General features: G+C 39.2%; 175 protein-coding genes and 4 riboswitches (2 of these 179 only partly in view). Of the genes, 119 read left to right on the top strand and 56 right to left on the bottom strand.

The window, feature by feature from the left end:
• Positions 1-956, bottom strand: the 5' portion of a protein-coding gene (locus PQ456_RS04450; protein WP_273615051.1) for a nucleobase:cation symporter-2 family protein. It extends 370 nt beyond the left edge of the window; the window shows 956 of its 1,326 coding nt (coding positions 1-956); its start codon is at positions 954-956; the stop codon falls past the left edge of the window.
• A gap of 485 nt (positions 957-1,441) precedes the next feature.
• Between PQ456_RS04450 and PQ456_RS04455 the strand changes: the two genes are divergently transcribed.
• From PQ456_RS04455 to PQ456_RS04465, 3 genes are all read left to right on the top strand, one after another.
• Positions 1,442-3,898: a rhamnogalacturonan lyase gene (locus PQ456_RS04455; protein ID WP_273615052.1), complete on the top strand. Its 2,457-nt coding sequence runs from the start codon at positions 1,442-1,444 to the stop codon at positions 3,896-3,898.
• Positions 3,899-4,085: 187 nt separating this feature from the next.
• Positions 4,086-5,807 carry a helix-turn-helix domain-containing protein gene (locus PQ456_RS04460; protein WP_273615053.1) on the top strand — a complete coding sequence of 574 codons (1,722 nt, stop codon included), beginning with the start codon at positions 4,086-4,088 and terminating at the stop codon, positions 5,805-5,807.
• Positions 5,808-6,029: 222 nt separating this feature from the next.
• On the top strand, positions 6,030-7,328 hold the full coding sequence (locus PQ456_RS04465) for a galactokinase (RefSeq protein WP_273615054.1): 1,299 nt from the start codon (positions 6,030-6,032) through the stop codon (positions 7,326-7,328).
• Between the two features lie 144 nt (positions 7,329-7,472).
• On the opposite strand, the gene PQ456_RS04470 is transcribed toward PQ456_RS04465, so the two are convergent.
• A complete protein-coding gene (locus tag PQ456_RS04470) occupies positions 7,473-8,849 on the bottom strand; it encodes a glycoside hydrolase family 64 protein (RefSeq protein WP_337957875.1) in 1,377 nt (458 codons plus the stop codon).
• A 649-nt stretch (positions 8,850-9,498) separates the two neighbouring features.
• Between PQ456_RS04470 and nrdI the strand changes: the two genes are divergently transcribed.
• From nrdI to PQ456_RS04550, 16 genes are all read left to right on the top strand, one after another.
• The gene (gene nrdI, locus PQ456_RS04475; protein ID WP_273615056.1) at positions 9,499-9,867 is read left to right on the top strand and encodes a class Ib ribonucleoside-diphosphate reductase assembly flavoprotein NrdI; all 369 of its coding nucleotides are present in this window, start codon (positions 9,499-9,501) and stop codon (positions 9,865-9,867) included.
• Entirely contained in the window at positions 9,854-11,938 is a 2,085-nt protein-coding gene (nrdE, locus tag PQ456_RS04480; protein WP_273615057.1) for a class 1b ribonucleoside-diphosphate reductase subunit alpha, read from the top strand. Before nrdI ends, nrdE begins: the two co-directional genes overlap by 14 nt.
• A gap of 260 nt (positions 11,939-12,198) precedes the next feature.
• The gene (nrdF, locus tag PQ456_RS04485) at positions 12,199-13,167 is read left to right on the top strand and encodes a class 1b ribonucleoside-diphosphate reductase subunit beta (RefSeq protein WP_273615058.1); all 969 of its coding nucleotides are present in this window, start codon (positions 12,199-12,201) and stop codon (positions 13,165-13,167) included.
• A 553-nt stretch (positions 13,168-13,720) separates the two neighbouring features.
• A complete protein-coding gene (locus tag PQ456_RS04490; RefSeq protein WP_273615059.1) occupies positions 13,721-14,047 on the top strand; it encodes a thioredoxin family protein in 327 nt (108 codons plus the stop codon).
• A 41-nt stretch (positions 14,048-14,088) separates the two neighbouring features.
• On the top strand, positions 14,089-14,568 hold the full coding sequence (locus PQ456_RS04495; protein WP_273615060.1) for a hypothetical protein: 480 nt from the start codon (positions 14,089-14,091) through the stop codon (positions 14,566-14,568).
• Positions 14,569-14,737: 169 nt separating this feature from the next.
• On the top strand, positions 14,738-15,616 hold the full coding sequence (locus tag PQ456_RS04500; RefSeq protein WP_273615061.1) for a M15 family metallopeptidase: 879 nt from the start codon (positions 14,738-14,740) through the stop codon (positions 15,614-15,616).
• Between the two features lie 129 nt (positions 15,617-15,745).
• The gene (locus PQ456_RS04505) at positions 15,746-16,444 is read left to right on the top strand and encodes a response regulator transcription factor (RefSeq protein WP_273616237.1); all 699 of its coding nucleotides are present in this window, start codon (positions 15,746-15,748) and stop codon (positions 16,442-16,444) included.
• Complete coding sequence (locus tag PQ456_RS04510; RefSeq protein WP_273615062.1) at positions 16,437-17,549, top strand: sensor histidine kinase; 1,113 nt, start codon at positions 16,437-16,439, stop codon at positions 17,547-17,549. Before PQ456_RS04505 ends, PQ456_RS04510 begins: the two co-directional genes overlap by 8 nt.
• A gap of 214 nt (positions 17,550-17,763) precedes the next feature.
• On the top strand, positions 17,764-18,153 hold the full coding sequence (locus tag PQ456_RS04515) for a GntR family transcriptional regulator (RefSeq protein ID WP_273615063.1): 390 nt from the start codon (positions 17,764-17,766) through the stop codon (positions 18,151-18,153).
• Positions 18,146-19,051 carry an ABC transporter ATP-binding protein gene (locus PQ456_RS04520; protein WP_273615064.1) on the top strand — a complete coding sequence of 302 codons (906 nt, stop codon included), beginning with the start codon at positions 18,146-18,148 and terminating at the stop codon, positions 19,049-19,051. The genes PQ456_RS04515 and PQ456_RS04520 overlap by 8 nt, the downstream gene beginning before the upstream one ends.
• On the top strand, positions 19,026-21,035 hold the full coding sequence (locus tag PQ456_RS04525; protein ID WP_273615065.1) for a hypothetical protein: 2,010 nt from the start codon (positions 19,026-19,028) through the stop codon (positions 21,033-21,035). Before PQ456_RS04520 ends, PQ456_RS04525 begins: the two co-directional genes overlap by 26 nt.
• 267 nt (positions 21,036-21,302) lie before the next feature.
• A complete protein-coding gene (locus PQ456_RS04530; protein ID WP_273615066.1) occupies positions 21,303-22,025 on the top strand; it encodes a polyphosphate polymerase domain-containing protein in 723 nt (240 codons plus the stop codon).
• A 3-nt stretch (positions 22,026-22,028) separates the two neighbouring features.
• Positions 22,029-22,760, top strand: a complete 732-nt coding sequence (locus tag PQ456_RS04535) for a DUF4956 domain-containing protein (protein WP_273615067.1) — start codon at positions 22,029-22,031, stop codon at positions 22,758-22,760.
• Positions 22,761-22,877: 117 nt separating this feature from the next.
• Positions 22,878-24,632: a CotH kinase family protein gene (locus tag PQ456_RS04540; RefSeq protein WP_273615068.1), complete on the top strand. Its 1,755-nt coding sequence runs from the start codon at positions 22,878-22,880 to the stop codon at positions 24,630-24,632.
• Between the two features lie 223 nt (positions 24,633-24,855).
• Positions 24,856-27,555: a rhamnogalacturonan lyase family protein gene (locus tag PQ456_RS04545; RefSeq protein WP_273615069.1), complete on the top strand. Its 2,700-nt coding sequence runs from the start codon at positions 24,856-24,858 to the stop codon at positions 27,553-27,555.
• A 262-nt stretch (positions 27,556-27,817) separates the two neighbouring features.
• A complete protein-coding gene (locus PQ456_RS04550) occupies positions 27,818-29,569 on the top strand; it encodes a methyl-accepting chemotaxis protein (RefSeq protein ID WP_273615070.1) in 1,752 nt (583 codons plus the stop codon).
• Positions 29,570-29,781: 212 nt separating this feature from the next.
• Here PQ456_RS04550 and PQ456_RS04555 read toward each other — a convergent pair whose 3' ends face one another.
• The 3 genes from PQ456_RS04555 to PQ456_RS04565 all read right to left on the bottom strand — a co-directional run bounded on the left by PQ456_RS04555 (position 29,782) and on the right by PQ456_RS04565 (position 31,755).
• Positions 29,782-29,946, bottom strand: coding sequence for a DUF1540 domain-containing protein (locus tag PQ456_RS04555; protein WP_204825444.1), 165 nt, complete (start codon positions 29,944-29,946; stop codon positions 29,782-29,784).
• Positions 29,947-30,236: 290 nt separating this feature from the next.
• Entirely contained in the window at positions 30,237-31,073 is an 837-nt protein-coding gene (locus PQ456_RS04560; protein ID WP_273615071.1) for a 1,4-dihydroxy-6-naphtoate synthase, read from the bottom strand.
• A 1-nt stretch (position 31,074) separates the two neighbouring features.
• Positions 31,075-31,755 carry a futalosine hydrolase gene (locus PQ456_RS04565; RefSeq protein ID WP_273615072.1) on the bottom strand — a complete coding sequence of 227 codons (681 nt, stop codon included), beginning with the start codon at positions 31,753-31,755 and terminating at the stop codon, positions 31,075-31,077.
• A gap of 452 nt (positions 31,756-32,207) precedes the next feature.
• Here PQ456_RS04565 and fdhF point away from each other — a divergent pair, with 452 nt between their 5' ends.
• Together fdhF and PQ456_RS04575 are read left to right on the top strand one after the other, a co-directional pair.
• On the top strand, positions 32,208-35,201 hold the full coding sequence (gene fdhF, locus PQ456_RS04570; RefSeq protein WP_273615073.1) for a formate dehydrogenase subunit alpha: 2,994 nt from the start codon (positions 32,208-32,210) through the stop codon (positions 35,199-35,201).
• The gene (locus PQ456_RS04575) at positions 35,185-35,754 is read left to right on the top strand and encodes a helical membrane plugin domain-containing protein (RefSeq protein ID WP_273615074.1); all 570 of its coding nucleotides are present in this window, start codon (positions 35,185-35,187) and stop codon (positions 35,752-35,754) included. The genes fdhF and PQ456_RS04575 overlap by 17 nt, the downstream gene beginning before the upstream one ends.
• 149 nt (positions 35,755-35,903) lie before the next feature.
• On the opposite strand, the gene PQ456_RS04580 is transcribed toward PQ456_RS04575, so the two are convergent.
• From PQ456_RS04580 to PQ456_RS04595, 4 genes are all read right to left on the bottom strand, one after another.
• Positions 35,904-36,716: a transglutaminase-like domain-containing protein gene (locus tag PQ456_RS04580; protein WP_273615075.1), complete on the bottom strand. Its 813-nt coding sequence runs from the start codon at positions 36,714-36,716 to the stop codon at positions 35,904-35,906.
• A gap of 13 nt (positions 36,717-36,729) precedes the next feature.
• Positions 36,730-36,807: riboswitch (cyclic di-GMP riboswitch) on the bottom strand.
• A 68-nt stretch (positions 36,808-36,875) separates the two neighbouring features.
• A riboswitch (cyclic di-GMP riboswitch) is annotated at positions 36,876-36,960 on the bottom strand.
• A 90-nt stretch (positions 36,961-37,050) separates the two neighbouring features.
• Positions 37,051-37,695 (bottom strand): class D sortase, encoded by a 645-nt coding sequence (locus tag PQ456_RS04585; protein ID WP_273615076.1) that lies wholly within the window; start codon positions 37,693-37,695, stop codon positions 37,051-37,053.
• A 62-nt stretch (positions 37,696-37,757) separates the two neighbouring features.
• Positions 37,758-37,854, bottom strand: a riboswitch (cyclic di-GMP riboswitch).
• Between the two features lie 190 nt (positions 37,855-38,044).
• Complete coding sequence (locus PQ456_RS04590; protein ID WP_337957878.1) at positions 38,045-38,875, bottom strand: aminotransferase-like domain-containing protein; 831 nt, start codon at positions 38,873-38,875, stop codon at positions 38,045-38,047.
• A complete protein-coding gene (locus PQ456_RS04595) occupies positions 38,839-39,438 on the bottom strand; it encodes a GntR family transcriptional regulator (protein ID WP_273615077.1) in 600 nt (199 codons plus the stop codon). The genes PQ456_RS04590 and PQ456_RS04595 overlap by 37 nt, the downstream gene beginning before the upstream one ends.
• A 128-nt stretch (positions 39,439-39,566) precedes the next feature.
• Here PQ456_RS04595 and PQ456_RS04600 point away from each other — a divergent pair, with 128 nt between their 5' ends.
• A complete protein-coding gene (locus PQ456_RS04600) occupies positions 39,567-40,187 on the top strand; it encodes a LysE/ArgO family amino acid transporter (RefSeq protein WP_273615078.1) in 621 nt (206 codons plus the stop codon).
• Between the two features lie 176 nt (positions 40,188-40,363).
• On the opposite strand, the gene PQ456_RS04605 is transcribed toward PQ456_RS04600, so the two are convergent.
• From PQ456_RS04605 to PQ456_RS04620, 4 genes are read right to left on the bottom strand one after another with little or no spacing between them, the layout of a single operon-like run.
• A complete protein-coding gene (locus PQ456_RS04605) occupies positions 40,364-41,347 on the bottom strand; it encodes a glycoside hydrolase family 43 protein (RefSeq protein WP_273615079.1) in 984 nt (327 codons plus the stop codon).
• A 52-nt stretch (positions 41,348-41,399) separates the two neighbouring features.
• Positions 41,400-42,263 (bottom strand): carbohydrate ABC transporter permease, encoded by an 864-nt coding sequence (locus tag PQ456_RS04610; RefSeq protein ID WP_273615080.1) that lies wholly within the window; start codon positions 42,261-42,263, stop codon positions 41,400-41,402.
• Positions 42,260-43,117 (bottom strand): carbohydrate ABC transporter permease, encoded by an 858-nt coding sequence (locus PQ456_RS04615; RefSeq protein WP_273615081.1) that lies wholly within the window; start codon positions 43,115-43,117, stop codon positions 42,260-42,262. The genes PQ456_RS04610 and PQ456_RS04615 overlap by 4 nt, the downstream gene beginning before the upstream one ends.
• Positions 43,118-43,156: 39 nt before the next feature.
• Positions 43,157-44,455 carry an ABC transporter substrate-binding protein gene (locus tag PQ456_RS04620; RefSeq protein ID WP_273615082.1) on the bottom strand — a complete coding sequence of 433 codons (1,299 nt, stop codon included), beginning with the start codon at positions 44,453-44,455 and terminating at the stop codon, positions 43,157-43,159.
• Between the two features lie 223 nt (positions 44,456-44,678).
• Between PQ456_RS04620 and PQ456_RS04625 the strand changes: the two genes are divergently transcribed.
• Positions 44,679-45,785 carry a GntR family transcriptional regulator gene (locus PQ456_RS04625; protein WP_273615083.1) on the top strand — a complete coding sequence of 369 codons (1,107 nt, stop codon included), beginning with the start codon at positions 44,679-44,681 and terminating at the stop codon, positions 45,783-45,785.
• Between the two features lie 174 nt (positions 45,786-45,959).
• Here the strand turns inward: PQ456_RS04625 and PQ456_RS04630 are convergent, their stop codons facing one another.
• The 3 genes from PQ456_RS04630 to PQ456_RS04640 are packed head-to-tail and all read right to left on the bottom strand — an operon-like array spanning position 45,960 to position 48,752.
• Positions 45,960-46,832 (bottom strand): sugar phosphate isomerase/epimerase family protein, encoded by an 873-nt coding sequence (locus PQ456_RS04630; RefSeq protein ID WP_273615084.1) that lies wholly within the window; start codon positions 46,830-46,832, stop codon positions 45,960-45,962.
• A gap of 4 nt (positions 46,833-46,836) precedes the next feature.
• On the bottom strand, positions 46,837-47,694 hold the full coding sequence (locus PQ456_RS04635) for a sugar phosphate isomerase/epimerase family protein (RefSeq protein ID WP_273615085.1): 858 nt from the start codon (positions 47,692-47,694) through the stop codon (positions 46,837-46,839).
• On the bottom strand, positions 47,691-48,752 hold the full coding sequence (locus PQ456_RS04640) for a Gfo/Idh/MocA family protein (RefSeq protein WP_273615086.1): 1,062 nt from the start codon (positions 48,750-48,752) through the stop codon (positions 47,691-47,693). The genes PQ456_RS04635 and PQ456_RS04640 overlap by 4 nt, the downstream gene beginning before the upstream one ends.
• 249 nt (positions 48,753-49,001) lie before the next feature.
• Here PQ456_RS04640 and PQ456_RS04645 point away from each other — a divergent pair, with 249 nt between their 5' ends.
• Complete coding sequence (locus PQ456_RS04645; RefSeq protein ID WP_273615087.1) at positions 49,002-49,883, top strand: AraC family transcriptional regulator; 882 nt, start codon at positions 49,002-49,004, stop codon at positions 49,881-49,883.
• Between the two features lie 17 nt (positions 49,884-49,900).
• Here the strand turns inward: PQ456_RS04645 and PQ456_RS04650 are convergent, their stop codons facing one another.
• Both PQ456_RS04650 and PQ456_RS04655 read right to left on the bottom strand, forming a co-directional pair.
• On the bottom strand, positions 49,901-50,101 hold the full coding sequence (locus tag PQ456_RS04650) for a hypothetical protein (RefSeq protein ID WP_273615088.1): 201 nt from the start codon (positions 50,099-50,101) through the stop codon (positions 49,901-49,903).
• 1 nt (position 50,102) lies between these two features.
• Positions 50,103-50,582 (bottom strand): hypothetical protein, encoded by a 480-nt coding sequence (locus tag PQ456_RS04655; RefSeq protein ID WP_273615089.1) that lies wholly within the window; start codon positions 50,580-50,582, stop codon positions 50,103-50,105.
• A 128-nt stretch (positions 50,583-50,710) separates the two neighbouring features.
• Between PQ456_RS04655 and PQ456_RS04660 the strand changes: the two genes are divergently transcribed.
• The 7 genes from PQ456_RS04660 to PQ456_RS04690 all read left to right on the top strand — a co-directional run bounded on the left by PQ456_RS04660 (position 50,711) and on the right by PQ456_RS04690 (position 59,788).
• Positions 50,711-51,949 (top strand): acyl-CoA dehydrogenase family protein, encoded by a 1,239-nt coding sequence (locus PQ456_RS04660; protein ID WP_273615090.1) that lies wholly within the window; start codon positions 50,711-50,713, stop codon positions 51,947-51,949.
• Positions 51,950-52,027: 78 nt separating this feature from the next.
• Complete coding sequence (locus PQ456_RS04665) at positions 52,028-52,252, top strand: hypothetical protein (protein ID WP_273615091.1); 225 nt, start codon at positions 52,028-52,030, stop codon at positions 52,250-52,252.
• Between the two features lie 135 nt (positions 52,253-52,387).
• The gene (locus tag PQ456_RS04670) at positions 52,388-52,537 is read left to right on the top strand and encodes a hypothetical protein (protein ID WP_273615092.1); all 150 of its coding nucleotides are present in this window, start codon (positions 52,388-52,390) and stop codon (positions 52,535-52,537) included.
• Between the two features lie 175 nt (positions 52,538-52,712).
• A complete protein-coding gene (locus PQ456_RS04675) occupies positions 52,713-54,176 on the top strand; it encodes a 3' terminal RNA ribose 2'-O-methyltransferase Hen1 (RefSeq protein ID WP_273615093.1) in 1,464 nt (487 codons plus the stop codon).
• Positions 54,173-56,812, top strand: coding sequence for a polynucleotide kinase-phosphatase (locus tag PQ456_RS04680; protein ID WP_273615094.1), 2,640 nt, complete (start codon positions 54,173-54,175; stop codon positions 56,810-56,812). The genes PQ456_RS04675 and PQ456_RS04680 overlap by 4 nt, the downstream gene beginning before the upstream one ends.
• Before the next feature lie 66 nt (positions 56,813-56,878).
• Positions 56,879-58,108, top strand: a complete 1,230-nt coding sequence (locus tag PQ456_RS04685; protein WP_273615095.1) for an RtcB family protein — start codon at positions 56,879-56,881, stop codon at positions 58,106-58,108.
• A 369-nt stretch (positions 58,109-58,477) separates the two neighbouring features.
• Complete coding sequence (locus PQ456_RS04690) at positions 58,478-59,788, top strand: MFS transporter (RefSeq protein WP_273615096.1); 1,311 nt, start codon at positions 58,478-58,480, stop codon at positions 59,786-59,788.
• Between the two features lie 201 nt (positions 59,789-59,989).
• Here the strand turns inward: PQ456_RS04690 and PQ456_RS04695 are convergent, their stop codons facing one another.
• From PQ456_RS04695 to PQ456_RS04705, 3 genes are all read right to left on the bottom strand, one after another.
• Positions 59,990-60,892 (bottom strand): SDR family oxidoreductase, encoded by a 903-nt coding sequence (locus PQ456_RS04695; RefSeq protein WP_273616239.1) that lies wholly within the window; start codon positions 60,890-60,892, stop codon positions 59,990-59,992.
• Positions 60,893-61,088: 196 nt separating this feature from the next.
• Positions 61,089-62,153 (bottom strand): mannonate dehydratase, encoded by a 1,065-nt coding sequence (gene uxuA / locus PQ456_RS04700; RefSeq protein WP_273615097.1) that lies wholly within the window; start codon positions 62,151-62,153, stop codon positions 61,089-61,091.
• A 130-nt stretch (positions 62,154-62,283) separates the two neighbouring features.
• On the bottom strand, positions 62,284-63,213 hold the full coding sequence (locus tag PQ456_RS04705; protein ID WP_273615098.1) for a helix-turn-helix domain-containing protein: 930 nt from the start codon (positions 63,211-63,213) through the stop codon (positions 62,284-62,286).
• 160 nt (positions 63,214-63,373) lie between these two features.
• Between PQ456_RS04705 and PQ456_RS04710 the strand changes: the two genes are divergently transcribed.
• Positions 63,374-65,563: a glycoside hydrolase family 52 protein gene (locus PQ456_RS04710; protein WP_273615099.1), complete on the top strand. Its 2,190-nt coding sequence runs from the start codon at positions 63,374-63,376 to the stop codon at positions 65,561-65,563.
• Between the two features lie 95 nt (positions 65,564-65,658).
• Here the strand turns inward: PQ456_RS04710 and PQ456_RS04715 are convergent, their stop codons facing one another.
• From PQ456_RS04715 to PQ456_RS04760, 10 genes are all read right to left on the bottom strand, one after another.
• Positions 65,659-68,769 carry a glycoside hydrolase family 2 TIM barrel-domain containing protein gene (locus PQ456_RS04715; protein WP_273615100.1) on the bottom strand — a complete coding sequence of 1,037 codons (3,111 nt, stop codon included), beginning with the start codon at positions 68,767-68,769 and terminating at the stop codon, positions 65,659-65,661.
• Positions 68,766-70,076: a glycoside hydrolase family 125 protein gene (locus PQ456_RS04720; RefSeq protein ID WP_420540640.1), complete on the bottom strand. Its 1,311-nt coding sequence runs from the start codon at positions 70,074-70,076 to the stop codon at positions 68,766-68,768. Before PQ456_RS04720 ends, PQ456_RS04715 begins: the two co-directional genes overlap by 4 nt.
• A gap of 3 nt (positions 70,077-70,079) precedes the next feature.
• Entirely contained in the window at positions 70,080-73,250 is a 3,171-nt protein-coding gene (locus tag PQ456_RS04725; protein WP_273615101.1) for an alpha-mannosidase, read from the bottom strand.
• Between the two features lie 16 nt (positions 73,251-73,266).
• Complete coding sequence (locus tag PQ456_RS04730) at positions 73,267-74,232, bottom strand: carbohydrate kinase family protein (protein WP_273615102.1); 966 nt, start codon at positions 74,230-74,232, stop codon at positions 73,267-73,269.
• Positions 74,233-74,324: 92 nt separating this feature from the next.
• A complete protein-coding gene (locus tag PQ456_RS04735) occupies positions 74,325-75,221 on the bottom strand; it encodes a carbohydrate ABC transporter permease (RefSeq protein ID WP_273615103.1) in 897 nt (298 codons plus the stop codon).
• Positions 75,222-75,305: 84 nt separating this feature from the next.
• A complete protein-coding gene (locus tag PQ456_RS04740; RefSeq protein ID WP_273615104.1) occupies positions 75,306-77,036 on the bottom strand; it encodes an extracellular solute-binding protein in 1,731 nt (576 codons plus the stop codon).
• A 27-nt stretch (positions 77,037-77,063) separates the two neighbouring features.
• Positions 77,064-78,035 (bottom strand): ABC transporter permease, encoded by a 972-nt coding sequence (locus PQ456_RS04745; protein ID WP_273615105.1) that lies wholly within the window; start codon positions 78,033-78,035, stop codon positions 77,064-77,066.
• A gap of 57 nt (positions 78,036-78,092) precedes the next feature.
• The gene (locus tag PQ456_RS04750; protein ID WP_273615106.1) at positions 78,093-78,854 is read right to left on the bottom strand and encodes a sugar phosphate isomerase/epimerase family protein; all 762 of its coding nucleotides are present in this window, start codon (positions 78,852-78,854) and stop codon (positions 78,093-78,095) included.
• Positions 78,854-79,777, bottom strand: coding sequence for an aldo/keto reductase (locus PQ456_RS04755; RefSeq protein WP_273615107.1), 924 nt, complete (start codon positions 79,775-79,777; stop codon positions 78,854-78,856). The genes PQ456_RS04750 and PQ456_RS04755 overlap by 1 nt, the downstream gene beginning before the upstream one ends.
• Before the next feature lie 401 nt (positions 79,778-80,178).
• Complete coding sequence (locus PQ456_RS04760; protein ID WP_273615108.1) at positions 80,179-81,189, bottom strand: LacI family DNA-binding transcriptional regulator; 1,011 nt, start codon at positions 81,187-81,189, stop codon at positions 80,179-80,181.
• Positions 81,190-81,423: 234 nt separating this feature from the next.
• Between PQ456_RS04760 and PQ456_RS04765 the strand changes: the two genes are divergently transcribed.
• The 5 genes from PQ456_RS04765 to PQ456_RS04785 all read left to right on the top strand — a co-directional run bounded on the left by PQ456_RS04765 (position 81,424) and on the right by PQ456_RS04785 (position 94,661).
• Complete coding sequence (locus PQ456_RS04765) at positions 81,424-82,491, top strand: NAD(P)-dependent alcohol dehydrogenase (RefSeq protein WP_273615109.1); 1,068 nt, start codon at positions 81,424-81,426, stop codon at positions 82,489-82,491.
• A gap of 161 nt (positions 82,492-82,652) precedes the next feature.
• Positions 82,653-84,557: a motility associated factor glycosyltransferase family protein gene (locus PQ456_RS04770; protein WP_273615110.1), complete on the top strand. Its 1,905-nt coding sequence runs from the start codon at positions 82,653-82,655 to the stop codon at positions 84,555-84,557.
• 39 nt (positions 84,558-84,596) lie between these two features.
• Positions 84,597-90,014, top strand: coding sequence for an Ig-like domain-containing protein (locus PQ456_RS04775; protein ID WP_273615111.1), 5,418 nt, complete (start codon positions 84,597-84,599; stop codon positions 90,012-90,014).
• A gap of 186 nt (positions 90,015-90,200) precedes the next feature.
• Positions 90,201-91,118 (top strand): PD-(D/E)XK nuclease family protein, encoded by a 918-nt coding sequence (locus tag PQ456_RS04780; protein WP_273615112.1) that lies wholly within the window; start codon positions 90,201-90,203, stop codon positions 91,116-91,118.
• A gap of 30 nt (positions 91,119-91,148) precedes the next feature.
• Complete coding sequence (locus tag PQ456_RS04785; protein WP_273615113.1) at positions 91,149-94,661, top strand: PAS domain S-box protein; 3,513 nt, start codon at positions 91,149-91,151, stop codon at positions 94,659-94,661.
• 71 nt (positions 94,662-94,732) lie between these two features.
• Here PQ456_RS04785 and infC read toward each other — a convergent pair whose 3' ends face one another.
• Complete coding sequence (gene infC, locus PQ456_RS04790) at positions 94,733-95,212, bottom strand: translation initiation factor IF-3 (RefSeq protein ID WP_273615114.1); 480 nt, start codon at positions 95,210-95,212, stop codon at positions 94,733-94,735.
• 136 nt (positions 95,213-95,348) lie between these two features.
• On the opposite strand from infC, the gene PQ456_RS04795 reads away from it, so the two are divergent.
• From PQ456_RS04795 to PQ456_RS04805, 3 genes are all read left to right on the top strand, one after another.
• A complete protein-coding gene (locus PQ456_RS04795; RefSeq protein WP_273615115.1) occupies positions 95,349-96,863 on the top strand; it encodes a copper amine oxidase N-terminal domain-containing protein in 1,515 nt (504 codons plus the stop codon).
• A 602-nt stretch (positions 96,864-97,465) separates the two neighbouring features.
• On the top strand, positions 97,466-98,443 hold the full coding sequence (locus PQ456_RS04800; protein ID WP_273615116.1) for a hypothetical protein: 978 nt from the start codon (positions 97,466-97,468) through the stop codon (positions 98,441-98,443).
• A gap of 181 nt (positions 98,444-98,624) precedes the next feature.
• Entirely contained in the window at positions 98,625-99,605 is a 981-nt protein-coding gene (locus PQ456_RS04805) for an aldo/keto reductase (RefSeq protein ID WP_273615117.1), read from the top strand.
• Positions 99,606-99,687: 82 nt separating this feature from the next.
• Here PQ456_RS04805 and exlX read toward each other — a convergent pair whose 3' ends face one another.
• On the bottom strand, positions 99,688-100,359 hold the full coding sequence (gene exlX, locus PQ456_RS04810; protein ID WP_273616241.1) for an expansin ExlX: 672 nt from the start codon (positions 100,357-100,359) through the stop codon (positions 99,688-99,690).
• A gap of 299 nt (positions 100,360-100,658) precedes the next feature.
• Here exlX and PQ456_RS04815 point away from each other — a divergent pair, with 299 nt between their 5' ends.
• The 11 genes from PQ456_RS04815 to PQ456_RS04865 all read left to right on the top strand — a co-directional run bounded on the left by PQ456_RS04815 (position 100,659) and on the right by PQ456_RS04865 (position 113,691).
• Complete coding sequence (locus PQ456_RS04815; protein ID WP_273615118.1) at positions 100,659-104,489, top strand: S-layer homology domain-containing protein; 3,831 nt, start codon at positions 100,659-100,661, stop codon at positions 104,487-104,489.
• A gap of 439 nt (positions 104,490-104,928) precedes the next feature.
• Complete coding sequence (locus PQ456_RS04820; protein WP_273615119.1) at positions 104,929-106,200, top strand: sulfotransferase family protein; 1,272 nt, start codon at positions 104,929-104,931, stop codon at positions 106,198-106,200.
• Positions 106,197-108,140 (top strand): asparagine synthase-related protein, encoded by a 1,944-nt coding sequence (locus tag PQ456_RS04825; protein ID WP_273615120.1) that lies wholly within the window; start codon positions 106,197-106,199, stop codon positions 108,138-108,140. The genes PQ456_RS04820 and PQ456_RS04825 overlap by 4 nt, the downstream gene beginning before the upstream one ends.
• Positions 108,141-108,173: 33 nt before the next feature.
• A complete protein-coding gene (locus PQ456_RS04830) occupies positions 108,174-108,308 on the top strand; it encodes a paeninodin family lasso peptide (RefSeq protein WP_273615121.1) in 135 nt (44 codons plus the stop codon).
• Between the two features lie 44 nt (positions 108,309-108,352).
• Entirely contained in the window at positions 108,353-108,487 is a 135-nt protein-coding gene (locus tag PQ456_RS04835) for a paeninodin family lasso peptide (RefSeq protein ID WP_273615122.1), read from the top strand.
• A 47-nt stretch (positions 108,488-108,534) separates the two neighbouring features.
• Positions 108,535-108,669, top strand: a complete 135-nt coding sequence (locus PQ456_RS04840) for a paeninodin family lasso peptide (RefSeq protein ID WP_137221162.1) — start codon at positions 108,535-108,537, stop codon at positions 108,667-108,669.
• 145 nt (positions 108,670-108,814) lie between these two features.
• Positions 108,815-109,789 (top strand): phosphoenolpyruvate carboxykinase (ATP), encoded by a 975-nt coding sequence (locus PQ456_RS04845; RefSeq protein ID WP_273615123.1) that lies wholly within the window; start codon positions 108,815-108,817, stop codon positions 109,787-109,789.
• A gap of 26 nt (positions 109,790-109,815) precedes the next feature.
• Complete coding sequence (locus tag PQ456_RS04850; protein WP_273615124.1) at positions 109,816-110,130, top strand: lasso peptide biosynthesis PqqD family chaperone; 315 nt, start codon at positions 109,816-109,818, stop codon at positions 110,128-110,130.
• The gene (locus PQ456_RS04855; protein WP_307296289.1) at positions 110,120-110,560 is read left to right on the top strand and encodes a lasso peptide biosynthesis B2 protein; all 441 of its coding nucleotides are present in this window, start codon (positions 110,120-110,122) and stop codon (positions 110,558-110,560) included. The genes PQ456_RS04850 and PQ456_RS04855 overlap by 11 nt, the downstream gene beginning before the upstream one ends.
• Before the next feature lie 138 nt (positions 110,561-110,698).
• Entirely contained in the window at positions 110,699-111,898 is a 1,200-nt protein-coding gene (locus PQ456_RS04860; RefSeq protein ID WP_273615125.1) for a nucleotidyltransferase domain-containing protein, read from the top strand.
• On the top strand, positions 111,895-113,691 hold the full coding sequence (locus PQ456_RS04865) for an ABC transporter ATP-binding protein (protein WP_273615126.1): 1,797 nt from the start codon (positions 111,895-111,897) through the stop codon (positions 113,689-113,691). Before PQ456_RS04860 ends, PQ456_RS04865 begins: the two co-directional genes overlap by 4 nt.
• A gap of 68 nt (positions 113,692-113,759) precedes the next feature.
• Here PQ456_RS04865 and cysC read toward each other — a convergent pair whose 3' ends face one another.
• The 5 genes from cysC to PQ456_RS04890 all read right to left on the bottom strand — a co-directional run bounded on the left by cysC (position 113,760) and on the right by PQ456_RS04890 (position 119,611).
• Positions 113,760-114,356, bottom strand: a complete 597-nt coding sequence (gene cysC / locus PQ456_RS04870; RefSeq protein ID WP_273615127.1) for an adenylyl-sulfate kinase — start codon at positions 114,354-114,356, stop codon at positions 113,760-113,762.
• A gap of 212 nt (positions 114,357-114,568) precedes the next feature.
• Positions 114,569-115,378, bottom strand: a complete 810-nt coding sequence (locus tag PQ456_RS04875; RefSeq protein WP_273615128.1) for a hypothetical protein — start codon at positions 115,376-115,378, stop codon at positions 114,569-114,571.
• A gap of 119 nt (positions 115,379-115,497) precedes the next feature.
• Positions 115,498-115,592, bottom strand: a riboswitch (cyclic di-GMP riboswitch).
• 145 nt (positions 115,593-115,737) lie between these two features.
• Positions 115,738-116,526, bottom strand: a complete 789-nt coding sequence (locus tag PQ456_RS04880) for a peptidylprolyl isomerase (protein WP_273615129.1) — start codon at positions 116,524-116,526, stop codon at positions 115,738-115,740.
• A gap of 147 nt (positions 116,527-116,673) precedes the next feature.
• Positions 116,674-117,594: an AEC family transporter gene (locus tag PQ456_RS04885; RefSeq protein ID WP_273615130.1), complete on the bottom strand. Its 921-nt coding sequence runs from the start codon at positions 117,592-117,594 to the stop codon at positions 116,674-116,676.
• Positions 117,595-117,637: 43 nt separating this feature from the next.
• Entirely contained in the window at positions 117,638-119,611 is a 1,974-nt protein-coding gene (locus PQ456_RS04890) for a DUF2339 domain-containing protein (RefSeq protein WP_273615131.1), read from the bottom strand.
• Positions 119,612-119,743: 132 nt separating this feature from the next.
• On the opposite strand from PQ456_RS04890, the gene PQ456_RS04895 reads away from it, so the two are divergent.
• From PQ456_RS04895 to PQ456_RS04910, 4 genes are all read left to right on the top strand, one after another.
• Positions 119,744-120,439: a M50 family metallopeptidase gene (locus tag PQ456_RS04895; RefSeq protein WP_273615132.1), complete on the top strand. Its 696-nt coding sequence runs from the start codon at positions 119,744-119,746 to the stop codon at positions 120,437-120,439.
• On the top strand, positions 120,436-121,800 hold the full coding sequence (locus PQ456_RS04900) for an N-acyl-D-glucosamine 2-epimerase (protein WP_273615133.1): 1,365 nt from the start codon (positions 120,436-120,438) through the stop codon (positions 121,798-121,800). The genes PQ456_RS04895 and PQ456_RS04900 overlap by 4 nt, the downstream gene beginning before the upstream one ends.
• 20 nt (positions 121,801-121,820) lie before the next feature.
• Positions 121,821-122,987, top strand: a complete 1,167-nt coding sequence (locus PQ456_RS04905) for a pectin acetylesterase-family hydrolase (RefSeq protein ID WP_273615134.1) — start codon at positions 121,821-121,823, stop codon at positions 122,985-122,987.
• A 110-nt stretch (positions 122,988-123,097) separates the two neighbouring features.
• A complete protein-coding gene (locus PQ456_RS04910; RefSeq protein ID WP_273615135.1) occupies positions 123,098-125,167 on the top strand; it encodes a class I SAM-dependent methyltransferase in 2,070 nt (689 codons plus the stop codon).
• Between the two features lie 64 nt (positions 125,168-125,231).
• On the opposite strand, the gene PQ456_RS04915 is transcribed toward PQ456_RS04910, so the two are convergent.
• Both PQ456_RS04915 and PQ456_RS04920 read right to left on the bottom strand, forming a co-directional pair.
• On the bottom strand, positions 125,232-125,441 hold the full coding sequence (locus PQ456_RS04915; RefSeq protein ID WP_273615136.1) for a hypothetical protein: 210 nt from the start codon (positions 125,439-125,441) through the stop codon (positions 125,232-125,234).
• A gap of 24 nt (positions 125,442-125,465) precedes the next feature.
• Entirely contained in the window at positions 125,466-125,951 is a 486-nt protein-coding gene (locus PQ456_RS04920) for a hypothetical protein (RefSeq protein WP_273615137.1), read from the bottom strand.
• Between the two features lie 216 nt (positions 125,952-126,167).
• Between PQ456_RS04920 and PQ456_RS04925 the strand changes: the two genes are divergently transcribed.
• Both PQ456_RS04925 and rnhA read left to right on the top strand, forming a co-directional pair.
• A complete protein-coding gene (locus PQ456_RS04925; RefSeq protein WP_420540641.1) occupies positions 126,168-127,406 on the top strand; it encodes an MFS transporter in 1,239 nt (412 codons plus the stop codon).
• An 80-nt stretch (positions 127,407-127,486) separates the two neighbouring features.
• Positions 127,487-128,155, top strand: a complete 669-nt coding sequence (gene rnhA / locus PQ456_RS04930) for a ribonuclease H (protein WP_273615138.1) — start codon at positions 127,487-127,489, stop codon at positions 128,153-128,155.
• Between the two features lie 96 nt (positions 128,156-128,251).
• On the opposite strand, the gene PQ456_RS04935 is transcribed toward rnhA, so the two are convergent.
• Positions 128,252-128,509: a hypothetical protein gene (locus tag PQ456_RS04935; RefSeq protein ID WP_273615139.1), complete on the bottom strand. Its 258-nt coding sequence runs from the start codon at positions 128,507-128,509 to the stop codon at positions 128,252-128,254.
• A gap of 339 nt (positions 128,510-128,848) precedes the next feature.
• Between PQ456_RS04935 and PQ456_RS04940 the strand changes: the two genes are divergently transcribed.
• Complete coding sequence (locus PQ456_RS04940) at positions 128,849-130,744, top strand: sensor histidine kinase (RefSeq protein ID WP_273615140.1); 1,896 nt, start codon at positions 128,849-128,851, stop codon at positions 130,742-130,744.
• 95 nt (positions 130,745-130,839) lie between these two features.
• On the opposite strand, the gene PQ456_RS04945 is transcribed toward PQ456_RS04940, so the two are convergent.
• Together PQ456_RS04945 and PQ456_RS04950 are read right to left on the bottom strand one after the other, a co-directional pair.
• Positions 130,840-131,082 (bottom strand): NHLP leader peptide family RiPP precursor, encoded by a 243-nt coding sequence (locus PQ456_RS04945; protein WP_204825378.1) that lies wholly within the window; start codon positions 131,080-131,082, stop codon positions 130,840-130,842.
• Between the two features lie 65 nt (positions 131,083-131,147).
• Positions 131,148-132,170 carry a hypothetical protein gene (locus PQ456_RS04950; RefSeq protein WP_273615141.1) on the bottom strand — a complete coding sequence of 341 codons (1,023 nt, stop codon included), beginning with the start codon at positions 132,168-132,170 and terminating at the stop codon, positions 131,148-131,150.
• Positions 132,171-132,453: 283 nt separating this feature from the next.
• On the opposite strand from PQ456_RS04950, the gene PQ456_RS04955 reads away from it, so the two are divergent.
• The 8 genes from PQ456_RS04955 to PQ456_RS04990 all read left to right on the top strand — a co-directional run bounded on the left by PQ456_RS04955 (position 132,454) and on the right by PQ456_RS04990 (position 139,428).
• Entirely contained in the window at positions 132,454-132,960 is a 507-nt protein-coding gene (locus tag PQ456_RS04955) for a sigma-70 family RNA polymerase sigma factor (RefSeq protein WP_273615142.1), read from the top strand.
• A 25-nt stretch (positions 132,961-132,985) separates the two neighbouring features.
• Positions 132,986-134,134: a hypothetical protein gene (locus PQ456_RS04960; RefSeq protein WP_273615143.1), complete on the top strand. Its 1,149-nt coding sequence runs from the start codon at positions 132,986-132,988 to the stop codon at positions 134,132-134,134.
• Complete coding sequence (locus PQ456_RS04965; RefSeq protein WP_273615144.1) at positions 134,131-135,111, top strand: ABC transporter ATP-binding protein; 981 nt, start codon at positions 134,131-134,133, stop codon at positions 135,109-135,111. Before PQ456_RS04960 ends, PQ456_RS04965 begins: the two co-directional genes overlap by 4 nt.
• On the top strand, positions 135,111-135,980 hold the full coding sequence (locus tag PQ456_RS04970; protein WP_273615145.1) for an ABC transporter permease subunit: 870 nt from the start codon (positions 135,111-135,113) through the stop codon (positions 135,978-135,980). The genes PQ456_RS04965 and PQ456_RS04970 overlap by 1 nt, the downstream gene beginning before the upstream one ends.
• A 156-nt stretch (positions 135,981-136,136) precedes the next feature.
• Positions 136,137-136,580, top strand: coding sequence for an OsmC family protein (locus PQ456_RS04975; RefSeq protein ID WP_273615146.1), 444 nt, complete (start codon positions 136,137-136,139; stop codon positions 136,578-136,580).
• A gap of 39 nt (positions 136,581-136,619) precedes the next feature.
• A complete protein-coding gene (locus PQ456_RS04980) occupies positions 136,620-137,078 on the top strand; it encodes a cupin domain-containing protein (protein ID WP_204825371.1) in 459 nt (152 codons plus the stop codon).
• Between the two features lie 11 nt (positions 137,079-137,089).
• Positions 137,090-137,392, top strand: coding sequence for a hypothetical protein (locus PQ456_RS04985; RefSeq protein ID WP_273615147.1), 303 nt, complete (start codon positions 137,090-137,092; stop codon positions 137,390-137,392).
• 299 nt (positions 137,393-137,691) lie between these two features.
• On the top strand, positions 137,692-139,428 hold the full coding sequence (locus tag PQ456_RS04990) for a sensor histidine kinase (RefSeq protein WP_273615148.1): 1,737 nt from the start codon (positions 137,692-137,694) through the stop codon (positions 139,426-139,428).
• Positions 139,429-139,575: 147 nt separating this feature from the next.
• Here the strand turns inward: PQ456_RS04990 and PQ456_RS04995 are convergent, their stop codons facing one another.
• A complete protein-coding gene (locus PQ456_RS04995) occupies positions 139,576-140,778 on the bottom strand; it encodes an acyltransferase (protein WP_273615149.1) in 1,203 nt (400 codons plus the stop codon).
• Positions 140,779-140,946: 168 nt separating this feature from the next.
• On the bottom strand, positions 140,947-141,672 hold the full coding sequence (locus PQ456_RS05000) for a GH12 family glycosyl hydrolase domain-containing protein (RefSeq protein ID WP_420540660.1): 726 nt from the start codon (positions 141,670-141,672) through the stop codon (positions 140,947-140,949).
• 335 nt (positions 141,673-142,007) lie between these two features.
• Here PQ456_RS05000 and PQ456_RS05005 point away from each other — a divergent pair, with 335 nt between their 5' ends.
• From PQ456_RS05005 to PQ456_RS05080, 16 genes are all read left to right on the top strand, one after another.
• Positions 142,008-142,157 (top strand): hypothetical protein, encoded by a 150-nt coding sequence (locus PQ456_RS05005; RefSeq protein ID WP_273615151.1) that lies wholly within the window; start codon positions 142,008-142,010, stop codon positions 142,155-142,157.
• A gap of 1,035 nt (positions 142,158-143,192) precedes the next feature.
• Positions 143,193-143,999: a nucleotidyltransferase domain-containing protein gene (locus PQ456_RS05010; protein ID WP_273615152.1), complete on the top strand. Its 807-nt coding sequence runs from the start codon at positions 143,193-143,195 to the stop codon at positions 143,997-143,999.
• Positions 144,000-144,072: 73 nt separating this feature from the next.
• Positions 144,073-145,506: an RtcB family protein gene (locus PQ456_RS05015; RefSeq protein WP_273615153.1), complete on the top strand. Its 1,434-nt coding sequence runs from the start codon at positions 144,073-144,075 to the stop codon at positions 145,504-145,506.
• Positions 145,507-146,835 (top strand): AAA family ATPase, encoded by a 1,329-nt coding sequence (locus PQ456_RS05020; protein ID WP_273615154.1) that lies wholly within the window; start codon positions 145,507-145,509, stop codon positions 146,833-146,835.
• Between the two features lie 392 nt (positions 146,836-147,227).
• Positions 147,228-148,394 (top strand): pectate lyase family protein, encoded by a 1,167-nt coding sequence (locus PQ456_RS05025; protein WP_273615155.1) that lies wholly within the window; start codon positions 147,228-147,230, stop codon positions 148,392-148,394.
• A 328-nt stretch (positions 148,395-148,722) separates the two neighbouring features.
• Positions 148,723-149,616: an ABC transporter permease gene (locus PQ456_RS05030; RefSeq protein WP_420540661.1), complete on the top strand. Its 894-nt coding sequence runs from the start codon at positions 148,723-148,725 to the stop codon at positions 149,614-149,616.
• 39 nt (positions 149,617-149,655) lie between these two features.
• On the top strand, positions 149,656-150,603 hold the full coding sequence (locus tag PQ456_RS05035; protein WP_273615157.1) for a carbohydrate ABC transporter permease: 948 nt from the start codon (positions 149,656-149,658) through the stop codon (positions 150,601-150,603).
• Positions 150,604-150,671: 68 nt separating this feature from the next.
• Positions 150,672-152,261: an extracellular solute-binding protein gene (locus PQ456_RS05040; RefSeq protein ID WP_273615158.1), complete on the top strand. Its 1,590-nt coding sequence runs from the start codon at positions 150,672-150,674 to the stop codon at positions 152,259-152,261.
• 116 nt (positions 152,262-152,377) lie between these two features.
• Complete coding sequence (locus PQ456_RS05045) at positions 152,378-153,349, top strand: LacI family DNA-binding transcriptional regulator (RefSeq protein WP_273615159.1); 972 nt, start codon at positions 152,378-152,380, stop codon at positions 153,347-153,349.
• Positions 153,350-153,365: 16 nt separating this feature from the next.
• A complete protein-coding gene (locus PQ456_RS05050; protein WP_273615160.1) occupies positions 153,366-154,403 on the top strand; it encodes a pectinesterase family protein in 1,038 nt (345 codons plus the stop codon).
• A gap of 360 nt (positions 154,404-154,763) precedes the next feature.
• A complete protein-coding gene (locus tag PQ456_RS05055) occupies positions 154,764-155,810 on the top strand; it encodes a BMP family lipoprotein (RefSeq protein WP_273615161.1) in 1,047 nt (348 codons plus the stop codon).
• Positions 155,811-155,918: 108 nt separating this feature from the next.
• The gene (locus PQ456_RS05060) at positions 155,919-157,427 is read left to right on the top strand and encodes an ABC transporter ATP-binding protein (protein WP_273615162.1); all 1,509 of its coding nucleotides are present in this window, start codon (positions 155,919-155,921) and stop codon (positions 157,425-157,427) included.
• Positions 157,424-158,473 carry an ABC transporter permease gene (locus tag PQ456_RS05065; protein ID WP_273615163.1) on the top strand — a complete coding sequence of 350 codons (1,050 nt, stop codon included), beginning with the start codon at positions 157,424-157,426 and terminating at the stop codon, positions 158,471-158,473. The genes PQ456_RS05060 and PQ456_RS05065 overlap by 4 nt, the downstream gene beginning before the upstream one ends.
• Positions 158,473-159,396 (top strand): ABC transporter permease, encoded by a 924-nt coding sequence (locus PQ456_RS05070; protein ID WP_273615164.1) that lies wholly within the window; start codon positions 158,473-158,475, stop codon positions 159,394-159,396. The genes PQ456_RS05065 and PQ456_RS05070 overlap by 1 nt, the downstream gene beginning before the upstream one ends.
• Before the next feature lie 99 nt (positions 159,397-159,495).
• Positions 159,496-160,170 carry a sulfite oxidase-like oxidoreductase gene (locus PQ456_RS05075; protein ID WP_273615165.1) on the top strand — a complete coding sequence of 225 codons (675 nt, stop codon included), beginning with the start codon at positions 159,496-159,498 and terminating at the stop codon, positions 160,168-160,170.
• A gap of 4 nt (positions 160,171-160,174) precedes the next feature.
• Entirely contained in the window at positions 160,175-160,903 is a 729-nt protein-coding gene (locus tag PQ456_RS05080) for a nucleoside phosphorylase (RefSeq protein ID WP_273615166.1), read from the top strand.
• Between the two features lie 137 nt (positions 160,904-161,040).
• Here PQ456_RS05080 and PQ456_RS05085 read toward each other — a convergent pair whose 3' ends face one another.
• Positions 161,041-161,892: a DUF3037 domain-containing protein gene (locus PQ456_RS05085; RefSeq protein WP_273615167.1), complete on the bottom strand. Its 852-nt coding sequence runs from the start codon at positions 161,890-161,892 to the stop codon at positions 161,041-161,043.
• Position 161,893: 1 nt separating this feature from the next.
• On the bottom strand, positions 161,894-162,703 hold the full coding sequence (locus PQ456_RS05090; RefSeq protein WP_273615168.1) for a HipA family kinase: 810 nt from the start codon (positions 162,701-162,703) through the stop codon (positions 161,894-161,896).
• A 314-nt stretch (positions 162,704-163,017) separates the two neighbouring features.
• On the opposite strand from PQ456_RS05090, the gene PQ456_RS05095 reads away from it, so the two are divergent.
• The 3 genes from PQ456_RS05095 (at position 163,018) to PQ456_RS05105 (ending at position 167,464) form a co-directional block, all read left to right on the top strand.
• Entirely contained in the window at positions 163,018-164,028 is a 1,011-nt protein-coding gene (locus tag PQ456_RS05095) for a substrate-binding domain-containing protein (RefSeq protein WP_273615169.1), read from the top strand.
• Positions 164,018-165,892, top strand: coding sequence for a cache domain-containing sensor histidine kinase (locus tag PQ456_RS05100; protein WP_273615170.1), 1,875 nt, complete (start codon positions 164,018-164,020; stop codon positions 165,890-165,892). The genes PQ456_RS05095 and PQ456_RS05100 overlap by 11 nt, the downstream gene beginning before the upstream one ends.
• Positions 165,893-166,153: 261 nt before the next feature.
• Entirely contained in the window at positions 166,154-167,464 is a 1,311-nt protein-coding gene (locus PQ456_RS05105) for a response regulator transcription factor (protein WP_273615171.1), read from the top strand.
• Between the two features lie 155 nt (positions 167,465-167,619).
• Here PQ456_RS05105 and PQ456_RS05110 read toward each other — a convergent pair whose 3' ends face one another.
• On the bottom strand, positions 167,620-168,057 hold the full coding sequence (locus PQ456_RS05110; protein WP_273615172.1) for a VOC family protein: 438 nt from the start codon (positions 168,055-168,057) through the stop codon (positions 167,620-167,622).
• 92 nt (positions 168,058-168,149) lie between these two features.
• On the opposite strand from PQ456_RS05110, the gene PQ456_RS05115 reads away from it, so the two are divergent.
• The 8 genes from PQ456_RS05115 to mnhG all read left to right on the top strand — a co-directional run bounded on the left by PQ456_RS05115 (position 168,150) and on the right by mnhG (position 175,618).
• Positions 168,150-169,106, top strand: coding sequence for a helix-turn-helix transcriptional regulator (locus PQ456_RS05115; protein ID WP_273615173.1), 957 nt, complete (start codon positions 168,150-168,152; stop codon positions 169,104-169,106).
• 144 nt (positions 169,107-169,250) lie between these two features.
• Positions 169,251-169,418 (top strand): hypothetical protein, encoded by a 168-nt coding sequence (locus PQ456_RS05120; RefSeq protein ID WP_175425127.1) that lies wholly within the window; start codon positions 169,251-169,253, stop codon positions 169,416-169,418.
• A 238-nt stretch (positions 169,419-169,656) separates the two neighbouring features.
• Positions 169,657-172,587, top strand: coding sequence for a Na+/H+ antiporter subunit A (locus PQ456_RS05125; RefSeq protein WP_273615174.1), 2,931 nt, complete (start codon positions 169,657-169,659; stop codon positions 172,585-172,587).
• A gap of 1 nt (position 172,588) precedes the next feature.
• A complete protein-coding gene (locus tag PQ456_RS05130) occupies positions 172,589-172,927 on the top strand; it encodes a Na(+)/H(+) antiporter subunit C (RefSeq protein ID WP_069326639.1) in 339 nt (112 codons plus the stop codon).
• Positions 172,928-172,937: 10 nt separating this feature from the next.
• Positions 172,938-174,452, top strand: coding sequence for a Na+/H+ antiporter subunit D (locus tag PQ456_RS05135; RefSeq protein WP_273616244.1), 1,515 nt, complete (start codon positions 172,938-172,940; stop codon positions 174,450-174,452).
• A gap of 8 nt (positions 174,453-174,460) precedes the next feature.
• Positions 174,461-174,937, top strand: coding sequence for a Na+/H+ antiporter subunit E (locus PQ456_RS05140; protein WP_273615175.1), 477 nt, complete (start codon positions 174,461-174,463; stop codon positions 174,935-174,937).
• Positions 174,937-175,251 carry a Na(+)/H(+) antiporter subunit F1 gene (locus PQ456_RS05145; protein WP_273615176.1) on the top strand — a complete coding sequence of 105 codons (315 nt, stop codon included), beginning with the start codon at positions 174,937-174,939 and terminating at the stop codon, positions 175,249-175,251. Before PQ456_RS05140 ends, PQ456_RS05145 begins: the two co-directional genes overlap by 1 nt.
• Entirely contained in the window at positions 175,205-175,618 is a 414-nt protein-coding gene (gene mnhG / locus PQ456_RS05150; protein ID WP_373461903.1) for a monovalent cation/H(+) antiporter subunit G, read from the top strand. The genes PQ456_RS05145 and mnhG overlap by 47 nt, the downstream gene beginning before the upstream one ends.
• Before the next feature lie 163 nt (positions 175,619-175,781).
• Here the strand turns inward: mnhG and PQ456_RS05155 are convergent, their stop codons facing one another.
• On the bottom strand, positions 175,782-176,168 hold the full coding sequence (locus PQ456_RS05155) for a carboxymuconolactone decarboxylase family protein (protein WP_273615177.1): 387 nt from the start codon (positions 176,166-176,168) through the stop codon (positions 175,782-175,784).
• 107 nt (positions 176,169-176,275) lie between these two features.
• Between PQ456_RS05155 and PQ456_RS05160 the strand changes: the two genes are divergently transcribed.
• The 16 genes from PQ456_RS05160 (at position 176,276) to PQ456_RS05235 (ending at position 199,185) form a co-directional block, all read left to right on the top strand.
• Positions 176,276-176,677, top strand: a complete 402-nt coding sequence (locus PQ456_RS05160) for a MerR family transcriptional regulator (protein ID WP_273615178.1) — start codon at positions 176,276-176,278, stop codon at positions 176,675-176,677.
• A gap of 13 nt (positions 176,678-176,690) precedes the next feature.
• Positions 176,691-177,611: a cysteine synthase A gene (gene cysK / locus PQ456_RS05165; protein WP_273615179.1), complete on the top strand. Its 921-nt coding sequence runs from the start codon at positions 176,691-176,693 to the stop codon at positions 177,609-177,611.
• A 185-nt stretch (positions 177,612-177,796) separates the two neighbouring features.
• The gene (locus tag PQ456_RS05170) at positions 177,797-178,879 is read left to right on the top strand and encodes a helix-turn-helix domain-containing protein (protein WP_273615180.1); all 1,083 of its coding nucleotides are present in this window, start codon (positions 177,797-177,799) and stop codon (positions 178,877-178,879) included.
• 184 nt (positions 178,880-179,063) lie between these two features.
• Positions 179,064-179,822, top strand: a complete 759-nt coding sequence (locus PQ456_RS05175; RefSeq protein WP_273615181.1) for a helix-turn-helix domain-containing protein — start codon at positions 179,064-179,066, stop codon at positions 179,820-179,822.
• Positions 179,819-180,319: a toxin-antitoxin system TumE family protein gene (locus PQ456_RS05180; RefSeq protein ID WP_273615182.1), complete on the top strand. Its 501-nt coding sequence runs from the start codon at positions 179,819-179,821 to the stop codon at positions 180,317-180,319. Before PQ456_RS05175 ends, PQ456_RS05180 begins: the two co-directional genes overlap by 4 nt.
• Before the next feature lie 647 nt (positions 180,320-180,966).
• Complete coding sequence (gene chvE / locus PQ456_RS05185) at positions 180,967-182,052, top strand: multiple monosaccharide ABC transporter substrate-binding protein (RefSeq protein ID WP_273615183.1); 1,086 nt, start codon at positions 180,967-180,969, stop codon at positions 182,050-182,052.
• Positions 182,053-182,489: 437 nt separating this feature from the next.
• The gene (gene mmsA / locus PQ456_RS05190; protein ID WP_273615184.1) at positions 182,490-184,022 is read left to right on the top strand and encodes a multiple monosaccharide ABC transporter ATP-binding protein; all 1,533 of its coding nucleotides are present in this window, start codon (positions 182,490-182,492) and stop codon (positions 184,020-184,022) included.
• A 67-nt stretch (positions 184,023-184,089) separates the two neighbouring features.
• Positions 184,090-185,292 (top strand): multiple monosaccharide ABC transporter permease, encoded by a 1,203-nt coding sequence (mmsB, locus tag PQ456_RS05195; RefSeq protein ID WP_273615185.1) that lies wholly within the window; start codon positions 184,090-184,092, stop codon positions 185,290-185,292.
• A gap of 324 nt (positions 185,293-185,616) precedes the next feature.
• Positions 185,617-186,594 carry an ABC transporter permease gene (locus tag PQ456_RS05200; RefSeq protein ID WP_273615186.1) on the top strand — a complete coding sequence of 326 codons (978 nt, stop codon included), beginning with the start codon at positions 185,617-185,619 and terminating at the stop codon, positions 186,592-186,594.
• 468 nt (positions 186,595-187,062) lie between these two features.
• The gene (locus PQ456_RS05205; protein WP_373462034.1) at positions 187,063-187,947 is read left to right on the top strand and encodes a carbohydrate ABC transporter permease; all 885 of its coding nucleotides are present in this window, start codon (positions 187,063-187,065) and stop codon (positions 187,945-187,947) included.
• Positions 187,948-188,037: 90 nt separating this feature from the next.
• On the top strand, positions 188,038-189,708 hold the full coding sequence (locus tag PQ456_RS05210; protein ID WP_273615188.1) for an extracellular solute-binding protein: 1,671 nt from the start codon (positions 188,038-188,040) through the stop codon (positions 189,706-189,708).
• A 252-nt stretch (positions 189,709-189,960) separates the two neighbouring features.
• Positions 189,961-191,841 carry a sensor histidine kinase gene (locus PQ456_RS05215; protein WP_273615189.1) on the top strand — a complete coding sequence of 627 codons (1,881 nt, stop codon included), beginning with the start codon at positions 189,961-189,963 and terminating at the stop codon, positions 191,839-191,841.
• Positions 191,842-191,845: 4 nt separating this feature from the next.
• Positions 191,846-193,414, top strand: coding sequence for a response regulator (locus PQ456_RS05220; protein ID WP_273615190.1), 1,569 nt, complete (start codon positions 191,846-191,848; stop codon positions 193,412-193,414).
• 133 nt (positions 193,415-193,547) lie between these two features.
• Positions 193,548-196,409 (top strand): CHASE3 domain-containing protein, encoded by a 2,862-nt coding sequence (locus PQ456_RS05225; protein ID WP_273615191.1) that lies wholly within the window; start codon positions 193,548-193,550, stop codon positions 196,407-196,409.
• Between the two features lie 165 nt (positions 196,410-196,574).
• Entirely contained in the window at positions 196,575-197,579 is a 1,005-nt protein-coding gene (locus PQ456_RS05230) for a hypothetical protein (RefSeq protein WP_273615192.1), read from the top strand.
• A 262-nt stretch (positions 197,580-197,841) separates the two neighbouring features.
• On the top strand, positions 197,842-199,185 hold the full coding sequence (locus PQ456_RS05235; RefSeq protein ID WP_273615193.1) for a hypothetical protein: 1,344 nt from the start codon (positions 197,842-197,844) through the stop codon (positions 199,183-199,185).
• 106 nt (positions 199,186-199,291) lie between these two features.
• Here PQ456_RS05235 and PQ456_RS05240 read toward each other — a convergent pair whose 3' ends face one another.
• From PQ456_RS05240 to PQ456_RS05260, 5 genes are all read right to left on the bottom strand, one after another.
• Positions 199,292-201,097: an ABC transporter ATP-binding protein gene (locus tag PQ456_RS05240; protein WP_273615194.1), complete on the bottom strand. Its 1,806-nt coding sequence runs from the start codon at positions 201,095-201,097 to the stop codon at positions 199,292-199,294.
• Positions 201,094-202,833: an ABC transporter ATP-binding protein gene (locus PQ456_RS05245; protein ID WP_273615195.1), complete on the bottom strand. Its 1,740-nt coding sequence runs from the start codon at positions 202,831-202,833 to the stop codon at positions 201,094-201,096. Before PQ456_RS05245 ends, PQ456_RS05240 begins: the two co-directional genes overlap by 4 nt.
• 69 nt (positions 202,834-202,902) lie before the next feature.
• Positions 202,903-204,021 carry a GNAT family N-acetyltransferase gene (locus tag PQ456_RS05250; RefSeq protein WP_273615196.1) on the bottom strand — a complete coding sequence of 373 codons (1,119 nt, stop codon included), beginning with the start codon at positions 204,019-204,021 and terminating at the stop codon, positions 202,903-202,905.
• 186 nt (positions 204,022-204,207) lie between these two features.
• A complete protein-coding gene (gene nasC / locus PQ456_RS05255; protein WP_273615197.1) occupies positions 204,208-206,343 on the bottom strand; it encodes an assimilatory nitrate reductase catalytic subunit NasC in 2,136 nt (711 codons plus the stop codon).
• On the bottom strand, positions 206,303-208,609 hold the full coding sequence (locus tag PQ456_RS05260) for an FAD-dependent oxidoreductase (protein WP_273615198.1): 2,307 nt from the start codon (positions 208,607-208,609) through the stop codon (positions 206,303-206,305). Before PQ456_RS05260 ends, nasC begins: the two co-directional genes overlap by 41 nt.
• A 437-nt stretch (positions 208,610-209,046) precedes the next feature.
• Between PQ456_RS05260 and PQ456_RS05265 the strand changes: the two genes are divergently transcribed.
• Positions 209,047-210,267: a nitrate/nitrite transporter gene (locus PQ456_RS05265; protein WP_273616246.1), complete on the top strand. Its 1,221-nt coding sequence runs from the start codon at positions 209,047-209,049 to the stop codon at positions 210,265-210,267.
• A 147-nt stretch (positions 210,268-210,414) separates the two neighbouring features.
• On the opposite strand, the gene PQ456_RS05270 is transcribed toward PQ456_RS05265, so the two are convergent.
• Together PQ456_RS05270 and PQ456_RS05275 are read right to left on the bottom strand one after the other, a co-directional pair.
• Positions 210,415-210,804, bottom strand: a complete 390-nt coding sequence (locus tag PQ456_RS05270) for a hypothetical protein (protein WP_273615199.1) — start codon at positions 210,802-210,804, stop codon at positions 210,415-210,417.
• A gap of 42 nt (positions 210,805-210,846) precedes the next feature.
• A complete protein-coding gene (locus PQ456_RS05275) occupies positions 210,847-212,028 on the bottom strand; it encodes a methyl-accepting chemotaxis protein (protein WP_273615200.1) in 1,182 nt (393 codons plus the stop codon).
• Positions 212,029-212,340: 312 nt separating this feature from the next.
• On the opposite strand from PQ456_RS05275, the gene PQ456_RS05280 reads away from it, so the two are divergent.
• The 9 genes from PQ456_RS05280 to PQ456_RS05320 form a co-directional block, all read left to right on the top strand.
• Complete coding sequence (locus PQ456_RS05280) at positions 212,341-213,555, top strand: aminopeptidase (RefSeq protein ID WP_420540662.1); 1,215 nt, start codon at positions 212,341-212,343, stop codon at positions 213,553-213,555.
• Between the two features lie 192 nt (positions 213,556-213,747).
• Entirely contained in the window at positions 213,748-214,830 is a 1,083-nt protein-coding gene (locus PQ456_RS05285) for a response regulator (protein WP_273615202.1), read from the top strand.
• 2 nt (positions 214,831-214,832) lie between these two features.
• Positions 214,833-216,701: a cache domain-containing sensor histidine kinase gene (locus PQ456_RS05290; protein ID WP_273615203.1), complete on the top strand. Its 1,869-nt coding sequence runs from the start codon at positions 214,833-214,835 to the stop codon at positions 216,699-216,701.
• A gap of 213 nt (positions 216,702-216,914) precedes the next feature.
• On the top strand, positions 216,915-218,429 hold the full coding sequence (locus PQ456_RS05295; RefSeq protein ID WP_273615204.1) for an ABC transporter substrate-binding protein: 1,515 nt from the start codon (positions 216,915-216,917) through the stop codon (positions 218,427-218,429).
• A 712-nt stretch (positions 218,430-219,141) separates the two neighbouring features.
• The gene (locus PQ456_RS05300; RefSeq protein ID WP_273615205.1) at positions 219,142-221,442 is read left to right on the top strand and encodes a glycoside hydrolase family 3 N-terminal domain-containing protein; all 2,301 of its coding nucleotides are present in this window, start codon (positions 219,142-219,144) and stop codon (positions 221,440-221,442) included.
• A 79-nt stretch (positions 221,443-221,521) separates the two neighbouring features.
• Positions 221,522-225,046 (top strand): alpha-mannosidase, encoded by a 3,525-nt coding sequence (locus PQ456_RS05305; protein WP_273615206.1) that lies wholly within the window; start codon positions 221,522-221,524, stop codon positions 225,044-225,046.
• Complete coding sequence (locus PQ456_RS05310; protein WP_273615207.1) at positions 225,040-226,371, top strand: glycoside hydrolase family 125 protein; 1,332 nt, start codon at positions 225,040-225,042, stop codon at positions 226,369-226,371. The genes PQ456_RS05305 and PQ456_RS05310 overlap by 7 nt, the downstream gene beginning before the upstream one ends.
• 477 nt (positions 226,372-226,848) lie before the next feature.
• A complete protein-coding gene (locus PQ456_RS05315) occupies positions 226,849-229,977 on the top strand; it encodes a glycoside hydrolase 5 family protein (protein ID WP_273615208.1) in 3,129 nt (1,042 codons plus the stop codon).
• Between the two features lie 191 nt (positions 229,978-230,168).
• On the top strand, positions 230,169-230,686 hold the 5' portion of the coding sequence (locus tag PQ456_RS05320; protein WP_273615209.1) for an alpha/beta hydrolase. Its footprint extends 415 nt past the window's final position; only the first 518 of its 933 coding nucleotides appear in the window; the start codon lies at positions 230,169-230,171; the stop codon falls past the right edge of the window.

A 230,686-nucleotide genomic window follows, 5' to 3' on the forward strand; every position in this document is an offset into this window, starting at 1 on the left:
ATCAGAATACTTGCCGCCGCAACGATCACATTACGTGTTTTGACGCGGGACAGTTCGACCAGCCCCACATTTTGAGCGAATGTATTGTATGGAAAAGCATTGAACATACCGCCAAGAACAATCGCTAATCCTTCTGTCCGATAACCGCGTGTCATGTCTTGTGGTGTTAATTTCTGATCACATACTTTACCTAATGCTAGAAATACACCTGTAGATTCAACCACGATCACCATACATACAATAATCATAGTTAAAATCGGAGCAATCTTAAATTCAGGCATACCGAACATAAATAACTGAGGAAGATGGAACCATGACGCTTCGCTTACACTGGAAAAATTAACTTTACCGATCATAAAAGCAACAACCGTTCCAGCAACAATACCTATCAATACAGACAACGAGCGCATAAATCCAGTAAAAAAGCGATTGATGATCAAGATCAATGCCAGTACACCAAAGGAAAGGAGGAAATTCGTGAGGCTACCAAATTCAGGGCTATTCGCACCACCAGCCATATTACGAATCCCTGTTGGAATGAGTGAAAGACCTATAACCGTAACAACAGTTCCAGTCACTACAGGAGGGAATAAGCGAATGATTTTACCGAAAAAGCCAGCGAATAAAAAGACAAACAATCCAGCAGCTATAATAGCACCATAGATCGCATTCAGTCCATATTGATTACCGATCCCGATCATAGGAGTAATAGCGACAAAAGAACTTCCTAGCATAACCGGTAGACCAATACCTAGATATTTGTTTTTCCAGGCTTGTAACATAGTCGCTATCCCACAGGTGAGTAGATCAATCGCTACTAGATAAGACAATTGCTCTGCGGTAAGATTAAGCGCCCGTCCAACTAATAATGGTACTAAAATAGCTCCTGCATACATAGCCAGTACATGCTGTAATCCCAAAGACCAAATTTTACCCCCGGTTGGTTTGATGTCCATTTGATTCGCCCCTTTTTGAATATAATTTAACACCACACGTTAACGAATAAAGAATGTAACGTAATAATATCTTTTAGTTCTCTGTTTTGACGATATGTATTCTATCTATTTGTGCAAAAATATAATTTAGAGGGTTTAATTTATGCAATGTTATAAAATATATGTTAGGTAATATAACATATAATGATTTGAAAGGGTAATCAGGTGCTGAATTCAATCAAGTAAGTAGATAAGACTCAAAAGATATAGGAATTGAAAGGCACTGTTATTTAAACAGATGACTCTGATTTGTGTACACCTTTGAGAACATCACAAATTTATAATAAAAGAGCTACCACAGAGGATGGATAAAGAAAGCAAAAGTGAGCTTCTATCCTAGAAAAGGAGAAATGTAACGTACAGTTTTGTAGACTATCATCTGCACAGCAATATTCACTTATTCATATTTGTAAGCGTTACCAAAATAATAAGGATGGTGAAGGGGTATGAAAGAAAAGCAATATTCGCTAACGACTAAAATTGTGGCTACGGCATTAGGCATTATATTAGTGTTACCTACAAGTGGATTATTTGCGGCTGATTCGAATGAGATGATGACAGCATCCAAAGGTAAAGGAAATAAGGGAGTACAACTAGAGTATCTGGATCGAGGTCTAGTAGCAGCCAAAACAGCTGATGGTATTTTTCTAAGTTGGCGCTTGCTTGGAGATGAAGCTAGCGGTTATTCGCAGACAGGACTCACAGGTACTGATTTTGCTGTATATCGTAATGGTACATTTCTAACCGTAGTCACTGATAGTACTAACTATCTGGATCGGCAAGGAACAACCACTGCTAAATATACAGTAGCACCGATCAAACCGAAAAAGCCCCGTACGATAGATTCATCAGCTACAGTGACCGAATCTGCTTATGATACTCAATCATTTTTAGCAACAGATAGTCAAGAATCGAAGTTAACTACGTATAGTACTGATTACAATTTGAACGATCTCCGCAAACCAGACAAAAAGAAACTTAGTGCTCCTGCAACAGTCTGGAATGACACCTATTACGATCTTCCTTTACAAAAGCCGGCTGATGGAGTAACACCTGCGGGTGAAGCGTATACGTATTCAGCGAATGATATGAGTGTAGGTGATGTTGATGGCGATGGAGCGTATGAATACTTTGTTAAATGGAGCCCTTCCAATTCCAAAGATGTCTCCCAAAAAGGATACACAGGTAATACGTATATAGATGCGTACCAACTCGATGGACGATTATTGTATCGTATTGATCTAGGGGTGAATATCCGTTCAGGTGCGCATTATACTCAATTTATGGTGTACGATTTTGATGGAGATGGCAAAGCTGAAATGATGTTCAAAACCGCTCCAGGCACCAAGATCACTCGTTATAATTCACGAGGTAAAATTTCTTCTGAAAAATACATCACTCTACCCAAAGCTGATAAAAAAGCAGGATATGCGAATACAGACGATTACCGACTAAGCAGTAGCGATTACTATGATCATGTAGTGAACATGTTTCAAGGATGGCGTGATCAAGAAGAAGTGAAAAATGGTCACTGGCCTCAGACATTAGAAGAATGTTTTGGAATTGCTCCGAAATATAATTATCCTTTGTCTCGTGTAGATGCTGAAGCGTTGACCGATTACTTTATGGATGTCTATGCACCGGCTCGTAGTGCGCGTAACGATCTGCGTACTTTTGAAGGATTTATTTTGGATGGCCCGGAATATTTGTCTGTATTTGAAGGCGAATCGGGTAAAGAATTAGAAACGATCGCTTATGAACCTGATCGTCATGATGATGGTCTAATGTGGGGCGACTATGCAATGTCACGAATTGAGCCGGGCAATCGGGTAGATCGTTTTCTAGCAGGGGTCGCTTATTTAAATGGGAAAACACCATCGGCAGTATTTGCACGCGGGTATTATACACGTTCTGTACTGGTATCCTACAATTGGGATGGACGTCATTTGCAAAAAGTATGGAATGCCGATAGTGGATGGACACCGATGAGCAATCCATTTAACGATGGGCCTCATGGTGTAAATGGAACCGATCCAGAGCTGGGTACACTCACTACACAAGGTGCTCATTCACTCACGATGGCAGATGTGGATGGAGATGGACGAGATGAGATTGTATATGGATCAGCGACGATAGATGATGATGGTAGTCTGCTGTACAGTTCGATGGATATGATGCCTGCGAACAGTGCTACACCGGGTGTGATAGCAAGGTTAGGACATGGAGATGCGATGCATGTCACCGATATCGATCCGAATCGTCCGGGTATGGAAATCTATATGGTACATGAAGGCGGAACCTATGCACCTTATGGCTACAGTATGCGTGATGCCAGAACAGGCAAAGTGATTTTCGGTGCTTATAGTGGGAAAGACACTGGACGTGGCATGATCGGAGATATTGATCCATCTCGTCCGGGATTAGAAGCATGGTCAATGGATCTGCGTACAGCCGATGGTCAATTGATCGGCACGAAGATTCCGGGAACCAATATGAATATCAAATGGGGCGCGGATATGACGACACAGATTATTGATGGTGCTCGTGAAGTAACCCCTACGATTCAAGATTGGCGCAAAGGAACAGTGCTTACAGCAACCGGAACGCTCACCAATAACGATACCAAAGGAACTCCTTCACTGGTAGCGGATATTTTTGGTGACTGGCGCGAAGAAATGCTGGTACGTACGACAGATAGTTCTGCGATCCGTATTTACCTTAGTACAGAAGTGACTACTCATAAATTGTATACTCTTTTGCATAATACACAGTACCGTACAGGAATCGCTCGTCAGAATACAACTTACAATCAACCAACGTATACAGACTTTTATTTTGCTTCAGATATCGATTGGTCCAAAGTGCCTTTACCGAACTTTTATACTGCTGGAAAAAGAAAGTAATTTCTAAATAGTTAAATATTTGTTAACCGCCTGTTGCTTTTATGGATTAGACTTTACTTAATCCCTAAAAAGCAGCAGGCTTTTTATTCCTAATAAGATCACCGAAATTATACAAACAGTTCTCTCACATTATATAATGCTAACAGATAAATGATAAAAGGTATCATTTACAGAGGAGGTTTGCAGTATGGATATTTACCAGAGTAGCCAGCGTGATCATTCTTTTATGATTCAGCCAGCCATACATCCGATATTAGATATATGCAAATCAATCTACTCTTTTCATCTTACTCCTACGCATGCTGTTATGAATAAACGTGCTGTATTTATGACTCCATTATATGCAGAATATTTTACGATTATTGCTGTGGAAAAAGGCACATTGACGGTTAGAGCTATTGCAACTGTAGATACTCCATCTAAGGATCAACCTGAAACATGGTATTTGCAAGCTGGTGATTTGTTAGTCATCCATCCAAATGTTGAACTACAACTTTCCTATAGTGAAGTTGGCTTTTTACATATCATCACTTGTGAGCGTTATGAATTAATGAATGATTATACCGATCGGATGAGTTATGAATTAAGTTATGAAAGTCTGCCTGAACATGGAGCGATTGTACATCCTCAGGATGAACGTTTGTTTATGTTGATTCAGGAGATCGCTCAATATATGAATCAAGATATCGATCATACTCATGTGATCTTGCATGAATTGTTACAACTTCTCAGCAGTTTGAATGATTATCGTCATCACAAATGCTTAAATCGTTCGATGCAACAGGTGGCTAGTTATATTAGATATGCATCAGAACAGCTACTGACTCGTGAAAATGTAGCGGCACAGACCCGATTGCATCCGCATTACTTTTCCGAAGTATTCAAAAAAGAAATCGGATACACCTTTTCTGATTATCTAGCGATCTGGCGTATGAACAAAGCCAAAGAGCAATTGTTATGCACAGATCATACTTTGCATCATATCGCCGAGCAGATCGGATACAGTGATGGTATTTATTTAAGTAAAAAGTTCCGTTCATTTACAGGGATGACACCCGGTACATTTAGAGCACGTAAAGGAACAGCTCGTGTAGCTTCATTTCCATTTGCAGGAACATTGTTAGCGTTAGGAATAACGCCAGTAGTCACGGCGCTAGAGATCAATCAATACTCGATGTTAATAGAAGAAGAATTATCGTCAGTCCCGATCTGGCATATTAACAAAGGGGACAATCAACCGCCAAGTGAATGGAAATTTGAGTTGCCTGCCACGATTACCGAAGAGACGAAACCTGATCTTATTATTGTAGCGGATTGTGTGTTGGAACATCCTCAGTTGTATGCACAATTAAGAGAGATTGCGCCTTTATTTATCGTTGAATGGGGAAGAAGAAATCATATTGATGAATTGCTTTATTTAGGGCAAGTCTTAAATCGTCAGGTGCAAGCGCAAGAATGGGTGAAACGTTATCAGTATCAAATCGAAACAGCCAGACATGAGTTAGCGTTGGAACATATTACAGAGCAGACAGTAGGTCTATATGAAATTCGAGGCGACCATCAGATTGCGATCTGGGGAGAAGGTACACGTGCAGGATATAATCTGTATCGATCGCTCAAGTTACATCCGCCGTATCCGATTCGTCATGAAGTATTTGAAGCAGGTGGATTCAAATTTATCGAAGAGCATCTATTGCCACATTATGCAGCAGATCATATGTTTGTAGTAGCGCCAGCTCAGTGGTTAGAAAATATGGAATCGATGATGCAACAACATCCAATGTGGAGTCAATTGCCTGCTGTACAAAATGGACAAATCTATGGCTTGAAATTAGAAGAGTTTGCTTATGATGATGGTCTTGCTTTAGAAAGGCAACTTCATATTCAAGTTGGTTATTTAATGCAGTAAGTTAATAGTTTAAAAGATAGATCATTTTACAGCCATGATTATAGATGAATAGACTGCATAACACTGTCTACAATGATGGCTGTCTACAATACTATTCCCAAAAGTGCAGAATGATTGCAACAATACCCCTGACAATTTCGCAAAATTTCAGTACAATCAATATAGGCACAAATATCAATAGCATAGGAACAACTATTTTTAATATTAAAGGGGATATTTAGGATGCAATTGAGAACGGTTACAGAGAACTTGGAACAATACAATACGGAGAAGATGAACCAACTACTTGTGGAAATGTATGGACAAGAACAAGTACAGTATCAGTTGGAGCGTTATCAACAACTTATGAATAACTATCATCAACAATTTGGAGATGGCAATATTCAATTATTCAGCTCTCCAGGTAGAAGTGAAATTGGTGGTAATCATACAGACCATAACTACGGTAAAGTATTGGCAACAAGTATCAATCTAGATACGATTAGTGCTGCTGTACCTGTAGATGAACCTTATATTACGATTGTGTCTGAGGGCTATAAAGATGTGTACAAAATCCATACTTCTGAATTAGAGCCTGTAGCAGGCGAAGGCGGTACACTAGCGCTTATTCGCGGAATCGTTGCTGGCTTTGTTCAATGGGGATTACATGTAGGCGGATTCAATGCTTATGTATCTACCAATGTATTAGCAGCTTCCGGGCTTAGTTCTTCAGCTTCTTTTGAAATGTTAATCACTAGCATCCTAAATACGTTCTACAATAACAGTCAAGTTGATATCGTAAATATGGCTCGAATTGGACAATATGCTGAAAATAAATTCTGGAACAAACCCTCTGGATTATTAGATCAAATGGCTTGTGCGCATGGCGGATTAATCGCAATCGATTTTATCAATCCCAAAGAACCTGCGATTCAACATGTACCGTATGATTTCAATGCACAAGGGTATGAGATGGTCATCGTGAACACAGGAGGCAACCATGCCGATCTGACTGCTGATTATGCTGCGGTACCGGAAGAAATGAAGGCGGTTGCGGAAGCGCTGGGTCATGAAGTGTGTCGTCAGATTACGCTGGAAGAAGTATACAGCAATCTATCAAGCCTTCGTGAACAAACAGGCGATCGTGCTATATTGCGTGCACTGCATTTCTTAGAAGAAAATGATCGTGTCGATGAGCAAGTGAAAGCACTACAATCGAACGAATGGGATCATTTCTTAGAATTAATTACAGGCTCGGGTAATTCATCATGGAAATGGCTTCAAAACGTATATCAAGATTCTCATACCCGTGAGCAAAGTATTTCGATCGCTCTAGCAATCACTGAGATTTTCTTGAAGCAAAAGCAAGCAGGCGCTTGTCGTGTACATGGTGGCGGATTTGCAGGTGTCATTTTGACTATTTTGCCAAAAACATTAGTTAGTGAATATACAGCATTAATCGAAAAAACGTTAGGCACCTCTACGTATATCATCAATGTACGTCAACATGGATCCATCTGCTTGAACAACCACCTCAATTAAAGAATACATTTTTGTAATATCTATTGTAGAATCATCTACCTGATATTTTACAAGCCAATCACTGAAAAAAAGCCTGCTTCTACACCGTCAAATTAACATTGACCGTAGAAGCAGGCTTTTTATATCACGCAATTATAGATACGTTTACCAGCCGACGCGGATAATCAATCCTTTTGGATCACCCACTTCAAGATACGAAGCTTGTTGATTGTAATCATCATAAGCAAATCCATATGCTAAGCGATTGATACTGTGATCATGCCAGAACTTCGCGTAGTAATTAGCAGGTGCAGCTTTGTAATATTGAGCAGGATTGTTCCAATTGGCTTGGTTGTCATACACATGTCGATTGATCGCTGAACATGTACCTGAATCCTCTGCCAGTCGACCATTACACAGTAGGATCTCCTGCGTGCTGTAATTGCTGTATCCAGCAAAATAATTAGCTTGCGTACCATTTACCCCGAATGCGCCATGAATCGGTGCTACGATACGATATGGAGCTTGTACATCGGCAAGAGATTGGAAGGTAGCCGGAACTTCACTCCGATACTTACTAAATAGACCTGCACGTGTCTCGGATTCCAATTCGCCTACCGTCTGATCATAATTACCTGCACGATTGACAAGGCGGTGTTGTAAAGGAAATCCAAAACCATCTACACGAGTAGTATTTCCATGATATCCTGTACCGTCTACAGTAAATTCAACAAAGTCGAAATAGATATTACGGTTCGGATCAGCCGTATTATTAATATCAGGTCCTGCGAATCCATCATCATATGTTTTGATATAACATGGAGAGCCTACACAGATAAACATCCGCCCGGAATCAATTTTGGGCATACTCACCCAATTGATCTGACTGATCGTGCTATAAATGTTAGCGTAATTCACTCCGTTCTTGGTTAAATGCCCTGTCGCATTGTTAAGAGCCGTCGAGATCGGTTTCAATTGACCATTGTTATCAAGATAACTCCATTGCTTGGTGGCAGGATTAATTCCTAGAATCCCCCAATAGATCTGATTGTCGGCATAAGCACCTTTGGTACCATTTAATAATTTGAAAGATAATGCTCCATTCCCTGTAGCGCTTGGTATAGATGACGCTGGGATACTGTAGATCGAATTGTCACCTGTTCCAGGATTGGGAGGTGGGGTTGAGCCTGTTGTGACTGTATAGCTAAATTTCGATGTGTCATAAGCGGCTGTTCCATTATTGTACGTAAATGAATATTGGATCACCTGACCTGATGATACACTGGCGACATTTTGTACATAACGTTTAGATCCACTGTCATACGTCATTCGTAGATTTTGCAGATTACCCGAGTTCACCGAGTAGTGCACATCGACCCAGGAAGTATTTACGTTGGAAGAGAACCAGATAGTGGCTGTCGTCCCGGATGTAGTAACCCCTTGAGTATAATCTGCTGCTGATACCGAAGATGATGCTGGTGGAAAAAGACTGCTGACAAGAACAAGCATAGATAAAAGCAAGAAGTAACCCATTTTCTTCATACACATATCCTCCTATTCAAATTGTATGCGATTCCACGTTCGCTTTTAATTATTTCAATATATGGTAATAAATACAATACAAAAAGCATGTGTAATTCTCCTGTGTATTTCTATGCTAAGATTTCTTAAATTAAAGAAATTTTTATTTGCTTTTTTGTTCAATAACAGCTAAAGTTTTATACTTGAGCGTCTAAATAGACCGGAATTTATGTTCATTTTAGAGTGAATTTATGTTCACTGCATAATCTGGAAATGTTCGGCAAAAGTTAAACGATATGTACTATATCTAGTATGTCAAGAAAATTATTTTTTTATAAATGATTATCGCGATGTATGTAAAATACGTGTTCAAAGAAGTGCCCGTTTTACTTGATATTTTGAAAAAATAGACCGTTTTTAAGGCATGTTTGGGCCAAGATGTAGACCTTCAGTTCCTATTGACAACACTATATATAGCGTATATCTTTGATAAAGCCTTCTATATATTGCGGTTACGATGTTTGAGCAGGTAATATATAGGTTATAGCTAATTATACGCGCTAGAGTAGATAACACTTATATGATATTAGATCATTGTTATCTGTATTTATATAGTGATTGAACGGATGAACAGTACTACATATTGAACCGAGAAGGAGATGTCACAACCATGCTAATTGCTTATGATTCCAAAACAGGCAATGTAAAACGATTTATCAACAAATTAAAATTACCTGCTGTACAAGCTGTACAGATTGATGAGGCGCTGACGTTGGATGAACCTTTTGTACTGGTAACGTACACAACTGGATTTGGTCAGATTCCTGATAAGGTAGTTCATTTTTTGGAGAGAAATCACAATCGCCTGATCGGAGTTGCAGCAAGTGGCAATCGCAATTGGGGAGACAAATTCGCTCGGAGTGCTGATCTAATCTCAGAACGTTATAATGTACCGGTTGTGTACAAGTTCGAATTAGCAGGTACAACAGGAGACGCACAACGATTTCAACAGGAGGTAGATAAAATTGCGGCATATTGAATTGAACAACTTACTGATGCAACGGGACGAGAGTGGATTTTTCCGTTTGGATAAAGATAAAGAAGCAGTTGTAGAATATATGGAAGAGGTAGCTCGTAAAAGTATCAACTTCCCGGACACCAAAACGAAAGTACGTTATATGATCGATAACGATTATTATGAAGATATGTACAAAAACTATACTTCTCAAGATGTAGAAGAAGTATATGCGATTACACACAGTTATGATTTCCAATTTCCATCTTATATGGCGGCTTCCAAGTTCTACACAGATTATGCAGTGAAAACGAATGACCGTAGTCAATACTTGGAACATTATGCGGATCGTGTCGCAGTCGTGGCGCTTCACTTGGGACGCGGGGATGCGGATAATGCCAAAACTCTTGCCAAATCCATGATGGAACAACGTCTACAACCAGCAACACCAACATTTTTGAATGCAGGTAAAAGTCGTCGTGGTGAAATGGTTTCTTGTTTCTTGTTAGAAATGGATGACTCTTTGAACTCGATTAACCATGTACTGAACACTTGTATGCAATTATCCAAAATTGGTGGCGGTGTAGCGGTTAACTTGTCCAAACTTCGTGGACGCGGTGAGCCGATCAAAGGTGTTGAAGGTGCAGCAAAAGGAATTATGCCTGTATTAAAACTGATGGAAGATGCTTTCTCCTATGCAGATCAAATGGGTCAACGTAAAGGTTCTGGGGCAGCGTATTACAACATTTTCGGCTGGGACGTTATGGAGTTCTTGGATAGCAAAAAAATCAATGCAGATGAGCGTACACGCCTCAAAACATTGTCAATCGGTCTTGTTGTACCGAATCGCTTTTACCAATTAGCAGCAGATAATGAACTATTGCATGTATTCGCACCTTATAGTGTATACAAAGCGTATGGTAAATATCTGGATGATCTAGATATCGATGAAATGTACGATACATTGCTTGCTGATGATCGTGTCAAAAAGAAAGCAATCATGAGTGCTCGTGATATGCTAACCAAAATCGCAAGTGTACAATTAGAATCCGGTTATCCGTATATTATGAACAAAAGTAATGCGAATAACGGTCATGCACTAAAAGATATCGGATCGATTCGTATGTCTAACTTGTGTACAGAAATTTTCCAATTACAAGAAACATCTGAGATTACAGATTATGGTCAAGATGATGTTATTCGTCGCGATATTAGCTGTAACTTGGGTTCACTTAATATGGTAAACGTCATGGAACTTGGCAAAATTCGTGAATCCGTTCATGAAGGAATCATGGGTCTAACATCGGTTAGTGATATGACAGATATCGCTAATGCACCGGGTGTAGCCAAAGCAAACCGTGAAATGCACTCTGTAGGTCTTGGTGTTATGAACTTGCATGGTTACCTTGCTAAAAACAAAATTGCGTATGAAAGTGACGAAGCAAGAGACTTTGTTCGTACTTTCTTTATGATGATGAATTTCTATTCATTAGAGAAAAGTATGGAAATTGCTCGTGATCGTCAAACGACTTTTGCTGATTTTGAAAAATCAGAATATGCAAAAGGAACGTACTTTGATCGTTATTTAGAAATCGATTATCGTCCAGCAACAACACGTGCAAGCGATTTGTTCGGCGATATGTATATCCCAACACCAGCAGACTGGCAAAACCTGAAAGCTGATGTAATGAAACATGGTCTGTATCATGCTTACCGTTTGGCGATCGCGCCAACAGCAAGTATTTCATATATCCAAAATGCAACATCTAGCGTAATGCCGATTGTAGAACAAATTGAGACTCGTACGTATGCGAACTCAACGACTTACTATCCAATGCCATATATGCAACAGGATAACTATTTCTACTACAAATCTGCTTACCAAATGAATCAATTTAAAGTATTGGATCTGATTGCTGAAATCCAAAATCATGTCGATCAAGGAATTTCAACAGTACTTCATGTAGGTAGCGATGTAACGACTCGTCAATTGGCTCGTTATTACCTGTATGCTGCACACAAAGGTCTAAAATCACTTTACTATACACGTACCAAATTGCTTAGCGTAGAAGAGTGTATTACTTGCTCGGTATAATATTTTTCGGTAGTTGATTATAAAATAATATCTATAGTTATGCAGTATACAAGAAAGCCTTTTTAGGCTTTTTTGTATGCTTTACGTGCTTGGCAATATCAGCACGATCGGATTCAAATGAACCATGATTTTTGCCCGGTACCATATCTTTCAGCAAGTGCTTGGCGATATGTAGACTGTACCGTTTGAGTACATACTTGTGTTCTTTTATCAAAGTGCAATAAGTAGTATCCAATGTTTAAAAGGAGGAATTTTAACTTATGACTGGACCTATCAAAGCTGTAAACTGGAACCGTCCTGATGATGATTTCACAATGATGTTCTGGAATCAAAATATTATGCAATTTTGGACGGATGATGAAATCCCATTGTCTGATGATAAAATGTCATGGATTCAATTGAGTGACATCGAACGTGATACGTATATGAAAGTGCTTGGAGGACTTACTCTACTTGATACGATTCAAGGTGGCGTAGGCATGCCGAAAGTATTGGAACACGTCGAAGGGATGCAACGTAAAGCAGTATTAGGCTTTATGGCGATGATGGAGCAGATTCATGCCAAATCATACAGCAGTATCTTTACAACATTGTCTTCTACAGAAGAGATCGATAAGATTTTCCAATGGGTGGAAGACAATCCACGTCTACAGACCAAAGCAGAAACGATCCGTCAGTACTACTTGAATATTAATTCGCCAAAAGAGCTATTTTTAGCTATGGCGGCTTCTGTATTACTCGAAAGCTATTTGTTCTACAGTGGATTTTTCTATCCGCTTTATCTAGCTGGACAAGGTAAAATGACGTGTAGTGGTGAGATTATTGATCTGATTTTACGTGATGAAAGTATTCACGGTGTGTATGTAGGGGTACTTGCACAAGAAATCTACAATGATCTTGAAGAAGACGAGCAAAAAGACGTTTACGAAATCTTAGAAGGTCTACTGACGTATCTTCATGCGAATGAAGAGAAGTATACGGAAGAGATTTATGATCCAATCGGTCTAACTGAAGATGTAAAAGTCTTCCTTCGTTATAATGCAAACAAAGCGTTTATGAATTTGGGCTTTGATCCTGTATTTGCTGAAGAAGAAGTGAATCCGATTGTATTCAACGGGATCAGCACACATACGAAACAACATGACTTTTTCTCGAAAAAAGGAAATGGATATGTGCGTGCGATGAACGTTGAGCGTTTGACTGATGATGATTTTAAATTTGATTTTTAAAATGGCTTTCTTGAGAAACCGCTATGGGAAAGAAATCATTCGGTCGGTCGCTGGTTGTAGATCCATTTTTGGAATAACCGCTATGCGGTAAAAATGGATCTACAAATGCGAACGCTTCGCTCCTTTCGAATTGATTTCTTTCCCTTCGCTCAGGCGGGGGAGTTAGGAAAGCAAGGATTTTAAAAGATTAGATTTGGTGTGGTAGCAGGTTGGGATCGTTTGGGAGATACTTGAGTTACAGATGATACGAGATAGATAGGGATAGTAGAGAGAGAATAGAGATAATTAGAGAGATAAATATAGAGTATATATGAGTTCAAAAGGGTGAAGTAAAGGGTGTTTTTCTGTGTGTTAAGCAGAAAGGCAGCCTTTTTTCGGTTTTAATTGTTTTATGGTATGGTTTGGCTGTTGATATTTTGATCTGTTTGTTTGATTATTGGGATATTATGTGTTGGGATGATGTGGATAAGCGAATTAAGGATATATAAGAGAGTAGAATAGAAGTGTGGAAAAATATATAGAGAATAGATATATCAGAAAAGAGGAAAAAGGGATGGAACAGCTTTTTTCTAAAAAGCAGGTAGATGATTTTATTCGCCAGCATTCGTTGACATTGCTTATGCTCAAAACGCAGAATTGTAGTGTATGTGAAGCGGTTCAACCGCAGGCGGAACGTTTGTTAGAAGGGTATGAGCATATTACAGGTGGATTTGTGTATATGGAGGATGTGCCTGAATTGGCGGGAGAGTATATGATTTTTACTTCACCGGTATTGTTGCTACTGATGGAAGGCAAAGAGGTATATCGGGTGGCTCGCTTTATTATATTTGAAGAATTGGCGAACCAGATCAATCGGTATCATGAATTTATGCAATCGTAAATACTATAATCGGGTAATGCTTGTTAAAGGAGATGTTAGATATGGGTATTACAGGCGTTTATTATGAGGAACATAAAAATTTAGAAGATATTTTGGCGGGAAATGTACAACCACCCACGCTGGATATTGATAAAACATGGAGTCTGATTGTAGATATGTTCCCGGATATTCCTTTGGTTCCGGTAGGGGAGCAATATAAAGTTGACAGTCAGGCGACTGAATATGGTTCTTTTTATTTACCTGCGGACAAGGTAGCCGAAATTGCAACGCAAATTCCTGAATTGAAACAACCTGAGAATCTAATCAAACGGATTGATTTTGAAAAGTGGAAAAACATTCCCGAGATGGACATAGAGCAATTGGATGAACGGGCAATGATTATGTTAGCTTTTCCGATGCAAAGTGATGAGACCTATGAAGAATTAGTAGATGGTTACTTGCTTCCTCATCTGGAATCGGTATTTGAACTTTTTGAAAAAGCATTTGCTAATCAAAGTGGTTTGGTATTTATGATTATGTAATAACAAATGTCCAATAATCCAATAAACCTATCGCTAGTCGGATAGGTTTATTTTTTATTTGTATAGAATCTACATATTTAAGGAAAACTTTATATTTAGCCTACTTTTATTTTTAACAATCTTCTTTATGATTTTGAGATCACAGATCAAGATCAAGGAGGATATGATAATGAAAAAATGGATGGTTGTACTTGTCGTTTTGTTAGGTATTGCATTGTTAGTCACTCGCTATTTGCCGGATTCTTTCGATTACAAAATAGGTCGAGGATTTGCACATGACCGGGTGATTGATGGTAAAGACGAGGTGGCAGGTAAAAATGAAATATTAGTCGATGTGAGCAAAAGTCAGATTTACCAAGGAGATTTGTTATTAATTAATAAAGATTATCCGTTAGTGGATGGGAATGAAGCGCAAGATATTGTTAAGCTTGTTGATTATTCTACTTTTGCAAGCCAGATTGTTTTACTGGATCGATCTTTGTCATTGTCTCAAGATGTAGCAGAGCGATTTTTGACTATGGTTAAAGACGCCAATGTAGAAGGAATCGATCATTTTATGGCAAGTAGTGGATATCGAACGAATCAGGAACAAGATAATTTGTATGATGAGAAAGGATCAGAATACGCGATGCCAGCCGGATATAGCGAACATAATCTAGGGCTTGCGCTGGATGTTGGTTCTACACAAAGTGGTATTGAGAAATCAGAGGAAGGCGTCTGGCTACGCGACAATGCGTGGAAGTATGGATTCATTCTCCGTTATCCGAAAAACAAAGAAAAGATTACAAGTATCAAATATGAACCCTGGCATTTCCGTTATATAGGGTTACCTCATAGTGCTATTATGGAAGAACATGATATGGTATTAGAAGAGTATTATGAAGCGTTAAGAGATGAACCGTTGTCTATAACGATAGAAGGTCAGCATTATAATGTTCGGTATCATCCTATGCTCAATGATAAAAAAATCGCTGTTCCGGCTGATGGTGACTATACGATTTCAGGTAATAATGTAGATGGAGTGATTGTTACCGAAAGGCATCGATAATGACCAGATACAGACCAGATTATGCGTGCTATGCTTACATGAACCATGATGTATAGGTGCTGGGCTAACGATTCTAATCTAGTATAATCAAATTGTGGTAACCTATTATATTTGTTCGGGAGATGTACAATCACTATGACGACGATATTAATCGCAGATGATGAAGAAGCCATTGCCGATTTATTGGAATTGCATTTACAAAAAGAAGGATATCAATGTATCAAAGTAACCGATGGTGCAGAAGCGGTACGAATCATTTTAACCCGTTCAATTGATCTGGCTATTCTCGATATTATGATGCCCCGTATGGATGGTTATGAAGCAGCACGAACGATTAGAGAAACCCATCATATTCCGATTATCTTTTTGAGCGCTAAATCTTCTGATCTTGATAAGATTACAGGTCTAGTGACCGGTGCTGATGATTATGTGACCAAACCATTTAATCCGATGGAATTAGTAGCACGGGTTAATGCACAATTGCGACGTGCGAATCAATTTAATACTGCCGGGGGAGCACATAATACGTCTATTTTGAATACAGGGGTATTGGTCATTAATCCAGAACAACGAACTGTATCTGTCTATGATCAGCCTGTAGAATTAACACCTAAAGAATTTGATATTTTGTATTTACTTGTGAGTCATCCCAAAAAAGTATTCAGCTCAGAACATATTTTTGAGTCTGTTTGGAAAGAAAGTTATTACGAAGGAAGTAATACAGTGATGGTACATATCCGTACATTGCGCAAAAAGCTAGAGGAAGACAAGCTCAAAACTAAATTGATTAAAACTGTCTGGGGCGTGGGGTATACGTATAATGGCTAAGCAGGTTCGAAGTTTTCGTTTTAATATGATGATGTTGTTTGGACTTAGTATGTTATTGTCAGGCATAGTCACCTATATTTTATATCGTTTATTGCAATGGTTTTATTCTACGACTAAATTTGAAGATTTATGGACAAAATATCGTTATTTTATTCGCGAGATCGGAGATCTAAATTTCTTTTTAATCTTTTTTATTCCACTGTCCTTTTTCTTTTTCTTTTTGCTAACCAAAAGATATGCATTGTATTTTAAAGAGATTACAAGCGGAATCCACCAACTGGCGAATGCTGATTTCGATATTGATCTCCAGATACAGTCTAAAGACGAATTTGAAGAGATTGCTCGTGATATCAATCTAGCCAGCCACAAATTACAGCAAGCGATGATTCGGGGCGATTTTGCTGAAAATTCCAAAGAACAATTAGTGCTGAATCTAGCACATGATCTGCGTACACCGCTTACGTCGGTACTTGGTTATTTGGATTTTATTTTAAAAGGAAAAGACGAACTGACTGAAGAACAAATGATACATTATGCTGGTGTTGCTTATAATAAATCTCAGCGGTTGGAAAAATTGATCGAAGAATTATTTGATATTGCTCGTATGAATTATGGTACAGTTTCTCTTAAAAAGTCATGGTTAGATGTAAATGAACTTCTACATCAATTGACCGAAGAATTGTACCCTGCGCTGGAAAAACAGCATTTAATTAGCCGTATTACAACCACGACATCAATGACCATTTATGCAGATGGAGAACAACTGGCTCGTGCTATCGAAAATCTGCTAACCAATGCTATTCGTTATGGGGAAGATGGGCATTATATAGATGTGAATAGTTATCCAGAAGCCGAAGAGATCGTCATTCAGATTATCAATTACGGCAGTCGTATTTTGCCAGAAGAATTACCTCATATTTTTGAAATGTTATATACCGGAGACAAAGCACGAACTCAGAAAGATGGAGGTTCGGGCATCGGTTTATTTATTGCCAAAAATATTGTAGAGCATCATAAAGGAACCATTACCGTTCAAAGCGATCTTATTCGTACCTGTTTTGAAATTCGTTTACCCCATCAGGCTCAGAATATAGATGTATCATAAGAAAAATGTTCTACAGTGGTTAGACGCTTATTGCTTGTGATACCGCTAGATATACAATGTATCGCAATACAAAAGAAGTCACGATTCCTTTGATTAACCGAAGGAGCAATGACTTCTTTTTTATTTGGGCAGTAGCAACTCTAAAAAATAATTGACAATCTGTATTAACTGTACTAATAATAGTAGTACAGTTAATACAGAGAGGAGGCTCTTTATGTTCGAATTGGATGTACGTAGTCGGAAGCCAATCTATGAGCAGTTGATGGATAAAATCAAAGAGATGATTATGTATGGCATATTGAAGCCTGAAGAACAATTACCTTCAGTGCGTTCACTTTCCACTCAATTAACGGTTAATCCAAATACGATTCAGAAAGCGTATCGGGAATTAGAGCGAGAAGGCTATATTTATTCTCAGCCAGGTAAAGGAAGCTTTGTTTCACCACAGCAACAACAACCGACCCAGGAACAGCAAGAAGATATGCGCGGGCGATTATTAAAATTGTTTGCAGAAGCAATCTATCTCGGATTTACCAGAGAAGACTTAATCAAATTGTATGAACAAGCGATGCAAGAACATGAAAGGGGGCATCATCATGATTGAAGTTAAAGGACTCACCAAATACTTTGATGGTGAAAAAGCAGTAGATGATTTGTCGTTACACGTACATAAAGGTTCGATTTTTGGATTATTGGGTTCCAATGGAGCAGGCAAAACCACATTGCTCAAAACAATCGCAGGCATTTACCGCGCAGATCAAGGACAGATTACTTTAGAAGGACAAGCTGTATATGAGCAACCAGCAATCAAAAATCGAATGATTTTTTTAGCCGATCAACCTTACTTTTTCCCGCAAACTTCTATTAAGCAAATGGCATCTTTTTACCGGTCTGTTTATCCTCAGTGGAGTCAGGAACGTTTTCAACAGTTAGCTCCAGCATTCGCAAGTATTGATATGAAGCGTAAATTACACCGTTTATCTAAAGGAATGCAGCGCCAAGCCTCTATGTGGTTAGCTTTGAGTTGTAGACCGGATGTATTGATCTTGGATGAACCAATAGATGGACTAGATCCTGTAATGAGACGACAAGTCAAAAATCTGTTGTTTCAAGAAAGTGCTGAACGCGAAATGACCGTCATTATTTCGTCGCATAATCTGCGTGAAATCGAAGACCTGTGTGATCATGTAGGCATTATGCACAAAGGCAAATTGTTAGTGGAAAAAGAACTGGACGATCTCAAAGCCGATACGCACAAAATACAAGTCGCTTTCCGGGATGAGCGTCATGAACATGCCATCTCCAGTCTACTGGATGTGGTGTATAAGGAAGAACGAGGTAGCGTAGGTATTTATATTATCAAAGGCGAGATCGAGCGTATCAAAGAAGTATTCAACGTCTACACGCCTTACGTATTTGATATTTTGCCGATGACACTAGAAGAAATCTTTATTTATGAAATGGGGGACGCCGGTTATGATGTTCAACCGATTCTTCTTTAATCGAGGGTTATGGAGTCATACCTTAAAGCAAAGTGCTTGGCTTGGAATATTGTATTTCTTAGTTCTTTTGTTATCTATACTCATCTCTTTAAATATGCTGAATGATTCGTATAAGAATCAACGTTTTCATTTTGTTGTTAGTTACTTTGCTGAAATAGGCGCTGGTTGGCCCAATGTGGCAATGCTTATTATATCCATCCTTATGGGTCTATTGCTAACAAGATATATGCAAAATAAAGCTTCAGTCGATTTTTTTCATAGCCTTCCTTTAAAAAGAGTTCATTTATTAACAACTCATTTTGCAGTAGGAGTTATAGCATTAACGATTCCACTATGGATCATGGCTATAATAGCAGCAATATTAAGCAGACAGTTTGAGTATGTTGATTTTACAGCCATGCAAGTTTTAGAATGGACGATAGCTACAAATGTGCTTAGCCTTTTGTTATTTAGCCTTACTGTATTTGTAGGCATTTGTATCGGACAAACGATATTACAGGGTATAGTTATTGCTATTTTATTAACACTTACTGTAGCTATTCCTAAAGTGTGGAATAAACATTTAGATATTTATTTATTTGGATATTCGTCTCGGAATCAACAGAACTTGAATGAAGATTGGTCTCCACTTTTCAATATTATGAATGCATCTGCCAAAATAATTACAACATTAGAAACATGTTTATATCTTTTGATAGCTATTATATTGATCGTATTAAGTTATCTGTTTTATAAAATACGTGCTACTGAAAAGACAACTCATGCTGTCACATTCACATATTTTAATCCTTTATTTAGAGTGGGAGTTATGTTTTGTGGTGCCTTATTTGCAGGTGCTTTATCTGTATCGTTTCTGAATGATTGGACACCTATTGCTTATATTGTAGGAGCTATTGTAGCTTACACTATAGCAGAAATGATCATACGTAAAAGCTGGAATATATACCATATGAGATTTGCTAAAGGAATGTTAGGTCATGGTGTTGTGGTCGCTTTGCTTTTGTATATTCCAGTTTCGAATTATGTACATTATGAAGCTGAGATACCAAGTGCAGAAGAGATTGCTGGAGTCTACGAAGGTGGTAATCTTTCTTATTATTTATTTGAAAATGAAGGATATGTAACGTTTCCAAGAGTCATACGTCCAGGAGTCCTTTCTTCAGATCCTAATTATATTCAGCTTGTTCGTAATCTCCATATGCAAATTGAACAAATACGTCCTAAAGTTGATAAACTGCAACAATTTACATCAGATTATAAGTCAGTAGATATTGGATATAAGCTAAAAGATGGAAGCTTAATCGTACGCTCTTACCAAGTACCTTCTAATGCTCCTGAATATCAATATTATCTAGCAAAAATACAACAATCACCATCATATAAGATTGCAGTTTACAATCTTCCATCTTTAGATCATGTAAGTAAACCGATTGAAATTGTAAACTTGGATCGACAAGAACATAAAATTCAAGTTTCAAATAAAAAAGATATTAAAGAATTAATTCAATTAATAAAAAAAGAAAAATTGGCAATTGATAATCCAGATGCAAGTTTGCCTAACAGTAGTCTTTATTTTTCAGTTGAATCTGATCTAATTAGTTATGAGACTTCTCAATCTTATTATTGGGATTCTTCTTATAAGCCTTTAGCTATATGGCTTAAAAAGAAAGGCTATTGGGATCAGATTATTACGAAACCAACAGACCTAAATGCTATAATTGTCGTTCGTGATAATCGCACAAAAGCAGAGAAAGATACAACAAGCGATCAAAGTTTATTTACAAATGCATACAATACAGATAAAGAATTTGTTGCAAAAGATAAAAAAATGATGGGAATATTACTTGATGCTAGTGAAAATATTTTTGACTATAATAATGCTTCTTACTATTTAAAACTAAAATTTAAAGATGGTACGATAACTTATCGTCATCTAGTTCAATCACAAGTCACATCTGAACTAAGTAAAGTATTACCTGAATAATTTATTTATCTAAAGCATCGATATAATCAGATTCAACAGAAATGTTGTTTCCGATTATGTCGATGCTTTTTTATTATCAAAGTATTAGGACACAACTATTCAATTACTATTTTTTACTTGTCGCGCTAATTAATTTATCTCTTTTTAAACATCTGTTCATATAAAGTTCAAAATCCCTCGATATAATCAACAATGTAAACGTGATGTTAACGGAGTGTAAAACATGGATCTCATGGATAGCAGATCAAGAAGAAAGGGGATGAATAAATGTATTATCCAAATTTGGATTTGAAATACCGACATGAACTCAAGCACTACGTGAATTACCATCAGTATTTTACGATTCGGCAACGGCTACGTCCGCTGATGACACAAGATGCGAATTCCAATGAAGCTGGAGAATATCTGATCCGAAGTCTGTATTTTGATGATATCAATAATACGGCACTGCATGAGAAATTAGGCGGTGTGCGAGATCGAGTGAAGTACCGGATTCGTATTTACAATGGCGAAGATAAAATTATTCATTTTGAAAAGAAAATTAAAATGAACGATTATATTGCCAAAGTCAAAGAATCGATTACCCGTGACATGTATGATGAGATTCTAAAAGGCAATTATGAAGTGCTCAACTTACCTCACAAACCTTTACTGTATGAGATTTACCATGCGGCTAACAATGTTTTATTGCGTCCACAAGTGATTGTAGATTATGTACGGGAAGCTTATACCTCTAAGCTAGGTAATGTCCGTATTACGTTTGATAAATATATGAAAACAGGTCTGAACAATCACGATATATTTGACCCTAATTTGGCAATGGTCGATGCGATTGATCATAAATTTTTTGTGCTTGAAGTGAAATTTGATGAATATTTGCCGGATTATATCAAAACAGCATTACAACTCGAAGGATTAGTTCGTCAATCCAATTCAAAATACGTTATCTGCCGTAAACTCGGTAAAGAAAATTCCTGGGAGGATCAATAACACATGGCAACAACGACACCAGTCGCAGCCGCGGCAAATGCAACAACAACTGACGCAACAACCAATTTTTCAGATATTGTCAAAAATTCTGTACTGGAAAGTTTCACTTCTGATATCAGTATCACTCATATTTTGCTCACGATGGGGATCGCTTTTTTGGTGGGGCTATTTATCTACTTCCTGTACAAACGCGTATTTAGCGGAGTACTGTATTCCAAAAGCTTCAATATCTCACTGATCGGCATGACGCTAGTGACTTCTATGGTAATTATTGCGATTAACTCGAACTTGATTCTGTCTCTAGGTATGGTTGGTGCACTTAGTATTGTTCGTTTTAGAACACCGATTAAAGACCCAACCGATTTAATTTTCTTATTCTGGGCAGCAGCGGCAGGGATTGTTACCGGAGCAGGTTTTTATAGTTTGGCGATTATCGGTTCTGTGATTGTAGGTCTGGTGATGTTCTTATTTATCAAAGGATCTTCTTTCGAAACGCCTTATCTATTGGTCGTAAACGCTCAAGGAGACGATGCAGAGAAACAAGTCAACAGCAAGCTGAACTCACTGGTAAAACGCCACACGGTTAGACAAAAAACAATCACAGCAGACAATATTGAATTGACGCTAGAAGTACGTATCAAAAACAATGAGCCTACATTTGTAAATGAAATTTCTAATATTGCAGGTGTAAAAAATGCTGTGTTGATTAGCTACAACGGTGATTACGTTTCGTAATAGAAGCGAATAGACATGGCTGAAATTGATCGAAATGAAAGCTCATAGAAATCCTTTGCACAAGTCAATATACCGATTTATGCAAAGGTTTTTTATTTTAAAATTGGTGGTGATAAAGTGAAGTGGATATTAAAAGTAGTTCTGGCAGGTACACTATGTCTTGTGGCTATTATACCGTGGGCATCAACGCAAGAAGCTCATGCAGGCACAGTGACAGAACAAAGTGCACAAGATACGAATGTATTTGTAGAAGATAAAGTGGTCGATGTCAAAATAACGCTTCCTGATTCGGATTTTCAAGATATGTTAGATCATGCGTCTGATGAAGAATACCACTCGGCAACAGTGGATTATAACGGTAAAACAATCACAAATGTAGGTATCCGTACAAAAGGTAATCTTTCCTTACGCAGTGTTGTCCAGATGGATGATTCGGATCGGTATAGCTTTAAGCTGAGTTTTGATGAATACATTTCCGGACAGAATCTATACGGCTTAGACAAAATTAATCTGAACAACAACTATAGTGATGCTTCTTATATGCGTGAATTTTTGGCGTATGAAATGTCTGAAATGTTAGGGCTCCCTACACCTAAGCACTCCTTTGTGCGTATCTATGTTAATGGTACATATAAAGGATTATATCTTGCTGTAGAGCAAGTAGACGACCAATTTATAGAGACTCATTATGAAGATACAACAGGCACATTATACAAAGGTCTGATGACAGGTAGCGGTAGTGATCTACAGTGGATTGATGATGATGCAGATTCGTATACCGGTCTTGATGTGAAGTCAGAAAGTCAGGACAAAGACGCGTTAATTAATATGCTGGATAAGCTGAATCATGATAGTAAAACGCCATATACGGATTATCTTGATGTAGATAGTATCCTTGAATATCTGACGTTAAATGTGGTGACCAACAATACAGATAGTTACATTGGTGGCAATAAGCAGAACTATTATCTGTACGAACATGGTGGCGTATTTTCTATGATTCCATGGGATTATAACATGGCATTCGGCGGAATGGGTGGTATGGGAGGAGGCATGGGCGGCGGTGGCTTCGGCGGTCGTGGTGGTGAAAATGCTAATACTAATTCAGATACCAACACGACAAAAGCAACAACAGAGCCAACAACCAACCAGCCTCAATCCAATACAGCCAATACTAAAGATCAACAAACAGCAACAACAGAGACAACAACGGGTAATACTAATAACGCAACGGGAAATGGAGCAGGTACTGCAAGTTCTACTTCTTTGATGATTGATGAACCCACATCAGGAGCTTTAGCAGAGCGTCCATTAGTTGCCAAATTATTAGCAGTCGATGAATACAAACAAAAATATCATACGATGATCCAGAATGTACTCACTCATTTTTTAGCAAATAATATTTTTACAGCAAAAGTGAATGCATTAAATGATATGATAGCCGCCGATGTGAAAAGCGATCCTACTTCTTTCTATACGTATGAAGAATATCAAGCAGGTGTTAAGTCACTCATCGCTTGGAATCAGACCAATACCGCAAATATACAAGGACAACTAGATGGGACGATTGCTTCATCAGGTGATGGTTCTGGAAATGGCGGTATGGGCGGTGGAATGGGAATGGGTGGCGGACAACGTGGTCAACGACCTGAAGGAGCTCCAACAGGCGGTGATAATGATAGAAATGGCGGAATGATGGCTCCACCTGATGGTGTCGGTGGTGGAATGGGCGGAGGCCCGGGTGGAGGATTTGGAGAACCGATAACACCTACTATTGATACAGCTGCACAGGCGAAATATACAGCAATAAGTATAGGCATTCTGGTATTAGCGATAGGGATTGTATTGTGGTTCCGTCGCCGACGAGTCTAACCTGCATATCATATGTCATCAATGAAATATAAGTATAAAAAGGATAAAGTCTTATGACTCTATCCTTTTTTTGTTATTTGACATAAACATATCGAAATCACGTCAACAGCAGGTCTGATTATTGAACAAACACCACTGTATATTGAATATCTACTGATGATCATTCCATGTATGATGCTAATGTAAGCGCTTCACTATTAAAAATGAGGAAGAAGGGGTATATTTGAATCGATCATTTTCGTATCGTCCATGGATATCGCTTGTGCTTATAATGGTTATGTTATTTGCTGGATTGCCTTTGAACCGCTCTATCGCAGCTGAAGATCAAGAACAACCGACTAATCTTTCTTATTTAGGAACAATCGAACAAGAAGAACAGACACCTACTGTAATCAATAATACGTATGGCAATGAGCCTGTTATAGTCTCGAATCCAACTGTATATCTGGCAGGAGATTCTACTGTACAGACTTATGCAACATCCAAACAACCGCAAGCAGGATGGGGGCAAATGATAGACCGTTATTTGGACGACAAAGTGAAGATTAGCAATCAAGCGATAGGTGGACGTAGTTCCCGTTCTTTTATCGAACAAGGTAGATTAGATACGATCTTAAATCAGATTCAACCTGGCGATTATCTGATGATCCAGTTCGGTCACAATGATGCCGATACGAAGCCAGAGCGCTACACACCTGTACCTGATTACAAAGTATACCTCAAGCAATATATTGATGGTGCTCTTGCTCATGGAGCCACTCCGATTCTTGTTACTCCTGTAGGTCGCAGAGATTTTAATACGACAACAGGGCAATTCAATATCAGTTTCCCCAATTATGTAACAGCGATGAAAGAAGTCGCTACTCAGACCCATACACCTTTAATCGATCTTAGCGCTCGCAGTGTTGCTTATTATAATTCGATCGGTGCTGAAGCATCCAAAAAAGTCTTTTTACATGTTCCTTCAGGTGTGTATCCTAATTTTCCAGATGGAGTGGTAGATAACACCCATTTTCAAGAGTACGGAGCTATTCAGATCGCAAGACTGGTAGCAGAAGGAATCGCTGATCTGAATCTTCCTTTAGCAGAACATGTACAGAATCTAACGATAACTGAAGATGCTACAGTTGCTTCCGGTCAACGTGCTATGGAAAAGTTGAATCGTGGACTGGTTGCTGTGAAAAGCAAAAATGGGATCTATGTAGGTTGGAGAATGTTAGGGCTTGATCCAGATGGGATCGCATTTAATGTATATCGGGACGGTGTGCTGGTAAATAGTCAACCGATTACAGGCGCTACCAATCTGCTGGATTCTCAAGGAACAGACAAATCAGTCTATACATTATTTACAGTTCAAAATGGTAAAGAAACATCAGTATCTACTCCTGTATCTGTATGGCAACAGCAGTACAAATCAGTTCCTTTGCAAAAGCCTGCTGACGGTGTCACCAAAGACGGAGTATCGTATACGTATAGTGCAAATGATGCTAGTGTAGGCGATCTGGATGGAGACGGAGAGTACGAAATTGTACTGTTGTGGTCACCTTCTAATGCCAAAGATAATTCACAATCTGGATATACAGGCATTGTATATCTGGATGCATATAAGTTAAATGGTACTCGTTTATGGCGGATCAATATGGGGCCTAATATTCGTGCAGGTGCTCATTATTCTCCATTTGTAGTCTATGATCTGGATGGAGATGGAAAGTCTGAAGTGGCTTTGCGTACAGCAGACGGTACGATTGATGGACAAGGCAAAGTTATTGGCGATATCAAAGCAGACTATCGCAATAGTGCTGGATATGTACTCACAGGTCCCGAGTTTTTGACGGTATTTCAAGGAGCCACAGGAGCGGCACTAGACACAGTCAATTATGACCCGCCTCGTGGAACAGTAGCTTCATGGGGAGATAATTATGGCAATCGGGTCGATCGGTTTCTAGCAGGAGTTGCTTATTTGGACGGGCAACATCCAAGCTTTGTAATGACCAGAGGATATTACACACGTACCGTTCTGGTAGCTTATGATTTTCGAGAAGGCAAAATCGTCAAGCGCTGGACATACGATACCAATGTAGGCAATCAGACTACGTATACAGCTCAAGGTAATCATGCGCTGAATGTAGCAGATGTCGATGGAGATGGCAAAGACGAGATTAATTTTGGCTCTATTTCGATTGATGATAATGGAACCCCACGTTATACTACAGGGCTTGGACATGGTGACGCTCAGCACTTGGGTGATCTGAATCCGAATCGAGCAGGGCTTGAAGTATTCGGAGTGCATGAGCATAAAGATTCTCCATACGGCATGGAAGTTCATGATGCGAATACCGGACAAATTCTATGGGGAGTCAAAACAGGGATTGATACAGGACGTGGTATGTCAGCAGATATCGACCCTCGTTTTCCCGGAGAAGAAGTGTGGGCAGCTACCATTACTAATGCCCAACATGTTCCAATCACCGGATTGTACAGTATTACAGGTGAATTAATTAGCAAAACTATTCCTTCATCAACCAATTTTGGTATCTGGTGGGATGGCGATCTATTACGAGAATTGTTAGATGACAATCGGATCGATAAATGGGATTATACTAACAACACGACGACCAATCTATTTACAGCAACAGGCAGTAGTTCTAATAATGGAACCAAAGCGACACCAGCGCTACAAGCAGATCTGTATGGAGACTGGCGTGAAGAAGTGGTTTTGCGTTCCAATGATAACAGTGAATTACGTATCTATACGACGACAGATATAACTGATTATCGGTTGCGTACCTTAATGCATGATCCAGTGTATCGTTTGTCTATCGCATGGCAAAATGCAGGATACAATCAACCACCACATCCAGGTTTTCATATAGGAGTAGGGATGAAGCAACCTCAAGCACCTGATATTTATTATGTACAATAAATAAAATACACCTCATGATCTAACGTGAATATATCCTCATATCAAACAATTAAATAAAACAAATACAAAAGACTATTGACGTTAATACGTCAGTAGTCTTTTTGTTGTTAACAAGCGATCACACCAGTAATCATAAAGTGAATATTTGTGCTATTACAAAGTGTACTCAAATCCGATATAAATATTATGTAAATAATAGGTAATCGTAACAATGTAATATGCCATTTATTCGAACAATACAGTGTAGCAGGGAGATCATGTTATGAGAACACTATTTAATATTAACAATTGGAATTTACGGCTGAAAATGTTTGTACCGATGGCAATTGTTATGATTGCTTTGATCGGAATTACTGTGTTTGCACTAAGTCATACCAAATCGATCGCCCATACGTTAACTACCAAACTTTATGATCAATCGTATATGACAAATTACTGGTTATTGAATGCAGATCGTGATTATTATCAATCGTTAGTAGCGCAAATGACATTAACCAGTTCGACAGACCCTGCCATTTTGGAAGCAGCCAAAGCAGATTACACTGAAAATGCACAACAAACGTATGAACGTGTTCACAAAGCAGAAGCTATTTTTAAAGCTCATCAAGCAGAATTCAATCAATATCAACATGCTGATTCTAACAAGAACGTATTTGAATTGATTGCAGATTTTGATACTAATTTTGCAGCATGGCAAAAAGAATTTGATATCAATACCAATACTGTAGCAAATCTAACTGAAAGCACTGCACGCTTTGATGCGGCACGTGAAGATATCAATCAGGCAGAAGAGATTTTGGACAATTATAATCAAGCGATTTTACTAGAAAGCCAAACACTACAGAATCAACTGGCAAAAACATTAATTATCGCAGCAATTGTTGTATTGCTGATTTCTTTAATTGTATGTATAATCTTCGCTCGTAACGTGAACCGTCGTACCAAAGTCACATTAGAAATTATCAACAAAACAGCAGCACTTGATCTGAAATATAGCAAAGGCTATGAAAAATATTTAGAAGAAAAAGATGAGTTTGCTCTTATTATTGCAGCAATGGGTGGAGCACGTAAGCAATTTAGAGAAGTATTTGAGCAGGTGATTACACAGAGCTCTAATTTACAGAATCATATTCAAACGGTGAATCATAACATGTCTCATTTGGAAGACAGCGTGCAGGATATTTCTGCTACAACCGAGCAGTTATCGGCAAGCACAGAAGAGACAGCTTCATCGACAGAAGAAATGAATATGACAGCCCGTGATCTGGAACATGCTGTTCATTCTGTGGCTGTTCAAGCACAAGAAAGCGCCAAGTCTGCTGATGAATTGACCCGTCGTGCTCAAGGGCTTAGTCAAGATTTCCGTACTTCTTATAATAAAAGCTTGGGTATCTATACCGGTGTAAAAGAACGTCTGGAACAAGCACTGCTAGAATCGCAATCGGTCTCCAAAATCAATGGACTGGTATCAACGATTATTACGATTGCAGCACAGACCAATTTGTTATCACTAAATGCAAGTATCGAAGCGGCAAGAGCAGGCGAAGCCGGTAAAGGATTTGCAGTAGTAGCGAGTGAGATTAGTAAATTAGCAGCCAATTCCAAGCAAGCGGCTGATCAGATTGATCAGATTACTCGCAATGTAATCACATCGGTTAGCAATCTTTCATCCAACTCGAATGATTTGCTTCAACTATTTGGCAATGAGATCAAACAGGATTATCATATGATGCTAACTTCAACAGATCAATATGCAGAAAGTGCCAAAGGAATAGATGATATTGCGACAGATCTAAGTTCAACATCCAAACAGCTATTATCCTCTATAGAAAATCAAGTGAAGTCGATTCATGAGATTGCGCTGGCTTCTAATGAAAGTGCAGCGGGGACGTCTACTATTGCAGGCAAAACCGAGACGATTGTAGAGCAAACGAACGAAGTGATCGAAAGTATGAGTATGTCCAAGCAAGGCATAGATGAACTATTAGCGTCTGTTTCTAAATTTAAAATCTAATACGGCTAGTGATAAGGAATAGCACTTGTAAATTACTGATTGTATTGAGAATGAGAAATGCAATCAGTATGTTTACAGGCAAAACACAGACAAAGTGAGATAATCTATAATTTTTTTTCAAATCTACTTGATAATAATAATCATTGTTGGTAGAATATAAAAAGAAAGAAGGAACTCGGCAAAGTCCCTTCTCAGTTGTAAAACATTTTCAATTAGTTGATTGCTTCTTTTTTATCAAAAGTTTGGCAATCTGTTTCTTCAGACTCAGTTGCTTTTTTGTGAGCATGGTTGATGATGAAAATAGATTCAGCAGTACATTTATTTTCTTCAGCCCAATGTGTGCAAGAGTTCACTTCACAAAGTACGTTTTGTACCATAGTAATTCACCTCCTATAGTAGAATGATAGGAATTAGAAATAAGCAGCTCCTTCTGTGAAAAGGGGCTATTTGTATTTCTCGCTACAAATATTGTAGCGTTAATGCCAGTGTACCAGATAAACAATTCAATTGGCAAACTTTTTGCTCACAAATATATAGAAAATCCACAAAAAAATCAAAAAAAATGTTATTTAGACAAAAAAAGCCCCAATTCACTGTAGATTGATTGTGAATTGGGGCTTTTTGATGAGTCGTTATGATGCTTTATGATAAAAACCAACTATGACCATTATTTACGTAACAATGAAAGATCAAATGAAGGAACAAGACCTTCATTAGCAGCACGTCCTAACAACGCTTCGATCGCTCCATAACCATCTTCCCCTAGATTACGCGTAAATTCATTGACATACAGATTAATATGAGAATCTGCTACTGTAGGATCCATTTCTTGTGCATAATCCAGTACATATTGACGTGAAGCTTCAGGATGTTCCCAAGCATATTCCACAGAAGAACGTACCCAATCAGCAATCTGATTCGCATCTAATGAACGTTTAGCAATAATAGCTCCTAACGGAATCGGTAATCCAGTATCTTCTTCCCACCAGCTACCCATATCTTCCATTAGTGTTAGACCATAATTAGGATACGTAAATCGTGCTTCATGAATAACCAGACCTGCATCAATCTGACCATCTCGAACCGCAGGCATAATCTCATCAAATGGCATAACAACGATCTCCCCAACACCACCGGGAACATTTTGTGCTGCCCATAGACGGAATAACATATAAGCGGTAGAACGTTCACTAGGTACAGCGACTCTTTTACCGGATAGACTGGCAGGGTTCGTTTCGTTAGGATTGGCTGTTAATACCAATGGACCACAGCCTCGGCCAAGAGCACCACCACAAGGAATTAGGGCATAATCTTCTAATAACCACGGCAATGCTGCATAAGACACTTTCAGTACTTCAGGGCCTTCACCTGTAGCTGCCCAGTTATTCGTAATATCAATATCAGCATAAGTTACATCAAGCTCGGGAGCATTCGGAATAAGACCGTGCACCCACGCATGAAAAACAAATGTATCATTAGGACATGGAGAAAAAGCGATTTTCATATTATAGCACCTCCGGTAATATGGAGCTTGCTTTAGTTAAAGCTTGCAACGCATCAGGAATACGCCAACTGCTTCGATCACGCGGACCGACTCGATTAGAGATTGCACGAATTTCTAGAACTGGCAGATGAAAGTAATGAGCAGCCAGCGCTACACCATAACCTTCCATTCCTTCAGCCGAAGCACCTGGAATACGCTCAGCTAACCTGGCTGTTGATTCAGCCGAACCGGTAGTGGTAGATACAGTTAATACCGGGCCAATATGCACAGCAAGACCTTTTAATTGAATCGCTGAAGCAAGACTTCCATTATAGACAGTATCCGCCTGAATAACAGAAGAACCGAATCCCAATTCATCTACCGAAAGAAATCTATGATCCGGTGTCTCTGAACCGAGGTCTGCTGCAATCATCTGACTCGCAAGTACAATCGAACCGATCTCTGCATAGCCACTGAATCCACCACCAATACCTGCACTAATCACCATATCAAAAGATTCTTTAGCAAGAATCGAAGTTGTTCGCGCTGCTGCTGAAGCAGGGCCTACACCAGCTAATTGCACACTAAAGCGGTCTTCACCCCGTGCAGACAATCCTTGCAGAACAGCTTCACGCTCCGCTTCAACAGCTGTCATAATCAATATTCGTTTAGAGGACGAATGAGAATGAATCGAAGTATTCATAGATTGTATCTCCTTATGGTTTACAAGCATTTCATTACAAGCTACTTTCTAACGTTACTCTCATTAAGCTATAAAGTAAAGTCAGCTCTAAAGGATAACATCATTATCAATCACCAGAAATAAGAAGCAAAAGAATCATTCAAACACCAAAATAGTATCATTCTAGCAATAACAGGAGCACACATTATTTAGCTGCAAATAAACTACAAATATAATATGTAATTAAATTAATATGAATTATGTATGAATAGAAATAATAGATCACCACATAAAAGGGAAAAGATGCTTACTTTAAAAAGGGATTGGGTAAATATGATTCATTCAATTTTATAATACATTATTTTGTGATAAGTCGTTGCAACACATCATGGCAGGATCAATTTAGAAGTAGCTTATTGCATCATACAACTAGACTATTTAGGACTAATTTTAAGGTAGAGGTGAACAGGATGATGAAGACAGGCCATACAGAACAGATCGTGATTGAAGTAAACGGACAATCGGTCGTTACAGAACCAGGTATAACTATCGTGCAAGCAGCCAAAGGACAAGACGAATTTTATATTCCGCAAATTTGTTATAACGAGCAACTAGGAGCAATCGAGACATGTGATACATGTATGGTAGAAGTGAACGGAGAATTGGTTCGCGGATGTAGCACGGTAGTTAGTCCAGGCATGCAAATCTCTACAGAATCTTCACTGGTCAAAGCAGCACAGCAAGAATCGATGTCACGTATTCTCAAAAATCATGAACTGTATTGTACGGTCTGCGATAACAATAATGGAAATTGTGTCGTTCATAACACAACAGAAAAATTAGGGATCGAACATCAGACTTATCCTTTTCAACCCAAACCTTATCAAATTGATAACACCAATCCTTTTTATAGATATGATCCAGATCAATGTATTTTATGTGGACGCTGTGTAGAAGCTTGTCAGGATCTTCAAGTCAATGAGACATTAACGATCGATTGGAGTCGTGATCAGCCGCGGGTCATCTGGGATGATGATGTGCCTGTTGATCAGTCTTCGTGTGTATCGTGCGGACATTGTGTTACAGTATGCCCTTGTAATGCGTTGATGGAGACTACGATGGTCGGTGAAGCTGGATTCCTAACAGGTATTGATAATCAAGTGATGGAACCGATGATTGAACTGACCAAAGAAATCGAACCGGGATACCGAGAAATATTTAAAGTATCAGAGATCGAAGCTTCTATGCGTAGTTCGCGGATCAAACGTACCAAAACCGTCTGCACATATTGTGGAGTTGGCTGTAGCTTTGAAGTATGGACTAAAGGGCGCGATATTCTCAAAATCGAACCTTCAATCGATGCACCGGTGAATGGAATTTCGACATGTATTAAAGGTAAATGGGGTTGGGATTTTGTAAATAGTGAAGAACGCCTGACCAAACCTTTGATCCGTAAAGGTGATCGATTTGTCGAATCAAGCTGGGAAGAAGCGCTTAATCTGATCGCTGGCAAATTAGGCAGTATTCGTGATGAGTATGGAGCGGATTCGATTGGTTATATTGCTTCATCGAAATGTTCTAATGAAGAAAATTATATTTTTCAAAAATTTGTACGCTCTATTATGGGCACGAATAATGTGGATAACTGTTCTCGCTATTGTCAGTCTCCAGCTACATCGGGACTGATGCGTACCGTAGGTATGGGTGGAGATAGTGGTACGATCGAAGATATTCAGCAAGCAGATCTAGTTATGATTGTAGGAGCGAACCCTGCTGAATCCCATCCGGTCTTAGCTACAAGAGTGAAGAGAGCACATAAACTGCATGGTCAAAAACTGATCGTATCCGATCTACGCAAAAATGAAATGGCAGAACGTGCAGATATTCATTTACATCCAAGTCCTGGTTCTGATCTGGTCTGGGTATCTGCGGTTACCAAATATATTATCGATCAAGGCTGGGAAGATAACGGATTTTTAACAGCTCGTGTCGATGGATACGAAGAGTTCCGTCAATCACTCGATCAGTATACATTAGAATATGCAGAGCAAGTATCCGGTATCTCACAAGCCGAATTGATTGCTACCGCTGAAATGATTCATCAAGCCAAATCGGTATGTGTGTTGTGGGCAATGGGTGTAACTCAACATCGCGGTGGAACAGATACATCTACAGCGCTATGTAATCTGTTGTTAACTACAGGTAATTTCGGTCGTCCGGGCACAGGAGCTTATCCTTTGCGTGGTCATAACAATGTACAGGGCGCTTGTGATTTTGGAACGATGCCGAATTTCTTCCCCGGGTATGAAAAAGTATCAGATGATGATGTGCGTCATCGTTATGAGCAAGCATGGGGCGTTCAGCTTCCTGTAGAACCTGGATATGACAATCATCAGATGGTCGATGCGATCGAAGAAGGTAAGCTGAAAGCTATGTATCTATTTGGTGAAGATATGGCATTGGTCGATTCTAATTCTAACTTTGTCGCAGAGATGTTAGGCAAGCTGGACTTTTTCGTTGTACAGGATATTTTCTTCTCCAATACAGCTCAATATGCTGATGTGATTTTGCCAGCTTCTCCAAGTCTTGAAAAAGACGGTACATTTACCAATACCGAGCGCCGTATTCAGCGGTTCCATGAAGTGCTTGCCCCTCTAGGTGATTCCAAGCCAGACTGGCGCATTATTCAAGATGTTGCTAATGCTTTGGGAGCGCAGTGGAATTATACTCATCCGAGCGAAATTATGGCAGAAGCAGCGAGTCTAGCACCTTTATTTGCAGGTGTTCATTATGATCTGTTAGAAGGCTGGAATAGTCAATTGTGGCCTGTGCATCCGAACGGAACCAGTACACATTTGTTGTATGAAGAAGAGTTCCATTTCCCTAACGGTAAAGCAAAATTATATCCGGTAGAATGGACACAACCGTATGAGCCAGAAGCGATGTATGATCTACATTTGAATAACGGACGGTTATTAGAACATTTCCATGAAGGCAATATGACGTACAAAGCTGAGGGAATTCGCCATAAAGTGCCTGGCACATGGCTAGAAGTCTCACCAGAATTGGCAGCAGAGCGAGGAGTACAAGACGGTAGCAAAGTTCGATTGATTTCTCCTTTTGGTAAAGTGAAATTGTCGGTACTGGTAACGGATCGGGTGAAAGGCAAAGAATTGTATTTGCCGATGAATACATCTAATGAACATGAAGCCATCAACCGCTTAACCAGTAGTTATACCGATAAAGTTACCCATACGCCAAGTTACAAAGAAATCAATGTGATGATGGAAGTGTTGGTAGATGAAGTAGAGCATCAGGTGTCGCCTTTGCCTCAGGTCAACCCACGCTTCGCTACACGCCGTCCTCAGATCAGTGTACGAGTCGAAGATAAGTGGAATCGATCAGACTATGAACCGATTGCTACAACGATCCAGAAGGAGCGTGAGTCTCATGGCGAGACCTATTAAGCAGATAGAACGTCATATTCCGACAGAAGCGGAGCTTCAAGCTCAATCACTAGGTCTATTAATCAAAGCATTAACAGACAATACAGAATCAATCTTGAAAATGCTAGAGATTGTTAAAGAACTGGATCGAGCAGGCGTACTGGATATTGCAGATGCTGCGCTCAAAAATAGAATTCCAATCAGTGCGATAGGCATCGATATGATCGAAGGGATGAATTTGCCCCCATTGATCAAAAATGCGTTTACGCTTATTCAAGTATTAGGTAAGCTTGATCCAAAAGAACTAGAAAAGCTAATCAAAGCTTTAGGAGCAGGATTAGATCATCTAGGAGACCTACATTCTGATTCTTCACAGAAATTGTATGAGAATGATAAGCCTTCCAAAGTCGGGAAAAAGAATAGTCATGCTGATGATCATCCGCCAGGTATGATTGGATTGCTCGGAATGATGCGCGATCCTGATGTTAGATCTTCACTATCGGTAGGATTACAGTTTCTCAAAGCAATGGGCGGGGAATTGAGCAAAAAAGAACCTCCTCAAAGCTCACAATGATTAGAATGCAGTGTATGTTAGTCATAGAATTGCTGTAAATACAAATAATAAATCCAATCAAAAAAGCGAGAAAGATCATTTATATGATCTTTCTCGCTTTTTGAGTTGTGTATGAATATGCAAATATAATGAATATTTGAAATGTGAGATTAGTAAGTTTTAACAGCTTTGTATGCAGCAGCATCTTTAGCTAATGTTGTTGTTTTACCGCTTTGTTTTAAAGTAGCATCAACTGTAGTATCTACTGTTACCCATTGACCATTCAATAAAACTTCGTTCCAAGCATGGTATTCTTTAACATTTGTAGAAGTACCCATTACCAATTTTGTAGGAACGCCTACGCTACGAAGCATTGCTGCATTTAGAGAAGCGTAATCGTAGCAAATGCCTTTGTTAGATACTAATGTAGTTGCAGCATCTGGTACATATACAGCAGGCAATGCACTAGCAAATTTATAATCGTATTTTACATTAGTAGTAATATAATCGTAGATAGCTTGTGCTTTTTCTGTATCTGTTGTTGCATTTTTAGTCAATTGTTGTGCTTTGCTGATAAGAGCAGTAGCATTTTTCCAATCTACATTTTGAGTGGAAGCAAGATAGACAGCATTTTCGTTGTTAAGGTTCATTTCAAGAGAATCACCTTGGACTTTTTTGTAGCTGTTACCTGATGTGTTCTCAAGAATAGTTACATTATATGTTCCGTTACCTAATTGTAAAGGGAAAGAAGAATCAGTTTGAGTTGAGTTAAGATCGTAAGTGTAGTTCACATCGTTTTTGCTAATCATCAATTTAGTACGAGTGTGACTTGGTGCATTATAATGAACGGCGATAAAGCCTTCACTTACAGTTGAAGTGTCTAACCAAGAGTCAGTAGCAGGAGGTGTAGCTGCATAAGTATGCGTCGGAGCGAAAGAGATAAGAGTGAATGCTGTCAAGCAAGTTAGCAAAAGTTTTTTCATGATTAGTATTCCTTTCGGTAGCTGGCTGCCATGTGGTCAAGGCCCTTTAGCTTTGCGTCCCAGTCTTTCGACAGGTTTGCCGTTATCGTTTGAATTTTAGTTTAAATTTGCATATATGACATAAAAAGGATATTTAGTGTATAGAAAAAAGCTTCTTCATTCGGTGGCTGGCTGCCAACCCCATAAGAGGTAAGGCCCTTTAGCTTTGCGTCCCAGTCTTTCGACAGGTTTGCCATTATCGTGCAGAAGCTTTTATGGTTAAGTGTCTAAGTTCCTAAACCTTAAAAGTTACTGGTTGTTCATATTTACTATAATATCATTAAATTGAGAAAAATCAACTAGAAATATTTGTCGATATTCGTTCAGCATGGATAATAAGTCTATGAGTCGGATTAACTAGAGGATCGCAAGTCACTAACGTGATTTCTTCACGATTAGGGTGACTTTCTAATACTGATACGTCAGTAGGTTCCACTATACTTATATTATCGGCTTTATATTCGAAAACTTTACCCCTAGACTCAATTTTCACAATATCGCCAATTTTGACCTCATTTAATCGATTAAATAATCGTCCATATTTGTGAGCTCGATGCGCAGCAATTGCGAAGTTGCCTGCTTGACCTAATTGATCTGTTTCAGAAATGTGTACAGCTGCACTACGCATATTATCGCGTGTTGCTCCTTCGACAATCGGTAATTTTACATCAATCTTATCAATAGTAATAATCCCTAAAATATCACCTTGTACTGGTGCTGGAGCAGAAGTAGACTGTTCACTTTCTTCATTTAAAAGATGATTTACTTTGGCATATCCACTTTTTAAATTCGCAGGTTGAGCAGTAGACGGTGCGATTGCTTCACTTTCAGCTTCATTTAATAAGCGATCTTGTTGCCAATCGGCATACCATTCACTGACTTGCGGATAAGCTAGAATCATAATGCCTAGCAGAATAAATAAATAAGACCACTTTTTCATAGTTATCACTCCGTATCTCTTGTTGTATACGATAAAAAAACAGAAAAACCCCGATCATTGTTCGGGGCGGTAGGACAATCAATAAAGTATATTCGATCTATACTTGTTAGACTCCACACTTTGCGTCCTATTCTTTCGAATAGTTTGCTTTTCTCCATACATGAAATTGTCTGTTAAAGCTACAGCTAATAGTATCATTGATAGTATGCACAGTAAATAAGTAAGTGAGATAATAACACCAATAAAACAGCAAAATGTCTTAAAAAATAATAAATGATTGTTCAAACTAACGACATAACGAAATAATATATTTTTTGAGTTGGATAATGCTAGTGTGTAGATGCTCTGGTTAGGTATACGCATATGATAATCTTATATGTGATGTGGCTTCGTCTTCATATAAATAACCCGGATTAATTAAAATATTTGCCTGAATAGCGCGCTCAAACAATAATTGCATAGGTACTGTAACAGTTAACTTTACCCAAATATAAAAGCCACCTGTCGGTATTTGCCAATCGGCTATATCGCTAAAATGTTGCTGTAATAGTTCAAGCATCTGATCACGACGCGTACGCAATTGCCCGCGTACCCATTGTATATGTGGTTCATGATAACCTTGAGCGAACCATTGGGTAGCAACATATTGAGAAAGATTGCTAGAACCGTAATCGGTCTGCATTTTGATATCGGCTAATCGTTCGATAACTGGTTCAGGTGCGATAACCCAACCTACTCGAAGCCCCGGACTCATCATTTTGGACATACTTCCTAAATAGACGATATTACCATTGGAATCTTGTGATTTAAGCGGAGCAGGGGGAAGATCATCTAACCATAATTCACGATATACATCATCTTCAATAATAGGTAATCTCAATTCTTTGCATTGTTCAATAAGATCATTACGGCGTTGCTTAGACATCAATATACCTGTTGGATTATGAAAAGTAGGAATCGTATATAGTAATCCTGATTGATATTGAGCGACTGTGGCATGTAAAACCTTCAGATCAATCCCTTCTTTATCCAGAGAAACAGAATGAATAGGTATACCTGCCGATTGAAAGACTTGAATAGAACGAATATAAGATGGAGATTCAGCTACAATACTGGATGGGCGAGCGAGAAGTCCTACAGCTATTAATTGTAGAGCTTGAATAGATCCAGATACCCAGATACGATCAAAATAGAATCAGGGCTACAATGTATGCCCCATTGCTTTACATAATGAGCAATCTGCTGTCTTAATTCAAAATTGCCTTTTGGTTCTTCATACCCTAAAAACAGTTCAGACGGTGCTTGTTGTAAAATAGAAGATATTTGGCGATGAGGCATTAACTCTTTGCCTAATTCACCTGTGCCTGTACGAATCATTCCTTGAGCAAATTCAGCATGATTAATTTTTTGAATTGTTTTTAGATTGGGTTGATGGGTGCCGGCATTTACATAAGCTTGCCAATCTATCGTTTGCTGAGAAGCAGCAGCTATCAGGTTCCATGTGTTGTTGATTACAGTTGTGCCTCCACCTTTATTACCCTCTATAATGCCCCATGATTTTAATTCATCTAATGCGATCGTAATTGTACTACGATTTACTTCAAATACAGTAGCTAGTTGTCGCTGTGAAGGCAAGCGAGTCCCGATCGGCCATTCACCACTGACTATTTTATAACGAATATGTTGCTCGATTTGTCTATGTAAAGGTAAAGTGGATTGTCGATCAGGTTTCCAATAATTCATTGAGTGTACTCCTTTGTACAATAGATTGAATCCTATAGATTTGGTTGGGTTATATACTACACATTTGGCTGTACCTTTACTAGCCTATTCAAGATAGACTTAGATATGCAAGTGAAAGGAGAACAGATATGGTTGGTATTGTGATGCATGCTTTTTTATTAGCATTAGGGCTTATTTTACCGTTAGGGGTGCAAAATATTTTTATTTTTCAACAAGGGATTGTGCAGCGACCACTCTGGCGTGCTCTGCCTGTAGTGATAACAGCAGGTATTTGCGATACTTTACTTATTAGTCTGGCTGTAGGTGGAGTGTCATTAGTAGTGCTTGGATTACCCTGGATTAAGCATGTTCTAATGATCGGTGGAATCGTGTTTCTTCTATATATGGGGTATATCACATGGAAAAGTAGTATTCGTTCTGAGCAAGGGAGTATACAACCATTGTCGATACGCAAGCAGATTGTGTTTGCTTTATCTGTATCCTTGCTCAATCCACATGCGTTGCTAGATACGATCGGCGTAATTGGGATTAGTTCATTACCGTACGAAGGTATTGATAAATTTATTTTTACTCTCACATGTATTATTGTTTCATGGGTGTGGTTTGTCTGCTTGGCAGTAAGTGGACATTGGGTAGGTCGTTTTGATTCTTCCGGCAGATGGTTAAATGTATTGAACAAATGTTCAGCATTAATGATCTGGGGGATTGCGCTATTTCTTTTATATCGTTATCTGTATGAAGCTATATAAAATGAAGATTATAGTCAGAACAAATGCTACATATACTATGCTAAAGCACAACAAAAAACCTCTATATTGCTGAAATATCTCAGTAATATAGAGGTTTTTTGTTTATTTTATGTGATAAGACATCCAGAAAAAGTGTTCTTTTTTGGTAGATGATGTACAGATAGATCGAAGTCAATCTAGACAGTATCGGCAACAGGACGACCAAATTCAGGTGTACCATCAGATCTCCATTGGATTACTTGAGCGCGCATATGACGGTTAGGATCATATAATGGATTGCCTGAAATTTCTTTGTAATTACGAGCATGATAGATCATTACATCATGTTGCCCATCTTCTGAGATTGTAAAGCAATTATGCCCGGGGCCATATTGAGAATGGGCTTCTGCTGTGCCAAAAACTGGCTGATCACTTTTGCGCCATGATCCAGCATTTAGAATATCGCTATGGATATCGGCCGTAAGTAGTCCCAGACAGTAATGGTGATCGGTAGCACTAGCAGAATAGCTGATAAATAATTGATCTTGTTTACGTAAAAAAGCAGGGCCTTCGTTGACTTTGAATCCGATACATTCCCATGACAATTCAGGAATACTTAATCGAGTGGGAGTCCCTTTTAATGTCCAGGGATTTGCCATAAGAGATAAGTATAAATTGGAATTACCATCGACTTCAGGTTCTTTTTGCGCCCATAACAGATATTGTTGATCTTGATGTATAAATGTTGTCGCATCCAGAGCGAATGTATCCCATGGAGTAACGATTTGTCCTTTTTCGATCCATGAACCTTGTAGTGGATCAGGGTGATCATTTTCCAGTACAAACATACGATGCTGGAAAAGCCCATCGACAATCTCGTCTGTAGCGGCGGCAGCAAAATAGATATACCATTTCTGATGAATGTAATGAAGCTCAGGAGCCCAGATTAAATGACTCATCGGCCCGCTATCTGGCTTACGCCATACGATTACAGGTTCTGCATCAGCTAGATTTTGAATCGTAGCTGCACGCCGAAGTTCGATATAATCAAACGAAGGAACAGAGCCGGTAAAATAATATTGTTGATCGGTATGTCGATACACCCATGGATCAGCACGTTGTTCAATAATCGGATTGCGATAAGTATTCGTAGCAGAAGAAGGTGAAGATTGAGTATCCATCTCAAAACTCCTTTGTATAATCTGTCATGTAGTATAGCGATATGATTACGTATTAGCCTTTAACAGCTCCAGCCGTTACACCGCCGATAATATACTTTTGCGCAAATAGATAGAACACCATAATCGGGATCATAGATAAAATAATCGCTGCAAACGCCATATTAATCTCTGATGTATATTCTCCGAAAAATTGAAATTGAACAAGTGGTAATGTAGAAGCTTCTTTTTTCTGAACGATAATCATTGATACGACAAAGTCATTCCATGCTCCAAGTGCACTTAATACAAGAATTGTTGAATTAATTGGCTTGAGTAACGGAAAAATAATACTGAAAAATGTCCGATATCTGGATGCGCCATCAAGTGTTGCCGATTCTTCTAATTCTCGCGGAACTGTCTTGATAAAGCCTACATAGAGAAAAGCAAAATAACCAATTTGTACACCAGTCAAAGCAATAATCAAACCGGGAATCGTATTTAATAAATGCAGCTCTGTCCACGTTTTGTAAAGTGGAAACATCAGTACTTGGAAAGGCAACATAATACTAGACATAAATAGATAGTAGAAAAAGTTGTAAAACCGATTGTTGTTACGAGCGATCATATAAGCCGCCATAGAACAGACAGTAATCGTTAAGAGTACAGTCCCGATCGTTGTTAACACACTATTACGCAAAGCCAGAAAAAAGTTAGAAGCAGCTATCGCATCGCTATAGTTGGACCATGCAATATGTGTTGGAAAAGCGAGCGGACTTTGAGCTGTTTCTACAGGTGTCTTGATCGAATACACGATCGCAATATAAAACGGAAATAAAAACAAAATAGCGATGATATAAAGCATAATGATTCGTAATAATTTGGGAAAACGACGATTGGGCGCTTCTTTGATTTGTACGATCGGAACCGAAGTATTCAATATTCCACCTCTCTTCTGCGGAAATAGTTAGTGACGAACACTGTGACGATTAAGATGAAGAAAAATAACATCAATGCCGCCATCTGTCCGTAACCTGCTTTGAAATAAGGGAACTCGTAATTGTACACATACATCGCTAGTGTCTCGGAGGATGTACCCGGGCCACCTTTTGTAGCGACCATCGGGTAATCAAATTGTCGTAATCCAGTCCCGATCCAGAGCGGAATACAATACGTAAATGCAGGCATTAATAAAGGAACAGTGATTTTGGAAAATTGAGTCCAGCTACCGGCTCCATCGATATGCGCAGATTCGTACATATCTTTGGGAATCGTCTGTAGACCGGCATAGTAGATAACCATCGCGAGTCCGACTTCTTTCCAGACGCTAATAATCGAGATACCTAACATAACTGTTGTCGGATTTCCCAATAATCCTCCATCGGTATGGAAAATCGTTGGAAAAATATCGCTGTAAATATAACGCCAGATAATAGCAGCCAGTACCAGACTGATTACCATCGGCATAAAAATAAAACTTTTGAGCAAATTAACACCCGGGAACTTGGTATTCAGCGCAACAGCAAGTCCCAAGCCGATAACGTTAATAAAGACAGTCGTAAAGATAGCAAAAAACAATGTGTTTTTGATCGGATTTAGTAGCTCTGTATCGGTAAATAATAATTTAAGATTGTGCAAACCAACATAATCGTAAGACATATCGATACCGTTCCAGTTGGTGAAAGCGATATTGACTCCGCGAAAAAACGGAAATACAACGACAAGGCAAAAGAATAGTAATGCAGGAACGATAAAGCTGAACTTGAGCAGTTCGTCTTTGTACTTACGGGTCACGAGATCACCACCACATTAGTTAGAATAGGGTACATATGATTAATTCATTTTATTAATACGAGCGAAGTCGGCATCTAATTTTTGTAGCAATTCATCGACACTACGTGTCGCAGGATCAGAGACAAGGAAGAAGGTTAAATCTTTTTGCCAAGTATCATCATATTGACCGTACCAGAGTGGTTTGACCTGATTGTTAACCACTTTGCCTGTTTTGAAGATCGTTTGAAATTCTTCAGCGATTGGATCTTGTTTGGCTGGTTTGATATCTGCTGAAATAGCGCTTAATGTCTGTACGCCATCTGCCCAGATTTGAGATCCTTCCTCCGAAGCCATAAATTCTAAGAATTTTTTGGCGGCATCTAAATTTTTGGATTGAGCGCCGATCATCCAAGTATCATCTGTTGAATAGGTCATTACATTATTCTCAGGAGTATCTGTTGCCGGATACATAAATACACCGAAATTACCGTCAGGGCTATAATTACGAATCGTTCCAATAGCGAAGCTACCCATAATATCCATAGCTGCTTTACCTTGTGCAAAGTATTGAAGCGAACGGTCATAATCAATATCAGCGGCATCTTTATTGGCAAAAGAGCTTAATGTATTTACACGTCCTAAGAAATCTTTATACCCGGGAATCGCTGCAAATGTAGTCTCGCCTGCCATCACTTTACCAGCATAATCAGGATTTTCTTTGAGCAATGTTCCCCACATATCCGGCCACATAAAGCTCATATACGAAGCCCCATCTTTCCACGAAGCTGCAAATGGAGTGATATTTTTAGATTGTAATGTTTGTGCTACTTTTACAAGTTCAGAGTATGTTTTAGGAACTTCAACACCTGCTTTTTTGAATAAATCTTTGTTATAGATCACTGCATTGGTCATAAGATCGGTAGGCAATCCGTATACTTTACCGTCGTAAGACACGTTAGGCAGATAGTCTTTGTTTACTTTTTGAATAAAAGGTTCGTTGGTAAGGTCTAGAAAAGCACCTGCTTTGGTAATATCAACCATACCTTGTGGACGACCGAAAATAATATCCGGTACATCGCTTGCGGCTACTTTCATTTTGATATTGTCGTTGTATTTATCCACAGGCATGACTTGCACATCGAATGTAATATTAGGATTCAATTCTGTAAAACGATCGGTTAATTTTTTGAATGTATCGACTTTTGGTTTTTCGACCATATAGTGAGTTACGGTCAATGTCACTTTGTCATTCGCTCCACTTCCACCAGAAGCAGAAGAAGAATCAGTAGAGTTACCACAAGCAGATAGAAGGGTCGTCACCAGTAGCAAAGAAGAAAGCAATAAGCCTGACTTTTTCATAAATGACCTCCAAATTCAAAATGTAAACGCTTCATTTCTGTAGTATACGTTTGCTGATTTAGGATTTATATACTCAATTGGTTATAAATTTAGTAAAAATATATTTTATATAAAAATATAATTTGTATGCTATAATCTGCTCCAAACAAAATGTATACGTTTACATTAAAAGTGTTATGCTATAAAAAATGGTAAAAAATCATGCAGGAGGTGAATGCTGAAAATGAAAAAAATACCGCTATATAAGCAAATCAAACAGCAGATTAAAGAGAAAATTATTTCAGGGGAATTGCGCTACAAAGATCGTGTACCCTCAGAGCAAGAAATGATGGATGAGTATCAAGTGAGTAAAATTACAGTAAAAAATGCATTGATAGGGCTTGCTGAAGAAGGATTAGTGATACGTGTTCAGGGGAAAGGTACATTTGTATGCTGGAAAGAGCAAGAGTGTATCAATCAAAGTCAATCTGACTCGATATACGGTACTCAACCACGTGTATTATCAAATACTCCTCTAGCTAATCTACCACTGATCGGGCTTATTGTTCCTACGATGAAAACCAATGTTATCCAGAAAATGATTGATTATAGTGAGTATTATGCAGGTCAACTGGGTTATCAATTGATTCTTCATATTACGCGTGAATCTTCTAGCAATGAAAGTGAAGCGATTGATCGATTGTTGTCGATCGGGGCGCAAGGAATGATCGTATTTCCAACAGAAGATGAAAAGTATAATGAGTCGTTATTGCGGTTATCACTGGATAAATTTCCTTTTGTATTTATGGATCGGTATCTACGCAATATCGAGACATTTCGGATTACTTCGAATAATTTGAGTGCAGCTTATGAAGCGATTGAGTATTTGTTAAGTAAACAGCATCGTCATATTGCTTTAATTTCACCGGATCGTACGAATACTGTTATTGAAGATCGTACTGTTGGGTTTGAAAAAGCGTATATCGATCATCATATCTCGATTGATAAAAATTTGTGGTGTCATATTCCGCTTGATATTTTACGTAATCAGCAGGGGAAAGAATATATTGCCCATTTCATCACTCATCATCCGCAAGTGACCGCAGTGCTAGCATTGAGCGCCGAAGCAGCGAAATTGACCTATGCGTCATTAGTAGAGTTAAAGAAAACGGAGACGGTAGAACTGATTTCTTTTGATGATCCTGAATTGCCGGGAGTTGGTTACTTGAAGCAAGATGAACGCACGATTGCGAGGTTAGCGGTAGAATTAGTACATGCGCAGATCAAAGGAAATTACGAACCACAACATAGAGTAGTGGAAGTCAGTCTGAATGTACAACAGTCGATCTAATATAGCATCCAATCTCAGGGTAAAAGAACGAGTAGACGTACAACAAAAGCCCAATAAGGTGAAAAAAGCCTTCAAAAGATCATTCCCCGCTCTATATAGACATTGAATATTCGTCTATACATGAAGGTGAAATCGATCATTTAAAGGCTTATTGTTTACCCTAATCAAGCATGATCAAAGAGTAGATTTATATTGCTTAATAAACGAAACAGCTTGGCGAATATCTTGCTCTGGTTGGTCGCCCACTTCACGTTCGATCGTTAGATAACCGGTATATCCAATATCTTGAAGAGCGGCAAAATAAGCTGGAAAATCAACAGTTCCTTCACCAAGTGGTACTTCGCTAAATCCTATACTTCCATCATTCATCGCCGCAATCTGTTCGTGGCTTAGATCACCATATACATCATGAGGATTTACTTCACGCGTACGAATACCGTCTTTGACATGAGTATGCACGATGTAATCACGTAACGTATAGACACCTTGTACAGGATCGTCGCCTGTAACCATCACCATATTAGCAGGATCGTAATTGACAGCAACGCCTTTACTTTCTAACGAATCTAGAAAAGATTTGAGGCGTGATGCCGGTTCAGGGCCGGTCTCTATCGCAAAGTATCCTCCAAGTGAAGAAGCGAACGCAGCTAGTTCATTACAAGCAGATTGCATCACTTTATAGATCGGATCGCTCTCGTCTTCAGGCACAATACCGATATGAGTCGTTACAATCGGACTGCCTAATTCAAGCGCTAATGTCATCACTTTTTTGGACTTTTCGATTTTCCAGACATTATCTGCTTCATTGCGGAATCCTTCTCCACCATAATCTGCACAGAGCGCAGATACTTCCAGTCCAAGTTCAGCTAGATATTGTTTGAGTTCAGCGCGTGCTTTAGCATCGAGTTGATCGGGCTCCATTTCGCCTTGTGTTGCCCAAATCTGTACACCGTCTGCACCAACTTCTTTTGCTTTTTGCAAATCTGCTCTAACACCCAGACCGAAGCTATCTGAAATAACACCGATTTTGCCTAATGTTGTGACCATATGTTTACACCTCGTCCCATATTCTTTGTACATTCGCAAGTCCAATCCGTGCACCAAGCAAATCATTTTCCATACCTTCAAATTCGACAGAAATATATCCATCATATCCAGAATGCTTCACTATACGCAGTACTTCCCACATATCAATATCGCCTTGACCGATAATCGCTCCACGTAGATATTGTCCTGCTGTACTGGTAAACCATCCTTCACCAGGAGCACGATAACCAGGGCGAATATAGAAGTCTTTGACATGTACCATTGAGGCATAAGGCAAGTTCTGAGCAACAGCAGCTACTGGATTTTCATCAGCACATAGAAAGTTACCGATATCGAGTGTTGTTTTGTAATTTGGACGATCTACAGTCTGGATAAGTGTCTGTACACGATCTGCCTGTTGAATAAAAAAGCCATGATTTTCGACACTGGTCGTTATTCCATATTGTTGTGCATGATCAGCGATACGACGACAAGCTGAAGCGAGACGATTTAATTGTTGATGAAAATGTTGAATCGATACGTCTGGTGAAGAAGCGACATCATGACGCATTAATGTAACCCCTAATTGCTGAGCGATATTGACTTCGTCCATCACACGCTGAATTTCTCGCTCGTATTCTTCATCACTGTCGGTCAAAAAATTAGCACCAATCGCATAGTTAGAAAGTTCAATCCCACGTTCACGAGCGCGGGTAACAATCTGTTCGATCAATTCAGGCTGTTCTGTCAAATTATAACTAAGAGGAACGATCTCTACATGAACAGCTCCATGATCTGCTGCAAAGTCGATCACATCCGGTACACTCATAGCACCAGAACTCAATTGTCCATGTAGACTATACGTACTCAGTCCGAGCTTCATAATAGTACCTCCTTGCCAAGCTTAGCGGATTCGTAGATAGCTGTGAGCATACGCATCATCTGCACGCCATCTTCCACCGGACTTAGTGGTTGTTTGCCTGTCTGAATACAATCGATAAAGTGTTTAATTTCATTATCAAATGCTTGCTCAAATTGAAAATCTTTATGATCGGTTTGAGGTTCGATATTCAGTACAGTATTGTACTTTTCGGTAGTGATATGAACAGCTGGATCCACTTCAAATCCACCTTTTGTTCCATACAATTTGATCATGCCTTCATTTTGTTTGGCATGCAGACTAAAGCTGACGTCTACGATCAGGGAAGCTCCATTTTTGAAACGGATCATAGCATTTGCCATATCTTCTACATCATTTTGAGTGGCATCATAATCAGCGGCTTGATAACGGGATAAATGTTCGACATTCGCTCGATTGCCTAACTCATAATACGTATTACCACTAACCGATAACGGTTCAGGTCTGCCCATCAGATACCAGCATAGATCAATAGCATGAACACCAATATCAATTAATGGCCCACCGCCAGAACGATTGCTATCGCTAAACCAACCGCCCGGATTGCCGAGACGACGAATATACGAAGCTTTGGCATAATAGATATTACCAAAATCGCCTTGTTCACTAAATTGGTGAAGCATCTGGGCATTGGAATCATAGCGACGTACAAACCCGACTTGCAATAATTTGCCTGTAGCTTGTACAGCAGCTTGTACTTGTTGTGCTTCTTCTACTGTACGGCAAAGAGGCTTCTCTACCAGTACGTGTTTGCCTGCTTGAAGCGCCGCAATACTAATCTCAGCATGACTGTTATTCCATGTACAGATACTGACAGCATCAATATCTGGATTGTTCAGAAGTTCTTGATAATCTGTATAAGGAATTGCGGCTTCATATTGCTTGGCTACTGTCTGTGCACGTTCTGCATTAAGATCACAGACACCGATAATCTCTACATCTGGATGATTGTTATAAGGTTTTAAATGAAATTCTGAAATACTGCCGACACCGATCACACCTATACCAATTTTGGCTGTCATACGTAGTCTCCTTTAGCGTCTTTACTTCAAGTAAAGTACACATGAATTGGGGTAAACAATGGGAATACAATCATATACCTATATGTATTTCTTTGGGAAAGATATCGTTCTGTTGAAATTATATAATGTATCGCTAGAACGGTCATGAAGCGGTGTGCGGTTTGTTTGTACTATTGTGCGATTTGAAATGATACAATAGAGAAAGAAATAGAATAAAAAAGTGCATTTTGCTGGCAAAGGAGTCTCTCTATGAACTGGCCTGTAGATTTGCAAGAACCGATGAATATGCCTGATCCTTATTTTCCTATCAAAATGAATTTTTGCCATTCTTCAGAGTATGGACAGATTTTGTTCCCGCACCACTGGCATCCTCATATGGAATTTTTGTATTTTGAAGAAGGCGAAGCAATTATAGAATGCAATTCAGTACCGATTCATGTACATGCAGGAGATATTATTGTGTTAAATAGTAATGATCTTCATCATGGTATCAGTCTATGTAATCATCTGGTCTATTATGCGCTTATTGCTGATCTTTCTTCGTTGCAAAGTCTTTCTCAAGATGCTGTAGAGACCAAATTTATTACGCCGATGACACAGAATCGGCTGCTTTTTCAAAGTTATATTACAACAGATGATGCGCTTGAACGCTGTATGAACGATATTGTACATGAATTCAAAACACGTCATTTAGGGTATGAATTATCGATCAAATCCAATATGTATCGCTTGCTTACTATGCTTGTACGTCATTATGTAATTGATGATTCCAACTGGCAAAATCATCACAGTCGAATCAAAAATTTGGAACGATTTACTCCTATTTTGCAATATATCGAACAGCATTATGGGGATGAGATTCCTGTAGAAACGCTTGCCCGAATGGCAGGATTAAGCCGTTTTCATTTTAGTCGTCTTTTTCACGAATTGACCAATCGCACAGTGACCGAATATATCAATCGTGTGCGTATCAATCGAGCCGAATATTTATTGCTGAATAGCAGTATGACCGTAGCCGAAATTGCGATGGCTTCAGGATATAACGATATTTCGTACTTCAGTCGAACATTCAAAAAATACCGTAACGGTTCGCCTACTGAAATACGGGCATCATTTGCAAATGTGGAATAATATAAAAAAAGTTCACCTTATGGGCGAACTTTGATAGATGATTGATTTAATTTTTTCCAATTAGCAATAGCATCACTTACTTCTTTATCTCTTAATTGATCATTTGATTCAGGAATTGTTGGGAAAACTTCATAATTAGAGAACTGATTTTTTTGTAATGATGTAATAGAGGAAGTATTCTCTTTGGGTAAGTTGGTTTGGGTAGTTTGCTTTTTCATTTCATCCACCACCTTTGTTTAAGTATACATCAATTAAATGTTGTCCAGCAAGACAAGGTATCATCATTCGAGTTGAACCTATACGTTCTGCGCCATATTCTTTTATATAATGTGTAATCAATCCTGTTTTGGAATCGAAAGCAATAAAGCCGTCTCCACCTTGATCTAAATGTCTTTTTGTAGCAAATGCAAATAAATGATGGGCTATATATTTGTATTTTTCTTGTGAACCACGATTACGGGGAGCTTTTTCAATTAAATGTATCCATACATGATCTCCTCTGTTTTCTAAAGCAATAGCACCTTCAACATAAGTAGAATGCGCAGTAGTTAATATATAAACTTCAACGTTCTCGTACTTGAAATATATTGTCCAATCAAATGTAAGTGTCCAGTCTGATTGTAAGTGTTGAATATCTATTAATTTGACTGGAGTTATACACATGGGGATCATTTTACCTGTACTATTTTCTACTAACATGTGAACACCTCAAACTATAATTTATGTAAATGAGTAATAGATATAGTTTAACAAATACAATCTACAAAGCACAGACAAGCTATCAAAGTAAAATCGTTATTTTAATCTAAGAAATGAGGTGCTTATCGATGAATATACAGAATTATTTTGCAGTGACTGCGGAGCAACAGGAATTGGTGCAATGGATCGGAGAGATAGCAGATCGTTATGCAGATGGAGCAGTAGAAGCAGATGAACAGAATCATTTAAATGCAGAACTTATTCAGGCGCTCAAAGACGCTGAGTATCATACCTTTTCAGTTCCACAAGAATATGGCGGGAAAGGTATCTCGCTAAACGACTTTCTACTTTGTCAGGAACGGATAGCTCAAGTCGATGCACCGACAGCGATAGCGATAGGCTGGCATCATATTTCGATGTTTAATCTAGCGCAAAGTCGTACATGGGATGAAGATGTTTTTGCTGATCTTTGTCGTGATGTGGTTGAACATGGAGCATTGATCAATCGTGCGGATTCTGAAGCGGCAACAGGCAGTCCTTCACGTGGAGGTAGACCACAGACAAAAGCGACATTATCAGGAGATCAATATGTACTGAACGGTAGAAAATCATTTACAACGATGTCACCGATGTTAGATTATTTTCTGATCTCTGCAACAATCGAGCCGGATAACAAAGTGGCTGATTTCTTAATTCCACGTCACGTAGAAGGAGTATCGATTGATCCTGTATGGGATATGGTAGGGATGCGCGGAACCGCCAGTCATAATCTAGTCTTGGAAAATGTAACTTTACCATCGAAAGCTTGCGTCGGTATACGTCCAAATGTTAATCCAGATCAACCGCGTAAATGGGAATTAAGTGCATATATGATGAATATTCCTGCTAGTTATTTGGGAATAGCGATAGCAGCTAGACAACATGCGATTAATTTTGCATCAACCTATCAACCGAATAGTGTGAATGAACCGATTATTCATTTGCCTCATATTCAGCAGAAATTAGGGCAACTGGAGCTAGAACTGACCACAGCACGTCATTTTATGTATGCAGTAGCGAACCGTTGGGATATGGAGCAACAGAATAGATTGTCTGCTGGAAAAGGATCATCTTCCGATTATCAGAACTGGAATAGTCCTGATATCGCAGCTGTCAAAACTGTAGCTATTCAAGCGGCAATATCGGTGACCGATCAAGCGATGCGTATCGTTGGCGCTCATAGTCTGGCAATGAGCCATCCACTACAACGACTCTATCGTGATGTACGCTTCGGTCTGCATAACCCGCCGATGGATGATGTCACGATTACTCAACTGGCACAACGTGCTATTCGTTCACAAGGTACAAAAGAAATAGCTACCAAATGAATACTGTATACGTAATATAAAAAGTAGTAGATTGATGTATCTAAAAATAAAGCGTAATTGCGTAAAGGACGAGATATTTTGTTGATTAACACACTGGCATGGATTGGAACATTGTTTATGGTATTAGCAGTTATTTTGAGCAGTCGTGGATTTGGAGAAATCGGTGTTAGAAGGCGCAATGATGATGCTGAAATTGAAGCTTATATGGCACGCAAAAAGAAAAGAATACAGTGGGCGATTCGAAGTTTTGGAGTAGCGGTTGTAATTTATATTGTGGTTTTTGTTGTTTATGCTATAGGATGACGTATTCAAGATAGTGTTGACAGTGTCTGGAAAAACGTTATATGATGATCACAATTCAGGCAGGACAGTTAACATGATTAGATACATCAACCAATTAGAAATACACATATACTAAAAAAAGGAGGTCACGAGAAGATGAGTTATAATCCCGATTTGCAACTATTTGATCTAAAGAAAGATGAACAATCTTATTATCATCAGCGCAATTCGATACGTATTATAACGACTTATCATTCTGATCGGACCTCGCAAGATTTTATGCTTGCAGAATACATATGCTTATAGATTACCGCTTATCTTCTATGTTAGGAACGTAGAATGATACAGTTGTGTCTTACCGTATAATGATTCCAGTGTATATGACACTGTAGAGACCGCAGACGATTAAGTCTGTGGTCTTTTTTTATGTACAAATGGTAGATATAAACAGATCATGCTGAATTTGAAGGAGGGAATACAAATGTATTTAACAATCAAAGCAACCGGAGAACATGCGAATATGATCTCGCATTTATTAGCTAAAAATCCACATAACCTTTACGACCGTACCGAAAAAGGCGCTAGAGTGCGGTTGGTGTATACGTCTTCTGAGCCACACGATACAGAAGCTATGTTATTTGTTACCCCTGATCCTATTGAGTTGGTCAAAGGCACTCCAGATCATTATGATATTACACAATATATCAACGATCGTGAATTAGCTGTTAGTAGCTTATTTTGCAGTTATATTCGTCCAGCATTAGGAACAGCACTCAATGGCAAGCCCAAAGCAGATTATATGAATTGGGTAGATTATCAATTTGACTTACAAATGACATTTGGGCCGGTGGCTTCTGATTTGCCAGATCATGTTGTAGAGTCGTTGTTCCAACCGCTTGGTTATGAAGTGCAGATGGAGCGCGGGGAGATTGATTATTCATTTGATCTCAAAAACCGCAGTACAGTCCGGCATATTCAGATTAGCGGGCAACAAACCTTACAACAGATGCTACGGCAAATATATATTTTGATACCAGTTCTGGATAATTATAAACATTATTATATCAATGAAGATGAGATTGAGCGCTTACGGCGTTATGGAGAAGGGTGGTTATCCACACATCCACAGCATGATTTGATGATTAAGCGCAGTCTACGATTTGCACCGTTAATTAAAGAATATGAACAACAAGTAGCCAATGATGCATCTATGGATACTTTATCAACAGAGATATCAACACATTCAGTAGAAGATGCTACAGCGCAAGCAGACTCTGCCGAACCGCTCGAAATAATCGATGTTTTAGAGACTGACACTGAACCGCCTGTAGTGAGATTAAACGAATTGCGTTACCGTGCGATCGTCGAACAAGTTAGTCTATTGCCACAGCGTAAGCAAGTGATAGATTTTGGAGCAGGAGAAGGTAAATTATCTGTTCGTCTTGGGCAGATTGAAGGAGTCGAACAGGTCTGGGCGGTTGAACCTTCGATGCAATCTCAATTACGAGCGATTGATCGCTTTGCCAAGTTAGAAGGACGTACCGATGATGTGATTCCTGTGATTACTACCGGTTCATTATTTTATCGAGATGAACGCTGGATCGATCAAGACGTCATTATTTTATGCGAAGTGATCGAGCATATTAACGAAGTGCGATTGCCACAAGTCATCCACACGTTATTCACAGATTACCGTCCACAGACTTTAATTATTACAACACCGAATCGAGAATATAACGAAGTCTATGATATGGATACAGAAGAGATTCGTCATGCTGATCACCGTTTTGAGTGGACGCGTGCAGAATTTGAACAATATTGTACACAGTGGATACAAAACAGACCGTACACCTTTACGATCTCAGGGATCGGTGAAAAGCATGAACAGTATGGACAACCAACACAGATGGTTGTATTTCACAGAACAGGAGGACAGCAGATATGACCGGGCAAATAACAGAGCAACGCAATGATTCAGCTACTTCTCCTATACAGATTCCTTATGCAGGCATCGTCCTGTTAATGGGGGCATCCAACAGTGGAAAAAGTACGTTGATCGAGCAACTCAAACAACAACAAGTGATTGCAGAACATGAAAGTCTGTCCTCTGATCAATTTAGGAAAATAGTTGGTAATATCGATTATATTGATTGGCGACGACCGTCTCGTGAAGAAGGCGAAGTGATGTATCAACAGTACAAACGTATTTCGGATCAGGCATTCAAAGTGATGCAAGATGTATTGATCGCTCGCTGTCGCTTAAATAAATTAACGATAGTGGATGCCACTCATTTACAACCGGAAGATCGAGCTCTCTATATCACATTGGGGAAACGATATCATGTACCTGTAATATTAATTGCACTTGATATATCAGATCAGACTTTAATAGAACGTGATCGTAATCGTGAACATCCACGAGGGCGACAACGTGTGAAGCAACAAGCACATCAATTTAAAAGAACAATAAAAGGGTTGCGAAGCGAAGGATTTGGCGTGGTGCATGTGATCAAAGAACACAAATATGCTGATATACAGTGGCAACGATCTACCAATCCGATGTTGATCGAACTTATGACAGGTATTGATGTTATTGGTGATATTCATGGTTGTTATGACGAGATGATCGAATTGATTCAGCGTCTGGGTTATACAGTTGATAAAGAAGGATTATATCGTCATGCTGAAGGACGCAAATTAGTATCGGTTGGCGATATTATGAGCCGTGGACCGAAATCACTTGAAACGATGATCTTCTGGCAAAAGCATTTAGATGCAGACCTAGCATGGATGGTCGATAGTAACCATGGCTGGAAGATCGCTCGTTATTTAGAAGGCAGACAGGTCACGATGAATCATGGTGATGAACAGATTATTGAAGCGTTCCAGCAATACGAAGCGGAACATGGAGAAGAAGAAACGTTATCGTTAAAAGAAAAGCTAAAACAGATGTTGTTATCTACACCTTCGCATCTTGTATTTACCCAGCAAGGTGTTCAGCGTGTCGTTGTAACTCATGCCGGGATTCGAGATGATTTTATCGGTAAAAACTCCAAACGAATTGATGATTATTGCCGTTATGGAGATATTGAAGGAACCGATGAAGCAGGCAAGCCGATTCGTAAAGACTGGTTTGTAGATCATACTTCAGGGGAATGGATTATATGGGGACATGATCCTCGTCCACAACCTACGACAGTCCATCAGACGATTAATATCGATCAAGGTGCTGTATTCGGTGGGATGTTAACCGCTTATCGTTATCCAGAACAGACATTTATCAGCGTTAAAGCGTATGCGGATTATGCACAAGATCCGAATAGCCCACTTGTTCGCTGGGAAGAAGGACGATTCGCTCCGCCTTCTTTATCACGCTTGATTGATGGGTATACGGTGCAGACAAAGGTCTATGGAGAAGTGAAAGTACGAAGTGAGTTTGTCAAAACAGCATTAGATACAACTTCACATTATACAATTCCTTTAGAAGAATTGATCTATATTCCACCAACGATGACACCACCGCCACAAGCGGCAGTTGCTGAGAATTATCTAGAACATCCAGCAGAAGCTATACACTATTATCGTACCCATGAAGTAGACACGATGATTGCCGAGAAAAAGCATATGGGTAGTCGCGCTATTTTGTTATTATTCCGTAATGAACAAGCAGCTATACCTTATATCGGTAGACCGCTTCATGGAACAATTTATACACGTACAGGTAGAGCTTTTTTCCAGACCGAGCTAGAGCGTAAAGTCTTGATTACTTTACAACAACAATTAGAAGAAGCCGGTTATTTTGCAAAGTATGAGACTGAATTTGTATTGATGGATGCTGAAATTGTACCGTGGAATCTTAAAGCACGTGAACTGATTGCTTCTCAATACGGGCATGTCTCTGAAGCGGCTACGATGGATCGAGATTATATTGTGAATCAATTGCGCAAAGCTCAAGGCGCGGGTATAGACGTAAATGAATGGATTCAGGAATGGACAATCAAACAGCAAAATGCAGCCATTTTCCGCGAAACGTTCCAGCAATATTGTTGGGATACTGATGGTATGGATGGGATTCGAATTGCTCCTTTTCATATTTTGGCACATAGTACGAGATCTCATATGGATCAGACTCATCAGTGGCATATGGAGCATGCAGAAGAATTAGCACAATACAGTGATTGGTTTATGGCGACAGAGTATAAAGTGATCACAGATACTGCTAGTGAACAAGAAGTGATAGCATGGTGGCAACAGTTAACAGAAGATGGACATGAAGGTATAGTCATTAAGCCCGAGCAGATGATTATGCATCATCGTGAACAGTTGATACAACCTGCGATCAAAGTGCGAGGACGCAAATATCTGCATATGATCTATGGTATCGATTATTTGCATCCGAATAATTTGAGTCGTCTCAAACAACGTAAAACGCGTAAAAAAGAACGCCATGCGCTAATGGAATTTGCATTAAGTGTAGAATCGGTAGAACGATTTGTCAGACGTGATCGTCTGGAACAGATTCATGAATGTGTATTAGCGGCATTATCGTTAGAATCAGATGCTGTTGATCCACGATTATAGATTGCATTTGTAGAACTAAATTAACGATTAAAATAATCTCAAAATCACTGAAGGAGTGTGAATACAGTGGCTTTTCAAGTCATAGATGGTGTACGTGTCTGGGGGGAACCAGATGCAGGTGCACTAAGTCAGGCGGTAACTTGCGCGCAAACCGGCAATGTCGTCCAAGCTTTATTAATGGCAGATCATCATAAAGGATATAGTCAACCGATCGGTGGAGTGGTAGCTTATGATGGGCAAATCTCTCCGTCAGGTGTAGGTTATGATATCGCTTGCGGAAATAAAGCTGTTCGCACAAATCTGATGGCGGCAGATGTATTGCCGAATATCAGCAAAATTATGGATGGGATTGCAAATACGATTTCATTTGGAGTAGGACGTAATAACAAATATAAAGTCGATCATGAATTGTTCGATGATCCTGATTGGGATATATACAAAACAGCAGGTGATCTCAAAACGCATAATCTGTTAAAAGAATTAGCTCATAATCAATTAGGAACAGTAGGTAGTGGTAATCACTATGTCGATTTATTTGTCGAGCCTGTTAGTGGCAAGCTGTGGATCGGGAATCACTTTGGAAGCCGTGGATTCGGACACAAAACAGCCAGTGGATTTCTTAATTTAGCCGCAGGACGAGAATTTCTTGCCAAAGCACCCGGTGAACATATGGATCAACCGCCTGTACTGCTAAATATGAATGATGAATTAGGAGATATGTATTACCGCGCGATGAAGCTTGCTGGACGTTATGCTTATGCAGGTCGTGATTATGTCATTCAAGAAGTGCTGAAAGTGTTAGGAGCAGAAGCGGATTTTGAAGTGCATAACCATCACAATTTTGCATGGAAAGAAATGCATAATGATCAAGAAACGATCGTTATTCGTAAAGGCGCTACGCCTTCTGCACCTGGTCAATTAGGATTTATCGGTGGAAGTATGGCAGATATCTCAGTAATTGTACGTGGTAAAGACAGTCTTGAAAATAAAGATTCCTTCTATAGTACGGTTCATGGTGCAGGACGAGTAATGAGTCGTACGCAGGCGGCAGGGACAATGAATTGGAAAACACGCACTCGTTCCGGTGGACAGATTAGTCCGGAACAGATGCAAGTAGCAGTCGCTGATTTTGGCGTAGAATTGCGTGGAGCCGATACCGATGAAAGTCCATTTGCATATCGTAAGCTACAGACTGTACTGGATGCTCATCAAGAAACATTAGATATTCTGCATGTACTTCGACCAATCGGTGTATGTATGGCAGGCGCAAATGAATTTGATCCGTATAAAGATTAATATCATATTTAGAATATAGATGCACTTTCCTAAGAGACTTTTACTGCCATCACAGCAGTGAAAGTCTTTTTTATTGAATTTTAATTACTTAATTGCGTTATTTTTATATAGAAAATAAGTGCGAAATAGTCTAATATGTTCTTGTAACTCATTCACGAATGTAGCATAATATAACATATGATTATGATACTTAAAATTGACAAATCGAAAAAGAAAATCATATACTAAATAATGGGCATTTTCACAAAAATTAAAACTTATTTTATACATAATTTATCCTGAAAAATGAATATACATACACTATACCTGTACATGATGTTGAAATGTCTGCTATTGATTTATTCCATTATAAGAAAGGAAGCGAAGCTATTGATTCGAAAATCATTTTATATGTTGTGGGGGACACAGACCGTTTCGAATATTGCCGATATTGTATATTTACTGAGTCTGATTACGCTCGTATTTACAGCCACCGGTTCGCTTGTGACCACAATTCTAATTCCATTATTTCGAATGTTATCTAAGATTGTGAGCGGATTAATTGCTCCATTGGTATTAGCCAAATACCGTCTGACTTCTATATTAATGGTATCGCAATTCGGGCAATTTGTATTATTTTCAGGTTTGATCTTTTATTTAAATAGTACAACGACACCTGCGTATTTGATTATCTTTTTGATCGTATTCGGGATGTCTTTTCTAGATGGATGGACAGACCCAGCGCGCAATGCTTTGATTCCGCGGTTAGCGTATGATGAAGGACTTATGAGAGCAAATGGATTTATGTCGATTAGTGATCAGATTATCAAATGTGCTGGTTGGGCATTGAGTGGTCTGATTGTAGCGATTATTGGCGCAATTCCAACGATGTGGATAACAGCAATTTGTTATTTGTTAGCGATGGTGTTTACCGCATTTATCCGCGATCCATATGCTTCTCCGCGTACAGAGCCTTCAGTGATTGCTGTTACAGCCGAAGATACTCTAGCAACAGAAGTAATCTCTGAATCACCAGCAAATACCACTTCCCGTTGGGAGCAATTATCGGAAGGATGGAGAGTGCTAGGGCGCAATCGTCGTGTTCGAATGTTAGCGATTATCGATAATATTGATACACTTGGTGGAGCGGCATGGATTGGTGCATTTGTACTTGCTTTTGTAGTACAAGTGTTACATCAAGATGCACGCTGGTGGGGATTTATGAATGCTTCCTTTTTTGTAGGATCGATCGCAGGAGGAATATTTGTTGTAGCCAGAGTGAAAAAGCTACAAAAAAATGCGTTTCCAGTAATGTTAATCAGCCTACTGGCTTATGTGATTATTACGATTTTCTTTGCTTATAATACGGTACCATTGATTGCATTGATATTGATCGGCTTGTCAGGCTTACCGGTACAGATCGCAGGAGTGATTCGTCGGACATTGATTCAGCAAAATTTAACACCTGCTGAAACGCCTAATGTGATGTCCGCTTGGAGTGTACTGAGTAATCTTACATTTGCGATAGCGATGTTATTGTTAAGCTGGTTTGCAGATACATTCGGTATGAGCAATATGTATTTACTCGCAGGTCTTTTAACACTCGCCGCTATTATTATGGGCTTTGTCAGCCGTGCTATTTTCCGCGAAGATTATGAAGGTTATCTACAGGATAAAAAGTTGGCGACTTCCAAGTATTGATTCATTTGTAGCATCATCGTAACGATCTAATTTTGTTCGAAAAGCTAATAATCTATTATCAAGGTTATTGACCATGATCTCTAGGAAACAAAGTAAAAGCCTGTTCTTACTCCGCATCGTGTGGGAATAATGAACAGGCTTTTTTGTATAATGATGAAATGAATAAAATTTATTCAAGTCTATATAAGAATCGTTACAATGTTATACGCCTGAGTACGCCATAAATCCACCATCGACAGGAACGGTAATCCCAGTTACAAAACCTGAAGCCTGCGAATCGGCAAGCCAGAGTAATGTACCCAGTAGATCAGACGGTTCACCGAATCTACGCATCGGGGTATGAGTAATAATTTTATCAGCACGTTCGGTATAAGAACCATCTTCGTGTTTGAGCATTTTCGCATTTTGATCGGTTAAGAAAAATCCAGGTGCTATCGCATTTACTCGAATCCCTGCATCGGCAAAATGTACAGCTAACCACTGGGTAAAGTTATTAATTGCGGCTTTGGCAGCACTATACGCCGGTACTTTGGTCATTGGCGAGTATGCACTCATGGACGAAATATTGATCACTGTTGCACCTTCGCGATGGATCATATTACGTGAGAAAATCTGGGTAGGAATCAATGTGCCGATCATATTCAGATCAAGTACATCGCGGAATCCATTGAGTCCAATATCGTAAAAAGTCTGTTTGGAGACATCATTCAGATGCTCTTCTCGAAAAGATTCTTCTGTCGTATTCGCATCAGGATGATTCCCGCCTGCACCATTAATAAGAATATCGCAAGCTCCAAATTCAGCCATCACTGTAGCTTCTGCTAGAATCACATTGTCCTCTTTGGTTACATCACAGGCTACCGCTATCGCTTCTCCGCCAGCATCACGAATCTCAGCTGCTACCATTTCACCTTTGGCTAATGTACGATTTAAGATAGCAATTTTGCATCCTTGTCGTCCCAATTCGTAAGCCATGGTGCGACATAATACACCTGCTCCGCCTGTAATTACGACCACCTTGCCTTTAAGATGAGAGTGTAGTGGAAGTTCACTTGCTTCTGTTTCGGTAGGTGGTTCGCCAGCTGTTTTTTCAGCAGAACGAATCACTTCACGTAACGTTTTGTCTACAAGCGCATTCCCTGTTGAAGGCTTGGTAGGCGCGGTTGGAGGGACATCGGCAGCGAATAATGTATCTGTTTCTACATCTGAAGTAGGTTTATGATGATCGTCTTTTCCTGTAAAAGATTGGCTCAAAGGTATCCCTTCCTTTCACATAGTGCTTCTTTGGGTGTTACAACGTTCAAGAATGCTTATATTGAAATGAATCCCACAATCCCCATAGATACATAATACCCAAAGCACGGTCATACAACCCGTAACCCGGTCGACATTCTTCATTCCAGATATGTCTGCCATGATCCGGTCGGCAATATCCTGTAAATCCTTCTTCTTGATATGCCTGTACAATCCCTGTTAGATTCACTGTGCCATCTTGTGTACGATGAGACGTTTCTGCAAAATCGCCGTTCTCTTCGACTTTGACATTACGCAAATGGGTAAATGGAATTCGATCCGCAAATTCATGTACCATCGATACAATATCATTTTCTGGGTTAGCTCCAAGTGAACCACTACATAATGTGATGCCATGTGACGGACTATTATACATTTGCAAAAAGCGCCGAATATTATCCTGACTGCGAATAATACGAGGCAGACCAAAAATCGACCACGGTGGATCATCAGGATGAATGGCCATTTGGATACCATTTGCTTCAGCGACAGGAATAATCTCATCCAAAAAGTACTGTAAATTATTCCACAAATCCTCTTCGGTAAATCCTTCATAAGCTTTGAACAATTCGGTTAAATGGGTTAACCGTTCAGGTTCCCAGCCGGGCATCGTTAACGCAGAATTGGCATTGATCTGGGCTACTAATTCCAGTGGATCGATATTTTCGATTTTACTTTTTTCATAAAAAAGAGAAGTAGAGCCATCTGCCGCAGGACGATGTAGATCGGTACGTAACCAATCGAAAATAGGCATAAAATTATAACAAATGACCTGTACCCCAATTTCAGCCAAATGGATAATGGTTTGTTTGTAATTGGCAATATACTGATCGCGTGAAGGCAATCCAAGCTTGATATCTTCATGAATGTTAACGCTCTCAACAACATGCGTATGTAGACCATAACGATTGGCAGTCGCCTGAATCTCATGAATCCGTTCTTGCGGCCATACTTCACCAACAGGCACATCATGCAGTGCCCAGACAATGCCTTCGACTCCGGGAATCTGCCGAATCTGTTCTAATGTGACGGTATCGTTATGCTCGCCGAACCATCTGAATACCATTTTCATTACGATAACACCTCCAACGTTTATAGTGCATATCCTGAATTGTATAAAATAAGTATAACTATAACAATAAAGTAAGAATATTCATTACACAACAACGAACTTGCCCGCCAGTAGGAGAGCAAGTTCATAGTTAGGCTTTCCATTCGGAAGGCATCATCATTTGATTTTTGCGATAATGACTGGGCGATATACCCGACCAGCGCTTGAATTGCCTGCTAAAATGAGCAATATCACGATACCCCAAAATCGAAGCGATATCTTGTATCGACATTCGTTGATCGGACAATAATAATTTGGATTTGTGAAGCACAAGATTAGATAAGTAGCTACGTGGAGAAATCGCAAATACCTGATGAAAAATTCGATTGCAATGAGAAGGGCTGATACCTAGTTCTGCTGCAATATCATCAATCCCATAATGAGAATCAGAAGTCGCTTCCAGTTGAGCAATATTTCGATTAGCTATCCCTTGTAATCGAGCAGCAATCTGATGTGCCATCTCGACATGAGCATAACTAGCAGGAGCAAGACCAGCCGCTTCATTAGATATCGCTTCCCAAAGGACACCAAACAATTCAAATACCGCAGCTTGCAGATGCATTCGACGCGTAATGATATGTTCATCTGTCTGTTCGATAGGATTGGCAATTTTGAGTAAGTATGGTTGCATCGCTTGAGCTACTGCACTGGATTGTTTGAACATAACTTGATTCAATCGCTCTAACAAAGATAGAAATAAGCGATCATCAATATCGAAATGAATACAAAAATACGTAAAAGACTGTCCTTCGATCGTGCGACTGGAATGAGAAGTACCGGGTGGGAGAATCATCAGATCGCCGTTTTGCTGAACATAACTTTGAGAGCCAACAGTCATTAATTGTTGACCTTCTAACACATAATTAATCTCATATTGTGGATGATCGTGAATAGGATATTGCCAATCTGTACTGACAGTACGCAAGTGAATACCGAACAAATTCATTGTTGTCTGCACATCGGGAAAAATGGTCTCAGCTAGACTTTGTCCCCATTCGGGTGGAATAAAGGAAGTAGACATGGACAACCTCCAATCTCACTATAATGCTTGATTTGGGTAAATAGTGGAGCGATTTGGCAATGGTATTACAGAATGTAGTTTGTTAGGATAAATCTGAACTATTAAGGTAATTACTGATAGCATACACGGATACTTATCAAAATGAAAGGGGTTACATGAAATGATAAAAAATTCATTTTATAATGTACAACATTCTCCAATCGGTGCATTTGCTAGCTTCACATTAGGATTCAAAGGAGCCAAAGGAGGACTGGGTCTAGAACTTGGCAAACCAGCGGATGAGAATATCTATATCGGATTACAATCAAGAGATGGATCTACGTATGAAGCACTACCTTTTTTTACTCAAGTGGAAGATGAAAGTTCTCGTTATGATGTAGAAAAGGAAAAACAGACAAATGATTCGTCAGCAATATCGTTAGTTCATTATCAAGACGAACAAATCGAGCGTACCTTAGATATAGCTACAGATACATGGACAGCTGGCGATCTTACTTTTAAAATTTATTCTTCTGTGCGTCCTGTTCCTGATCCTGCACATGCAAGTGACGAAGAACTCCAATCAGCTATCGTTCCTGCTGTATTTGCCGAAATGACGATTGATAATACAGAAGGTAACACAAGCAGACGAGCTTTTTTTGGATATGAAGGAAGTGATCCTTATCGCTCAATGCGTGTCATTAGCGGAGCAGATGATCAAGCAAATGATGTATATGTAGGGGTAGGACAAGGAAGACAGACAGCAATTCTATGCGATGATCCAGAGGTAACTCCAGCACTTGGATTTGGTATTGAAAAAGTATTGCAAGAAACATTTGCTAATAATTTATATTTTGGTCTAGGGATTGTAGGCGCGCTCCTGATGGATGTACCCGCAGGGCAAAAGCGTACTTTCCGGTTAGCGATCTGCTTTTATAGAGATGGAATAGTGACTACAGGAATAGATACTTCTTATTATTACACCCGTTATTTTAAGCGTATAGAAGAGGTAGGTACATATGCGCTACACAACTGGGAATCGTTGATTGATGCTTGTGAACAAGCGAATAAGTGGATTGGTGAAAGTAACAAGCTTAATCCAGATCAGCATTTTATGGTGGCACAATCGATTCATAGTTATTATGGTAGTACTCAATTGTTACAGACAGTCGATCACCAACCGCTCTGGATCGTGAATGAAGGTGAATACCGGATGATGAATACACTTGATCTTACTGCTGATCAATTGTATTACGAGTTGATTATGAACCCGTGGACTGTACGTAATGAATTAGAACTTTTTGTCGAGCGATATAGCTATTATGATCAAGTGTGCTTTCCACAAGATCGGACAGCCTATCCAGGTGGGTTATCATTTACACATGATGTCGGTATAGCCAATCATTTTTCTCGTCCACAGTATTCAGCTTATGAATTAGCAGGGATTGATGATTGTTTCTCTTATATGAGTCATGAAGAATTGATCAACTGGCTCTGCTGTGCATTAACGTATATCGAGCAGACCAAAGACCATGATTTTAAGCAAAAATATATGAATATACTGCAAGATGGATTGCAAAGTATGCTTCACCGGGATCATCCAGATCCAGAGCAACGTAACGGTCTGATGGGATTAGATAGCGATCGTACACAAGGCGGAGCTGAGATTACAACGTATGACAGTCTAGATGTATCGCTCGGTCAATCTCGCAACAATATTTATCTAGCAGGTAAATGCTGGGCAGTCTACTTGGCATTAGAAAAATTATTTGTTGAGGAAGGGCAGACGGAATATGCAGAACAAGCAGGAGCACAAGCAGATCGCTGCGCTGTAACAGTAACGGCTCAGTTGAATGAGCAAGGGTATATCCCAGCAGTTATAGGCGAAGGCAATGATTCGCAGATTATTCCAGCGATCGAAGGATTGGTATTTCCTTATTTTACAGGCTGTGCCAAAGCGCTTGAACGTGATGGACGATTTGCAGATTATCTTCAAGCACTGCATACTCATTTGAATACTGTATTGGTCAAAGGAACATGTTTGTTTGATAATGGCGCTTGGAAATTATCATCGACAAGTAACAATTCATGGCTTAGTAAAATCTATCTGTCGCAATTTATAGCACGTGAGATTATGGGATTAACGTGGGATGAACAGGGACTTACAGCAGATGCTGCTCATGTAGAATGGCTGACCCATCCAGAGTATTCTTACTGGTGTTGGAGTGACCAGATTATATCCGGCATTATTAGCGGTAGCAAATACTATCCACGCGGAGTGACTTCGATCCTCTGGTTATGGGAAAAAGGGGACGGTAAACTGCGTACACCTGAAGCCTTATCTCACCCGATAACATCAGCTCAGATATAGAAAATGAAGTCTTTCAAATAATATTATGTATATAAAAGGATTAAATCTATTTCTCTGCTAAGACTACACAGAGGATTAAGATTTAATCCTTTTTACTATACTTCTTTAAAAAAAGGCATAATCTGCATATCAAAAACAAACTCTTTTTCCTGTAATTGATACTTTTCAGCCAGTTGAGGTCCACAAGAATTTGAGCCAACGCCACTCATTTTATAATCCAGATGGATAAACGTTTCTGGTCGGCGAATCAGTTCATAAGTATGTTTTGCCTGCATGATGTCTGTTGTCGTGTAATGAGAAGCATTGAAAGAAAAAGGTTGAGAACCTGTAAAATAAAGCCCGGCACCCATCGCTTGCGTAGCACTCATCCATTGCGTTTCAAAGCGTGATCCATTTTCCTGAGGCATAATATAATGGTAAAAGAGATCATCGACTGTTTTCTTATATTTGCCAAAACGTGTACTGTGATGCTTATCTATATAACTTTCATGCGGGCCACGTCCAAAATAATCTATATATTCTGTTCCTGCGGGCATAGCGAGCAATAAGCCAAACCGGGGTAGAAATGGAGCGGTATCCAGTACACTGACTTTGACTTTGAACTCTAGTCTGCCATCACTTTGAATCGTCCACCATGCTTCACCACGCAACACAGGATATTGACTATAAGAAGACAGTGAAAAAGAAGTAGTAATGATCACTGATTGCTCTGCTACACATGACCAATGGCTATTATACACTTTGGTTGCGAGATGATCGTACCCGTTATCTAACCATTTTTCTTTGATATGCATATCGTTATCAATCGGTGCTCTCCAGATAGTAAATGCTGTCGGCTGTTGCAGTAATGGAACTCCCGATTTGCTCCATTCTGTAAACTGTCCACGTTCCAGATCATAGACGTAACGGAAATCTATACCTTCAATAACTAAGCGTCCATAAGATTCGTTAGTCTGTAATGGATGATCTACCAATAGATGATATTCAGAATCGTTCTTGGTAGAAAACTCTGTTATCGCTACAGGATCAACAGGAATATGGAATTGAGCAAATGCAATCTCATAACCGATCGGCGCCCAGACCTGTTCTGTATTTGTCAGCACAGAGAATGTAAGATAACGCAGAGGATGAGTATTGTATTGCAGAGCAGAAGTAGGAACAGTGATCGTAGCCGAATGCTGTGGAGCGATAGCAGGCATAAGTATAGTTCCTTGCTCGATAAGCAGACCTTCATCTTCGATTTTCCAGTGTAGTACCAAGTGAGATACATCGGTGAAATCGTATAGATTGGTAATGCTAAATTGATTCCCGATAGCAGAGCGTGTATTTCCTTCTACTGTAATTAATGATTCAATACGCACAGGAGCCATAATTTGTTTGAGTTCTAATAATCCTGCATGTGGCTTACGATCAGGCGACACCAGACCATCGATACAGAAATGACCATCGTTAGGCTTATCTCCAAAATCTCCTCCGTACGCATAATACGATTGCCCGTTTGCACTTACTTGAGCAATACCATGATCGACCCATTCCCAGACACAGCCACCCATCAATTTGGGATAAGCATAAATAGCATCCCAGTATTGCTTCAGATCACCGGGTCCATTTCCCATAGCATGACTGTATTCACAAAGAAATAAAGGCTTGGTATTGTTGTTATCACTAGCATACGCAATAATCTCAGCAGGCGAAGTATACATACGACTCTCTACATCCAGAACGCTTACATCTTCATGCCCTTTGTATATAGGCGCCGCACCTTCATAATGGACTGGACGAGAAGGATCGCGTTCACGTGTCCATCTAGCCATCGCAATATGATTGATATCGTAACCTGATTCATTGCCCATCGACCACATGATTACAGAAGAGAAATTTTTATCGCGTTCGATTAAGCGTACTGCACGTTCAACAAAGGATTCTTTCCAGTCAGGATTGACCGATAATTGATGAAAAGCCCCATCAGCAAAATCTTCAGGAATACCGATACCATGACATTCTAGATCGACTTCATCGATCACATAGAAGCCATATTCATCACAATACTCCATAAATTTAGGATCATTAGGGTAATGAGAAGTACGAATCGTATTAATATTATGTTGTTTCATTAACTGTAGGTCAGTCAGCATATGTTGAAGAGGAATCGTCTGTCCAAGCTCAGGGTGAGAATCATGACGATTTACCCCTTTTAACTTAAGCGGTTGTTTATTTATCTGAAATACACCATCTTCTGTAATCTCAATCTGACGTAAACCTACTGCAAATCGCAGAACTTCTTGACCGGATTTGATATACAAAGTATACAATGCAGGAGATTCTGCATTCCAAAGAATCGGATGAGTGATCTCCATAGTGACCGTTGCAGTCTGATCTATTAAAGCGGTTGTCGTTAATAATTCGGAGCCATCCGGTGCCAGCAGAATCGCTTGCACTTCCAGATGTTCGTTTGTGGTTACCAGTGTAGAACATTCCAATTGGATATCGAGTCGGGCTTGATGGTAATGATCATAGTCATAATCCAACGACTGCTGTACAAATACATCACGTATATGTTGAGAGTCACGTGTCAGCAGGTAAACATCACGAAAAATTCCGTTATAACGCCACATATCTTGATCTTCCAGATAAGAACCATCACACCATTTTAGTACCAGTACAGCGATACGGTTCACCCCTTCTTGTAAATAAGGAGTAACATGAAATTCAGCAGGCATACGGCTACCCTGACTGTATCCGACAAACTGTCCATTGATCCACAAGTACATACAAGATTGAACACCTTCAAATGCAATATACGATTCTCGTTCTTGCCAGCCTTGTTGCAAGCGGATTTCTTTTACATAAGCACCGGCTGGATTCTGATCTGGGATAAAAGGAGGATCACAAGGAAACGGATAACTAAGATTCGTATAATGTTGTTGATCATATCCATTGGTCTGCCAGCAAGAAGGAACAAGCAAAGAATCCCATGCGTGCACATCATATTCTGGCATAAAAAAAGCAGGTTCTACATCTCGCACTGTACCATAATAACGGAATTGCCAACCACCATTTAGAGACTGGTAAAAAGGAGATTTTCCGCGTTGACGAGTATGTGCGCTTGGTATATCAGCATACGGAATATAATAAGATCGGGCAGGTTCACGATTCACTTGCAATACATTCAGGTCTTTCCAATAGCTAGGAATGGTCGTATTCATAGGGAAGAGGGCTCCTTACTGGATTGAAGTGCGTACTGGCTAACCAATTCAGCAAATAAACTATTTGCCCATGCAAACCACGGGCGGGTAAACTTTGTAGGATCGTCTTTGTGAAATCCTTCATGCATAAAGCCTGTATCGGCATGAGTGCTAGCGAGAGTATCGAGAATTGATTTTATTTCTAACGGATCGGTCGAAGTGAGTCCTTGCATCGACAACGCAATATGCCAAATATAATCAGTCGGTGTATGCGGGCTACCAATGCCACTTGCGGCTATACCTGTAAAATAATAAGGGTTGTGTTCACTCAATACAAATGCACGTGTATTCTGATATACCTTATCCTCGACAGCACGATAACCCAAATAAGGAATAGATAACAAGCTAGGGACATTGGCATCATCCATTAGATTATGATTGCCTTGTCCATCTGTTTCATAGGCATAGATTTTGCCATATTGCGGATGAATCACAGTACCATAATTTTCGATTCCAAAATCGATTTCTTCTTGTAAACGCAAAGCTTTGGTTGCCAGACGCTCATCATGATACATGTCGATTGCAATTTCTGCCATATAACCAAGCACAACCGAGGCGAACATATTAGATGGAATCAGATATCCAAATGTACAAGCATCATCACTAGGGCGAAATCCTGACCAGGTCATACCTGTATATGAAGTAGGCATACCTTTACCTTGATTACGAAGTGTATCCGAAGGAGGGCAATTTTCGCGCATAAATACATAAGGAGAATGATCATCATGATGTTGTTCACAACGCCAGAGATCGATAATCCGGTGGAGCACGGTACGAAAAGATTCATCAAATAGATCTGTACGTCCTGTAGCTTTCCAGAACAAATAGCTAAGTTGAATCGGGTAACAAAGGGAATCAATCTCATATTTACGTTCCCATACCCAGCCGTTTAGTTCTGTCAGATCGATATCATACCGATGATCATTATCTTCGATATTAAAAGCATTTCCATAAGGATCAATCCCGATATAAAAGATCTGGCGACGAATTACACCTGCGATCATATCAGCCACTTCAGTATCATGTACAGCGACAGGCAAATAATGCCGTACTTGAGCTGTGGAATCTCGTAACCACATCGCTGGAATATCGCCTGTAATCACAAATGTACTGCCATCGGCTAATCGTTGTAAGGTCGTCTCATACGTATTGGCATAACACTGACGGAACATCCCCTGTAATACAGGCAGATGTTCCAATTGTTGTTCAATGTGTTGAATATACGTATTCATTGCTGTTGTCAGTGGCAAAGGGGGCTGAGTATTCATAGGTTATCCCCCTTGAAGCGATACAAGAAAAGTACGAATCTCATAAGGTGAGATTTCTAGCGATAATGGAGTATGATGAATTTCTCCAATCGGTTGTTCCATCAGATTACATTCTTGCCAGCTATCAATAAGAAGATCACTCGTAATATGAAGAGGGGAACGAATACCACCGTATTCATGAATACGAAGCACAATCAGATTGTGATCTTCTGCTTTTTTGACTGCATCGACCATAACGTGGGAAGCGGATAAAGTGAACATCGAGAACGATGAACGATCTGTATTGAATACTTGAGCTTTGCCTGAAGCAATCTGGCAAGGTTGATTTAACGCCCAAGCTTCTTGAACAGTATGACCGGTTAACCAATCTCCAGCATGAGGATACAGTGAATACGTAAATTCATGTTGTCCATAATCTGCATGAGGATCAGGATAGATGGCTGATTTTAGTAATGATAGACGCATCACATTGTCTTTAATATCATAGCCATACTTACAATCATTCAGCAGACTCACTCCATAATTGCGCTCTGATAAGTCTGCCCATTGATGACCTACACTTTCGAATCGTGCCCAATCCCAACTGGTATTCCAGTGTGTCGGACGTTTTACATTACCGAATTGGATATCATAAGTTGCTTCTGTAGATCGAATCTGTACAGGAAATGCAACTTTGAGTAATTTTTGACGTTCTTTCCAATCGACATGTGTCTGGAAATCGATCCGGCGACTGCGAGCATATACGGTTAATTGTTGCGTAATTACTGTCTCATCATACTGCCAGACAAATTCAACAGTAGTCTGTAATAGACCTGTGCTTAACAGACGTACCGAGATGAGATGATTGATTTCTTCCATTTTTTCTTGATAAAAGATATCGATATCCCAGGAGTCAAAGTTCATAGGCTTATCTTCAAATAATTGAAACACATTACCACGAGCATCAGGAGCAAGCACCTGACGTACATTTTCCAAGTCCATAATACTTATCAGTTGTCCTTGTGCATTCCATTTTAATTCATAATAAGGAGTGACCAATGTACCTTCTTCATATAAGAAAGGAATAGAATCTACCATACCGTTATCGTCGGAAGTAGCTATAGTCTTGTAATGAATTGTACTTACACCGAGTGCAGGAATAGTCGATGTCTGTACAATCCAGTGATCATCGGTACGTTGTGCTTGCAGTAGATGTTGTTGATCGTCTGTCCAGATATAATCTTCTGTTCCACATAAAGCAAATGGAATATGAACAGCAGGGGAGACTGCCCAAGAAGAACTGTTAAATACAGTGATACTATGATCGTCGGTTGTTGTTAATGTGGTGGAAGCAGCTGACCAAGCTTGTTGACCGATCTGTAACGCTTCGGCATATTCTTTGGTACTATCTTCATACACTTCTGCAATTGAAGATCCAGGAATAATATCATGGAATTGATTGCGTAAAATAATTTTCCAACCTTCATTGATTGACTGTTGAGCGTACGTCGACCAGTCTGTAGCAAGTACACTACTGAACGTTTGTAGCCATTCTGTTTCCCGATATAATAACTCTAATTTACGATTCATTTTTTTGTTATAGGCTTGACTAGTATAGGTTCCCCGGTGATATTCAAGATACAGTTCACCATCCCATGTATGCACATAACGATCGGTATGATCAAATGTTGTATTTAACTGTTCAAAATAATCATCAGCACGCCCGGTAGTGACTTGAGGAACACCCGGTATACGATCCAACTGACGACGAAGTTCTAACATTTCACGTGTAACGCCACCGCCGCCATCACCATAGCCATACGATAATAGAAGGTTCTGATTCACTTCTTTATCCTGATAACTATTCCAGATGCCTTGAACAGTCTGAGCTTCGATCAATCCGTTATAGGTGTAAAAGAAAGAATTGCCATCTTCCCAATCATCCGGTGTGGTTATAAAATGAGTTAACACTTCTGACCCATCAATCCCACGCCATTGAAAAGTATCATGAGGCATCCGATTGACTTGATTCCAACTGATTTTGGTCGTCATAAATGTATCAAAACCTGATTTTTTCAAAATCTGCGGTAACGCCCAGCTATAACCAAATACATCGGGTAACCATAGATAACTGCTGGATACGCCAAATTCTTGTTCAAAAAAGCGAGTCCCGAATAAAAATTGCCGTACTAACGATTCGCCAGAGGTTAGATTACAATCCGCTTCTACCCACATCCCACCGCCAGCTTCCCAGCGACCTTCACTAATTCTTTCTTTGATTTTCTCATAAATATCTGGATAGTCTTGCTTAATATACTCATACAGTTGCGGTTGAGTCTGAAGAAAAATATAATCTGGATCATGTTCCATTAAACGAAGTACGGTCGAAAAGGAACGAGCTGCTTTTTCGCGGGTATGCTTTAAGCGCCATAACCATGCTACATCAATATGGGTATGTCCAAGAGCTGTAACAGTCACCGGATGATTCTGCTTCATCGTGGTCAATTGTTGATCTAATTGATCGGCAGCGATATAAACCGATTCATAGAAAGAATCTGAGCCGGGATTCGACCAGTTGATATGGTGAAAAGCTTTATCCAGACATTGCAGCAATGCGGAACGCTCATATACTGTGGCTGATAAGATCGTAATCGTCTGTAATATCGCTTTGGCTGTATAAAAAAAGGTATCGACTTGGCGATCTAACCATGCGATCTGTGATTGCTTTATCTGATGATTCATTTCGCGCGGAGGGCCACCACCTTCAAGCCCTGACCATAAACGAAAATCTAGTCGTGCTTCACCAGAGTAACCTACAGGTAAAATCATCTCGATATGATTACTATCTACACCTTGATAAGGTTGATGATTCCAATAAGCTAACGATTCAAATCCACCATTGTTACCGCCTTCTGTAATACCGAAGTCAAATAATCCAACTACTGTACGATGACACCATTCTACAGGAACGTTAATAGAGGCAGAGAGCCATAGATAACGGTCTCTGCCTTTCCAAAAATCACCTGTTCTTATGCTTGTATTTTGATGGTTTAACGTTGCTGTTGGAGGACGCATACCATTTTCACCTATAATATCTTCGATGGCGATATACTCGGGCACTTCAAAAGCATCCCGATAACGAAGTGGTTCTAGTTGCTGTAGACGTTTTTTTAATTTATCTTCTGTGAAAAACATAGTGTGCCTCCCTTGATCAGACAATAACTTCCCAATCGTCTGCAATATGTCCAGCTTGTCTGGCAATAAAATCTTCTACGCCTGCTTGATCGGGTATACCGGTATTGCCACCATAAGCCGATACAGAAAGTGCTCCACAAGCGTTGCCATATTGTAGACATTCTCCTCTATCATGCCCGGTCAATACGCCATACATATAACCTGCATTAAAACTATCACCAGCACCTGTCGTATCTACAGCTGTAATCGTATACGCAGAGCGGTAGACCATATGATGCTGTTGAACAGAAACCGCTCCGCGTGAGCCCATTTTAACAACCAAATGTTTCGCATGTTGCGACATTTTGTTAATCGATTCACGAATCTCGGTACAACCGGTATAATGTAGTGCTTCAAGTTCATTAAGAAAGAAAATATCGACTTCTTTCATAATTTCAAAAATACCGCTATACCATTCACCACTATCATCCCAACCGACATCGAACGAAATCGTAGCACCAAACGATTTGATTTTTTTGATCATTTGTAGATAAGCATCATGATTACGACTACCTTGATAGCCAGTTAAATGAACATGGCGACCGTATCGCATACTGTTTTCGTTCAAGTCTTCCATACGCACTTCAGCATTAGAGCCCATATAAGTGATAAATGAACGATCATGTTCAGGATTGATCGCAATCGAAATGCCTGTATTATTTTCTTCACTCTGACGAATATAAGAAGTATCAATATTCAATTCACTGAATTCATCCAAAATAAAACGACCGTAGTAATCACTGCCCAGTACCCCGTTAAAAGCAACTTTAAGCCCCATTTTGGCAAGTGCCATCGAGAATAGAGCAGCACCTCCACCAATATGAATAAGCATATTTTTCACAAACACTTCTTGCCCTGGAAGAGGTAGCTGATCACTTCCTGCGACGATCAGATCGATATTAGCATCACCGATAGAGACAACATCGTATTGTTTTTCGTTCAATGATAATCCCTCATTTATTTAAGGACATAGCGCATCCCGATTTTTGTACTTTATTTCTGTAGGGTGATCGTCCAGCAGTAGAGATCGTGGAATTATCCTTTGACCGATCCGACCATAATACCCTGTACAAAATACTTCTGAATAAACGGATAAACTGTAGCAATCGGCACGACTGAAATAATAACCATCGCCATTTTCATCGATTCGGTCGTTACCGAGTTGCCTGCGCTCATCATCGCATTCATCGATAAGTTTTTGCGCATCGCTTCGGCTGCGGTTAACATCTGTTGCAATATGGTCTGTAAAGGTCTTAATTTCTCATCAGTGACATAAAAGGCACCTGAGAACCAGTCATTCCAGTGCATAACACCATTAAACAAACAGATAACGGATAATACCGGCATACTAAGCGGAATATAAATGCGGAATAACACCTGAAAATCATGAGCACCATCGATCTTAGCCGATTCTTCCATACTTTGATCTATCGATTGGAAAAAAGTACGAACCAGAATCAGATTCCATGCGCTATACAACGTAGGGATAATGTATACCCAGATCGTATTGTTCAAGTGGAACATTTTCAAAACCATAAAGTAAGGAATAATCCCACCATTGAACAACATCGTAAACACGATAAATATACTGGCAATGCCTACACCGGGTAAATTTTTATTTTTGAGTGCAAAGGCTGCCATAGAAGTAAGCAATACACTTAGAAATGTTCCTAAAATCGTACGAAATAAAGTCACTTCCATACCTTGTAGTACCGCTGGATTTTTGAACACTTCTACATAGTTAGATACCGAGAAAACACGAGGCCAAAAAGCAATCCCACCGAGTGAAGCATCTTTACCATCATTCAAAGAAAGCGCCAGAATATTGACCAGTGGCATAAGAATGACCAGACACAAAACCACCAGTAACATATAGTTGATTGCAATAGCTATGCGCTCATTGAGCGGTGCTTTGCCTACTGCTTTATCCATCTGCATAACCTCCGCAGTTTTAATTTGATAGGGGATGGTTACACATCCCCTAAGCAGTTCAGTGGTAGATCACAGCATATATTTTTAGAAAAATGCATCAATATAGAATACAACTGAAGAAGGATCGGCATTGTATTTATCTTGTAAATATTTCTCGTATTGCTCGACACCTGCATCTTTTAACTGTTGACGATAATCGTTTAACATTTGTGTAGCTTCTGTCATATCTTTAGCAAAAAATGCTTGGACTAACACATCTTTGTAGGAATCGAGTACAGGTTTGAGCGATGCTTCAATATCAGGAACTTCGGCTAAATAAGAAGCGGCTGTGTAACCATCCCAGTATTTATATTTTGGATTACCATAATTCATCAATTCAAAATACAGTTTGTACCGTTCTGGCTGGGAATTCGCACTACGAATCAATTCACCAAAGTCTTTGTTGTTATTGACATCAGTTTTGCCAAGTAAGCTACCCCAGAAGTAAGGAATGGTATTGCGTTCTTCGCCTGGATTATTTTTCATTACATCCAGTACTTTATCAGTGTAGATATATTGTCCTTTATCATTGATTTTGTAATCTTCGCCTTCGATCCCATAGTTCCAAAGCGCTTTTCCTTCTTTGCTTGCAAGGTAATCCATATACTGAATAATTTGCTCTGGATTTTTGGTAGTAGAAGGAATGGCTACCACTTGACTACCGGATTTTTCTTTTTCATAAATGTCTGTTTCGCCTTTGTAATTTTCCATCTGATCCATCGGCAAATATTTGGTTTTCTCAAACATTGTCAATGAATCTGGAGCGATATTCATATACGAAGAAATAGCATAAGAGCCGTTATTGTATGCTTCTTCAGCACGTACACCATCCATATTAAAAGCTTCTTTATCCAGTAGACCGTCTTTCAACAGTTTTTGTACAAATTCGATACTTTTGAGAGCATAATCAGTTTCAGCTACATGTTTGACTTGTCCATTTTCGACATCAAATTGTGTACCATTACCGAAGTCAAAGTTTTTGAATAATGTACTGGTAACTTGACCGCCCCATTTACGTGGGCCAATAACAGTGATTGGTTTACCATTGTTATCTTTAAAATTTCCAGCTTTGATTTTGAGTGCTAGATTGTATAGATCATCTTGTGTTTTGATTTTGGAAGGATCGACATTTAATGCCTTGGCGATATCTGCACGAATCCATAGTCCTGCACGATAGTGAAGACGATCTTCATCGGTTGTATTTTTGGCAGGGATATTCATATGAATAAAGTATACTTTGCCGCCAAATTCAGGACGGAACATAACATTTTCTTTGGTATCACGAGGTAAGAATTCAGGATCAAGATAGTTTTTGAGTACTTTGGTATTTTTGAGGTAAGGGCTCAAATCAGTGAATAGACCTTCACGAGCACCTTTGAGAAGTACATTCATTTCCGGGCGACCCCCATGATCGAGATACGCTTCGATCACATCGGGCAAATCTCCTGTTGCTAGAGCTACTGTTAACTCTTGTAGTCCATCAGCCGCACCGCTAGATTGCCAGTTGATCGTCATGCCTGTTTTTTCTTTGATTTTGAGTGCAATCGGATTCCCGACTTGATCATCTGGTAACTGTGCACCATCACCTTCAAGAAAAATACGTCCTGTTAAATCACGATTAGCGATAAATCCATCTTCACCGCTTTTGCGACCGTCAGCGGCAACGTCACTTGTTGCTTCACTACCACTGCTGTCTGAAGAACAAGCAGATAACAATACAACCATAAACAATAAAAGGCAAAGCGTAAGTGAAGTGTGGCGTTTAATAGTTTTCACAAAAATCACTCCAAATGGTTTATTGGACTACCAGAGACTTGCTTCATTTTTGCTAAAGCGTTTAACCAGATAATTGGTTACAATAACGAGAATTAAGCCCACCAGACCTTGTAACAAACCGACAGCTGCACCATATCCATATTGTCCTTGCATCATACCTACTCGCAATACATACGTATCCAGAATATCGGAGTAATCAGAGTTACCTGCAGTACGAAGTAAATAGTTCTGTTCATACCCTGTAGTTAACAGACTACCAATATCCAAAATAAACAAAATCGCGATAGTAGGACGGATCGAAGGCAATGTAATATGCCAGATTTTGCGCCACTTGCTTGCGCCATCCATTTCAGCGGCTTCGTATAAAGTAGGATCTATTCCTGCCATCGAAGCCAGATAAATGATCGAACCCCAACCGATATTTTTCCAGAGATAGGTGAGGAACATAATCAGATAGAAGTACTTGCCATCCATCATGTAAAAAATACTACCGTCGCCACCGAGAGCAGCTATAAATTGATTGAAAATACCATCGTCAGGAGCAAGGATTTTATTGGTAAAAGCGGCAACAACAACCCATGAGAGGAAGTAAGGGAGATAGGAGATCGTTTGGGTTATCGATTTGAATCGTTTGGAGCGAACTTCATTTAACATTAATGCTAGTAGGATAGGGAAAGGGAAGTACACAATAATTTTGAGAAAACCTACAATAAATGTATTCAAAATCAATTGAGTAGCATCAGGATAAGAGAAAAATAATTTGAAGTAGCGAAGTCCTACCCAAGGACCTCCGAACATCCCGGCATTGAATCGGAATTCTTTAAATGCCATGACCAGCCCTGCCATAGGAAGGTAGGAGAAGATGACGAAAAAGATAAGACATGGTAGCAACATCAGGTACAGATAACGGTTCACAACAATCGTTTTCCATAATCCTGATGAAGATGCTTTTTTGCTTTTCGTTGATTTTTTGGGAACAGAATCAAGTTCGGCTTGCATAGCACTACTCCTTTCATACTGGCGAATACACATAAATAGCGAAATGATGCGGGTAGCTTACAGAGTGGTGATTAACTGACGTAAGTAATGTAGACTCGATTCTAGACTGTCCATTGGTGATCCCGGACAATAATCTTGTTCAACAGCGTACCATTCTACACCATGTTGTTCGCCCCAGCGTAAGATAGGGGCAAAGTCGATAACACCACTCCCCACTTCTGCAAAATAGTGACGATCATCATCTGTCATATCTTTAAAGTGTAAAATAGGCATTCGGTGAGCATACGATTCAATAATACGTAGCGGATCAAGATTCGCTTTTTTGACCCAATACGTATCGATCTCAGCATATACAGGTGTTGCTTCATCGTATTCAAGCAAATATTGAAGTGCGTATTTGCCTTCCATCATCGTATGAAATTCCCAATCATGATTATGAAATCCAACACGATAACCTTGAGGGGAAACGATAGCAGATACTTTGCGTAGCTCCTGTCGTACATACAGATAACCTTGTTCATTTTTGTGTTCATCCGGTAAAGAGTGGCAGATCATATCCGGTGTCTCAAAAAGATCAGCTTCGATAATGACTTGATCGAGATCGTGTTTCATTCGTTCTAAGCCTACATGCATTCCAGCAGTACGAAGTCCAATTTCTTTCATCACTGCTGCGATTTCAGCAGGATCATTACCATGCAATCCATCAATCTGTACCGCTGTCCAGCCCATTTTGCGAAGTTCTTTTAGCGTATATATAAAGTCTTGTTTGAGTTCGTTGCGTACCGTAAACAATTGAGCTGCTAATTTGTCTTGAATCATCATCGTTCATCCCTTTCCAAATTGAGCCATTGTAGATCGGATTCATGAATATCGAGCGACAATACCGCAAACGATTGAGCCAATTCTTCAGAAGAGCGAGGGCCAATAATAGCTGCTGTAGGGAATGGACGATGAAGTACAAAATAAAGAGCGATCTGTGTAGGGGTTACTTTTTTCTCATCTGCCAGTATGACAGCACGACGATAACGTTCCCAGTTCGGTTCGCTATAATACACACGCACCATTTCTTCATTCGAACGATCTTCAGGGGCAAAAGCACCGGAGAAAAATCCACCGCCTTGTGCTGACCAAGAAAGTAGCGGAAGCTGGTTGTTATGATGCCATTGAACAGTGTGTTCATCTGCGGATACACAACCAGGCCAGCGCGCTTCCAAAGCGACAGCAAGAGAAAGGTTAGGGCTATTAAAAGTAAATCCTTTTAATCCGTGTTGCTCTGCATAATCATTAGCTTGTTGTATCCGTTGATAACTCCAGTTAGAAGCACCAAATGTACGAATAAGACCATTCGAGACATGTTCATTGAGTGTATCGATAATCGGTTCAACAGCAACAGACTCATCATCTCGATGTAGAGCATAAAGGTCGATATAATCTGTTCCTAATCGTTCCAGACTGATAAGTAGATCATGAGTAATCGCTTCGGGATGTACTCGTGGTGTAGTTTCGCCTTTGAGAGGATGAGCACATTTACTAAGTAATATAAGTTGCTCACGATTGTGTTGTTCTTTCATCCATTGCCCAATAATGACCTCACTATTGGTATATTGATAAGCCATATCGATAGTTGTTCCACCAGCAGCTACAAATTCATCTAATATCCATGTACCATCCATTTTGGATAAATCCCCTGTTCCTATAATGAGCGGTGAGACGGAGATGTTATCAACAATTATCTTTTTCAACTGTATTCCCCCTTTTATGGAATCGATACCATACAGATGTATAAGCTATGTTATAAGATTAAGCAGGTGAAAAAATAAGTAAAGCGACATCAATTCCTATAATATGGTATCGATTCCATAAAGATCAAAAAATGTGATATCTGTTATCTGGAATCGATACCACATTATGAGCTTGTTACTCCATCTGGTGTAGATAGAGTGTAAGATACCATGTACAACAAAAGATAAGTGAAAGTAAAAAGATGACGTTGTGAGTTATAAATAAGATAAGGATAAACAAATGTGTGAGGTAAAGTAACTTGTGAAGTATTCTTAGGAGTTTTTTTTTAAAGAAAATGTTTTGATATGATACATTATATTACGTAACTTTTATAAATAACAAGTATAAATTTGAAATAAGTTTAATTTATTTTTTTACAACTATCTCTGATTACCAGTTGATGTTGCAAAACGATATCTGTTTTTTGTTGTGTTTTGGGACGAGCAATTAACTTGTGTAGACTTTCTAAAGAAATTTGACCCATTTCATAGATCGGTTGCTGCATAGAGGTGATAGCCGGGCGAACAATATTAGTAATTGTACTACCATCAAAGCCGATAATCGAAATATCATCAGGAACTTTAAGATCTTGATCCAGTGCACAATTCAAAGCACCAACTGCCATATCATCACTAGCTGCAAATACAACGGTTGGACGATTAGAAAGCTGAAGCAATTCTTTCATCAACGCTTGTCCACTAGGAAGCTTATAATCACCAAATTTAATATAATCAGGATTAATCGCTATTTTATGCTTAATTAACGCATCACGAAATCCGTTATATCGACTTTGGCCAGAAGTAATATCTTGTAGATCGCCCCCCAGATAAGAAATAGCAGTATGACCTGCATCGATCAAATATTCAGTAGCATCAAAAGCCGCCTGATAATCATCTATCAATACTGACATAAACGTAGGGTCAGGCGATTTTACACTGGAAAACAAAATCGGCATCGTTGCATTTTGGATAAACGATACAATATCATCATTTGTTTTTTCATGCATAATAATAATGCCTTCGACTCTCATTTCCTGAAAAATATACAGGTATTTGAGTTCTTTACTCAAGTTCTCAGCAATATTGCAGACGATCAGGTTATATCCGTATTTACTTGCATTTTCTTCAATACTACTCAGAATCGTAGAGTAGAAGTTAGACGTTAAATCAGGCACAATCACGCCTATCGTATTGGTTTTCTGTTTTTTGAGACTACGAGCAATATGACTAGGAGAGTATTTGAGTTCTTCAATCGCTTCATTCACTCGTGCTAGTATATCTTCGCTAACATATTTCTCACCATTCAACACTCTAGATACACTGGTGACGGATACGCCGGCTCTTTTTGCAACATCTTTAATTTTGACAGTCATATAGCCAACTCCCTCAACTGGAAAAAAAGTAAGAGTGTTTGTATCAAACATTACAATCGCTCTTTACCATATATTGACGAATCACTTCATATTCGTCAATCATTCCATGACATTCGTTAGCTAAAGTACGACCGATTATTTCAACTTACAGTCGTTAAATGGTAAACTATATCTGTAAGTAAGCGCTATCATATCATGGAATTTTGCAGATTGCTAGAGGGAGGAAAAAATTTTATGTCGAATCATGTTGAAATCCCAGCAACGATGAAAGCAGCAGTAATGACAGAGCCCGGTCAGATCATTATCGAAGATATTCCTGTTCCTACACCACAGGCTAATGAGGTATTAATTCAAGTGGTTGCTGTAGGAGTATGCGGATCAGATGTACATTATTATGAGCATGGACGTATAGGTCCATACGTAGTAGAAAAGCCAATTATTTTGGGACATGAATGTGCTGGAATTGTGGTCAGTGTAGGTGAACAAGTATCACGTTTTAACGTCGGAGATCGGGTAGCAATTGAACCGGGAGTCACTTGTGGACATTGCGAATATTGCAAAGAGGGACGATATAATTTATGCCCGGACGTGCAATTTCTGGCGACACCGCCTGTAGATGGAGCATTTGTACAATATATCGTTATGCGTCATGACTTTGTTTTTCCTATTCCAGATCACCTTTCTTTTGAAGAAGCCGCTATGAATGAACCATTTTCGGTAGGGATTCATGCAGCTAGAAGATGTCGTCTACAACCTGGTTCAACGATAGCGATTATGGGAATGGGGCCGGTTGGATTGATGGCTGTCGCTGCTGCCAAATGTTTTGGGGCTACACGTATTATAGTCACTGATCTAGAACCTATCCGTTTAGAAGCCGCTCGCAAAATGGGTGCAACTGAAGTCATAAATGTTAAAGAAGAAGATCCTGTAGCGAAAATAAAAGAGCTAACCCATGGTAGAGGTGTAGACGTTGCATGGGAAACAGCTGGAAATCCCAAAGCTTTGCAAAGTGCATTATCTTCTATTAGACGTGGCGGCAAATTAGTAATCGTCGGGTTGCCTCCTCAAGATCAAATTCCTGTTAATGTACCTGCAATTGCAGATAATGAGATCGATATTTATGGCGTATTTCGCTATGCCAATACATACCCGATGGGAATCGAATTTCTCTCGTCTGGTAAAGTAGATGCGAACCTGATTATTACAGATAAATATCCATTATCTCGCACACAAGAAGCGATGGAACGAGCTATCCATCACAAAAATGAAAGTCTTAAAATTATTGTTTATCCAAATGAGTGAATAATATTCAAAAAATGTCGTAAGTTGCCGATATTAGGGGAAGAGCTCTAATATTGGCGACTTTTTCTATTTTTCAGAGAAATAAGGATACTTTAGCTGATATTTATAGAACAGCGCATACTCTTTGATATATGCACATTATGATTAGAAAAGAGGATACAATGACTTCTTTATCCGGTTTGGCATTTTTGAAAGCTAAGTTTCCTCATACTGAGAAAGTAATCAGTATGGCTCCACAAGAAAATTCTGCGGTAACACTTACTTCAGTTGCTCAAGAACAAGATGATTTATCGAATGTACATATTACTTATGGAGCCAAACAGAGCTATCTGCATGAACAACATCCATTTAATGAAATTAAAATCTTATTAGATTCATTAAAAAATGAAAAAATAGATCATATGCTTTTTTATGGTATTGGTTTAGGACATCATATTAATTATTTTCAACAACAGTTTCCTGATGTACCTTATTCAGTCTATGAACCAAAACTTGAAATGGTGCATTACTTTAGTAAACACGGAAATATTGCAGCATTAGATACACCCAAATGGCGAGACTTGGCGATAGAAACTTCACCGAACAGTTCCATCCAATTTTTGCGTCAATTTATTGATAAAACACCTGGAACTATTTCTTTATGTATATTACCTAGTTATGAATACTTATTTCAGCAAGAGATTTTGCGATTTAAGCAAGAATTCGAACATGTCCTTAAGCACAAAAAAGGTAATCGAATTGTCAGTCATAAATTTAGTCAGTTCTGGATGCAAAATAGTTTGAACAATTTCAAAGAAGTATGTCAGACTCCTAATATTTTTCAAAAGAAAAAAAGTTTTGAGAATAAACCTGTTGTTCTTGTATCTGCTGGTCCTTCATTAGAGGAAGAGATTCCGTATCTCAAACAAATTAAGAAAGATCAATCTGCGTATATCTTTACAGCAGGGTCTGCACTATCGACTCTAATCAGCCACGGTCTATATCCAGATGCGGCTTGTAGTTATGATCCTCATCCTGAGAATGGTAAGGTCTTTTCTAAAGTCATGGAACAACAAATTGCGGATATCCCTATCATTTTTGGATCATGTATTGGTGGAGATATTTTAGCAGATTATCCAGGTGCCAAGTTACACATGATTACGACTCAAGATACTATAGGATCTTATCTATTTCCGTTTCAACGAACAGGTTATCCTGTTATTCGAGATGCATCTTCTATAGCAGTCGTTACATTACAATTACTTTGTTTGCTGCAATGTGGACCTATTATTTTGGTTGGACAAAACTTCGCTTATCGTGATGGTTATCAGTATGCAGGAGGAATTGATTATATCAATCCTCGAAAAAAAATAGATCCTAACCAGTCTGAATATATTACAGATGTCTATGGAGGAACAGTAGCCACCAATCCTTCATTTAAGTCGATGAGAGACGAAATGTCTATCTATATTCGTATGTTCAAAAAACAAAATGTAATTAACACTACTAAAGGAGGGGCAGCAATTGCAGGTGCTCCTTTTATAGAATTAAAAGAAGTTATTAAACACCAATTAGTACCTTATACGATTGATGTAAATGCACTTAAAACACCGGAACCTGTATACAATCAAGATCATATTCCAGCAGCTATTCAACAATTGGAACAAGAACATCAAAATATGAGTCAAGCTTTATTTGATATTCAGCGTATTTTTCTAGCAATGAATCAATATATTCGTTCCAACCAACATCAATTGCTAATAGAAAGTTTCTCCACATTTGATAGTGCTTTTAATCAATGGCATAACAATCAATTTTCCAAAATATTTTTGATTCCAATGTGTCGTGTGTTTTATGAACGCTTGTATCAGCATGTAGAGAATATGCGCAAAGAACAACAACTCATTCTTAAAGCAGAAGCAATTTTGAATCATTATGGAGCATTTTTTGAACAAGTAAAGCAGAAATATACTCAACTAATGCCTCAATATCAAGAATTGTTACAAAAATATCAAACTCAACCAAACAAAAAAATAGAGAATGAAACAATATCCAACATATATCCACATAGATCATTAAATATATAGAAAAGCTTTTTACTTAGCATACAAAAGGGGAGCAAGAACATGGGAAGATTAAAAAGAAAAGTTCAGAAAACAAAATGGGAGAAATCAACAAAAGCAATAGGTATCAGTCTTACACTTATTCAGATGACAAACATGTATACACCTATGATTTCTCAAGCGAGTGCAGCAATAGAATCAACAACTGAATCTAATGCAGAGTCCGATCAGAATACCTCTGTTAATAATGATGTATATGGAGAATCGGATACTTCGAAACTTGCTATTCAAACGATGCAAGCTAATAGTTATTCTGATATGTATATGGTGGATTATGCTCCACGCTATTCAGGATTAATGACACTTGAGCCAGTGCTTCAAATGGAATTTTCAAAAAATATCAAATTAGGCCAAGGTTCTATTCAAATTTATCGTACAGATAATGATCAATTAGTTGAAAATATTTCGATTTCCGGAAGTTATATGGAAGGTGCTACATATTCTTTTATAGATCAACACACTATTCGTGTGACAACCAAGCAAGAATTAGCAGATAGCTTAGAATATTATATAAAAGTAGCCCCAGGTACTTTTGAAGATACAGATGGGAATGATTTTTCAGGAATCAGTAGTCCTTACGCCTGGGTTATGCGTACGCCAGACTTTACAGCGCCAACAGCTAAAATGATCACAGATTACGGAAACGATCATACAGATGTATCCAAGTTGCGTCTAGGATTACAATTCAGTGAACGCGTGCGCTTAAACTATGGACAAATTCATATTTATCGATCTTCGGATGATATGGAAGTGGGCAGATTGTCATCCATTAATGGATCATTATCCGGTTTTAATATTTCAGGATACTCGGTTCATAGCGGAACAGGATTTGAATTTAAGTTGTCAAGTGGATTGAGTAGTGAGGCTTATTACATCAATGTGGATTCGGGTCTATTTTCAGATGGAGTGGGCAATCCTTATGTAGGGATTCATGGTACATCACAATGGAACTTCAGTATTGCAGAACAGGACTGGGAATCGCCTTATCTGGTCAACTATTCCCCACAGAAACAGATTGATACATTAAAGCCATACATGAGTATGCAATTTAATGAAAATGTAAAATTTGGTCACGGCACGATTGGCATTTATCGCAGTAATGATGATTATGTAGTGCAAGAGTTTCAAGTGCATTCAGGTGTCACTTATAATGGACAACTCATGATTAGTGGAGCGCTTGTTCAATTGCCTGTACCTTCTAACTTAGAAGAAAATACCCACTATTATGTGAAAGTGGATCCTTATGCTATTTACGATTTGGCAGATAATCCTTCGTCTGGTTATGCTATATTTCATCCAAAAGAAGCATGGACTTTTACAACACCAAATATCCATCCTTTAGAAGTGAATCATTATGAATATCAAGATGGTCCAACAACGCATCTAATGATGCAATTTAGTAAATATATGCAGTTAAAAAAAGGTCATATCACTATCCATAGACAATGGGATGGGATGCAAATCGCTTCTTTATCTCAATCAAGTGGATATATACTGTCTGGGTATGGAGCCACAGCTAGCATGAGTGGTGGTTCTATCGATATTGCATTTGTAGATGGAGAAGAAAGCGAATCGTATTTCGTGCTGATCGACTCTGGCGTTTTTGTCGATATGATCGGTCAACCATATGGTGGTATTCATAACGATACCGATTGGAATTTTAGGATTGCAGGAGAAGATCAAAGAGCACCTTATTTGACACGGATTTGGCCTGAAGTCGGTCAGACGGTAGCTACATTACAGCCTAGAGTAAACCTCGAATTTAATGAGCCTGTGCAATTTGGGAATGGAAGTATCTCGATCTACCGTAGTTCTGATCATCAACTCGTCGAAAAAATTCAAGTCTTATCTGGATTCACTTCAAACGAGGAACATTCTTGGAGTGGCATAGCAATGGGTTTTGAATTGCCTAAAGCATTAGAAGAAAATACAGAGTACTATGTCAATATTGAAAAAGGAACAGTGGTCGACCGTTCAGGGAATGATTTTTCAGGGTTAACCAGTGACAATTGGTGGACATTTAAAACGCCAGATGTAACAGCACCTACAGCTAAAACAATCACAGATTATCGAGATGATAATACCGTCTTATCCAATTTGCGTTTAAGTTTACAATTTAGTGAACGTGTTCGATTAAAAGATGGATACATTCATGTTTATCGGGCTTCCGATAATCAGGAAGTTTTTAGACTCTCTTCAATTGATGGATTATTGTCCGGTTTCAATATTTCAGGATACTTTATTCATAGCGGAACAGGATTTGAATTTATGATGATGGGTCCATACACTAGCGACTCCTATTATATCAATGTCGATTCAGGTATGTTTGTTGATGAAGTAGGACATCCATATGCAGGGATTCATGGTACATCACAATGGAACTTCAGTATTGCAGAACAGGACTGGGAATCGCCTTATCTGGTCAACTATTCCCCACAGAAACAGATTGATACATTAAAGCCATACATGAGTATGCAATTTAATGAAAATGTAAAATTTGGTCATGGCACGATTGGTATTTATCGGAGTATTAATGATTCTCTAGTGGAAGAATTCCAAGTGAATTCAGGTACGACTCACAATGGACAACTCATGATTAGTGGAGCGCTTGTTCAATTGCCTATGCTTTCTAACTTAGAAGAAAATACCCACTATTATGTGAAAGTAGACCCTTATGCTATTTACGATTTGGCAGATAATCGTTCGTCCGGTTACGCCATATTTCATCCAAAAGAAGCATGGACTTTTACAACACCGGATATCCATCCTTTAGAAGCGAACTATTACGAATATCAAGATGGCCCAACAACGCATCTAATGATGCAATTTAGTGAACCTGTGCAGTTAAAAAAAGGTCATATCACTATCCATAGACAATGGGATGGAACGCAAATCGCCTCGTTATCTCAATCAAGCGGATATATACTGTCTGGGTATGGAGCGACAGCTAGCATGAGTGGTGGTTCGATCGATATTGCATTTGTAGATGGTGAAGAAAGTGAATCGTATTTCGTGATGGTCGACTCGGGTGTATTTGTCGATATGATTGGTCAACCGTATAGTGGGATTCATAACGATACGGATTGGAATTTCACGATTGCAGGAGAAGATCAAAGAGCTCCTTATTTGACACGAGTAGAACCTCGTACTGGTCAAATGATGGAGACATTAAAGCCTAGACTACATCTTGATTTTAATGAGCGTGTGCAATTTGGGAATGGAAGCCTCTCTATCTACCGTAGTGATGACCATCAACTTGTCGAAAAAATTCAAGTTTTATCTGGATTCACTTCAACCGAGGAACATTTTTGGAGTGGCATAGTAATGAGTTTTGAAATCCCAGAAGCATTAGAAGAAAATACCGAGTACTATGTAAACATTGAAGAGGGAACCGTAGTCGATCGTTCCGGAAATAGATTTTCAGGGTTGGTAAGTGACAATGGGTGGACATTTAAAACACCAGATTTAACAGCACCGACAGCTAAAACGATTACAGATTATCACGATGGAAACAATGAGCTAATTAATCCATCTCTTCGTTTGGAATTTAGCGAGCGTGTACACATGAACTATGGACAAATTCATATTTACAGAGCTTCCGATAATGTGGAAGTCGGTCGACTCTCTTCAGTCGATGGAGTCTTATCTGGCTTTAATATTTCAGGATACTCGATCTATAGTGGCGCAGGTTTTGAATTTAAGTTCCAAGATGCAGAGAGCGGCGAACTTTATTACATTAATATTGATTCGGGTCTATTTGTAGATGAAGTAGGGCATCCATATGCAGGCATTTATGGAGATTCACATTGGAATTTCAGTATTGCAGATTATGAAGCCCCTTATATGATACGAATAGATCCTAGAATTGAAGTTGATCAATTGGATCCTAAATTAAATATAGAATTTAATGAATTTATCAAGTACGGAAATGGAAGTATCTCGATATATCGAAGCAATGACGATCAATTAATCGAAAAGATACCTGTTCTTTCTGGATCAACGTCTAGCGACTCTTTTTTCCACAGTGGTAGTGTAGTTAGCTTTGCATTAGCTAATCCATTGAATGAATATACAAAATATTATGTACAAATCAATAAAGGTACTTTTGTCGATGTAGCTGGTAATCCATTTGAAGGTCTAGATGATAAAAATAGTTGGAACTTTATGGTTCATTCTCCGATATCGCCAGACTTAATTTCTAGTGGATACGGGTCGATCGCAGGATCAACAATTCGTAATTTACCAAATAACCTGACAGTAGGTAAGTTCTTAGCTAATCTGAGGTATACCTTCAATGCAGAGGGTGAGGTACTAACAACTTCAGGAACCGTTTTAAATGAGGAGAGAATCATCACATCGGGGATGAAATTAAATATTTGGTCACATTCTTCTGAAACAAAAAAAATATATTCACTAGAAGTAGGCAAACCAACATCCAGCAAATCCGACTCAGATAAAAAAACAGGGAATAATCAGCCGAGTACACCGGTTAGCTTTGCACCTGTGAATCCAGAATCATCACCTACGTCTGTACCTACAGCTACAGGTGGTAGTGGAGGAGCACAACCGCAAGCTACACCAACTAATTCGTCTACTAACGGTACACCATCTGTGCCAGCTAAGACCAATCCGTCGGCTGGAAATACCGTGCCTGTACTGACATCGAGTCCGAATGTACTTGTCATCGTAGCACCTGTTCAAGCAACAGCAGATACCGTGAGCTTACCAGCAAACAATCCATCTACGAATGCGCTTGTCTATTACTACGACAACAACTGGGATAAATGGATTGCAGTACCGACAACACGTGATAATACAGATTTGAAAGCAACTGTACCACAGGGAGCTTGGACTTCAGTTATAGCTAATTCCAATATCGCTCAACCTCAAGATACGATAAATAGCTGGGCGAATAAAGATATCTTGAAGTTAATGAGTCTTGATATTGTACAAGGTGATGCAACAGGTAGCTACAATCCACAACAAGCAGTAAATCGATATGAAATGGCAGTCATGCTTGCTAAAGTGCTACGTCTGGATATTCCGACAGTGTCTACGGCTTCTGTCACTACGGACAATAATGCAATGCCAGCATGGGCAGAACCATATGTCAGAGCAGTATCGGAACAAGGAATTATGGTAGGGGACAATAATGGATTTAACGGAACACGTTCGATTACCCGTGAACAATTAGCAACGATGATCGGTAGAATGTTACCAGAATCTACAATATCTTCTACACCATCTGTAACGTATAAAGATGCTAAAAAAGTATCTTCTTGGGCAACACAAGGTATCGAAAAAGTAAATGCACTGGGATTGATGAGTGGTTATCCAGATCAGACATTCCGTCCTAATCAGGAAGTCACTCGTGAAGAAATGGCTGCTGTATTATCAAAATTGGTCGATATTTTAAAATAGACCGCTCTTTTACTCGTAACAAAAATCTGTAGTGCCTATAGGTGCTACAGATTTTTTTATGTACAGAAATACTTTCTTATCGTTATGAATAAAATAGAGAGAATTGCATCGTTATGGGCGTATATTTGTTATAATTTAAACTATAATGACAATCTATAGTTTAAAGTCATAGAAAGGCTGTTTAGCATGGCAAAATACCCGCAATGGTCTTATTCTCAATCTCGAGCAAATATGTTCGATGAATGTTTACGCAAATATTATTTTCATTACTATGCTGCACATAATGGGTGGAGTGAAAAGTTAGGCTCAGACGAGCAAATACACGCTTACCGTTTAAAGCAGTTACGTAATTTTTATTTATTGTTTGGTGATCTCGCTCACCGGATGTGTGAATCTGCGCTTCGGCAATGGGAAGAATCTCAAACAGCTCCAAGACAAGCATTTTTGTTAGAACAAATGCGCAAATTACTTAATGAAGCGTATATTCAATCTCAAGATGTAGAAGCCTGGATCAACAATCCCAAATACCATACGATGCTTTCTGAAATATATTATGGTGACGATACGCTAAACAGCCGAATTGCTACGATTAAGCAACGGCAAGAAGAGTGTATACGGCATTTGTATGACACGCTCACATGGAAAGAAGTGACCCGGCGTGATATGAAGATTTTGGAAATCGAAAAATGGGATACGATGATATTGTTTGATACAAAAGTCTATGTAAAAATGGATTTATTGTACCGCAAACCAGATGGTACAGTTGTGATTGTAGATTGGAAAACAGGACGTGAAGATGATTTCTCGGATCAGTTGTACTTATATGCCTCATATGTACAAGAAAAATATAATATGCCGCTTGATAAAATCCAGATTCGTGTTGAATATCTGGTAACAGGCGAACATAAAGAGTACCGCATCACGACAGAAGATATCGGTAAAGTGGAACAAAGTATCGGTCGATATATTGAAGAAATGAAGTCTTGTTTAGATGATGATTACTACAATCGTCCCAAACCGGAATCCTTTTTTACCCCGATGCCTTCACAACGTAAATGCAAAGACTGCAATTTTCGCGAGATTTGCGAATTTAGAGCAGTATGAATTGATAAATGATTAAAGGAGGATGGGTTTGTGGTTAATGCTTCTTTCCCAGAAGAATCTGTACTGGCACATATGTATGCAAATATTCCCGAGGGTATTGCTATATTTTCTGCTCAAGGGATATGCATACAAGCCAATCCTGCGTTGTGCCGAATATTAAAGTATGAAGAATCTGAACTACGAGATACATTAACTACATTGAAAGTAGCAGAAGAGTGGCTAGACCATACCACAAACAGCACATTAGAAAAAGCAGAAAGACGCTGGATGAATGCAGATCATGTACCTGTTTGGTTGTCGTTACAAGTTTCTTATATTTTTGCTGATAATACATCTACATTGCAATATGTGATGATGTATATCAATGTGGTTAAAGATCGAGAAGTAGAAGATTTACATTCGATGATTGTACGGAATTCTTCCAATATTATTTCTGTTAGTGAACCTGATGGTAATATCCAATATGTATCTCCATCGGTCAAAAAGATTCTGGGATATGAACCTTCTGAAATGGTATCTAAAATGCGAATGGAATATTACCACGAAGAAGACGCTCAAGAGATGCATCAACCGGGCAGTATGTATGCCGACGATAAAACATTTATTCGACGTGTGAAACATAAAGACGGTCATTATATATGGTTAGAAATTTTCACACAGTTAATGCGAGATGACCTTGGCAACGTTGAAAAAGTATTGGCTATTGCTCAGGATGTAACCAAGCAAAAATCAGAAGAAGATATTATTGCTCATGCTCACCGTATGGCTTTATTAGGCGCCTGGAATTGGGATTTGCAAGAAAATATAATTTACTTTTCCAAAGATATTCGGCGTATTTATGAAAAAAATGTACTATTGGTCGAGCAGAATCTAGATTCGTATTTGGCTGTGATTCATCCTGATGATGTAGAGCAAGTTAAACAATGTATCGAAAAAGCGATCCATCAGGAAACCAGTGAAGAAGCAAGGTACCGTATTCTATTACCGGGCAATATACAAAAAGTTATTCATGGATACTGGGAAGCTATTGTCGATAAAGAAACGAAAAAACCTTTGCAATTAATCGGTCTTGCTCAAGATATTACAGAACATTATATGATCAGTGAACAGTTACGGGAAAGTGAACAGAAGTATCGCATGATTACCGAACATTCATTGGATATGATCTCCCGTCACGCGGATGATGAGTATTCTACGTTTTTGTATGTATCTCCTGCCTGTCAGCTTATTCTGGGGTATGAAGCAGAACAACTGATAGGAAGCCCGGGATATAGTCATATTCATAAAGAAGATTTACCTTTATTTATTCATTTTCTACAAGGTGTACGTGAACGTAAAAATGAGAAAGAAACTGTTGTATTTCGTTGTCGTCATCAGAAAGGGCATTATGTCTGGTTAGAAACGACAAGTCGATATATGTATAATCAGGACACCGATTCGTATAGTTATACAGCGGTATCAAGAGATATTACCGAACGTAAACATTTAGAAATGGTACTGCAAGATAATGAACATCGCTATCGTTCTTTATTTGAAAATAATCCTTCTGGAGTATGTGCTGTTGATTTGAAAGGTTATTTTATTTCTGTGAATAGCAGTCTCGAAGAGATTACAGGATATTCACGTTATGATTTGATCGGTCAATCAATACTGCCTCTATTTGAAGAAAATCAGATGGATCGGATTATTCATCATGCTAGACTAGCCAAAAAAGGAATCCCGCAGACGTATGAGCTAAATGTATATCGTCAAGACGGTTCACTGTTTCCTGCGAATATTACTAATGTACCTATAGTAGCCAATGGTGAAGTAATTGGATTATATGGAATAGTCACAGAAATCACAGAATTAAAACAATATATTCATCAGATTGAGCGCCTTAGCAATGAACATTCATTGATTTTAAATGCGGTTTCTGAAGGCATTTTTAGTATTAATAGTGAAGGCAAAGGGATGTTTATTAACCATGCCGGTGCGATGATGTTAGGTCTGGATATTGAAGAGGAAGATATATTTGAGTCTGTTCGTTCCAATCAAATACGTAATTGGGGTATTCATGATGATGATGTACTTGGTGAAAATTCTTCGATTATTCAAGCGATTCGTCAAGGTAAGCCCAATCAAGAAGAAGAAACTGTATTTTGGAAAAAAGATGGTTCTAGCTTTATAGCGGCTTATCAGGTAACGCCTGTTATCGATCATGGAGAACAACGTGGTGCAGTGATTGTATTTCGCGATATTACTGGAGAAAAAGAGATTATTCGAGCAAAAGAATCAGCAGAACGTGCAGACCGCGCCAAATCTGAATTTTTGTCTGTCATGAGTCATGAGTTACGTACACCAATGAACGGGATTATTGGGATGAGCGGATTGCTGGCTGATACAGAATTGGATGAACAACAGCAAGGGTATCTGGATATCGTATGTAATAGTAGTGAAACGCTACTGCATTTACTAAATGAAATTCTTGATTTTAGTAAAGTCGAAGCAGGCAAAATGACGCTGAATACAGAGCCATTTAACCTACGAGCGATTTTGGATAATGTCAAAGAACTGTTCGCTTTTAAAGCCCAAGACAAACAGTTAGACTTCATCTTCAAAATAGAGGAATCGATACCGCAGTGGTTTGTAGGAGATGCAGGACGTATTCGTCAAGTGCTTGTCAATCTGGTGGGAAATGCGATTAAATTTACAGATACAGGTTCAATTACAGTACAGGTTCGTCCGTTAGAACGAGAAGAAGGACAATCCGCCACTTGTGAAGATACATGGCTTGAATTTTCAGTCAAAGATACAGGGATTGGTATTCCAGTTCATCAACAATCCCAGTTATTTCAACCTTTTTCCCAATTGCATCCTGTGTTAAACCGTAAATACGGCGGGACAGGACTAGGATTATCTATTTGTAAAAAGCTAGTCGAATTAATGGGTGGAAGTATTGATGTAACCAGTGATGAGAATAGCGGTGCTGAATTTTATTTTGTGTTGAAATTAGAAGTTTCTTCGGAACTGAATGATCTGCCGGGTATGTCTTCGGCAAAAGAAGATATGCCACATCCTATCCAGAGAATAGAACCTGTAGTAGTGGTTCAAGATTATTATCCTATGCGTGTTCTGGTAGCAGAAGATTATGTTGCTAATCAAAAAGTACTGCTGGCAATGTTACACAAATACGGCTATGATCCTGATCTGGTTACCGATGGGCAACAGGCAGTTCAACAAGCTATCGAACATCGATATGATCTTATCTTTATGGATGTACAGATGCCGGTGATCAATGGAATCGAAGCTACTCAACAGATTCATCAACATTATGCTCATGAAGAGATGCCAATTATTGTGGGGGTCACTGCTTTTGCTAGAAAAGAAGATCGGGAACGTTGTTTGACAGCAGGTATGCACGATTTTATTAGTAAGCCTGTGATCAATACCGATCTACAACGAGTGCTCGCTTATTGGAGTAATCATATTCATCATCGTCCTCATCATTCTTCGTCGCTGGCTGAATCGAATCATCTGTTAGAAAAAGATCACTACGAATAAGTAACAGTTAATAAGAAAAGCGTATTTCCTCCCAAAAAGAAGAAATACGCTTTTTTGTAATACAGTCTATATTAAGATAAAGGATCGACTTGAACCATAGATTGTTTGCCACTCACTTGAATACCTGTTTTGGCTTTTCCAGATGCTTGAAGATCACGCAACAATTCTTCAATAAGCGTTTTAGCTTTAGCTGATTCTTTGCTACCTTGTGTTTTGACCACAAGTAATACAGCATTATGCGATTGTAGAATACGTTCAGCCTGATTTTTTTTCGTTTCATAATCATGATCTTCAATATTAGCAGTTAAGCGAATTTCTTTGATTTTAATAGGTTTATCACTTTTTTTAGATTGTTGTTTGTTTTGCTTGGCAGCTCCTGCTGAGATTAGCTGGCAAGGAGGCGGACTACTATATAAAGAAGTGCATACAAGATCAACTTTTAATTTTTTTGCCATTTGCAAAGCTTCGGCAGTAGGCACAATCCCCAAGTCTTCTCCATCGATTCCCGTTAAATGTACTTCTATCGCTTTGATTTTCTCATTTTTGATCACTGTGTTATCCTCCAGCACCCTATTTATTGTTTATACCTAGTATACAATATCATGAGTTGATGACGATATTGAGGTTTTACAAATATCGCTTTAACTGGGATAATAAAAAAGAATCTAATATCGAAAGGGGAACATTATGAAAAATAGAAAATGGGTTATTTTACCACTGGTTCTGCTTCTTGTTCTGTTGTCAGGTTGTCAGGCTGTAGGTAATTTAGACATTAACAGCGCAATGGTTGGTGATCTCAAAGTCAAATCGATTGAATCCAAGCAATCCCTTGCAGTTCAATTAACATCTACTTCAACAGCTTCGGCACAAGAACGCCAACTAGCAACAGTGTTAAACGGTATGCAATTGAATATCGATCATGCCAAACTTCAAGATAATGGCAACGTTTCGATTGAAGGTGGTATCGCTTACAGTGGAATGACGTTACCATTCCAAATGTTTATGGATACGAAAGGAGTTACGATTGCTCTATCTGGTGCGCAAAAGCCGTTATACATACCACTCACTACAGAAGAACAAATGGCTTTTTTACCTGGCAATCTAACTATGAATCAAATTGAAGATCAAGCAAAAGAGTTGATTACCAAATCAGCTAGCTTATTTTTCAAGCATGCACCTAATCCATCTAATGTAACCGTAGATTCGGTGACTCAAGAAGTATATGGTGAATCAGTGGATCTGACTCATTTACACATTGAGCTAACAGGTGAAGAATTTATCACTTTGGTCAAACCATTTTTAACAAGTATTTCTACAGATGAAGCAGGCTGGCGTGATCTGTTAGCTACGTTATATGACTTTATCACTTATGCTGAATCACAAATGAATGCTGATGAGAAACAAGCTATGGCTTATTTAACGTTAGATCAGACTAAAGAAGAATTTGTTGATGAATCGTATACAGAGGTTCAATCCTTTTTGAAAGATGTATTAGCTGAATATGATAAATATCTAAAAGAAGTATCAGCAGAGCCTGAATTCAAAACAGTTTTTGGTACAAATACTCGTCTATCCCTAGATCTTTATTTTGATAAAGATATGCATACTCGTAAGCAAATTGTAGACTTAACAGTGGCTTTGCCTAGTTCAGAATATATGCCTTACAGTATGTTCAATGTACACACAGAAAATGAAAATTGGAATGTGGACGGTAATATTGTAGCAGATCCAATTGCAACCCCAAATGGTGTGCTTGATATCACTTCAAAAGATTTGACACCAGGTGCATTCTTGCGTAGCTTTGATAAAACTTCACCTGTGTATTTGTTGTTACACGATGTAGCACACATTACCGAAAAATCGATCTATATTGATAAAGATCCATCATATGCTTCTTACAATGTGATCACCAAAGATCGTGTGCTATTAATGTCTGTCAAAGAACTTGCTGAAGAGTTAGATGCCAAATTTACTTGGGACCCAGCGACTAAAAAAATCACATTAACAGATGATATTACTGGCGCTGTGACAACATTATCTTTGAATTCTAACAAAGCAATAACCGATGGCAAAACCAAAATAATGACTCATAAAGTAGTTAAAATTAAAGGCGTAACTTATGTACCTGTACGTTCGGTAGCAGAGATTTTGGGAGCAACAGTAAAATCTGAATCTGCTTATATTGTCGTAGAACGCAAATAAGATAATTAATACATTGTTATAAGAAAAAGGGTATTCTACAACATGTAGAATACCCTTTTTGCATACCTCCATATGAGTCTAAAGAATCAAATACCTATTTTTTCCAAAAAAAGTATTGCTAAAGAAGATCAACTGATTATAGAATAAAGCGTCAACATCTTAATAAGTTAATTAGTAAAAATTATTCTTATTTAGCAGTAATATACAAACTACATATTACCTTTATTAGACGTCGTAAGTACTACGTCCTATTTAGTAACGCCTTTATTTTTGTAGGTACGAAAGGGGGGTTAATTATAATTTAAGTCTAAAACATACACAATATTAATGAATTATACCTAGTAAAATTTTACTATAAAAACTTTTTTTATGATAAATGTGTCAAAGTTTGGAAAAACGGTTATTAACGATCTATGAATATGTAACTTAATTAGATGTCCATTGATGATTTTTGGGGGAACAAAGAAGTAGATTCTAAACAACGACTGTACTCTATAGTGGCGCAGATTATCTTCTGTGTACTACCAGTATTCCGAAATAGATTATTTCTACATCTAGCCATCCCAACGCAAGACTAATATTTTTAAAGGGGAGATTGACAAATGGGATTGCTTACATTGAAAAAAACGGGTGCAGTATTACTTGGTGCATTATTGATGGGGACTGTATATCAAGGTGGAACAGCACATGCTTTGAATTACAGCAATGATGTAGTACCTGTATTGAGTTCAAATGCAGGAACAAATGGAACAGCAAGTGCAAGTTCGGAAGAAGCAGGTCATGAAGCATGGAAAGCATTTGACGACAATTCCTCTCCAGAAAGTTCATGGAAAGCTCCAGCAAGTTCTTCTAATCAACTAATTTATCAATTTAATACGAAAAAAGTAATTACTCAATATACAGTGCAAGCAGATACGTATGATACATCTGAAGCACCAAAAAAATGGCAGTTGGCAGGGAAGATCGGTAAGAACTGGTTGGTAGTCGATGAGCAGATCAATCAGACTCATTGGAAATCAGGCGAGCAAAGAACATATACGATTGCAAATGATACTGCTTACACAGCGTATGCTTTGTTTATCTCTTCGAATAACGGCGGCGGTCATGTAGCCGTTAGCGAATTGGAATTATATGAATTTGGAGATAATACCAATCTTGTTCCATTATCCAATGCAATGACATCTTCGTCTGGTGGAGCATCTGCTTCTGCAAATGAAGATACAGCATGGAAAGCATTTGATCACAATACAGCATCAGATAGCTACTGGCAATCAGATGATGACAATTTTATGGATGCTTCGCTTCAATATCGTTTTGAAAGTCCACAGGTAGTAAAAGGTTATTCAATTACATTGGCTAACAAAGCAACAGCTCCTGCGTTCTGGACACTTGTAGGTAGTAACGATGGTCAGCAGTGGGAAGAAGTATTGCATGATGTGAAATCTTCTTATCGTTGGGAAGTTGGTCAGAAAAAAGTCTATGAAATCGACAATACTAAAGCTTACAAAACATACAAACTGATTTTTGATCGTAATTCAGGCCCATCTACAGTTGCTGTAAGTGAATTTGAATTATTTTAAAAGAATAAGTTATTGATCAAGATCAAATAGATTGAAATAAAAAGAAGTGATTCGCTTTTAGAATCATTTCTTTTTTTGTTCCAAAGCTTGTGAATGCTAAGAGTTCACTATTGTATTTAGCCTAACAAGTATGAGAGTATAGATGTGGTAAAAGCGCTATCATCGACAGGAGGGTAATTCAATGACTAAAGTAATGCCACTGGCTAAGCGTGGAATTTCAAATAGCCGACTCGCACTAGGATGTATGCCGTTTGGTGGAGGTTGGGATACAGAACCTTTTACCGAGCAACATGTTAAAGAAGCAGAAGCTGCTGTTGAAGCTGCATTGTCGATCGGAATAACGATGTTTGATCATGCAGATATTTATACCCGGGGAAAAGCAGAACAGGTTTTTGGACGTGTATTGCAAGCTAGACCGGATCTACGAGAACAGATTGTGATTCAGTCCAAATGTGGTATTCAATTAGGTGAAGGTGATCTACCAGGTCGCTTTAACTTTTCAAAAGAACATATTCTAGATTCTGTAGATGGTAATTTAGAGCGATTGGGAATCGATTATTTGGATGTTTTGTTATTGCATCGTCCTGATCCTTTAGTAGAACCAGAAGAAGTAGCAGAAGCTTTTGCCCGATTAAAATCGTCAGGCAAAGTACGTTATTTCGGTGTATCTAATATGAGCGCGTCTCAGATCAAATTTTTACAACAAGCGATTCCAGATTCGTTTGCGGTCAATCAATTAGAAATGAGTCTAAATCATCTGCATTTTGTAGATCATGTTGTTCATGTGAACCAACAAGCAGGTACAGAAGTGAATTTTGCTGAAGGGTTGATGGAATATTGTCGTACAGAAGATATTCAACTGCAAGCTTGGAGTCCACTGGCACAAGGTAAATTCTCTGGACGAGATATCAAAGATGAACCTGAACATATTCAAAAAACTGCTCAACTGGTACAACAAATGGCGGCTGATAAAGAAACAACAGCAGAAGCGATTGTACTGGGATGGTTAATGTATCACCCGGCGATGATTCAACCGATTATCGGTACATCCAATCCAGAGCGAATCAAAGCTTGTGCAGATGCAGAGCGTCAAGCCAGTCTAATGACGCGGGATGAATGGTATACGTTATATGTAAGTGCACGAGGAACATTGTTGCCTTAAATGTAGTAGAAGTGTGTAAATATAAGCGCTGTAATGTTGTCCATATCCGGATATCACTACAGCGCTTATTTGCTGTAGATGATCAATCAGGAAATTGAACGTTGCCGGCTACAATATAAGGGCTAGATGTAGCTTCGCTAGGCAATGGTTGTAAGGTATCGGTTACGACTTTGCCGCGAATATCGGTGATACGTACTTTTAAAGGCTGATTGCCCAGTTGTTCACCGACAAAATGGTTATAATCTGTTTTGGGCAAGCTGATCCATTGACCTGCTTTTGAATATTCAAATTTCATCACAGGGTATTTGTGATTACGAACTTGAATAGCTGCCCACCATTGACTGCTTCCTTCTTTGATCCGGTAGCTAAAATTACCTGTAATTGGCGCTTTAACTACTTTCCACTGAATATCAATTTTTCCTTTAGACATATCTCCGATTGCTGCAAACGCATTTGGAGATAAATCCAATGCTCCGTTAGCTCCTTCAGGATAAAGATCGGTGACATAGACAGTGGTTTTGCCGAGTGGGCCTTGCACTTCCAGATAAGCGCCTGCAAGTGCTGCTTTGACACCGCCGTAATTCATCTGTGTCGGATTAAGTGCTGTAATTTTGGCATTAGCAGGAATAGGATCAAGTAAAACAGCTCCACCCGAGTATCCTGATCCTGTGTAAGTGGCATACCCTTTATATGTATCGTTCCATGCTGCTGAAGCAGGCAAAGCAAACACTAATAGACCGAGTAGTATCAACATGCTTGCTGTACTCCATTTACGTGTACTGTGTTTTGATTTCACATGTATTCCTCCTTAAAAAGTTTTGATACCTATAAATATTAATTTTAACTATAGATATCGTTATGTTCTTGATAAATATACTATATATTCCATAAGGTTACAAATAAAAAGAGAGATAAAAATAACGAACACAATACAAATAGGAACATCATTATTATAAATATGATTATTTTACATTTAAATGGATTTATTTTTACCATTTTATGATACTTTAAATGAAGAATAGACTTTTATTGATGAAATGGGGAATATAATGTATGGCTCATTGGAAAAAGAAAATAAGTATAGGTATCTCTGCAAGTGTATTAGTTACTTCACTCTGGTCAGGTCTTCCGGTTAATGAGCAGATTGCTTCAGCCACCGAAACTAGTGAACATCTATCCAACTCCATGGTCAACGTCACCTCTTCTCCGCTAGCCAGCCGTTCTATAGTTCAGAATGTCAGTCAAGATGTGTATACAACGATGCCGATCACCGATGTACGCAGTCAGTCTTTGAGCAGTACAGTCTCTACACGTGGAATTATTACGTATCGGGAAGATACAGGTAATGGATATAGCAATTTGTATATTCAAGATGGAAGCGCAGGCATTGTTATACGCGGGCAAAATGTATCGGGCATCGAAGGGCAAGAAGTCGAAGTTCAGGGTACATTAACAGCTTACAAAGCACTTTTACAAATCGAAGCATCTGCAAGCGCAGTCCATATTACTAATTCTACGATCCAGCTACCTGTTGCCCGGATAGTAAATGGTACGGATTTTGTAACAGGTAATACATATGAAGCTCAATTGATCAGTGTGCCTAACGTGACCGTTGTTAGCAAAAGCGGCAGTAATTACACTGTCAAAGATGCAAAAGGGACTTTTATTATTTATACCTCTAATCCATGGTTAGAAGTAGGTCAGACGTATACTCATATCACAGGAGTTATGTCTCGTTATAACAATACGTTTGAATTGATTCCACGTACTCTCAAAGATATAGAAGGAGGTACACCTCCTGTTATCGAGCCTCCATTACAGTTACGTATTCATGATATTCAAGGCGCGGCTCAACGTTCTCCTTATGAAGGGAAAGAAGTAGCGCAAGTTGAAGGAATCGTCACAATGGTCAAAGGCAAAACAAGTTTTTATCTGCAAGAAGCCGATGATCAAGTGGATAGTGATGAAGGCACATCTGAAGGTATATTAGTCTATCGTTCTGCGCATGGTCTAAAAGTAGGCGATAAAGTAAGTGTCGATGGCAGTATTAAAGAATACCAAGAATTAGGGTATGCCGATGCGGCTGATCTGACGACGACTGAAATTGTCGCTTCAGCAATTCGTCTACAAGCATCCAATCAACCATTGCCTGCTCCAACAATCATTGGTGAACAAGGTCGTGCTATTCCTGATCAGATTGCTAGTAGTGATGGATTAGCTGAATATGATGCTAATCGTTATAGTATCGACTTTTATGAAAGTCTGGAAGGTATGCGTATACAGTTAAATGATGCTTCTATTATCGGGCCATACACGTATGAGATTCCGGTCACTGTCGATCTGAAATCTTCTCCACTAGTCACTCCGGCAGGAGGGCTTGTTATCGATCATAATCAATGGAATGCTAAAAGGTTATTAATTAGTGCTAAGCCTACCCAGACTGTAAGTACGGGTGATCAATTTGCAGGAGCATTACATGGCATCATGAGTTACAGCTATAGTAATTTTAAAATATTACCTGAAGGAACATTGCCACCTATTATCGATCATGGGTTACAACGTGAAGTATCCACTTTGCAAAATGGAAGTAAACAATTAACGATTGCTTCCTTTAATGTAGAGAACTTCTGGGATAATCCTAAAGATAAAGAAAAAACAACACGCATTGCAGACGATGTAGTGAATCATCTTCGTAATCCTGATATTTTGGGACTGATGGAAGTACAGGATAACAATGGTGAGACTAACGATGGAACAACAGATGCAAGTCAGAGCTTTGCAGCATTAATTAAAGATATCCAGCTTGCAGGTGGCCCGACATACCAATATGCCAGTATCGCTCCACAAGATCAACAAGATGGAGGCGCACCAGGCGGTAATATTCGTGTAGGATTTTTGTATAATCCAGCACGTGTGAGTCTGCCTGTAGCTACCAACGGCGCAGGTGATTCAGTAACAGCAACAACGTATGGTGCGAATGGACTGACCTACAACCCGGGACGAATCGCACCGACAGAAGAAGCTTTTGCAAATTCGCGCAAATCGTTGGCGGCACAATTTGTATTTAACGGAGAATCTGTTATCGTTATTGCCAATCATTTCAACTCTAAAGGTGGAGATCAGGCGTTATATGGCAGTATTCAACCACCTGTACGTAGTAGTGAAATTCAACGTGCGAAGCAAGCGACATTGTTGAATCAATTTGTCAAACAGACATTATCTCAAAATAGTCAGGCTAATGTTGTATTATTAGGAGATTTTAACGATTTTCAATTTTCGAATACGATTAATGTTCTGAAAGGACAAGAATTAACCAATCTGGTCGATACATTGCCTGCTAATGAACGTTACTCTTATGTATATGAAGGAAATTCGCAGACATTGGATCATATTCTGATGACAGCCAATATCGCTAATCGGGCTCAATTGGATATTGTGCATATCAATTCTGATTTTATGGAAGCAGATGGACGAGTGAGCGATCATGATCCATTGTTAGCTAGAATTGATTTTGCCAAAAAAGATTCAGACGATGATTCTGGAACAAGACCGGGTTCACAAAATGGTAACGGAAATAATAGTGGCGGTGGATCAAGCCCGACAACCAATCTTCCTACAGATCCTTCATCTGTGCCTGCACTTCCGACAGTACCTGTATATGAAGGAGTATCTAGCAATGGTACAGTAGCTAGCTGGACACTGCCTGTTGTATCCAATAGTAACTCTGATCATGCAGTGATTGCGTCTAGCACAGTAACACCAGCTATATTGCAAGAAATAATGGCTCGTGCTGAAGGAGCACATACTTTACGTCTTTCTTTACCTGAAGTTCCAGATGCTACTCTATATCAACTGCAATGGGATGCTTCGGTACAACAATCGTTCACCGGACAAACAGCGATAGATCGTCTAATCGTATCTACGCCTATAGGCACTTATGAACTGCCTGTCTCTACAATCCAAAAAGAGACCTTATCTTCTAATCAAAAGCTCGTTCTTGATCTAGCTAGTGCTCCAATGGCGATCACTCAAGCCAAACAAGCAGGTTATGATGTACGTACAGCTGTCGATTTTGACTGGTACATGTTAGATGATCAGAATCAGAAGCGTTCTATTCCGTATTTTGATCAATATGTTAAACGTTCGGTGATCAGTCCAAATACAAATCCAACAGATCGTCTAGCAGTAGTTCGTGCCGAGCCAAATAGTAATGGCAATATTTCGTATATCCCCGTTCCTTTTACTATTTCTAACGGAGCGGTTACGATCTATAGTCGTAGCAATAGTACGTATCTGGTATTAGATCGCAATGAGCCTTTATTAACTGATATATCGGGTCACTGGGGACAAGCAGATATTCAACAGTTTGCTGACCGAATGATTGTCACAGGGACAGGTCAAAATCGATTTGAACCTGCTCGTACGATTACACGTGCAGAACTGGCTACTTTATTAACCAGAACATTAGGTTTGGCAGAACGTTCACCATCAGACTCAGTTTCTTCATTTGCTGATGTGAAAGCTACAGCATGGTATAACAATTCAGTACGTACCGCTGTCGAAGTAGGATTGATGTTGGGAGATGCTAACGGTACGTTCCGTCCACAAGCGGCAGTTACACGTGAAGAGTTAGCAGTGATTTTGCAGCGGACATTATCATTAATTGATCAGAATCAGGCTACAGTAACCTCTGAACCTGCGATTTCGTTTAGCGATGCGAAGCAAGCTTCTTCATGGTCGCGTTCTGCGATTCAATATGTGAGTGCTACCGGAATATTAAAAGGAAATGCTTTAAAACAATTCCAACCAAAGGAAAAGCTTACACGAGTTGAGAGCATTGTCGCATTAAGTCGCATATTGCAGAAAATAAATGATGCTAATTAAAATTAAAAATGCTATAAAATAGGAATATATGTTCTTTTAATGGTATAAATATACTAAATGGTAACAGAAAAATAGGTTTTGTAACCAAAATGTAATATATTATTTTTGAATTTTTTTACCAATTTAATTTTAGAAAAAAAAGAAAAAATCTGCATTCACGCCAAAAGTGAGAATGCAGATTTTTTCGCGTGGTTATAAGGTTTTGGGAATAAATTATAGTTATAATTAAAAAAATATAAATTGAGAATCAGTCAAAACATGATCGTACCAACACTATTTGATATTAGCTAATTATCTAAACTTTTTTTCATAATTGGAAAATTTATCATGTAAATTCTGCTTTTTAAATATATAATGTACTTAGCTGATTAATGTTATTCAAAACGAATAACTTTTGGGTACATGTTATGAAAGAGGTTTGGAAGGCAGGGGAAACCGGATGATTGAAAGAAATGGTAACAAACTCATCTTTCTTCTCTGTGTGCCACGTAGTGGTAGCTCGCTCGCAACCGTGATGCTACAAAATCACACACGCATTTATGCGGCACAAGAAATGTGGTTTCTTATGAGTCTATATGATTTGAAGAAGCCAGAGAAGCGTGCATACGGTGGAACAGCTATTCTAAATCAATTCTTTGATGGTGTTCTGCCTGAAAGTGTATATGATGAGGCATGTCGTAGCTTTGGAATGAATGTCTATAATGGATTATTATCTACAAGTGAAGCAGATATGGTTGTAGACAAATCACCACGCTACTATTATCTTCTTGAATTTTTGGATCGTTTATTCCCGCAATCCAAGCGGATCGGATTATTTCGTAATCCTTTGGATGTAGCGGCTTCTTATAAAAAAGTAAATCAGCGATCTGCACCGAATTTTAATTTGGCAGATCAGCTAAATGACCCGTCGTTGAATATGAAGATGGTCGATATCACTGTCGGATTATTCCGTTATCATCAATATTTTTCACAAAGCAACAACAATGCTTTCTGGTTGAAGTATGAACAAATGGCTGCACATCCAGAAGAACAGATGCAGAAGGTATGTGAATTTCTAGATATTTCGTACGAAGAAGGAATCGAAAAGTATGGAGATTATATGGATTCTGCCAAGTCGGAACTGTTCTATAGCATGGGTGTAGGTGATCCATATCTCAGTGAACACCGTACACCACATATGAAGTCTATCGGTAACTGGCGTACCATGCTAGACCATCGGGAAATCGAAGCTTACTGCCGTATACTAGGTGCGAGACTATTCCGCGAGCTAGGATATGGAGCAGAGCTTGAAGAGGCACAGCGTCTAACAGGCGTTGTGTTTGAGGAGGAGCCAGACATGAAGTGGATTGAAGCCAAAACGAAGCAGTTCGCCGAGGCTACCGGCTGTCGCTGGGAACCGGAGTATAAGATGCAATCGGCTGTTCTACCTGAAACTTCACCAGAAGTTGCAAGTGCGCTGTCTCAAGAATCAAAAGAAAAAGCCGAAGCTGATGAATTGCTACGTATGCGAATGACATTACGTTCTTTGGAAAAGCGAATGGAGCAACATTATATCGAACGTGATCGTCTCCATCAAGAAAGTGAACGTCTACGTAAAGAAGTAAAAGATATGAAACAAAAAATGAACAAAATTAAATCATTGATTCCGTTTAACCGTTCACTCGGGCGCGTATTTAATGCTTATCTTGTTCGTAAAGGCGTCGAAAAATGAGTACGATTGTAGGGATTTGGAATTTTCAACGTCAAAGCTCGGAAACACTCGCACTTCAAGGTCAACGATTAATGAAAAAGATGCGACATTATCCTTCGGATGCTTCTGCTGTATGGCAAGATGAAGATATGTTTGTAGGCTGTCATGATCGTTGGATTACCGAGGAATCAGTCAATCAAGTCGTTCCTTATCATGATCCGATCAGTGGTCTTGTGATTACAGCAGATGCGATTATTGATAATCGAGAAGAACTATTTGAAGCGCTCGGGATTAACCGCGCTGAAGGTAGTCAACTGTCAGATGTCTTACTGATTTTAAAAGCGTATCAAAAGTGGGGAGAATATACTCCCAAATATTTAATTGGTGATTTTGCTTTTATGATCTGGGATACGAAAAAGCATCAGCTTTATGGTGCACGAGACTGGTCAGGCAATCGAACCCTTTACTATTATCACACCTCTTCTCAATTTGCATTTTCGACATTGATGGAGCCTTTATTTCAGACAGGTGATATTCAGAAAAAAATGAGTACTCCCTGGATGGCCGAATTTCTGACTATGGCTGGTATGACAGAATCTTTGGATATTAAAGGTACCGTATATGAAGATATTCTACAGTTGCCTCCTGCACACGCTATTATCCTCACAGAGCAGCATAGTCATATATTCCAGTATGGTACGTTATTGCCAGAAGAACCGCTTCGACTTCGCTCGAACGGAGAATATGAAGAAGCTTTTCGTGATGTTTTTACTCAAGCCGTAAAATCTAAAGTGCGAACCCGGCTAGGAGTAGCATCAACGTTAAGTGGTGGACTAGATTCCGGCGCTGTTGTTAGTTACGCATCCAAAATTTTGGCAGAGCAGGGCAAGTCTTTACAGACCTATAGTTATGTACCGATTGCCGGCTTTGATGATTGGACGTCCGCAACCTTAGTGCCTGATGAGCGTCCATATATCGAGGAAACGTTAAAATATATTGGTAATGTTCAGGGGAATTATCTTGATTTTGCCGATCGTAATCCTTTGACAGAAGTAGATTCATGGTTAGACTTTTTGGAAATGCCATACAAATATTTTGAAAATTCATTTTGGATTAGAGGGATATTTGAACAAGCTCAACAACAAGGTGCAGGTGTTTTGCTAACAGGAGCTAGAGGTAATTTTACCATCTCATGGGGACCTGCATTAGATTATTATGCAGTGCTTCTCAAAAAGTTCCAATGGACTAAATTATATCGTGAACTAAAATTGTATGGTCACAAAACAGGTGTAGGGCGTTCCCGGTTATTACCGATCATTCATAGCAAAGCTTTTCCGAAATGGAATCAGGCTGCTGCTTCAAAAGAAAGACCGAATCCATTGGTCTGGATCAATGCCGATATGGCGCGTCAGACCGGTATGGTGGAACGCGTAAAACAACAGGAAGAATGGTTAGTCGGTCGTGAAGTTCAAAATGCTTTTGACGTTAGACTAGAAAAATTTAAAAATCTAGCAATTGCGAACAAAAATGGAGCAATGACTTCTAAAATTTCTGAACACTATGGTGTTTGGGAACGTGATCCGACAAGCGATGCACGTGTAGTCCGATTCTGCCTTTCGATTCCTGTGGGACAATATGTACAGGACGGTATGGATCGCGCATTAATCAGACGGGCTACTGCTGGTGATTTGCCTGATAAAGTAAGATTGAATCAAAAAGTGAGAGGCATGCAGCCCGCAGATTGGGTACAACGGATGCAACCTCAGTGGTCTTCCTTTACAGAAGAGCTTAGAGATTTATGTAAAGATCCTAAAGTGGCAGCATGGATGAATACGACTACGATTATGAAGGCTTTAGAAAAGATAGGCGAACATCCTGAAGCCAATGCAGCAGCCCATCCGGCTACCCGTATGCTGATGAGAAGCTTGATTGTTGGGCGCTTCATCCGCAACTTAGCATAGCAACGAATATTATTTTACAGAGGAGGTGAAAACATGAACAAAGAAAAAATGCAATGGCAGGCTCCAACATTGGAAGTTTTAGATGTCAATGAAACAATGGCAGGTATTGGTTGGAGACAAATTGACTGGGTATCTGATCAAGACGCTGATTTGTACAACCCTAGCTGAGGCATTTTTTAAAACGAAATTAACATTCAAAGGAGGTTATATTAATGAACCAAGAGAAAATGCAATGGCAGACTCCAACGCTAGAAGTTTTGGATGTTAACGAAACAATGGCAGGTATCGGTTATAAGCAAATTGACTGGGTATCTGATCAAGATGCTGATTTGTACAACCCTAGCTGAGCATTTAACATAACGATTCACCATTCTACTATAAGGAGGCTACTATAATGAAAGAACAAAAAATGCAATGGCAGACTCCAACATTGGAAGTTTTAGATGTCAACGAAACAATGGCAGGTATTGGTTACAAGCAAATTGACTGGGTATCTGAGCAAGACGCTGATCTATATAACCCTAGCTGAGTATTGTAAGCAGCACTGGGATAGAAAAGCACGCAATTGTTCAGAAAGTCCTTATACGAGTTAGTATAGGGACTTTCTGTTTTAATAAAAGCAATCCTTTGAATAATATTCGGAGAAAGCAGAGTCATAGGCTCTATGGGAGGTAATGACCATTTTTACCGTAAATAAAACTATGCATAAGACGATTTATCAAGCATTTGGGTTACGTTTTGAAAGTGAGATATTGTTGTCGGAATTGTTGCAACGCCAAGATATTGAAGAAGCTGATGTGAAAATCGAATTTCAGGATTTATCTGAATGGAGATCTGTTGTTAATACACGCGAAAATAATTTTACGATGCAATCTATTGGATTTGTGTTTGAAATTCCAGATACCGCTTTGTTTTGTATTCAAGAAGGCAAACGGATTATGATCCATCCGTTGCACGATGCGAATATAGACAAAATTCGTCTATATGTGTTGGGAACTTGCATGGGCGTATTGTTGTTACAACGTGGAATTTTGCCTTTACATGGAAGTGCAGTCGTAATTAATAATAAAGCATATGCGTTTGTCGGAGAATCAGGTGCAGGTAAATCTACACTTGCCTCTACTTTTGTACAATCTGGATTTGAATTACTAAGTGATGATGTTATCGCTGTAAGCTATGAAAATGGAGAGCCTGTTGTCCATCCTGCATATCCACAGCAAAAGTTATGGAAAGAAAGTTTAGACCTTTTTGGAATGTCAGAAGAGCAGTTCAAACCTCTTCATGATGAAGTCAGCAAATTTGCTATTCCTGTTACCAAGCAATTTCGCAATCAGACCGTTCCTTTAGCAGGCGTATTTGAACTTGTCAAAATGGATAGCGAATATGTAGTTATGCGTGAAATGAATCGTTTGGAAAGATTACATGCGATGATGCTACACACGTATCGTGGTGCTTTGATTCCAAGATTAGGGCTCAAACAATGGCATTTCTCAAGTGCAGCCGCTTTAGCAGGAGAGTTATTTGCTTTACAAATTTTACGTCCGACTTCTGGGTTTACAGCGCCAGAATTAATGAATCAGATTATGAGAAAAGTGCAACAAGAAGAAATGCAAGAGGATACAATCTATTCTACAAAACATTTCAACTGAAAATCAGATCAAAGGAGAGAATGTGAATGAATACAAGCTTAATCGGACCCGATCAGGTCATTGAACAAAATAAACAATATATTGCTAGTGATATGAATGGCGAAACGGTAATGATGAACGTAGAATCTGGCAAATACTATAATTTGGGTATGGTCGGTGGACGAATCTGGGAGCTTAGTTCTTCTCCTGTATCTGTGCAAAATATTGTCAATACGTTAGTAGCTGAATACGATGTATCGTATGAAGTGTGTCTGGAGCAAGTTAGTGAATTTGCCGGACAAATGTTTAAAGAAGGTCTGATTGAAGTGGCTCCTGAACAGGATGGGCTTCGTGTGGACTAAGATCGCCAAATTCCGTAGTACCCCGATGCCTATGCGTAAATTAATGCTAGAAGCGTTAGTATATTTAGCGTGGGCTCGCTTTTTGAAAATGTTACCTTTTGCCAAAGTATCTCCGACACTAGGTTCTTATATGGAAGAGACTTCGTATGATCTAAACAGAGATCAGAAATGGCAAGGGGTACAGGTCTCAAGAGCATTGCATCGTGTAAGCGGGCATGTCTTCTGGGAAACGGAATGTATGGTGATGGGAATGGCAGCCATGAAAATGTTAGCAAGGCGTAAAGTGCCAAGCACTTTGTATCTGGGGATGCGTCGCAATCGGGCGGGTAAAGTAGCTGCACATGCGTGGGTTAGAAGTGGTGCTTTTTATGTTACAGGAGCAGAAGAAATTGAACAGTATACGGTAGTGGGGAAATTTGCTAAAAACTAGCATGAATACAAAGTATACTATTCCACTCGGTTAATACTAGAGTAACATGTATATACTTTAATGGATCTGAAAATCACTGAATGAACGCTATAAACTGAACACATGATCAACATCAGTTTATATCCAAAGGAGTTCGGTATGAATATAGATTGGGATTTAGACGTGCAGGATTTTCCTGTGGAATTAAAATGTTTACTTGAACTGATGGCAGTAGATACAGATACTCCATCTGCAATCGATTGGTCGAATCATCGAATCAACTGGCAACAATTTTATTCACTAACAAGGCATCATCGGGTGTACCCTACTATTCATGAACAATTTAGTGCAGAGCCTTTGTCTCAAGCACCAAAAGGGATGGTACAACAGCTTAGTGTTGATTATAGTCGCAATGCACTGATTATGCTGCAATTAAGCGGTAAAATGGCGCAGGTTAGTGAAGCTTTGGATCAACAAGGTATCTATGCTTTGCAATTAAAAGGCCCGGCATTAGCAGAATTTCTTTATGGAAGTCTATCGCGCCGTACTTCTAAAGATTTGGATATTTTGGTTCATCCCGATCAGATTGAACAAGCAGAACAAGTATTAGAGCAGTTAGGATATATCAAAACACAAGAAGTCTCTCGAATCGTAAGCGATTGGAAATGGCGTCAAAATCATGAATCATTTACTCATGCGACTACTGGAATAGAAATTGAATTACACTGGCGTTTGAATGGAGATGCAGGCGCGGAACCTAGTTTTTATGAATTATGGAGTCGTCGTCAGACATTAGAATTTGCAGGAACCAATGTGTATATGTTGGGCAAAGAAGATTTGATGTTTTATCTTACAGCACATGGTGCTCGGCATGCATGGTTTCGTTTGCGCTGGTTAGCGGATATTGATCGCCTTGCACGTATGGAGCTCGACTGGGACAAGTTAACCGCTTTACTACGTCGTTACAAATGCACACATTTAGTCGGTCAGGCATTAATTTTGTCTGCTGCTATGCTTAATACACCGATTTCTCGGGAAATGGCTTTGTTGATGAGTACAGATCGTCCACAGGATCTGGCGCGTCGTGTCCTGATTTTTATTCGTGAACAAGTCAGCTTATGCCCTGAACCGGAAAGTGAAATACTGGCTCAGATTTATCGTAATTATCTTTTTTCTTTACGAACACCTGGACAGAAGGCGATTTTTTTAGCTCGGAAAATGGTGCCGGATACATGGGATACACAGACGCTTCCGTTACCTAAATCGCTACGCTTTCTCTATTATCCTTTACATCCATTTTTATTATTACATCGTCGTATTCAAAGACGAGCTGCTTTGGAACGGGAGGTGGGTCAGTGAATGCTATCAGCGCTTATATGCGACAACTGCATGACTTCGCGGGCAAGCGCCTTTATATCTACGTATTCCTGATGTTGATGATTAGCTGTCTGGATGGATTAAGTATTTATTTACTTGTTCCGTTGCTTAGTCTGGTTGGGTTATTTGGAACACAGGGTTCAATGCCTATGGCTTGGTTATTTGAGCCGTTGCAGCGTATTCCAGCGAGTATGACATTATTTGTGGTACTTGGCATGTACAGTGTATTGATGATTGTACAGGGATTAATCCAGCGTAAACAGGCTGTAATGGGAACAGAGATTCAGCAAGGATTTGTTAATAATTTGAGAATTCGTACGTATCGTTCGATTTTGCGTGCGAATTGGACCTTCTTTTTACGTAAACGCAAATCAGACTTAAGTCATGTACTTACTTCAGAATTAGCGCGTGTGAGTCAAGGAACCAATCTAGTGATGCAATTATCTACATCCTTTATTTTTATGGTGATCCAAATCGCATTTGCGATGGTATTATCGGTACAAATGACCTTATTAGTGATTGTCGGTGGGGTGTTGTTAACGCTGTACTCACGTAAATTTGTACGACGTGCCAAACAGATGGGGGATCGAACTACCTTTTTATCACAAGAGTATTTTTCAGGGATGCAAGAACATTTAAGTGGAATCAAAGATATCAAAAGCAATATGTTAGAAGCTTCGCATTTTGAATGGTTTAGAAGTATGTGTGGCAAGTTAGAAAAAAATGCGATTCAATTGGTTCGTTTGAATTCAGGAACTCAATTTATTTATAAAATCATTTCGGTTGTATTTATTATTATGTTTGTCGTCTTGTCAGCTCAAGTGTTCAAATTACAACCAGAGCGTTCTATATTGATTATTTTGATTTTTGCTCGCTTATGGCCTAGATTTGGCGGTATTCAATCTTCACTAGAGTATATTGGTGCGCTTGTTCCTGCTTTCCATGCGGTAACAGCATTACAAGAAGAATGCGATCAAGCAGAAGAATCTTACAAAGCAGTAGCACCCGGTCAAGTAAAAACAGTTCATATGACCAAGGGACTTAGCTGTGAAAATGTATCTTTCCGCTATCTAGAAGATCAAGGTAATGCGCTGAACAATATCAATCTATTTATTCCTATCGGTAAAATGACAGCGATTGTAGGACGTTCAGGAGCAGGAAAAAGTACGCTGATTGATCTATTAATGGGACTGATGGAACCGCAAGAAGGTAAAGTCACTGTAGATGGAGAGACATTAACCGGTGAACGTTTGCAGACATGGCGTAATTCGATCGGATACGTTTCGCAAGAACCTTTCTTATTCCATAGCAGTATTCGTGAAAATCTGTTACTAGTTGATCCACGTGCGAAAGAAGAGCAGTTATGGGAAGCCTTATCTTTTGCAGCATGTGAAGATTTTGTCCGCAAATTGCCTGAAGGATTAGATACTGTAATCGGTGATCGTGGTGTGCGTCTATCTGGAGGAGAACGTCAACGGATTGTACTGGCACGAGCAATTCTGCGTCAACCGGAAGTACTGATACTGGATGAAGCAACCAGTTCACTAGATAGTGAGAATGAAGCGAAGATTCAAGCAGCGATAGAGAAGCTCAAAGGTAAAATGACTTTGATCGTGATTGCTCACCGTTTATCTACGATCCGTGATGCTGATCAAGTGGTCGTATTGGATCAAGGACAGATCGTGCAACAAGGTGAATTTGGAGCGCTATCTCGCGAAACCAAAGGCACATTCCATCAATTATTAACCAAACAAACGGCTCTACAGAATGCTTAATACTCACTATTCCAACACTGGAAAAGTAGAGGCTAAGTCACTGTACAGCCGTTTTTCTTTTGGATTAATTAAAGTGTCCGTTGATCTAATTTAGCCATTACTTTAGCGACACATTGTTCTACAGACTGGTGTTCCGTATCTAGCGTTAATTCAGGTTGTTGAGGAGCCTCATAAGGAGCACTAACCCCTGTGAAGTTCGGAATCTGACCTGCACGAGCTTTTTTGTATAATCCTTTAGGATCACGCTCTTCACAAGCAGAAAGGGAACAATCAATATACACTTCAATAAAATCGCCTTCATCAAATAAATCACGCACCATTTGCCGATCTTGAGCATGAGGAGAAATAAAAGCAGCAATCACTATCGTACCTGCATCGATAAATAATTTGGCAACTTCTCCGATACGACGCAGATTTTCTTTGCGATCTTGCTCTGAAAATCCGAGGTCACGATTGAGTCCATGACGAATATTATCTCCATCAAGTACATAACAAGCACGCTCACGTGCGAATAATTCTTTTTCCAGCGCAAATGCGAGTGTAGATTTCCCTGAACCGGAAAGCCCTGTTAACCAGATAACTACACTGCGTTGTCCGTATCGTTGCTCACGTTCTTTGCGTGTGATATTGGAAGACTGCCAGGTGATATTTCGTGAAGATTCCATTTGAATTGAGCCCCTTTGCTGACAATATGTATTCATTCAATTATATCAGCAATTGGGTTAAATCTCTAAGCGACTTTATTAATAGTCATAAGATACAGGAACTTGAATAAGGAAGTTTTATTATGGGAGAAGAGAGAGGATCGTTGAGTGATTTTTTGTATGTATACCGCTAAGTAAGAAAGTCATTTGAGATCACTTTCTTACCCGCGATATTAATGCTGTAGTATTTTGCCCCAGCCTACATAATCATGCATAGCGATTCCAGCAAAAGAAGAATGAGTAGATGCTTGTGTAGTCACCTGACTCAACGCTGTAGTCAGTGCATCTGCTCCTTTGCCATAAAAGCTAATATGATCGCCTTCAGCAGATGGATTCGTTTCCACACCGATATACATATTTTTACCTGCATGATCGGCTTCACTTAATTGGGCTTGAGCTACATCATAGATAGCTGCTCCTGAATCTCGATATGCCATTACTGTTAATGAATCATATTGATCGATCATCCATTGACTGAGTGTAGAATGATCATCAGGCGTATTTAATGTGTACAACCAGAAAGGAATATCTGCACTAGCGGATAGATGGAGCGCTTGAGCAGTGGTTGTAATCATCTGTACACTACGTTGCCATTGTGCAATGATAGTCGCTTGTTCTGTTGTCCAATTTGGAAGCAAATAAGGCTCAATATCGATATGAATCCCACTAAATTGCTCTGTAGCCGAAGAGGCTTGTTGATACGAAGTAATCCATTGCAACGTATCTTGCAACTTGTGTCGATACTGATCCAATGCCCAGGAAGGAGCACCATCCAAAGCTTCAACGGTAATATGCTGTGCAGAAGCGGCTGCGATAAAACGTTGATACTGCGAAATATCCAGATCTCTATTGATTTGCAGGTAGATCATATTAATCTGTTGTGAAGCGGCAAACTGTAAAATATCTGCTGTCGAATTTACGATAAGCGTTGTATTCCACAACCATGTTGCTTTTTGAATTGATTGCGCATGAATCGATTTCATATTGCTAACTCCTAGCAAAAGACAAATCATTACACTCATTAGACCTATTTTATAAACAAAAGACATCATCGTATTCATGATGAATCGGACTCCTTCGATTCATACCGCATCAGGTATTCCTCGGTAACCGGCTGTCATGACATGCCCTACAATTCATGTGTTAGACCCTTTGGCTTTGCGTCTTTACTTTTCAGTAAATTTGCCTGATTAAATATGAGATTAGATAGACTTACACATGTACTGTATAAAAAGGTTGTACACAATGTTTATCGGTTGCTTAAAGTTACTTGTGAATAGGTAACTAACTTCACAACAAAAAAGCCATTATCTACATCAGAGATAATGGCTTGGAATACATCTTATTTTACTTTCTCAGGCTCAGGATAAGTAACCCCTTTAGTATCTACAGTTACCTTTTTCATAACAGCAGGAGTATTAGGCTTGTCTTGTCCATCTCTTGGAAGATTGACAATCTCATCGACAGCATCCATACCGCTAGTCACTTTACCAAATGCTGCATATTCTCCATCCAATTGAGGAGAGTCAGCTACCATAATAAAGAATTGGGAACCGCCGGAATTAGGATCAGCAGCACGTGCCATCGAAAGAACACCACGTGTATGTTTTAGATCATTTTGTACATTGTTGGACTTGAATTCACCTGCAATGCTGTAGCCAGGTCCACCTGTACCTGCACCATCAGGATCGCCACCTTGAATCATAAATTCAGGAATGACGCGGTGGAAAGTTAAACCGTCATAGAATCCTGATTTCACCAAAGCAATAAAGTTATTCACTGTATTTGGAGCAGCTTTGGGGAACAATTCAATTTCGATCTTTTTACCATTTTCCATTTCTATCGTGACGATAGGGTCATTGGCTTGTTTGAAATCAGCAGAATTGTCTGTTGCTGAAGCTTCTTCAGTTGTGCCTGTTGTTGCTGAGCTGTCTGTACCTGTCGATTCGGTTGTAGAACCGGATTGGTCAGTTGAGGTACTTGTTGAGGTGCTTTCAGTCGTTGTACCTGAAGTGCCTGTTTGTCCGGTGCTGGAACTGCTTGTTCCATTGTTACCACAGCCTGCAATAATCAAAAATAGCGCTGTGAAGATAAGCAAAAAGGCTACATTTTTACGTGATTGACGCAACATCTGAATATCCATCTCCTTTGAGGTCGTTTATAGTGCTCAATGATCGCTTGTGAATCAGCAATTCTTAGTATAAAACGTCTACAGAACAAGATACAAGTTTGGATAAGACCATCTCTATTACCTTTGACGCGAGGTTTTATCTTCATGTTATAAATGATGAGACAAAGCAATAACAGCAGTAATCGTAAATACATTCACTAATGTAGACACTAAGACCGTTTGAGCAGCAAAGTCAGGTTCATTCCGGTACTCTTCTGCCAGAATCGATGTATTCACACCTGTAGGCATCGCAGACGCGATCAGCAGTGCTTGTGCAGGAATGCCATGAATACCTAATACATAGATCAGTAGAAGCCCGATAGCAGGCCCTGCGAATAAGCGTAACGCCATACTTAGATAAATGTCTTTGCGATATAAGCGTAGCGGATACTTTACAATCTGTGCACCAAGCGTGATTAGCGCAATTGCCACCATTGATTGTTGAGCATACGTTAACGGTTGAGCCAGAATCACTGGCAAAGGAATCGCAAACGCATGCATAACCAGACCCAGTAACAGCGCATACGGTACAGGCATTTTCAGAAATCCAACAATCACGCTTCGATAATTACCGTTGAGTCGTGATCCTTGAATCGAAATGACTCCATACGTAAAAGTGAGTAGACTTTGAAGCGACATAATCAATGCTTGCATAGAAGCAGCCAGTGGATCGCCTTTAAAGACTAGATCGTTAATAGGTAAACCATAGTTACCCGAGTTATCGAGCATAATACTGTTGTTAAAAGCGGCTTTTTTCCCTTTGGTATATCCCATCACTTTGGAAGTGGCTGATCCTAAAATATACAAGATCAATACATACAAAGCATAGAAAAAGATAACACTTCCAAGTAATTGAGCAGACATATCGGAATGATAGAGACTCATAAAAACAGCCGCAGGTGTAATACAGTAAAAGTTGATTTTGGCGAGTGTATACAGATCCAACTGGAAAACACGCTGTAATATGGACCCGACCGCAATCAAAACAAAAATCGGTAGAACCACACTGTACAAAATCGTAAAAATCAATCTCTCCACTTCTTTCTTTAATCATTCATTTGGATCTTTTCATTTATGAAAGATCATCATTATGTTTAGGTTTATCGGGTGAAGCAGGTGGTACATCAGCAGAACGGTTATCTAATGGTTCAGTTGAAGATTCATAAGAACGTTCAGGATTGTTCGTTGGTATATTAGCTTCTAGTGGTGGCTCTTGTGATGGAGGTTGTCCATTGTTATCCCGGCGTTTGTAAAATAAACGCGATAATCCCAGTCCAACCACACCTAATATAATAAACAAGATCGCCCGTACGCCAATCGAAATATCTGGAAGATCGATAAAAATAATTTTGAGTAAGGTGAAAAAGATAAACAATATTCCGATAATCCGCAATTTGGATTTCTGAACAACCATACCGATCACAATAATGAGAATCGCATAGATAATCCATGCACTGGAAAGACTCAGATGGCGTACATCAGCATTTTGGAATCGGGAAGCAACGTGTACCAATTGACTAAGGTAGGTCAATCCCAGAATCGCTTCTGCCCACATCAAAATATAACGTTTGCGATACAGTGAGCCATAGACTTTATCTTCTGAATGTACCCATTTTCCAATAATCTGATAGATTGCTGGAATTGTAATGAGTAAGATTAACCAGTTAAAAGCAGATGCAGACCAGAAACGTTCGATCGGAACAAATAATGTCGCTAACAGTGCATACGCATATACAATACAAGCGAGAACCAATTGTAATTTGTTACGGAATCGAAGAGCCAATAAGAACGCTAGTGTACCTTCGACCAAAATAACAGCCATACGAGCAGGGAAATTCGGAATCATATTCAATAACAAAAACCAACCAAAGATCGCCATAGCAGGATAAGCAATGCCGACAGGAGTACGCTTTTGAATACCGGAAGCATACAAGATGCTATACATCAGCGACAAAATAGCAATCATCCAACGTGCGCCTGTCTCACTACCATCGAGATAGTAAATGGTAAGCCATCCGCCCACAAAGGCGAAGCTGGTAAAAAGAACACCTAGTTGCATACTAGTACTGCGCTTTTTCCATAATACAGAAATCGCTAAAATGACAGCATGTTGAATCAAAACAGCTACTACATTTTGTACAGAGAAGCCATACCAGATCATACTTAGTCCAAGCGTAATATGTAGTAAAGCAAATGCCAGGATATAACTGACCCGGAATGAATATTTCATCGCTACCACTAACATGACTGCTGAGAAAATCGTTTCAAATCCAGCAAATATCCATAGATTTGGATCATCAGGAGCAATCAATACAGGCGCAAGATAACCTGCGATCAACGTGATCCCAACAATCGATTGAGAACGCTGACTTAATGCTATATACACTCCAAATACAAGTGCACCGATATACAGTAAAAATGCAAAGATAAACGGAAGCAAGTCATACAACAGATACGATGCAACAATCGACAAAATTAAAATCGCAATCGATCCGCCTAATAACACTTTGCCCAGTGCGGGTCGTTCTTTACTGACCTCACGTTCCCCGAGCCAGTATAATACAGCTGCTACCAGTACGCCGAGAATACAACGAATCGGTTCAGACAAATAGCCTGCTTTGACCACAGCTATAAATCCCCACACAATCCCGAGAATCAATACAACGATAAAAACACGCGGCAACCATACACGCGCAATCAGATGTTCCCAGTCTTTGGGTGGCTTGGGAACAGGCGGTGTGTAAGGCGCTTGTACAGGTGGGCGCTGTGCACCAGCAAATGGTCCTGACTGTGGCTGCGCTTGCGGTCTAGCGTTGTAATTTCCTTTCGGTGGCGGTGCATTCACATAAGCATCTTGCCAGTTCGATGTTGGCGGAGGCGGAGTGAAAGGTGAGCCAGATGGTGGGGGCGGAGCTGTTCGATTAGGAGATACGGGTGGAGGCGAAGCCTGTCTTCGTTGCATTTCTAGTTGCTTCAATTCAGCGACTTCGCGTTCAAGCCTGAGAATACGCTGTTCCAGTTGTTCTACTTTATCGTTATGATCCACAGCAATAGACACTCCTTTACAAATGATTTGATTCACAAATTATACCATAAGCTGTAAAGGTAGAAGATGGATTTACAGGCTATAAAGCGATATATTTAAGATAGCAACTTAAAATAGTAAGGGTGTGACCTTTTGAATAAATGGTTAAATACGATTTTGTTATTGATCGCCTCAGCGGTATTGACACGATTGATCCCTTTTTCATCGTTATTTCGTAATTTGAACACGATGATTCATGAATTTGGACATGCTATGATTACGTTAATTACATCCGGTCAGGTCAGTAGTATAGAGCTGAATGCAGACCATAGTGGAGTGACATATACGACGATAAGTTCTATGTGGAGCGGACTTCCGATCGGATTAGCAGGATATATGGGTTCTTCGATATTTGTGATTGTTTTATTTTATCTGTATCACAAACGCAAGCAAAAAGAAGGCATTGTGTTAACAGGCATTATTGCGCTGATTATGTTGATATTATATGTGCATCATGGATTCGGTCTGTACTGGTTAATCGGATTTGTGATTGTTAGTGGTGTCATGGTGATTGCGCCCGAATGGTTACGTAATGGTTATTATTTGTTGATTCTGTTTTTGACACTAGAAGAATCGGTACTATCCTCGATTACGATTCTGTGGCTTAGTATTACTAGCCCTGCTGGAGCTGGAGATGCCGCTGGACTAGCGCAACAATTCGGGATTCCTGCTGTATTATGGGGTGTGCTTTTTGCAGGCTTTTCATTGTGGTGTGCACACCGTTCTCTTCAATTATTTTGGCGTAAACGAAAACCACCGGTATACCGAGCAGGAGGAGCGCGCAGATGAGTACACCGCTACAGCGTAATCGTCCGTGGGCGATGCATGGCGCAAGTATACAGATCGATCCGTTATTTCCGTATTATGCTAATCGATCCCCGCAAAGTATCGCTGACGAATTAGCGCTTGCTGGATACCGAACAGTTCATTATTTTGTTGTGAATGAGCAACAGGTCGATATCGCACTGGTAGAAGCATTGCAACAGCGAGAAATAGCAGTATGGGCGCTTGTACTAGGAAATGGCACATTCAGTGTAGAACTTGCGCCTAAAGAATGGTCGTCCTGGCGGATGGAATTGCTCAAGCCGATCAATGATGGATTTGAGCGCTTTTCTCACTTTTCAACCGAATATATTCAATGGAAAAAAGAAGTGATCGCTTATCTGGTAGCAAATGTTCCTTTCGATGGAATTGAGATTGCAGAACCTTATTTTCCAGAATGGAACGGAATCGAACGCGGAGTATATGGAGATATTGGACCGCTTGCACAGCAAGCTTTTCTCGACAAATACGGAATGGATATGCCCAACTTTACCCGTTCTTCCGCGGCTAATTATTATACAAAAATTCCTTATATTTATGAGCGCTGGGTTGATATGCGTGTAGAAGCAGTCAATGGATTAATTCATGAAATTATTAATGGCGAGCATGGAGCGAGAGATGTGCGCCCGGATATTAAAGTAGCTACATGGTCATTAGCTGTACGCGATCCTGAAGCCACTCAAAAGCTACGTGAATGGCAAGGGCTGGATGCGCTGGCGATGATCGATCTGGTCAAGCCTGATATGCATATTTTGCAGACGCATTGGCCGGATTGGATGAAGCGTGGTCTACCCTCTAACTATATTCGAGATTATGAAAGTATAGCTGCACCGATCCGAGCATTACATCCCAAATTACCTCTTGGTATTCAAGCAGATATCGGCTCCAAATCCAGTATGATCAAAGGAAGACGTTGGATAGATGAACTGGAACATCATGCCTATGCGCTTGGATATCAGAGCTGGACCGCTTATGAATACCATATTGGTGGGTATATGTATGCAGAGCCTCCTTTACCTTCATCGGGTCTTCGTATAGCACCTGATGAAGTGATGATTATTTATAATAAGCGGATTGATCCACAATCTATTGGTACGGTTACGTTATATCCAGCGATCGGATTGGGTAAATCATATGAGTTGAAAGTCAGTCAATCGGCTGTAGATGGCAATCGGTTATTTTTGCGATTCACGAGGTCGTTACCGAATACCTCTTTTCAATTAGAGATCAAAGATGTGAGTGATACCCCTGATCTATGGTTACTGAAAGGCAAAAAGGCGAATCGTACACCGCGCAAAACAAAAGTATTCATCGTACAGGAAGAGTAAGCGGGAAAAGAGGAATCGAAATGGTGTTGACTACCATTGAATGGTTGATTATTGTAGCGGTTGTTGTCGTTGTTATTCTATTTGTTATTAAGCGTCCTACTCGTGTAGTCAGCTTTGCTGAATCGCCATTGTATAAATGGAATCGGGTAGATCTAAGCGGTATTGTAGTAGCGGGAGATGGCTCACCTTATTACCTGCTAACCAAGCGTGGCAAAAGTAAAAATGTAGTCGTTTATTTTTCCGGTGGAGGGATTAGCTGGGATCGCAATACCGCTTCCAAGCCATTCGGATTGCGTACCTTATTGCATAATCGGGAGTTAGGTTATTATTTTGCCAATATTCCTTTTTACAAAACCGATCTGTTAGGCGGTATGCTGGATAATCATCGTGAAGATAATCCTTTTTACGATTGGACAATTGTCTATATTCCTTATGCGACAGGAGACTTCCATATTGGCAACAATAAAGTAAAGTATAAAGGAAAAGGTAAAATTCATTTTACAGCTCATTACAGTGGTAGACCAAATACGCTAAAAGGATTAGATTGGTTATTCGATCATATTACTGAACCGGATAAATTATTTATCGCAGGAGCTAGTGCAGGCGGATTTGGATCAGCATTCTGGGCTCCTCATATTGCAGAACATTATCCGCATGCCCAAATCTATCATTATGCAGATGGTTCTTATTTATCGTCTCATCAGTGGCATCATATTATTGATGAAGTGTGGCAATCCAAATTTGAGCAGCATTTCGGCTATCCGATCGAAGAAGATATTATTGCAGCGGCATTTCGTTACAATGCACAGAAGCTTCCAGCGAATACGATCTTGCTACAATCCAATACGTTATATGATAAAGTCTTACCTTCCTATGAAGCTGTACTGAATCAGCAGACAATCGGATTAGTGAGTGGAGACGATGTTATGACGCAGAGCTGGTCTCAAGGTATGCTTGATTCTGCCGGACAACTGGATCAAGAGTTAGACAATTATTATTACTTTGTGACCGATTATGGGGTGGGTACGAAGAAACGAAGTACACCGCATACTCTATCACCATCACGCGTTTTTTACACTGCTGAAGAAAGTGGTGTGAAATTAAGCCGTTGGTTGGGAGACATTATTAACAAAGATAAACTGTATTCTGTAGGAAAAGAATTTGTAGAATCTCCTATGGGCAAATAAACTCAAAAGCGCTGAACATCAGGTTCAACGCTTTTTTTATTATCAATCCACATCAAAACGGGTAAACTAACAATAACCCTATACTCTGGAGAAAATAAGGATGTGACCGTATGCTACATTCATTAACTGCTATAGACAATTATCGTAATCTTGGTTATTTATCTACCGATAATCCATATCTCTGGCTACATTATTTGGTATCCGCTGAAGAACGGATTGTGAATCTAGAACGTGTAACGACTTTGCAAGAATTAAGCAATGCCAATCCTGTACTGGATTATGTAGAACGTACATTACGCATTCTGGATCAATTGCGAGTATCGTACTGGCAAAAAGAGCTGATCGAAGAAGTGCTGATATGGTCTGAAACAGCCAAAGGCGGAACGATGCGTGAACGGATACGCTGGCAAGAACAAGGCATTAATTTATTTGTACATAATGAAGGCTCGGCAGAATTGTATATGCATGCTTCTGCTGATCCACAGCAAGAACGTACTCAATTAGTGACTACGTTGATTCGGACACATGGACTAATCGGTCAATGTCTGCGTGGAGAAGTACCTTTTGCAGAAAATGTCCCGTTAACTGATCAAGTCAGTCATGGCGTTTTATCACCAGAAGAAATGAAAACGACTTTACTGATACTGAACCGTTGTATTATAGAAGCCGTTTCGTCAGAATTATGGCAACAAGTACAAGATGATGTGCTTGCATTGATCCAACCGATTGTCTATCAAGAGCAACCTTTAGATTGGACAACCGAAGATCGGATACTGCGCTTACGGGCTGCCAGTATTCATAAAGGAGAAAATACAGTTGAAAGTCTACACCAACTGAATGCACAGATTAATCTAGAGCAATCTTTTGCATTGCTTGACCATCAGACGTTCTGGTATGTAGAAGCCGCATTACAAGATTTCTCTTTTGAAGAGTTTGCCAAAATATTCACATTGATCAGTCATATCGTTCCTAAAGATGTACGCCATATCAGTTTTGAACGATTAATGAATACGATGTATTACGATTATAAAGGCATCAAAAAAGTAAATGTCTACAAAAAAAGAATGATTGAGAAAGTGTTGGCAGAGTGCTCTTGGGATCAATTATCTACAGGCACATGGGGACAAGATAGTCCGCATTTGAGTTATGAATGTGTGCAAGAGCCTCATATTGCGGATACAGTCTTTTTTAACTTTGTTTTTTCACCAGCGGCAGAGAAATTAATTGAATTCTGTATCGAAGCAGAAAAGTCACCGCTATACGAGAAAGCTGTCTTGTTATTATTTGATCTATTTGGATTACGGCGTGATGCTTATGATCGTTTTCATAATGAAGAAAGTTATCTTGAAATGATGAATCAGACGGTCGATTATAAGCGTATATTGCTCCGTTATATAGTCGGCGAGACGATTATAGATATCGGACCAGGTGGCGGTGTGATGCTAGACTTGATCGAAGAAGAATGGTCGGATAAACGTGCGATCGGTATCGATATTTCGGAAAATGTGATCGAAGCTTTACAACGTAAAAAGCAATTAGAAGGTCGCTCGTGGGAAGTAATGAAAGGCGATGCGCTAGCATTACGAGAAATTGTTGAACCTGGCAGTGTGGATAGTGTGTTATTTTCGTCGATTTTACATGAGTTATATTCATACGTTCCATTTAACGGGCATAAGTTCAATCTGGAAACGGTCGCTGCGGCTTTATCCAGTGCGTATGATGTTCTTTCTACAGGTGGACGCATTATTATTCGGGATGGCATTATGACCGAACCGACAGGGCAGAAGCGCCGCATTCAGTTTTTGCAAGATGATGGTCTGTCCGCATTAGAACGATATGCTCAAGATTTTGTCGGTCGTTCGATTGAGTATGAAGTGACAGGAGAGCAAGAAGTGATGATGCTTGTAAATGATGCGATGGAATTTCTATATACGTACACATGGGGAGAAGAAGCTTATGTGCATGAAGTACAGGAGCAGTTCGGGTATATGACACCTTCTCAATATCGTACTTTTATCGAGCAGACTTTAGGAGCACAAGCACATATTGTTCATTTAGAATCTTTTTTACAAGCCGGTTATACCGAAGCATTACAACCAAAAGTAAACATAACAGATGAGTGGGGCGAATCTGTTCCTTTGCCAGATAGTACCTGTATTATCGTGATTGAAAAAACCTAATATACAATCAAAAAGAACCTTTCCTGTAATCAATAAGGAAAAGGTTCTTTTTGGTGTATAGACTCTATTCTATTTCAGGTTTATCTTTGTCTTCTTCATGACGTGGTAATTCATTATCATGCGGAAGCTCGTTATCGATCACTCTTTTTTGAATTTCATCCGGTGCTGAATCGGGAAAAGAATCTTCTTTGAACAATCCAAATTCATCATCATTATCGCGTTCAGTCACCAGGTTTTTCTTTTCTTTATCCTGATCTTTATCATGAGTACTCATCGTAGATTCCTCCTTGTTACTATCTTAACGTCCGTAACGGTCTGGTTCGTCTTCGCCTGTTGATCCGTTTAAGATATCCGTTCCATGTGCATCTTGATCTTCTAAAGGGACAGCCGCCGGATCGACAGGAGTCTCTCCATCTAACAGATCAGCATCTGGAATGTCTGGGAACTCATCATCCATCGTAACATCTTCCAAATCTGTAAGTGGATCGCTATTCAAGTCGTTTCCTGTATCAATCGGCGTCTCAGCTACATCTAGATCAATACTGTATGGAGACACGTCATGCTCATCTTCAAGTTCTGCATTAGCTTCACGTACAGCCACATCTTCACTTGTAATTGGTTGAATACCTTCTTCATCACGCATCGTAGGATTAATAATATCTAGATCGTTTTCAGGAATCGTACGCAATTCATCTTCTACATCCGAAGTGACAGGTTCAGTCGTCCGGTATCTATTGTATTCCTGCGCCGCAGCATCTCTATTATCATCAAATGGTTTGTTCATTATCATTCATCTCCCTTAACGTTATAAATATATCTATTTTGAATTCACGTATTGATTTGGCTTACATGTACTTTACCCGAATTTATAATATTGCAATCGCTCTCTTATAAATTGTTATTCATTCCTTATAAAAGATAATGAATTTGGAGAATAGGTTAAACAAGAGTAGAATGTAAGATATTTAAGCGGTGTGATGGAAAGGACGTGCAGGCATAAGTGGTAGCTATCGAGAACTTTTCATGGAAACGGAATTTAGTTGTACTGTGGTTAGGAGTCTTTTTTTGTAGTACAGCGTACTCTATCTCTATCCCATTTCTACCTATTTTTCTAAAAGCCGATCTGGGCGTAACAAGCAATTTAGAGATATGGTCAGGGATTGCGTTTGGGATTACTTTTTTGGCGAGTGCGTTAATTTCACCATTCTGGGGATCATTATCGGATAAATACGGACGGAAACCGATGCTGATTCGTTCAGGTTTTAGTCTAGCGGCTCTATACTTGATTAATTATTTTGTAACAGACCCTTATTTATTTTTGGTGGTGCGTATTTTTCAAGGATTGCTTGCAGGGTTTGTACCAGCATCGATTGCTCTTGTCGGCACCAACACACCGGAAAATAAAACCGGTTATGCACTGGGAGTCATGGCAACCTCAGGCGCAACAGGTACGATTATAGGCCCGCTGATTGGCGGAGTTGTGAGTTATTATTTTGGTAATCGCAATACATTTTTATTTTCAGCAGCAATTGTATTGATCGCAGCTCTTATCGCTACCTTTTGGGCAAAAGAACATAATTTTAATCGTTCAGCTAAGCGTTCTCATGTTCGTGATGATCTCAAGCAAGCCGCAGGGAATCCTATATTTGTAGCGCTATTGATATTGGCGGGCATCAGCACCTTTTCAATTATGATTTTGGAACCGCTGATTACGATCTATGTACAAAGTTTGGGAGTATCGAACAATAATGCTTCATTAAGTTCAGGAATTGTGTTCTCCGCTGTCGGTGTAGCTACATTAATTATGGCTCCACGCTGGGGTAAAGTAGGTGGTAAAATAGGATACGGTAAAATCTTATTTATCGGCTTATTAGGAAGCGGTATCGGAAATCTGTTACAATTTTTCTTTACGAGTATCTGGGGATTTGGTATATTGCGATTTGCGTATGGATTATTTTATGCGGCAGTATTACCATCGATCAATGCTTTAATTGTCAAAGTCACACCGTCTGATTTTCGCGGTAGAGCTTTTGGATTGAATCAATCTGCTTCCCAGATCGCTACGATGGCAGGGCCGATTATCGGTGGTCTGCTCGGACACTGGATTGATATTCGCTGGGTGTTTGTGATCAATGGGGTTATGTTATTGATCTGCGCGCTTTTTGTGAAGCGACGTAGTTGGGAAATTCCTGTACTGGAGAATTCCTCTGAATCAATTGGTAAAGTACCTCATTCATAAATACAATTAAGTTCACACAGAGGAACAGAATACTACAATCTAAATCAATAGTAATGATGGAATACAATATGGAGGTCTGTATGGCAAAGTCAAAATATTATGTAGTATGGGAAGGGCATCGTCCAGGAATCTATACCTCTTGGGCAGATTGTCAGCAACATACTAATGGATACAAAGATGCTAAATATAAATCATATGAAACGCTTGCTGAAGCTGAAAAAGTATATGCAGAAGGCTGGAAAAAGCACTGGGGACAGGGCAAAAGTATTTCTTCTAGCAGCTCAACTAGCGGTAATAGTTATAATAAGCGTACTTCGTCTTCAGCCACCATTTCTAAAGATCTAATAGACTACGATAGTATATCAGTAGATGTAGGCACACGTGGTAATCCGGGGCCTGTAGAATATCAGGGAGTGGATACACAGACAGGTAAAGTCATCTTCACTTGTGGCCCGATTGCCAAAGGAACAAATAATCTAGGGGAATTTCTAGCGATTGTTCACGCGCTTGCTTATCTGCATCGTCAAGGTAGTAGCAAAACAATCTATAGTGATTCTGCTAATGCGCTGAAATGGGTAAAGCAAAAAAAGGCAGTCTCTACACTGATTCGTGATGAATCTACCGCTGAGATTTGGAATTTGGTGGATCGTGCAGAACAATGGCTACGTACACATAAGTATGATAATAAGATTTTGAAATGGGAAACAAAAAGCTGGGGCGAGATCAAAGCCGATTATGGACGCAAATAGGATCAGAATAATAAAAAAACATCAAAAAGATACCTGTTTTCACAATATGTGCGAAAACAGGTATCTTTTTGTATGAATGATAGGGGTTAACCTATATTATTCTTCTTGCTTATCATTGCTGATATGAGCTGCATCTGATTCAGGATCTTCTGGATCAGCACTTGGATGCGGACCTGCATCTTCTTCATCAGCAAGCTGTCCAAACAAAGGATTATCCATCTTTTCCGGTAAAATCACAGCCTTTTTAGCATCTTCAGGCAGTTCTTCTTCGGTATTTGTTTGGGAATCTTCATCATTTAAAATCGTGTTGCGTGTCTTCCAAAATACGTCATCGTAATGTTTGTCGTCTGTCATTAGTAAATCCCTCCAATACGTCCGTATATCAATAGTGCTTACCCTAGTCTGTCGCTGACCAAACGGTATCGGTATTATTTTATAAATAAAAGTTCATTATTTATTAGTCATTTGTATCCTATATCAACAACTGAAGCATAATGTAAATATACGTGAAGTAATATAGAATAATATGCAAAATCAGTCGATAGAGCAAGCATTTTGAAATGTTTTGTAGATGGTGTATCATTGTAAAATTAATAGTATCTCTGAAGTAAGAGAGCAAGTATAATAGATAAAGGTGGGTATATTTTCCAAACGAATATGTATTACATAGTTTATTTATAATGAGGTGCTGAAATGAAGATTCTGTCCAAAGCCTTAATCGGGGTTTTAATCGCAGTTATAGTGGTCGTCTTGGCGTTATCTTTATTTTCAACTCAAAGTGAAAAACGAACAGGTCATTCTATTAATTACTGGCAAATTAAATGGCAATCGCAAAATACGTTAACATCCAAACCATGGGATAGTGATCAAGATAGCCCCTGGATTTCATCTGAAATTATGAAAGATGGCAAACCGGTGAATAGTTCATCAGCATGGATTCGTATTCCTTTGCCTGAATTATCGTGGAATACAGCCGGTGTATTGATTCCGGAACTGAATGGTAAGCATATTATTGTGTATTTGGATCAAGATAAGATTTTTGAATCGAAACGTAGTTATGCCTATGAACAAAATCAATTGTTATTACCACTAACCAAACAAGATTCTTACAAGTTGCTGTATATCTGGGTAGAATCGGCGCGCGAACAGATTAGTCTGAAGCAAGGCATTATGGTTGGCGATTATCAAGATATGTTGATTTCTTATGTTAGCTCGGATCTGATTGATGTGGTACTGGGTAGTGCTTGTATTTTTATCTCTCTGGTCATGGTGATCTGTTCTGTATTTTTACGACGAGATCAATTAAGAATGTGGCTTAGTCTAGCAGCCATTATTCTTTCTCTTGGCATATTAGTGGTAACTTACTCGCCATTTTTGTTTACTTTTTACCCGACTTATTACAAATTGTATTCGGTTTTACTCGATTTGAGCTTATTTATCTTATTACCTGCGTTGCTTTACTTTTTTGAATGTGTGTTTGGTAGTGGTTACAAAGGCATCATTACTAAAATGAAAAAAATCCAATACGCCTATTCGTTTATCTGTGTAATGGCAATGATTTTTAACATTTTAACAAATGAACGATACTTTGCAGTCTACTACTTTATTTCTGTCAAAACATTAGGTATTCTGTTAATTCTTCAATTATTGATTTTGATGGTCGTAGCAGTAACGTATGCTTTTCGCAAAAACAAAGATGCAATCTTATTCGCTTCCGGCTTTTCTATTTTCGCTTTAATCAGCGGGGGAGAATTAACATGGTTTTATATTCAAGCTGGAAGTTATAGTGTAACCCTCTGGAAATGGGGCGTAATGATCTTTGTGATTTCACTAATATCTGTGATGGCAAGACGATTTGCTCAAAATCATCAACAGATGGTGCTCTACTCCAGTCGCTTAGAATTATTTAACAATGAACTTCAGCGCTCAGAAAAAATGGACATTATCAGCGAACTTGCCGCTTCTGTAGCTCATGAAGTACGCAATCCGTTACAAGTGACACGTGGATTTTTGCAATTGTTACAAATGAATACAGATGATAAAGGACGAGAGCATCTCAAGATTGCCTTAGAAGAACTCGACCGCGCATCAGCGATTATTACAGACTTTTTAACATTTGCCAAACCTGAATTTGATAAAGTTAATACACTTAATTTGGCACAAGAATTCCAACATATCGAAGGGATTATGCGACCACTTGCTACATTAGCAGGAGGAACGATCACTATGAATATCCCTGAAAATATTGATATCCGGGGCAATTCTTCCAAGTTCAAGCAAGCTTTAATTAATATTGTGAAAAATAGTATAGAAGCTTTACCTGAAGAAGGTAAGATTCATATCTGGGCAGAACAAAATGACAAAGAAATTGAAATTCATATTCAAGATAACGGAAGTGGTATGACAGAAGAAGAGTTAAAACGATTAGGAGAACCATACTTTTCGAATAAAACCAAAGGAACAGGCCTGGGGCTGATGGTGACTTTTCGCATTATAGAAGCACTCGGGGGAGTATTAGAATTTAAAAGTAAAAAGAATGTAGGCACAGAAGCTGTTATTCATCTTCCAGCAGCGGACCCGCAAGTCTAAGGGGTTCGCTGCCAGAAGGTTGTAACAGTTTTTTTGTGTACGATTGTATGACATGTATAAGTATAGAAAACCATATTAACAATACAAGGGGAATATTACCAACCAGCGTCAACTTTCACTTTAGCGTCAGCCATCATAGATGAAGGCTTTGGAGGAATTACCAGATAGAATTCATCGCTTTTTTCTTCAACTGTTTTGAGTTGCACATGTTCTGGAAAAGAAATACCCAAGACATCTTTCAATGCTGATTTTGGATCGGTTTTTAACATCTCCATAAAACTAGGGTCTTCCCACGCCTTTTGAATAACTTGTGCTTGAAAAATAGCTTGGCTGGACATATTAATCTTCCTCCCTTAAATGGTTATAATTACCTATTCAGTGTATCATGTCTAATTCTAAAAATCTATGAAGATGTAAGGTCTTTTTGAATAAAGTATAGTAAGCTTCCCTGTAAAAGGGTATTTCGAGCTTCATGGATAGAGGTGGCTGCTTCATGCAATTGCTCAATTAAATAATTCCGAAATGCAATTAAAGAGTCGGATACAAACAATGAAGGATCACTGGTAAAAGAAGATTGTGCATACTGAGCATACCGACGAATAACTTCTTGATCATAGATCGCTTGCTGCACTTGTACCGCAGTAACTTTATCTGAAAATAAAGCTTGATGATGCTCGACTGCCTCATAGCGAATAAAAGCGAGCAAGCAATTGTAATTGCGTTCGATCATATCTTCTTGCCAATCGCTAAGATCATCATTCATTTGTAATACAATCAAAGCTTGATCCAATTGTTGTAATAGATCAGGTAACATATACATACAGTCCAATTGAAGCAACATCGCAATTAAAGAAATCTTCAATGGACTCACTTTACTTGCAATTTGTTGTGGTTGTTCAAACAAATAATCGGCATCGGCTTCATTGTATACAGCGCTTGCCCACTCGGCTAAAAACTGCTTATAGTATTGCCAGAACGAAGAGTTGTTACCTAGATTTTCTCCACAGATACTTACAAATTCATTCCAGAATAACTGACTAAGCGGGATCAGATCATGTAATTGATCTGTTGATAAATTAGGTGTATCCATAAGATCATCTTGAATAAAAAAATGAAGCATACAAAAAATATTAGCAACACCCATACGATGCGATAATTCAGGCAACGATTGCAGGTGAAGGGAAGAAACAGTAGCTGAAGAGGGATGACTCACTGCTTTAGCCGTATGAACTTGAATCGTTTCGGCTATCCAGAAAGGTAACAAATAACAGACATAATTTTTGGTGCTATGTTTTTGTCGGATATCAAATTTGTCTAGATAGGCTAATCCTAATTCATGTAGTGGCTTTGGAAAATGGGCTACTTTTTGCTTCGCTTCCTCAAAGACAGCATCTAATTGAAGTTCAAATGGTTTTAACCAAAGCATTAGCTTCCACTCCTCAAATTCTTATATAAGCAAAGAACTTTTTACAGGTAGTATACGACATCATTTGAATATATTGGATGTTCATGTGTTATTATATCGAACTTTATACACGTTGACTAACAAAATTATCAATAATACATGTATGATATTGTCGAAAATCATACATATAGCCTGAGTAGATAGACATATTCATAAAGATAAAAAATAAATTGCTAGGGAATAGATACAAAAAGTGAATACCGCTCGTCTTTCTTATAGCTGCAGCGGAAAGGAGCATGACAACATGGACATTCCGGAACCGGAACAATTTCAACAGATATTTTATGAACATTATCCAATCGTCAAACGTAAACTTCATGCATTATTACGTGACGAAGCTATAGCCGATGATCTGGCACAGGAAGTCTTTCTCCGTCTATATCGCAATCCACCCGATGATCCGCAAGCGATAGGGGCTTGGCTACACAGAGTTCTGACCCGGATTGCTTATGATTATATGGATAAAAAGGCAAGAGAACGCCGACTGCAAAATAAACAAGAACAATACTATGATCTTCAACACTCTCCACCTTCGGGTGAGGATATCGTGATACAGCAAATGGAACAAGAAGAGGTACAAGAATGGCTGGAACAATTACCTCAACGGGATAGGCAAGCTTTACTCATGAAATACTCGGGTTACAGTTACGCAGAGATCGCTGAAGAACTTCAATTAAAGCAACCTATTGTCGGTACATTACTACATCGGGCAACCAATAAATTACGTAAAAAAATGCTACGGTCTACGTAAATAAAGAGCAAAAGGAGGAATAGACGTGAGCAAGTTTCCACAAGACCCTAATAACATCCATCCTACAGGGCCAGCAGATTCATCGAATGCCACAGATGAAGCATGGGCAAAATTAAAAAGCCAGCTTGTTAATGAAACGCCACATTCTAACTGGGAAAAATGGGCCAATGAACCGCATTTATTTCAAATTGATGATCCATCATCACAACCACAACAATCTCAAAGGAGTGCAATTACTATGAAAAAATCTAATGAAGAACAATCATATACTTCATCAACAGAAACAGAACCAACCGTTAAGCGTCGTCGTAAAATGAGTTCCGCTCGCAAAAGATGGACAACAGGTATTGCTGCGTGTGTGGTCGCTGGAGCAGTGATAGCTACTCCATTTGGCAATAATGCAATGGCTGCCTTATTGGATCAATTCCGTGTACAGACGTTAACAGCTGTAGATAGTCAGCAATTGTCCGATATGTTCGATCAATACAAAAGTAAAAATGAATTAGGGGAAATGGAAAGTCGGTTCGGAACATTTAATTCAACGTATGGCAAACTAGAAGGGGAATTTAGTCCTTCCAAAGCAGCAGCGTTATTAAATTACACATTAATGAAAGAAGCTGCTCAAGATGATAAAGAATCGGTACAAGTACAAAGTTCAAGAACAGAGACATTAATTATGAATGTCGATGAGGTTAACAAAGCGATCCAAAGTCTTGGAGGGAAAGAATTGTTACCTCAATCGCTGAACAATACTCCGATTACTATGTATTTCCCGGAAAGCATTTACTACACGATGTTTAAAGGTGAAGATATAGCATCTTTAACCCAAACTAAAGTTCCAACGGTCCAATTTGATGCTTCTGTTTCTACAGATGAAGTATTTAAAGCGATTGCTGATCTGCCATTCTTGCCGCAATCACTTAAAGACTCATTGCAAAGCGATAAAATTATTAACGGTTCATTGCCATTACCTATTGAATCAGGCGGTAAAACGGAACGTGTGACTATCGCAGGAGAACCTGTTTTGATCTCAGTGTATACAGATAATGAGAATCCAACATCTTATAGTGGAACATGGATTCATAATGGAGAATTATTTACATTGGATGGTGGAAGTGCCTATACCACATACGAATCGTTTACAAAAGAAATCGAGAAGTTGATTCAATCATGAGTACAGTAGCGATCGATATTCAGCAATTAACAAAAGAATATGATAATGGTCGTGGTTGTCGCAATGTAACGATTAGTGTGGGAGAAGGGGAAGCCTTTGGCTTCCTCGGTCCCAATGGCGCAGGGAAAAGTACACTGGTCAAAATGTTAGTTGGATTAACAGCACCCACTTCAGGAAGTGCTACATTATTTGGTGATCCTATTGGTTCTTTAGAAGCCAAGCGACATATCGGTTATCTACCCGAGCTGTATCGTTACCAAGAATGGTTAACCGGTGAAGAAGTTGTTCGGTTGCATAGTCGTCTGTGTGGAATGGATCAGAGTACAATTAAGCCGCGAATCAAGCAATTGTTAGATCAAGTAGGTATCGGTAAGCGTGGAACAGACAGAGTCAAACATTATTCTAAAGGGATGCAACAACGTCTAGGGATGGCTTGCGCATTAGTCAATGATCCACCTATTTTATTTCTCGATGAACCTTCTTCAGCTTTAGATCCGATTGGACGCTTAGAAGTACGTGAACTGCTTAAAAATTTAAAAAATGAAGGTAAAACGATCTTTTTAAATTCTCATTTGTTAGAAGAAGTAGAAAGTCTATGTGAACGCATAGCACTACTGAATAATGGACAGATTTTGCGTCATGGACAAGTCAGTCAGGTCTTGTATACTCAGACCAAATGGAGATTCAAAGTAGGTGGATTCACACCGGAGATTCTACCGTGGTTAAGCGAGACTAGCGGTATTTCGATAGAGCGATATGCTACACCAACGATATCATCTGCAACGACCACACTGCCTGTAGGACAAGAGACCGTCTGGTTAGAAGCAACGATAGATAACGAAGAGCAGATTGGTTGGTTGAATACTTTAATCGTGAATCAAGGAATGACCTTATACAATGTAGAACCAGTCAAAGAAAAATTAGAAGAATGGTTTATGGATGCCGTATCCGGGCTAAGTCACAGGGGGGAGCAATAATGACAACAGTGATTGGTATGACCTGGAAAGAATTATTACGTAAAAAAGTGCTAATGATGACGCTGATTATGACAGTGTTATTTATTGTTGTTTTCTCATTTATCGCTCAAATCTTAGGTAAATCATCAGATGGCATTCCCAACCATGATTTAATTGCTCAATTTATGAATGGAGCTTCTATTTTGACCTTAGGTTTCTTTTTCGGAAGTTTTATTTTAGCTTTTTTAATTATTTTTAGTTCGTTTTCTTCGATCTCTGGAGAAGCCGAAGTGAGTATGATGCAAGCGATGTTAACTCGCCCCATTTTGCGTTGGAAATGGTATGTAGGGCGCTGGTTAGGGTATACGTTATTTGGTATCATCTATGCTTTATTTTTGTATATTTCAATTGTTATTATTGCAAATATCTTTGCGACTGTACCGCAGACTTTGATTGTACATATACAATCGTTTTTATTATTTGCACTAACTGTACCTGTTCTGGTCACCGTTACTTTTTTGGGAGCTACCTTTTTTTCGGCACTAGGAAATGGTGTATTTATGACGATGTTATATGGAGCAGGTTGGTTAGGCGGTATGGTAGAGAAATTATCTAGTAGCCTTGACATGAAGCCAGAAGTGGCACGTTCTCTGTATAATATTACAGGCATGATTTCATTAGCGATGCCTGCAGATGCTATTCAACGTAAAATGTTAGCTGTTTTGTTAAATGTAGAACAGTTGACAGGTATGTTTAATATTGATGAGCAAATGAGAGGTCGTATGGGGGTAGGGCAAGTTCCTTCAACAGCTTTTATTATCTATACTTTAATCTACACGATTATTTTATTTTTCTGGGGGATGCGTCGCTTTTATAAAAAAGATTTTTAAATGATTGTGTATATCGCTCTATGTCTATAAAACGTTCTTCTATACGCAATTACGCGTTTAACAAGAACGTTTTTATTTTAGAAATGATACTAACCATAGAATATGGTAAAATGTTCAAGATGAAATGTGTAAGTAGAGCAAGGAGATGAATGTATTATGAAACACCAATTTGTATTGGATGCTAATTGGCAGGGTGGACGTAATAGCGAAGGAACGATCGAGTCAGGCAATCTCAAAACAGCGATCTCCATTCCGCAACCTATGGGCGGACCAGGTATAGGTACTAATCCTGATGAGATGTTATTAGGGGCAGCCGCAACTTGTTATATTATTACACTTGCAGCGATGCTTGAACGTTCCAATATTACTGTTGCACGTCTGACGATGAAGTCTGAAGGTATTGTAGATGTGACCAATAATATTTTTACGTATGAACAATTGATTCATCGACCTGAAATTGTATTAAGTGCCGAATCAGCCGATCAAGTTGAAAAAGCAACTGTACTTGCACACAAAGCAGAGCAGTCTTGTATGATCTCACGTGCGATTGCTGGTAATGTGACGATCACGACTCAACCGTTAATTAGTATTGCTGACTAAGTAAACACTCCAAACTCTGAGGAAAGAAGGTCATGATACATGGGAACCAAATTACCTTTATCACCATTAGTTAAATTGCTAGATATGAATGAACACCGCGAAGGCGGTTGGTATAAAGAAATGTGGAAAGCTTCTTTTGAAATTCCAAAAGATATTTTACCAGAACAATATTCAGGACCGCGTTTCTCAGCAACATCGATCTATTTTATACTGCATGGTGATGAAATCTCTGATTGGCATGTTGTTCACTCTGATGAGTTGTGGTTGATTCATTCCGGTAGCCCGCTAGAATTAACGCTAGGTGGTAAAGGCGATCAACCGGTAGAAGGCAAAAAAATGATTTTGGGTATGGATATCGAAGCTGGACAGACACCACAAGTATTGATTCCAGCAGGAGAATGGCAAATGGCTAGACCACTTGGTAATGATCCTGTCTTTGTATCATGTGTGGTTGCACCGGGGTTCCATTACGATGATTTCAAATTGATTGAACGCTAGGATCAAATGAGATGACATGGTATACGTTTGGACAAATGATCGCTAGTATTCGTGTGGGTCAAAAAGCCAGTACTATGGATGGAGCACGTATTATCATGCGTACAACCAAAGGCATCATTTGGTTCAATGGTAGAGAGCAAGGACAATACGTCCAAATCAAAGATTATTTGTTTTCCGACTTATGGCATATGTACGAAGATGAAGAAGGATTGATCTCTTCTTCCGAGCGTGAGCAGTATGAACAGCATGAATATGAAATGATCGAAAATCAATACATGGAATGGTGGACTGAACGTAAACAGTCCTTAAAGTAAGCTATTTCTATAAATTGTATAGTCTAGTTATCCAAAAAAAGGTCCTGAATAGCATTTACAGTGCTGACAGGACCTTTATTTATAGATTTATTCAGTCCGCTACGTTACAATAAATAAAGGTATCTTTTCCATAAATTAATAGTCCGGTTTTGTGGAAATAAGGTGTAGTCCTATGCGGTTCATGGTATGATACTAAAAAAAGAATCGAATTTTGTCGATATTCGGGCATTTAGATTTTTAATACGGCTAAAAGGCATGGAGCAAGTGCGGCTGATATAGATGGGGGTTAATTTCCTAAAATGAAACAACGTAAGAGCCTGGTACCCAAACCTTTTCCGGTGACTGTATATATTTTGGCTGTTATGACAGTTGTGTTGATTATTGTGAATACTACCTATTATGTAACAACACGAAAAGCATTGATTTCGGTCCAAGAACAAAATATGCGTGCAATCACTGATCAGATTAGATCATCTATCAAATTATCTCAAAGTGGAGAAGCTTTTGTAGAGGACTTGATAGGCGAGAACCTGAGAATGGCAGCTCAAGCTGCACAGTCTAAGATTGGGTCAGACATGAATGAAGTTACCAATCAACAACTTGCTGAAGTGAGCAAAGAAGTAGGTGTAGATCGGATTACACTGTTAGCTCCTTCAGGTAATAATATTGTTCCTATACGTTCTTCAGACCCTAATGAATTATCGGTGAAAGAAGAATGGCGAGCAGATTGGCTTAAAGCGGTTCAAGAATTGCTTGCTCGCAAAACGCCTACTGTTGATATTGGACAGAAGCTACCTGATTATTGGGGAGCGCCTATGATCTCCAAAGTAGATAATGCTAACTCTGCTGGTGAAAAGTGGGGTTATTACTACGATGGCAAAACGAATTATGTGATAAATGTCTATACGAATGATAAGTCTGTGCGAGAATTTCAAGAAAAAACAGGCGTAGAAGCGATTATTCGTGAAATCCTGAATGGTGAGCGTAGTCGTCAGACATTAGGGATTGCTATTTTTAATCCGCCTATCTTTCTCGATCAAGCGAATCAATTCAATTCGCATGGTGTGATCTGGTACTCTGATAATGAGACATTGTATAACGATTACTCTTATAAGAGTGCTACCGACAAAACAAATATTAAGCAAGTTAATAAATCAGGGAATACCATATCCATTACAGATGAATTTGATAATGTCCCTGTGCTCAAAACGTTTATACCGGTAGAGTTAACGTATCCTGCTATTATAACGGTCGTATCGGATTTGACAGAAGTTCAGCAGACACTTAATGAACAATTGATCCGATTAACACTGACGATTTCTGCTTGTTCAATCGCTATTATTGCGTTGGTATTAGGATTGATCACTATTCTGAATCGTCGCACCGAAGCAGCAGCGCAAAGTGTGCAAAATGTCTATTTGGAAAATATAGACGCCCTTTTTAACTCGATCAAAGAACAACGTCATGATTTCAACAACCATGTGAATACGATTCAATTATTGGTGAAAATGAAAAAATATGACGACTTATCGACGTATACCGCTGAACTGGTAGGGGAATCGATTGCGATGAATCAGATTATCAATATCAATCTGCCTGCATTATCTGCATTGATTCAAGCCAAAACCACACAAGCGTATGACCGTCGAATCAAGTTCGAATATGATATCAGTAATCTCAAATCGGTTCAATTTGGGACAGTGAAATCGACAGAACTGGTTAAGATTGTTAGTAATCTAATTGATAATGCTTTTGATGCTGTGAGCGAAACCGACAAACCGGATAAAATGGTCAAAGTGACCGGACGTGTTCGCGGAGAACAGTTAACCTTCACAGTTGGAAATAATGGCAATCCGATTCCCGAAAAATTAAAACAACAAATTTTCGAAGCAGGATTTAGTACTAAGCCGCTTAATCGCAAAAATTCAGGGTTAGGTCTGGCGATAGTACAGAAAATTTTGTCCAAACATCGGGGTATTATTCGGGTTGAAAGTGATGAAGAATGGACAGAGTTCTCTGTTCGTTTACCACTTTAATTCTAAAGTATGCCATGCAAGACGTGGATCAAGTGAATCTTTATAATCATGCTCTATATGTTCGTAACATATGGAGATAAGCTGATAACAGCACAAATAAAACCGCTACATTCTCTGTCACAAGAGAACATAGCGGTTTTATTTATTTTAAGAATCTTGAGGCAATGTGGATTGTGGTCTGGAAGCATGAGTGCGTATCGAATGTTTCCCTTTTTTGCCTGCTGATCCGGTTAACCATTGTCCTCCCGGTAAGCGAGAGAGTCCGCTCGTTAGTGCGATAGCTGTAGGAGCTACAATCATAAAGGTAAGGATTGTGAGCACAAGATTCAGTCCAGGCGTTGTGATCTGGCGGGTAAAGTAAGACACGCCCATCAATATCAGGGCATGAGATAGATAACCACCAAAGGAGTAACGTCCACACCACTGAAGAAAGCGAACCATGACACCTTTTCGTTCTACAAGGTACAAAGCTAATCCGTACATCAACAACATATGACTCACGACTGCCAAAAAGGTAGTCGGTTTGAGATATGTCGATACATTTAGATTAATAGCTACAGGATCAAAGCGTAACAGATCATAACCTAACCAGATATACATAATCAAAAATGATACAGCCGTCCAGGGCAGTATTTTGATGATCATCGCTCTCCAACGCTGAATTGCAGAACCACAGATTCCACCCAAGACAAAATAAAAAAAATAAAAGATAAATTCGCTAGTACGATGATCTAAAATAATTTTCCAGATCCCCTGTACATTCCACGTAGGCATAGCATAATAACATAACCACATTAACCAGCCATAGATGATTCCGATGACGATTAACATAATAACGATATGTCGCTTTTGCTCGTGTGGTGAGCGATTTTCCAATAATCGTGTTTGAAATTGCTTACCAAGCCAGCGGAAAAGTGGGAATAACAGATAAAATTGAAAAATCATAATCACAAACCAGAGATGATATCCATTGGTAGGTGCGAATAATTGCTGTACAATATCTTGCAAACTATCTGCTCGAAGCAATGGCGCGTTAAATATCCACTGCATGACGATCCAGTAAATGATTGTCCATACAACAAAAGGAACATAGATATCGCCAATCCGTCTAAAGATAACCGAACGGTATTTGCGTCCATCTCCATATTGATAAAATAAAATAGCCCCGGCTAAAAAGACAAACGTTAACGTACCAAATCGTGTAAAATGATAAAGCATACCTAACATTATCGAATCAGCTTGTATACTGCCACTTCGATAAATATATTCACCAATCGAATGTTGCATCACGACCGCCAAAAAGGCAAACCCACGTAGCAATGCCCATTCATTGATCCGTTCTCTAGACATATATTCACCTCAATCATCCATAACCATTCTTTACACTAGTAAAGCAGTATATCAGACAATTGTTAATAGAAGATGAATTATATTTGTTTTATTATCAACAGATGTCGACTAAAAAAAGACCTTCCTTGAAAGAAAAGGAAGGTCTTTGAAGTATATGGTAATCGAATGTTATTGTACCGCTACATTCCATTTCGAAAAATTAATTTGACCATCGCCACCGAATATTTCTGTACCAAATTCAACACTACTTACATATTTCGTATTTGCCATCCATTTTTTGCTGTTTACCAGATAGTCGGTAAAGTTTTTCACATTCAATGAAGCACTAGAGACATTAGAAGTACGTACAAAAGAGAATACATTCCATCCTTTGCCATTCCCAGCATCAAGCCAACCTTTGTGTACTTTCCAGCTACTGCCGCCGATCGTGACGGTCTCAACATAAGAACCAAGTGGTCCTGCATTCGTATTATTCAACCAGATCATTACTTCATCGGTAGGTGTAGAATCCCAACTAGCTTTGTTCGTATTGTGGAACCAGATATCATAAGCCGCGTTATACGTTCCGTCTGCTTTGATAGAATACGCTACATTGGTATTGATATTTTTATTGTCGGAAAGTCGAGTAGGGAAACCACTACCCGGTGTATATCCTTCTGTCCAATGCCATCCGCTAACAAGTGATGGATACGCTTTGACAGAAGATGTAGTGCTTGGCCAGTGCCATACCCAGCCTAGATCGGTATCACTGTTATGATAGACTGTTTGCCACCATCCTTGAACCGTATCCTGACCCCACACATTGTTAAATACATAGTACTTATTGTTAGCAAAATTGAGCTTATCATAGGCTGTAGATGAGGAAGCGGCTGAAGCCTGAAGCGGTAAAACCATAACCAAAGATAATACAACCGTGAATACCAAAAAACGAGACCCTAGACGATGACGAATCCATTGAGTAACCATAAATGTCCTCCTTGAATAATGGGATTAGTGTGCTGTACACTGACCCGATTATACCAGTCATTTTATGGAATTATAACCATTTCCGACTATAATGATATGTCATATAAATATGTTGAAATGCGTTATTTTTGTACCAAAATAGGTCTTTATATAACCCTGAAAAGCTTGTGTCTATAGACCTATTTTCCAAATATGGAATTGACAATGTCAAAATATACCGAGTATGATGGCTATATTATAAACAAGGAAGGAGGTTGAAGGACATGATTTTACGCAACGATATGAATATTCAGAACCCGTATCAGCCGGATCAGCATATTGATCTAGGATTACAAGATGAACGTAATATCAACTGCTGCTTGAAAACTTCATACACTTGCTTCATGTTCTTCAATCTCTTACGGACGACATAAACTGCAATACGGAAATAAAAGCTTAGTTTATATTGGAACAGTTACTTTATACATAATTGTGTATATTCAATGCTAACTAGCTAAATAATTTCCAGTTCAATCTGTGCCATGATCAAATTAGGCACCGAATTAAATATGCAGGGTTTATTGGATAGCAAATAGTGCCGTTACACCTATTTGCCTCATAAACCACCAGCCGCAGACCGTATACAGGGGTCCGCGGCTTTTTTATGTCTTTAACATCCATAAAGTTTATAAAAAGGATTTTAATACCTTTTTCTAATCAGTGTAAATCACTAAGTACAACATATTAATGTAACCCAAATAAATCAAAATCATGAAATAAAACCATTTCAATATTGAATACGTCTTACTAATGAAATATATCTCTAACAGACATATTCAATTCAAATGAACCTTTTCAACATATAGAACTAATAGCTATAGACGATAACTATAAATCGAATAACAAGCTTAAAATGCACTATTCCATATCAGCAAATAAATTAAAAATAAGATCGTCAAAAAATATCATAAGCAAGAAATTATAGAACAAGCAATTATAAAAAAAGGATATTTGTAGCTCACTGATATTCATCAACACAACACTGATATCCAAACACCAAACATCAATAAAAATGAAAAGATAAAACACAAATACAAATTACAAAATCAAAATAACCACCCATCAAAGCAGTAATCTAATTGCTGCATCTCCTCCAAAAGGAGAAAATAAATAACTCTTTAACTTATCGTTTTTACCTAAAAGAAAAAGTACCATCCAGCACAGAGCGAAAGAAATAAAATGGATTCTGAAAGAGCGCAGCGCTCGCCTTAAGCGCTTGGCAATAAAAGCGCTATACATTCAAATGAAACTATGATTTTTGCAAAGCAAAATATCTTACCATTATCAAGGGATTCCATTTCAACAGCGACGACAAGAACCATTTTATTTCTGTAGCGGTCATTGTCTAATCCAAAAAAACGTAAAGTGAATTTTCACCCATCCCCTTCATATGAAAGGAGTGATCGATCATGCCCGTTACTCAAGCCATGACTTCTATCATTCAGACTGAATTAAAACGTATTGAACAAGAACAACAAGTTCGTATTTTATATGCTTGCGAATCCGGTAGTCGCGCATGGGGATTTCCTTCTCAAGATAGCGACTATGATGTGCGCTTTATTTATGTTCATCCTCCAGAATGGTATTTGTCGATTTTCAACAGGCGCGACGTTATCGAATACCCGATTAATGAGCAGTTAGATATTAACGGTTGGGACTTGCGTAAAGCACTGAATTTGTTCCGCAAATCCAATCCACCATTATTGGAATGGTTACATTCCCCTATTCTATATGCTGAAAATGGTTCACTTGCTGAGCGAATTCGAAACGTATCACCAAACCATTTTTCTCCTCGTTCGTGCATGTATCATTACCTGCATATGGCGAAAGGGAACTTCCGTGGTTACTTGCAAGGCGATACCGTCAAAATCAAAAAGTATTTTTACGTTTTGCGTCCGATACTGGCTTGTCTGTGGATCGATGAAAAAGGAACGATGCCACCGGTAAGCTTTGATGAGTTGATTGACGAAATGTTGCCACCGGGGCAACTTCGTAGTGATATCGATCAACTACTGACTCGTAAAAAAGCAGGCGAAGAATTTCATTTAGAACAACAGATTCCATCGATCCAGAACTTTTTAACCGATATGATCGATATTTTAGAACAACAAGTCGTGCATATGCCTACTTCTGAACAACTGCAAGATGAGCTATTAGATCAGTTGTTTCGGGAAACACTGCAATATGCGTATCCAAACGAAGTTTCGCTTTTGTAAGCAGACTCGTTTACAATAATAAAGAAGCCTCTCTAAACATAGAGGGGCTGAATTGAAAGAGGTTTTACCGATTATGAGTACTCCAATATCATCTTCTTATATTCATGAAGTAAAACTTCCTGCGGGAAGTGTACATGTCTATGCCAATCCAGAATTATTTGCAGGATTGGATTATAAAGTATTTAATATGGCTAATAATAATTTACAAATCCCGGGTATTCAGTATATGGGATATACACCTGATGTGCATGTGGGCATCGGCACATGTATTGGCACAACTGCGGTCTGGGATGCAAGTGCTGGTTATGTATCGCCTTCGATCGTAGGTAGCGATATCGGCTGTGGTATGCGTGTTCATCTGACGAATTTGCATCGGGATGATCTGCAAGATGTAAAATTACGCCGTAAATTAGTCAAAGCTATCGAAAAATATTTACCGATGGAATCCCAGCAACGAGGACATTTTGCAGATTTACGATTAGAACATGTCGTACGCAAAGGATTACATGGTCTACCGGGCAAATATGTACCGGATAGCTATACACCGAAAAAATCGACATCTCTGACTCATGTAGAAGAAAGCCGTTTTTCTTTTGATGAAGAAGTGTTAAATGGTGTTCGAGATCAGACATGGGGTAGAGCGCATCGTCAACTAGGCACACTTGGTGGTGGCAATCACTTTGCAGAGATTCAGGCGCTTGAAATTGATGAAGAAAACCGTCATATCGCTGAAGCATGGGGCATGAGTGACGGACAAATTGTTGTGATGATTCATTCTGGCTCACGTTCATGGGGCGGAAGTGTTAGTCAGGAAAGCAATCGTGTGATGCTTTCTCAGATGCAACGATTGGGATTAGGAACAGCTGATCCTAGACTGGCTTTTCTACCTTTATCTCATCCTGAAGGTCAGTATTATGTGAATATGATGTATTCGGCGCTGAACTATGCTACAGTGAATCGTCATCTGATCGCTTATAGTATTCGTGAAGCGTTCCGTGATGTATTCGGTCGTTCCTGTGAAATGCGTACATTGTATGATCTAATGCACAATTATGCGTGGGCAGAAGAGCGTGAAGAAGGAGCTGTATTTATTCATCGTAAAGGAGCCACTCGTGCTCTTCCAGCTGGTCATGCAGGTAATCCGAAGCCTTATCTCGCTACAGGTCATCCCGCATTGATCCCAGGTTCGATGGGCACTTCATCGTATATTATGGTAGGGCAGCCCGGTGGATACGATAACTATTATTCGATCTGTCATGGTGCAGGACGTGCACGTTCTCGGTCAGCGACCAAAAAATTAGTGACTGTCGATCAATTTGCCAGTTCGCTTCAAGTCGGTACAGCCGATGAGATCGTCGTTAATCAGCGTTCACTGGAATCGATATTAGATGAGTCACCACAAGCATATAAAGATGTAGATCAGATTATTGAAAGTGTTACAGGAGCAGGACTTGCTTCTGTAGTCGCTAAATGTAAGCCGCTTGCGGCAATCAAGGGGGCTAAATGAATGGATTCACTTTTTCAGACAAGTCATACTAACGTGGAACCGATCGATAGTGAAAACACTCCTGAAGCGATTGTGATTTATACAAAAGATGAACAGAAATTACCTACCGAATATGCAGATTATGCTCGGGTGATTAAAGGAATTGAAGAATCGTTAACAGCGCGTTATGGAGTGACTTATAAATTATATTCCAGCAGTGATCCGAATACCGAATATTGGGAATTACTTGACGAAGATTTGCGTCATAGTAGCACCGATGTAGAGCATGTTATTCGTATCTATGATCGATTGGAAGAACGTACTTTTGTCTATGATGGAGATCGTACAGAACCTGATTATTGTGTACATCCTTCAGTGATGAATAATGTATTTGCGTATGCGCAAGCAGGTGTAGCATTGGCACGTATGCCGGTATTCCGTCCGCATGGAGTCAGCAGTGAAGATCTTGTTTTTGCAACAAGTGATGAATCGTTATTGAAATTTCTAGGGGATGTGCGTGTACGTCAGCGGGAGCAAAGTTTGCGTCGTGTGACGGTGTTTACAGATACACGTCATGGCATCAATCGCCAAATGGAACCGGTGAGTCGTGCCGTTTCACGCGATGATGTGATTATGGCTCCAGAGATCAAACAAGATATTTATCGTTCGTTAGATCGCTTTTTTGCAGAAGATCGTTCTTTTTACAAAACGTATGATATTCCGTATAAACGTGGTATTTTACTATACGGGCATCCCGGTAATGGTAAAACAACACTGGTAAAATCGATTGCTGGTAGTGTACCGGGACCTGTCGCGTACTGGCAGATTACAGAGTATACAAGCAGTGAATCGATCGAAGAAGTGTTCGATGCGGCTGTGCGTATGACCCCGATGGTGCTTGTGATCGAAGATATCGACTCGATGCCCAAAGATGCACGTTCGTTCTTTTTGAATACATTGGATGGAGCGACTTCCAAAGAAGGTGTATTTTTGATCGGAACGACTAACTATCCTGAAAAAATCGATCCCGGTTTGATGAATCGTGCGGGACGTTTTGATCGCGCTTATGAGATTATTTTGCCTGATGAGAAATTACGTGCAGAATTCTTTTATCGCAAACGTCTGCATGAATTTGCAGGAGACGATATAGTGCAGGAAACAGCCAAGTTAACAGAAGGATTTACTTTTGCTCAACTGGGCGAATTGTATATCTCGGCAGCATTGCACTGGCATGAAGATGGTCAATTGGATATGAAAGAATTGATTCAAGGACTTCGCGGTGAATTGGATAAAAGTCGCAAAGGTGTATGGCTTCATAATGGTGAAGGTCGAGTCGGTTTTCATTTCTAAGTAGCCTATGATGATCGTAATAACGTTCTCTAATGATTGTTTTATAAAAGGATTGGAAAAGTAGAGTTTTTTACTTTTCTAGTCCTTTTTTTGTGTGCTTAGCAAAAGTAATATATATGATTTACTACTAAATAGAAAAATATGAAATTTTCGGTATTATTATATGTAATTATTAGATTAAATAATCTATTTCTTATTAGATGCGATATGAAAATAGAATCATAAAATACATCGTTAATCGTATATGGAATAAAAATACATAGAAATATATAATTGGATACATCGCAAAACAGTAACAGAAGATTAGCGATAGAAAGGAGTATCGTTCAGTAAAAGGCTTGGGAATCTAAAGGGTAGAGCGATCACAATATAATCATTCAGGAGGGTATACAATGATCAAAAGAAGTAAAACATCTTTCGCAGGGATGACGATGTCTTTCCTTAGTGTAATCATGTTATCCACATTGTTGTTTCCGGGACTCACAATGAGTTATACACATGCAGCATCAACAGGTGGATATGCTACTACAACAGGTTCAAATGAAGCCGCTATAACAGTAACGACACTTGCTGAGTTGAAAAATGCATTTAATGCAGGTAAACATCATATTGTGATCAAAGGCAATATTTATGGTGGAGCCAAGCCATTAACACTTACGTTTGCTACAACCAATTGGAATAATACAACGATCGAAGGGGCAAGCGGTGGAGGAGCAGTATTACAAAATATTCAGTTAAAATTTAGTGGCGAAAATCTTCCAGCAGGAACAAATATCGAAAATGTAGTGATCAAAAATATTACGTTCTACGGAAATATTAAAGATTTGCAAAACCTAAGTGGAGCAGATACACAGCCCGGTGGGATAGGCACCAACTATTTGGGAGTCTCTTTCCGCCGCACAAGCAATATTTTGGTAGATCATGTCACTATGTATAATATCAGCGATGATTTATTTGTGATCTCGCAAGGTTCTGATTATGCGACTTTGTCAAACAGTCACTTTTATTTTACAGATAGCTGGTTAAAAATGAATCCTAATCCAATCTGGAACTGGGTAGGAAGCAATCAAGATTTGGCTTCTGAACGGTTGGCATTGATTATCGGCTCTAACAAAAATGATTCGTATACTTATGGTGGTGGCAAATTACATGTGACTATGCATCACAACTGGTTCGGCCCTAATCTAAAAGGACGTCCATTGTTACGTGGATATGTGCATATGTATGATAACTACTTTGATAACAGTACAACACCATCAGGCAATAATGCACAAGGTTATTCACAACAACAATATAATGCAGCACAGATTGGTAGTGGAGGTAATATTTTTTCGGAAAATAACTATTTTTACAAAACCAATAACAGCCATCAAATTGGTCTAGACAGTAATGGAGATGCTTATAAATTTTATGAACGTAACAATGTGTATAATGCAGTTACAGGAACATCGGCCACAGGAGCAGCATTTCCAGGTGGAACGTCATTCCCGTATAGTTATTCGTTAGACCCGGCAGCCAATGTACCGAATCTAGTACAAGCGAATGCAGGCCCTAAATAACAAGCAGGTAATTCATAAGAGAATGATTGTCAAAAACAGAAGAGTCTGCTAGAATAAACAAAAATGAATGTAAGCGTATTCATAAATAATAAATTTACAACGTTGTAATTACAAAAAGTGAAAAGGATAATGCAAAATAAAAAGAATAATTGTGCTGAATCTATTGCTTTTAAAATGAGAATATAGAACACCATCACTTTATATTTTGCTTATCCTTTTATTTTTATATCAAAATTACAACGTTGTAATTTAGTAAACTATTCAAAGATATACCGATGAAAGTAGTGAAAGGGAGTGGTCTGTAGTGGGTCAAAAAGCAATCTCATTTATGAAATTGGTCAAGCGGGATAAGTACTTGTTGATTATGTTTGCACCTGTTTTTGTGTATTATGTGATTTTTATGTATATTCCTATGCCCGGTGTACTGATTGCTTTCAAAAATTTTACGCCAGGACATGGCATTTTCGGTGGAGACTGGGTAGGGTTGCAATGGTTTGCTCAATTTGTTCACTCTATTTACTTCTGGCGGTTGTTACGCAATACGTTTTTACTCGCTTTTTTACCTCTACTTTTTGGATTCGGTATTCCTATTTTATTCGCGGTATGTATTGTTGAGATCAAAAATCAAGTGTTTAAACGATTTGCTCAAACGATTACGTATTTACCTCATTTTATATCTACAGTCGTCGTTGCCGGTATGTTAATCAATTTTTTATCCCCAGCTGATGGAATTGTGAATACATTGTTAGCAAGATTCGGTTTTGAAAAAGTGAATTTTATGATGGAAGCAGGTTGGTTTCGAACGATTTTTACCAGTTCTGAAATCTGGCAAAGTTTTGGGTTTAGCTCTATTATCTATATCGCTGCTATTATGAGCATCGATCCTGAAATGTATGATTCCGGCAAAATTGATGGTGTTAGCAAATTTCAAGAATTATGGCATCTGACATTACCAAGTATCAAGCCTACGATTGTTATTTTATTGCTGTTATCTCTGGGTGGGATTATGAGTGTCGGGTTTGAAAAAGTATATTTACTCTACAACGGTGCAACCTATGAGACAGCAGATGTATTATCCACCTATGTATATCGTATGGGTATAGAAGGGCAAAATTATGGATTTGCGACAGCGGTCGGTTTGTTTAATTCTATTATTACATTTGTGCTTGTGTTCACAGTGAACCGGATAACAAGACGTATGACTAATATGTCTCTCTGGTAGTTTTGTACATGGTAGCCAGAGTACCTAAAGGAGACGCACATGAAAAAATCTATGCTCGAAAGTCCGCATCGGTCGTATGTGAAGATCAACAGCGATACATTTACACCTAAAAAATCATTAAGCGATCGTACATTTTATGGATTGATTTATGTTATGACGATTGTGGCGATTATAGTGACTTTCTATCCATTCTTGTATGTACTGAGTATTTCATTTAGTTCTGTAGAAGCGATTGATCAGCAGAAAGTCATTTTATTTCCGGTAGGCTTTACATTGTCTGGTTACAAAATGGTGTTGCAGTATCAAGAGCTGTGGGTCTCCTTTTACAATACACTCTGGTATACGGTTGTAGGGACTGTACTCAATATTTTATTTACCTGTTTGGCGGCATTTCCTTTATCCAGACCTCGATTTTTTTTACGTCGCAAATTGAATTTTTTTATCGCGTTTACAATGTACTTTTCCGGTGGATTGATCCCTGTGTATATGTTAATTACTTCGTTAGGGTTATACAATACACGCTGGGCTATGGTGTTACCTGTGCTGGTGATTACATTTAATGTCATGATCTGTCGATCTGCTTTTGAAGGCATACCGAATGAAATATTTGAGAGCGCTAACATTGATGGAGCAAACGATATTACTATGTTATTTAAATTAGCAATTCCGATCATTAAGCCTACACTGGCTGTATTGACTCTATATTATGCAGTCTATCACTGGAATAACTTTTTCTCGGCTCTCCTGTATCTGGGGCAACAGGATTTGCAACCGCTACAGATGTTTTTACGCAGAGTGTTAATTATGGCTTCGCCTGAAGTGATGCAGAAAATGGGCGGATCAATGTCTACCAGTGCGTTAGCAGTATCTACATTACAGGTACGTTATGTTTCTATTGTAGTGAGCATTTTGCCAATTGTAACGATCTATCCTTTTATTCAACGTTATTTTGTCAAAGGAATTACGTTGGGTGCGGTAAAAGGATAAGCGGCTAGTGATATGCGAGATTCGATGGAATATGTGAGTTTGGTATGATCATAAAGGGGGCAAGCAGGATGAAAGCCAAAAAAGTAAGCAAACTGGTATTGGTCACAATGTTAGCAGCAAGTCTGGCAGGTTGTAACAGTGGAAGCAATGGATCACAGACAAGTGCAGCGGTCGAAGCGGAGCCGAACTTTACATATACAGGGAAAGGACCTGTGACAGCGATCAAAGATGCCGAATTGTCTGTACTTGCGACCAATGCTTGGACAACCAATGTGGATTTGGCTCATGCTAAGATCGTACAGCAAATTACAGATAATGCCGGTATTAAAGTGAATTGGGATCTGATTCCGCCTCAAAACTATGCTGATGCTGTTAATCCAAGACTTGCCGCAGGAGTAGACTTACCAGATATTATTTATATGCCTGATCAAGATCAATTAATGAAATATATCAATAGTGGTATTGTGATTCCGATCGATGAACTGTACGAAAAATACGGAGTGAATTTGAAAACAATCTATGAGCAATCTCCTGATGTCAAAGCCAGTCTAACTACGCCTAATGGTAAAATGTATTATGTACCCCAGCAGACACTTACCAAAAACTATATGCCTGTATTTATGGTTAATGAACGCTGGCTAAAAACTCTAGGTCTGCAAGAACCGACAACTCTAGATGAATTTACAGAGATGTTACGTCAATTCAAAACAAAAGATCCGAATCAAAATGGCAAAGCAGACGAGATTCCAATGTCGATGGAACCCAAGTTTTTAGAAATGGCATTTGGCCCTGTATTTGGAATAGATTTGTCGAATCAATTTTATGCAGATGATCAAGGAAAAGTGCATTTTAGTTATAATGAACCTGCTTACAAGCAATACTTAACTTACCTGAACAGTCTATACAAAGAAGGATTATTAGGTGTCGATTATGCAAGTACGACCAGCGATCAGGTGACTTCAAGAATTTCACAAAATGTAACCGGAGCTACGTTTAATTTTAGCTGGTATATGTCGATGGTCTATAGTCCATTATTTAAAGATTACAATCCAAAAGAACCTATATTCAAAGGAATTTTACCACTTAAAGGGCCGAATGGAGATCAATTTTATATTGGGCGTACGCCTGTCAGTGGAATTTTTGGAATTTCAAGAGATAGTAAAAATCCTGCATTAGCTTTTAAATTTCTAGACTATGCTGTTAGCGAAGAAGCACAGACGTATTACACTTGGGGTATCAAAGATGATACGTATACCGACAAAGATGGCAAAAAACAGTTTACAGCTAAAGGTCGAGATAATGATTATATCCAAAAGCTAGGGATTGGGCCTGTGAATCTACCTAATATTCAATCAGCCGAATCTGCTGATGCATTAGTTCCGGAATGGCATTCGCAATTAGACAAAAAATTAGAACCGTATATCCATGCTCCTTTTCCGTTTGTATATGCTCTTCCAGAAGAAGCGAGTACAGATAGTATGGCGATGCCTGATATTACTACGTATGTAGAAGAAATGAATTTCAAATTTGTCAGTGGTAGTCTGGGATTAGATCAATTCGATAGTTATCTTAGTACTCTCAAAAGTATGAATATCGATCAAGTTATTGCTAACAAACAAGCTCAGTATGATCGCTATCTGGCAGCTCAGAAAAAATAATGTAATCTTATTTATAGGGTAGAGATTTGGGAAATATTTCATTCAACCTATATAATAGAAGAAGAACAAAGTATTGCCCATCTGCTCCTGATCGTTTACGAAAAAGAAGGTGTTATATGATTACTATTAAAGACATCGCTAAGCTAGCAGGAGTTAGCTATAGCACTGTGTCCAAAGCATTAAATCATGATCCACGTATCAAACACACGACACGTGAGAAAGTACTGGCTGTAGCGGAAAAGCATCATTATCGCAAAAATATTATGGCACAACAGTTATCTTCAGGCAGAAGTAATATAATCGGATTTGTATTGGATGAACTGAATAATCCGTTATTTGCTAACATATCCGGTAATCTTCATGCAGAATTAAAAAAATTAGGGTATCAAATGATTTTGGTAGTGGCTGATGAAGGTATGGATGTATTAGATCATTTACGAGTAGACGGATGTATTTTCTGGGATTATGAAATGACCGATCGAGCAGCATTCTGGCAACGATTTGCCAATATTCAAATCCCTTGTTTTGTACTAGGAACCGATGATTCACCTAATTCTCCATATATCAAAATTGACCGTAAAGAAGGTATTTACAAAGCGGTAGAACATCTTAAAAACAATGGACATACAGAGATTGGATTTATCGGTAATTCTCAACCGATCAAGCTAGAAGGCTATCGTGAAGCATTACAACGTACAGGATTGGAATGGAATGAAGATTATATATTACCGGCATACTCTTCATGGGAAGATGGGTATTTTGCGATTCGGAATTATAAGTGGACTTCCACATCGCCGACAGCTTTTATCGGATTGAACAATATGGTCACACGTGGTGCTCTGCGTGCTTTGCTGGAAGCGGGTTATAAAGTACCATCGGATATTTCTTTAATTGGTTATGATGATCTTCCTGATATGCAATATGCAGAAGTAGCGTTGACTACGATTGGACCACCATTAGATGAGCTAGCTATTCAAGCGGCTGAATTGATTGTGGCTTTAATTCGAGGAGAAGAGGTTCAATATCCTGTAATTATTCAGCCACAGTTATATCATCGTCAATCAGTTGCTTCATACAAAGCTACATAAGTGAGGAGGGTGAACTGTGCGGGATATTCCAGCTTCATTATTGGAAGTAACCGTTGCTTTGGATGGGAGCGGTGACTACACTAGCATCCAGCGTGCTATTGATGAGATACCACATCAGCGTGAATATCCTACTGTTATATATATTCAGGCTGGAACGTATTACGAAAAGCTTCATATTGAAAAGCCGTTTGTTCGTTTGATCGGTGATCCTGATCAACCTACTGTTATTGTGTATGATGATTATGCACGCAAAACATTTCCTGACGGATCGCTCTATCATACTTTTTATTCCTATACTGTATTTGTAGGTAGTGATGATTTTAGAGCAGAACATCTATCTTTTATCAACAGCGCAGGTGCAGGCGAACAAGTAGGGCAAGCTTTGGCGATGTATGTGGATAGTGATCGAGCTAGTTTTTATAACTGTCGGTTTATTGGACAGCAAGATACATTATTCACAGGTCCATTACCACCTCAGCCAATCGATCGTAGTACATTTGGTGGCCCGCGTGAAGGTGTACCTCGCCATTATCAACGGCAATATTATAAGCACTGTTATATAGAAGGAAATATTGATTTTATTTTCGGCTCAGCGACTGCTGTATTTGATGAGTGTGAAATTTTTGCTAGAAAACGTGAAAGTCTGTCTACCTTATCTCAGGATGCGGAGGGTAGTCATGAACCAGTGATACATGGCTGGTTAACAGCGGCTTCCACACCAGAAGATGTGCAATACGGATATGTATTTTTGGATTGCCAGTTAACCAGTGATGCACCACCACATAGCTTTTATTTAGGTAGACCGTGGCGTAATTATGCTAAAGTGGCATGGATCAGATGTCATATAGGAGCTCATATTCATCCTACAGGTTGGGATAACTGGAATAAGCCTGAAGCAGAATCTACGGTTGTATATCAAGAGTATAATAATGAGGGTGCAGGTGCTTCTATTAAAGATCGAGTATCGTGGAGTTACTTATTAGATAGTACAGATGCAGAAAATTATACTGTCGAACATATTTTGGCAGGTGACGATGGTTGGGTACCCAAATAATTAACCATTTATAGTATCTATACTTGGCAGGAGAAGCGCGACTTCATTTAATAAAACTATAATTTTACCAAGCCCAATCCTTTAAAAGGTATAACGTAAAGTCCTGAATGATAATATTCAGGACTTTTTTTCGATTGGATTTTAAGTGAATAACAATCAAAAAGCCTTGTATAAAGGTGTTAACCATATTAAAGTAATATAAAAGTTTGAGCACGCATTTGACGCAATAAAAGAGCAATTTGTTATAAAATGATCGTTTATTCGTCATATTACCTAAAAAAGGTTTGACAAAAGGCGACAAATTTCTTAGGATTAGTGAAAACATACGTTAAATTTGGATGGAATGGGGAATAAAAAAGAATGAAGAAGCGTTTAATGTTCGTAATTACTATGGTTATGGTGTTCGCATTATTAGCAGCATGTAGTTCTGGTAGGTCTAATTCCGAACAATCAGCATCCAATGGTAGCAGTGCTGAAGGCACAGGTAAAAAGTTAAAAATGGCTCTTGTTCTTCCAGAAGAAATAGGGGTTAATCAGTTCTTCGTACAAATGGATGAAGGTTTCCAAAAAGCAGGTAAAGAGTTTGGTGTAGAGACAAAAACAATCCAATCTTCTGACCCGACAGCATTTGAACAAAATATGCGTGCAACAGTAGCCGAAGATTATGATCTGATTATTACAGCAACGTTCCAAGCTGAAGATGTGTTGAAGCAAGTTGCAGAAGAAAATCCAGACAAATCATTTGCTATTATTGATACAACGGTTGATCTTCCTAACGTACGTAGCGTAGGATTCCGTGAATATGAAGCTTCTTATTTATTAGGAGCAGCAGCAGGACTAGCGACCAAAACCAATGTTGTTGGTATGGTAGCGGCACAAGATGTACCTTTGCTTAAAAAATACAGTGAAGGCTTCAAAGAAGGATTAGCATCTGTGAACCCTAAAGCGAAATTTTTAATTGGTTATGTAGGTAGCTTTAACGATCCAGCTAAAGCGAAAGAATTAGCATTGGTACAATACGGTCAAGGTGCTGACTTTGTCGCAGGAGCATCAGCAACAAGTGATCTAGGTGTATTTGAAGCAGCGAAAGAGAAAAACTTGTACACATCTGGTCAAGATACAGATCGCACTGTAGAAGATCCAGATCATGTTGTATTGTCTCAATTAAAAGGTACAGATGCAGTTGCTTATGAGACTGTAAAAGACTTTGTAGATGGTAACTTCAAATTCGGTACTACAGCATATGGATTGAAAGAAAAAGGTGTAGGTCTTACTTTTGTAACCACAGACAGCACATCGAAGCTTAGTCCATTTATCGGAGAAGAAGTTGTGAATAAAGTGAAAAAAATCAGCGATGATATTATCGCTGGCAAAATCGTTGTCAAAAACCCGTTAGAACAAAAATAAGACATACAATTGATAAGCACGGCAAGTTGATCAACCGGCTGCTATACCGAGCAGCCGGTTTTGTTGTTATCTGATGTACATTGTAATCTGGAATGGAGGTTTATACCGATGACGTTGTTATTAGAAATGAAAAATATAACCAAAAAGTATGGAGATTTTACGGCGAATCATAATATCAATTTTGATGTGCGTAAAGGTGAAATTCATGCTTTAGTCGGTGAAAATGGTGCAGGTAAAACGACCTTAATGCGCATGTTATATGGCATGGAAGAACCGACTTCCGGTAGCATTACGATCAATGGAAAAGAAGTTCATTTTCACGATCCATCCGAAGCGATTCGTCAAGGCATTGGCATGGTGCATCAACATTTTATGTTATTTCCAAGCTTTACACTGGCTGAAAATATCGTAATCGGTGGAGAGCCAAAGCGAAGTGGATTATTTGATCGCAAAGCGGCGGCAGATAAAGTGAACGAACTGGGGCAAATGTATGGAATGCCTGTCGATCCGTGGCGCAAAGCAGGCGATTGTCCGCTAGGTATTCAGCAGCGAACCGAGATTTTGAAAGTGTTGTATCAAGGAGCTGATGTGATTATTCTGGATGAGCCTACAGGTGTGCTAACGCCTAGTGAAGTCAAAGAATTGTTACAGTCGATCAAACGTCTAGCGGCGCAGGGCAAAAGCTTTATTTTAATTACACATAAGCTACATGAAGTGATGGAAGCGGCAGATCGAATTACGGTATTGCGAGATGGTGTAGTCACCGGACATATGGAATCCAATACAACTGATGAAGAGCAAATTTCTCGTCTGATGGTAGGACGTGATCTGATTCCGATGAGTCGTGTTGCTAATGAACCGGGAGCCTCTGTTATGCATGTGCAAAATGTAACACTTGCAGGAGCTAAAGGCGCCAAGCCGTTATTGGACAATATTACATTAACGGTACGTCAGGGTGAGATTGTCGGGATTGCAGGCATTTCAGGCAATGGCCAATCTGAATTACTACAGGTGATATCAGGGCTTGTACAACCAGACAGTGGCATTGTCGAACTGAACGGCAAAGATGTAACTGGAGAGTCTGTACGTGCAATTCGTGAACAAGGAATGGCACATATTCCAGAAGATCGCTATATGTGGGGAGCTTCGCGTGAAGCCACTGTGCTAGATAATGGACTGATGGGGCATCAACACCAATACAAAAAAGGTGGTCTGATCCAGCGTCACAAACTTCGTAAAGTTGTAGATGGATGGGTACAGCGCTTTTCAATCAAAACAGGATCACTGGATACGCAAGCACAATTCCTATCCGGTGGTAATTTACAGAAATTAATTGCAGCTCGTGAATTTGCTCAAAATAAACCATTTCTGATTGCAGCCGAGCCTACACGGGGTGTCGATGTAGGGGCTATGGAGACGATTCATGGTGAACTGCTAGCTAAATGTAAAGCAGGAGATGGCATTTTGCTAGTCTCTTCCGAGTTAACAGAAATTCTTACATTATCCGATCGGATTCTGGTCATGTATGAAGGTGCCATTGCAGGAGAATTATCTGCGGCAGAAGCGACCGAAGAACAGATTAGTCTATTGATGGCAGGAGGGAAGCGCAAACTATGACCAGACTGAAACGAAATCTTTTGGCGCTTCTACAACCGATTATAGCGGTAATCATTGGATTGCTAGCAGGCGCAATTGCAATTATATTGTTAGGCGATTCTGTTATTGATACGTACCGCGAAATGTGGAATGGTGCTTTCGGAAGCTTTTACTTTTTAACCAATACATTAACACGGGCTACGCCGATTATTTTGACAGGACTAGGTGTCGCTCTGGCTTTCCGCGCGGGATTCTTTAATATGGGTTCAACCGGGCAGATGGTATTAGGAGGACTTGCGGCGGCAATTACCGCTCTATATTTACCGGGACCGGGTTGGATGGTATTGATCGTGTCTCTAGTCGTAGGAATGGCGATTGGTGGTCTATGGTCGTTATTCGCAGGGTATATGGATGCCAAGTTCGGTATTAACCTTTTAATATCGACATTATTACTGAACTATATCGCTTCGTTATTTGCAGGCTATATGGTTGCTTTTCCGTTAAAAGATCAAAGTGGTTCAGCCGCTATGGCACAGACACCTATGATTGATAAAAGTATCTGGTTACCCAAACTATTTTCCGGTATGAGTCTACATGCTGGTTTTATTTTAGCGATTGTTGCGGCAATTGCTTTGTACATTTTTATTCAAAAAAGTGTATCTGGTTATGAGATTCGGATGCTGGGGAACAATCCTTTTTTCGCGGCTTATGGTGGTGTGAAAAGAGGTCGGATGATGGTGGTAGCGATGTTAACAAGCGGTGCACTCGCCGGGCTTGCAGGTGCTGGCGAAGTATTGGGTACACAGCATCGTTATTTGGACGGTGCACTTGCTTCCGCAGATTATGGATGGAGCGGTATTATGGCGACATTGCTAGCCTCGTCTAATCCGTTAGGAACAGCTGTAGCAGGAATATTACTAGCCGCCTTACAAACAGGTGCGATGGGTGTAGAACGTAACACGAATGTACCGCTAGAGGTGGCTAGTGTGATTCAAGCGGTGTTGACACTATTTGTATCGGCACGATTTGGCTATGCGTTCCTCAAACGCAGAAAGGAGAAGAAATAATGGATCAGTTATTCGATGTGTCTTTATTTAATTCCATGTTGCGTATTGTGACGCCTATTCTTCTCGCCGCTCTAGGTGGAGCGATCTGTGCCCGGGTTGGACTGTTTAACGTAGGGTTAGAAGGTCTGGTATTGATTGGAGCCTTTTCTGCTATTTTAGGAAATCACTTGCTTGGCAATGTATGGTTGGCGATTATTTTTGCTATTTTATGTGTGATGTTATTCTCGCTGATCTTTGCATATATTAGTATTAATTTGAGGGCAAATGTGATTGTTGTCGGGATCTCGATGAACTTTTTAGCGGCAGGATTAACGACCTTTTGTCTGCGAGCGATCTTCGATGTAAAAGGCGCTTATTATGATAAAAATATGATGGGCTTACCCAAATGGGATATTCCTGTTATCAAAGATATTCCGGTATTAGGCGGAATCGTATCCGGTCATTCACCACTTGTTTATTTAGCTTTTTTTGCAGCGATTCTGATGCAAATCTATCTATTCAAAACAGTCAGTGGATTCCGCTTACGTGCCGCAGGTGAAAATCCTATAGCTGCTCAAAGTCTGGGTATTCCTGTGCGTCGTATTCAATATGGAGCAGTATTGATGTCAGGAGTATTATGTGGTCTGGCAGGAGCACAATTATCGCTAGGACAGGTCACGATGTTCACCGAAGGAATGACCGCAGGTCGTGGATTTATCGCTTTAGTTGCTACGATGTTAGGGCAATCCAATCCGATTGGTGTGGTCGCTTCTAGCTTGCTATTTGGCTTTATGGATGCCTTTAGTATTCGTCTGCAAGGCTTTGCGTTACCTGCTCAATTTACACAGATGTTACCGTATATTGTGACACTGGTGGCGATGTTCTTTTTCAAAGATCGCAGTTATCTTAAAGATGCTCAACGTGCTAACGGAAGCTCGCGTTAATAGTAAGACTGAAATATGTATTTAAGATTGAAGTATGTATTAATACAGCCAAAGAAATGCTATAGAGAGAACGTAATCTGATCAAAAGGAGGGTATCCAGTGAAAAATAAAGCGGAACGCATCAAAAATGCCAAAGTACCATTATCTAAAAATCTAGGAGTCGATCAGGCAGATCGTTTACCACCAGGACAATTTTTAACCGAAACGTTTCCGATATTGCATGAAGGCGATGTACCTGATGTAGACACAGATACATGGCAGTTGAAGATTTTCGGTGAGGTTGAGCAAGAACAGACATTTTCATATACAGATTTGCTGAATTTGCCTAAAGTACAGATGACTAGCGATATCCATTGTGTGACGCGCTGGTCAAAATTTGATACGCTGTGGGAAGGTGTACGCTTTCGTGATCTGCTAGACGTATTGCAGGTGAAGCCAGAAGCACAATATGTGATGGTACATGGTGGTAATGATTACGAGACCAATGTTCCACTGGCGGACCTATTGTCTGACAATGTATTGCTAGCGTATCATTATGATCATAAGCCACTGACACCCAAGCATGGATATCCTGTGCGTCTGGTGGTACCACATCTGTACTTTTGGAAAAGTGCGAAGTGGATTACAGGGCTTGAATTTATGAAAGAAGACCGCCCCGGATTCTGGGAACAAAATGGTTTTCATAATGAAGCCGATCCCTTTGCAGAACAACGTTTCTCTGGTGAAGCTTTGCCGATACCGGAAGATGAATGGACAAAAAAGGAGTTTGATTAATTCAATGTTAATGCCTATTTTGCAAATCAATAGTGAAGATGTACCTGAATACGCGATTGTCTGCGGTGATCCTAAGCGTGCGGCTCATATCGCTTCATTGTTAGACAATACAAGGGAATTAGCATTTAGCCGTGAATATCGTAGCTTTGTCGGTACACGAGATGGCATTGAATTGGCTGTTGTTAGTCATGGCGTAGGTTCTCCTGGAGCAGCCGTTTGTTTTGAGGAATTGATTCGTGCAGGGGTCAAAACGATTATTCGTGTTGGTACAGCAGGTTCGTATTCTGCCGATCATCCAGCAGGTAGCTTAATCGTCAGTACAGCAGCCGTACGTACTGATGGATTAACTCGCCAACTGGTTCCCGAAGCATTCCCTGCGGTTGCCGATAGTGAAGTAACCGAAGCATTATATCAAGCAGCACGCCAAAGTGAAGGTATTGTGCAAAAAGGAATCACTGTTACATTGGATGTCTTTTTCAACGGGGTAGAAGAATTCCCGCACAAAAAGTATAAACAAGCCGGTGCTTTAGCTGTAGAAATGGAAATCTCTGCATTGTATATTATCGCTTCGCTTCGCGGTATTCGTGCAGGAGCAATTGTAGCTTTGGATGGTTATGCTGATGCTGATCTAGCAGAAGAATACGATCCTAATACAGATACTGTAGCGAACGCAGTCAAACGTGAGATCGAAGCGGCAATTCAAGCAACAGTACAACTTGCAAAACGTGGATAAATAAGTAATTTTACTTCCTCCAAATAATTCATAGTAATATATTTATATTTTTGTGTTGTAAATATGAGTCGAAAAATTATATTTATAAAAAATCCCCCTTCTTTTTATGAAAGAAGGGGGATTTTTTTATTATTTTATTATCTGGTTTCTTGTATCTCTTGAGTCATATTATCAGCAAATCGAATTATTTCGTCCCTTTCTTTTCCTTCAACTGTATTAGTTATTTCTTTTAAGATATTAATTGCAGTTTTTACATTTTTATTTGAAGATTTCCCAGTATAAATAAAAGTGATAAGATCACAATCTTCCTGATGTCCTCCAAATAATTCATAGTTATTGATTTTTTTTATTTTCTCAAAATTATATATCCATTCTTTAGCAATACTTGGAGCATTAGTACTTCCTTTTTCTGTATAATCAAAAGAAAAAGTTTTGATGATTTTTGTTCTATTATTAGAATGATATAAATAATCTAATTCTATTTCTTGTGGACCAATATCAATTTTAATATTTCTTTGTAATTCATTAAGTACATTATTATTTACTAGAATTCTATTCATTAAGCTTTTAACTTCATCATCAGTTATTCTTGACTTCTTTTTATTGTCAAAATAAACATATGTTTTAAACAAATCATTTAAATCTTCTTCAATATTAAGAGTGAAAAAAGAATTTGTAGGAGAAAATTGTATTTGATTAGCATAATAAAAGGTTTTTTTCTCTAGAAAATTTATATCAGCTAGTTCATTTTCAGAAGGTCCTGAGATTGTACTTTTTGTAAAACTTTCTTTTATCCCATCTAAAACAATTTTTAAAAATTTAATATCTACTTCATCATCAAAAGCATGAACCCTTTTAAAGTTTTTAGTTAATTTAAATTCAGTATGTTTAAGTTCTGGAGAATGAAAAACTATTCCAATATTTATAAATTCTTCTCTTATTTCATCAGGAACATATCTTATGACAGAATATTTAAATAGGTGAGACATCTCAGAGTCCTCCTTTCCAACTAGGCAGATTGTTTTTTAATAAAGGTAAAGTTTCCTCAATACGTTCTTTTCGATCACAAAGATAATTATTTAATGATAATTTGTCATCAGGACTGAGCAACCATTCGTTAGGAACACTATTAATGATATTCCAAATTTGATCAGTTGTCATTGTTTTTAATTTCTCTAAAATAGAATTAAATGGATTATAACCTTTGACATATGGGACAAGTTTACGGTAAACATGTCCATTGAGATTCAATAATGTAAAAGGTTCACCAATTCTTTGATTTAGCTGACTTGCTTCCCAAATAGTTCCAAGATCAAAAGCATGAGTATGATCTAATATGATTATTTTCTTTTGTTGAGGATCAAACAAAAGGTTTCCACCGTTATTATCTCTATCGCTATTGCATATAAATAAATCAAAGATAAGTAATTCAGCAATAATTTCGATGTTAATCGCCTCATTCAACATAGAACCAAGTTCTATTGGGTAAGCTTTTTTTAACTTTAAGCATCCAAAATGGACTCCTGGCAGTATATCGCTACCAATGTGTTCTTTCAATTTCTGACCATACATAGAACAAAATTCTTCTGTTAGATGTATTAATACAGGCTTTGGTATTGGCAATTGTAGCAAAAGAGCTAACTCTGAACAAATGTATTCGTTAACAATAGCTTTAATACCTTGAGGATTTTCTTTAAATTTAACAGCATAGGTTTGACCATCTTCACAGTTAATATAATATGGCAATGTAGAACCATTTTTTATAGGATTCATAATTCTATTGGCTTTTAATGTATCCATTTAAATCCTCCAAAATTTATGTATAAACATAAATATAATAATGACAAATTTAATTACAGTAAGGTTATCAAATATGCTAAAAATTAATAGTGTTATTTATAATATACAATATGATGATCGAAATAAAAACTGAACATACTATAGTATATTTCATACAAAATTAATCTTAGTACAAAAACAAATAAAAACCTGCCCTCAAGCATACAGCCATCCTCCACCTTTTACAATTAAAGCGTTTTCTTAACTCTTGATTTGAGTTATATTAGATCATATCAAGAGTGGTCAGTGACATGATCTGGAGGGAATATAGAAGTATGCGTAAAATGTTGTTGATCTATATGATTTTGATCGGCGCTTTGATTATTTATATTATGCAATATCGATTAGATGAGAAATCTGCGGCTTGGACAGAGCAGGGGTTAAAGGGGAATATTGACGAGAATTATGTAATGGTCACTTTCCAGTCCGGAATGGAATATTGGAAAAGCGGGCTGAAAGGATTCGAAGATGCTGCTGAAGCGCTCAATGTATCGGTTGAATATCGCGGGGCAACGCAATATGATGCGCGTGAGCAAGCGCTTGTGCTAGATCAGATTATTGCTAAAAAGCCCGCTGGTATCGCGATATCTGCGATTGATTCACCAGCATTGGTCAAATCGGTGAATAAAGCAGTAGATGCAGGGATTCCTGTCGTAATGTTCGATGCCGAAGCATCTGGTAGCAAAGCGTATTCTTTTTTAGCAACAGATAATACCAATGCAGGTACAACCGCGGCAGACCAGATGGCTACATTAACCAAGCATCAGGGAAAGATAGCGATTATTACGTTAACCAATCAGCAAAATCATAAAGAACGCACTCAAGGATTTGAACAAGAAATTAAAAATCGTTATCCACAAATGAATATTGTGGCAGTCGAAAATCATGAAGGCGATGCAGTCAAAGCCGAGCAGATCACTACTCGATTATTGCGTCAATATCCTGATCTCAAAGGTATTTTTATTACCGAAGCTACAGGAAGTTATGGAGTAGGGCGAGCAGTAGAACAATCCGGACGTACAGGGGCAAGTAAGCCTGTCATTATTAGCTTTGATACTAATAAAGAAACATTGGATATGATCAAGTCCGGTACGATCAACGCAACGATTGCGCAAGGAACATGGAATATGGGTTATTGGTCGCTCCAATATCTGTTTCATTTGCATCATGGATTAACAGTTCCTGCACGTTCGCTTAGTGGCATTGTATCGCCTGTACCTGTTCGTGTAGATACAGGAATCTCTGTGGTAACTCAAGAAAATGTGGCTGATTATTATGCGAAATAAATGGATACGCCGCTCTTTACAAAAAGATTGGCGTTACTGGCATCCTGAAAATTTACCTTTGCGCCATCAATTGATTGTGTTGTTTTTGATGGTAGGTATTTTGCCTGCAATTTTACTGGGAATTATGGTGAATTGGACATCCAATCAGATTATTGAGCGTCAGGTGACAGCGAATACGATGCAATTAATTAGCAAGGTCAACCAAACGCTAGATACGTATATGGAAAATATGCAAAGTATCACGTATTTAATCAGTTTTGATCGGAATGTTGACCAATTTCTAGCCGGTCAATCGTTAAACAAAAATGATGCTTCCGATACATCAACGTATCAGATTCGGCAGTTTTTGCAAGGATTTACAACCGTTTATTCCGAGATTGCCGGAATCTTAATCGTTAATACCAAAGGCGATTATATCAGTAATGAACTGTATGCAAGGTACAATCAAAGTCTGACTAAAGAATATTGGTATCAACAGGCGATCAAGCAAAAAGGAATCTTTACGATTATCGGTCATCCATCCGGTCGCAATATTACAAGTCATGCGAATTATGGAGAAGATGAGGTTGTAACGGTCGTGCGTTCGATCAATGATCCGACCACAGGTGAAGTCAAAGGTGTGATTTTGATCGATCTCAAGTTACGTGTTATTGCTCAAGCAGCCAAAGATGTGACACTGGGCAAAACAGGGTATCTGATGGTAACAGATCCTACGGGGCATGTTATTTACGCACCGTCCGATACCTTTATGCAAAGTATTCCTGCCAAATTAACCGCTTCGCTTCGGCAATCGGAGAATGTATTTACCGAAGAGATTCAAGGGCAACAATTACAATTTATTTATCGGACATCGTCATATACAGGCTGGAAAACAGTCGGCGTTTTCCAATTTAGTGAATCAGTAGCTGAAGCGCGCACGATTCGCTTTTATATCGTTATTTTTCTATTCTGTGTCTGTTTTACAGGGCTTACCGCTTCATATGGATTAGCCAATTCGATCTCTAGACCGATCTACCGACTATCTTCGTTGATGCAAAAAGCAGAATCAGGCGATATGACTTCTCGTTATATTAGCAATAGACGGGATGAAGTAGGGATGTTGGGACGTAGCTTTAATCGAATGATGAATGAGATTCGTAATCTAATCTCACTAAATCAGCAAAAAGAACAGCAAAAGCGAGAAGCTGAATTACGCAGTCTACAAGCCCATATTCGTCCCCATTTTCTATACAATACGCTGGATACAATTCATTGGATGGCGCAGAAAAAAGGGGCAGACGATGTGTCCAGTATGGTGGATGCATTATCCAAACTGTTCCGTATTGGGCTAAGCCGTGGCAGTGATATGATCACACTGGCTGAAGAAGAACAGCATATTGTCAGTTATTTGCAAATTCAGAAAACACGTTATCGCGATCGGCTACAATACGATATTCAGATCGATGAGGCAATCCGCAATGTATATGTGATGAAATTACTACTACAACCGATTGTAGAAAATGCCATCTATCATGGAATCAAAGCAAGGCGGGGCCCCGGCAATATCTATATTGCAGCACAACAACAAGACGACAAATTAGTGTATACCATTAGCGATGATGGTGCAGGATTTAGTGAAGAGCGATTGATTCAAATCCAATACCAACTCGCCGAACCGCTCGATTGGATCGGACAACAAGGTCCTGAACCAACAGGAAGCTATGGTCTGCTAAATATTCAAGCCCGTATCCACCTAGCCTACGGCACAAGCTACGGTGTAAGTATTCACCCACGCCCAGAAGGCGGAACAACCATCCAGGTCACCCAACCATTGTTATGGAATATGCCTAGCGCTTGGCACCATAAGCGCGACCCAAACGAATGAAAAAATGATTTTTGCAAAGCAAAATATCTTACATTAAGCGCTTGGCACCATAAGCGCGACCCAAACGAATGAAAAAATGATTTTTGCAAAGCAAAATATCTTACATTAAGCGCTTGGCACCATAAGCGCGACCCAAACGAATGAAACCATGATTTTTGCGAAGCAAAATATCTTACATCAAGCGCTTGGCACCACAAGCGCGACTCAGTGTAGTAAAAAAGTGATTTTTGCAAAACCAGATCGTAAAGGAGACGAATATCAATGAGTGCGGTATATAACGTATTAATCGCTGATGATGAGCCGATTATTCGCGAAGGAATTCGAGATTGCGTCGACTGGGATAGTCTGGGGATGATCGTTACCGCAGAAGCAGAAGATGGAGAAGAAGCTTTAGAGATTGCATTGGAACAACAGATCGATATTTTGTTGGTCGATATGAATATGCCTTTTTTGGACGGTATTTCTTTAATGAAACGATTACGTACCGAGCGACCGCACTGTCGATTTGTCATTATTACCGGACATGATGAATTCAAATATGCTCAAGAAGCTATTCGATTAGGGGTCAAAGATTATATTCTCAAGCCTGTCGATCCGCTCCATCTGTATGATGTACTGCACCATATTCGCACCGAAATGAATGGAACACTACATCAAGAACAGTATTTAAAGTTAGCAACCGATCAGATTCAGAAAAATACATCTTTACTACAAGAACAATTTTGTCTAGATTGGTTAAGCGGTAGACTCCATCATGAGGAGATCAAGCAACAATTAGAGTTTTTGCACTTACCTGTGTGCTTGCCATCTACATTAGCATTAATCCGCTGGTCGGGTCATGCGGAAGGACGACCGATGCTCAAAGAACAAGATAAGCAATTGATGTTGTTCGCTATAGGTAATATTGCCGCCGAGCTTTTACAGCCAGCACCACTTGTGATTTGTAGAGAATCATCAGGGTTGTTAGTCATTTGTACATGGTGTCCGCCCGATCATTCTACTGCGTCTGCTATGTATGATAATGAGCAACAAGCAGATAAAATGATGAGTGCGGTCAAAGACTGTATAGGTCTACATGTGCAAGTGCATTTGCAATCGGTGAATAGTATAGATGAAGAGATCAACAATACAGATATGCCTAATGACCCTTTGCTATCTTTAGAACAAGACGTAGATTACAGCCAAGTCATGACTACTGCTTATCGACATGCCAAATTACAATTAGACGGGCAATCCCGACTATCTCCACTGGTAAGACGGGCGCGTGATTATATCCAGAACCATTACCATAATCCAGAATTAACATTGGAAAAGCTGGCAGATGTGTTACAAGTCTCTCCAACCTATCTGAGTCGCTTAATGAAACGAGAGCTAGGGCATTCTTTTATCCATGTATTAGTACAGGTTCGGATTCAAAAAGCAGTGCATCTACTGAAAGAAACCGAGCTATCGATTCTTGAGATTGCGCTACAAGTGGGCTATGATTCACAGCATTATTTTAGTACAGCTTTTAAAAAAATGATCGGTGTATCACCCAATCAATATCGTCGAGATACGGTAGAGCAATCGTAAGCAAAACGCTAAAAAACAATGTTCACCACTATTCACAATAGATGTACTTTTTAGACAACAAATACAATTCCACAAGCAAAAAGACCTTAACGAGAGCGATAAGGTCTTTTTGCGTATTTTTTGAGTATTATTATTGATTAATCATCTACTTATTCTTATTTTTCGGTTACTAACTGGATAACAACTCCATAAGGATCTTCTACAATCGCATATGCTTTGGAAAATAAATTAGGTGCAAGTGGAACGATAATACGTGTCTGAGTATGTTCTAAAAGCAGATTGTACAATGTAGTAATCTCTGCTTGCGATGAGGTGATACACAACGAGAAATTAGTCCCTTTGACCAAATCGGGAGCATCACTCATCAATTCATCAGCGATCATTAATTCACTATTGCCAATAGTTAACACAGAATGAGCGATCCAATCTTTTTCACTTGTTGGATACGTATAGGTGGGATCTAATTTCTCTGTAATCTCTTGATTAGTAATACAGAACACAAGTTGAGCTTGAAGATGAGTCTGGTAAAAAGAGATGGCTTCTTTGGCTTGACCATGTAGAGATAAAAAAGTACTGACGGTTAAATTAGACATAGTAATCACTCCTTTGATTGAATACTTTTATTGTATGGTAGAATAGTGTCAAATCATGACACTATTAAAAAATCAAAATAAAGGAGCATTATATGAACAAAAATGAACGTCTGATTCAGCAGATGATCTATATCAATACCAAAAAGCATTTTAATCTTAGCGATCTGATCGAAACATTTAATATTTCTAGAAGTACGGCTTTACGGGATATCGCTTCGTTAGAACAATTAGGGGTTCCGCTGTATTCAGAAAAAGGCAGTCATGGCGGTTATCGTGTACTAACGAACTCCTTATTACCACCGATTTATTTTAATACCAATGAATTACACTCCATTTTCTTTTCGCTACAATTGTTAAAAGGATTAGTAAAAACTCCTTTTCAACAGAACTATCAAGAGATCAAAACTAAATTATTAGCTACATTACCGGATAAGCACAAACAACAAATGGCGCAAGCAGAACAATGGATTCAGTGGATTGGTGTAGAACAGCAACAAGAAGTGCCATGGATTGTAGAACTATTTGCTGCAATTGTTGGCAGACAGGTCATCGAAATTCAATACAATCGGTATCAGCAGGACAAACGGATTATTCAACCGCTACGCTTATCGATATGGGATGGATACTGGTATTGTTTGAGTTGGGATCGCAACAAAAATGAATTTCGGAATTTTCGTTGTGATTATATAGAGGAGTTACATATCACGGATCAGCAAGGCACCGAGTGGACAGCAGAGCAGATTCATACGTTAGCCAACCAACAATTTGATATACAACGTCCACTATCTTTCCAAGTCAAAGTAGATCTAAAAGGTATCGAACACTTTTATAAAAAAAGATATTCCAATATGTCTTTGCAACAGGTGGACACAGGAAATGATAGCGAAAATAAAGAGCATTATATTGTAGGAACCTTTGGCGAACATGAAATTTCTTTTCTAGTAGAGTACTTTTTGGGATTTGGTCAGCATATTGAAATTGTATCGCCACCACTTTTGCGTACCGAATATCAGCAATATGTCAAAAAGATATTAGCTCAGTATGAGTAATCCTTTATTAGAGGTCGTCTATTCAGTTGCCTAAAATTTTAAAGAGTACAAATCAATAGCGATTCACTGATCACATTTCCGTGTAATAATGCTCACAAGATCATAATGCGTACCGCAAAGGGCGCTCAAAGGAGATTACGGACAATGGACGAAAATCGTAACGTAGATGTGGACAAAAAAGAGGTACGTGTAGAACGTAAATCAGATTCAAGTATGGTCGCTTCTACTTTTATTAAATATGCTGCTTATATTATTATTTTGGCAATTGTGTTATGGTTCTTAGTGAAGTATATTTTCCCTATGTTCTCATAAACATATGCGATCGGATTCGTAATTAACATTATACGGTATATAAAACGGAGGAGCCTGTCACCAAGGCTCCTTTTTGCTGTTTTTTGGGTTATTTTGAGCTAATTTGACCTGAAATGATGAAATTACGGGCAGAAGGTACTGTTTTTGGGTACTATAAAGGTAAAGGTCTTTTTGTATACATTCATTAGAAGAAGAATACAGGAAGTAATAGATAAAGAAATTGGGGGTGTCAACAAGAGTGTATGTATTGCATGCTGCTATTATTATTCCATTTTTATTTGCAATCTTCGTGCCTCTGATCCGTAAAGGATTGCCGCGTGTACATACAGGTTGGATCGTTTTAGCTATTCCGACCTTATTATTTGCAAATTTTCTACGTTATTTACCTACGATTCAGTCAGATACCAGTGAAACGATTAGTGTACCCTGGGTTCCTTCGTTAGGAATTAACTTTACCGTATATTTAGACGGTTTAAGTCTATTATTTGCTCTATTGATTACAGGTATAGGCGCTTTAGTCGTTTTATATTCTATTTTTTATCTTGATCCTGCCAAAGAAGCGATTCATCGATTTTATTTATATCTAATGATCTTTATGGGCGCTATGCTCGGGATTGTGCTTTCAGATAATATGATCGTGTTGTATACATTCTGGGAATTGACCAGTATTTCTTCGTTCTTACTGATTGCTTTTTGGTATGAACGTGATCGTTCGCGTTATGGAGCACTCAAGTCGATGCTAATTACTGTACTTGGTGGCTTTGCGATGTTAGCTGGTTTTATATTACTACATAATATGACCGGCACCTTTAGTATTCGTGAGACGATCGCTGTATTAACAGATATTCAAGGACAATCTTTATTTTTACCAGCAATGATACTGATTTTATTGGGCGCTTTTACCAAATCTGCTCAATTTCCTTTCCATATCTGGTTGCCTGATGCGATGGAAGCACCCACTCCAGTCAGTGCGTATCTGCATTCAGCTACGATGGTCAAAGCAGGAATCTATCTAGTAGCACGCTTTAGTCCAATTTTCGCTGTTCAAGCAGAATGGTTCTGGATCGTATCGACAGTAGGTATTGTCACGATGTGTTATGGATCGATATTAGCTGTCAAACAAACGGATCTCAAAGCATTGCTAGCTTATTCAACAATCTCGCAATTGGGGCTTATTATGTCTTTGTTCGGTGCAGGATCTGCTGCTGTGTATTATGGATATGGCAATGAGTCACTTCTATATACAACAGCGACGATGGCTGCTATTTTCCATCTGATTAATCATGCGACATTCAAAGGTGCTTTATTTATGGTAGCCGGCATTGTCGATCATGAAACAGGCACACGTGATCTGCGTCGTCTGGGTGGATTAATGAATGTGATGCCGATTACATTTACGGTAGCAGGTGTAAGTGCATTTGCAATGGCGGGTATTCCGCCTTTTAACGGCTTTTTGAGTAAAGAGTTATTTCTAGAAGCGATGGTAGAACTAAGCCATATGGACATATATCACTTAGAGACATGGGGCATCTTATTCCCTATTCTTGCTTTTGTGGGCAGTGTATTTACATTTGTCTACAGTATGATTCTGGTGTTCAAAACATTCAGAGGACCACTTCAACCGGACAAATTAGGTGGTACTCCGCATGAAGCGCCGATTGGCATGTTGATCTCACCGGTTATTTTGGGATTATGTGTAGTAGGGTTAGGATTTTTCCCGAATCTGTTATCTTATAGCATAATCGAACCTACTATGAGAGCAGTATTACCAAGTCTGGTAGCATCGGGCGAACATTTTGAAGTGCATATTTCATTCTGGCACGGTATTACACCTGCTTTGTTAATGACAATAGGCATTATTGTGTTAGGAACGCTGATGTATCTGTTATTAGCACGCTGGAAAGGGATTTATAGCAAATATCCTCAAACGTTAACATGGAATCATCTGTATGACAGCACCCTGAAATGGGGTGAAAAAGGATCTAAAGCACTAACCAATCAATATATGAGCGGTTCTGTGCATAACTATTTAATTTATATTTTTATATTTATGATTGTTTTGATGGTCACTGTATTCTGGCGAGCAGACGGAATGTCGTTACTTACAGCAGGAGCGGCACCGATTAGCATCTATGAAATTGTGTTGTTAATTGGTCTGGTGGTCACTGCTATCGCTGTTCCATTTGCAGGTAAACGTCTTACAGCGATTATTATGACCGGAGCTGTCGGTTATCTGGTCACTTTGTTTTTTGTTCTATTTCGTGCACCGGATTTGGCATTGACTCAGATGATTGTGGAGACTGTGTCTGTATCTTTATTTTTACTTTGCTTTTATCATATGCCTGAATTACGGCGTGAAATTGTATCAAAACGGTATCGTATTATCAATATTATTGTGTCTGTAGGGGTCGGTATAGTGATGACCTTTATCGCGTTAGCGGCCAGCGGTAGTAGCACATTCGATTCGATCGCTACCTTTTTTGTAGAAGGTAGTCATGATCTGGGTGGTGGCGATAATATCGTCAATGTTATTCTGGTAGATTTCCGTGGATTTGATACGATGCTTGAAATTACAGTACTGGCTATTGCTTCGTTAGGTATCTATTCTTTGATTCAGCTTCAGGTCAAAGGAAATGATACCGGCGCTCGTATTCATTATTTGCGCAATAAAGATGTACAGACGCATCGTGTTGATGTCGGTCGTACTCGTCGCGAGACGGTAACTGTGCAACGCAATATGACACAGTTCAAAAGTAACGATGTAATTTTGGAAACGAGCACAAAAGTGATTGTATTTATTATTTTAACATTTGCACTGTATTTATTCTTTGCCGGTCATAACAATCCAGGTGGTGGATTTGTCGGTGGATTGATGACAGCTTCAGCGTTGATTTTACTGGCTTTAGCGTTTAATGCAGAAACGGTAAGACGGATATTGCCTATCGATTATCGTACAGTGACCGCAGTCGGATTAAGTATTGCGTATGCGACAGGTATCGGTTCATTTTTCTTTGATGCTCCATTTTTAAGTCAGTCTTTTGGTTATTTTGAATTGCCTTTATTGGGTAAAACGGAACTCGCTACAGCGACGCTATTTGATCTAGGAGTGTTTCTAACAGTGCTTGGTGTGACGATGACAATTATTTTACAGATTGGGGAGGATCGCTGATATGGAAGTATGGATGTCCATTGCTGTTGGGATATTATTTGCAGTCGCGGTATACCTGATCTTGTCGCGCAGTCTGCTACGCATTATTTTAGGAACTTCGATTTTGACACATGGTGTGCATTTATTATTGCTTACGATGTCGAGACTTAAGTCAGGCGCACCACCATTATTAGGGGAAGAATCAGGGTCTTATGTAGATCCTTTACCACAAGCTTTGATTTTGACATCGATCGTTATTAATTTTGGTGTAACTGCATTTTTCTTTGTCCTCGCTTATCGTTCGTATCTTAAGCTGAAGACCGATGATATGGAGGAGGTGAAGATGGAAAGTGACGAATAATTTATTAATTATGCCACTATTGATTCCTTTGATAGCCGCAGTCCTTCAAATATTCGGGATGCGTCATGTGCCGATCCAGCGCTGGCTAGGTGGGATTGCTGTTATTGCTAATGTGGGTGTAGCGGTATGGATTGTGATCAGTGTACGAATGGAAGGTATTCAGACGCTTGCGATGGGTGGCTGGGCGGCTCCTTACGGGATTGTATTTGTAGCAGATATGTTTGCCGCTTTACTAGTATTGACTACATCGATACTGGGTGCTGTATGTTTATTTTACGCCTTCGCCAGTATCGGAGAAGAACGTGAAAAGCATCACTTTTATCCATTTTTTCAATTTTTGCTAGTGGGAGTATACGGTTCATTTCTAACAGGTGATTTATTTAACTTATTTGTTTGTTTTGAAGTGATGTTGGTATCTTCGTATGCGTTGATTGTATTGGGTGGAACGAAGCGTCAATTGCAAGTGACGTTAAAATACATTTTGATCAATATTGTATCTTCTTCTCTGTTTGTAGCATCGATGGCTTATCTGTATGCGGCTGTAGGTACGTTAAATATGGCTCATTTATCACAGCGTGTATCTGAAGCCGGACAAGATGGGATTCTAGGTGTAATTGCATTTTTATTTTTAATCGTATTCGGGTTAAAAGCAGGATTATTCTTATTCTTCTGGTTACCGGGTTCATATGCTGCTCCACCTTCTGTGATTACAGCAATTTTTGCAGGTCTGCTTACCAAAGTAGGGCTATACGCTATTATTCGCACATTTACATTGATTTTTTATCATGATACTGGATTTTTATATACATTGATCGGTTGGATGGGAATTGCTTCGATGGTGCTTGGTGTGATTGGAGCGGTTGCATATCGAGATGTGAATAAAATTCTGGTCTACAATATTGTCGCAGGCGTAGGATTGATCGCTTTTGGATTGGCTACTGCAAATAGTGCAGGTATCGAAGGCGCTATCTTTTATATGCTTCACGATATGATTGTCAAAGCACTATTGTTCTTATTAGCAGGTATTATGATAGCCGCATTAGGAACGACAGAGTTAAAACATATGAGCGGACTGATTAAGCGTTATCCGTTTACAGGGTGGATGTTCTTTATTACAGGGCTTGCACTGGCAGGAGTACCACCGCTGAGCGGATTTGTCGGAAAATTATTGATTGTTCAAGGCGGTATGGAACGCGGTTGGTATACGATGACGATTATTAGTCTGCTAGCCAGTCTATTGATGTTATATTCAGTGATGCGTATCTTTATGTTAGCCTTCTGGGGCAAAGATCGCCCGCTTATTGATGATCGAGCAGCATTTCAAGATAGCCCTGAAGTGAAGCGAGAAGTGTATCATGAATGGTCGCCTTTCCGTCCTCGCCGATTGATTGGAGCATCTTCTGTATTATTTGCGTTTGTGATTCTGATCGGACTGGGTGCAGGTTGGATCGAGACATTTGTTGCACAAGCGACAGATGTACTGATTGATCCGACATTGTATATCCAAGCCGTATTGAAGGAGTAGGTGAAGCTATGGCTTTTCAAATTATTCTTAATCTGTTGATAGCTTTGATCTGGATGTCCTTGCATACGACTTGGGATACACTCAACTTTGTGATTGGTTATCTGATCGGGTTATTGCTAATTTATATTATGCGTCGCTTTTTCCCAAGAGAATTTTATGGGATCAAAATATGGGCGGTTATTAAGTTATTGGTATTATTTATCAAAGAATTGATTGTATCGAGTGCTGTTGTGCTCAAACATATTATCAGTCCACGCCTCAAGTTCAAACCAGGAATTTTGACGTATCAGACTGAACTCACTTCAGATTGGGAACTGACCTTATTGTCTACACTGGTTACGTTAACGCCGGGTACGATTCTGATTGAGATTTCGCGTGATCAGCATCTGGTATATATTCACGCTATGGATATTCAAGATGCTGAAGAATTGTCTGCGCATATTCGTGGAACTTTTGAACAAGCAATCAAGGAGGTGACCCGATAATGTTACAAGTCTCTTTATTGATTGCTTTGATTTTGTTATCGCTGGCTGTGATGGGTTGTATGTTCCGGGTATTAAAAGGCCCTTCTATGGCAGACCGAATTACAGCATTAGATACGATCGGTGTCAATCTGATTGCGATTATTGCTGTATTATCGATGATGTTAGATACACAAGCGTATTTAGAAGTTATGCTGTTAGTAGGAATTTTAGCATTTCTAGGAACGGTTGCTTTTGCCAAGTATATCGAAAGAGGGGTGGTCATCGAACATGAAGACGAAGACCGAGATGATCGAGATGATCCAGTGGATCGGTGAACCCGTAATATCGATTCTGGTGTTGCTTGGAGCGCTATTAAGCGTACTGAGTGCATTCGGTATTATTCGCTTCCCTGATGTGTACTTGCGCTCTCATGCTGCTACCAAAAGTGCAACGTTAGGTGTGTTATGTGTATTATCCAGTGCCTTTTTGTTTTTTTGGGTATATGATCATTATCCAAGTGCACGTATTTTACTGGGAATCTTATTTGTATTTATTACTGCTCCGGTAGCCGGACATTTGAATGCAAGAGCAGCGTATCGGACAGGTGTCCCTTTATGGAAGCTGGAAAAAGATGAATTAAAACCAGCATTGAAAGAAAAAGGAATAGACCGCGAAAAAGCGAAAAAAGAACCGCTAAATTAAGTATAGAATATGTCATTAAGATGATCGCACTATACTTCAACTAACCAGACAACACAGCTCAAGATAATATCTCAATCGCAAAAGCCCACACCTTCTATACTATTGTAGAGGTGTGGGCTTTTGCGATTATTGCTAATAGTTGTATAGATAACAAGCAAAACAGTTACAGCTGTTCAATACCTCGTTGTGCAAATACGTCTTTAGCTATATTCATTGCATTTAATACCCGTGGAAATCCAATATAAGGGGAGCAATGAATAATCGTTTCTACAATTTCGGTAGGTGTAATCCCTACATTTAGACTAGCGTTCAGATGAACAGTTAACTGCGCAGCACAATCACCTTGAGTAATCAGTGAAGAAATAGTGATCAGTTCGCGTTGTTGCAACGTAAGAGTATCTCGAGAATAAATATCACCAAAAGCAAATTCAATAATGTATTTGCCAAGATCAGGTGCGATCGAAGCCAAAGAATCGATCACTCGTTGCCCTGCTTCGCCATCCACTTCCACCAGCTTGTTCCAACCTTGAGTATAACGATCATTAGACATATAGACAGCTCCTTTATATTCATGATTATGAAGTACAAGAGCAATCGTAAACGTTAGAGCGCGCTCTAATGCAAATCTTTTTTTGGAGATCGTAGTATAATAGAGATATGGACAAATTATATTCGATTCAACAAATTACCGAAATTACAGGATTATCTGCACATACACTACGCTATTATGAAAAGATTCATCTGATACACGATATTCAAAGAGATCCTAAAGGTTATCGACAATATACAGACACAGATATATTATGGTTAGATTTCTTAGTGCGTTTGAGAGAAACAGGAATGTCGATACAAGACATGAAAGCATTTGCTGATCTGCGCAGTCAAGGAGATCATACCGTGGCATTACGAAAACAATTATTACAAAGTCACTATCAATTGGTGCAGTCTCAGATCGACCAACAGCAACAGCATTTGAACAAAATTGCTGACAAAGTAAACCATTACACTCAATTAGAAGAACAAGTAGATCTATCAACAATTGGCAAAGATTCTGAATAAGGAGAGGCACCCTATGAATATAAAAGTTGTTCAAAATATATCCGAATTAGTCGGCGATACCCCTGTTGTACGTTTGCATCATTTACCTGATACAGAAGATGCGGCTGTCTATGTGAAGTTAGAATATTTTAACCCAAGTGGTAGTGTCAAAGATCGAGCGGCACTAAACCTGATTGTACGTGCGGAGCAAGAGGGGTTATTGCAAGCAGGTAGTACCATTATCGAACCTACTAGTGGCAACACAGGAATAGGGCTAGCGATGAACGCAGCGGCAAAAGGATACAAAGCGATTATGATTATGCCGGACAATATGTCACGCGAGCGCATCCAGATATTGCAAGCATATGGAGCCGAAGTAGTATTAACACCTGCTGTCGAGAAAATGCCAGGCGCGATTCGCAAAGCAGAACAATTGCTGACTGAAATTCCAAACAGTTATATGCCAAGACAATTTGATAATCCAGCTAATGCAGATGCTCACCGTAATACAACAGCTATTGAAATTTTGGAGCAGATGGAATATCAATTAGATACATTTGTAGCTTCCGCAGGAACAGGAGGTACGATCACAGGCACAGGCGAGACATTAAGACAGCATTTGCCGGATGTCCGTATTCTGGTTGTCGAACCACAAGGATCGCCTGTATTGTCTGGTGGACAGCCAGGGCCACATAAGCTTGTCGGCACGAGCCCGGGATTTGTACCGGCGATTTTGAATACGTCTATTTATGATCAAATTGTACAGGTGTCTGACGAAGATGCTATTCAGACGATGCGTGATCTGGCGAGATATGAAGGGATTCTCGTCGGCCCTTCTTCAGCAGCAACCGTATGGACAGCAATACAAGAAGCGAAGCGTCTCGGTGCAGGTCATAAAGTATTATGTATTGCTCCGGATAATGGAGAGCGGTATTTGAGTATGAATTTATTTTAACGTTAATTTATAGAATCATTTAGCCTACAGTATAAGGATGCTGTAGGTTTTACTTTGACTGGATAGATACAAAAGTGCAGAAAAAAGTAGTATATCCCACCATTAAGCAAAAACACAGAACACAACCAGTATCAAAAAATAATATTTATCTTCTTACATAATAAGATCAGAAAGGAGAAGTGATCATGAACGATTGGATTCAAGAAATGATCGATTGGATTGAAGCCCATCTATTTGAAGATTTTTCATTGCTTCGGTTGAGCGAGAAAATGGGCTATTCTCCGTATTATTGTTCATTCAAATTCCGCCATCACACCGGAGTCAGTATCAAAAGTTATCGTACCTTTCGGAGATTATATATAGCATCGATTTCTCTGGTAGACAGCCAAGAGCGCATACTCGATATTGCGATCGAACATGGTTATTCTTCTCAAGAAGCATTTGCTAGAGCGTTCAAAGATGTATTTGGTGTAACCCCCATGACCTTTCGCAAGCAACAGAAGCCGTGGCAATCGTATTTCAAACTCAATATCGAACAAGGAGAGAATATCACGATGATAGACATTTCTCAAAAATTAGTCATTACCGAATTACAAAATCAATTAACCACTTTTGCCGATCAAGATATTCTTAATGTATTGAACGGGCAAGTGATGTTTGAACAATTCCGCACACAGGAATTAATGGGCAAAAGTGAATATTTACCTTTTAACGAAGCAATGTGTGTCCATGAGTCAACTGCCGATATTTTCAGCCACGCCTTCAACCAAATTCGTGCAGACGGACACCATAGCTCATTAACAGGATATGAACAGATTGTAGTTGAACCATTGACTCCATTATTAACCAAAGACTATCGGTGTATCGTTCTCTGGTTCGGAGAAGATATGTTCTGCCAGATCAATCTGTTGACCATACTCGCTTATCTGGAGCAACAAGGATACAAAGGAATCGTATATTTTAATGCCGTACAGGAGCAGACTTACGATGTACAACAAACGGAGATACCATTAGGCGGATATACGTCAGTGTATCGTGAAGTGTTGTTAGACAAGAGAATGCCAGATGTTCAGTTGATGCCTGTGATGTACCAAGGCATTTCATTGTACCTAGACCTGCACCAAGACGATAATGAACTAACCCGCTACATTTGGAGTCATCCCAAAGAAAGCAAAGAAGAGATCATGCACAATATGCTGAAATTATTCCAACGCTACGGACTTGGCGATCGGCAGTATTTGGAGTTGATTGAGAAGGTAAGGAGATAGGTGTAAATACAGAAGTAGGATAGGCTGACACTGATATCATCAGAGTCAGTCTTTTTTTGAATAGAATATTTATCTATTTATTTAAATATTTTCTTGTGATAATTGTATATAGTATGTTTTCGATATTTTATTTTCGTTAACTATAAAGTATAATTAAATAAAGTAAGGAAAGGAGAGCACTATTATGCAGAAAAATGTGCTAGATCAATTTTCTTCTAGTATTCAATTAGCTTATGATCAAAAAAGTGAAGTCATTTTAGAAAAAGAAACGGATACGATTTTTAAAAATTTGTTTTTTTGTATTCTGACTTTGTTTTCAGATAAAGTATCTAGTATTAAAGTTGATCCCAAACCGTTTATCTTACCTAAAGAATATTTATTTTCAGATAAACACAAAAAGAATTTGAACAAATGGGTTCAACGTTTAAAAGATATAGATGATTTTCATTCAGAACTAGAATTTGGCAAATTAAAAATAGATTTTGAATACTGGTATTACGAATTAGGTGGAGAAAGTATCCAATTTGTCTATCAAGAAGATTATTTATTAACACCACAAGCTGCGGCTGATGCGCTGGGTATATCCAAAGTCACATTAAATAAGTATGTGAAACAAGGCTTAGAATATATAGATAATCAGACACACAAACGGATTCCAAAATATGCAATTGAAATTATGAAAGATCCTATTTATAGCATTCGGATGCAACAGATTGCTCAATCTAAAAAGCTTCGTCAACAAACACCTGAAGATCGCTATCATGAAGTGATACAAGAATTGGCTGATCTACAATTGAAATATGGAACACAGACAGTACAAGAAGCATTTAGTGAGTACAGCGGAGATAATATGGATGACCCTGCTGATTATTATCGGTGGAAAGATTTACAAGAAGAAATGACAGACATTCTTGGTTGGCGTGGAGGGAAAAAAGATCAGTGACTCTATTGCTACCTGCAGACATCGATCAAATTTTAGAAGATTATGGTCATTTGCTAAAAGTATACCCTGCTTTACGTGAGCGTCATTCTATTTTTACTGATTATAAAAGAACTCAGAAACGTCTTGAAGTATTGTTTCCTCTCAAAGAACATCCGGTGCATGGGATTACAGGTTTACATGTGTACGAGAAATATAACGATGCAGGAACGATAGAATTATATTCTTACTCTTGGAAACGAATTATTCCTACTCAGGGCATTCAATTTAGTCATATTTCTTCTTGGGGAAATGATCCTCATCCTCCAGAAACAACACCGCAATATTTACAGGTAACTACAGAACCGCATCATCATCATTACGATCCTGATCAACGAAGTAAGCGAAAAAGTAGTTATATTCGTACATTAGATCGAGTTTTTATGTATATTGCGTATTATATTGAAACAGGTGAAGTATACTATAAAGATGTCTCTAGCTCAGTTGATTCTAAAAGATAAATACTAAAAAACCTTGTACTAATACTACAAGGTTTTTTAGTATTTCAAATCAATTATTAGTAAATAAAATAACTAGAAAAGTACTTTATTTTTCAATAAAAATAAAATGATGAATCGCTTACCAAAATAGAGTTGGTAAATAACGTTATAAGAAATTTTAGAAGATGAGAAATTATATAAGATGTTGAAAAGCAACATATACCTTTCGAAATTATTTAATTAAAATCCTCAATAACTCTACACCATCTTTAAACCCTTGCTCATACATTGTAAATTTCGCCAGCCCTTGCATCAACATCATCTTATCCTCATACTCCAACCCCAACTAAAATGAATTAAGATTTCAATGTCGTAAATCTTTCCCTGTTTACCCCACCCCATGAAATGCAGGTGCATCAAGCGAAGGGGAGAGAATCATTCTGAAAGTCGCCTTGTAAGGATCCCATCCTTACCGCGACTGCAAGAAGATTCGCTCCCTGTAGCGAAGCCCCTCATTTCACCTTCCCCACCAAACTATGTCTGATTTTTATAAAAAAGGTCGGTTTATCAAAAAGACTCCCAATCTTTACCATGTTATTATACATAAAAGAAAGCGTTACCAAAATAAAAGACGTTCACTGAACACCTACTCGAAAGGAGAATAACTGATGAAAAGAGGATCGTTATTAACCTTGATCATCCTCATGATGTTTACCTTATCTGCCTGTAATCTTGCAGAGAGCAGTGCAGGAAGTAAGGAAAAGGGATATATCGGCATCTCGATGCCGACCAAGTCATCGGCACGCTGGGTGGCGGATGGTAGCAACATGGTGAAGCTTTTCCAATCTAAAGGATACAAAACCGATCTGCAATATGCAGAAGATGTAGTCGAGAATCAGATTTCTCAGATTGAAAATATGATCACCAAGCAAGTCGATGTGATCGTTATTGCTTCTGTAGATGGCAATACGTTGACCGATGTCATTAGCAAAGCACATGCACAGGGTATTCAAGTTATCGCGTATGATCGCCTGATTATGAATACAGGATACTTAAGTTACTACGCGACTTTTGATAATTTCAAAGTCGGGGTGCTACAAGCATCGTACATCGAAGACAAGTTAGGACTGAAAAAAGGCAAAGGCCCTTTCAATATCGAGCTTTTTGGCGGTTCACCGGATGATAATAATGCGTACTTCTTTTTCAATGGAGCTATGTCTATCCTGCAACCGTACATCGATTCAGGCAAGTTAGTTGTTCGTAGTAATCAGAAAACGATGGCACAGATTTCAACCTTACGCTGGGATGGCGCATTAGCCCAATCTCGTATGGATAATCTAGTCAGCGCTTATTACGCCGATGCCAATCTGGATGCTGTTCTTTCTCCTTATGATGGTATCAGTATCGGTATTATTTCATCACTAAAAGGTGTAGGTTACGGATCAGCAGAGAAACCATTACCTGTAATCACCGGACAAGATGGTGAATTAGCATCGATCAAATCGATCGTAGCCGGCGAACAAACACAAACGATTTTCAAAGATACACGCCAACTTGCTGAAAAAACAGCAGATATGGTAGACAGCATCTTGCAAGGCAAAAAAGCCGAAGTTAACGATACCAAATCATACAACAATAACATTATGGTCGTGCCAGCATACCTGCTTGACCCGATCTCAGTAGACAAATCCAACGTCCAAAAAATCATCATCGACAGCGGATACTATACCGAAGCAGAAGTGAAAGGGAACTAATTCATATTTTACTTCGCAGAATTCTAGTCCTTAAACAAATTACGTTTTTTTAATAACAAACATGCCGGAGCAAAACTTGTATACCAAGTATATGCTTTAATCCAATTCATCAGTCTCTAATCTCAAAACAAACTAATGCTCTACCCTTAAAAAAACTGCCAACCCCACCCAACAAGTGGACAAAACATGCCCTTAATCTCTAAATCTTTAATTATTAATCTCTAATCCCTAAATCTTTCCCATCTTTAAAAGGACAGCGTACGTGCCAACGGAGCGAAGGGAGAGGAATCATTCTGAAAGTCGCCTTGTAAGGATCCCATCCTTACCGCGACTGCAAGAAGATTCCCCTCCCGTAGCGTCTCCCCATCACCGTACGCCCTCACCACCAACTCAAGAGTGTTTTTCCACTCCCACCATCTAATGAAAGGAGCACCACCATGTCCAACAACATCATTTTAGAAATGAAAAATATCACCAAAACATTCCCTGGTGTGAAAGCATTGGAAAATGTAAACCTGCAAGTCAAACAAGGTGAAATCCATGCACTGTGTGGTGAAAATGGCGCTGGTAAATCCACGCTCATGAAAGTACTCAGTGGCGTGTACGGATATGGAACCTACGAAGGCGATATTATTTTTCAAGGTAAAACCTGCGAATTTCGCGATATTAAGCAAAGTGAAGAACTAGGCATCGTTATTATCCATCAAGAACTGGCTTTGATTCCTTATCTATCGATTGCTGAAAATATTTTTCTCGGTAATGAACGGAAAAAAGGTGGCATTATCGATTGGAATGAGACGCTTCAACGCACACAAGAATTGCTGACCAAAGTAGGTTTGAACGAATCACCGAATACGCTGATTACCAATATCGGAGTCGGTAAACAGCAATTGGTAGAGATCGCCAAAGCACTATCCAAAGAAGTAAAATTGCTGATTTTGGATGAACCGACAGCGGCTTTGAATGAAAATGATAGTGAGAATTTGCTTCAACTGATGCTTGAATTTAAACGTCAAGGTATCTCCTGTATTCTGATCTCTCACAAGTTAAATGAAATCTCCAAAGTCGCGGATTCAGTAACTATTTTGCGAGATGGACAAACGATTGAGACGCTGGATATGCACAAAGACCAGATTACCGAAGACCGGATTATTAGTGGAATGGTAGGACGCGATCTGACTCATCGTTATCCACAGCGTGAACCGAAGATCGGTGAAGTGGTGCTTGAGGTCAAAGATTGGAATGTATTCCATGAGCAACATGCAGACCGCCAGATGATTCACAATGCTAACTTGAATCTACGTCGTGGTGAGATTGTAGGGATTGCTGGATTGATGGGCTCCGGTCGTACCGAGCTGGTCATGAGTATTTTCGGCAAATCGTATGGCAAAAAAATCAATGGTACATTGATCAAAAACGGTAAGCCGATCACCAATAATACGGTTACCCAGGCTATCGATAATGGATTCGCTTATGTGACCGAAGATCGCAAAAACTATGGTCTGATTCTAATGGATGATATTAAGCGCAATATTTCATTAACCGGACTTGGCAAAATTACCAAAAATACCGTCGTCAATGAGCAAGAAGAAGTGATGGTTGCTGAAGATATGCGTAAACAAATGAAAATCAAAACACCGAATATTTTGCAGAAAACAGGTAATCTCAGCGGTGGGAATCAGCAAAAAGTCGTACTTGGCAAATGGATCTTTTCTGGTCCAGATATTCTAATTCTGGATGAACCTACACGTGGTATTGATGTAGGCGCCAAGTATGAAATTTATACGATTATTAATCGACTGGCAGACGAAGGCAAAACAGTGCTTGTCATTTCATCAGAATTGCCAGAAATTCTAGGCATTTGTGATCGGATTTATGTGATGAATGCAGGACGTATTACAGGGGAAGTCAACCGTCAGGAAGCGACTCAAGAAAAGCTGATGACTTATATGACACGCAGTTCCTCATAAATTAATCATGATCATCGGGTGAGCTAAATACAATCTATTTAACAAACGAAAGGGGTTAGCATAACGTATGTCTACATTAACCAAGCCAGAGGCAAAAAAAGAATCGACACTTGGCAAAATGTTTAAAGGAAATATTCGTCAGTACGGCATGATTATCGCATTACTATTTATTATGTTACTATTTGAAGTTTTAACAGGAGGTTTGCTACTCAAACCGATCAATATTACCAACCTGATTTTGCAAAATAGTTACATACTGGTACTTGCAATCGGGATGGTACTTGTTATTATCACCGGGCATATTGATCTGTCGGTTGGTTCTATCGCAGCGTTTGTTGGTGCGGTATCGGCAATCTTTATGGTGCAATGGCAAATGAACCCGATTTTAGCGGTTGTGTTGTCGATCGTAATCGGTGGACTGATCGGTGCATGGCAAGGATTCTGGGTTGCTTATGTACGCATACCCGCCTTTATCGTAACCCTTGCCGGGATGTTATTATTCCGTGGATTAACGATGATCGTGTTGGAAGGGCAGTCCATTTCGCCATTCCCGAATGGTTTCCAAAAGATTAGTTCAGGCTTTATCCCTGACTTTTCGAATATGGCTACGAATATTGTAGCTGTACTTGCCGGAATTGCTTTATCGATTCTCTACATTGTAACTGAACTGCGTAATCGTTCGGCACAACGCAAATATAACTTTGATACCGGATCACAAGCAATCTTCCTTGTGAAAATGATTCTGGTAGTTGCTGTTATCAATGCTTTCACTATTGTACTGGCTAGTTATGCAGGGATTCCAACGATTCTAGTACTGTTATTCTTGCTTATTATTATCTACTCTTTCGTGATGAACAAAACAGTGATGGGTCGTCATGTATATGCGATCGGTGGTAATGAAAAAGCAGCGGGATTATCCGGTGTTAAAACGAAAAAAGTAACATTCTGGGTATTTGTGAATATGGGCGTATTGGCTGCTGTATCAGGGTTGATCTTCGCAGCTCGCCTAAATGCAGCTACACCAAGAGCAGGAACTAACTTTGAGCTAGATGCGATTGCAGCTTGTTTTATCGGTGGTGCTTCCGCTTCAGGTGGTATCGGAACAGTATTCGGAGCGATTATCGGTGGTCTGGTTATGGGTGTACTGAATAACGGTATGTCTCTTGTAGGACTAGGTATCGACTGGCAACAAGGCATCAAAGGTCTGGTATTACTACTTGCGGTAGCATTTGATATTTATAACAAAAACAAAGGAACATCGTCTGTATAAAAAAGTTCTGCAATAACGTAAACGTAGCATGTAAATCAGATGGTTATGATACCGAATTAAAATCATTCATTCTAACAAAATAACTATCCCAAACCGTCAGGACAATACGTTCTGGCGGTTTTTAGTTGTGTTCACCCGAAAAATGGTACACATGATACGAAATATGAAGCATTACCGATCTAACATCAGCACGCTATAATTAATTCATTAAATGTAATCGCTTACATAAAAAGAAAGAAGATGGATAACATTGATTCCATAAACGGAGGATAGGAGACTACAGCGACACAGACATCGATAGAGAACGTAAAGGAGGATTTATTTATGGATACAGATATCAAAAGAGAATCCAAAACCACACGAAAAACAAAAGATAAAATTACCACTTCACCTACCAAACGCTGGTTCCGCCGATTGTATACTCAGCGACATTTGCAGGTGATGGCATTGCTTGGTGTCGTCTGGATGTTGATTTTTAACTATATTCCTATGTACGGCATTATTATTGCATTCAAAGAATTTAATATCGTTGAAAGTATTGCCGATGCACCGTGGGTCGGATGGGAGCACTTTAAAGCATTTATGGATGATGAAAATCTACCCGATGTGATTCGTAATACGTTAGGAATCAGCTTAATCAAGCTATTTATCGGATTTCCACTACCGATTATTTTTGCTCTTTTTCTGAATGAATTACGGTCAGTACGTTTCAAAAAAGCAGTTCAAACGATCTCTTACTTACCGCATTTTCTATCATGGGTTATTCTTGGTGGTATTTTGACGACATGGTTAGCCGATGTCGGGATTATCAACAATGTCTTAATGGCACTGCATTTGATCAAAGAACCCATCTCTTATTTAGCGGAGCCGCAATACTTTTGGACGATTGTGATCACATCCGATATTTGGAAAGAACTTGGATGGTCAGCGATTATCTATCTGGCTGCGATGGCAGGTGTATCTCCAGAAATGTATGAAGCGGCTACGATCGATGGCGCAGGACGTTTTCAAAAAATGTGGTACATTACGTTGCCCGGTATTCAAGCTACGATTGCGATTCTATTTATCCTAGCAGTCAGCGGTGTACTTAACTCTAACTTTGACCAAATTCTCGTTTTACGGAACTCGCTCAATGAGAGTGCTAGTAATGTTATCGATATCTATGTCTATCAAACCGGTCTATTATCCGGACGTTTCTCATACTCTACTGCTATCGGTCTTATCAAATCGATTATCGCTTTGATTTTACTGGTGATCGCTAATCAGGTGACGAAGAAACTAAACAACACTTCACTCTTTTAAAAAGGAGGAGGGGGTGAGCGTTAGCGCTTTGAGAATAGAGTGTTCTTGTCGTCGCTGTTAAGGATTAATATTTTGATCACTGCTTTTAGCAGTAAATATTAATCCTTAAAGGCGAGCGCTTCGCTCTTTCAGAACACTCTATTCTCGCCGCTAAAGCTACCCTGGGTGGGGGAGGGGCAGGAAAGATTAGTTAGTTTAACTGACTTTACTGCTTCAATGATTTAGCTAGGAGTTTTTAAGCTACTAACTCCCCAACCAAGCTCTTGCACGAAGCATAATCTCTTGACTTACCGAATTTGATCTATTGCTTTTAAATTTTTGCGTTTAATTCTCTGTACTTAGATCACTGTACTTAAATCAAGCAATTCATGTTTAAATCTCTTAATCTTTAATCTAAAAATGCTTTAAAAGAAAGTGCGCCTGAAAGACCCCTCACTCTAATGGTAAAGGAGAATGACGATGATTAGTATGAAGGCAGATCGTAAGACGCGTGGTGAAGCGATTTTTGATACGTTGAATACAGTATTGATGATCTTGATTTGTTTTATTACGCTGTATCCGATCTGGTATGTGCTTGTGAATGCACTAAATGAAGGAACCGATGCGATGCGTGGTGGGATTTATTGGTGGCCACGAATATTTAGTCTCGAAAGCTTCAAAGCGGTATTCCAGAGCCCGGGTATTATGCAAGCGATGTGGATTACTGTAGCTAAGACGTTGATTGGTACAGTCATACATGTATTTTTTACAGCAATGGTAGCTTACGCCTTGTCTCGAAAAGGATTGATCGGAGGCAAAGTCTATATCTGGATCGGAACGATCACTTTATTTTTCAGTGGCGGATTGATTCCTACCTTTTTATTGATGAAGGATTTACAGTTGTTAGATAACTTTTTGGTATATATTATTCCAGCGATGTTTAGCTTTTTCGATCTTATTATTTTTATGACCTTTTTCCGTGAAATACCGGAAGGACTAGAAGAAGCTGCGCGGATTGATGGTGCGAATGATTGGTCGATTTTCCTACGGGTTGTATTGCCAGTGTCTATGCCTGTTATCGCCACGATTGCTCTCTTTCATGGAGTGTTCCAGTGGAACGATTATTTTACAGGTATGATCTATATGAATGACACCAGCCTACAACCGATCCAGACGTATCTTTACCGGGTTGTTGCTGAATCTAGCTCTAACCAGATGCTTTCTGCGGTACCGGGAGGAATTACCCGTTCAGTGACGTCGCAGTCGATCAAATTAGCTACAATGGTGGTTACAACGATGCCAATCGTATTCGTTTATCCATTTTTACAAAAATACTTTGTGAAAGGTATGATGATTGGTTCGATTAAAGGCTAAGTCTGATTCGTTTGATAGCCAAAGCGGTAACAGCTTGTTTACTCGATATGAATAACTAATGATTACAAATAGAAAAGGGGTATTGATCTGATGAAACGAAATATAAATCATCGCAAATGGCACAAACCTGCATTGATGCTAACACTAGCCAGCTTGATGATGTTCACTACAGCTTGTTCTTACTTTGGTGGAGGAAGTAAAAGTGCATCTGAACAAAATAATACACCGGTCAAAGCGGCTTCTGCCAATGAACCGGGTTGGAAAGTAGATACATCACCGATTACATTTGACTGGTATATGAACTTCTCCTGGTATACTGGAAGTGATTGGGGAACTGATCCAACAAGCCAATATGTAACAAAGAAAACAGGGGTTAGCTTAAACTTTATCGTGCCTGCTGGTAATGAAAATGAAAAACTGAACACCATGATTGCTTCTGGCAAATTGCCTGACTTTATCACACTCGCATGGGGTGAAGATGCAGTCAAAAAAATGATCGAAGGTAAATTGGTTTTGCCACTGAATGAATTAGCAGACCAGTATGATCCTTATTTCTACAAAGTAACCGATCCAGCCAAATTAGCATGGTACACTCAGCCAGATGGTAATGTATATGGATATCCGAATGCGTCTTCTTCTCCTGCGGATTTTGCAAAATACGGCAAAAATTATTTGTCCAATCAGGTGTTTGTTGTACGCAAAGACATGTATGAAGCACTAGGTAAACCAGATATGCGTACACCGGAAGGATTTTTGAAAGCGCTCAATATGGCAAAAGAGAAATTCCCTGAAGTAAATGGACAGCCACTAATTCCACTAGGATTACACGAATTTACGGAAAACGGGAACTATTCATTAGAAGGATATTTGCAGAATTTCTTAGCAATCCCGATGGAAAAAGACGGCAAGTTGTATGATCGTACAACCGATCCAGAATATCTACGCTGGCTCAAAACGTTCCGTCAAGCAAATCAAAATGGATTATTATCCAAAGATATCTTTATCGACAAACGCTCTCAAATGGAAGAAAAAATAGCACAAGGACGTTACTTTGCAATGTTGTATCAACGTAGTGACTTTAATACACAACAAAATGCACTTTATGCTAAAGATCCTAATTCAGTCTATATCGCAGTCGACGGCCCGTCTGATTCCAAATTAGATCAACCTATTTTATCTGGCCCGGGAATCTCAGGCTGGACATTAACATTGATCTCCAAAGACGTCAAAGACAAAGCACGTGCGATCCGTTTTCTTGAATACATGATCAGTGAAGAAGGACAAAAAGACTTCTATTTAGGTGAAAAAGGAGTCACATACGATACGGTGGATGGCAAAGATCAATTCAAGCCAGAAGTATTGAAATCACTAAACAGTGATCGTTCAGAATTTGATGCCAAATACGGTGCGTCCCATAAATACTGGATGCAAATGAATACAAATATTACAGATCAATGGAAACCAGAAAGTGTCGATCCTTTCAAACAAATGGAAGAATGGACCAAAGGCAAAACAGTTAGTTTCTCTGAATTTGATCAATTGAATCCAACAGGTAATTCACCAGAAGGAATCATCAACACCAAGATCTCACAACTATGGGGTAAAACATTACCTAAATTGTTGTTAGCTTCTTCTGATAATGAATTTGATCAGATCTTTAACGAATACTTGAGTAAACGTGAAGCAGATGGATTAGCCAAAGTACAAGCATATCAACAAACAGAATATGAGAAAAATAAAGCCAAACTAGAAGCACAATAAAAGAGCAGATAGCGATCGGGATTGCATATAATAGTATAAAAAGGGACTTGAGCAGAAGCCTATTCTGTAAAAGTCCCTTTTTGTACACAATTTTCCAGTTAATTGAGTTACAATAGAATACATAGTTTAACCGCTTACATTTATAAATTGTGATCATCATTGAAGTTGTTGGATAGGGAGGAATAGATTACGTTTCGTCAAATTATACAGCCTTTTCTGCATTGGCTGAACACTCTTTCTTTACAAAGTCGATTGATCGGCACCTATATTATTGTGATTTTGTTACCGACTACAGCAGTGTCATTATATTTTTATAATCAGGTCAATGAAACATATATTGAAGATACACGGCTTAAAAGTATAGATGCGTTGCAAAATGAAAAACAGGTTTTGTTAACACAGATTGAAACGATGGAACGTGCAGCCCAGCTAGCTTTATCAGACAAAGAAGTGATTCAATATCTTGCTGGCAATGAAAGTGCGCCTACGTCAGAGTTGATAGAGTTTAACAACAGTTTTTATACCAATCTGGCACAAATTGAGATTAATAACCCGACTATTTTACATCTTCGTTTATATAGTGCTAGTGAATATACGTATGAGATTTGGCCGATTTTTTTTCAGGAAAAGCGAGTACAGGATCAGCCGTGGTACAAGCTTGCGCGTATGTTAGGTGATCTTGAAGGATGGTATGTGCAACAGCAAGATTTATCACGACCTTCTGACCGTACCAGAGTGCCTGAACTTGATCCACCGAAAATATCATTGTTACGCGAAATTCAGTTACCGAAAGGACATCATGCCGGTATTGTACAGGTCGATATGTTGTTATCCAATTTTGCTCCACGTACGTATGGAACTTTACAGGAAGATGAATCGCAAATGTTGCTGTTAGATGCAGGCGGTGGATATATCCCTTCTTCTCCTCAGGATAAGAAGTATACTGCTCCTTTACAACAATGGTTGAAAGAGAATCAAGTACAAGCCAAGAACCCATCATATCAAGTAGAACACCAGTCGGTAGACAACTACACAACAGACGAAAACATGTCTTCAATTCGGTATACGGATCAAGGCAATGCTTATTTAGCGACATCTACCCGGATCGATCGATTAGGGGCGCAGTTGGTTCATATCGTTTCATTAGAAAAAGTACTACAAGATACGAAGCGTGCTCGTAATGGTATTGTGCTATTGAATATCGGATTTATTTTGTTGGTATCTCTTATTACGTATCTTGCGAATACGATTATTCTCAAAAATCTACGCCGATTAACAGCCGCTATGAAAAAAGTACGTCGTGGTGAACTTCATCATGGGGTCAAAGTGGATGGTGGAGGAGAGATTGGAGAACTGGCGTATCATTTTAATCGGATGACACTCACGATTAATGAATTAATAGCACAAGCTGTCAGCAAGCAAGCTTTGATGAAAGAAGCTGAACTGCGTACGTTATATAGCCAGATTGATGCTCATTTTCTCTATAATACGCTTGAAAATATCAAAATGTTAGCCGAGATCGAAGATCAGCGCCACATCTCGGATGCGTTAACTTCACTTGGTGGAATGATGCGTTATAACTTCAAATGGTCGGGTGAATATGTGAAATTGAGCGAAGAAATACGTCATATTCATAATTATATCGATGTTATGAATATCCGTTTTGAAGAGCCGGTTCAACTTCATATTGATATTCCAGCGTTATTGCTAGAGCTAGAAATCCTAAAAATGTCTTTACAACCTTTAGTTGAAAATGCATTTAAACACGCTTGGAATGAAGATGAATATATAGAACGATGCTTAATAATTCAGGTTGTTGCTGAACCGGATCGAGTGATTACGGTAACGGTTCAAGACAACGGTAGTGGAATGAGTCAGGCGCAATTAGAAGCGTTACAACAATGGATTCATATGCCAGATGAACCTCATCATTCGCATATGAGCAATAGCTATCCTGCACATGCGTCTGAAGAACAGCAGTCACGTAAAGGTGGAATAGGTCTGCGCAATGTACAGAGACGACTTGCTTTATTTTATGGAGAAGATTACGGGCTACATATTACCAGTACTTTGGGAGAAGGAACGATTGTAACTTTACGATTTCCGAAAGTACTGCTGACAGGAGGAGAATGATCAGATGACTCAAATAATGATCGTAGATGATGAACGTAATATCAGACAAGGATTACAAGTGATGATCGAGCGGGAGTTTCCTGCGCATTATCAATATATACATGCACGTCATGGACAAGAAGCTTTAGATCAGATGATAAATACTGCTATTGATATTGTGATTACCGATATACGGATGCCTGTAATGGATGGTGTGCAGTTTTTAGAACAGATGCGTGGTCTCAAGACGTTAGCTGTCCAACCCTATGTCATCGTATTAAGTGGATATGATGATTTTGAATATGCCAAAGCAGCTATTCGTTATCAGGTGAGCGAATACTTGCTCAAGCCGATTCGACGTGAAGATTTATTTGATGCTTTGCGTCGGTTAGAAGAAGAATTGCAAAAGCGTGATCATGTTTCTCGTAGTCTTGCTGAAGTCGAACAATATCGGTTGCAAAAAGATCAAGAGCAATTACAAAGTCTATTGTATGCAGATCCATTAGAGCTCACTGCATTATCGGAACAAATAGACGGTCTACGGTTGCCAGAACATTATGTGATCGGTGTATTTCAGTACAAAAATAAAGAAGGCATCTTGATTGATCAGCAGGAGCTTACCGTCTTAATGAAGCGATTATGTGCAGGGATGAATATTCAGTGTACTGCACAATTGTATGACAAAGAAGATCGGCTGGTCTGGATTATACCTGCGACTGAATTACATCATTTAGAACAACTAGCAGAGATAGCAGCACAGCGAGAAGTAGAAGGACTTCTTATCGGGGTTAGCGAACAAGGCAGTCAGTTGCAAAGTATTGCTGAGCATTATCAAGAAGCTTGTCAGGCACTTCATTATGGATTTCTTCATCCTGGTATTCATCTTATCCATTATCGTGTTGTAGAGCAGACCTATACGACATGGAGTATTCCAGAAGAAGAGATTCGCTTGCTAGGCAATACACTCGGAAGTGATCGTGATCCAGAGATTGAGCAGCGATTGTATCAGATTTTTAGAATTCATGAATTGATCTATCTGCCAATCGCTTATATTGAGCAAGTGGCTCAGTGTATCAATGAACAGGTGTTGGATGAGATTTTTAGACATTATGGCGAAGCTTCGGTAGAAGTATTACGTCTGTATCGGCGTGTAGGCAATCTGAATCATTACCGTTATTTTCAAGACTATTTCCGTGATCTAGAAAATGTACTGATCTGTCTTGATGATTATATCCGGCAATTGCGTATTATTCATACCGAGCCTCAACATCTCAAAGAAGCGGTGCAATTTATTCATGCTCATTATGATCGTCCTTTAAATATGGCAATCGTAAGCAATCATGTCTCACTCAATTACTCTTATTTTAGTGAAGCTTTCAAAGCATATACAGGTGAGAGCTTTGTTATCTATCTCAAAAAAGTACGTATTGCCAAAGCCAAATTATTGCTAACCGAAAGCTCTTACCGATTAAACGAAATCAGTCAACAGGTAGGATTTGAGAGCAGTCGTCACTTTTCAAAAGTGTTCCGGGAACTAGAAGGAATTACCCCGCAGGAGTATCGTTCCAAAATGAATGTGCGCTCTTTGATCTAATTATGAAAGCAAATAATAAAAAATAATTGCATATGCAAGAAATAGATTCCTTTTCATTAAAGTTTGCAGTAAAATAATGAAGCAAGTACCGATGAAATTACGGAATATGGAGTAGGTATTGGAGGTTTTATGATTGCCCAAGCGTGCAAATTGGAGTATTCGCACCAAAATTATTTCTGGGTATGTGGTCATTATTTTATGCGTAGGCGTTGTGTTACTGATGATGTCTGGACGTGTGAATCAATTAGAACAAGAAAATAGATATATTAACGATCATGATCTGGAAGTTCATAATCTAACCAATCTGATCGAAAAGCATGTGCTTGATATGGAAACAGGGCAGCGCGGGTTTGCTTTGACTGGCGATGATAGTTATCTGGTTCCTTATAACAACGGAGTTCTGCAATGGGAAGCCGATTATAACAAATTAGTAACTCTGGTTGAAGATAACGAATTGCAACGTAGCAATTTGGGTACGATCAAGACAGGCATAGACAAATGGATTCAAGATGCGGGCGATCCGGTTATCTCCATGCGACGTAATAACAATGAAGCAGGGATTACACAATTTTTCAAAGTCGATCCTGGTAAAGAACAGATTGATCGTTTGCGTAGTGAACTTGAAGCTTTTCGTGTGACCGAAAAAGCATTAACCGATGCACGTATTGAAAGTATTGCCGCTAGTAATGAGCGTCTATTTATAGCTATGGTTGCATTATGGATTGTAGTAGCGATTGTTTCTCTGATTACAGCATGGGTTATTGCTCGTCAAATTGTAAGAACATTGCGTGATGTAACCGATACGATTCATGATATTGGAGAAGGTGGCGATCTGAACAAACGGATCGTTATTCGTACGCGCGATGAGATTGCAGAGTTAGGTACAGCAACTAACCAATTGTTAGATCATGTACAGCATGAGAATTGGATCAAAGACCAGATTGCGATTGCCTCGACTCGTTTTCAAGAAGCGGATCGTATTGAATCGCTGTCCTCTGCATTATTAACAAAAATGAATAAATGGTTCGACGCTTCATATGGTGTTGTCTATTATGATAGCGAAAATGAAGAAGACGGCTGGCTCAAATCGGCTTCTTTTGCCGCTCATACCAAAGATATTGAATTAGGGGCAGCTTATATTACTGAAGGCGAAGGATTAGCCGGACAATGTATTGTAGAAAAAAGAATGTTAACGTACAGCCCGCTTCCTAAAGGTTATGTGCAGATCACTTCAGGATTAGGTCGTGCAGAAGCCAAAGCGTTAGTAGCGGCTCCGATTATGTTTGAAGGTAAAGTATTAGCTGTTGTTGAAATTGCTTTTATCGAACCGATGACAATAGAACAATCGGATTTGTTTGAGCATTTATTAAATATTTTTGCGGTTACGATGAACTCGTTATTGATTCGTAAAAAGATTGAGCAAATGTATCATGATTCTCAAAATATGAATTATGAGTTGCAAGTTCAATCCGAGGAATTACAAGTCCAATCGGAAGAACTTCAGACGCAAGCTGATGAACTGCATATGCAGACAGAAGAATTGCAAATGCTGAACGAACGTCTGGAACAAGGCAAGATGGCAGCTGAAAGTACAGCGATTGAACTTGATAAATATGCTCAACAGCTACAAGTCAGTTCACGTTACAAATCAGAATTTTTGGCAAATATGTCTCATGAATTACGTACACCGCTCAATAGTATGTTGATTCTTTCACAAATTCTATCTGAAAATAGTGCCAATACGTTGACAGAAAAAGAGCAAGAATATGCTTCTATTATTCACCATTCAGGTAAAGACTTACTCAATCTGATCAACGATATTCTAGATCTATCCAAAGTAGAAGCAGGCAAAATGCATATCGAGATTGATCCGGTTAGTACACAAGCGATTCCTGAACAAATGGAACGTTACTTCAAAGAAGGTGCAGCATTACGTGATCTTTATTTCAATATTGAGGTCAATGATAATGTGCCGGATATGATTTATTCCGATGATATGCGTCTACAGCAAGTCTTGCGTAACTTATTATCGAATGCGTTCAAATTTACTGAAGCCGGTGGTGTCACGTTAACGATCGAGAAGTTAGATCAGGTACAGACACAAGAGTATCAATCCGATCAACCGATGATTGCTTTTACTGTTCGTGATACAGGTATAGGAATCTCACCTGAAAATAGCCGCTTGATCTTTGAAGCGTTCCGACAAGCAGATGGAGCGACAGCTCGCAAATACGGCGGTACAGGATTAGGCTTATCGATCTCCTCCCAATTGGCTCATTTGTTAGGTGGAGAAATTACGCTAGAAAGTACAGTAGGCGAAGGCAGTACATTTACATTCTATATTCCTTGTCTGGAATCAGATCCGAATGATGAAAGTGAACTATTTACTGTTCAGCAACCGATCAGTCATACTGTCTTTTTTGAAAAAGATCAACTCACATCAACAAATACCGAGTCGGAACTTCATACCAACACATTGATTCAATCTTCACGTCTAGCTACATCGTATTCAGAGATGGATCGTATGACAACAGCTAGCAATGAACAAGTAGCCGATGTGGTAAAGCAGGTGATGACAGAAGAGCAGTACGAAGGTCTAGACGGCAAAAAAATTCTAATCGTAGATGACGATATTCGAAATGTATATGCATTGACCAGTCTGTTGGAGCGTCATAGTGTGAATATTCTAATTTCACAAAATGGACGGGATGCTTTAGAAATTTTGCATATGACACAGGATATTGATCTGATTCTTATGGATATTATGATGCCCCAATTAGACGGATATGAGACGATGCGTACAATTCGTAATCTGTATGGATATGCTCAAGTTCCGATTATCGTCTTAACTGCCAAAGCGATGAAAGAAGACCGCGAGAAAGCTATTCAAGCGGGAGCTTCTGACTATATGAGCAAGCCATTAGAAATGCAGCAAGTATTGCTTCGTATCGAACATTGGCTAGGCAAAACGCAGATCGATTATTTTACAACATAAATGAAAATCCTAAAAAGATACTTTCCTTAGTGGAAGTATCTTTTTTTGTCGTTTAGGTCTTAATACCCTTGAGTAATATTTAATTTAATAGTAAATTTGAACTATTATTAAAGCTAACTAACTTACTAAAAAATGGGTATTTATTTCAAAAAAGGAGTACAGTGTATGAACATTTCTTCATCTGCAAGCTATGCCGGAACAAGTAATCTGGGATATCATTCATCAGCTAGCAATGATCCAATCGCCAAAAGCGCATCAACCGATTCATTATCTTCTCAAGATCGTGACGCTAGACCAGCAACAATATCGGTTAATGAAAAAAGTCCACAGGAACAGCAATTGGAAGAAGCCAAGCAATACAAAAAAGAAGATCAGCAAAAAGAATTAAAAAAGAAAGAAGCTGATCAATTTTTTGAAGAACAACAAAAGCATAAAGAAGAGATCGACAAAATCGCCTATGAGATGTTAGCCAATCAAGGAATTGCTCAGATTGGGATAGACAACCAGCTAGCATTGAACAAAGACAATTACGGGGATACTGTTAAAAGTCTGGTTGCCAAAGGATTTCAAATTGATACAGATGAGCAGAAATTAACAATTAGTTCTAAGCTACATCAACTGAAATTAGAAATTAGCAAAGAATCATACGATCAATATGTCAAAACAGTATATGGTAAAGAAATTGCGGATGAGTATACAGATACAGATCAGTCATCATTTCCTGCTCCAGCCCATTCCGGCAATACGATAACAGGAAGTGCTACAACAACATCACCATCCTCGACAACACATCAATCTGCACCATCAGCTACGCCACAATCCGAACCAGTAAGTGCAACTCATTCATCTCCAGCGACTACACCTTCAACACAGACAACACAAACAGAATCATCGGCTAATGAACCAACTTCAGCCACGACAACCAACAATAGCACATCAACCTCACAGCCTTCTCCAGCAGCTACACCAACGCAGACAACACCAACAACCAGTAGCAATAATAACAGCTCTACTACAGGCACAACTAATCAATCCAGTACGAATCAATCTAGCAGTTCTACAACTTCTACAAGTGGGTCATCTGGAAATAATACCTCATCTTCTGGCAATACAGCATCAAATAATGGAAATGGTATCGGCTCTATTTTGACTGGCGGATTAGTGAAATAAATATCTTTATTTACTCTTATGCGATAGAAATGTCGAATAAGAGTTTTTTTTGTAGAAGTACATATATTCGACAAAATGTGATTACATTTTATGGTATTTTTTAAAAATTATAGTTCAAATTACCCTTGCTAACTAAGTTGTTAAACAGTAAATTATTACTATACTAATTTGGATAAATATTACTATTATGTTTCTTTGATGGAAAGAAAATATTTGCCATTCGATCGATATTAAATATCAATATTATGAAGGAGACTGCCCTATGAATATTACACCTAATGCGAGTTACTCTTCGACGGCTAGCCAGAATTCATACTACTCCTCACTCTCTGGTGATTCTAATAAATCGACAACAACTAATGGAAAAAATGCAGTATCTACTAATCCTGCTTCACCTACTGATAACAATCGAACTGACAAAACACCAGCCGAACAAAAAATAGAAAGCAATAAAGAATACAAAAAAGAACTGCAAAAAAAGGAAACAAGAGATAAAGAACTGGATGAACTTTTTGATAATCAACAGCAACGTAAAGAAGAAATAAATAAGCAAGTACATGAGACATTAACAAACAATGGATTTTATCAACTTGGTGCACAAAATGGGATAGCGCTTACGAAAGAAAATATGGATGAAACGATGAAGAGTTTGTTTAACAAAGGGTTTCAAGTGGATTCCAATGAGGAAAAAATGACGCTGACTTCCAAAGTACATCAGATGAAAATGGAAATTAGCAAAAATGCATATGATAAATATGTAGAAGCTGTCTATGGACAATTGAATCCTGTATCAGATCAGATTTCCAAACCAAAAACTGATCCATCTATGATCAAAACAGGTGTATATTCACCGCCAGCTTCTATGGTGAAGCCGATATTGACTACAGTAGGTACAGCTACAGGTTCGATCCCTTCAACAGTCAATCCATCTGTACTAGGATCTGAAGTAACTAAGCCAGCACCAGAGCCAGTAGCGACAACGCCGACACCAACACCAGTACCAACAAGTACACCAGCACCAGAGCCAGTAGCAACAACGCCGACACCGACACCAGCACCAACAAGTACACCAGCACCAGAGCCAGTAGCGACAACGCCGACACCAACACCAGCACCAACAAGTACGCCAGCACCAGAGCCGGTAGCAACAACGCCGACACCGACACCAGTACAAACAAGTACGCCAGCACCAGAGCCAGTAGCGACAACGCCGACACCAACACCAACACCAGTACCAACACCAGTACCAACAAGTACACCTACACCAGCACCATCCACAACAAACACGATTAGTACACCGGTGAGCACTACAACAAATTCAACTACTAACAATACAACAACCAGTTCTACTTCAGTTAATATTCCGGTCACTGTTCCTAACGTTATTACCGTAAGCACATCTATTCCGGTATCATCCACTTCTACACCAACATCAACAACGTCAGCACCTTTAGTATCAGTGACAAGTCCGTTGTTAACGCCGAAATCTACATCTACTGTTGTTCCAACAACTACAACAGCAACAGCGCCAACAACGACTACCGCTCCGACTACAACTTCTACAACAAGTACATCTACTAAAAATGTACTTGGACTTTTGAAGTAATAGGTATTATATGATAGAACGATGTGAAAATCCCTTTGATGCATACTGGATTAGGTCAATATCGACCATCATCCTGTAGGAGTATGCACCAAAGGGATTTTTTGTTCTATGCTTGAATAACGTGTTGATTGGATTGCCTAGCATGAAGATATAACTTGGCATACGTACCATGATGAGCAATTAACTGAGCATGAGTACCTTGTTCTATAATCTCACCATGTTCCATAACCAGAATACGATCTGCATGCATAATGGTCGAGAGACGATGAGCGATCACAATCGTTGTACGTCCTTCGGATACCGTATCAAGAGCTTGTTGCACCAGTTGTTCGGTATGCGAATCCAGATTAGCGGTAGCTTCATCAAGTATTAATACTTTAGGGCGGAAGACGACGATACGGGCAAATGAAATCAATTGACGTTCACCCGCAGACAATCCACTTCCTCGCTCTGATAGACAAGTATCGTATTTTTGCGGTAAGCGTGTAATCATCTCATGGGCACCTACAAATCGGCAAGCTTCGATGACTTGCTCATCAGTGATGTTCGGCTGGAACATTCGTACATTGTCGATAATCGAACCGGAAAATAAAAAAGGTTCTTGCTGAATCAGTCCTACTATACGATGCAGTGTTTCTTGGGGCATCTGTCGCAGATCAATATCATCAATAGCGACAGAACCTTGACCGACATCATAGAAACGATTGAGTAGAGCAATCAATGTACTTTTGCCTGCTCCGGTTGTACCTACTACACCAATCATTTCACCAGGTTCAATATGCAGATCCAGATGCGGAATCACTGTCTGATCTGGATTATATCCGAATGAAATATGGTTAAAGTCTACTTTTCCTTTTACTTTGTCTAGATCCACCGTTACGGCTTGATTAGGTGTTGGATCTTGAATCTCTGGTTGGAGTTTGAGAATACGCCAGATTCGATCCATAGAGACAGTGGTAGATTGAAATGTATTCCATTGCATCGTAATCTGATTAATCGGTTGAAAAAATTGACGGATATAACTGATAAAAGCATACAATACACCAACTTCAATCTGTTTGTTAAATACAGCTACGCCTCCAAGCCAGACCATCAAGACCAGAGCAATATTGCCTAAAATATCAAAAGTACGATTGAAAAATACATTCGATTTTAATTGCTCGACATTGGCTTGCCAGTAATCGGCATTGTATTCATTGAATCGTTTTTTCTGTTCTTGTTCCTGATGGAAAATCTGTATTAAGCCCATACCGGATAAGTTCTCTGCTGTAAATCCAACTAACTTGGATAAGCGACTGCGTGTATACTGATAGACCTGTCGCAATTTACCACGAAATAAAATGGCTAGTGTAGCAATAACAGGTAAAGTGATCATCGAATACCACGCTAATGTAGTATCCAGACGGAACATAAAGTAAATAATAAACACAAGCATCATACCATCACGAATCAGACTTAATAATACCTGTGTAAAAAATTGGCTGATCGTTTCAGTATCACTGGATACATTTGTTACCAATCCGCCATTGCTAGAGCGATCAAAAAAGCTCATCGGTAGCTTGGTAATATGAGCGAATAGATCATTACGAATACTGGCGACAATATGTTGACCGACATATTGCAACAGATTGCTTTGTAGATAAGAGAACAGAAAGCTGACTACGGCTAACCCTAGATAAATAGCCGCCATTCCTGTTAAAAAAGGCAATCCATTTTGTCCGGCAGCAATATGATCATCAATCACAATTTTAACCAGATACGGCTGTAATAGATCCGCAGCGATAGCAAGCATCGTTGCAAAGAAAATACCGACAAATGTCCAACGATGAGGACGAGCATAAGCTAAGATTGCACGCAATGCTTCGTAGCGGATAGGCGTACTGGATTTGGTAGTCGATGATAGTTTGCTCATGCGCGCAACCCTTCTTCCTGTAATTGATACAAGGATGAATAGATGCCTTGTTGTTGCAACAATTGTTGATGGGTTCCTTGTTGTACGATCGTACCTTCGTCCAGCACAATAATGAGATCAGCATGTTTTACTGCACTGATCCTATGCGAAATAATTAAGTTCGTATAATTATTCCGTTCACGAATCAGGTTATTTAGTATTCCTGTCTCGGTGACTGCATCGACAGCGCTCATACTATCGTCCAGAATCAAGATGGGCCCTTTTTTCACCAATCCACGTGCAAGACTGGTACGCTGACGTTGACCACCGGATAGAGTGATACCACGCTCACCTAATTTGGTATCGAATCCTTCTGGAAAATTAGAAATAGGATCATAGATCATCGCCTGACGTGCATGATCTTCTACTTTTTCAAGCGGTGTATCCCGATCACTAAAAGCAATATTGTCACGAATCGTCGTGCTAAATAAAAATCCATCTTGAGGCACATAAGCGATACGTGAGCGTAGACTTTGCAATGAGATCTGACGAATATCTGTACCGCCTAACCAGACTGTATTTTCAGGTGGATCATATAGACGGAGTAACAGCTTCACCAACGTGCTTTTGCCAGAACCTGTTTTACCAACGATTCCCACAGTTTGTCCGGCTTCAATATGCAGATTAATATCAGACAGCGCGTAACGCTCACTGCCAGGGTAAGCAAATGATAAATGTTTTATTTTGAGATCAGGTGTTGAAGCTAACGGTTGTGCATTAGGATGATCTTCGATATCTGGCTTTTCAGCAAGTAAACGATTCACGCGATCCAGCGAAGCCCCTGAACGTTGCATCATATTGATCACGTTACCAATTTGCTGTAGAGGGCCTGACATAATTCGCAAGTACAACGTTAATGCGATAAAATTACCGATCGTAATCGTACCTTGAATCGTTAAGTATCCTCCATATAATAGCGAAATTACAAGCGATAATGCGCCTAGAAATGGAACAGCCGCTTGAAATAAAGAGGACATGCGAACAAGGTGTAACTGGTTATCACGAATATGATTGACTGTTGTTCCAAAACGCTGACGTGCTGTAGGCTCAATCGCAAATGTCTTAGTCACTCGAATACCACTCAATTGTTCTTCTGCTGACTCAGTCATAACGGCTAATGATTCCTGTACATTTTGCGAACGTTTGCGGATTCGTGGCCCAAAGTAAATAACTAGAAAAGGAATCCCTACCATCGGAATAACACTTACCAGTATCAAATACAATGGAATATGACTGAGTAACATCATTACAATACACGATAAAAACAAAAAAATAGCATTGGTGGTCATCGTGACCCCATTTGAAATCGATTCACGAACAGAATTGACATCATTGGTCATCGAACTTAGTAATTTACCTGTTCCTTGCTTGGAGAAGTAATATTCACTGAGTGTGGAGAACTTGCTAAAAAGACTTTGACGTATTTCAAATTCGAACTTGCGTCCTAATCGCATGACTGTGAATTGCCCTGCACCGAAAAAGAGATTATACATAATCCCTATCACAGCCAGAATTACGCTATATTCAATAATCATTTGATATTGTATTCCACCATTCAGCAGAGCATCTGTAAATTGTCCCAGTACACGGGGGATAGCAGCTTGCCCGATATTAGACAGAATGATCAAACTGACAGCGAGTAAATAATATCGCCAATGCTTTTGGACATAATCAGTTAGAATACTCCGATCTTTCATATTTATATGTTCCTTCTTTCTTAAACGGTATATCTTTTTACAACCCTTGAATTCCGATTGTTAAACAGTTCAGATAAAATATAATCCATACATATAAGGTAAAGGAACAGTCGGGAATGAAAAATCTAGACGGTCTGCAAGCTTAGCATCAGGATCGAATAAAAGCGTATATAATTCCGAAGCATCTTTCAGTGGATACGAACCAGATGGTGTATGTAGCACGTAATCCTCTTCTAATTGGAACTTTATATCATAAGAAGCTAGAAACGCCTTTACACCTGTTTGTTCTAATAAAAGCTGATCGTCCAATACAAGTAAAGTACCGCTATTTGGTTCGATCGTTACAGGAACGTCTTCTTCAAGCAGTAAATCGCTCAGCGCTTTATCTTGCCATGGAATACGTACAGTAAGTGAAGACAGGGCATAATGAGTCATAGCCTCTACACATAAATGCTGAATAACCTCAGAATCACCACCGTACTCAATAACACTACCGATTGGCTCAGCAGACGAATCTTCAGCGTATGGTATAGAAAGGGCTACAAATCCGACCACTTGATGATCGGCATTTTCGGCTACTATAATCTGTTGTTGCTGTTTGTTGATATTAGCGATGGGTTGAGAAGCGATAAATTGTTGAAGATCTCCAAGTCCCCACTGAATATGAGCATATTGATTTTGGATATGATGAGCTATAGCAAAAATATCCTGTGGTAATAGATCCCGATATGTGAGATGTGTATTGTCATCATGTAATGTTTTGGCGATATCTGAAGATAATTTAAACGTACTGACTTGTCCAAAAGGTACACTGCCTGCGCGTGTATATAATGAACGATCTCCTGAAATAAATAACACAGAAGCTCCTGCTGAACGTGCATGTTGTCTACATAATTCTAATAGCTGTCCTGCCAATCCTTGTCCCCGATAATCAGGATGTGTACATACTGCGCCGATTGAATACGCTGATATAGTAAATGTGCCTGATTGAACTTGTACCGGAACCATTCCCATAAAAGAAACCAGTGTACCTTCCGGTGTAAAAGCACCGTACGAATGACTAATACCTGCTTGAAAAAGAGCGGGAAAAGAAGATTCCATATATCGATCCCCATCTGCGCAAAATACATCTTCGGCTAATAAAGCAGCTTGTTTCAATTCATCGGTAAGCACACGTCTAATTTGCATATGTAGTCCTCCTATTGAGAATAATAAAGTCAAATGTAAAATCATCTGCAACCTATCAAGTATCGTTGAATAGTTCTAGCATACATTAGTTATAGAGCAAATACGATGGTTCATAAGGGCAAGATTAGATGTATATATGCAAAAATCTCTAAACCTGAATGTATCAGATTTAGAGAAGGTTAGCGTTTATAGATAATGTAGTGAAGCAGAAGAAGTTGTTGCTAATGACGAGTGCATCGTCGCAGGTTGAATACGTACAGCAGATACTTTGAAGCCGGGCATTTTACAATAAGCATCCAGTGTAGGATCAGTAGCTTGATTTACATTTTGCTCACCGCCCCAATGCATCGGGACAAATATCGTATCGGTACGAATATGATCTTTGATCCTACAACGAATCGTAAATGAACCGCGAGCAGAAGTGACTTCGACCCAATCGTTATCTTCAATATGATACTGCTTAGCAGTCTGAGAATGAATTTCCATAAAGTTCTCTGGTTCACGAGCAGTAAGTGTAGCACTGCGACGAGTCTGTACACCTGTTAAATAATGAGCAAGCACACGCCCATTGGTCATAATCAGTGGATAAGCAGAAGAAATGGTATCTTTGATCGCTACATTTGTAATGGAAGTAAATACCGCACGACCATCAGGATGGGCGAAAGATTGTTCAAACATCGTCGGCACACCCGTATGATCGATAGATGGACAAGGCCAGTAGATGCCTTCTTCGTTGCGTAGACGATCATACGTAATCCCATAATAATCGGCTAATCCGCCGCGACTGGCGATCCGCAGTTCGTTGAAAATATCTTCTGCCTGTGCAAAATCAAATCCAGTTTTTTTGCCAAGAGCTTGTGCTAATTCACATAGAATCTGCCAATCGTGTTTACTTTCATATGGAATCGGACGGGCTGCTTCTCGCAATAATACTCGGCCTTCCAGATTGGTCAATGTGCCTGTATTTTCTAAATAAGCTGTGACTGGCAGAACAACATCAGCTAATTGCGCGGTCTCGGACAAAAATAGATCTGCAACAATAAGCATGTCTAACTTTTCCAATCCGGCACGCACTAGAGGGATATTTGGATTGGATACGACAGGATTAGAACCCATAACGAATAACGTGGAGATTTGTTGTTGATCAATCAGTTCCATCATTTCATAAGCAGACACGCCTTTATCTGGTAAATCTTCGGGATCGATATTCCAGATCGAAGAGATATACGCACGATCTGCTAGATTTTCGATTGAGCGATAGCCGGGTAATTGATCTGCTTTTTGCCCGTGTTCGCGTCCACCTTGTCCGTTGCCCTGTCCGGTTACTGCTCCATATCCACAACCGGCTCTGCCAATTTTACCAGTAGCTAATACCAGATTAAGAAAATAGCGTACAGCCAAATGTCCATCGGTCTGCTGTTCAACGCCACGAGCAGTAAAAATAATACCTGTACTTGCCTGACTGTACACCTGAGCGGCTTGATAGATTAATTCAACAGGAATACCACAGATAACGGCTGATTGTTCGATACCGATATCATGAACAAGCTCAGCTAATTGCTCGTATCCATTGGTTCGTTGCTCAATAAAGTCGTGATCGATCCAATCTTGATCTAACATAATCTTGAGCATCGTATTGGCTAACAAAGCATCGGTGCCCGGACGAATCTGTAAATGAATATCTGCGATTGCCGCAGTAGCGGTAACTCTAGGATCAATGACTATGATCTGAGCGCCATTTTGTTTGGCTTGATTCAAATAAGGCATCAATGTAGGCTGACATTCTGCAATATTAGTGCCAGCCAGAATAATACATTTAGCTAATGGAATATCAGATAACTGACAGGTGAGTCCGCGATCAATTCCGAATGTTTTACTTCCAGCAGAAGCCGCGGCTGACATACAAAAGCGTCCATTATAATCAATATACTTGGTACCGATAGCGACTCGTGCAAATTTGCCCAATAAATAAGCGGTCTCATTTGTTAGCGAACCGCCGCCATAGATACCAATAGAGTCACGCCCTGATTGATCAATAGATTGTTGTAGATGTTCTGCGATATAATCGGTAACTTCTTGCCAAGAAGCACGTACAAGCTTTCCGTGACGACGAAGTAAAGGATATTTCAAGCGTTCGCGGTTAAACACATGTTGATGAGCGTTCATACCTTTGATACATAGACGACCTTGTGAAGCTGCATTTGGTGTACCTTCTGCCTGATAAGTCACGAGAGGTAGAGTAGGGTGCAACGTTGAAGATTCAGAAGAATGAAGAGTGATTTTACATTGTACGCTGCAAAAAGGACATTGCGTCTGCATCATAAGTTCCGCCTCCTTTACGATCTCGATCATAAGCATCTGCTATCGCATCGTTGTAAAATAAAGATAATACCTGTTCCCGCAAAGGCAATACTTCTGTCCGTTGTACCCACTTCCATACCGGTTCACTGTAATACGCTTGATAACGATACAATTCCAGACACAGAAATATTAGATATAGCGCGTCTGGCAAATGATCTACTGTAGTTAACAAATGCGCTTCTTGAATACGCTCTGTAGCACATCCTCCAATATAAATTTCCCAACCAGCCGGTGAATATAATATGCCGATATCTTGCACACGAACACTAATAGGAGAATAGATATTCTGAGCTACAGCTATACGTGTAGGATAAGGTAATATCAGATGTTGTACTGTAGACTGCCATTGCTGTATCTGCTCGACCACATTTGACCCATCTATAGTATGAAAATGATCAGAATACCCTGCTAGCCATTCACGATCTAACGATATCTGTAGATGAGGTAACAGATTTGCATGATCTATTGCCAAAGAACTGTCTAAATACAATTGTAGATAATAACGAATTGCTGTGATACAGGTGTCACAACCATCATGCTCTGATTGATCGGAGATAGACAAATCATCTACATGAAAGATATCTTCATCTTTGATATCGAGAGGACTGTATGCAATAGGTGTATTAGTAGATGACAATTGAGTTAGCACTTCTGTAACTGTTCTCCATGAATGTTGTTGAATTTGTTGCTTTAAAGCCGTATGTGTTAAAGATATTGATGAACAGACAGGGATATGATCAGGATGTGTAACAAGCGAAGCATGAAGAGGAGTATCGAGAATATGTTCTTGATCTTCCTCGATGGTGCCGGATAAGCTATAACGAACAAGCGCTTCAACGATTGGGCGACAACCTCCACATGAGCCGGATGCTTGGGTATGTTGCTGAACTTCGTCTGCGGTCTGTAATCCATGTGTCTGTATAGATTGCAAAATGGTCGCTTTGGTAACTGCATTACAAGCGCAAACGGTAGAAGTATGTTCTAGTTTGGCGGCGGCGATATCTGTAGGATTGTTTGTCGGTGTGGGACTTGAAGTATCTACCGCTTGTAACTGTTGAAGATAAGAATGGGCAGAAGTGCCTTGCTTGATCATTTCTAATAATGAAATGCCTTCTGCGGTATCCCCGTACAAAATAGCACCTGTAATTCTATCTCCAACAGCACTCACTTTTTTGTACGTTTTGCGTACACCATCATATTGCTGTACGATTTGCTGACAATCAGAAGCATTTGTATCGCCTACTGAAAATACCGATACACCGGATATTTTTAACTGTGAATAAGGGATCGAGCCTTGATAAGGTAAAGGAGTTTGCTGACAAAGATGCTGTGCAAGCACTTTGCCTTGTTCGTAAAGTGGAGCCACCAGACCGTATGTAATACCTTGATGTTCTGCACATTCTCCCACCGCATAGATGCCCTCTATACTGGTCTGCATATAATCATTCACAACAATTCCGCGCTGAACATGCAATCCTGCATACTCTGCTAGACGAATATGAGGTCGTATCCCCACAGCGAATACTACAAGATCGACTGCTAATTTGGCTCCACTTGCAAAACGTAACCCTTGAGCACGAGTAGCGCCTGTAATGCGAGTCGTATTCTCATTGAGATGAAAGGTCATTCCTTGTTGCTCCAGTTCTTGTTGTAACAATTGCGCAGATAGTAGATCTAACTGACGATTCATCAAGTAAGGTGCATTATGAATCACATGAGTGTCCATTCCTAAATGAAGCAGACCACGAGCCGCTTCCAGTCCGAGCAATCCTCCGCCGATAACAGCCGCCTGTTGATAATGCTGAGCATATCTTTTCATCTGTTCGCAATCTTCTACAGTACGAAAAGAAATTACTCCTTTTTTATCCGCACCTTGAATAGGAGGAATAAAAGGAACCGAACCGGTAGCAAAAATCAGGATATCATAGGTGTGTTGTAGACCTGAAGCAGTAGTTAATATTCGAGTATCTGGATCAACATGAGTCACTGTTTCTGTCGTATATAATTGGATCTGTTGCTGTTCATACCATGACCAATCATGCAGAATAATATGTTCAAATGTATGTTCACCTTGTAACATTTTAGATAGCAAAATGCGGTTATAATTTGGATGCTTTTCTGTACCAAAAATCGTAATCTCAAATGTATCAGGTGCTAACTTTACGATCTCTTCGACACAGCGTACACCTGCCATGCCGTTACCGATAACGACTAATTGTTGTCGCATAACAAGTTCCTCCTTTGGTGTTATTTCAAAGGTGCATCGTCATTTGCACAGAAAAAGCCCTTCTCCATATTCAGGAAAAGGGCATCATTGCCGTTACGTAATCACACTCCATTGTGTGAAATCTTATCAATAACATTAATAGATGATGCTTTTAATGTCAATATAATTAACATAAAATAAAAATATTTAGAATTTGAGTTAATTATATTGACATATCAGTCTGTCGTTCATATAATTTGAATCAAATTCATATTTGTGATGGCAACCAACTGCACAACAATATCATACATTTATAAGATGGCACACAATGACGTGTACCATTTCCTAACGGCAATGAAGCCGCAACTTGTCCCGAATGTAATATACGGGCAAATTGCGGCTTTTTATTATAACTATAGACAAAAATAAACCAACTGTGGAGAGGATGATACACAATGATGGACAAAAAAAGTTTTTGGCAAAGCGGGCATAAGCCTACATTACTCGGTTCTTTTTTATACTTTGATATCAGCTTTATGATCTGGGGAATGATTGGACCACTTAGTGTCATTATTGCACTGGATTATCCTATGGACCCTGTACAAAAAGCACAACTGGTTGCTTTACCTGTATTGGGCGGTTCAATTTTGCGATTGGTGTTAGGGTTCTTATCTGATTATATAGGGCCCAAGTTAACCGCGCAGATTGGCATGATTCTTACTCTAATTCCTCTACTGCTGGGCTGGCAATGGGTACAATCGTTAGAGCAGTTATATGTGGTAGCCATCTTGCTAGGTATTGCAGGAGCATCTTTTGCGGCGGCTTTGCCACTTGCAGGACAATGGTATCCCAAAGAACATCAAGGTCTAGCGATGGGGATTGCAGGAGCAGGCAATAGCGGAACTGTAATAGCGACTTTATTTGCGAATCGGTTAGCTCAACATTTTGGTAGCTGGGAAATTGTATTTGGAATAGCGATGATTCCGATTATTCTGGTATTTATTTTCTTTACGATCTTTGCCAAAAATAGCCCTAATCGTCCTGAACCTAAAAAATTATCGCAATATGCTACCGTACTTAAACAAAGAGATGCGTGGGTATTCTGTGCATTTTATTGTGTGACATTTGGTGGGTTTGTAGGGCTTGCCAATTACTTAACGATTTTCTTTAATACTCAATATGGATTAACAGCAGTACAAGCGGCTGATATTGCTACCATCTGTGTTATCGCAGGAAGCTTTTTCCGTCCGGTCGGTGGATTTCTGGCAGACCGTATTGGGGGAACTAAAATGTTAATGTATCTATACTCGGGGGCAGGGATTATGTTGGCATGTGTTTCCTTTTTGCCACCACTTCCGGTTGTTGTAAGCTTGCTGTTCGTCGGAATGATGTGTCTGGGAGCAGGGAACGGATCGGTATTCCAATTAGTACCGCAACGATTTGGTAATGAAATTGGATTAATGACAGGGATTGTAGGTGCAGCCGGTGGATTAGGTGGATACGCGTTACCGCTTATTCTAGGCAATCTGTACAAAGCTACAGGTTCTTATACGATTGGATTTATTATGTTAAGTATTATTGTATTATGTTGCTTGAGCTTGCTTGTTGTGATGCAAATGAAATGGCGGACAAGCTGGTTAAATCATAGTGTGACCAAAACAGCACGTCAAGCCAGTTAACAAGCCAGCTAACGATAATGATATTTTTGATACAGGTTAAGCAATAATCTATACTATCTTCTCAGCGGTTCTCAAATATTCAAAAAGCACGATCATATGACTTGATAAAAGAGTCGCAGATCGTGCTTTTTGTTGTATACAGTTATATTAACTTATAGCAGGTACAGTACGGTTTGAAGAAGAGAATGAATCTTGTGTATAATCAGCAGATAGATTAGCAGCCACAGGCTCAAGATCGTGAACCAGTTGACCCAATTTATCGCTCATTTGATTGAGAAGATCTGCTTCTTCATTAACCAGACGTGTTTTTTCTAATTGTTGTTGAACAGTAAGATTTACCGTTTCATGACTTTTCATCGAATCTTGAATAATATGGGTGACATAGCTCATAGATTGACTGATTTTCTCAGCAGAACCATTAAGAGATTGTGCCTGACTGGACATATGTGCGATCTGAAGACTGGTTTCTTCTGTGGCTGTCAAAATAACTCCGAATGTTGAATGTGTCTGTGTAGCGGTTTGTAAAGTATCTTGCATTTTAGCGGCTCCACGTTCAGACGATTCAATAGCAGAAGCAGTCTACAAGCTAAATTGTGCAATAATACCTGAGATCATTTTAAGAGCAGAGCTAGTCTCCAGTGATAGCTTTTTGACTTCTTGAGCAACAACAGCGAAGCTTTGTCCATGTTGTCCGGCACGAGCCGCTTCAATAGAAGCATTTAATGCGAGCAAATTGGTCTGTTCAGCCAAATTAGCAATAATATCGACAAAGCGAGCGATTTCGTAAGATTGATCAGACATTGCATGAATACCTGAAGCCATATCGTCTACATCGACTTGTAATGAAGACACTTGGTCGGTAATTTGAGTCAGAGATTGTTGCCCTAATTGCGCACGTTCCAGTGTAATCGTAGAAGATTGATGTAATTGTTCCAGAGAAGCGGCTATTTGATAGATAGCATCGGCGACTTGTGTGAGCTGTTGTTCACTCACCTGTTGAGAAGGTAACAATTCATCGCTTGCTTGTGTACGTAATAGTTGAACAGCATCAGCAATATGTTCAGATAATGAGACCAACGATTGTGAATGAAGTCGTAACGACCCAGCAGATTGTTCCATATATTGTTCAGTATGCTGTAAATTAATTAATGATTGCTGGTTACGTGCGGAAGCTTCGTCATTTTGGGATTGTAACGCTTGAGTGGTATTCTTTTTGGCAACAATAATCAGGATAGCGGCTCCACTTGTTAATAACAAAAAGATAGCATGGATCAGAAGTAACGAAAAAGAATAAGCATGTTCGCCACACAGCAGTTCAGGGAATAAGAAAAAGCCAGCTAAATGATGAAAAGCAAAAATAGCAGTACTGAGTAAAACCAAAGCGATTGAATCATAAAAAGCCACAAAAGCAACTACCATAAAAACAGAAAAGTGATATTCAACCAATCCATTACCTGCTGCGATCAAGCCAATACTGCCTAAAGTAAGTACCAACGTATTGATGACAGGAAGATAAGCATGATCTGACCGACTACGAAATAGCGAAGCTGACCATATTAAAAGGATAAGTGGAACCGCTAACAAAATATAGCGAAAAATAGTGATATGTTCCATCGAAGAATGACTCATTGCAGAGTGATCCATACCTGCCATACGGTCTACAGGGATAAGATGAGTGTATTGATGTAGAGCAAATACAATAAAAGATAAAAGAACAGTGATCAAACATAACATATTCATAACTTTATTTTTCGCGTACATGTGTGGGGCTCCTCTAAATTCAGATAAGATGGGTAATCGAAAGATCAATTAGGTGAAAATAGTGTGGTTTGTAATGATAAAGAGTATAATAGATAGCGTTGATTCAAGATGAAAGGATCATGCTTGCTAAGTAGCTAAGTAATATATCGTCTATTTCAACACATTTTGTAACATTTAAACATGAAGAATTAATTAAGATTTAATTATATTGAGCACAAAATAATTGTTTTAATTGATTCTGGCATTACTTGTTCGTAACTTTATTCAAAATAGATCACATAAGGGGCGAAGAAATTGAGCGAATTCAAATTGATGTTAGAAAAATATGCAGAACTTGTAGTCAAAGTCGGTGTAAATATTCAACCTGGTCAAGTATTGATTGTACAAGCACCACTAGAAACAGTAGATTTGACCCGTCTTATTGTAGGCAAAGCTTATGAAGCAGGAGCTAAATATGTACAGGTCGATTGGGATGATGAACAGATAACTCGTATTCGTTATGAAAAAGCGACCGATGATTCGTTTGGCTATTATCCACAATGGCATGCTGATATGTTGGAAAAATTTGCAGAAGAAGGCGGAGCGATTTTACATATCAAAGTGCCTGATCCTGAATTATTTAAAGGCATTGACTCGTGGAAAGTGTCTACAGCTGTCAAAGCCGCAGCTATAGCTCGCGAAAATTATCAAGGGTATACCCGCAATAGCCGGATTAGCTGGTCATTAATCAAAGCACCAACGCAAGCATGGGCAAATAAAGTATTTGCTGATTTGCCAGAAGAAGAACGTGTACCTGCGATGTGGGAAGCAGTATTCCAGATGAATCGTGTAGGTTCAGATAATCCAGTAGCTGCTTGGAGAGAGCATATCGATCATTTGAAAAAAAGACAGGATCTTCTGAATAACAAACGATACAAAAGTTTTCATTATCGCGCCCCGGGAACCGATCTACACGTCCAATTACCAGAAGGTTATCTATGGCGTGGTGGCGGTGGAGAAAATGAAAAAGGGGTGTACTTTGTAGCGAATATGCCGACCGAAGAAGTATATAGCATGCCTCACCGTACAGGCGTAAATGGAACAGTGAGAAGTACATTACCGCTGAACTTGAACGGTCGTCTGGTGGAAGGAATCGAACTTACATTTAAAGATGGCAAAGTTGTAGATTATCAAGCAACATCTGGACGTGAACATTTAACGTCATTGTTAGAAACAGATGAGGGGGCTTCTTATTTAGGAGAAATTGCTCTCGTGCCATATGATTCACCTATTTCGCATTTAAAACGTGTTTTTTACAATACAGGCATAGATGAAAATGCTTCTTGTCATTTCGCTCTTGGTAGTGCGTATCCGACCAATCTTGAAGGCGGTACACAAATGACCAAAGAAGAATTGAAAGCTAAAGGTGCAAATGTAAGCTTAACTCACGTAGACTTCATGGTTGGTTCAGATCAACTGGATATTGATGGAGAATTGGAAGATGGAACAGTAGAACCTGTATTCCGTCAAGGAAATTGGGCTTTTTAAGCCCTTTTTTCTTTTTCATTTTTTTAGAATACCTAATTTTGGTAACGCTATCATTTTGAAAAGGTAAAATATAAAAATAAATAAACGAGAATAACATGTAAGAAGACTTGTCATGAAGTAAAGAATAACGGTAAGATAAGCATAATAACTCACGACACAATTTCACAATTTTCGACAGAGGGTGGCTGGATCATGAAAGTATTACTTGTTGATGATGATGTCATAGTATCCCGCGGACTTCGCAATATTATTCCATGGCAGGAATTAGGAGCCGAAGTGATTGGAGAAGCACGTAATGGCAAAGATGCGTTGGAGATTGCACTGCGTCTACATCCTGATCTAATCATTACCGATATCAAAATGCCTATTATGGATGGTCTTGAATTATGTTGTCGTATTCGTGAATTGATGACAGATACAGCGATCGTATTACTTAGTGCTCATGAAGAATTCGATTATGCTCGTCAAGCGATGCAATACGGTGTCGATACGTATATCGTCAAGCCGATGGCACGTAAAGAAATCAGTCAATTAACCACGTATATTCAAGAAGTCTCCCGTCGTAAAAATGAAAAGCTTCATCATTATTCTTCGCTTTTTAACCGTCAGCTTGAAATCAATTGTTATGAAGCGCTCAAAACAGGCAATAGGCTTTTTTTCGAAGAGCTATTTGAACACGAGTTAGCTTTATCGACAGCTAATCCTAATGAGATCAAAGAATTATGTATGCGTCTACTTACTATTTTGTTTGATTTTTATCAAGGTGTAGGTGGGGATCGAGCGTCTACATTGTTGCAATCCAAATCTGCCCGTCTGGACGATCTGTTCAGTCTCAAGACCCGTCATGAAGCGATTGCTTTTACGTATGATCTGTTCCGTCAGGTGAATGAACTGGCAACAGAGAAAAAGGAAGATCGCCAACATTCATTAGTGCAGTATGTGAAGCAATATGTGCATGATAATATTTACAATGTGAATCTATCCCTTGCTGATATTGCTTATCATATGGAGCGTTCGCCTGCGTATCTGAGTGCTGTATTTAGCCAGAATACCGGGGTGAAATTAAATGTATATATCACGCAGAAGCGTATTGATCAAGCCAGACAATTGTTACTTGATCCATCACTGCCGATCTATAGCATTTCAGAAAAATTAGGATTTCAAGATCCGCATTACTTTGCCCGTGTATTCAAAAAAGTCGAAAGTATTACACCTTCAGAATACCGTAACTTGTATCTGAACCATAGTGTACGCGCGGATGCTGAGGTGAAATAATATTGTTCAAAAACAAATCGATTTCGTTGATTCCCAAAGCGAGTATAAAAGTGAAAATTGCTGTTCTTTTTATTGTGCTGATTACTTTATCGGCGCTGTTGTCTAATGGAATACTGTACTTTGTATTTATGAACATTATGCGAGAGCAATTGCTGGAAGACCAGCAGAATATTATGCTTCAAAGTCGTAGTAATGTGCAAAATGTAGAGAATAGCATCGATCAGGCGACTTATTATTTTTCGACAGACAAAACGATAGCCGATATTCTGAACAAAACTACATTTGACGATATTGAAAGTTATCGTGATCTTAATACGATTAATCAGCAGTTTATTAAATATCTGGATGTACCACTAAGCAATGTAGTCAGCACGTATTCGGCTACCTTTTTTGTCAAAAATACATTTCCAGTTGCTGCTGAATTGCCTACTATTCAATTGGAGCAATTAAATAAATTGCCTGGTGGTACAGGATCAAATCGCTTTTTCAATTCCGATGAAGCGGAAAATGAAGAATGGTTCAAGCGAACAGTCGAATTAAGTGGAACATTGAATATCTTTTATGCGGATCAAGATCGTGATCGCGTCTATTTTGCCAAGCAAGTTCGCAATCCTTTAATTCTGAATACGACGAATGAAATGGGCGTTATAGTCATTGCGATTGATACGGCTGAATTTGGAAAGCAGATCGAAGCCTCAAGGCTTACACAGGGAACACAATTATTGTTAGCGGATCAGAATAATCAAGTGTTATATAGTAACAATCCTGCACTCAAAGGGGTAGATATCAGTCATACACCCGACTTAGCTCCTGTATTACAATATACCGATATTGGTGGAACTAGTGATCTGAAGTATAACCAGACACAGTATATTGCTGATACGTATCCTTTAAAATGGGGATGGAATCTGATTGCTCTTATTCCATACAGTGATATTACAGATCGCTTGTCGATTATTTTCGATATTATCGTTGGAATTACCGTCGCAGTGATTGTAGCAGGAATCAGCTTTACGTTATTATTGTCCAACAGCATAGCCAAGCCGGTGATTACATTAGCCAATGTGATGAGAAATATAAAAGACGGTTCAACGATGGATGTATTTATCGAACCACCAGAGCAAGATGAAGTCGGAGTATTGTATCGTCAGTTCAACAATCTAATGAAACGTATCAACGGATTGGTAGACGATGTGATCGAAAGCGGTGAACGAGAACGACAAGCAGAAATGAAAGCTTTGCAAGCGCAGATTAATCCTCATTTTATCTACAATACACTGGATTCGATCAATTGGATGGCACTTAGTAAAAATGAAGAAGACATTGTAACTATGGTGTCGTCACTGGCTCATATTTTGAGATACAGTATCAAGCAACCCAATGAACAAGTGCCGTTACGACAAGAGATTGAGCATGTACAGAATTACGTTAATATTCAATCGCTTCGTTATGGAGATAACTTTGACATTAGCTATGATATCGAACCTGAATTATATGATTATCTGTTGCCTAAATTTATTATTCAGCCGTTAATTGAAAATGCGATTTTGCATGGAACTGAACAGATTGCCGATCATGGCAACATTGTATTGCGTGCATATACCGATGGAATTGTAGTACGAATTATTGTAGAAGATAACGGGCCAGGTGCAGACACAGAATTATTAAATGATTATTTGGATCGAGAGCAAGAAGTATTACACAGTTCAGATGGAATCGGAATTAGTAATATTCATCAACGAATTAAGTTACATTATGCAGACGAGATGTTTGGTTTACGGTTTTATTATACAGATAATGTAATGAAATCTGTCATAACTATTCCTTATAAAGTAAGTAAGAAAACGCTTACCGAAAAAATATCCACCTAATCTAAAGAAAATACGGTACACCTTTCTGACAGCCTGACGGATAATAAGGATACAAAGTCTAAGCCATTCCAAAAGATACAATCTACGGAGTGGCTAAAGAATAATCTCTGTACACTATCATTAGAAAATAGTACATATTATTCTTTAAACAACGTGTAGACAATACTAATTTGTCGGTAAAGATGAATCATGAACGAAAAAGGGGATGGGTCTATGTTACGTAAACCAAAAGCATGGTCTTTAAGTCTAGCTGTTATTATGATGTTGTCTATTGTGTTGTCTGCATGTGGCGGTTCCAAAGAAAGTAACGGAACCACAGCCGATGGTAAGCTCGCTCCAGTCGAATTGGTCTTTTATAACTATGCAACACCGATGAAAGGTCAAGATCGAGTGATGGAGAAAGTAAACGAATACTTGAAGAAAAAAATTAATGCTACGATCAAAGTAGTCACGATGGAAGGCAGTGACTTTGAAACCAAAGTACCTGTGATGTTGGCTTCAGGTCAGCCGATGGATATCGTGTTTACCAGTTCATGGACAAATAACTACTTATCCAATGTCTCCAAGCAAGCTTTTACACCATTAACTTCATTACTTGATCAATACGGACAAGATTTGAAAAAGACAGTGCCTGATACGCTTTGGAAAGGGATGACAGTCAACAAAGAGTTGTACGCTGTACCGATCTACAAAGAAATTGGTCATCAGGTAGGCGTGTTGTTCCGTAAAGACTTGGTGGATAAATACAAATTAAATGTAGCAGGTATTCAATCATGGAAAGATATGGAGCCTATTTTAAAAACACTGCATGAAAAAGATCCAAGTATTCTAGCATTAGATGGAACCGAAGGAATGTATCGCTCATTCCCTGTACAACATATGTCAGGTGACTGGAATTTGCCGGGAATTATCAATGTAGGCGACAAACCTTATTATGCACGTTCTGACGATAAAATTTTCAACCAATACGATACACCTGAATTTAAAGAGTTCGTACAAACAGCATACAAATGGAATCAAGCAGGCTATACGCCTAAAGATGTCGATTACCAAAGTGAAAATGATTGGAAAGCAGGTAAAGTATTTGCCGGTTCTCTACTATACGCACCGAACTATGTATACAAACGTAGCGCTCAATTAGGCTATGAACTGGATTATCAAAATCTTGGCAAAGGTGTAGTAGAAACAAGTGATGTACAAGGTGGAGCTTATGCAATCCCACGTTCATCCAAAAATCCAGAACGTGCGATGATGTTCTTGAACTTGTTATACACTGATCCAACTTTAGCTAACTTATTTGTACATGGAATCGAAGGACAAGATTACACCAAAGTAGATGATCAATTTATCAAACCTGCTGAAGGTGTAGACGCTGCAAATCCTGATTATGACTACGGTTATGGTTGGATGTGGGGAAATGTGAATATATTCTACTATGATCAATCGTATCCTAAAGATACATTAGAACAATTCAAAAAATTCGAAGACAACAATACCCCTGCTCCTGCACTAGGATTTAACTTTGATACCACACCAGTACAGACCGAGATTGCTGCAATCAATAATGTGATTAGCGAATACTACAAACCACTTGTCACCGGAACCGTCAATCCAGATGAATATTTACCTAAATTTATTCAGAAATTAAAAGACGCTGGTGTAGACAACATGCTCGCTGAAATGCAAACTCAATACGACACATGGAAATCCCAACAAACCGGTTCCTAATTTCCAAAAGCACCATCAGCAATTCCATATCAACACCAAAGGACGGAACCCCAATTCCGTCCTTTTCTTTTTAAACAAATCAAATAATAAACAAATTCATACAGGTATCCCACCTCAAGAACAGAAGTAATTACTATAGCCCATTTTTTTCAAAAAACTAAAACCTAAAAAAATCAAAAGATCATCATTCCTATTTTGAAAAAATTACAACCCTATCATCATTCCAAAAGAACCATTCTAAAACTAATCAAACCAATCTATTTCCAAATAATTAATAAATACCTAAAAGTAAAAAAATCAAACTATCAATACACTAACCAATAAAAATAAAAACGTTACACCCAAACCAAAACAAATAAAAAAATAAAACAAACCTAAAATGAACTCTAAATCAAAACATCAAAACCAAAACTCATATTTCCCTATCATCACTACTATTCTATCTTTACCATGTCCCTACACTGCCCACCCAAGTTGCTAGAAATAAACGTGAGAAATTCGCACCTAGCACAGAGCGGAGGGGGAAGAGAGGCTATGAAAGAGCGAAGCGCTCGCCTTTGTAAAGAAATCCCTACCGCTAAGCGGTTTATTCAGGGATTCCTTTACAACAGCGACGATAATAGCCACTCTTCCCCCGCAGCGGTGTCCCTAGACGTGCAGAAACTTTCCACTTTATTCCTACCCTGCAACTCCAATCGAAAGGATGATCACTATGACTAGTTATAAAAATCCAGCACTTTCTATCGAAGAACGCGTGCAAGACCTGCTTGCTCAAATGACACTGGATGAAAAAGTAGGGCAACTGATCCAATTGTTTGGCTGGCGCACTTTTACTAAAAATGAAGATGGAACAGTTACCCTGACTGAAGAATTTAAAGAAGACATTCGTCAAGGTAAAATAGGTTCCTTATATGCCACTTTACGTGCTGATCCATGGACAGAAGTCACATTGGAAACGGGCTTATCCCCAGCCGAAGGCGCTGCTGCACTCAATGATATTCAGCGATTTGTAATCGAACATTCCAGATTAGGGATTCCGCTGATGTTTGGCGAAGAATGTTCACATGGACATATGGCAATCGGCGCAACAGTCTATCCTGTTCCACTACTTGCAGCAAGCACATGGAATCCAGCTTTGTATCAACAAATGTGTGAAGCGGTAGCGATAGAAACCCGCAGTCAAGGTGGCGTGGCTACCTATTCACCGGTACTCGATATTGTGCGTGATCCACGCTGGGGAAGAACAGAAGAAACGTATGGAGAAGATCCATACCTCGCAGGAGAACTTGCCGCTGCTGCTGTGATCGGTCTACAAGGCAAAGGATTAGATTCACCGGATACAGTGATTGCCACCTTAAAACACTTTGTCGGTTATGGAGCTTCAGAAGGTGGACGCAATGCTGCACCTGTACATATGGGAATGAAAGAATTGCATGAGATCGATCTGGTTCCGTTTCGCAAAGCAATTGAAGCCGGAGCCATCTCGGTCATGACTGCGTATAACGAAATTGATGGAGTACCTTGTACATCCAGTGAATATTTATTGGATGATGTGCTTCGCCAACAGTGGGGATTTGATGGCTTTATTATCACCGATGCAAGCGCTATGAATATGCTGGTGCATGGTTATAATGTGGCAGAGACAGGAGAAAAAGCGACTGCACTGTCGCTCCAAGCAGGAATCGATCTGGAAATGTCAGGGTATATGTTTGGCAAATACCTCAAATCTGCTTTGGAGCAAGGAATTGCTCAAGAAGCTCATTTGGATCAAGCCGTCAGTCGTCTGCTAAAAGTAAAATTTCAGTTAGGATTATTTGATCAACCTTATGTCGATCCAGAACGTGCCGCACGTGTGATCCATAGTCCAGAACATATTGAATTAGCTCGTGAAGTCGCTAGACAAGGAATTATTTTGCTCAAAAACGAAGCATCCGCATTACCATTACAACCATCATCTACTGGAAAAATAGCAGTTATTGGTCCAAATGCGAATAAACCATATAACCAGTTAGGCGATTATACTTCTCCACAACCAGTAGGCAAAGTGATTACAGTGTTAGAAGGATTACGTCAAAAGTTAGGAGCAGACAGCGATCAACTGCTATATGCACCGGGTTGCCGGATCAAAGACGACTCCCGCGAAGGATTTGATCTTGCTTTAGATACCGCCAAGCAAGCAGATACAGTTATTCTCGTACTCGGTGGATCAAGTGCTCGTGATTTTGGCGAAGGAACGATTGATTTGCGCACAGGTCAATCATTAGTGCATGATTCAGAGGAAAGTGATATGGAATGTGGGGAAGGGATTGACCGCTCTAATCTGAATCTGACAGGGGTACAGCTCGAATTGTGTCAGCAGATTTATGCGCTTGGCAAAAAGCTGATTGTTATCTATATCAATGGACGACCTGTAGCAGAACCGTGGATTGATGAATATGCGGATGCGATTATAGAAGCATGGTATCCGGGGCAAGAAGGTGGGCATGCACTGGCAGAAATTTTGTATGGAGATGTGAATCCATCCGGTCGTCTGACAATCTCTGTGCCTAGACATGTGGGACAATTGCCTGTGTATTACAATAGCAAACGTACACGTGGTAAGCGTTATCTTGAAATGGATTTGCAACCTGCGTATGCTTTTGGACATGGGCTAAGTTATACCACCTTTGCTTATGATGTACCTGTGGTGACTCCTGTGGTTATTGCACCGGACGAGCATGCTCAAGTTAGTGTGCAGATTACCAATACAGGAGAGGTAGCTGGATGGGAAGTCGTTCAATTGTATTTGACCGATCTATTCTCTTCTGTCACTCGTCCGGAAAAAGAACTCAAAGGATTTCAAAAAGTCTTTTTACAACCTGGAGAGACTACAACTGTTACATTTACTTTGACACCAGAACATTTAGAATTAGTCACTTCTCAATTAGACCGTATTGTAGAGCCAGGAGATTTTCATATACAAGTAGGCAGTAATTCAGTAGAAGGTCAGGTTGTAACGTTGACTGTACGCTAGTCTGGAATAGGTTATCTGAGTATTGATATCAATATGTATGATTGTATCTCAAAACAATGATTATTCGAGGAGGCTGTATATGTACCGGATCGAACGATTTATCAAACTTTTATCTACAAAACAATGGTTGGATACGCAAGAACTGAATCAATGGACAGTAGAAGAAGCTCGTTATATTACACCTGATCATTATGAGATTTTAGTGCCACGCCAGAACAGTGATATGAGATTGAAAGAAGAGTATGGGATCACCTACTTTTTACAAACCAATATCCAGATTCCAGCTTCATGGTCAGCCCATCCTGTCGGCTTGGTTTTTAACGCAGGCGGTGGAGAAGGATTACTGAAAATCAATGGCGAGTTCTATCATGGGCTGGATAAAAATCATACATTTATTCCTTTGCGAGAGTCATATATTGGTACAGACATAACGCTTGATATTGAATTATACGATCCGATTCCTGAACCTCATGATCCGTTAAATGGACAACCCGAATATGTAGCTCCATTGAGAGCGTATCAGGCTAGTCTGGTCAGTATCAACAGTGGACTGCGTAGTCTGATGTATAGTGTACGGATATTGCTACATAGTATGCGCCGTTTGCCTGAAAATGAATTGCGCCGAATCGAAATCCAAAAAGCGTTAGAACAAACGATGCATGCTGCATATGCACTTCCAGAAGAATCATGGCAACTGGAAGAACCGTGGCAACAACTGGAAGAAATATTACGAGAACAGGTAGTCGTATTTGCTCCCGATGCATCCGAAAGTGGCTATATGTACATGATCGGACAATCGCATATTGATATCGCATGGTTATGGCCTGTACGGGAGACCGTTCGTAAGTCCAGTCGTACATTTTCAACCATGTGTACGTTAATGGAGCAATATCCTGACTTTATTTACTCTCAGAGTCAACCGCAATTGTTTGCTTATGTGAAAGATCATTATCCAGAGTTATATGCCAAAGTGAAAGAACGAATCGCGGAAGGTCGCTGGGAATTGGTTGGAGGAATGTGGGTCGAGCCTGATCTGAATATTCCAAGTGGGGAGTCATTAGCTCGTCAGCTATTGTATGGACAGCACTTTTATCGTGAAGAATTTGGTATCACTTCTACGATCGAATGGTTACCTGATACATTTGGCTATTGTGCTTCATTGCCACAATTATTGCGTCAAGCCGGGATCGATTATTTTATGACGACCAAGCTGAATTGGAATGATACGAATATTTTCCCGTATGATCTGTTCCACTGGGTAGGCATTGATGGTACGCCGATCCTTTCTTATCTGAATCATGGTGTGAACGAATCGACTACACCTAAAGACATCGTAGAACACTGGGAATATTTCCGTCAAAAAGATATCCATCCTCAGCAGATGCTGCTCTACGGACATGGAGATGGTGGCGGCGGAGTCACCCATGAAATGATTGAATATGTAGAACATGCCGACTTAATGGTGGGATTACCTCAAGCAGAATTTGGAACAGCCAAGCAGTTTTTTGAACAGACTTTGGAATCAGCAGAAGAGCTACCTGTATGGCGTGGTGATCTGTATTTAGAATTACATCGCGGAACGTATACGACGCAAGCATGGAATAAACGTCATAACCGCAAAGCAGAATTACTGTATCGTGAAGCTGAAGTATGGGAAAGACTCACCACCATCTATTTCAATCAAAGCAGTCTATCGAATAGTGAACCTGCCGAATTATCTATAGAACAAGATGACACATTAATATCTGAAAGTATAAAAGTACTAGCAAAGCAATCTGCAGATAAGGGTTTATCAGTACATCCTGCTCTTTTTGAACAACAACAAGATGGAGCAATTACCAGACAACAATTCAAAAATGGATGGCTTGGTATTATGCTTAATCAATTTCATGATATTGTCCCGGGTTCGGCGATTCCAGAAGTGTACGATACGTCTGAAGTCGAATATGCTCAGATTTTACAGATCGGAGCAAGTGCTCTGGATCAAGCGCTCACTCCGTGGACAGCATGGATTGGACAGCAATTAGCACAGTCGGATCAACAAGGTACAGCGTATACTGTGTTTAATAGTTTAAGTTGGGAACGTGGAGAATGGATCGAGATTGAAGGTGGCGCCGAGTTAGCTGATGTTCATGTATATGATCAAGCAGGAACAGTGTTACGGAGTGATGTGGTCTCACAAGCTACTGTTGAGCAGATCGTACCCACATCGATTCCGTCTACAACAACTCAAGTACCACAGTTATTATTTACATCAGCCAAGCCTGTTTTACCAGGACATACAACCAATACCGATCTATCTACAACGCAAAATGCAACAAAGTTATCCACAGAAAATGAGTCTAAATTGGAAAATAAATACACTTTAAGAGTCTATATACCATCGATTCCTGCATTCGGTTATACCGTGATCTGGTTACGTTCAGAAAGTGATCACAGTGTTGCATCTGCTAGTCGTATAGATACCGATAGAAGGTTCCAATCTCAAGTGAAAATTGGAAAAGCAGTGCCTTCAGTTTGGGAAACTCCTTTTTATCGTATTCAGTTTAGCGAGCAAGGCGAGATTGCTGCTTTGTATGATAAGCAATATGAACGCAACGTATTAAAAGAAAATCAGCATGGTAATGTATTTGGTTTTTATCATGATCGCCCGTTGCTATGGGATGCGTGGGATATTGATCCTCATTTTGCCGATCAGATAGCTGATACTGCTGTCTGTATTTCTTCTCAGGTAATTATGAGTGGACAGACAGGAGATATACTACAATTCCGCTGGCAGATCGGACAGTCGATCATTGCCCAACATATATATCTGTATAATGACAATCGCCGAATCGATTTTAAAACAGAAATAGAGTGGAATGAAAGTCATAAGTTGCTAAAAGTATCGTTCCCTGTAGATCTGATAGCAGAGCAAGCGACATATGAGATTCCATTTGGTGCTTTGCAACGCACGATGAATACTAATACGAGTTGGGACAAAGCTCAATATGAAGTCTGTGGACATCGCTGGGCAGATATTTCAGAAGGTAATTATGGAGTAAGTCTGCTTAATGATTGTAAATATGGATATGATATCAAAGATTGCAATATGCGCCTTTCGTTACTACGGGCACCCAAATGGCCTGATAAAGGTGCCGATCTAGGTCATCATGAGTTCACCTATTCACTATTACCACATGGTGGAGATTGGCGTGAAGCGCACATTGTACGTGCAGCAGCAGAACTCAATCAACCTGCATCTTATAGAATCATTGAAACTACAACGACTATAGATAAAAAAATATCGACAGTTGTAGATCACCAGTTATCTACATCGTTATTTTCCTATCATAGTGAGCATATTATTCTCGATACGATCAAGCCAGCAGAAGATGGACAAGGTACGATTATCCGTCTGTATGAATCTTCAGGTAGTCGTGGCACCGCTCGTATTCAATGGCCTGTACAGACTGATATAACAGACGATCATGCGATCACACTGGTCAATATACTGGAAGATCATGTTGGAACATTACCTGTGATAGATAATCAACTAGAACTATCATTCAAACCGTATGAGATCAAAACGTTGAAATGGAATAAGGGGGAATCATCATGTTAGAAAAGTTAGAACATGTTCAAATGTCCACATTCGAGCTGCCACAGGCAGTTCAGGATGTGCTAGCAGAAGCAGAGCAAACATTAGCTCACCGTCCCAAGTTAGCTGAACTGTTCCGCAATTGTTTTCCCAATACCTTAGAGACGACTACCAAATTGATGGATGATGGCACTACTTTTGTGATTACAGGAGATATTCCAGCGATGTGGTTGCGAGATTCAGTAGAACAGTTGATACACTATGTTCCGCTTTGTAAAGAAGATAAAGATTTGCAACGTATGATTAGCGGATTGATAAAGCGACATATGTTCTATCTGGAAATTGATCCGTATGCGAATTCTTTTAACGAAACAGCGAATGATTGGCACTGGGACCCGGCAGATGAAACAGAGATGAGTCCGTGGGTATGGGAGCGCAAGTTCGAGTTGGATTCACTTTGTTTTACGATTCGGCTAGCGTATCACTATTGGAAAACAAGCGGAAATACCGATATTTTTGATGCAGGATTTAAGCAGGGGTTGCGTACAATTTTCCAATTATGGCGAACAGAACAACGTCATATGGAAGAATCACCGTACCGTTTTACCAGACGCAATTGTCCGGCTATTGATACGATTCGGAACAAAGGGTTAGGGATGCCGGTGAACTATACAGGGATGATCTGGTCAGCATTCCGTCCAAGTGATGATGCGTGCGAATTCCATTATAGTATTCCTTCCAATATGTTCGCGGTCGTGTCGTTACGCCAAATGCAAGAAATGGTGCGAGCTGTTTATCGGGATGAAGCTTTTTGCGCAGAATTAGCCGAAATGGAAGAAGAAATTCAGCATGGAATCGAATTGTATGGCATTTATCGACATCCGGTACATGGGAATATGTATGCGTATGAAACGGATGGATTTGGCAATTACTGTCTGGTTGATGATGCCGGTACGCCGAGCTTATTATCAATGCCTTATCTAGGATATTGTGATGTGAACGATCCGATGTATCTGAATACACGCAAATTTATTTTAAGTACTGAAAATCCGTATTATTTTGAAGGGAAAGCGGCTAAAGGAATGGGTAGTCCTCATACACCAGCAGGTTATATCTGGCATATGGGATTGTCGATGCAAGGGTTAACAGCCAACAATGATGCTGAAATATTAGAAATGATCCATCTATTAGAAAGTACGGATGCCAATACAGGTTATATGCACGAAGGATTCCATTCAGACGATCCAACTGTTTTTACCCGTCCGTGGTTTGCATGGTCGAATAGCTTATTTTCACAACTGATCTATAAAGCGATGCAAAAAGGTTTACTGACAAATTCATCATCTTAAAACATATTAAAAAGTTGAATAAAGTTGAAATTAATTATTTCAAAAATTACTTAATGCATAACTTAATAAAATCAGTTATAGTAAAAGAAAGTTATAGTAAAAGAATATAACAACACTTAGCTATAACTAACCAATCTTTATCATGTATCTATGTTCAACTAAAGTTATCTGTAAAAGGCTTACCTTTACTCACCCTCATTACGAACAAAACGATTTAGAAATGAGGATGCAAGAGCATAGAGCGAAGGGAATATGATTGTTCTGAAAGAGTTACAAGCTTTCGCAAGCAAGGTACTTCGGAAGCATAGACTACGATCGCCTTTGGACATGAATCTTTACTGCAAAGCAGTTATACATAGGTTTCATGTCCAACAGCGGTTACAAGAACATTCATCTTCTCATAGCGGTCTAACTCCCAGTATCCGAAACTTTCCAATCCAGTTGTATTCCAATCCAATGTATATGAAGGAGATTGTTATGACTCTAATTTCTAAGCTCCATACTGTTATTTTTTATGATCCTGCTTTTCCATTTGATGGGCAACGTCCGAATGAGCAACAACTGACTCATTTACAAAAACAAGGTACGGTTGTTAATGCGAACGAACTTGCTAAAGCGCTTACGCAAGCAGATTTGTTTATTCATCTGCATGGTAGTTATTTTCCCAAACAAGCATGGACAGCTATTCATAATCATTTGAATGACAGTAAAGGGTTTGTACATATGGGCGGTATTCCTTTCCGCAATCCTGTAAATGAAACCGCAGATGGATGGCAAGCTGAACATGAACAAACAGCGTATCATCAAATTTTGAATATAAATGAAGTGTTGCCTGTAGAAGTAACACCGATTGATCATTATAAAGCAAGTACAGATTTCCCGTTATTTGCAGGACAAGAATCTTTATTTGAGCGTCAGAGCACATGGGGATTCGCACTTCATGTAACCAAAGCCAACGATCATCCTGCACAGGGGGGCTCTAGTGGACCGATGGATGCTCATATTTATCCACTGCTCAAAGGAATCTCCAAAGACGGACGTGAAGTAGCTGCGCCTGCTATTTTGCTCGAAAATACAAAAGGCGCTTATGCAGGTGGACGCTGGGTATTTGTCAATCAACTAGCAGGAGCTTCGTTCTGGGAAAAAGGAGTAGAAGCTATTTCTAGGTGGGGCGAATTCGCTGCTAAAGGCGTGACAGAAATCTGGGTAAAGCCTAACTATGCCAGCTATGAACCAGGAGAACGTCCAACACTAACGATTCAACTGCAATCTTTACAACGTCATTCCACAAGTGCAGATATTAGCGGAGAATGGACATTTAAGCTACAAGTGGCTAAAGAAGATCAGGATTTATCCGGTCAATTTACAGACGTCTGGACAAAAGAATTCAATATCTCATCTTCGCGTGAACTGGATATTGTACGCTTGCCTGTTGAAATCACAATTGAAGCTGGATATTACCGTCTGGAAGGAACGATCACGTCTCCGTCTGGTGAGATTCGTAATATTCATCAAGGATTCTGGGGATTTGATGCAGACTTTTTGGCAACAGGGGAAATGTTAACAGCCGATCGTGATTATTTCCGCAAAGAAGGTCGCCCATTACCGATTGTGGGCATGACATATATGACTTCAGATGTAGCGCGTAAATTTTTATTTTTACCGAATGCGGCGGTCTGGGATAAAGATATGGCACAGATGAAGCATGCAGGGATTAACTATCTGCGCACAGGCGTATGGAGCGCTTGGCGTCATGTGATGTTTGTCGATGGTCATCCGTATGAAGAAGTGATGCGTGCGATCGATGCGTTTATTTTGACAAGTAAAAAGCATGGTCATGAACTGACATTTAACTTTTTTGCATTTACACCGGAAGCCTGGGAAGGGGTTAACCCGTATCTTGATCCACGCAGTGTAGAAGCGCAGAAGCGTTTTATTTCAGCGATTGTGACCCGTCATCGTCACACATCTAATATCCATTGGGATCTGATCAATGAACCATCGATGTTCAATCCAGATATTCCATTTTCAGGCCCACAACCGGTATACGATGAATTTGAGATTGCCGCTTACAAAGAATGGGTCGAAAAGCGTTATGATAGCGATATTACTAGAGTGCAAGAGCGCTGGAATATGACGCCAGAAGAATTACCAAACTTTGATGCAGTATATCCAGTTCATGTGAATGATATTAGCTACAATCCTACATCGATTCATCCGAAAAAAGGTACTCGTTGGCTGGATTATAATCTGTTTACGATGGATATGCACAACCGCTGGGCGACGGATCTTACCCGTATGATCCAAAGTATTCAGCCCAAGCAATTAGTTACTGTTGGACAAGATGAAGGTCTAGCCGGACAACGACCGTCGCCATTGCTGTATGCAGAGACTGTCGATTATACAACGGTACATTCATGGTGGGAAATGGATGATCTGGTGTGGGACGGCATTTTCACCAAGACACCGCAAAAGCCGAATTTGATTCAAGAAACAGGCATTATGTATATTGAGACACCGGAAGGCAAAGCCAAACGTAGTGAAAATGAACTGAAATATATTTTAGAACGCAAATATGCGTATGCTTTTTCAACAGGGGGAGCAGGGGCTGTACAATGGATATGGAATATTAATTTCTATATGCACAATGTCAATGAATCTCATATCGGAGCAGTGCGAGCCGATGGTACAGAAAAGCCTGAAGCCGATGTATCTTATGATTTCGGACGCTTTATGGCGGCGACTCGTGATCTATTTGAAAATCGTCAATTGGAAGAAGTGGCTGTTATTTTCCCTTATTCTAATGATCTGTCTAATCGTAAATTCGCTCATGATGCGACTACCAAATTGATTCGTACTTTATCGTATGAATTAAATGTACATGCGCGTGCTTTTGGTGAATATCATTTACATGAATTAACGACAGGTGATGTACCCAAATTAATTATCGTATCCAGTCCTCATAACTTCCAGAGCGCAGCGCTCCAACAACTATTAGATTATGTAGAAGAGTATGGCAGTACTTTATTATTTACAGGTCCACTAGCATTAGATGAATACTGGCAACATACTGATCGCCTTAGTGAAGTGACTGAGAGCGCTCCTTTATCTAATGTACGTCGCGAAGAAGCGTTGCAATTAGGTGAAGAGATTTTACCTGTATCGTTCAGTCGTAAGCGTATTGCTGAATTGGTCAAACAAGCACCGTTAACAGGTATTTCTCAAGTGAAAAATGTTAATATCGGTAAAGGTAAAATCATCTGGAGTCCATTGCCGGTAGAATTAAGCGATCGTACAGAAACACAGATTGCCCTCTACGAGTATGCATTAGCTGAAGCAGACGTATCGTCTGAATTGGAATGGATACAAGGTGATGAATTATCTGGAGTGTATGGACGCAAATTGTCTTTCGACAAAGGCAATCTGTATATCTTTGTATCTGAATACGGAGCTAATGCTCAGATTCAAGTGAAAGATCCGATTAGCGCTAAAATTTATAGTTTCCTATTGGATGCAGAACGTACGGTGATGTTTGCCACTGATATTGAAGGGTCGATTACTACGATCTATCGCCCGGAAGAAGTTAATATTGATGTGACGAAATAAGCTACAGAAATTATCAAAAAGCATAATGATGATATCGATTGCAAAGAGGTTACCTGTAAAGGTAATCTCTTTTTGTATATAGTATATGTCAATAGCTTCGTATAACACGAAGTTGGATAAACGTTATACAATGCTTTATAATTAAATAATGATATACATATGTATCAAATTAGAATTAAAGGAATGAATTTATGAAAAAGGTATTTAAGTTTATGCTCAAAGCTGTCGCAGTGATTGTGTTGTTAATTGTTATTTTTCTAGCGACAGTCTATGTTGTTAACGTAGTAGCTAGCAAGTCAGAACAAAGCAAAATTCAACCATACGGACAATCTGTTGTGGTCGATGGGAAGAAAATGAATGTTATGATTCAAGGAGAAGGCAAGCAAACGATTGTGTTATTGCCAGGCTTCGGTACAGCATCGCCAGCACTTGATTTCAAACCATTAATCGAACAACTATCTGCTGATTATAAAGTAGTAGTCGTTGAACCATTCGGTTATGGATTAAGCGATATTACCGACAAACCGCGGACAGTAGACAACATTACGAACGAGATTCATGAAGCATTGCAACAATTGAAAATCAATAAATACATTCTGATGGGTCACTCGATTTCAGGCATCTATGGATTAGATTATGTCAATAAATATCCTAATGAAGTGACTGCTTTTGCCGGAATCGATTCTAGTTTCCCTACACAGCCGACAGA

It is taken from the genome of Paenibacillus kyungheensis, assembly GCF_028606985.1.
GTDB lineage: Bacteria > Bacillota > Bacilli > Paenibacillales > Paenibacillaceae > Saccharibacillus > Saccharibacillus kyungheensis.

Bases quoted from the DNA above. Each gene is read 5' to 3' on its own strand.
- PQ456_RS04455 (WP_273615052.1), top strand. From the start codon at position 1,442: ATGAAAGAAAAGCAATATTCGCTAACGACTAAAATTGTGGCTACGGCA.
- PQ456_RS04460 (WP_273615053.1), top strand. From the start codon at position 4,086: ATGGATATTTACCAGAGTAGCCAGCGTGATCATTCTTTTATGATTCAG.
- PQ456_RS04465 (WP_273615054.1), top strand. From the start codon at position 6,030: ATGCAATTGAGAACGGTTACAGAGAACTTGGAACAATACAATACGGAG.
- PQ456_RS04470 (WP_337957875.1), bottom strand. From the start codon at position 8,849: ATGAAGAAAATGGGTTACTTCTTGCTTTTATCTATGCTTGTTCTTGTC.
- nrdI (WP_273615056.1), top strand. From the start codon at position 9,499: ATGCTAATTGCTTATGATTCCAAAACAGGCAATGTAAAACGATTTATC.
- nrdF (WP_273615058.1), top strand. From the start codon at position 12,199: ATGACTGGACCTATCAAAGCTGTAAACTGGAACCGTCCTGATGATGAT.
- PQ456_RS04490 (WP_273615059.1), top strand. From the start codon at position 13,721: ATGGAACAGCTTTTTTCTAAAAAGCAGGTAGATGATTTTATTCGCCAG.
- PQ456_RS04495 (WP_273615060.1), top strand. From the start codon at position 14,089: ATGGGTATTACAGGCGTTTATTATGAGGAACATAAAAATTTAGAAGAT.
- PQ456_RS04500 (WP_273615061.1), top strand. From the start codon at position 14,738: ATGAAAAAATGGATGGTTGTACTTGTCGTTTTGTTAGGTATTGCATTG.
- PQ456_RS04510 (WP_273615062.1), top strand. From the start codon at position 16,437: ATGGCTAAGCAGGTTCGAAGTTTTCGTTTTAATATGATGATGTTGTTT.
- PQ456_RS04515 (WP_273615063.1), top strand. From the start codon at position 17,764: ATGTTCGAATTGGATGTACGTAGTCGGAAGCCAATCTATGAGCAGTTG.
- PQ456_RS04520 (WP_273615064.1), top strand. From the start codon at position 18,146: ATGATTGAAGTTAAAGGACTCACCAAATACTTTGATGGTGAAAAAGCA.
- PQ456_RS04525 (WP_273615065.1), top strand. From the start codon at position 19,026: ATGATGTTCAACCGATTCTTCTTTAATCGAGGGTTATGGAGTCATACC.
- PQ456_RS04530 (WP_273615066.1), top strand. From the start codon at position 21,303: ATGTATTATCCAAATTTGGATTTGAAATACCGACATGAACTCAAGCAC.
- PQ456_RS04535 (WP_273615067.1), top strand. From the start codon at position 22,029: ATGGCAACAACGACACCAGTCGCAGCCGCGGCAAATGCAACAACAACT.
- PQ456_RS04550 (WP_273615070.1), top strand. From the start codon at position 27,818: ATGAGAACACTATTTAATATTAACAATTGGAATTTACGGCTGAAAATG.
- PQ456_RS04555 (WP_204825444.1), bottom strand. From the start codon at position 29,946: ATGGTACAAAACGTACTTTGTGAAGTGAACTCTTGCACACATTGGGCT.
- PQ456_RS04560 (WP_273615071.1), bottom strand. From the start codon at position 31,073: ATGAAAATCGCTTTTTCTCCATGTCCTAATGATACATTTGTTTTTCAT.
- PQ456_RS04565 (WP_273615072.1), bottom strand. From the start codon at position 31,755: ATGAATACTTCGATTCATTCTCATTCGTCCTCTAAACGAATATTGATT.
- fdhF (WP_273615073.1), top strand. From the start codon at position 32,208: ATGAAGACAGGCCATACAGAACAGATCGTGATTGAAGTAAACGGACAA.
- PQ456_RS04575 (WP_273615074.1), top strand. From the start codon at position 35,185: ATGGCGAGACCTATTAAGCAGATAGAACGTCATATTCCGACAGAAGCG.
- PQ456_RS04580 (WP_273615075.1), bottom strand. From the start codon at position 36,716: ATGAAAAAACTTTTGCTAACTTGCTTGACAGCATTCACTCTTATCTCT.
- PQ456_RS04585 (WP_273615076.1), bottom strand. From the start codon at position 37,695: ATGAAAAAGTGGTCTTATTTATTTATTCTGCTAGGCATTATGATTCTA.
- PQ456_RS04595 (WP_273615077.1), bottom strand. From the start codon at position 39,438: ATGAATTATTGGAAACCTGATCGACAATCCACTTTACCTTTACATAGA.
- PQ456_RS04600 (WP_273615078.1), top strand. From the start codon at position 39,567: ATGGTTGGTATTGTGATGCATGCTTTTTTATTAGCATTAGGGCTTATT.
- PQ456_RS04605 (WP_273615079.1), bottom strand. From the start codon at position 41,347: ATGGATACTCAATCTTCACCTTCTTCTGCTACGAATACTTATCGCAAT.
- PQ456_RS04620 (WP_273615082.1), bottom strand. From the start codon at position 44,455: ATGAAAAAGTCAGGCTTATTGCTTTCTTCTTTGCTACTGGTGACGACC.
- PQ456_RS04625 (WP_273615083.1), top strand. From the start codon at position 44,679: ATGAAAAAAATACCGCTATATAAGCAAATCAAACAGCAGATTAAAGAG.
- PQ456_RS04630 (WP_273615084.1), bottom strand. From the start codon at position 46,832: ATGGTCACAACATTAGGCAAAATCGGTGTTATTTCAGATAGCTTCGGT.
- PQ456_RS04635 (WP_273615085.1), bottom strand. From the start codon at position 47,694: ATGAAGCTCGGACTGAGTACGTATAGTCTACATGGACAATTGAGTTCT.
- PQ456_RS04640 (WP_273615086.1), bottom strand. From the start codon at position 48,752: ATGACAGCCAAAATTGGTATAGGTGTGATCGGTGTCGGCAGTATTTCA.
- PQ456_RS04645 (WP_273615087.1), top strand. From the start codon at position 49,002: ATGAACTGGCCTGTAGATTTGCAAGAACCGATGAATATGCCTGATCCT.
- PQ456_RS04650 (WP_273615088.1), bottom strand. From the start codon at position 50,101: ATGAAAAAGCAAACTACCCAAACCAACTTACCCAAAGAGAATACTTCC.
- PQ456_RS04655 (WP_273615089.1), bottom strand. From the start codon at position 50,582: ATGTTAGTAGAAAATAGTACAGGTAAAATGATCCCCATGTGTATAACT.
- PQ456_RS04660 (WP_273615090.1), top strand. From the start codon at position 50,711: ATGAATATACAGAATTATTTTGCAGTGACTGCGGAGCAACAGGAATTG.
- PQ456_RS04670 (WP_273615092.1), top strand. From the start codon at position 52,388: ATGAGTTATAATCCCGATTTGCAACTATTTGATCTAAAGAAAGATGAA.
- PQ456_RS04675 (WP_273615093.1), top strand. From the start codon at position 52,713: ATGTATTTAACAATCAAAGCAACCGGAGAACATGCGAATATGATCTCG.
- PQ456_RS04680 (WP_273615094.1), top strand. From the start codon at position 54,173: ATGACCGGGCAAATAACAGAGCAACGCAATGATTCAGCTACTTCTCCT.
- uxuA (WP_273615097.1), bottom strand. From the start codon at position 62,153: ATGAAAATGGTATTCAGATGGTTCGGCGAGCATAACGATACCGTCACA.
- PQ456_RS04705 (WP_273615098.1), bottom strand. From the start codon at position 63,213: ATGTCTACTTCCTTTATTCCACCCGAATGGGGACAAAGTCTAGCTGAG.
- PQ456_RS04710 (WP_273615099.1), top strand. From the start codon at position 63,374: ATGATAAAAAATTCATTTTATAATGTACAACATTCTCCAATCGGTGCA.
- PQ456_RS04715 (WP_273615100.1), bottom strand. From the start codon at position 68,769: ATGAATACGACCATTCCTAGCTATTGGAAAGACCTGAATGTATTGCAA.
- PQ456_RS04720 (WP_420540640.1), bottom strand. From the start codon at position 70,076: ATGAATACTCAGCCCCCTTTGCCACTGACAACAGCAATGAATACGTAT.
- PQ456_RS04725 (WP_273615101.1), bottom strand. From the start codon at position 73,250: ATGTTTTTCACAGAAGATAAATTAAAAAAACGTCTACAGCAACTAGAA.
- PQ456_RS04735 (WP_273615103.1), bottom strand. From the start codon at position 75,221: ATGGATAAAGCAGTAGGCAAAGCACCGCTCAATGAGCGCATAGCTATT.
- PQ456_RS04745 (WP_273615105.1), bottom strand. From the start codon at position 78,035: ATGCAAGCCGAACTTGATTCTGTTCCCAAAAAATCAACGAAAAGCAAA.
- PQ456_RS04750 (WP_273615106.1), bottom strand. From the start codon at position 78,854: ATGATTCAAGACAAATTAGCAGCTCAATTGTTTACGGTACGCAACGAA.
- PQ456_RS04760 (WP_273615108.1), bottom strand. From the start codon at position 81,189: ATGACTGTCAAAATTAAAGATGTTGCAAAAAGAGCCGGCGTATCCGTC.
- PQ456_RS04765 (WP_273615109.1), top strand. From the start codon at position 81,424: ATGTCGAATCATGTTGAAATCCCAGCAACGATGAAAGCAGCAGTAATG.
- PQ456_RS04770 (WP_273615110.1), top strand. From the start codon at position 82,653: ATGACTTCTTTATCCGGTTTGGCATTTTTGAAAGCTAAGTTTCCTCAT.
- PQ456_RS04775 (WP_273615111.1), top strand. From the start codon at position 84,597: ATGGGAAGATTAAAAAGAAAAGTTCAGAAAACAAAATGGGAGAAATCA.
- PQ456_RS04780 (WP_273615112.1), top strand. From the start codon at position 90,201: ATGGCAAAATACCCGCAATGGTCTTATTCTCAATCTCGAGCAAATATG.
- PQ456_RS04795 (WP_273615115.1), top strand. From the start codon at position 95,349: ATGAAAAATAGAAAATGGGTTATTTTACCACTGGTTCTGCTTCTTGTT.
- PQ456_RS04800 (WP_273615116.1), top strand. From the start codon at position 97,466: ATGGGATTGCTTACATTGAAAAAAACGGGTGCAGTATTACTTGGTGCA.
- PQ456_RS04805 (WP_273615117.1), top strand. From the start codon at position 98,625: ATGACTAAAGTAATGCCACTGGCTAAGCGTGGAATTTCAAATAGCCGA.
- exlX (WP_273616241.1), bottom strand. From the start codon at position 100,359: ATGTTGATACTACTCGGTCTATTAGTGTTTGCTTTGCCTGCTTCAGCA.
- PQ456_RS04815 (WP_273615118.1), top strand. From the start codon at position 100,659: ATGGCTCATTGGAAAAAGAAAATAAGTATAGGTATCTCTGCAAGTGTA.
- PQ456_RS04820 (WP_273615119.1), top strand. From the start codon at position 104,929: ATGATTGAAAGAAATGGTAACAAACTCATCTTTCTTCTCTGTGTGCCA.
- PQ456_RS04825 (WP_273615120.1), top strand. From the start codon at position 106,197: ATGAGTACGATTGTAGGGATTTGGAATTTTCAACGTCAAAGCTCGGAA.
- PQ456_RS04830 (WP_273615121.1), top strand. From the start codon at position 108,174: ATGAACAAAGAAAAAATGCAATGGCAGGCTCCAACATTGGAAGTTTTA.
- PQ456_RS04835 (WP_273615122.1), top strand. From the start codon at position 108,353: ATGAACCAAGAGAAAATGCAATGGCAGACTCCAACGCTAGAAGTTTTG.
- PQ456_RS04840 (WP_137221162.1), top strand. From the start codon at position 108,535: ATGAAAGAACAAAAAATGCAATGGCAGACTCCAACATTGGAAGTTTTA.
- PQ456_RS04845 (WP_273615123.1), top strand. From the start codon at position 108,815: ATGACCATTTTTACCGTAAATAAAACTATGCATAAGACGATTTATCAA.
- PQ456_RS04850 (WP_273615124.1), top strand. From the start codon at position 109,816: ATGAATACAAGCTTAATCGGACCCGATCAGGTCATTGAACAAAATAAA.
- PQ456_RS04860 (WP_273615125.1), top strand. From the start codon at position 110,699: ATGAATATAGATTGGGATTTAGACGTGCAGGATTTTCCTGTGGAATTA.
- cysC (WP_273615127.1), bottom strand. From the start codon at position 114,356: ATGGAATCTTCACGAAATATCACCTGGCAGTCTTCCAATATCACACGC.
- PQ456_RS04875 (WP_273615128.1), bottom strand. From the start codon at position 115,378: ATGAAATCGATTCATGCGCAATCAATTCAAAAAGCAACATGGTTGTGG.
- PQ456_RS04880 (WP_273615129.1), bottom strand. From the start codon at position 116,526: ATGTTGCGTCAATCACGTAAAAATGTAGCCTTTTTGCTTATCTTCACA.
- PQ456_RS04900 (WP_273615133.1), top strand. From the start codon at position 120,436: ATGAGTACACCGCTACAGCGTAATCGTCCGTGGGCGATGCATGGCGCA.
- PQ456_RS04905 (WP_273615134.1), top strand. From the start codon at position 121,821: ATGGTGTTGACTACCATTGAATGGTTGATTATTGTAGCGGTTGTTGTC.
- PQ456_RS04910 (WP_273615135.1), top strand. From the start codon at position 123,098: ATGCTACATTCATTAACTGCTATAGACAATTATCGTAATCTTGGTTAT.
- PQ456_RS04915 (WP_273615136.1), bottom strand. From the start codon at position 125,441: ATGAGTACTCATGATAAAGATCAGGATAAAGAAAAGAAAAACCTGGTG.
- PQ456_RS04920 (WP_273615137.1), bottom strand. From the start codon at position 125,951: ATGAACAAACCATTTGATGATAATAGAGATGCTGCGGCGCAGGAATAC.
- rnhA (WP_273615138.1), top strand. From the start codon at position 127,487: ATGGCAAAGTCAAAATATTATGTAGTATGGGAAGGGCATCGTCCAGGA.
- PQ456_RS04935 (WP_273615139.1), bottom strand. From the start codon at position 128,509: ATGACAGACGACAAACATTACGATGACGTATTTTGGAAGACACGCAAC.
- PQ456_RS04940 (WP_273615140.1), top strand. From the start codon at position 128,849: ATGAAGATTCTGTCCAAAGCCTTAATCGGGGTTTTAATCGCAGTTATA.
- PQ456_RS04945 (WP_204825378.1), bottom strand. From the start codon at position 131,082: ATGTCCAGCCAAGCTATTTTTCAAGCACAAGTTATTCAAAAGGCGTGG.
- PQ456_RS04950 (WP_273615141.1), bottom strand. From the start codon at position 132,170: ATGCTTTGGTTAAAACCATTTGAACTTCAATTAGATGCTGTCTTTGAG.
- PQ456_RS04955 (WP_273615142.1), top strand. From the start codon at position 132,454: ATGGACATTCCGGAACCGGAACAATTTCAACAGATATTTTATGAACAT.
- PQ456_RS04965 (WP_273615144.1), top strand. From the start codon at position 134,131: ATGAGTACAGTAGCGATCGATATTCAGCAATTAACAAAAGAATATGAT.
- PQ456_RS04970 (WP_273615145.1), top strand. From the start codon at position 135,111: ATGACAACAGTGATTGGTATGACCTGGAAAGAATTATTACGTAAAAAA.
- PQ456_RS04975 (WP_273615146.1), top strand. From the start codon at position 136,137: ATGAAACACCAATTTGTATTGGATGCTAATTGGCAGGGTGGACGTAAT.
- PQ456_RS04980 (WP_204825371.1), top strand. From the start codon at position 136,620: ATGGGAACCAAATTACCTTTATCACCATTAGTTAAATTGCTAGATATG.
- PQ456_RS04985 (WP_273615147.1), top strand. From the start codon at position 137,090: ATGACATGGTATACGTTTGGACAAATGATCGCTAGTATTCGTGTGGGT.
- PQ456_RS04990 (WP_273615148.1), top strand. From the start codon at position 137,692: ATGAAACAACGTAAGAGCCTGGTACCCAAACCTTTTCCGGTGACTGTA.
- PQ456_RS04995 (WP_273615149.1), bottom strand. From the start codon at position 140,778: ATGTCTAGAGAACGGATCAATGAATGGGCATTGCTACGTGGGTTTGCC.
- PQ456_RS05000 (WP_420540660.1), bottom strand. From the start codon at position 141,672: ATGGTTTTACCGCTTCAGGCTTCAGCCGCTTCCTCATCTACAGCCTAT.
- PQ456_RS05005 (WP_273615151.1), top strand. From the start codon at position 142,008: ATGATTTTACGCAACGATATGAATATTCAGAACCCGTATCAGCCGGAT.
- PQ456_RS05010 (WP_273615152.1), top strand. From the start codon at position 143,193: ATGCCCGTTACTCAAGCCATGACTTCTATCATTCAGACTGAATTAAAA.
- PQ456_RS05015 (WP_273615153.1), top strand. From the start codon at position 144,073: ATGAGTACTCCAATATCATCTTCTTATATTCATGAAGTAAAACTTCCT.
- PQ456_RS05020 (WP_273615154.1), top strand. From the start codon at position 145,507: ATGGATTCACTTTTTCAGACAAGTCATACTAACGTGGAACCGATCGAT.
- PQ456_RS05025 (WP_273615155.1), top strand. From the start codon at position 147,228: ATGATCAAAAGAAGTAAAACATCTTTCGCAGGGATGACGATGTCTTTC.
- PQ456_RS05030 (WP_420540661.1), top strand. From the start codon at position 148,723: ATGAAATTGGTCAAGCGGGATAAGTACTTGTTGATTATGTTTGCACCT.
- PQ456_RS05035 (WP_273615157.1), top strand. From the start codon at position 149,656: ATGAAAAAATCTATGCTCGAAAGTCCGCATCGGTCGTATGTGAAGATC.
- PQ456_RS05040 (WP_273615158.1), top strand. From the start codon at position 150,672: ATGAAAGCCAAAAAAGTAAGCAAACTGGTATTGGTCACAATGTTAGCA.
- PQ456_RS05045 (WP_273615159.1), top strand. From the start codon at position 152,378: ATGATTACTATTAAAGACATCGCTAAGCTAGCAGGAGTTAGCTATAGC.
- PQ456_RS05055 (WP_273615161.1), top strand. From the start codon at position 154,764: ATGAAGAAGCGTTTAATGTTCGTAATTACTATGGTTATGGTGTTCGCA.
- PQ456_RS05060 (WP_273615162.1), top strand. From the start codon at position 155,919: ATGACGTTGTTATTAGAAATGAAAAATATAACCAAAAAGTATGGAGAT.
- PQ456_RS05065 (WP_273615163.1), top strand. From the start codon at position 157,424: ATGACCAGACTGAAACGAAATCTTTTGGCGCTTCTACAACCGATTATA.
- PQ456_RS05070 (WP_273615164.1), top strand. From the start codon at position 158,473: ATGGATCAGTTATTCGATGTGTCTTTATTTAATTCCATGTTGCGTATT.
- PQ456_RS05080 (WP_273615166.1), top strand. From the start codon at position 160,175: ATGTTAATGCCTATTTTGCAAATCAATAGTGAAGATGTACCTGAATAC.
- PQ456_RS05085 (WP_273615167.1), bottom strand. From the start codon at position 161,892: ATGTCTCACCTATTTAAATATTCTGTCATAAGATATGTTCCTGATGAA.
- PQ456_RS05090 (WP_273615168.1), bottom strand. From the start codon at position 162,703: ATGGATACATTAAAAGCCAATAGAATTATGAATCCTATAAAAAATGGT.
- PQ456_RS05095 (WP_273615169.1), top strand. From the start codon at position 163,018: ATGCGTAAAATGTTGTTGATCTATATGATTTTGATCGGCGCTTTGATT.
- PQ456_RS05100 (WP_273615170.1), top strand. From the start codon at position 164,018: ATGCGAAATAAATGGATACGCCGCTCTTTACAAAAAGATTGGCGTTAC.
- PQ456_RS05105 (WP_273615171.1), top strand. From the start codon at position 166,154: ATGAGTGCGGTATATAACGTATTAATCGCTGATGATGAGCCGATTATT.
- PQ456_RS05110 (WP_273615172.1), bottom strand. From the start codon at position 168,057: ATGTCTAATTTAACCGTCAGTACTTTTTTATCTCTACATGGTCAAGCC.
- PQ456_RS05115 (WP_273615173.1), top strand. From the start codon at position 168,150: ATGAACAAAAATGAACGTCTGATTCAGCAGATGATCTATATCAATACC.
- PQ456_RS05120 (WP_175425127.1), top strand. From the start codon at position 169,251: ATGGACGAAAATCGTAACGTAGATGTGGACAAAAAAGAGGTACGTGTA.
- PQ456_RS05130 (WP_069326639.1), top strand. From the start codon at position 172,589: ATGGAAGTATGGATGTCCATTGCTGTTGGGATATTATTTGCAGTCGCG.
- PQ456_RS05135 (WP_273616244.1), top strand. From the start codon at position 172,938: ATGCCACTATTGATTCCTTTGATAGCCGCAGTCCTTCAAATATTCGGG.
- PQ456_RS05140 (WP_273615175.1), top strand. From the start codon at position 174,461: ATGGCTTTTCAAATTATTCTTAATCTGTTGATAGCTTTGATCTGGATG.
- PQ456_RS05145 (WP_273615176.1), top strand. From the start codon at position 174,937: ATGTTACAAGTCTCTTTATTGATTGCTTTGATTTTGTTATCGCTGGCT.
- mnhG (WP_373461903.1), top strand. From the start codon at position 175,205: ATGAAGACGAAGACCGAGATGATCGAGATGATCCAGTGGATCGGTGAA.
- PQ456_RS05155 (WP_273615177.1), bottom strand. From the start codon at position 176,168: ATGTCTAATGATCGTTATACTCAAGGTTGGAACAAGCTGGTGGAAGTG.
- PQ456_RS05160 (WP_273615178.1), top strand. From the start codon at position 176,276: ATGGACAAATTATATTCGATTCAACAAATTACCGAAATTACAGGATTA.
- cysK (WP_273615179.1), top strand. From the start codon at position 176,691: ATGAATATAAAAGTTGTTCAAAATATATCCGAATTAGTCGGCGATACC.
- PQ456_RS05170 (WP_273615180.1), top strand. From the start codon at position 177,797: ATGAACGATTGGATTCAAGAAATGATCGATTGGATTGAAGCCCATCTA.
- PQ456_RS05175 (WP_273615181.1), top strand. From the start codon at position 179,064: ATGCAGAAAAATGTGCTAGATCAATTTTCTTCTAGTATTCAATTAGCT.
- chvE (WP_273615183.1), top strand. From the start codon at position 180,967: ATGAAAAGAGGATCGTTATTAACCTTGATCATCCTCATGATGTTTACC.
- mmsA (WP_273615184.1), top strand. From the start codon at position 182,490: ATGTCCAACAACATCATTTTAGAAATGAAAAATATCACCAAAACATTC.
- mmsB (WP_273615185.1), top strand. From the start codon at position 184,090: ATGTCTACATTAACCAAGCCAGAGGCAAAAAAAGAATCGACACTTGGC.
- PQ456_RS05200 (WP_273615186.1), top strand. From the start codon at position 185,617: ATGGATACAGATATCAAAAGAGAATCCAAAACCACACGAAAAACAAAA.
- PQ456_RS05205 (WP_373462034.1), top strand. From the start codon at position 187,063: ATGAAGGCAGATCGTAAGACGCGTGGTGAAGCGATTTTTGATACGTTG.
- PQ456_RS05210 (WP_273615188.1), top strand. From the start codon at position 188,038: ATGAAACGAAATATAAATCATCGCAAATGGCACAAACCTGCATTGATG.
- PQ456_RS05220 (WP_273615190.1), top strand. From the start codon at position 191,846: ATGACTCAAATAATGATCGTAGATGATGAACGTAATATCAGACAAGGA.
- PQ456_RS05230 (WP_273615192.1), top strand. From the start codon at position 196,575: ATGAACATTTCTTCATCTGCAAGCTATGCCGGAACAAGTAATCTGGGA.
- PQ456_RS05235 (WP_273615193.1), top strand. From the start codon at position 197,842: ATGAATATTACACCTAATGCGAGTTACTCTTCGACGGCTAGCCAGAAT.
- PQ456_RS05240 (WP_273615194.1), bottom strand. From the start codon at position 201,097: ATGAGCAAACTATCATCGACTACCAAATCCAGTACGCCTATCCGCTAC.
- PQ456_RS05245 (WP_273615195.1), bottom strand. From the start codon at position 202,833: ATGAAAGATCGGAGTATTCTAACTGATTATGTCCAAAAGCATTGGCGA.
- PQ456_RS05250 (WP_273615196.1), bottom strand. From the start codon at position 204,021: ATGCAAATTAGACGTGTGCTTACCGATGAATTGAAACAAGCTGCTTTA.
- nasC (WP_273615197.1), bottom strand. From the start codon at position 206,343: ATGATGCAGACGCAATGTCCTTTTTGCAGCGTACAATGTAAAATCACT.
- PQ456_RS05260 (WP_273615198.1), bottom strand. From the start codon at position 208,609: ATGCGACAACAATTAGTCGTTATCGGTAACGGCATGGCAGGTGTACGC.
- PQ456_RS05265 (WP_273616246.1), top strand. From the start codon at position 209,047: ATGGACAAAAAAAGTTTTTGGCAAAGCGGGCATAAGCCTACATTACTC.
- PQ456_RS05270 (WP_273615199.1), bottom strand. From the start codon at position 210,804: ATGCAAGATACTTTACAAACCGCTACACAGACACATTCAACATTCGGA.
- PQ456_RS05275 (WP_273615200.1), bottom strand. From the start codon at position 212,028: ATGTACGCGAAAAATAAAGTTATGAATATGTTATGTTTGATCACTGTT.
- PQ456_RS05280 (WP_420540662.1), top strand. From the start codon at position 212,341: ATGTTAGAAAAATATGCAGAACTTGTAGTCAAAGTCGGTGTAAATATT.
- PQ456_RS05285 (WP_273615202.1), top strand. From the start codon at position 213,748: ATGAAAGTATTACTTGTTGATGATGATGTCATAGTATCCCGCGGACTT.
- PQ456_RS05295 (WP_273615204.1), top strand. From the start codon at position 216,915: ATGTTACGTAAACCAAAAGCATGGTCTTTAAGTCTAGCTGTTATTATG.
- PQ456_RS05300 (WP_273615205.1), top strand. From the start codon at position 219,142: ATGACTAGTTATAAAAATCCAGCACTTTCTATCGAAGAACGCGTGCAA.
- PQ456_RS05305 (WP_273615206.1), top strand. From the start codon at position 221,522: ATGTACCGGATCGAACGATTTATCAAACTTTTATCTACAAAACAATGG.
- PQ456_RS05310 (WP_273615207.1), top strand. From the start codon at position 225,040: ATGTTAGAAAAGTTAGAACATGTTCAAATGTCCACATTCGAGCTGCCA.
- PQ456_RS05315 (WP_273615208.1), top strand. From the start codon at position 226,849: ATGACTCTAATTTCTAAGCTCCATACTGTTATTTTTTATGATCCTGCT.